Raw genomic sequence first — 229,257 nt, 5'->3', positions numbered from 1 at the left:
GCTGGTACTGACGCCGGACTCGGACGTTCTTCGTGGGGCGGACACGGCGTATCCGGTGTTCATCGATCCCCAGTTCGATACGCCGCTGGCCTCGGGGTGGACGATGGCGTCGAAGTACTGGGCGTCGTCCCCGCAGTGGAAGTTCAACGGCGAGTCCACTGCGGGGATGGGTTACTGCAACTGGGCCTATTGCCAGCCGAACGATACTAAGCGGCTTTTGTACCGGATTCCCACGTCCAAGTTCGCGGGCAAGACGATCCTTTCCGCAGAGTTCGTCGTGCGTAACACGTGGTCTGCTTCCTGTTCCGCCCGGAGCGTCGAGCTGTGGCGCACGAAAGACATATCGTCCGCGACCACATGGAACTCACAGAATGCGGCTGGTTTCTGGATTAAGCAACTGAAATCTTCGTCTTTTGCGTACGGGTACGACGGTTGCTCAGCGAAGGATGCAGAGTTCGATGTGAAGTCCGCGGTCCAGGAGATCGCCAACGCCGGGTCGTCGACGATGACGTTCGGGCTACGTGCGGCAAGCGAGTCGGACGGGTACGCGTGGAAGCGGTTTTCAAACAAGGCGTTTCTGCGGGTGAAGTACAACCGGCCGCCGGCCCAGGTCAAGATGTCGCAGTTGACGATGCAGTATGGCGGGGCGTGCAAGAGTCCGAGCGCGTCGCCGCCGATGGTGCGCACTCTCGGAGTGATCTACGCCAATGGTGTCACCGACCCTGACGGTGACAAGGTTGCCGTTCAGTTCCGGGCAGGCTGGGATACTAAGGACGGTAAGGGTCTCATCGCACGGTGGAAGCCCGCACTGACCACTTTCAAAGCATCGGGCTCGCAGTTCTATATCTCCCTGCCTGCGTCCGTATTGCCCAAGGACGGGACACAGATCAACTGGTATGTGCGGACCTACGACGGGGCGCAGTACTCACCCTGGTCCAACGCAGGCAGCGCCACCAGCTGCTACTTCACATACGACGCGGCAGCTCCTGCGACTCCGACCATCACGTCGTCCGACTATCCCGAGTCAATACGTGGCGAAGACGATCCCTGGTTCGACGGCGTAGGCAAGTACGGAACGTTCCAGCTCAAGGGCTCGGACTCTGATGTCACCAAGTACTGGTACGGCATCAATACCGACCCGTCCCCGAAGAACACAGTGGCCACATCAGCTGGGGCGGCAAAGTCGATCAAACTACTGCCGTCCAAGGTGGGAGTGAACTTCATCATGGCCCAGGCGATCGACGGATCGGGCCGTGCCAGCGCTCCTTATACGTACCAATTCAAGGTAAGTGCCGGCCAGCCCGAGAGGGCTATGTGGGAGATGGACGACGACGCCGCGGCAGGCCAGGCCGAAGGCAGCTCCGGTGCCCGCGTCGCCACTCTCCACGGTGGGGCGACCCCCGAGGTGGAGGGCAAGAAGGGAACCGCCCTCCACCTCGACGGCGCGACCGGATATGCGGCAACCGATATCCCGACCATCAACACGGCGAACGGCTTCAGCGTCTCGGCCTGGGTCAAACTTGACAAGATTCCCGACAACGCTGCGATCATCGCAGCGCAGCCCGGCAACTATGCACCAGGATTCGAGCTCTACTACTCCGCGGAAAAGACGCGGTGGGTCTTCAATCAGTTCTCCTCGGACACGCCGAACGCTTCCATCATCAGAGCAATGGCACCTGACCCAGGCGGCGTGGCCGTTGGTGAGTGGACGCACCTTGTCGGGATCTACAGCGGCGTGGACAAGGCGCTGTCTCTGTATGTCAATGGCACGCTGGCCGGCTCCACCCCGTACACGACGGCGTGGGATGCACGCCGCGGGCTGCAGATCGGTGCCGGCAAGTACGACGGCGTCCTGAAGTCGTTCTTTCCCGGCACCATCGATGAACTGCGCATCTTCGACAAGCCGATCAGCGCCGCGGAAGTGGCAAACCTGTACCGGCTCGAGCCCATAGGCAACGGCCGAACGGCCCGTACGGTCTTCCCGCTGGACGAGCCCGAATATCAGCCCAAGGCCGAAAACGAGACCGAGGCCAAAAAGACGACCGAGGTGGTCGGACACGCCGATACCCAGCCACTGGCGCTCAACGGCGGTGCCCAGCTCGGAGCCGCAGGCCTCGCCGGCCACGCCCTGCAGCTGGATGGCACGACGGGCTACGCCCGCACCGCCGCCCCGCACACCGACACCCAGCGCCCCTTCACCGTATCGGCGTGGGCAAAGCTCGACCGTCTTCCCGACGGGGCGGCCACAGTCGTGGCGCAGTTGGGCACCAACCGGCCCGGCTACGAGCTGTACTACTCCAACACCTACAACCGATGGGGCTTCAAGCAGTTCTCGGACGATGCGGTGGGCGCCTCCCAGATCGCTGCTCTTCAACCGGAGGGGGCCAAGGCCTACGCCGGTGACTGGGTACACCTGGTCGGGGTCCACGACCAGGTAGCGCAGACGCTGACTCTGTACGTCAACGGTGCCAAGGCCGGCAGCGTCGCTGCCCCGGCCGAGCCCTTCTACGCTGGTGGGAACGTCCAGGTCGGAGCACTGAGCGTCGACGGCGGCAGGCTCATCGAGTACTTCCCCGGGCAGATCGATGACGTGCGTCTGTACGACCGGCCGGTCTCTGCTGAAGAAGTCCAGCAGATGTTCCGTCAGAGCCCGGTGATCGAGGGGCGCTGGCAGTTCGAAGAGGCAACGAGCACCCTCCCGCCGACGGTGGCCGATGCGACGCCGGAGAACAGGCCCATGAGTCTGTACGGATCTGCGCGGCTGGGGTCGGGGCAGATCGACAACAGCGGCCTGGAACTCGATGGTGAGAGTGCTTACGCGGCAACCTCGACGATGCCCGTCGATACGGGGGTGAGCTTCACCATGACGGCTTGGGCTCAGGCGGCAGCAGTGCCTGACCACAGCATGGTCGTGATGAGTGCCGAGGGCACAAACCGCAGCTCGTTCGAGGTCCGTTTCCAACCTGATCCGAAGAATCCTGAGGGGCTCGGCAGTTGGGTGTTGTCCGTTCCGGACAAGGACAGCACCACGGGGGCCACGGTGACTGCCGTGAGCAACACCGCGTTCAACGATGTCACCAGCTGGAATCACCTGGCAGTGGTGTATGACGGGTTCGCCAAGGAGCTCCGCCTGTACGTCAACGGCCAGATCCAGACCGCGGTCTGCAGTGGTGCGGACAGCGACGAGGGGGCAGGCGAACCTGCTTGTGAGATCCCCGGGTCCTTGGCAGAGGACGCGCTCAGCTTCAAGGCTGCGAAGTCCGTGCAAATCGGCCGGGCGAAGGAAGACCTGCCCGGCAGCTACTTCGCTGGCTCGGTGGACGATGTGTGGGCGTTCCAGGGTGCCCTGGACGACAGCCAGGTCCAGCAGCTGAACGGAACCCTCTTCGACATCCCGACCGAGGTTCCCAGCGGTAACCGCTTCTGAAGTCTCTCGTATCGGGTGGGCGGGCCCACGCGGGCCCGCCCACCCAATACGACCAGCGCTCTTGCGGATTTTCACTTCATCTTCTGCGCTCGGCTCACATAGGTGGCCGGGCGCCCAACAGCGATGGACACGCCACTTATGAAAGCCACCCCCGGGGCCCGGCTGCTCCGCAGAACATCACTCGCGCTATCCAGCGTCCTCATCGCGTCCCTGCTGCAGGGTGTAGCGGCGCCCGTATCCGTCGCAGCCAGCAATCTGCCGGGGGCGCCGTCGTCGGAGAAGCCCGTCGCAGGCAGCAAGACCGGCAAGGTCAAGCCGCGTGCACAGTACACGGGCTCCCGGGTACCGGAGAAGGCTCCTCGGGCCAAACTGCCGCAGCCCACCCAGGTCACCACAGCGCTTCCGGCTCAGGGTGCCAAGGGCGCGAAGCGGTTCGCCTCGCCGCAGGGGCAGCCGATCGGGCTCGCGCGTGCCACGAGTGGCGTGGCGGGCAAGAGCAAGACGAAGAGCGGCGCGGCCAGCGAGGCCGCTGATCCGAGCAGTGTCACCTCACGAATCCTCGACTCCCAGCACGCCAAGCGGGCAGGGGTGAAGGGGTTGCTCTTCACCCTCGCCCCGAAGGTTCCTGCCTCAGCCGGCAAGGGCGAAACACCGGTCGATGTCTCCGTCGACTACTCCTCCTTCGCCCAGTCCTTCGGCGGCTCGTATGCCTCCCGCATGCACCTGGTTGAGCTGCCTTCCTGCGCACTGACAACACCTGAGCAGGAGAAGTGCCGTGTCGCCAAGCCGGTCGCCGCAGTCCGCGACAGCGCTCAGCAGACGCTGACCGCCAGCGCCGTCGCACTCCAGACAGTCGCACCCACGGTCCTGGCAGCCACGGCAACAACAGAGGGAGACAAGGGCGACTACAAGGCCACCTCTCTCTCGCCCTCCTCGACATGGAGCACCAGCCTCAACTCCGGTGACTTCAACTGGTCCTACGACTTCCAGGTTCCCGATGTACCGGGCGGCATGAAGCCGAGCGTCGGCCTTTCCTACTCCTCGGGCGCCATCGACGGGCGTACCGGCGGGACGAACAACCAGGGTTCCTGGGTCGGAGACGGTTTCGACCTGTCGTCCGGGTCCATCGAGCGCCGCTACAAGCCGTGCGCGGACGACGGTGTGAAGAACGCTGACGGCAGCAAGCCCGGCGACCTGTGCTGGTCCTACGACAACGCGTTCATCTCGTTCAACGGCTCAGGTGGCGAGCTTGTACCGGACGGTGCCAACGCCTTCAGGTTCAAGAACGATGACGGTACGAAGATCGTCCGTCTCTTCGACACCAAGAAGGAGAACGGCGACAACGACGGCGAGTACTGGCGACTGACCACGCCGGATGGAACCCGCTACTACTTCGGCTACAACCATCCCCCGGGATGGGCTGCGGGCAAGGCGGCCACAGACTCAACGTGGACCGTCCCAGTTTTCGGGAACAACACCGACGAGAAGTGCCACGGCGCAACCTTCGCCGAGTCCTGGTGCCAGCAGGCATGGCGGTGGAACCTCGACCTGGTCATCGACGCCCACGGCAACACCATGACCTACCAGTACGGCAAGGAGCAAAACTCCTACGGCCGCAATCTGAAGGCCGATGACGACACCACGTACGTCCGCGGTGGGTACCTCAAGAACATCAATTACGGCCTGCGGTCCAACGACACCTACGCCAAGCCGCTGGCCCAGGTTATCTTCGACAACGCAGAGCGCTGCCTTCCACAGACCGGCGTGACCTGCGAAGAAGACACGATCGACTCAAAGTCCAGCTACTGGTACGACACGCCTTGGGACCTGAACTGCAAGGCTGCCAGCAGCTGCGACAGCGGCCGGCTCTCCCCGTCCTTCTGGACCCGCAAGCGGCTGACCGGCATCAGGACTCAGGTGCTCAAGGCCGACGGGACCCCCGGCAAGGTCGACTCCTGGGCGTTCGAACACCACTGGGGTAAGGCGGATGTCGACTACCAGCTGCTGCTGGACAGCATTCAGCACACCGGTGAATCGGCAACGCCGACCATCAAGCTGCCGAAGACCACGTTCACCTATACACAGCTTGCGAACCGCCTCGACAAGACTGGGGACGGCTACGCCCCCTTCATCAAGGATCGCCTCTTCACGATCTCCGATGAGTCGGGCGGCAAGGTCAGTGCCAACTACTCCGAGCCGACGTGCAACTGGAGTGGTCTGCCGACCCCCGAGACGAACACCACTCGGTGCTTCCCGCAGTACATCGGCGGTGACAGCACCGATGGCGCGAACCTTCAGTGGTTCAACAAGTACGTCACCACATCGGTGACCAAAACGGACCGTACAGGGAAGTCGCCTGACCAAGTCACGCAGTACGACTACATCGGCGATGCCGCTTGGCATTACGACGATGACGACGGGCTGACCAAGGAGAAGGAGAAGACCTGGTCCCAGTGGCGTGGCTACGAGCACGTCAGGGTCAGGACCGGTGGGCAGGGCGGCACCGGTGAGATGAAGACCCAGCAGGACAGCTACTTCCTGCGCGGCATGAACGGCGACCGGAAGGACGCTGCTGGAGGTACCAAGTCCGTCTCCGTCACACCGGACGCGGACGAAGGCGAAGCCATCACCGACCACGAAGCCGTTGCAGGCTTCGGCTACAAGACGATGACCTTCGACAAGCCCGGTGGCAAGGTTCTCGGCAAGACGATCAGCCGTCCCTGGTACCAGCAGACCGCGAAGAAGGTCCGGGACTGGGGCACCGTCACCTCCAACTTCACCGGTATCTCCAGCAGCAAGACCTGGACGTCGCTGGACGCGGGTGCAGGCACCAAGTGGCGCACCACCGCAACGGCCACCAAGCACGACACCGTTGCCGGCCGCGTGATCGAAGCCGACGACTACGGCGACGACTCCACCTCGATTGACAACACATGCACACGTACCACCTACGCTGGCGATGCGGCCACCGCAATCCTCAGCATGCCGGTTCGCGTGGAGACGGTCGCAAAGGCCTGTGACGCGTCCGTCGACCGGAAGAAGGACGTCCTGAGCGACGTCCGCTCGGTCTACGACGGTGGCGCCTACGGTGCCGTCCCCACGAAGGGGGACGTGACTGCCATCGCCACCCTGAAGAGCCATGACGGTACGAAGGCGACCTATCTCGAAGCCGGGGGCACGTTCGACAGCTACGGCCGGCAGCTGACGGTGACCGACCTGACCGCGAATGTGACGGTCACGGATGACGGCACCCCGGTCCGGACCGCCCGTACGGACGGTCGCATCACCACGACCGCGTACACGCCCGCCACCGGATTCGCTACTCAGGCGAAGGTGACCACACCACCAGCCCAGGCTTCCGACGCGACAACAGCGCAGACCACCACCACGGACATCGACCCGGCGCGGGGGCTTGTCGCCAAGCAGACCGACACGAACAACAACGTCACCCAGTACGCGTACGACGCACTGGGACGGACGACCAAGGTCTGGGCAGCCAATCGCCGCAATACGTCGACGCCCACCGCAGAGTTCGTTTACACGGTCGCCGAGGGCAAGGCGGTCGCGGTCACAACCAAGTCGCTGAACAACACCGGCGGGCAGATCACGACCTACGAACTGTTCGACGGATTTCTCCGAAGCCGCCAGACCCAGGAACCCGGGCCCGATGGCGGCAGCATCCTCACGGACACCTTCTACGACGAACGTGGCCTCGCGACCCGGGCCTTTGCGCCGTACTACGTCACCGACGCGGCCAGTACCGAGCTCTTCGAGCCGAATAACGCGCTCTCGGTCGAAACCCAGATGCTTGTTGCGTACGACGGGCTGAACCGCGCCGTACAGGCCCAGGAGATGGCCGGCAACGGTGATGAAGGCCAGATCCTCAGCACCACCAAGACCATCTACGGCGGGGACCGTGTCACTGTCATCCCACCGGTCGGCGGCACAGCCACCACCACCCTCAGCGACGCACGCGGCAACACCACGGAACTGCGCCAGCTCCACACCCGTGCCGCTACCGCTGCCTACGACAGCACCTTCTACCACTACACGCCGCGCAATGAACTGGACGAGGTAACCGACCCCGCCGGCAACAACTGGACGTACACCTACGACCAGCTGGGCCGTAAGGATTCGGCGACTGACCCGGACCAGGGCACCACGACCACGAAGTACGACGACCGTGGCCAGGTGACGTTCGTCCAGGGCTCGCGTACCGACGTCCCCGGACTCGCCTACGTCTACGACAACCTCGGCCGCCAGACCGAGGTACGCGAGAAGTCCGCCACCGGAACCCTGCGGACGAAGCAGGTCTACGACACCGTCACAGGTGCCAAGGGACAACTCGCCGAATCAACCCGCTATGTGAACGGGCAGCCCTACACATCAAAGATCACCCAGTACGACGAGCTGTACCGGCCCACCCGGACCGCCGTTGTCATCCCTGCCGTCGAAGGCGCCCTCCAGGGCACCTACCAGACCGGAACAACCTTCCAAACCTCCGGCTTGATCGCTTCCTTCGCCTACTCCGCAGCCGGTTCACTGCCAGGCGGCTCCGTCAACTACACCTACGACAACGCCACGCTGCGCCCGGAAACCGTCTATGGGGAGGGCATGACCTCGCGCGTCAGCAGCTACAGCAACACCGGCAAGCCTCTGCAGTTCCAGATGGGGCTGAGTGGCGGAAGCAAAATCACAGAAGTCACCAACTCCTACGAACCGGGAACCCAGCGCCTGGCCACCTCCCGCGTGGATCGAACGGGCCAGTCCGGATCCGACCGCTACGCCGTTTACGCCTACGACGAAGCAGGAAACGTCCGCTCGGTATCGGACGCCACCACCACCGGCACGGACAACCAGTGCTTCACCTACGACTACCTCGGCCGTCTCACCGAAGCCTGGGCCCAGCCCGTCGACACCTGCGTGGCCACACCCGCCGCAGACAAGACCGGCGGCCCAGCCCCGTACTGGCAGTCCTTCACCTACGACAAGGCCGGCAATCGTGCCACCCAGACGCAGCACGACATAGCGGGTGACGCGGCAAAGGACGTCAAGGACACCTACTCCTACCCCACCCCCGGCTCACCCCACGCGCACCGCCTGACCTCACGGACCGTCACGGGCCCTGCCGGAAGCAGCACCGACAACTACACCTACGACGCGAGCGGGAACACCATCACCCGCCCGGGCCAGTCGCTCACCTGGGACGTCGAGGGCCACCTGGAAACTGTCACCAAGAGCGGCAAGACCACCAGCTACCTCTACGACGCCTCCGGCAACCGGCTCATAGGCCGAACCCCGACCGAGACCACCCTGTACCTGGGGAACACCGAAGTCACCCTTCCCACCGGCGCCACCAAGGCCAAGGCCACCCGGTACTTCGACCTCGGCGGCGGCCAGACAGCCATCCGCAACGACGACGGCACCTTCGCCTTCACCATCGCCGATCACCACGGCACCGGCGAACTCGCCATCCAAGCCACCGACCTTGCCATCACCCAGCGACGCTCCCTTCCCTTCGGCGGAGAGCGCGGCCCGGCACCCGCCACCTGGCCCGGCACCAAGGGCTTCGTGGGCGGCACCAACGACACCAAGACCACCGGTCTCACCCACCTCGGCGCACGCGAATACGACGCCGACCTCGGCCGCTTCATCTCCATCGACCCGGTCCTGGACGTAGCCGACCCCCAGCAGATGAACGGCTACACGTACAGCAACAACAACCCTGCCACCTTCTCCGACCCCACTGGCCTGTATCTCGATGACGGCACCGGCCACAGCATGAACCGCACAGGCAAGCAGCGAAAAGATCTCGGCAAGCCCATCGGGGGTACCGGCCCGAACGGCTGCTACTACACCTGCCATCAGAGCAGCAGCGGTACGACACCGAGCCCCAGTCCTGGAGCAGCACCGTCGCCCGAGCCACCCACAGGTCCGGGTATCACGGACCTTCCACTCCGGCTCGTTCAGCCGGTGGCCCGCGTCGTCTACCGCCTCTTTAAATCAGCGCTCCTTATGGACCCCCCCGAGCCGCAACTCATGTGTACGGTCGACGGGCGGTGCGATTACCTAACGCCCAGCGATCAGGTCATACCTTGGACCCCCGGTGGCCCAAGCCGTCTCCTAGCAGGAGCACGAGCCGGCGAGGAAGCTTTTTCTGTTACACAAACGCTGAAAGCCCTGAAGGACGCAATTAAGCGAAACGTGTATAAAGCGGGTGGGCCCACCAATGGACTTGGGATTACCAGCAAGGGAAGCATCTACAGCGTCCAGAGCGGCAATAAGGTACTCGACAAGAAATTGATAGATATTCTCAATGGAAGACTCCAGCAATTGGGCATCACGAAGGGCGCATCGACGTCAGCTCGCGCTAGTGATGCAGAACAGAAATTTGCTGCGGTCATGATCAGGGACGACATCAAAAAAGCCGAGATCTATATCAATAACCCAGCAGGGCCATGCAGGCAGCCACTCGGTTGCGATGCCGTGCTGAACAGAGTTCTGGGCAAGAGAGAACTGACGGTACACTGGCCGAATGCACGGGGAGGTTTTAATGAGTGGACCTACGGCAACGGTAAAGTGGGAATGGGTGGAAGGTAGGGCAATCATGCCGTAGATTGACCATACAGAAATCACGGAGTGGCCGAGCGCCCCAGTTGGTGCTCGGCCACTCCGAGTGTCACTATGTTGCCTTGTCTCAAGCATGTCGCTGAGCCGGGTGGCTACTCGAAGGGGCGGGTTACGTGAGTGGAAACGAAAGCCGGGAGCACTGGGAGCTCATTCCTGGAGCTGGAATCGGGCCCCTGCGGTACGGGATGACCTCAGCTGAGGTCGCCGCAGCGCTCGGAGTATCAGAGGCACAGAAAGTGACGGATGGTCCCTACGAACAAGAAGAGTTCGCCAACGGGGTACAGGCGTTCTACGACGCAGGCAGCCTTGCGTGCATTGCTTTGAATGCAGCCATGGGCCCGCAGGTCCTATTGGAAGGTTTCGCACTAGCCGGCCACGACCCTGAGCAGACGCACCAATTCCTCCTCGACTACGCCGCCGAATACGGAGGTTGCTTGTTGTACACCTCCGATGGCTCCCTGGCTTTGACTGACCTGGGGGTCCTTCTGCGCTCACAGGAGGTCGATGGCGTGCGAATGTCGAGGCCTCTGCTCGTCAAGGAGGACTGGCTCGAGTCAGAGTACTACCGCGATCACCTTCCTTTGGAAGGTGATCCGATTCCGTTTGCCGGGTCATAAAGTTCGAAATATACAATGGCCCGAGACACCTCCTGAATCCACTGGCTCAGTTAGCAAGTGATGGATTCGCATGAGCGGGTCGGTGTTTCTGTTGTCGGGCGTGGAATGACCTCTGACCTGCCCAGCCTTTCCGCTTGTCCACAGGCCTCGGGCCCTCACGGGCGGGTCGGGCAGGCCCTAGGTGTTCTGTCCAGGGAGGTTGTGGACGGTGATGCAGGTCTCGGCTTGGTGATCTTGAACGCATGAGGGCCTTCCGGGTTCGGTGTGGATTGCGACGTCTACACCAGCCCGAAAGGCCCTCATGCCCCACCGTAATGCACCTCTGACCGAGACCGGACGTCTGCGGCTGGCCCGCTGCGTGATGGATGACGGATGGGCTCTGCGCCAGGCAGCGGAGCGGTTCCAGGTCTCGCCGACCACAACCCAGCGGCGGGCCGGGCGATACCGCAAACTCGGTGAGGCGGGGATGAGCGACCGTTCCAGCCGCCCCGCCACAGTCCTCGGCGCACGCCGACCCGGACCGAACGCCGGATCATCAAGGTCCGCCTCACACGGCGGTGGGGACCGGCCCGCATCGCTCACCTGGTGGGCCTGGTGCCCTCCACTGTGCACCGCATGCTGGTCCGCTTCGGCCTGGCCCGGCTCAGTCATCTCGACCGGGCCAACGGCCACGTCATACGCCGCTACGAACGCGACCGACCCGGCAAACTCATGCACTACGTGCCGCAAAGACCTTCTTCACGGCGGCGGTCTGGCCACGTACGCAGGGGTGCCGCCTCGGGGCAGCCCGAAGCGGCACTCAGTCTCAGGTGGAAGCGGCCTGTATCTGCGCGGTGGCCTGGGACCGGGCAGTCTTGGCGCCGGTCTTGCCCACGTCGATGGTTCGGGGGTCAACGGCTTCGAGGGGCGAGCCGACCGCGTAGGGACCGTCAGGGTCGTCGGGCCGGTTAGGACGGTCGTGTGGCAGGAGGTAGAACGTGCGTCGGGGGAACAGGCCGCTGTCCGGGAGCCGCGGCGCGGTGGGAGCGAGGTTGGTGTAGCCGACGAGCCGGCCGTCGCGTTCGTAGCGGGGCTTGCCCCGGCGGGTGGTGACCTTGTCGAGGGCCTGGCGGACGTAGTCGAGGTCTTCGGTGCTCTCCAGCCAGACGACTTCGGCTTCCTGGGCGAGATCGCCTTCCCGTGGGATCGCGCTCACTTCGCCTCCTGGTTGTCTGCGGCCGGCTGCCCGCCGACAGGTCTTGCATTCATTCCGTCGCTCCTTCGGTGGAACGAGCGGAACTGCTGACGAAAGCACCACCCATCGTACGGTCGTTCTTCCCCAGGCCACCGTGTGCCAGTCGTCATCATGACGGTGCTCCTTCTCCGTCACAGTCCTCAGCAAGGAGTGCAAGGCCCGGGTAGAGCTTGGTCGCGTTGTTCTTGATCATGTCCGCCGGTGAGGTCAGGCCGAGCTCCTGGCGGATACGGCCGGCGAAAGCCCGGCTCGTCGACGGGCGGATCATCTCCTCCGAGCACCAGCGGCCGTACACCTCGTACAGCAGCTTCTGCTCGACACGCAGGTCCGGATTCGGACGGCCGTCAGCGCACCGGGTGCAGCGTTCGGTGAGGAAACGGCCGATGTGGTCCTCGGTCGTCTCGTACGCCGCGGTCGCCATCCGTACGGAGTCCGGCCCGGTCAGCGGGTCTCGGGTGGTCAGGTAGAGGCGGGCGCCCTCGATCAGCCACTGCAGGATCCCCGGGCCCTCGTCCTGGACAAGCTCGGCGGCAAGGTTGTCGATCTTCAGCTCGTTCGGGACGGTCCGCTCGAACGGGATGAGACGGATACGGCGCCAGAACGCGTGCCCGCCGGTGCCGACTTCGGGACGGTGATTGCCCAGCAGCCACAGCTTGTGCGTCGGCCGGAACGTCATGAAGTCCTGCCGCATACGGCGGGCAGTGATCCTGTCGCCGCCGGTCAGGAGCTTGACGCGGGACTCATTGAACTTGTCGTTCTGCTTCAGCTCACTGCACACCACGATCCGCCGGCCGTGCAGTTCCGTCAGCTCCGTGCTGTGCTCGGCGAACTTCCCCTTCTCCATCAGGAAGCCCGGCGGCGCGGCATTGGCGTAGTCACCCAGAATCTGGGTGATCACCTCCAGCAGGACCGACTTGCCGTTGGCGCCGGTGCCGTAGAGGAAGGGCAGGACCTGGGCGCCGACGTCGCCGGTGATGGAGTAGCCGAGCAGCAGGTGCAGGAAGCGGGTGGTCTCCAGTCCCTGCTCGTCCTCACCGAAGGTGTCGTTGAGGAACCTCTTCCACCGCGGGATCGGGATGTCCCGGGGGGCGACCTGGGTGGCGCGCGAGTGCATGTCGTTCAGCGGGTCCGGGTCGCTGAGCTTCCCGGTACGCAGGTCGACGACCCCGCCCGGCGTGCACAGCGCGTAGATATCACCGTCCAGGACCTGCGGGTCCAGGCGCATGCCGGGGGCTGCCTGGGCCTGGAACAGCATCGCTTTCACTCCGGCCGTGGACTCCGAGCGCTTGCGGTGCGCAGCGACTTCCCGGTTGCTGAAGCGGCCCTTCGGGTCGGTCTCGGCGAAGCTCTCCGCCATGTCGCCGGCCGCCCAGACCGCTGCCTCCTCGCCGCCGGTCAGCTTCCATCGGTAGCAGTTCCAGGAGTGCCATCCCATGCCGACCACGTAGCGGAACTGGTCGGAGTAGAGACGGGCGAACAGCTTCGCGTTGCCGCGGTCGGTCAGCGCATCTGGCAACACTCTTGTGGTGTCGGCGGCCGGGTAGCGGGCGTCCGACTGCTGAGCGGGCAGAAGCGGCTGTTCCGGAGACAGGCTGCGGCTGTGTTCATGGATCTGTTCGGCTGCCCTCTGCGCGTCGAAGCGCGCCGGCTCGGCGTTCATGACCGTCCTCGAAGATGGACTCGGTGCCCGGCATCCACGTTCGGCACACAGCGGACGGTCATGCCTCCTGAGGACGGGGCCACCCGCCTGTCCTGGGAGGTCTCCTGGCCGGCAACGCCGTGGTCCGGCGACGCGGCGGACCCGGTCGGCAGGGGTTCGGGCTGACGGGGCAACGGCTGTCCTTGTCGCGATACGTACTGGAACCATGTCGCCCAGTCCGCCCCACCTGCCACGGCCTCATGGAGAGGTGCGGGCTCAACGGGGCTGACGGGACTGAACTGTCGGCATTGCGAAACAGAGCGTAGTCCACTCACCCGGCCACAGAAGCGCTTCTTCGCCGTGTCCCGAAAGTTGAGTCCCGTCAGCCCCGCGCAAGCTGGCCTGGGGGGCGGTGCCGTCGGAAGTTCAGTCCCGTCAGCCGCTGAGGGTTTCAGTCCCGTTCCACATACCGGCAGGTCAGGGGCTTACGGACCCGATGCACGGGACTGACGGGACTGAAACTGTCAGTTATGAGCCGCATAGAGCACTACTTGTATGTGCGCGCCCGCGTGTACATGACAGTACATATATAGGTGATAACCCCAGAGTTCAGTCCCGTTAGTCCCGTGGAAGAAGAGTTCACCCATGCTGACCTGGCATTTCTCTATGCGGGACTGAACGGGACCGAACACGCCACGGGACAGAGACGGCGGCCGACGTCATCAGGCCGCGGAACCTGGCTTTCCCCCGTCAAGTCGGTGCGAGGGAGTGTGCGGCCCGTCATGCTCAGGCTTGTACGGAGCCTCGGCGGGCATGGCCGCCAAGCGCAGCTGCGCGTCAGCACCGGCACGGACGACTTCGCGGCAGGTGCAGCGGTACCCCGGACCCTGATCGGTCAGTCGGTGCGGCCGATGGGCGACGGGCAGCCGTGCGACCCGCATCTCCAGCTCCACGTCACGGGGTGACCTTCCACCGTGCGGCGGCCCCTTGGTCCGCCTGGTCCGCAAATCGGAGCGGCTGTCACACCTCGCCGATAAGGTCACGACGGGGCGGATGGGGTGCTGGTGACAGTGCTTCACCTGCGAGGGGGGACGGGCCGGATGGCGGGCCGCCCGTTTCGGCCATGCCATGACGCGGGTCCCCGTGCTGACCGACCGGGAGTCGTATCGTGCCAAGAACCACGTTTCGCGCACTGACCGTCGTACTTGCCGCAGGGATGGCCATGGGCACCTCGCTGCCGGCCTTCGCGCTGTCCGGGCAGCGGCCGGCACGGCCGTCCCTCGACCAACTGGCCACGGGGGACCGGCCCTGTGATGCGGTCACGCCGACCGAGGTGCGGTTCTCCCCCACCCTGAGGGCCGTACTGAACGACCCCGACGGCGATCCGGTCAGCGCGCAGTTCGAAGTCACCTGGAACACCGAGGGCTCCACAGAGCCGAGTCGTCTGCGGGCCGCCACCACGTTCAAGGCCGACGGGTCGGCGTTCTCCTGGACGGTTCCGGACACGGTCCCGGAGGGACCGGTCAGCTGGCGGGTACGGGCCAAAGATGCCGATGGCTACGGCCCCTGGAGCGACTCGCTGCACCAGGGCCGGTGCCAGTACGTCAAGGACGGCCACGCACCAGCCGCGCCTCAGGTCACCTCGTCGGACATACCGCTCGGCAGCGACGAGTGGGTGGACGCCGTGGGGCGCTACCCGGCCTTCACCTTCGCCTCGGCCTCTCCCGACGTCACCGCGTATCGCTACGCCTTCGGTGTGGGGGCGGTCGCGGCCACCGCGCGACCGGACGAGCGCGGTGGGCCGGTGACCGTGCGGCTGACGCCGCCCTCCCCGGGAGTGACGACCCTGGAGGTCCAGTCGGTCGACGGGGCGGGGAACGTCAGCGAGCCCACCCGGTACACCATCCTGGTCGGCTCGCCCGCGGGCGACGTCGCCCGGTGGAAGCTGGACGACCCCGTGGGCTCCATGAGCGCCGAGGCGGCTGCCGGCGGGACGCCGGCCTGGTTGAAGGCGGGCGTCACCTTCGGCGCTGAGGGCCCGAGCGGCACGACCGCCGTGGGTGCCGCCGCGTTCGACGGCTCCTACGGCGCCGGTCTCGTGGCCGAGACCGGCGCCGCGGACTCCACCAAGACCTTCACCGTCAGCGCGTGGGTCCGTCCCGAAGAAACCGACCTGGGCATGACGGCGGTCAGCCAGACCGGCTTTCTGGCACCCTCCAACTTTTCTCTGGGCACGGCGCTCGGCGAGGACGGACAGCCCTCCTTCACCTTCTCCCTCCCCGGGACGGCCGGGGCGACCCGCATCACGGGCGGCTCCCCGATGCCGGGCGACTGGTCCCACCTCACCGGCGTCTACAACCCGGTGACCGGGACCGCGCAGCTCTACGTCGACGGCGCCCTCGCCGGATCCGGCGACGCCGCCGTCCCCGACGGCACTCAGGGATACCTGCAGATCGGGCGCGAAATGGAGGACGACGGCATCCACTGGACCGGCGCCTGGCACGGAGACATTGCCGATGTCCGCGTCTGGGACCGGATCGTGCTGCCCGACGAGATCGCCGATATCGGCCACCGCACACCGCAGCGCACTGGGTACTGGGCGATGAACACCGTGCGCACCGACGAGTCGTACATCGACACGCCGGATGCCGGCGGAAGCCAGAGCCTCATCCTCTCCGGCGACGCACACCTGGACACGACCGACCCACTGACCGGCGAGGGCAGCATCTCGCTCGACGGCGACGGTGACTACCTCGACAGCGACGGGCACCAGGTCGACACCGACCGGAGCTACACCGTCACGGCCCAGGTACGGCTGCACGAGTGGCTGCCCGAACAGGACATGGCGATCCTCGCCCAGGGCGGCGACGAGGCCGACGCCTTCACCCTGCGCTACCGGGGAAGCGACACCACCTGGGAAGCCGTCTTTGCCCATGCCGACACCGCCGAGGCACCGGCGACCAGGTTGACCGCTTTCTACGGCGAGGGAACGCACCACCTCGCGGTGCAGTACGACAGCAAGGCCGGCCAGGTCCGCCTCTTCGTCGACGGGACCCTCGCCGACAGCGCCCCGTACTCCGCGACCGACGCCTGGAATGCCTACCGAGCGCTCCAGGTCGGCCGGGACGGCGCGGGGCAGGGCGGGTCCCACCACCTCGACGGCGACGTGGACGAAGTACGCACCTATGCCGGCGTGTTGTCGCCGACGGAGATCCGCCGGCTCTGCGAACCGGGCGAGCACCCGGACCTGTAGAAAACGTGGCCCGCTCGCAGCGCCCCTGCGAGCCGGCCCCCCAGGGCGGCGGAGCCGTCACTGCGGCGGTGGCCACGGACTGGACTGCGGTTCGGCCGCGCGTACACCGACGGCACGGGAAGCGGCGGACGTTCTCCGGCTTCTTGTGCTGGGACTTCCCCATCAACATCAGCAGGGAGGCGCCCTGCTCTCCGAGGTGGGTGAGGGCGGAATGGCGGGCGAAGCGCTGCCCCTGCGGCTGATCGCCGGTCAGAGGGCCGGCGGGCAGATCCCTCTCACCCAGGACGACATGGCGGCGATCCTGGACGTGCCGCGACAAACCCGGCGCACCAGGACGTCATGGACCACGGAATCGTGCTGAAGCGCCGACCCGGCGTCTACCAGTTCAACCCGCCGTACTCGTACGTCGCGGGTTGAACTGGTCGCGCGGAGCCGAAGGCCGCTCCGAGTATGTGCAGGTGGACCAGCAGGACGCGTTGGAAGAGCTGCGGGCAGGCCCTGTTCTCGTATAGCTACCGCCAGGTGGTGTGTAGCGCTGAGTAACTACTTGGGGCTGCGGTCGCGCTGCTGGAGGGCGGCGAAGTCGGCGTGTGCCGTTTCGACGGCCTCCGGGTACGCCTGGGTCTTCTCGTGCTCGGCCAGCGCCCGATAGATGCTGGAGAGGCTGGGGCTCTGTCCCTTGCGGCGGCCAGTGGGGATGAGGAGGTCGGGCTGGATGTCCTCGACGGTCTCGCTGTTCGCGCGGCGGCGGAGCACGGTGTGCAGCATGTCGTCGGTGATGACCGGCGGTCGGCCGCCGTGCTTGCCCTTGCGGGCCGCGGCGTCCAGCCCTTCGAGGGTGGACTCCCGGATGTTCTCCCGTTCCGTCTCCGCCATTGCTGCGAAGAACCCGAACAGTAGGCGCCCCGGTCCGCTGGGGTCGTACATCCCCTGGAGAGGGCCGGCGAGCATTTCCAGGACCAGGCCGTGGGCGGTGAGGTGGTCGGCGAGCGCGGTCAGCTCCGCGGCGTCGCGTCCCAGACGCTTCATCTCGTTCACCGTGAAGATGACGCGGCAGTGCGGGGCGTGGGCCTTGATCTCCCTCGCGGCGGCGAGCGCGGCCTCGAACTGCGGGCGGACCCGCATCCGGGTGCTGATCTTCTCGGCGAAGATCTTGTCCCGTGGGATGCCGTGTCCGGCGAGCGCGTCGAGCTGCGACTGGAGTTCCTGGGTGAGGCTTGAGCACCGCGCGTACCCGATGCGGATGTCCGCGGTCGGGGTGTCGTGATCGACAGGCGCGGGCGCCGGGGTACCGGGCCGCCACGGCTGGCCGGGGCCGCGGTCGGCGGGGGTGGGCACGCGCAGGAGTTTCGCGAGCCGGGGCACCTTGGTGAAGCGGCCGGTGTGGTAGGTCCCGGCAACCGCGCCGGAACGCGAGCGGCAGGGTGAGCCTGGCTGAGCGTTACAGCGTGGGCAGGGGTGGCGCTCGACGTCGTCCGCTTCGGACATGAGTGCGATCAGAGGGTCCGTCATGACCCCGGATACTGTCACAAACATTTCCCAGAACACGCCTGGTTCCACTTTTGAGTGAGAACGAGTTGTGACAGTGAATCCGCGACCCGGACCGCTTCCGTCGACTGTTCTTGATCTTGCTCCGAGAAAGGGTCATTTGTGGGAATCGGGTTAGCCGCGGTTGGCCGCGAGCCAGTCACGGACTGTCTGCGCGTCCTGGAGTCGGCCAAGGCCGATGAGCACCTCTACCTGCAGGCTCAACACCTCACGCAGAGGCGAGAGAAAGAGAAGCGGGTGGGACCTCATCGGGATGAGCCTGCGGTAGATCTCCACTGCCTCGCTCGTGGCTCGCAACGCACCGGAGAGATCCTGCTCCCCCCTAAAACGCACTGAGGCTAAGACGTACAGCGAAATGGCGAGGTTGGGTTCGTAGGCGCCCGGGTTGCCTGCCGCCAGACGGCGGTACATCCTCACCGCCCGCTCGATGGCGGTCATGGCCTCCGCCCACCGCCCCAGCTTCGACAGATCGTCCCCGAGGTTGGACAGCGAAAGGGCGAGGTCGGGTTCGTAGGCCGCCGGGTCGACCGCCGCCAGACGCCTCCGGATCGCCACCGCCTGCTCGGTGGCGGTCAGGGCCTCCGCCTGCCGACCCGTCTCCGACAGCTGGACGCCGAGGTTGGACAGCGAAAGGGCGAGATTGGGTTCGTAGGCGTCCGGGTTGCCTGCCGCCAGCCGGCGGTACATCGCCACCGCCTGCTCGGTGGTGGTCAGGGCCTCCGCCTGCCGACCCGTCTCCGACAGCTGGACGCCTAGACTGGACAGCGAAATGGCGAGGTTGGGTTCGTAGGCGTCCGGGTTGCCTGCCGCCAGCCGACGGTACATCGCCACCGCCCGCTCGGCGGCGGTCACGGCCTCCGCCCGCCGCCCCAGCTTCCACAGATCGCCCCCGAGGTTGGACAGCGAGGCGGCGAGGTCGGGTTCGTAGGCGTCCGGGTTGCCTGCCGCCAGCCGGCGGTGAATCTCCACCGCCTGCTCGGTGGCGGTCAGGGCCTCCGCCCGCCGCCCCACCCTCGACAGATTGGCCCCGAGGTTGGACAGCGAAAGGGCGAGGTCGGGTTCGTAGGCCGCCGGGTCGACCGCCGCCAGACGCCTCCGGATCTCCACCGCCTGCTCGGTGGCGGTCAGGGTCTCCGCCCGCCGCCCCATCTCCGACAGATTGGCCCCGAGGTTGGACAGCGAAAGGGCGAGGTCGGATTCGTAGGCCGCCGGGTCGACCGCCGCCAGACGCCTCCGGATCTCCACCGCCTGCTCGGTGGCGGTCAGGGCCTCCGCCCGCCGCCCCATCTCCGACAGATTGGCCCCGAGGTTGGACAGCGAGGCGGCGAGGTCGGATTCGTAGGCGTCCGGGTTGCCTGCCGCCAGCCGGCGGTAAATCTCCACCGCCTGCTCGGTGGCGGTCAGGGCCTCCGCCCGCCGCCCCATCTCCGACAGATTGGCCCCGAGGTTGATCAGCGAGGCGGCGAGGTCGGATTCGTAGGCGGGGGTGGTTCGAGCGAGGCGTTGCCAGGCTGCGTGAGCGTCCTGCGCGGTTGTGAGGGCGTTGTCGCGGAGTCCGGCATGGGAAAGGGCCATGGCGAGGGCGTCGTTGGTGCGGGCGTGGATGAGGGGATCTTGTGTGGTGGCGAGACGGTGGCGGGCCAGGCGGGAGGTGATGGCGGCGACGCCGACGTCGAGGTCGGCGTGCCGGCCGGTGGGGAGGTGGGGCTCGATGGCTTCCAGAACGTTGACGTCGATGTGGTCGAGTCCGGCCAGGGCCGCGAGGGCGGCGCCGCCAGCGTGCAGGGCGAGTTCAGGATGTTTCGTGAGCAGGGGATAGAGCTGGCCGGTGGCGACATGGGGCCAGCGGCGGGCGGTTTCGATCAGCACGGTCAGGGTGTCGCGGGTCCAGGGTGCGGGCGCGTCGGTGCCGGTGCGGCCAAGGATGAGGCGTTGGGCAATCTGGTGGGCCCAGTCGTCGGTGACCGCTCCGGACACTGGGTGGGATGCGCTGGGATCGTCAGGGCTGGGCGGGGTGGTCAGACCGATGAAGTCTTCGCTGAGGCGGTCGGGGTACAGCGGTTCCAGGACCGTGTGGCTGTGGGCCGGGGGGTAGCAGCGCTGGTGGTCGTCAAGGAGGGTGTTGGCCGCTGCGTCGGTGTCGGCGAGCCCGGTGCGGTGCAGGACGTCCCAGCCGTGAGGGTCACGGGCCAGGGGCCGGGTGAAAGTGGCAGTCAGCACGGTGCGGCCCATCGCGGTCGGCCCGGTGGACAGTACTCGTGCCGGGGGCCGATGCAGCTCGCTCCAGTAGGAGCGTTCGCGTTTCAGGAGGTAAGCAGAGGCGCGGGCGGGGTCGGTGGGGGCATGGTCATCGTGGCGGCGGGCGTCGACGGCGGCCAGGGCCGCGATGTGGATGGTCAGGACCTGGGCGTAGTCATCGTCGGTGTCCAAGGTCGAGGGTGGACCGATACAGAGGGCCTGGTCGGTTGGCAGGCCGAGGTGGTCGGCAAAGCGGTCCCGGGCCCGCTGAAACAGTTCGGCGCGTGCCTGCGGGTCGGCGGCCAGGGGCGGCAGCAGGCGGGTACTGGCGCCGGCGTCGAGATGGTCGCCGATCCAGGTGTCAAGGCTGTCCCACCAGTCTCCGGCCGGGCGGGCCAGCAGCAGGACACGAACTGGGACGCTATTGCGGGTCAGGAGCGCTCCGCGCAGCAGTTGGCGCAGGTCGGCGGTGGGCCAGCGTTCGGCGTAGTCGGCCACCAGCAGGATTCCGACCCCGGTTTCGGGGGGTGGGGTGGAGGCGAGGGGGTCGGCGTCGGCCTCGTTGACGGCCGCCTGCCACACCGTCCAGCCCGCTTGGCGGCTGAGTTCGGCGAAGTGAGCAGCCAGGCGGGTCTTGCCCTGCCCGCCGGGACCGTGGACCAGCCGGATGGCTAACGGGTCGGCCGCCTCGTCGCGCCAGCGGGCCAGAGCATCGAGGTCGGTGCGGCGGCCTGTGAAGGGCACCACCTGATGCCCGGCCCGCAACAACCGGGAGGGCTGTGCGGCAAGTGCGCGGGCCCGGACCGGACGGGCCGCAGCGGGGAAATCCTCGATCCGGTAGCCAGGCTTCCAGTGGTAGACAAACTGGACGTGCTGGGTGCCGTGGTCACCGACCTGCAGTGCGGTCGGTCCGATGAAAGTGCTGCCGCGAACGCCGCCACCGGGGCCGGCGTCGGTCATGCTTCGGGGCCGAAGCGGACATCCTGCCGGTTGTTGTTCCCGGCCTGGAACGCGGTCGGCCCACTGAACGTGTTGTCGGACACCAGCGCACCGTCGCTAGCCGGCCCCGCCCCGGCCTGCTCCAGCAACTCCCTCAACTGGTCGGCGGCATGGGCGCGCTGCTCGTCGCCCAGGTTCCCCAGCAGGGTCTCGATGCGGGTCCGCCACACGGTCTCGTGGCGCTCCCGGACCAGCTCCACCGTACTGTCGTCTGCGGCCGCGAGCTCGGCCGCGCTGCTGTCCAGCCGCTCCACCTCTCGGCGCTCCCGCTCGGTGTCCCCCCGGCCGAACCATCGCGCCACCTGACCTCGCAGGCCGTTCCACGCATCGGTCCCCACCGCCTGCACCACGGCGGTGCCCCCCGCCGCTGCCAACGCCGTCAACGCCTCACTCAACATCCCCAACCCCCTGCTGTCACTGGCTGCCCGCGATTCGCACTATGACGCTAGGGCCCTAACGCCGGGTACACAGCGTCTTTACCCGAGAGACGCTCACCCGAGACGGTCAGGTTCCCGTCCCCACCGCGCTCCTGGGGAAGGACCCATCCTCCCTGCGACCCGACGGAAGTACCTCAGAGCGCTGCTGCGGCAGCCGGCTGCGGTTCTTGCGTCCGCTGGCCGGGGACAGCTCCGCCAGGACCGAGATCGAGGCGGCCGTCCATATCGAGCTCGAACCTGCCGTACGGATTCACGTGCGTCCAGAACAGCGGCGACAACGCCCGGCGGTCCGCGTCGGTGAGCTGGTCCGCCCACTTCGGATCGGCCAGCACCTCCTGCATCAGCAGCGTGTTGACGTGCACCAGCGCCGACTGGAGCAGGTGCAGCGCGAGCATGGACACCTCCTGGGACTCCTTGTCCGCACCGGCCAGGTCGCCATCCTTGCCGTAGAACAGGTCCTTGTTCGCGCTGTTCCAGTTCTCCACCACCTGCAACCCCTCGTGGATCTCCTGCCGCGTCTCGACGTCGGCCAGGTAGTCGCAGACGAACGAGGTCCTCACTGCCCGGCCCAGCTCCTCGATCGCCCGGTACGTCGGGTGTTTCGGCCCTCCCCGGGTGAACCGACGCAGGACCTGCTCGGCCTCGGCGGTACCCAGGCGCAGGGCGGTGGTGTACTTCACGATCTGGTCGTACTGCTGGGCAATCAGGTCCCAGTCGATCGTCTTGGTGGAGAGCACCGGGCCCAGGTTCGGCCACTGGTCGTCCTCCCCGGCCGCGGGTCGGTACAGCTTCGCCGAGCCGATGTTCTTCAGCCTCGGCATCAGTTTGAAGTCGAGCATGTGTGCGAAGGCGAACCCAACGATGGAGGCGCCGTGCGTGTCGGTGTACTGCCGGTCAACGACCATGTCGGTGCAGTGCCGCAGCACGCCCTCGATCACCGAGGCGACCTCGGATGCCGAACAGGACTTCAGCTGTGAGTAGATGCAGACGGACTTCCGCTCGACATGCCAGTAGATCATCACGCCGGGGCCCGAAGCGCGCGGGTTCGTGGATTCCTGGACGCGAACGGGGCGGAACCCGCGTCTGGTTGGAGCATGGAGGCCTCGGGTGGGGTGGGTTCGCGTCAGGCCAACCATGCTAGCCCCGCGCGTGGCCTCCTGCTGCTCGGCACCAGTTACGGTGCCGAGCAGCAGGAGCCGAGGCCTGCCCTACTGGTCCGCGCTGCGCCGTGACCACTTTCGCTGCCGGTCCCGGTGCGCGATCTTCCATTGCTTGTAGCGGAGTCGGCTCTCGAACAGGGCGACGGTGCGGCCGGATGCGCCGTGCGCCCGAATGATGCTCGCCCGCGCCCTGGCCAAGGCGAGGACCAGAGTCGCTAGGCTGCTGATCAACAGGATTGCCGCGATCAGCCAGATCGGCAGCCCTGATACAGACAGCTCGGAGATGAGCTTCAGCATGGCTCAGACTCCAGTCTCGTCGGCCACGGCGCCATGCTGGCACGCGGCGGGGTTCGCCGTCGTACGGTGCTTCTGCATCGCACGCAGGAACTTGCGCCGCACCCGTTCGCCAAACTGCTTCGGGTTCTTCGCCTGTGCCAGTAGCGCGGCGTCGTGCCAATCCGCGTTGGTGTTGCTGAACACGTACATGGCGACAGTGCGCGCCTCTTCGGGATTGAAGTCGACCAGCAGGGCATCCAGACATGGGTGATGTCCGAAAGGCTGGCTGTACATCGCGTGGTCCTCAACCGGATTGCGCCGGGTCGCGGTCCGCCGCCTGCTCATACCGCGTGTGCTTCTGGTCTTGCTCTCCGCGCCCGGATCGTCCAGGCAGTCGATGTGCCGATACTCCAGCTTTCGCGCATACAGCGGTAGAAGGTTGTTCCGCTCGGTCCTCACCTGCCGGTTGAGTGCAGCGATCACACGGTCGTTGTTGAACAGCTCGACTCCGTCCCACCTAATCCCCAGCAGGCCGTTCAGGACCGCCGAGCGCCTGTGAATGGTCAACTGCCACTTCTTGGCGAAGTCCATGGCCTTCTCCTCGTCGCCGTTCATGACGTAGGCGACCATCGCGTCGTGCGCCTCCTTGTAGGCATCGCAAGTGCCCACAGGAACCGGCCACTGGTTCGCAAGCGGTGCCAACTTGCCGTAGATGTACTCGCTCGGCAGCAGGGTGAGCGGCCGCTTGAACGGCAGCGTCCTGACCAAATCCGCCCGCATCAGGTTCTGACACCGCCGGACGAGCTGCACGGCTTCGGCCGGCACGGACGCTCCGATGATGAAGGGGACGCGATCGGAGCCGTAGTGCTTGCGCAGCGATGCGCTGTCGGGGATCACCACGAGCCGGGTCGCGACGCTGTCCGTCTGCAGTCCCGCCCGCCTGGCCACCGACCGGTGCTGCTGCATCGGACGGCCCATCAGCCACCGGAGCGCAGCCCGCGCCGCGCCTGTGCCCTTGGCCGCGGGCATCCCTTCATGCCGGACGGTGACCAGGACCGCGAGCCTGGTCTGGGACTTCGTCAACTTGTTGTGTGCCATCAGAGAACCCTTCGTTAGAGGTGCCTTCACTCCTTGAGGCCCCCGACCGGGGTCCAACGGCAACGCGAAGGAAAATGTGGCGCAGATCACATTTGGCCGGTGGGTGGACAGACCGTCGACGCCGGTCCCTGCCTGCGGAGCACATCAAGACGCCGCGCAAAGGAGCGCCGACGGGCTCGCGGTGCAGCTCGCCCCGGTGACCGCTCCACGCATTCCGTCACCCGGCGACCCGCATTTCATCGGTTGCCCTGTCATCGCCAGAGGCTGGACCGGCGTTCGGGGTGGGCGGTGTAGATGTACTTCATCGCGGTCTCGGCGGCGATGCCGAAGACGCGCATGAGGTGGACGGGGTCGGCGGTCTGGCGGGCTTCGTCGAGGATGCGATCCTGGCGGAGCTTGGACAGAGTCAGGCCGAGCGGCCGGAAGATGTCGTTCATGACCATGGTGGAGACGGGCGGTAGCCGGTCGTCGGCCACGGTCTGCTGACTGACCAGCAGGTAGAGGTTGGCCGTCAGGGGCCAGCGCCGGTGGCGGCCGCGGACCCAGTCGGCGGCGAGGGCGTGCGTGAGCTCATCCAGGTAGACGGTGTGCGGCAGGCCCCGCCGGACCGTCAGACGACCGCGAGCGAGGTCGAGATCGGCCAGGAGGAGGCAGCGGGTCTCACGTCGGCCGAGCCCGTGGATGGCGACGAGCGCGACGACGAGCTTGGCCATCGGTGTGCCGGCTCGGTCGATCAGGCCGCGGAGCCGGTCGGTGGGGATGGGGACGGGCAGGCGTTCGCTGGTGGACAGCGAGGTCCCGCGGGTGGGGTCGCGGAAGATCAGCCGTTCCTGCTTGAGGGCTTGGAAGAGGCTGCGCAGTGCGCTGAGGAGATCTCGGCCGGTCGGTCCGGGCCGCTGGGCGAGGGCGTCCCGGATGTCGTCCTTGGTGATCTCGCGCAGGCTGGTGACGCGGGTGGCCCAGTCCGTCAGGACCGGGTGGAGGTAGCCGAGGTACTTGCGGATCGTCTCGAACGGCATCGCGGGGTGTTCGCGGCGGCCTTCGCCGCGCAAGACAAGGACCCAGCTGCGGAGTTCGTCCGCGATGTCCTCGGGGAATGTCTGGATGCGCTGGTCGATGGCCCGCTGGTGGATGTCGACTTGCCGGGCGGGGTCGGGAACGACCAGACCGTGGCGGGTGAGGAACTGCAGGATCCGTCGTGCGCTGGTGCCGGGCCGGTCGGCGGGCAAGGACCGGATGTCAGCCTCGTGGATGAGGGCGTCGGCGCCGAGGCGGGCCAGCAGGATGCGGAGGCTGCGGGCGGCGAGACGCCATACTTGTTCGTCCCAGCCCTGCTGTTTCGCGTGGTGCCGGAAGTCGTCGAGCAGGGCTTCGGCGGCAGGGGTGAGGGAAGGCAGGCGGTCCAGCTCGCCGACGGTGATGCAGGTCCAGTCGCGCCGGGCGTCGAACAGCGCGGTCTGGGCCGGGTTGACCAGGTGCGGCGAGATGGATGGTGCGGGCGGGCGCGCGGCGGCGGCTCGTTGCCGGGCCCTGTGATGCGGTGCGTCGTAGCCGAGAGCCCCAGGGCGGATTGCCAGCCTTGGTGCGAGGTCACCGCCGAACCACAGTTGGGTCCATGTCTCTTTTCGTGCGTCGGGGCCGTGCTGATCGATGTGGAGACAGCAGGCCCGGCAGATGCCGTTCAGCAGCGGGACGCTTCGGCGTCCGCAGCGACCGCAGTCGCCGACCGGGTGCCTGCCTGGCCACGTGCTCCAGCTGCTGCAGCCCGAGCAGACAGAGCGAAAGCCCCAGCAGTCGCAGTGCCGGCAGCTGCGGTGCAGCTTGGGCGGGATGATGGGCCGACGGCGAAGGCGGGGGCGGAGAAGACCGGCCTCGCGCAGGATGTCGGCGACCGCGTTCTGGCTGCGGGGCAGATCGTCGAGGACTTCCTCGGCGACCAGGTCCTCGCCGTCGGAGTCCCGGACGGCCAGGGCCAGCCGGATCATCCAGCAGGCCGCCCGCCACCACGCCTTGCTGAAGCCCTGCTCAGCGGCCTGGGCGATGGCGATGGCCTGCAGGCGGTCGTAGTCGGCGAAGTCCCGGTCGCGGATGCGCCGGACATGCTCCTGGGCGAGGTGTCGACGCGGGCGGAACAGGAGGAGCTGGCCGCTTACGGCCGGTGGGCACACGCGCGGGTCGTCGCTCGGCTCGGCCGACGCGATCCGCTGACGGTCCAGCCAGGACCGCGGCCGGCTCGCGTCGCGCGGCCGCCCTTTCAGCGGGCGGTCGATCGGCTGTGACCTGGGCAGACGGATGCCGGGCAGGATCAGCGCGAGCTGGCACGGCCGCCCGGCGACAGGGTCGGCAATCCATTCGGCGTCGAAAGTCCGGATGACCTGCAGACACAGACGGCACAGCCCATCGGTGTTGAGGTGGCCGGCGTGCCCGCAGCGGCGACAGGGTGCCTGCTCGGGATGCAGATGCCGCCAGGACGAGCAGGCGGTGCAGTCGGCGTACTGCGGCTTCTCGCCCCAGCCCAGGCAGATCCGGCACTGCCCGACGGGCCATGTCTTCCGTCGCGCCACGGCGTCAGTTCGGCGGCAGCGACCGGCGCGAGCGGCCCTGGCCCTTGCGTGGGATCGGTCGGACCGGTCGGACCGCTCCATCCTCGGCCCCCACCGCCCGTTTGCCGGTTTCCCGCTCGTCTCCGTCGGCGGCGGCCAGCGGCTCGGCCTCCAGCAGGTCGGCGACCGTGCAGTTCAGCGCGGCGCACATCTTGTCCAGGTCGTCCAGCCTCACCGAGATCGGCTTGCCGCCCCACAGGGCGGCGACCTTGCTCAACGACGGGTTGAAGCCGACCTGTTGGAACGCGGCCAGTAGGTCGCTGGGCCGCCAGATGTCACGCTTGGCCGCTGCCCAGCGCAGATTCCACTTCACCGCAGATTCCCCTTGTCCATCACCAGTCGCTGCACGGCCCGCCCGGAGGCGGCCAGGCTCGCCACCTCAGGATCCGCGTGAGCGGTCGCGAGGTACGAAACCGTGGTCGTTGGCCGGTCGTGTCCGAGCATTTTCTGCACCTCCCACAGCGACATCCCGCGCTCATAGTTGTGGGTCGCGCAAGCATGTCTTAGCAGGTGGGGGTGAAGATGGGTGACCGGGCCGGTGAGGAACCGCTGCCCGGCCGTCTTCAGCGCCTTGCGGAAGGTCGACGGCGTCACCGCGATGCCCGGCGTCGGCACGTTCAGCGCCGCGACCGCCGGCGGCAGGCGTTCGGAAGGGAACAACGGTGCCCTCGGGTCCTCCGGGTCGTCGCTGAACTCGCCCCGGACCTCCTCGATGTACCACCACAGGAGGTCGCGGCCCTCCTGGAACAGGTATGCCTCCCGCTGCCGGGGACCGGAACCGTGGGCGCCTTTGCCGTTGACGAGGAAGCGGCCCCACTGCCCGGACTCCCAGTGGACGTCTCCGATGCACACGCCGCACAGTTCGGCGGCCCGCACTCCAGAGATGTAGGTGAGCTTGCCCATCACGTAGTCGCGGCGGGCGATGACGGGCTTACGCGCGTCTTCCAACGAGTTGCGCCAACCGGCGAAGAACTCCCGGGTGGCCCGGTGTGACGGTGGCACCCGCAGCCCGAAGTCCCCGCGGTGCTTCGGCCGGTTGAACGGGTCGATGGGCGACTCGACAGCCGCCCCGAACCGGCGGGCGATCTCTCCGGCATAGCGCTGTTCGAGGAACGCGAAGTAGTGGTCGATCTGATTCATCTTCTGCCGGACCGTGGAGCGGCCGCGCTTGCCCGGCCCGGCGAAGTACCGGTCGACCTGCCGAGGGGTGAGCCGCCATGGCACCAGGCCGTAGTGCTGGCAGATCTCGATGACCGGCTTGACCAGCCGGTCCAGCGTCGTGACCGCCAGCCCGGCCGCGTCCCGGGCCCACTGGTACTCGGCGACGGTGTCCAGGAAGAACGACTCCTCGTCCCCATCGGTGAGGGCGGCCGACTGGCGCCGCTGCAGCGTGACGATGTCGGCCAGGTCCGGCTCCAGCACCGGCTCCTCGGTAGGGTCCTCGGCGTCGCCACCCCCGCGGGGCCGTACGACGGACAGCAGGCGTGTCCTGGAATCCACCACAGCACGGCAGATTACACGAATCTCTCCATGAATCCTGGTGAAACTGGCGGAATCCCGTACGGCTGGCGTTCGGACTGCGGTTGGTGGTTGAGCTGCTGAGATGCGGCTACGCGGCGAGGGAGAGCTCCGGGGAACCCGCTCCTACTCCAGTTCGGTAGCGCTGGTGCCACTCGGTCATCAGGTTGCTGGACCATGCGCCGAACTTGCGGCTGTCGGAGGCGCACGCAGTGCCCGTGCCCCACCACATCTCATCGCGGACGGCGAAGGTGGCGTTCACCAGCTTGCGCAAGGCCGCGCGCATGTTGGCGCGGTTGACGAAGAGGTGCCGCACCCGCCGCAGCGTCGCCTCCGACTCGCCGTGCTTGCCCGTCACCGCGACCCGCTTGATCCCCATGTTCGTGCCCAGACCGAACAGGACCAGCAGCAGCCGGCGCCGCAGCACATCCTTGGACAGCATCTCTCTGGTGGCGACCGAGGTGAACTCGGCGATGAAGTCCGTGTCGAACTCGGCGTATTTCAGGATGTCCAGCAGGTCGATGGTGCCCCAGCGCCGCTCGATCTCGCCCTTGATGGCCACCAGGCTCTCGGGCTCCTCCAGCTTGTCGCGTGGGGAGACCCTGATCCACGGCTCGCCGTGCTTCTTGACGATCGCCACCCCGCCGGTCGTGCCCTCCGCCAGCGCCTGCTCGAAGCGGTCCAGCGAGGTGCGGAGCTTGCCTTGCAGGGCGGCGATGAACTCCCCGGCGTCCTGCGGCTGGCCCAGCGCGGCGTAGTGCACGTCCCGGTTGTCCTCGAAGTCCGCCGGCAGGTCGTCCTCCGGGTTACGCCACCGGTTCGCCCCCACCACCCAAATCTCCCGGCGCCGCACCGCGTCCCGCAAAGCGACCAGCACGCACAGCTCGTACGGGATGCGCTCGACACGGCCCTTGTCGTCCACCACCGCCGCCCGCCAGTGCTCGGGCACCACCCCCGCGAGCGGCACGCTCTCCGCCGGATCGAAGAACGCGCCCTCCTTCAGCGGCTGGTCCAGGTAGCGCTGGAGCAGATCGATAGCGTCCATCACCGGCCGGTAGGCAGTGTTGTTGCACTTCAGCTCCAGCGCGCCCAGCAGCGGCGAGAGCATCCGGCGCCAGTGCGCCGAGTACGACGACCGCAGCACCGTGCGGACCCTCGCCTTGTAGCGGGCCTCGTTCGCCGCGGCCTCCGCTGCCAGCGCCTTCAGCGTCTTCTCCCCGCCGACCACCGGATAGATCACCCGCCGCACGGTGCCGGACGGCTCGGACAGCGCCGCCTCCGCGACCCGCAGCAGCATCCCCTCCTTGCCCCGGACCTTCTTCAGCTCGGCGTTCAGCTCCTTGTCGACCTTCCGCTCCGCCCGGGTGTTGATCTTCAGCACGAGCTGGATGAACAGGTCCACCAGCGAGTCGGTGATCTCCGTCTGCCGCACATGACACAGCGCGGCCAGTAGCGTCAGGCGCCGCGGCGGCTTCATCCGCTCCAGGTTCGCCGGGTACTCCTTCGACGCCCGCGCCCGCCACGCGTCCACCAGCTTCTCCGACACGTCCGCGAACAAGTCCGCGGGCAGCTCCAGCCGCCGCACCCGCTGAAGCTTGTTCACCTCCGCCAGCAGGCTCTCCAGGCCCGGCGCCCCCGGGTCGGCCTTCAGCTCGGCGAAGTGCGAACGCCCGCCGGCCGACACCGCATCATGGCCGTCCGCTCCCTCGCCCGTCTCGTCGTGGCTGCCGGCGACCAGGTCCTCCAGGCGCGACCGCGTCGCGTGTGAGATCCGCTCCATCCTGCTGCGGCAGAACTGGGCCTCGAAGTCCTTGACCGCCTTGCCCACCAGCCGCCCGACCCGGCCTGGGGCCGGCGGCTCGATGTGGTCGTTACGGCAGCGTGCCACCACCGCTGCCGCCAGCCGATCCCGCGACAGCTCCACCGGACACAGCTCAGCGGCCAGCCACTCGGCCAGCCGCTCCTGGTCCTCCTCGGTGTTCGCCCGGAACCCATACGCCTCCCGGATCTCCTTGCGGTGCCGCTTGATCCGGTCGCCCTGCCAGTCGTAGGCGTCCCACGCCTCGGCGGGGACCTTCACCTGCTGGGCCACGTACTCCACCGCCGCCGCGGGCATCTCCTTGGCGGACTCCGGGAACCGGGCCTCCACCTCGAAGAACTTGAGCAACAGCGCAAATCCCAACCGGGTCGCCCCGGACTTGTTCCGTACCTTCTTCATGTCGTCTTCGAGCAGCGTCCAGACCTCGATCAGGTCTTCCGGCTCCCAGTCCTGCCGCATGCGCCCCATCCTTCGCCGTCACTCGTTCAGCTCAACGAGGCGACCCAGGCGGGGAAACGAGGGGCTACGGAAGTTACTCAGTGCTACACGCCACTTGGCGGTAGCTATACGAGAACAGGGCCGGGCAGGAAGCCTGTCGGAACTGGTGCGCCACCCGTCGCTGCAGCACATGCGCGAGGCGATCGACGAGCTCCGCAAGGAACGCGCCGCGAAGCGACGGGAACGACGCAAGCGGTTCGACGCACAAGAGGAGAAGGAGCAGGGGGCATGTTATTCACACCGGTCAACGGCGAAGGCGTCGTCGCGGCCCTGGACCTCCCCCAGCCTGCCTACCGCGTGCTGCTCACCCTGCGCTCCCGCAGCGAGTCCGGCGGCCGCGTGGAGATGGGCCAGAACCAGATCGCGGCCCTGCCGGGACTGAGCCGCCCCAGCGTCACCTCCGGCCTCCGCGACCTGATACTCGCCCGCCTGGTCACCAAGCAGCGCAACGGCCTCTACCGGATCAACGCGACGCTCGCCGGATACGAGTCACCCGCCGCGGCGCAGCGCGCCATCGATGACATGCCCGTCGAGGACCGCCTGGACGACCCGGAGTTTGTCACCCGGTTCCACCAGGCCGTCGAGCACTACCGCGAGCAGCTCGCCCTCGAACGGCGTAAGAAACTTCGTGTCGCTTGAACCCACTCGACCAACGCACAGGTGCTGCCCCCGGGCAGGTCGCAAGCCGTGTTACCCGTGAGGGCAAGAGATGCTCACCACCAGGAACCTCGTCGCATGTTCAGCAAGCGCCTGCCAGTGAGATCCCGGTCAGCGGCGAGCAGGAAGGCCACCGGCGAGGTCGCGATCTCCTGGCGTCGAGTCATGAATTTGCTGGCGACGTAGGGCACGAGCGTTATGGCCGCTGCTGTTCCGGCGACCGTGAACTGACCGCCTGCAGCAGCCAGACCTCCGAGAATGGTGCCAGAGGCGGCATTAATATCGATCCTCAAGCCCATTGCGCCAGGTGAACCAGGTTGTTCTGGTCCTCCAGACCAATCCGCATCCGGATGCAGCGCACATCGGCAGCGTCTGCTGCACCCGGGAGGCCGGCTTGCTGCACGAGCCGTACCTGTGTGCCGATCGGGCCGTGCGAATGATGCGCTGCCTCCCGAGCCACCATGCAGCCGTGCAGCACGAGCAGCGGGAGGGCAGCAGGCGGCTGCTACGCCTCGATGAAGGCCACGACCACCACGGTCTTCAGGGCCGTCACCCAATACAGGATCCGGACGCGCTCGACTTCGTCGGCGTACTGGCGCAGCCGGGGGCCGGCGGCGGTCCCGGGGAGCGGCTCTCCGGCGTCGGGGTCGACGGAGATGACGACCAGGGCGCGGTCCAGGGCGTGGATGTCGGCCTCGCTGGTCAGGTTCTCCATCTGCTTCGCGGCGGAGTCGGAGAACGTGATCCGGGCGCGGCGTCGGCGGTGCTGCCTGGGCATCAGGCGACGGCCGGGCGCTGGGCGGCGAGACGGGTGAGGTGGGTCTCGCGTAGTTCCTCCCACGGCGTGCACTGCTCGGGGTCGGGCAGACCGTTGGTGGCGATGTCCTCCAGGACGGCGGCGAACCGGTCGGCGTCGGCACGGGCCTTGGCCGCGTACGCGCGCACCGCGTCGGCGGCTGCGGGCTCCAGCTGCCGGGCGGCGGTGTCGGCGGGGGCCGGCTGTTCGCTCATCGAGGGCTCCAGAGGGCAGAACTGGCGTGTCTCACCACGGTATCGCCGGGCAGGCGGGCCCGGGAGCACTCTGTGGGAACCCGGCCCGTAAGTACGCTCCGTGCTCCTCACATGTGCGCGGGAGGTCGGGCACTGGCAGGCGGTGACTGTGAGTCACGCTCGCTCGAGGCCTCGTTTGCACCAGGCGGGTTCGCGCCGTCCTGGCGCAGCTGTACGTGGTGAGGCGTACCGGGGTCCCGGTAGTGCGCCTCGCGCCCCTGGTTCAGCGGCGGGTCGGATGGGCGCAGCGTACGTTTCCGGAGGTGATTGCTTTCCGGGGCAGGGTGAGGCCGAAGGCCCGTTCCAGGCCTTCGAAGAAGAGCGCGATGTTGTCCGGCCAGTTGTTTGCCTTCTCCGCGATGCGGAGGTGCAGGTTGAGGAAGGACAGTGGTGCTTCCGGGGCGAACGGCGCCTCGCCCGGGGTGTACCAGATGAGCTCGTACATGTCCCGCCGGTCTTCGGCGCCGTCCTCGATCGGGAAGGGGTTCTGGTACACGCCGTCCTCGAAGTAGCTGAAGGCGTAGATGCCTTTGGCCATGGTCGCGCTGAGCGTGATCCGCTGCTCGGGAGGCGGGTCGAGGGAGCGCGAGAAGGCGTGGTCGACGTCGTGGTAGCCCAGCCACGTCCAGCCGTTCTCCTCCCCGAAGGCCAGCACGCGGGTGAGGTCGTCGGTGCCCTCCCGTGCGTCCCGCTCCTCGACCTGGTGGAGCAGCAGCCCGTCGGCGATATCTTGCGGGTCGGCCCCGTAGGCGAGGGCGACATCCTCGGCGGTCGGCCCTTTGATGAACACGAGTTTCGTGAAGGGTTCTTGGCACCGCCAGCTGCCGGCGATCCATGCCATGCCGTCGCCCACCGGGCCTTGGCGGGCGAGGAACTCCTCGAACGCGGCCGCCTGCTTCGGGGGCATGTAGCCCTGGCGGGCGGTGCGCGCCCTGTCCTCCAGCCAGTCGAGCTCTGCCACGGACCTCAGCTCGGCCACGACCACTCGGTCCCGCACGAAGGTCATCCGCCCCCCGTCGGCGTGTACGTACCGGATGTACGGGGCCTGCGGGTCCGGGCCGAACGGGTGGCCCTGCCCCGATCTGGATCTGGGCCGGTGTCGTGCTCCGTCGCGGGCCCGTTGGGCAAAGTGTTCCAGCTCGGCGAGTTCCGCCGCGGGGAGGAGCACACTCGTTGGCTCGCCGCCCTCGACGACACACACCCGCTTGCCGGTCTCCTCGACGCGACGGACGAGACCCGCGAAGTCCGCTAGGGCGTCGCTCAGTTCAACGTTGTCCATACGAGGGGACATTATCGGCGGAGATGCGCCGGCCGGGCCGGGGGCGGGTTCTGAACCGCCACTACACTACAGAGCGTCACCGTTGTGCGGTCTGACTCGCCACCAAGCGGCCAACGGAGCCGCCAGCAAGAAATCCACGAAACACGGCCACCTGGGGCTTCGAATCCCCAGCCTCGCCAACCAACGATCAAAGCCACACCCGGAGAGCCTGCGGGCAGTCGCCCGGTGGTGGGGCCGCGGCCCGCGACTCCCAGACGCGGGCGGAGTGGGCGGCGCGGACCCGGGGAGGTGAGCAGCGCGACGGAGCGCCGGATGTCCTCCATCGCCGCGCGCAGCCCAGCCGTGATCTTACGGGCCTGTCTGCGGTGAGCGGCGGCCACGCGGGTTCGACGACGGCGTCCTGATCCTGGTCGCGGGTTCCCACGACTCCATCGTCCTCCGGGCCGGCGGCCGGGGCAGGGCGTGCGGAGGAACCGGCGCGACCTCTGTCTCACACCCTCACAGCCTCATAGCTCACCCGATTCTGCCTGGGGAAACGCCCTGTAAGGCTCATGGACCTCACAGGGCAGGACTGTGCGTGACACCGGTGCCGGTCTTCGCGGATCAAGTCGTCTCGCCTACGGTCACCTTCATGAGTAGCGACGGCGTAGTGGTGGATGAGGCGGTCCGTGCGGCGTGGGACACCTACAGGGTCTTGGAGAAGCGGACGCCCGCCAAGGAGCGCCAGGAGGCGCAGCAGCGAGTGAAGGCCGCGATCGACTCCGTCGGGCGTGAGGAAGTCTCCCGGGGCACGGTGTTCCTGGTGGGGGTGCTGACCGGGTACCTGATCGCTGAGCCGCCCGGGGGCGGGGAGCAGCTCGATCCGCTCAATGACCTCATCCCTGCCGTGATCCGTCGGCTGCCCTCATTCGAGATGGCCGACCCGGAGCAGGTGCCGATGGTGACCGGAGTCCTCATGGCCGCCGCCATGGGCATGGACACCGTGGCCTGGCGCGACCGGTTCGGAACGATCGAGCCGAAGGAGGCCATGGTCCACGGCTTCGTGCTGTGGCTGCTCGCCGACCTGTTCGACTCCCTGGCCGACAAGCCGGGAACCATCGACGAGCTGATGCGCGAGACCTTCGAGTCCATGGGCACCTCGGAGGGCTGACGGAGCACGAACGGTGATCGCGGATCGTCGCGGCGCAGGGCAACGTACGACATGCGCGCGGCCGTCAGCCTGGTCGTCGCCCTCGGGACGGTGCTTGCCGTGCAGCCCGGCCGCCGGGGCTGTCGGGTGGTGCCACTGCCTGGGGTGTGACCGAGATACGTGGCAAAGGGGCAACGGGATGATCTTGAAGCCCTGATGCGCTCGGATTTACGTGCGGCGACGTGCAGCGGGGTCGCGTCCGGCGACGTGCCGGGCGACCGAGTCGACGCCGGGGCGGGCGTATCGCTCCAGGGAGCGGACGGATGCGTGGCGGGAGCGGGCCAGCAGCATCGGGGTGGAGGTGCCGTCTTCCGCGTCGTGCGTGAGGGCACTGTGACGTAGCCGGTGCAGGGTCCACCCGTCCAGGTCCTCGATGTCGTCGGGTGAGGCGAGGGGGTTGGCCAGCAGCCGGGTGTTCTCCTCGAAGATCTCCTCAGCGCGGCGGTAGGAGAGCCGGGCCCGGCCGGTCTCCGGGCACACGTCGAGTGTCGGGGTTCCGGCCGGGGCCTTGCGGTCGGTGAGGAACAGCGGGCCGCGGGTGCGGCGGGCGATGAGGCGGGGCAGGAGCTGGGCGGTGCCGGACTGCCAGTGAATCCACTCGGTCGCGCCGCCCTTGGCCGTGATCTTCCCGCGTTTGTCCTGCGGGTAGAGGTCTTCCACGTTCAGGCACAGCACCTCGTCGGCCCGTGCGACGGACTCGTAGAGCATCTTCCACTGCGTCTTCTCCCGTAGCGCGACGTCGAGGCGCCACAGGGCAGCGATCTGGTTCTCCGCGAGAGCCTTGGTGCGGTCCGGTGGCGCCGGCCGTCGCTCGATGCCGATCGTCGGATCGCATTCGATCCAGCCCTGGCGCTGCCACCAGCCGATCGCTTTTCGCGCGATGGACAGCTCCCGGTTGACGGTGTCGGCGTCCATCTCGTCCGCCCGCGCGGCGGCCAGCTCGGCCAGCACTTCCGGCAGCGCCGGGTCGTCGATCGCGGTGACGGGGAAGACGGGCGGCTTCGCGCCTCGGCGGGCGGCTCCAATCGGCGCCGGTTCGCCGGTGAGCATCCATCCCCAGGTCGTCAGCGAGATCCGGTAGATCCGCGCGGAGGACTTCGCGATGCCCGCGCCTGTGAGGTACCGCTCGACCGCCGCGGTGTACGACGCCGGAGCGGCGGACAGGGGCACGACCCGAGCGCGCGGCAGCCGGAGCGCGCCCCCGCTCCCGAGTTCGGTCACTGGTTCGATCCTCATGCCCGCCCCGCCCTTCCGCCACTGCCGCAGTAAATGCGTACACCTCGCCCCGCCGGCCGGAATGCCCCGCCGCAGGTCGCGATGATCACGGTAGGGGCTCCGCCGCAGTAAATCCGGCATTTACTGCGGCAACTGGGGGCTTCAACGAGGACATCCCGGAGGCACCGGTCAGTCCGGGACGAGAGCAACGAAGTTCAGACCTCTGGGCTGACTGGGGAGTAGAGTCCGCACGTGCGTTGATTTTCCGGGCGACGGCCAAGCGCCGCCGCAGATGGTGCAGGAACGACCCTGATGAGTTCGGGTCGCCTGATTGGTATGCCCATCATGATGATCCCGGAGATCACGAAATGACTGCTCAGAACCCCATCACCTACGATGCGTTCGTCGAACTCGCCGTCGCTGATCCATCTGTCGTTGGTCTTGTCCTCAAGGGCTCCCGGGCTCACGAGGGGATGACCACCGAGCACTCCGACCACGACCTGTACGTCGTTCTCGCTGATGTCGCGACAACCGACCTCACCCGGTTCACGGGCCACCGCACCCCGGAACTCGACCTCGTCGTCCTGTCTCTCGACGAGTTCCGCGCCGCCGGAATGCCAGGCTTCGAGCGGTATGCCCTTGCCCGCGCCCGGATCGTGCTCGACCGGCTCGACGGGGCCATCGCCCAGATCCTGGCCGAAAAGGCACGGCTCGACGCCGACGAAGCCTTCCGAGAGGCGGACGCATGGCTCGACGCCTACGCCAACTCCCTCTACCGCTCGGTCAAGAACGACCGCGACGGGCACACGCTCGCGGCCCAGCTCGACGCCGCCGACAGCATCCGGTTCCTGCTGGAGCTGCTCTTCGCACTGGACCGTCGCCCCCGCCCATACAACAAGTACCTGGAATGGGAGCTCGCCCGATTTCCGCTGCCCGGCTGGGACACCGGAACGCTGCTTGACGCTGCGGACCGCATCGCGGGAACGGGCGACGTATCCGCACAGCGCCGCCTCTTCGCCCAGGCCGAGGTAGTGGCCCGGCAGGCCGGGCACGGCGCGGTGCTGGACGCCTGGGGCGAGGACCTACACCTGATGCGAACGCAATAGAAGCGCGGTGTGAGAGCTCCCGGCCTCCGGGGACCAAGTGAAGCGGCAGGAGAAGCCCTCGGGTACGGATTGTCAGGCGGCCTGGCCGACGCCGGCGGGGGTCAGGTCCTGCTCGCGCAGCGGGGTGAAGTCGACGTCGAGCTTCGGGTCGTACGCGTCGGGCTGGATGCCGAGTTCGTGGGTGCTGTACTCGCCGAACCGGTTGATGTGTTCGGTCAGGTACGGCGAGATGCGCGCCAGGTCTTCCGGGTCGATCTCCCATCCCTCCTCAAGGAGCTGGCGCACGATCTCCGCGATGTCCAGGGCGTTGTGGAAGATCACCGCTTCTCTGAACTTCGAGATCGGCGTCGAGGAAGCGGTGTGAACTCGCAGCCTCGGTCAGGGCAGGTGTTGGCGAGTTTCTATCCAAGCGAGAAGTTGATCCCGTATTGGGCCAGGTTGCAGGTGGTTGACGAGCCTGTCCAGATGGGCCGTCAGGTTCTTGTGCCGCCGTAGCTCGCCCATCTGCTCAGCTGTGAGGTCGCGCCAGCGATCGGCGAGAGCACGGGCCTCAGCAGGGGGGAGCGCAAGTGCGGTGACAGTGTCGGCTGCCAACGTCTCGGGGTTCCAGTCGTCATCCTCGTCGTCAGGGCCGAGCTGGTCGATCATCCACATCCGGAGCATGAAGTTCTGCTGAGCTGCTCTTGCTCGAACCCACAGACCGTCGCCGTGCAGACGCTGGTTGGCCCGCAATGACAGCTTGGCCCACTGTTGGCGTTCGCGGGGTTCGTCGGCGCGATAGGCGTGGCCCTGCGCGACGACACGTACCGCCTCAAGCTGCTGGCTTGGGGCGTCCGAGGCGAACGCCTGAAGGCGTTCGATCGTCCAGGTGCTGAGGTCACCGCTTGGGTTTCCGTGATCGGCATCGGCGTTCAAAAGTCCTCGTTCCTGATGGTGGGCATGCCGAGGTCGACTTCGGCTCCCTTGTGGGGACGCCGGTCGACCTGGGCGAGCTTGTCCTTGACTCCCGCAAGGCTGACACGCAGTCCTTCGACTTCGCCGAGCCACCCCTCGCGCTCAGCCTCCGCGATTCGGGCGATGAGATTGTCGCGGATCTCGACCAGCCGGTCGCGCTGGGCAGGGTCGGGCCAGAGCATCGGGCAGCGGACGCAGGCATATCCGAACCAGCCCAACTGGGTCCGGCGGAGGCAGACGATGGGCGGGTTGCTGAATGTAGCGGTCAGAGATCTTGAGGTCGGTGGGGCGTCCGGGCGTGTCGTGCCGCCGGATCGGGTCAGGTCGTCTGTGACAAAGCCCCGGGACCAGGCGAGAATCCAGCGTATGGATGACGCGTTCACACTTCTTCGGCGGGCTGTCGAACTGCTGCCTGAGGACGCCATGGCGGAGAACGGCCAGACGGTCGGGAACGTTCGCGAGGAGATCGCCTTCCAGGAATGGGAGATGGCGCTGGACGTGCTGATCGAGATCGCCGACGTCCATCCCGTGTCCACCGGCTTCTGGGAGATGCTCGCCGAGGCCGCCAGGCAGATGATGCTCGACCGCAGCCGCCGTTGGTGCGAGTGGCGAGCTTGGGAAGTTAGGCACGGCACCGTTCGCGCGACGCTGACTCTGCTGGGCGCCGACGAGGGCGGACGCCAGAGCACCTTCTCAGGGGATGGGCGACTCAGGCCGCTGTGGGACATCGGCAACCGCACCGCAGACGGGCAACGAGATCTGAACATCGCAAGGATCTGGGTGGAGTTCGCGCCGCAACTCGGTCCCGGAGAGACAGCCGACGTTCGTCTGGCCCCCCTTCAACCCGAGCAGTGGCGGCATCTGAAGTCTGGTGACGTGATAGCGATGCACGAGGCCCAACCTCTCGCTGGCATCGCCGAGATCATCGAGGTTCTTCCGCCTGGCGTCTGAGGCCCAGCCGGGTAGCCAGGTACCTGATCCCACTCCACGGGGTCCAGGTGCGAAAGCACCGAGCATGCCGTGGCCGTCATTGTTTATCGGAGCTCAGGCAGTGGTCCGGAGCTCTTCGGGTAACGGCCCTCTTCAAGCCGGAAGAGGTACTTCCGGAGGTCAGCGCCGAGCCCTTCAGTGATGTAGGCGGCAAAGTCCCTCAGCCCCTCTGCGGCTTCCCGCTCGTCAGACCTGTCGCTGGACGACCATCCGGGCAGGAGGGACTCCAGGTACTCGGTGACCCGTCCACGGTCGCGCCACCAGTTCCGAACAGCCTCGGGTGTCCATCGGCTGTCGCCGTCGCAGGCATAGCCGCGGTACGGATCTTCCTGGGCTGCTGTCACCAGGTCCAGGACCTCGGCCGTGGTCGTCGGCTGGCGATACACATATTCACCGAAGTACTCGCCGCCGTAGAGCACATGACGCGGTGCGTGCAGCCGGCCCGTCCAACAGTTGTCGGCGATGCCGGTGTAGAAGGGGCCAGGAACGTTCAACCAGAGCCGGTCCTCCCAACGCCCGCCGAAGGACGTCTCGGGCTCGCCTTCTGGAAGCGCCGCTATCGGTTCCCAGCACAGCTCTTCGTAGGTCATCCGCGAAGCTTAGGACCCGTTGGGAAGGCTGTCTCAGCGTCGGCGCTGCTGCGTCCGGTGTCGCGGCGGATGTCGGGCATGCCGAGGTGAACGGTGGACGGCTGAGTTGCACGCTCGCGCATGGCCTCCAGTTTCTGCGCGGCGGCGGCCAGGGTGGTCTCGATGGCGGCGACCTCGCCGAGCCAGCCCTGGTCTTTGGCCTCTTGGAGACGGTCGACGAGGTTGGCGTGGATCTCCTGGAGGCGTGGCATCTGGGCTGGGTCCACGCGGAGTAGGGGGCACCTGACGCAGGCGTTTTCATGCTGGCACGGGGTCGCGTAGTCGCGGCCGCAGGTCCCCAGGGCGACCTTGCGGAGTTCGAAGTGGGCTAGGAACTCGTCCCACTCGGTGGCGGTGAGCTCGCGGTACTCCTCACTGGGCCGCTCGGTTCTGCGGCGGGCGATGAAGGCCCGGTGATGGGAGATCACGTCCTCCGGGTAGATCGCGGCATAGCCCATGGTGGTGTCCAGAGCGGCGTGGCCGCAGATTTTCGCGGCGATGTGCGGGGGCAGTCCGGAGCGGATGGCGTCGGTCACGAAGATCCTTCTGAAGTCGTGGGGGCGCCATTCGAGCGGGTCGCCGGCCATGGTGATCTGGGCGGACTGCGAGGTCGCGACCAGGCACTCGCGGATGTAGCTGCGGCTCAGCGGCCGGTCCTCGGTGCCGTACCGGCGTTGGAACAGGAACGGCATGGGCGGGCTCCAGGTCTGCTCGAACACGTCGTAGGCCGACACCAGCGGCAGGGCGGCGTTCCCGGCCCGGACCCGGAAGATCACTGCGGTCAGCACCTCCGCCAGCTCCGGGGAGACCAGCAGTAGGCGCTCCGCATCGGTCTTGGACGGGGCGACCTGCAGCATTGGCACCACCTCGCCGGTGGTGGGCAGGGTGTAGGCGATGAAGCTGTGGTGGGTGAGCTCCAGCATCTCCTCGATCCGGATGCCGGTGTGCCGTAGCACCTCCACCGTCGCCCAGGACCAGAACGCCGCCTCCTCCTCGTGGGTCAGGTTCCGCCGCCGACCGGCGGCCACCTCGGTGACGTAGACGCGGCGGGCCTGCCCGGACCTGCAGCGCTCGAACTCCTCCCCGGCGACTTGGAACCGTCCACCAGTTGGTGTCGCGCGAGCCGCAGTGATGCGAGCCTCGGCGTCCTTGCGCTGCCGGTCGACGGCTCGAAGCAGGGCGGGTAGCAGCGGCAGCTGGGTCCTGGTCCGCTGGTCCATCCGGGACTTCACCCCGGACCTGGACTTCTTCGTCGCGCACTCGTTGGCCTTGATCGGACACGGCGCCACCCAGGGCGCCCATCGCGCCGGATCGTCGGCGGCCCAGCGGGCGATGTCCTGGTAGAACGCCCGGATGAACACCAGCTCGCTGCGGAAGTTCACCCGCGGCCGCACCGGGTGGCCCTGGGCGTCACGGATGTAGGCCAGGCGTTCCTTCCACGCCTGCGCGACCTCGGGCGTCAGTCGCAGCGAGTCGATGCCGGGATGGTGGATCTCCAGGTCGCGCCAGAACAACCGGCACAGGTTGCGGGCGATCGAACGCAGCGAGACGTGGTCGAGCTCGGGAGCCCGCTCGGTGAAGTACTCGACCAGCAGGTCACGGACGGCCCGGCACTCGATGGCGTACGCGTCGACGATCTGCTCGACGCTGCGGCGGCCTTCGATGCGAAGCGCCCGCAGCCGCACCGGTGCGCTGGCCGGGAGCACGCCGGTCTCCTTGAGCAGGGCATAGAACAGCGGCCGGCCGGCGCTGCCCCGGAAGTGGTGTTCCTCCAGTGCGGTGGTCAGCTCGATGCAGTCGCCGACGGTGATGTCGCTGACCAGGCCACCCTTGCGGATCACGATCCAGGTGAGCTTGTTCAGGGCGTCGGACCTCGCTGTCGGGGTCGCATGCTGGGCCAGTTGTTCGAGCCGCTGGAAGGCAGCGGGGTCACTGGCGGCCCGGGACTCGGTGAGCATCACCGTCACGCGCTGCCGCAGCAGCCACGGGTAGCTGGGGCGGATCGCCTGCCCGGCGACCAGGAGCACCAGTCCCGTGGCCAGTTCATCGCGCCAGTGGCCCTTGGGTGTGCCGCGTCCCTGCAGGGGCAGATCGGTCCACTCGAAGCCGGCGTCGTCCGCCCCGCTGGCCATCCAGCGATCCTGCCAGGTCTCTCCGGGCTGGCCTTCGAGCTAGTCCAGCAGCTTGCCCAGGCCCCGCCGCCGAGTCTTGTCGCGGGTCAGGCCCGCACCGGGGTCGGTGAACCGGCCCAGCAGCCGGTCGACCAGGCGCTCCCGGCTCTGACGGGCCTGCCACCAGCTCGCTTCTCCGACTCGCGGTTTTCGAGGCCCCGAGCGGGGCCTGGTATGGAGGACCCCCGCCGAGCCGGAATGGTTGCCGGGGTGCTCAAGAGTCGCCTACTGCGGCACACGGTCACACCTTGACGAAGGACATAGAGGCACCCCCCACAGGTCACATAGATCGCCCTGGCGGTGACCGCTTCGTGGACCGCCGAAAGGAAGCGGGCGATGTCCAGGATCCGGTACGCCTGCGCGCGGCTGATGCCGAACTCCGCGTCGCAGTACGCCTTCCAATTCGGGTAGCCGAGAGAGAAGCCAGATGCGGGCAGCGAGCACCGCTTTCCGCAGGCTGACCGTGATCTCCCAGGCGGTGGGCTGCGGTCAGTGGCGGCAGCGAGGTTTGTGGCCGTGCACCTGGTCCTTGTTGTGCTCGCCTACGACTTCATCGTCCTGCGCGCCGGCAAGCTTCACCGGGTGGTGGCTACGACCGGAAACAGCCTGCCCCGGCAGTTGCGATGCCGGGCAGGGCATTGTCACGGTCTATCCGAGCCAGGTAATGGTGAGGACGGACAGGCGGTGCAGGGGGCGGTTCACCCAGTAGGTGAGGGACAGCTGGCCGACGGAGGCGTGGCGGACGTCCTGGCCCTCCAGGTCGTCGGCGTTCCACTGCCGAAAGCCCCACGGGTCGGCCGCGGCCGTGTCCAGGACGTCCCACACCATGTCTTCGACGTCCTCGGGCAGGGTGTCGAGTACCTTCGCGGCCGGAGCTGAAAAGCTGACCGCGTACGGCCGCCCGGTCACCGGCGTCTTTCCCGCAGGTCCGCCATGTCGATGAACTCGCTGTCGTCGTAGCCGGAGGCGACGAACGCGTCGACCGCCGGGGCGGAGGCGAGACGGCCCTGCCAGTCCTGGACGACCTCGTACAGCCCGGCGAGGGAGAATGTACGGCGGGACTCCTCCAGCGCCGCCGCCCACTCCCGTTCGAAGGCCGGCACCCACTGATCAGCGCGCTGGTCGGCGCGCAGCTGGGCGAGGAGTTCGGCCGGCGCCCCGGGTGCGGGGGCGTACGGCGTGAAGGGTGCGTGGTCGGGCTGTGCGCTCATCGGCTGGTCCTCCCGGCGGGTCGTCCCCTCACGGTACGCGCGCCGGGAGGCCATGGATGCTGACATGCGGCGATCCCTGTACTGCGGGCGACGCTTCTGCCATGCAGGAGATACGGTGACGGCGAAGGGCGTGGAGCCAGTTCCAGGACCACCACCCAACTTCACCCCCGCCCAACCGACGTCACGTACCTTGACCTCGTCGAGGTAGGCCACGATCGAGACCCAGCAACGCGCCCCGAAGACATCGGCGACCTCCTCGCCACCCGGCCGAGGCCACCAGTCCGGACGCCGGGCGACGTCGACGAGCAGGCCCTCCACCGCAGCCCGCGCCCTGTGGGAAGGCGCCAAGGCAGCTCCAGACAGTGGCTGCAAGATCTGCTTGATTGGGTAGGGCCAGCTGTGAGGGTCGGCCGTCGAGTGTGTTCTTTTGGCCGCCGACCCTCACTGGATAGAGGCGACTCGTCAGCCGTGGTAGGCGATGTAGCCGTTGCCGTCCTTGTCGTTGGCCTTCTTGGTGTAGGCGTGGACGTCGGCTCGGACTCCACCCGGCTTGTAGAAGTAGATGGTGTCCTTGTCGTTGTTCCAGATGAAGTTGCAGTTCTGGCGGTAGACGACGTTCTTGGCGTCTGAGTCGGCGCCGCGGCCGCCGCGCAGACTGACCTGGTCGCCCGGCTGCAGGACGTGGCTGTTCTTGAAGGTGAACGTGTTTCCGGCGGCGTCCTTGACCTTGTAGCCCTTCAGGTTCACGGTCGCCGTCTTCGAGTAGTTCTTGATCGTCAGGTACTCGTTCTTGGTGTTGCCGCCAGAGCACTTGTTGGAGTCCCGGCCCGGAGCGTCGTACTGGACGCCCTTGATCTTCAGGGCCGAGGAGTACTCGGCCGCCTGTGCCGGCACTACTACCGCGAGCCCGAGTGCGGCGGCAGCCGCAGTAGTCACGGCAGTGGTCAGGACGTAGCGGATACGCATGAAGAAATCCCCCTCAGTGGTGCGAACGGAGCGCCCGCAGCCTACTGGAGGTGATCGTGCAGTGATGACTAAGTGAAGAAAGCGTGACCATGCCATCGAGTGGGAAGCAGCCTGATGCTTGGGGAGTCCAGGTGGACCCTGGACAAGTCGTAGTGGCGGGGCCACTATCTCCTTGGTCAAGCCGCGGGGGTGCCTGAGGGGCCCTCGGTGGAAGCGTCAGTCGTGTCGGCTCCGGCGTATCTGTAGGTCCAGCCGGCGGCAGTATCGGGGGCCGGGACGGCTTCGTAGATGTGCCAGGCAGCAGGGTTTCCAGGTGTCTGTCCGCTGCCGCCGCGAGCACGAAGGCGTGCGGGTGGAAGCCCGTCCTGATCGAGCTGGACGATTTTGGTTTGTCCGTTGAATGGGCCACCGGTCACCTTGATGCCAACGGTGCTGTTGACCACCTCGCCGGCGAGCCAGCGGTGGATGAGTTTCATGTGCTCGGAATCCTCGGCCCCCATCTCCGAAGCTGATCACGCACCTGCCCGCAGGACAAGAAGGTCTCAAGTCGATGCGGCAGGACGGGCCTCGTAGAAAGTTCCATCGCGGAGCATCGCGAAGAGGACGTTCGCCCGCCGCCTGGCGAGGCAGAGCAGGGCCTGCGTGTGGTGCTTCCCCTGGACGATCTTCTTGTCGTAATAGGTCCGCGATGCCGGGTCGCCCAGGGCGGCGAACGCGGAGAGGAAGAAGGTCCGTTTGAGCTGCTTGTTTCCGCATCGGGATAGGTTGTTTGCCGCGGATCGAGGAGCCGGAAGTACGGGTCGCTGGGGCGAGTCCGGCTTGGACGTCATCTCATTTGGTGCGTGAACGTAGGGCTGGTGCTTGTGCTGTGGCACGTATCTGACCTGCTGGTTGCGCCATACTCCACGGGTGACTACACCGATAGGACCCGTAATCCTCTTCGATGACGACTATTACATGTACGTCCTCCAGGACCGAGCGTCCGCCGAGGCATGGTGGGAGATGCCCGACGAGTACACCTGTGGGTTCGACGCCCTGGCCAGACCGTTGTACATGACAGGTGAGCCGCACCAGGTCGCCCTTGAGCTCAGTGGTGATGAACCGGCCGAGGCAGACCTGCGTCGTCTCGTCGCCGACCACTACCAGCGGTTCCTTCATGGGCAGGCGCCGCCCCGAACCTCCGTTCTTTCAGAGTTCGTGGCGGGGCTGCCTGTCGAGGGCTCGTAGAGCGAGGGCCTTCGTTCGGTACCACGCCAGCGAATCAGGACGTGATCCTGCGGTAGCAGATCAGGGTGCAGGCGATGCTGGTGAAGGGGAAGTGCTCGGCTTTTTGCTTATAGCGGCGGTGGAGTCGGCGAGCCACGACATCGTGCGTTCGACGGCCCACGGGTGGCGTCCTAGTCGCTGTGATGACTCGATTCCCTTGCGCGCGATGCGCTGCTGAATGCCACGCTGGCGTAACCACCGTCGCAGGTGGGAGTAGTCATAGCCCTTGTCGGCGTGGAGCTTCTCGGGTTTGCGGCGCCGCGGTCCGCGGCGGGAGCGGATCGGCAGTATTCCTTGCACGAGCGGGATCATGGCCTGACTGTCTGTCGTGCATGTTCGCCCCCGAGATTCCGACGGAAAGGGGCAGGACGGTTCGTTCGGTGACCAAGTGGATCTTCGCCCCGTACTTGCCCCGATCGACAGGATTCGGACCTGTCAGATCCCCCATTTTCAGGGCCCGCATGTTCACCGAGTCGATCGCGCGGCGGGACCAGTCCAACTCGCCCCGGGAGCCGAGCTCGTCGAGCACCACGCGGTGGAGCTTGGCCCACACCCTGGCCTTCGACCACCGAAGAAGCGTCGATGGGCCGTCGCCCCTGACGGCCCGAACGAAGCCGTTGACAACTGCTGCCACGTACAGCCTGACGTGGCAACGAACACGATCGCGGCCAGCACCTCACGATCACCACGTCGACGCCGACCGTCCCCCTGAGGCCGCGAGGGCGCCTCCGGCACCACCCGCTGGAACAGCTCCCACAACTCATCCGGCACCAGCCGCTCAACGATCCCCACCATGAACGACAGCCCTACCTGACCAAATGAGATGTCTTCTTAGGCAGCGAGGTGGCCGACGGTCGGGAAGGTACTGCCGTTACCTCGATCAATATCCGTGCTCCGGTCCTGACGCCGACTCCCGGCATCGCGCTGATGGGTCTTGATCTCGTCGAAGACGAGATCGATCTCCCAGCGTCGTGCGTACAGTTCGGCGAGGTCGGCAGCCGGGTACTTCTTGTGGTCCATCAGGCTGGTGATCAGCCGGATCACCTCATGGCGCCGCCCTGCCAGGCGCGGTCGTTCACAAGCCGGGCGGTGGGGTGTGGGACGTCCCGCGTAGCCGGAATTCGGCGATGCGGTACGTCTCCTGCGACTGCACAGTGAGCCCCACCAGATCGCCGTTGTCGAAGCGGAGCGGGTAGAGGTGGAGCCACCAGATCCCGCCCTGGAACTCGTAGGCCACCCACAGAACTTGGCCGTTCCGCATTGCCGAGGTGAGGACCTTGAGGGCGTACCGGTGGGCGGGACTTCCGGCGCCGCGTGCCGCTGCCCGCGCCTCATCGGCTTCGGGTTTCTCTGCGGTTGCGCGCCGGTTCCTGGCAGCGGCCCGCCGCTCGGCCCGGCGTGGTCGCCACTCGTAGACGTAGCCACTGTAGAGAAGGCCGATCACGATGGCAGCGAGTAGTCCGCCCAGGGTGATGATTCCGGCCGTGCCCAGCGACGGGCCGGCCTTGCGTCCCGAGACGACCAGGGAAAGCGTCACCAGCCCACTGAGCACCACCAGTACCACCACACCGATGGCCAGCAACTGCTGCGTCGTCAAGCTCCGCGAGATCACTTCGTCGCCGGACAGCACCCGCGGCGGGGGCAGCGCGGAGCCGGGCAGCGGTCTGGTGAGGGCGGGGGTGGGGGCCGGGTCGGGGGTTGAGTCCGAGGCCGGCTTCGGGTTCGGGCTGGGGCTCGGGTACGAGGGGATCACCGCTCCGCCCCCGCCCAGCACGGCCGGGTCGTTCGGATTCGCGGGGACGCCGACGACCGCTGAGGCATCAGAGGTGATCGCGTCCGGGTCGATCACCGTCGCGTTCCGGGAAGGTGCCGCCACCGGCGGGGGCGGCGCGTCCACCGGCAGGGGCAGCGCCGCGATCCGTTCCCGCACCGCGGCTGCGCTCGGCGGCCGGTCCCCCGGCGCTTTGGCGAGGAGATCCAGCACCAGCGTGTCCCACGCGGCCGGAAGTCCGTCCCTGAGCGCTCCGGGCGGCAAGGGAGCCTCGTCGACGTGCTGACGCAGAAGGCGGTGCCAAGGTCCCTCGGAGAATGGCGGCCTGCCGACCAGGGCTGCGTACAGCAGGCAGCCCAGGGCGTAGAGATCGCTACGGCCGTCGAGTGCGGTCGCGCCGATGGCCTGCTCGGGAGACATATAGGCGAACGTGCCCACCAAATGGCCGGAACGGGTGAGGGTGGACAGGTCGAGTCCCTCGCCCTCCAGGCGGGCGATGCCGAAGTCCAGGACGGTGGCGTGCCCGTCGGGGCCGATCATCACGTTTGCGGGCTTCAGATCACGGTGCACGATCCCCGCCCGGTGCATGACCGACAACGCCGCGCAGATCCCGTCGCCCCAGCGGGTGATCTCCGCGAGTGACGGGGTGCGGGCATCGAGCAGCCGGTTCAACGGCTCACCCGGGATCTCCTCCATCACCAGGTACAGCAGTGGACGTCCGTCGACGAACGCCTCGCCCGAGTCGTGCGCCTCCACGATGTGCGGGTCACGCAGCAGCGAAGCCACCTGGATCTCCCGGCGGAACCTGCGGGCTAGCTCGGAGGTCTCCGACTCGACGAAACCCGTCAGCGTCTTCACAGCGACGCTACGCCGGCGCAGTTGGTCACTGGCCCGCCACACGGTCCCCATGCCGCCCGCGCCGAGCGGCTCCCGTAACTGGTAGCGGCCGCCGAGTATCGCCCCCCGCATGTCACCCTCTCCCGCGCGGCGCACCGTCGGCGCGTCCGCCGGATCATTGTTGACCGAACAGGCCGGGGTCGCCAGCCATTCCCACCGACCGAAGGCCCCACCGTCGCCTCGCCGACCGACAGCTGGCCCGCGAGTGCGGAGCAGGTGACCCCGTTCCTCGCGATCGTCGTCAACTGGGCACGGACGACGCGACACGGTGGTTCGGGGCGGCCCGCAAGGCCCACCAGCATGTGGTGACAGCGGAGCAGGACCGAGCCCATCGCTTCGGGTTCGCCCATCACCTGGACGTGGAGACCGACTCCCACCAGGAGATCTCCCTCCCCGTCGTGGTCGACTTCGGGGCGATGAAGGGGCTGTACGAGGTCACGCGCCGGGACTCCGGCGTTGACGTCGGAGTGTTCTTTGACTGCGCACTGCGGGCGTACTCGCGCTGCAGCATCCGGCCCGCCAGCTGTAGCAGCTGAGACCGCGTGGAGCTATCCCCGAGCATCGACCGCCGGCTGCACGGGGTGAGGCGGACCTTGCTACACGTGCAGCACTCGTGTGCCGTCTCTGCCGTACGAATGCTGCGCTGCGCTCCCCAGCAGACATGCAGCAGGCGTCTTCCGGCCCGCAACTACGCTCCGACCGCGGCACCTTCCGCACCCCCAGGTCCCATCAGCAGGTCTGCGAGCCCTTCAGTCGCATCGTCACCGCGCACGCTCTGCGTGTTGAAGCTGATCTGGCCGTCTCCCGCATCGGCAACCAGGACAGCCATGTGAGTGCTGTCCTCATTGTGCTGCGGACTCCAGACCAAGACGCCGCCGGCCATGCGACGATCCCTCGGAAGCGGCAGCCCGGCCGTAGGCGCCTGAACTGCTGACGCGCGGAAGCGCCTGGCTACAGCAGTCCGAGTTCCGTGTCCGGGCGGCAATGGACACAGGCCCGGAGGCCGTCCGCGAGGCGCGCATCAGGTCGAGTGCCCGCCACGCGGCCTCGTTCATCCGGGGGCGGGGGGTTACTCCACACCACGCTCACACCGGGAATCGCCGCTCAAGATCGCCGGACCCGGGCGTGGCTGTGGGCTATGGGTGGGTGGCGACGAGTTCGATTTCGAAGTGGTCGGTGTTCTCGAGGTATGCGGCGTGCTGGTGGGTGCCGCCTGCGTGGGGGTGGCGGTCGGGGAAGAGGAGGGTCCAGCCGGTGCTGAGGGCCTTTTCGGTGAGTGCGTCGACTTCGTCGGTGGTCGGGACGTGGAAGGCGAGGTGGTTGAGGCCGGGTGCGCAGCGGTCGTGGTGGTGGTGGGTGAGTGCGGGGGATTGTTCGAAGACGAGGTAGGTGTGGTTCAGGCGCCAGCTGCGTCCGTTGTCCCAGGTCTGGTGGAGGGTGTAGCCGAGGCTTTCGAGGAGCCAGCCCCATTCGGTGGTGGCGCGTGGGAGGTCGGGGACCCAGATTTCGACGTGGTGGAGGGTTCCTGCCGGGGGCGGGGAGGGGGCTTTGGTGGTGTGGGGCATGGTGGTGGGCTTCCTGGGTCGGTCGGTCGGCTGGGTGGCGTGGGCAGGGTATACCGGAATATAGCGCTCCATTCCAGGCTGCGTGATCAGTCATATAGCCGATGAATCAAGACAGTTCATCCTTTAGATGACTGATGCATGATTCATGGTGGTAGAGCCCGCCTGTGCTGGTTCAGCCTGGCCCACCTGCAGTGGCCGGGCCCGGTTGCTGGCGGGAGGGTGTGGTGTCAGTGCTGCTGTGTGCAGTGGATCCGCTCGGAAGCCGTCTCGCCCTCGTGCTCAAGCACGGTGCTTCCTCCTATCAGGAGGCGGGGGAGGTTGTCTGTGGCAACGGGCCGGTCTCGGTGGTGGAGGGCGGTGAGGGGCGCGTCTTCGTCTCCTTCAGCGTGTCGGACTCGGTCGGCGTCGTTGATCTGGCCCGACGTCGGCTGCTGGACAGCATCAAGGTCGGCTGGGCTCCCAGCAGCCTCGTCGTCGTCCGCGGCGCCGGGGTCCTGCTGGTGTGCAATGCGGGGGCCGACTCCGTTTCCGTCGTCGACATCGGCGCGGGTATGGAGAGGGGCCGGGTGGCGGTGGGGCGTGAGCCGCGGCAGGTCGTGATGGCGCGGGACGGCCGGGCGGCGTATGTGTGCGAGCAGGGAGCGGGATCCGTCTGCGCTCTCGACCTGACCGGCCTTCAGGCTGGCCGCTGGGATGCGGTGTCCGTGGCCTGGCGTACTGCGCTGGGCGCGCATGCTCAGCCCCGCGTTCTTCTGCCGACACGTCTCGGGCCGGGGCTGGTGTTGTGCCGCACGGCCGACCGGTTGCCGGTGGTGGATCTCGATTCGGGCCGTGTGATGACCGAGGTTGTCCTGCCCGGGCCCGGCGGTCCCAGTGGTGCGGTGGAGGTCGACGGGGATTTCGCGCTCGTGACGCTGGAACGGCTCGGTTTGATAGCGGTGGTGGACCTCCTGGAGTGGTCGGTGACCCGGACTATCCCGGTAGGGCCTTGCCCTTCGGGGATTGTGGTCGATCCGGATGATCAGACGGTGTACTGCCCTCTTCCTCTGTCGGGGGGTCTGGCTGTGATCCATCTCGATGGTGTGGATCTGTCCACCGAGGACGGGCTGCCGCAGTTCGAGAGTGTCCGGGCCGGCCGGGCGCCGAGCAGCGTCGCGGTGGTCCGCTGCCTAGAGCCCGGGCCCTGACTCGTCCCTGTCCCCCTCCCTGCGTTGGCGGAAAGGCGGAGCGTATGGCCGGCCCGATCTTTCCCGGACCGCAGCCCTCCTATGGCGGGCGGCCGGGGCGCAGTGCGCTGGCTGCTCTTCTGGGGCCCACGCGTGCGGCGGTGCTGCTGATAGTGGCTGACCGGCCGGACAGCACCACCACTGCGCTCGCCGAGGGCATCGGAGTCTCCGCGGCGACCATCTCCCACCACACCACGGTCCTGCGGAGTTCAGGACTGATCACCACCCGGCGCAGCGGGGGCGGCGTGCATCATGCGCTCGCCGCTCTGGGCGAGATTCTGCTCGGCGGAATCGCAGCTGCCGGCCCTGACGCCTGAACCCGTTGCCCGATGGCACCCGGCCGGAGCGGTGTGACGGATGAGCTGCGGGGGATTGCTGGTGCGGGGGTGCGTTCGTTTTCACTCCAAGGAGATCCCGCCGGGGCGTTTATTCCTTTCTTTCGATACCCCTTTGCGGGCGCGTCAATGCCTATTTGAAGAGCGCCGGGCGTGCGCCCTTTTTGAGCAGGTTCGAATAGCTTGCCAGGGCGATGGGTGAGAGAACAGACTATTGCCGTTGTTCAAAGCGTGTTCGCTTCGAGGTCGGCACGCCCGAACGAGGGGGTTATCCATGCCTGTTCAGGGTGCGACAGAACTGGATGCGGAGCGGCCTGCCGAGAGCATTTCGAAGGCGACGATTTCCCAGATGTTTTCCACTCCGGTGGCCCGGATGTTCTTTCCGTATGCGGATGAGGTGACTGCACCTTTGACGGAGCGGATCCTCGAGCGGACGGGGGCGCTGTCCAAGGATTTCGGGTACAAGACGGAGACGGCGGGTGAGCTGGTCCAGTGGGGCGGTGAGCCGGCGGTGCGGCTGACTCGATGGGTGTGCGCGGCTGCGGGTCGTTTTGTGGAGTCGCTGACGGGCCTGTCCTTGTCCGAGGCGTTCGAGCGGTCTGCCGGCCTGGAGGGCGAGGAGCGTGGCGGGGGCCGGCAGGTGCGGGTGGCGGCCAGTCGCAGCTGGGCGTCGGTCTACCGTCCCGGGGATCGGCACGAGGCGCACTTCCACCCCAACACGGCTCTGTCGGCGGTGTATTACGTGACGGCACCAGCCCTGTGTGAGATCAATTTCCTTGACCCCAGGCCCAATGTGGACTATTACGATCCCGGTATTTCGCTGGCCGGTGACAGTCACCGTACCCGGGTTACGTGCAGGCCAGGTGAACTGGTTATTTTCCCTGGCTGGCTGCGGCATTCCGTTCCCACGTTCCATGAAGAAGCGACGCGTATCTCGATCGCCTGGAACCTGAACTACACCCTCGACTGAAAGCCCCCCTCATGTGCCGGGCTCTTCTGCCCGTCAGAAAAACACCAGGAGAAAAGGGAACCACATGCGGAACATCCAGCTGTTTTCGACGGACACCGACGACGGTGTCGTCTCCGTCGTGGCCAAGACCGGTCCGGGCGAGCACCGGACCGTCGCGCAGATCCCGGTCGGCAACGCCCCGCGCGGCGGGGTGAAGTTCACCAAGGACGGCCGTGGCTTCGTGTGCAACACGAGCCAGAACACGCTCTCCGAGATCGACGCGGTCACGCTCAAGGAGGTACGGCGCATCGAGGTCGGGCACGGGCCGCGCGGCATGGGCATCGTGCCGGGCGAGCGCTACCTGCTGGTCTCCAACTCGGGTTCGAACACGGTGTCGGTCGTGGACCTCGAGCTGAACGTGGAGCTCCTCCAGATCGCGACCGGCCGCGACCCGCGCCACATGGGCATCACCGCCGACGGACAGGTCGCCTACGTCTGTGTGTGGGGCGACGGCTACGTCAGCAAGCTCGACATCAGCGCTCTCTCCGGCCCCGAGGGGAATCCGGAGCAGGTCACGGAGCTGGCCCGTATCCCCGTCGACCGCGAGGCACACCCCTACAGCCTGGCCATCGCCCCGTCCGGGCGCCACGTGTTCGTCGCCAACACACAGGCCAACTACCTGACCGTCATCGACGTCGAGACCGACGAGACCACGCACATTCCGGTCGGCTCCCACGGTGGCCGGGCGGTGGCCTTCACCGACGACGGTCGCTTCGCGCTGCTGACGGTGGAGAACACCAACAGCATCGTGGTCGTCGACGTGGAGACCCTGGAGGTGACGCGGAGGATTCCGGTCGGCTCAGGGCCCCGCGGCCTCGTCGTCGACCCCGGGGACGAGACGGTCTACATCACGAACTTCGCCCGCGCCAACATGATGGTGGCCGGCCACCCCAACCACGCCCCGAACTCCCTGACCATGGTCGACCTCAAGTCGGCGCCGCTGGACCGGGACGAGGGAGTCTTCGAGTACGAGGAAATCTTCGTCGGGTACGGGCCGTGCTCGGTGGTGATGTTCGACCTCGACAGCCTGCCCGCCGATGAGCGCCAGCGTCGCATCGAACGCGCAGACGTCCAGGCCTGACCCCCTCCGGGGCCGGAGACCGCCCTCGCGGTCTCCGGCCCCTCTTCCTTGCCCGCTCAGTCCCCCTGCCCAGGCGCCCGCGCCCGTGTCCGGGGCCTATCCCCTGCCGTCGTCAGAAAGCAGAGCGCCGTGGCCGATGTGATGTTCCGTTCGCTCCAGCCGTGGGCCCTGGTGCCGGACAAACCCCGGGTCGACCGGGCCGGGGCGCGCGCGGAACGCGACGCCTACACACAGTCCTTTCGCTACCTGCGCATCCCCCGCCTGCCCGCCGACTGCCCGCCATGGGTTCTGGGCCAGGAGCTGGGGTGGAGCATCCACTCCCCCATCGCGGTGACGATGAGCCCGCTTCAGGACCTGGGGGTCGCCGTTCCCTCCCAGGAGAACATCCAGAAAGTCGGCCACCGGCTCAGCCGGGCGGGGCTGTGGCAGCGCGGCGAGGATTGGCTGGCGACCAAGGACACCGACTGGCTGCACCTGGGCGACTACCGCGGCCAAGGAGGCGGCTGGGAAGGCATGTTCGTCCCCAACGGCCAAGGCACTGTGGAATGGAGACTGGGCTGGTCAGCCCACGTGCCGGAACACACCTTCCTCATGGTCATGCCGCTGCCGCTGGACGGCCTTGAAGTACCGCTGGGCGTGATCTCCGCAAAAACCGTCAACGCCATGACCGCACGAGGCGGCATGAGCATCGCCGTACGGCCCACACGCCCCATCACCCTGCACCGCGGCCAGGCCGTCGCCCGCCTGGTCCTGCTCCACGCCGACACCCTGCGCGCCACCGCCACCCACACCACCGAACCGGAAACCGGCCCCGGGCCAGAAGCCCAGACCGGTACGAACACAGCTACGGGGACGGAAGCCTGATGCCCAAGATCCTCGCTGTGCTCGGACGCCGGCCGGTCGGACCGCTCCTCGCCCTCGCCTTCGCCGCCCGTACCACGGCCGCGGTCCTGCCTATCGCTCTGCTGCTCGCGCTGGCCGACCGCTACGGCTACGGCCGCGCCGCCCTCGTCGGCGGCAGCACCACCCTCGTCCTGGCCCTCCTCGTTCCGCTGCGCGGCCGCCTCCTGGACCGTGCGGGGCACCGGCACGCACTCCCGGTCATGGGCGCCAGCGCCATGGCCCTGACCGCGACAGCAGCCATCAGCGTCGCCGCCCGCTGGCCCTGGTGGACCACCCTCCTGCTCGCCCTCACAGCGAACATGAGCAGCCCGCCGCTGAACGCGGCGCTGCGTTCCTCATGGCGCCGCCTGGTCACCAGCCCGCAGGACCTGAAAGCCGTGCACTCGGCCGACAGCATCCTCGAAGAAGCCGGCTTCGTCGCCGCCCCGCTCACCGCCGGCGCCCTGATCGCCTTCCTCGGCCCCGTCACCGCCTACGAGAGCGCGGCCGCCATGTTCCTGGTGGTGATCGCCCTCTACCTGACCGCCGCCCGCGCCTACGGACTTACCCCCACCAAGGCCCCCGCCGCACCGGTGCGAACCAGCGCGGCACGGAGCACGCACCGGTGGCTGGGGCCACTCGCCCAGCCCCGCATCGTCATGATCATGCTTCCGCTGCTCGTCATGGGCTGCCTCTTCGGCGGAATGGGCATCTACGTGCCCGCCTACAGCCAGCACGAGCACACCACCGCCCTCATCGGCCCCCTGCTCGCCGCGACATCCGCCGGCGGCGTCATCGGCGGCCTCCTCTACGCCGTCCTTCCCACCAGCCGCCTTCCGCTGTGGACCCTCTACCGGCTGCTGACCGTAGGTTTCGCCCTCCCTGCCTGCTTCCTCCTGCTCGCCCGGCCCCCCTGGGCCCTGGGCGCCCTCCTGCTCCTGTCCGGACTCTTCGTCACCCCACTGTTCATCAGCGCCTTCCTCCTGGTCGACGCCCACGCCACTGACGACGTCCGCACCGAGGCCAACACCTGGGTCGCCGCCAGCACCGACGTATCCAACGGCATTACCGCCGCCGTCATCGGCGCCCTCACCGCCCAACAGCACTTCACCACCGCCCTCACCGTCCTCACCGGCTGCGCTGCCTTCGGCCTGCTGACCGCCGCACTCCTGCCAACCCTCAAACCCGCAGCCACCACGACGCCTCCGGCCACCGACACCCCGGCACCTGCCGCTCAGGCGGGCACATGACCCCACACCCACCGGCCGCCATCGATCTGTCCCGCGCAGAGGCCCGGCGCCTGGCCATCGCCGCCAGCGGCATCCACCCCGCCCTTCCCCAGCCAACCGTCGAGGGAGTACTCGACCGGCTCCACATCGTCCAGCTCGACTCCATCAACGTCCTGGCCCGGGCGCACCAGCTCACCTTCACCAGCCGTCTCCCCCACACCACCACAGCTGCAGTCGACGCTGACCTGCGCATCGCTCCCCCACCAGTGGCCTTCGAGTACCCCGCCCATGCCCTCGCCCTGGTACCGCTCAACGACTGGCCCCTATGGGCCTTCCGCCGCCGCGCCGCCCGCCGCCGCCCCGATTACCCCGAGCCCGCCGAACGCGACCGCATCCTCAACCTGATCCGCGAACACGGCCCCCTCACCCAGCGCGAGCTACGACAGCCCGGCGACCGGGCGAGCAACGGCTGGGCCTGGGGACCGGCCAAACGAGCCGCCGAGTTCATGTTGTGGGCCGGCGACCTCATCTGCGTGCGCCGCACTCCACGCTGGGAACGTCTGCTCGACCTCCCCGAACGCCACCTCCCCCCACACCTGCACACAGAGGCGCAGACCGACGACGAATGCCTCACCGCCCTGCTCACCTACGCCGGCCGCGCCCTCGGCATCGCCACCACCAGCGACCTCGCCGACTACCTCCGCATCCCCACCCGCGCCGCCACGCGGCTCCTCCCACATAGCCCCTTGCTCCCTGTCACCGTCTCTGGCTGGACCAAGGCAACCTGGGCACATCCCGACGTCCTGACAGACCCCGGCAGAGCGGATGGCCCGGCCGTCTTCCTGGGACCGTTCGACAACCTGATCTGGTACAGACCCCGTACCCAGCGGCTCTTCGGTTTCACTCACACCCTGGAGGCATACAAACCCGCCCACCACCGCGCCCACGGCTACTACGTCTGCCCCCTCCTCGCCCATGACCAGCTGATCGCCCGGGCAGACCTCACCCGCACCGAACACAGCCTCACCATCCACCGCATGACCACAGAGCCCGATCATCCTCCCGAAGCACCCCAGCTACTCGATGAGGCATACGCCCGCATGACCACTGCAGTCGGGTGCTCCTGACCGGCGTACAGCCCAACGTGCCCCAGGTGGCAGGGCTGGGGCGGCACGGTTTGCAGCGGTGCATCCCCGCCCCGATACCTTGAGCACCTTCGATGGCCTTGGCGTTGGCCTGCAGACTAAAGCCTTCCTCCCGCAGCAGGCTGGCGACCGTGTCGGCAGAGACGCGATGGCCCTGCCGGGTCAGAGCCGCTGCCAACTTTCGGGTCGACTTCGTCGTCCACCACAGTGGCGCCATCGGGTCACCGCGCTCGTCGGGCTCGACCAAGGCAAGCAGAGCCGGTCGCAACCCGGATCAATGCCCTCCTCCTCGGACACCACGTCGAAAACGTCCAGCAGCAGCATCAACCTCCAAGCACCGCGACCTGACGTACTGCCGCGCCCGCTTCGTCAAAGGGCAGTTTCAGGAGAGAGCGGTCGGCTTGCGGGGCGGCGGGACGGCCCGCAGCAGCTCCCACAGAGGGCGTGAGCCGGACGCCCACGCTCCGAGGGTGTGGCGGTCGATCACGTGGAGGCGTTGCTGTTTCGCGAAGGCCACGGCCGGTGCGGTCACCCGGCCGTTCGTCACGATCACCGCGATGTCGGCTCCGTGGACCTGGCGGGCTGTGCCGTTGAGTACCTGGAGGTCGGGTGTCCCGACGGCGGACCCGGCCAGGCCGTTGCGCCTGTGTTTGCACTGGATCACCCAGCGCCGCCCATAAGGGTCGGTGGCCTTCACATCGGCGCCCAGGTCTCCGCCGCCCCCGACGCGGACCGCGTTCTGGCAGCCGTCGCGGTGCATCAGGTCCCGCACCGCGTCCTCGAACTGGGAATGGTGTAGGGCGTCCAGTTGGGGAAGCTCGTAGCGCAGTCCCTGCGCGCGGACCGCTTCCCACCGTGCCTGCTGTTGCTTCTGGTAGAGCCAGCCACCGCCGGCCAGTACCGCGAGCGCACCGAGGACGATCAAAACCCACCAGTGGACCAGCAGCCAGTGGACGACGGCCACGGCCAGGGCGACGGCCAGGACTATGGCTACGAGGAATCCGATCAGCCGGTCATCCGTCCGCCGCTTGCTGGGCCTGCGGGTCCGCTGCCGCACCAGTGGGCGGCGCCTGCCAACTGCCGGGCGGCCTTTGCGTGCGCGGGGACTCATCGGCCCGCCTGAGTGACGCCGCTCGCAAGTTGGCCGAGGAAGTCCATGATTCCGTGGCCCAGCGGTGTCGGGGCGATGAGAACCCCGAGCGCCAGGACGATGACGACGGTGAACTTCTCGTCGAGCCGGCTCCGGGCATGCGTACGCCGACGCAACCGGATGACGACGATGACAGCGAGCAGCACTGCCACGTTGATGGTCAGCAACCCTCAGACCTCCCCCACAACCGGCCTCACCACGCAGGGTAAGCAGGGCGCTACCCGCAGCCTTCTGTGTAGCCGGGCCACAGTGATGTTGGAGGCGGATCGCTGACGAATGGCACAAAGCCATCGGGCCTGGCTGAATACCGGGCGGCAGTTCAGTCCTGGACGCGCACGGCCACGTACATATCCCCGGGCGCACCGCCGTACTTGCCAGGACTGCCGAGCTCGCGGAGCCGGACCTTCTGGCCGTCCCGGATGCCTGCGGGGATGCCGACCTGTAGGTGCGCTGCTGGATGAGCCGGCCTTCCCCCTCGCCGGTCGTGCAGGACCGTGCCGCCTTCTCGTCTGTCCTGGCGGCGCAGGCGGGACAGGGCTTGTGCGTGGTGATCCGCAGGGGATTGACCGATCCGTCGGTGGCTTCCGCCGGGGTGACGTCGATGTCGTGCGTAAGGTCCCGGCCACGGCTGGGCGGTGCGGTCCGAAATGCCGGTCGTTGATCTCGTTGAGGACGTCCCGGACTTTCCCGGCAGAGGCCGGCCGCTGAGCCGGGTCCTTGGCCAGGAGCTGGGTGACGAGCCGCTCCAGCTCCTCGGGCGCGTCCGGGCGCAGGGTGTGCAGTGGGACCCGGGGCAGAAAGATCCGCCTCGCCCGGGAACTCGCCATCCGTCGTCACCTCACGGAATGCGCGCTGGGTGACTGTGCCTGCGGGCATGGGGCAGATCCGGTCGGCGCCGGCCCGGCAGGCCGCGGCCAGCGGGACAACGTGGTCGATGTCGAGCTGGCCGGCGACGGTGAAGGTCCTGCCGTCGTACTCGCTGTACCAGATGCCCTCCACAGCCCGGCACTTGTCGTCCCTGACGACGTCCTGCCCGTCGCGCTGGAGAACGACCTCGCGGGTGTCGCACTGCCCATGCTGCGTGGCCCAGTGCGGTTCGCCCGGCGGTAACCAGTCATCGCATGTGGCGCCTCGACAAGCAGTTCACCGAGCTCACCACGGGCAACACCGACAGGCGGAGGCTCGGGCATCGTCCGCAAGCCGCTCGGTCAGGCGTCGGCGGTCTTTCCGCTGGTCAGGCGGAGAACAGGAAGACGGGCAGGAGAAGAATAGGTGCGACGAATTTACGCACGAGATTTCCGTGGGGATTGCGGTGACCGGGCAGGGGGACGCGTGGCCGCGTGACGCTCGGGTTCCCCTGCCCCGGTGCAAGGGTGAATGGGGCGCGGGGCATCGCGAGCGGTGCCCGGACGAGGGGGGGCACGCGCGATACGGGTGCGGATTTCACACCCGTATCGCGTGGTGCCCGGTCAGCGCGGCAGGTGGTGCTTCTTCCTGCGGCGCCGCTCACCGAGAGAGGTGACCCAGAAAATGGCCCCGATCACCGCTGCGAAGGGGAGCGTTCCCAGGAGGTCTCCGGTCGCGATGACTTCCACCAGGTAGAAGATCGCCCCGACGACCAGTCCCATACCCAGAGGGTGGCGTGCAGCCCACTTGCGGGTGTGGACACGGGGGTCACGGAACATGCGAAGCCTTCCCTTCGGTTAGTAGTGGGGCCAGACATGCGTGTAGCGGCCTCGCCACCAATGCCTCGCGGATCGCCATACGGTTCTCGCGCGGCGGGTGTAGTGAGCTGTGCGGCCGGCGCCGTAGCCGTACAGCCCGTCGCGGGCTCCGCGCCAGCTGCTGGCCCAGTATCCACCGATATGACGGCTCCGGCGCTTGTGACCGTAGCGATAGGAGATCCATCCCGTCACGGCTCCCGCACCTGCCGCGCAGGCGGGAGCTCCCCAGTCTTCGGTTGCGAAGGAGCACGCTCCCGCGAGGGCGTAGGAGACCAGTGTCTGATGGTGGGCGACGAACCGGCCCGCCCTGCGGACCAGTCTACGGAAATGCCACCATCTTCCATCGAGGTCGAATCGGTCGACCGGGTCGCCGTTGCAGTATTCGTACGCGTTGGCGTTGCCGCCGAGGACCGGGTCGGTGGAGAGGAAGCGACCGGCGGTCGGGTCGTAGAGGCGCACTCCCATGAGGGTGGCCCCGGTGACCGTTTCGCTGGAGCGTTGTTTGCTGCCGAGCCAGCCGTAGCGGGTGGCGGACGCGGATTCGGGATTGCCGTACTCGTCGTACGAGGTGGCGGTCGGGGCCTTTGTCGTATCCAGCGGCAGCTGGACAACCGTGTCCCCGTGGATATCCGACAGCTGCAGGACGGTGTCGCCCGTGGCGCTGGTGACCGCGTCCAGGTCACCGCCACTGCCCTGCACATTGCGGCTGCGGATGCCGCCGGTGTTCTCGGCGGTCCAGTCGGGGCTGTCGGTGTCGTTGCCGTAGTGGTTGGTCTTGGCGCCGGTCTGGGTCCAGGTGCCGGCGCTGTTGGTTTCGGTGGTCCAGGTGGCGAGGCGGCCGGCCGCGTCCAGGTTCCAGGTCTGCCGGTTGGTGCCGAAGGTCTGTTGCTGGACGAGGTCGTTGGCGTAGTAGCCGATGGTGGCGCCGGACGTCTGGGTGATGGTGCGGCCGAAGGCGTCGTAGGTGGTGCCGGTGGCTATCAGGCGGTCGGCGCTGTCGTAAGTGTTGCTTGTGCTGGTCGCGCCGGTGGAGGTGCAGGCCGCGTCGGCGGCACTGGTGGCCGTGGCCAGGGCCGTGCGGTTGGTGTTGTTGTCGAAGGTGTAGCTCCTGCGGGTGCAGGTGCCGTCGGGAGCGGTGTCGTCGGTCTGGGTGAGGCGGCCGAGCTTGTCGTACCTGTAGCCGCGGACATAGGCCTCACCTGCGGCGTTGGTGTCAGCGACGGTCTGGTCGTGGATGGAGTGGTCGGCGGTGTCGGAGGCGACGACTTGGCCGTCGCTGTCTCGGGTGTAGACACGGGAGGTCTCCGTGCCGGTCTCGTCCTGGCTGGTGGCCAGGGTGTAGCCGCCGGGGAGCTGCTCGGTGGTCAGATCGCCGTCCGCGTCGTAGGCGGCGGCGAAGGTGCCGGCGACCGAGTCGGTACGGGAGGTTTCCAGGCCGCGCGGGTCCTTGGCGGTGTCGTAGGTGTAAGTGGTGGTCGACGGGGCCGAGTCGGAGACCTTGGCCGGTCGGTCCAGGTTGTCGTACTCGGTGGTGGCGGTGTTGCCCGCCCCGTCGTTGTAGGCGATCTCCCGGCCGAGCAGGTCGGTGGTGTGGGTGATCGTCTTGCCGTTCGAGGTAACCGTGGCGATGTCACCGCTGGCCGGGTCGTAGGCGGTGGTGGAGTCCGGCACCGCCGCGCCCACTCCGCCGGTGACGGCGACCTTGGTGGGCCGACCGGCACTGTCCGCGGTGGTGGTCGTGGTCCGTGTCACGGAGTTGGCGGTCTCGGTCACCTTCGCTGTGTTGCCCCACCGGTCGTACTCGATGGTCTTGGTGGGCAGCTGGGTGGGGTTGGCGCCTCCGCCGGTGATTGCGCCGGCTGGGCCGGTGGAGCAGACCAGGTCGGCCCATTCGGGTCGGCCGTTGCAGGCGCCAGTGCCGGTCGCCGCGTAGTACGTGGTGAGTGTCGCGCCGGCGTCGGTGCCGGACGATTTGGGCAGGGTGGTCTTGGTGACCCGGCCCTGGCTGTCGTACGTGGTGGTTTTGGTGAGGCTGAGCCCCATGGGGTCGTCGGTGGTGGAGGTGGGCAGTCCCTTGATCCAGTCGTAGCCGGTCTTGGAGCTGCGGGTATCGGCGTCCGTCGGGTAGCCGTCGACGTGTGCGCCGATCGTGACGGTGGTGGGCCGGTCGGCGACTGTGGCGCTGCCGTCGGTCGGCCTGCCCTCGTCGTAGGCGGTCACCGTGTGCTGGCGGGCGGGGATCTCACTGCCTGAGGGCAGGTCTGTGCCGCCAGCTCCGGCCTTCAGGACGCCGGTCAGGGTGGTCAGGTGCAGCGGGCCTTCGGACTCCAGTTCGCGCAGTCCGTCGGCCGAGAACAGATGGGTAGTGGACAGTTGCTCGGCGCGTTCTGGGGTGGATGAGCCGTTGATACCGAGCAGGGTCAGCTTTTGCAGGTCCGGCCCGCCAGTGGCGAGCGCCAGCTCACGGTTGCCAGCGGACAGTTCGCGCACCGTGTTGCCAAGGTGGTCGTACTCCGTGGTGGACAGGTGACCACCGGGGGTGGCGGTGTTGACTTCGCGCCCAGAGGCGTCCGCGTAGGAGATTGCGGCGCGTGCGTAGGAGGTGGCGCTCAGGGCGGCGCCGTCGTGCGCAGCTGGTACGGCGTCTGCGGGAAAGACCGCGGTGGCATCCGTCGGTGCATCGCTCTGACCCCAGGCCGCGACGCTCGACGCGCTCATGGAGGCGGGCGCCTTCGTCCCGCTCAGCGGCACGTCATAGACCACCGAGGTGGTGGCGCTGCCGCCGTCGGTCTGCGACTGCGAACCGTGCTGCAGAGTGGGCCGGGAGGCCGCCAGCAGCATGCCCGCGCCCGCAGTGGCCGCGTTACCGGCGGTGCCGTAGGAGAACGTCCACGGCACCTCGCCGGGCGGCGTCAGGGTGGCGATCCGGCCCGCGCTGTCGTAGGCGTAAGCGGTGATCAGCGACGGGGTGATCTGGGGGTTCCAGGCCTTGCGCAGGCGCCCGGCATCGTCGTACTGGTACGTCTGTACGGCCTTGTACGTTGCCGCGGACGCACCGGCGTCGGTGGACCAGAGGCGCAGTTCCTTGACCTGGCCGGTGAAGTCACCGGTGGTGGCGGTGGTGGCGGTGGTGGCGGTGGAGTAGATGAACTCCAGCATCCGGCAGCCCTTGGTGGAGGGTGTCGTCTGGCAGGTCGAGGCCGTGGCCGCCGAGGTGGGCGCGATGATGTACTTCGGACGGGCCAGTGTCTTGGCGCCCGAGACAACCTTTTCTGAGATCACGGTCGTGGTGGAGTTGCTGGTGGGTAGAAAGGTGGCCGACACCTGCCAGGTGGTCGCCGCCGGGTCCACCTTGGTGAACGTGGTTGTCGTGCCCTCGTTGTCCTTCAGCGTGAACGAGCCGCTCAGGCTTCCCGTGAGCGTGAGGTCCTCGGAGCCGGGTTCTGCCTTCCAGCCTCCGCTGGCGGTGGCGGTGAAGCCGATTCCGTCTCCGCCGACGTCTACCAGGGCCACAGAGGTGTCCGACGTCTTGCGGATGTAGCCCCATTCGGAATCGGTCAGCTCAGCGCTGGTGCCCGAGGTCCACTGCGGCCCGAAGATGGCCGCCTGGCCCTCCGCGTCCGCACCCGCGGCCGGCTTCCGGGAAGAGGCCGTGCGCGAGACGCTCATATCGAACGCGGACGTATCCGTGGCAGACAGGGTGTAGTCACCGGTCAGGTCGTTCACCGAGCCCGGGCCGACCTCATCGGATGGAGCAGTTCCCGCGTTGCGGTCCACAGTGATGGTGCTTACCGGGGAATAGCCGGTGGTAGTTCCGTCAGTGAAGGCGGCACGCACATCGACCGGCCCGTCCTCGGCCAGGCTGGTGGTGATGTTCCATGCCAGGGCCGGCGGGGCGCCGTTGGGGGCGGCCAGCGGCCACGCGGCGATGGCCGAGCCGTCGGCGTTCTTGGTGACATCCGACACGGGCACGTTCGTCCACGCGTCGGTCTCGCCGCGCCGGTACTGATAGGTGACACCGGTGTAGGTGGGCTTGCCGGTGGACGAGAGTGCCACGCGGCGGGCGGGACGGTCGCCGTCACCCGGGCTGAGCAGCGCGGCGCCGTCGGCGCCGACACCGAAGGAGTACTGGGTGGTGGCCGCGGACAGGTTGCCGCCGGAGTCGATGGTCTTGGCGTACAGCGTGTGCCAGCCGTCGCCCGGGGTGATGCTGATGGTCAGCGGGTCACCGTCGGTGCCATTGACGGTGTCGTCGATGCGCTTGGCCATTGCCGGGTCGTCCAGGCCCCACTTGTAGCCCTGTCCGTCGGTCGAGGTGGTGTCCAGGGTGCAGGAGACCGCGCCGGAAGCCTTCGCCGACCAGGTGCTCAGCGGGTAGTCCGGGCACGAGATGCTCGGCGCGGCGGGCAGCCCGGTGTTCATCACGAACGTCGAGTAGCCCGACCAGGTGCCGTAGTCCGTGCCGTCATAGCCGCGCACCCGGTAGCGCAGATGCGAGCCGACCGGGAAAGCATTTGCCGACGGCACTGCCAGAGTGGAAGTGGAGCCCGAGCTTACCGACTTCCCCAGCGCGGTATAGCTGTAGGCGGCGTCGGTGTAGGCCGGGTCGGTGGTGACCTCGAACTGAGCCTGCGCGTTGCCGCCGTCCGCGTCGGTGACCTTCGCCGACAGTGTCGGGGTCAGCGAGGTGACGTAGCGGTGGCCGTTGTAGGCGTTGAGCTGCGACGGCGAGACCGCCGGGGCCGAGTTGGTGGCGTAGGAGTTGTAGGTGACCGTCAGATGGGGCTCTGCCGAGTTGTCACCGGAGATGTAGTTGGCCGAGCGGAAGCGCCGCCAGGTGTACGGGTCCGTCTCGTCCGCGCCGGCGATCCGCAGGCCGTAGTTGGCCGAGCCGGAGGCCCAGGCGGCCACGATGGCGTCGATGTCGAAGTTCATCGTGCCGCCAGGGCAGGAGGAGTCGTAGCCCAGCGCCGCCTTGTTGACCACCGCGCCGGTGGCCGTGGTGACCGGCTGCGCGCCCCAGGTGATTGCCGCGGAGTCCCAGCTGCCGGTGATCCGCCGCACCTCGGTGCCCGCACCCGTCGTGGCGCAGGTCGAGGAGTAGAACGAATACAGCGCCAGGTTCGTATCGATGATGTGCTTGCCGGCGAACTTGGCCACGTCAAACTTCACATACGAGCGGGCCTTGTTCGTGCCCGTGTCATAAGTGCCCGACTTCAGCTCCGCCGAGCCCTGCTGAGAGTCCGGGTAATCCGGGGTCTGCACCCACGTGTCAGTCGTCGCCGCCAGCGTGGACGTCGGGTCCACCGTCACCGGGTACGTCAGATCCGTACGTGCCAGGAAGTCGGCATCCGGGGTCAGGACCAGCGTCTGACCGCCGTCCGTCCCCGTCTCGATCTTCGTGTCCACCGTCATGCGGTGGTCCGACTCGCCCGAGGCAGGGTTCTTCGACGCATCCCACATCATCGGCGCCGGCGCTTCGGCCACCAACTTCCCATCCGCGTCCTTGAGCAGCAGATGCCCGGACGCGGCCTGCGACAGCTTCAACCCGTCCAGTCTCAGCGGGATGCGGTAGGACACCGCGTCGGCGGGGGCAGCGGCGAGCGAGATGTTCTCTGAGAAGCCCTGCGCCAGTGCAGTCGCCTTCAGGGTCTGCCCGCCGCCCAGATCGTAAGCGGCCGTCGATCCCTTGATCGAAGGGGTCGGCAGCTTCTCGGCCCAGCCCAGACCGAAGGTGGTCTTGCCCTGACTCACCGAGGCCAGTGCAGTGTCGCCGCCGTCGGACATGGCCACCTCAGCAGCCGCGGCCTTCGGCTCCAGCTGCGCACCCGCATCAGTCAACGCCGTGTCGATGGGCAGCCAGTTCCCGTCCTGCTCTACACGGATCGGCCCGCTGAAAGCCTCAGTCTGCAGCGCACCGCTGGGAAGTGCCCACGTCGTGGAGTCCGCACCCCGCTCGGACAGCACCTCGATCCTGCGGTTCTGCAGACGGGCCATCAACACCGCCGAGGCCTCGTCCGCCGCCTCCGCCGCACCGTAGGCGGGCTGGGTCGCCGATGTGTCGGCCGCGGCGGGCTCTCCCACCGCCACCGCCGTGCCGGTCGACTCCACCAACAAGGCAGCTTCGGCCAACAACACCAGTGACACAACACCGGCGACCTGCCGCAAGCGTCCCGATACCCGTGGTATCCGGGAACGCGACGATCTCGGCCACGCTCTCAAGCGTGCACGACTCATCCAAGGCTCCTGCATGTGAAGAAGGGGATGCCCCCACCTGGGGGCCAGGAGATCTTCCACAACGCACAGCGGAGTCGCTTCCCAATCTTCGATGTAGGTCAAGCCTTGGTATGGAGATCTCATGGAGGGAGTAAGAAGCTCACGCGGACACGGCCGGGGCGCAGGCATCCAGAGGCTTGCGTGCTCATGAGGCAGGAGCGAAAAGCTGGTAAATGAAGGCTTTTTGGTGCTTTCTTCTGTCGTCGAGTGATATGTGGAGGACTTGACTAAGTCTTGGTGGAATATCCAATCGGAATGGCGCATTCCGGATACCGTGTTCTGTGCTTCTCGTGTGCTCTCCCGCCCGGGGAGTCGGGTCAGCCGCGCACGCCGCGGCCGGCCGCCAGGGAGGACACTGCGCAGCCGGAGCTCCGCGAGTCGGACCCCGCCACCTGAACCGTCCCGCGGGCTGCGGTCCGGATGGTCGGGCGTCATCGGCTGGTGCGCAGTGGAACGGGCGCCTTTGGGACCAAGGCAGCTTTCCGGACCCGTCGTCACCTCACGGAACGCGCGCCGGGTGACCTTGCCTGCGGGCATGGGGCAGATCCGGTCTGCGCCGTCGGGGCTGTGCTCAGGGGAGCACAGCCCCTGCTCTACTTGCAGGCCGGCTCAGAACGGATCATCGACAGATGGCAAGGGCCCCAGTCGGGGCCCGTCATGACGCGTATCGCCACGGCCCGTCCTCGCAGTCCACACGCACCCCGTTCTTGTAGAAGCAGAACTTGACCCGCAACACGTCCTCGGTGTGGGTCTCTGCCTTCCCCGAGTTGCCGGATCCGTTGTCGTCGATCTGGTCGGAGTAGGACAGGCTGTTCTTCCATTGAATGTAGGCGCCGATGGCACTTCCATCGGCATTGCCGTCGTACACCCACACCCATGACTGGTTGTTGGATTCGTTGGGACCGTTGTCGACCTGGATCTGATTGGCGTAGAAGTTCCATTCGCACTGCCACCCGCTGCAGCCATCAGCTGTGGCAGGGCTTGCCGGCAGCGCTACCAAACCGGTGACCGCCGCGGTCATTCCGAGGAAGCGCGCGATGTGCCTCGTTGTCTGGGCCATGCTGAGTGAGCGTAGTTCGAGCCCGGAGCCGAACCCAGTCCCATTCCGGCCGCGCGGACCGTGCAGATGGGGCAGGTGAAGGTGCAGGCGGGGACGGAGCGGGGAGGGAGGGTGTCTGAGCGAGCACATCAAGCGGTTCGGCAAGGACTTTGCCCATGGCCTCGGCATCACCCCCGACGACTACGACGCCGGCTTGGACGTCGACTTCAGCGTGCTCGGTGACGATGAGAAGGCGGCTGTTGGAGCTGATTGCCCCGCTGCCGACAACGCACGGCAAGTCTGGGACGGGGGCTGGCGGGGCGACCCCCTTGTGGGAGGCCCAGATGCTCCAGGCCCTCGTGCTGGAGCGCGTGGGCCGCGCCGACGAGGCGGCCCGGATCCTCGGCCAGGGCAGAGCCGCGCACCGCTACTTCGCTGAGCTTGTCGTTTATGGTCCTGCGTCGAACGGGCCTCGAACTTCGTCTGCCCGCCGTAAGGGGGCTCCTACTGAGGGACTACCGCTTCGGCGCCGAGCGCGATAGCGGCCAGGACGGCGGTGTGAAAGGTCTCCAGGCCATCGGCGGGGACGGCGGTGGGGCTGCCGGTGAGGGTGTACCGCTCTTCGGCACCGGTGTACTGGACGGTGACGCTGACGCGGTGGTCAGCGAGACGGGCGGTACGCACGGTGAGGTCGCCGGTGATGACGCCCGCCTCGTCGGTCATCGCCCCGCCGGGCCCGGCGGTGACCTGGCCCTGGCACACGGCCGGGCCGGGGCAAGGCATCAGATCTCGCAGGTGTCGAGCATCTCTTCCAGTGCGGTCTTCTCCGGTGCGGTGACGTTCAGGCTGTAGACGTGCTTCACGTCGATCCACGCTCGGGAGTAAGTGCACCAGTACGTTTTCAGCGGGGGCTTCCACAGGTCCGGCGTCTGGTCGCCCTTGGACCGGTTGGATGCAGCGGAAACCGCGATGAGCTGGGAGTGGACCAGGTCATTGGCAAGCGCCTTGCGCTTGTTGGTGTCCCATTCATCGGCGCCGGCCCGCCAGGCCGCGGCCAGCGGGACAACGTGGTCGATGTCGAGCTGGCCGGCGACGGTGAAGGTCCTGCCGTCGTACTCGCTGTACCAGATGCCCTCCACGGCCCGGCACTTGTCGTCCCTGACGACGTCCTGTCCGTCGCGCTGGAGAACGACCTCGCGGGTGTCGCACTGCCCATACTGTGTGGCCCAGTGCGGGAACTTCGCCCGGCTGTATCCAGTCATCGCATGTGGCGCCTCGACATGCAGCTCACCGAGCTCACCACGGGCAACACCGACAGGCGGAGGCTCGGGCATCGTCCGCGACGGAGCCTGCACGGACCGGGGCAAGGCGGCCGGTGCGGAAGCCGACGCCGGGGCCAGGGTGGCAGACACGCCGGCGAGTGTGACAGCAGCAGCTACCGCAGTGCGCAGCCATGAACGAGAAATGATCATGCGTCAGAGATAGCGGCACCCTATCCGCGTGGAGGGCATCGTCACTCATGCGTGGGCGTGCCGTACAGGATGCTGACCGGGGCGGCTCCTTCAGCGGCTCAGGGTGTAGCGGAGGAGACGTTGGCGGGCTTCGTGTTCGGGTAGTCCGAGGCCTGGGCCGATCGTGGATCTCTCCTGCCGGTCGGCCTCTGCGTGGAATGCTGCCGTGCGGGCGGCGTCGGCGACGACGCGTTCCAGGCGGCTGATCGCCCGCAGGGCCGCGAGGGGGGCGTCGTCGACCAGGGAGTCGAGGCGCTGTTCGACCTGGTCCAGGAGGGCGACCAGGTCCTCGGGGATCGGGATGGCGCGCGCTTCGACGTCCGCGACGTGCCGGTCCCAGTCCCCTTCGGGGCCGGAGGTGTCGAACAGATCCGGGTCGCGGCGGTCCACCAGGTTCCAGTCCAGCGGGTAACGGGGCTTGCCGCGCCATCCGCACGCACACGAGGCCCGCAGCTGGGTGGCCAGAGGTGCGCGCAGCGTCCCGTCGTAGATCCACCAGTCACTGCTTTCATGCACGTGACCGCCGCTGCCCGTATCGAAGTAGACCGGCTTCGGCTCCGACCCGTCATCCAGGACCACGCCCGGCCTGCCTTCATGCGCTGCGCCGAACTCCTCGGTCTGCCACATCGCACCCACCTCACTCCCCCGCCCGGATACAACGACGCTCCCGACGATGCCCCAGACGGACCCGTGGTGAGCAGTGAACACTCGAAGTAGTGAACGCCAGATCCTCTGACTGACCGCGGACGCCAGCAGGTGCCCTACCAGCGCCTGGGGCCGTGCTCCTTCGTGGGAGCAGAGTCGACTTCTGCAGAGCGAGTCCGGGTGTCCGGGGGCGTCCTTGTCGCTCGTACGGACGTAACCCTCCCAGCAGGCGCAACCCGGCAGCGGGCCGCTCGTCGTACTGGCATGGAACCCATCGATCCGCAGCATGTCCAAGACGGCCTGGTAGTCCTCGACATCACCGCCGCCGACGAAGCAACTGCCCGCCTGGTAATGGCCTCCCTCGAACAGCACTGGGCAACCTCAGGAATCACCGCCACCCGCCGCATGCCCGGCGAGCCCGGGGTACGGGCCCGGATCTACGCGGACACCCGGCGCCACGCCACCGAGCCCTAATGATCGCCGGCCCTGGCCGCTGGTCACCGTTGATGCCAACGGTGTTGCTGACCACCTCGCCGGCGGTGGATGCGATTCATGTGCTCGGAATCCTCGGCCCCATCAATGACCCGGTCGCGATGGTGCCGCCGACACCAGGCCCGGGCTCGCCGCTGTCACTACTCACGGCGCGGTCATCCGTTCGTGAGACAGGCCGGGCGAACCCGCCCCTCACCCGGCACCATCCAGCTAAAATCCCCACGGTCAAGCCGTTGACCAGGACATACACCGAAGTCCGGCTGGAGTACTAGTAGTCACCAGCGGAGGCTCTTCACCATGACGGCGTACAGCGGGGAATCGGCGAACGGCCGCTGTTCACCGGCCTTCACGTAGCCCCAGGCCTCGTACAGATCCTGGACCTTCGGGTGGGTTGCGTCGACCAGGAGGACGGCAAGACTCTCGTCGCGTTCCTTCAGGAGTGCTTCGTGCAGAAGGTCTGAGACACCCTGCTTGCGCCACTGCGGGCGCACCATGACCTCAGAGACGGCATAGGTCGAGGTGTAGCCGGTGTTCGGCTTGTACCCGGTGGAGCGCCACCATTCCCGACCCCGCTGAAGCGGGGCGCCGTAGGCGAAGCCGGTGGGCTCGTCGTTGTCGAAGGCGACGACGCAGGTGAAGCCCTCCATGCCCGACCAGTGGTCGACGAACCAGGGGAACTTCTGGTTGAACTCGTCGTCCATCGCCGCGGCGTAGGAGTCGGCGTGCACGTCGATCAGCATCTGCTTGAAGTCGTCGGGGAGGCTTCCGTGGACGTAGTGCCGCAGGTCGGTCACCCTGGTCACTTTTGACTCCATTCATCTCGCATGCGGTCTGCCCAGTCGCGGGCGTACCTGGTGGACGGTGCCAGCCGGAACAGGTCCCGGTGGAAGTCTCCGATGAGGGTGCGCATCCGTCCGGGCAACGGGGCTCCCTTCATGGTGGCGAACACTGTGGCTGCGGTGGTCGTGGCCTGTTCGGGCTCCCCTTGCCGTAGCTGGGCGAGCGCCAGCTCGCAGGTGACCATGGCGCGGTTGCGCTGGAACTCTGGGGGCAGCGTGGCCAGGGCGCGATGGGCCATTGCCTCTGCGGTGGCAGGGTCTCCTTGCCGGTTCAGGATTCCGGCCGAGAGGTGGTTGAGTTCCGCCGGCTGGTAGAAGTCGGTCCATCGTGGGCGTTCGTCCTCTGGCGCTTTGCGGAGACTGCTCTGCGCTGACTCCAGTGCCCTTCTGGCGGCCGCATGCTCTCCCAGTGAGGAGTACGCCAGGGCAACACGAACGCGTCCCATGGAGCCGAAGAGAGGATCTCTGCGGGCCGCGGGGGATGCGCTGGCGGCCTGGGCCGCTGCGAGTTCCTCCGGCCCGTTCTTCTTCTGGTAGGCGAGCATGGCCATGAGGACCCACACGCGCATACCCGTGGGCGGGTCCTGCGACAGACCGGCGAACGTTGACGACTCATGAAGGTGCTTCTGCGCCGACGTCAGGTCGCGCAGATCGATGTAGGACCAGACCGCGGCGTTGGTGTACTCGGCCGCGAGCGCGTAGACGGCGCGGCGGACCCGGTCGCTGGCGTTGCGCTGCTGGAGTTCCAGCAGCTTGGCTCGTTCGGTGAGGGCCCGGGCGGCCAGGGATGAGTGTCCGCCGGTGCGGTTGTCGGCATCCACCAGGGCGTCCATGGCGGCTGAGGCGCGGGCCACGTCCGACATCCCCACGGCCCGGCGTTGCTTCAGGACGGGGGCGGCCGCGGCCGCCCCGGTAGACAGGACGAATTGTCGACGCCGCACGGGGTCCTCCCGGGGGTGGTTCATGGAGCTGGGTGCGATGAGTCCTAGGTCCGCCACCGGGCAGCCGAACACACGCTCAAGTGCAGCGCAAGTGCGTCCGATTGGGCGGCGGCTGGACCCGTTGAGCAGGTTGCGGACAGTGCGCGACGACACTTCCCCCGGGCGCCCGGTGATGTCGTGCACGGCCTTGTTGAGCTGGTCCGCCAACTCGTCTTGGGTGAGGCCCAGTTGTTTCATCTGGCCTTTCAGGGCCAGGTTCGCATCCATCCACCGAAAGTAGCGCCGCCATCACGTTGGCGACAGGTGCCGTGTAAAGCAGACGCAAAGTCTTCCGGGTAGTGGGCGGGAACGAACGTGGAACTCTTCCTGTCGCCCTTCTCCCTTGGCTCGTTGACTGAGTAGCAGCCACCGAGTCGACTCCGGCGCGGCGGCCAAGAGGAGACCGGCCCTGTCACCCCCGTCGGGGCCGGTCGTTCTCTGACGGAGGGAGCGACCGTGGCCGCCGTGCAACCGATGGCGGCCGGTACTCCGGGTCATACCGCGGTGCTTTGAGGACCCACACATTGAAGGGCTCAGCATGATGATGACTGCGACTGCTGTACGGACCAGCGCCTGCCCTCGCGCTGTGCGTATCGGCCTCGACATGTCCATCGGGCGGGCGCCGACCGGCCACAGCGGTGGCCTCTCGGCAGCAGAAGCGCTCTGGCCGAGAAAGTTCCGGCGGATCATCGCAACGTCGCTGCGGGCGTGGCGCCACCCTCGCCTGGTGGAGACAGCCGAACTCCTGGTCAGTGAGCTCGTCACGAATGCCTTCCAGCATGGTCGGGGCGACATCCGCGTGCGCTTGTACTTCTCCGTCAGCCACTTCGTGATCGAAGTGCGCGACGGCAACCCGGCGGCCCCCGAACTGCGGAACACGGCCCTGGACGACGAGGACGGCCGCGGCTTACACCTCGTCGACGCCTTGTCCGACGCCTGGGGTACGAGCGACGACGGCACATCCACCTGGTGCTCGCTCCCTGCCCACCAGGGCTTCGCCAACGTCCCTCCACCGGCCGCCGTCACCGACAGCACGTCACAGCATCCTCGTGCTGCAGTGGCAGGGGTGAGGGCATGAGCACCTTCGTCCTTCCCCACATGCCTGCGGCCCGAGTGCCGGCCACCGACATGCAGGATCTCACCGCCCGCGTCCGCGCCATGTTCAGTCCGGCTATCAGGAGGCCAAGCGGTTCCTGGAAGCGATGACCGTGGCCTACCGCCGCGAGTTCAAAGTGAACACCGGGATCATCCGGCCCTTCAACGTCCACGGCCCCGGGATGCTGCCCTCCGAGCACAGCCACGCGACCGCACATCCAGCAGCCTCCCCGCGTTGCAGCGGGATGGCAGCCGCGCCCAGCCCGGAAGCACGCGCTACTCCAACAGCTCACTAGGAGGACGAGATGTTCCTTCCCTATCCCGTGATCGAACAGCTCGATGCCAGCCAGGTGACAACCTGGGAGAAGTACTTCGCCGGCGCCGGACACGAACGGCCCCGGGCGATCGAGGAGGGCATTTGGCGCCGGACGCAGGATCCGGCGAACACCGTCCAGTCCGGCTGGTCCGAGGACGAGCAGGGCCGCCGCCGCATCGTGCACTACCGATACCGGTACGACCTCGACTACACGTTCCCGGTGCCGCGACTCGTTCTCGCGGACCTGTACCTGTACACGTCGGTCCTCGCCCCAAGGGCCGAGATCAGCGAGTACCGCGCAAACGTCCGCTCCTGGCTCACCGAGGGCGGCTGGCGGCAGGTCGATGACACCATGTGGTCGAAGGGCGACCTGCGTGTCACTGTCACCCCGTACGACACGCACCCGCAGGACGAGCGAGCCTCGCGGGACACGCCGGCCGGGTTCTCCTCGCTCGACGTCGTGTTCGTCTCCGAGGACTTCGCGGTGACGCGCACCGTGCGCCAGATGCCGTGGAACGTGCTGGCGGGCGGCATCCGCATCAAGGACGAGCGTGGCAACCCGACCTACTCCGAGGACCTGAGCGCGCTGTCCAAGCACCTCCCGTTCCAGGTCGAGATCGGCTGCGGCACGAGCGTCGAGGCCGGCGTCCCGCCGCTGCACTTCCTGCACCAGGCGTACCGGGTCACCACCAGGACCGACAACGTCATGAAGGGCACGCATCCGTTCGTCCTGAGCCCGCAGAAGGACACGCTCGTGCGGGAGATGCTGCTCGACGCCACGGCGAAGGCCGACGAGCTGGTGACAATGTTCCGAGACAGCTTCCTCGCCGAACCGACGGCCGCCCACCACGCGCTCAAGGCGTTGCACGACGCCGGACACTTCGTCGGCCCCGTGCTCCAGCACAACTTCGACCTGCTCGCCGCACGGGCCGGCCTCGACGAGTGCTTCGTGCGCCGCTACGACCAGAAGATCCCGCCCGTGCCGTTCCACCCCGAGGCAAAGGCGCTCCTGGTCGTCGGCCTGCACGCCGACCGACGGTCGGTCGAGAAACGGGCCCGCGAGCGCGGCATGAAGGTCTTCTTCATCGACACCGAAGGTCTGGAGGAGTTCGGCAAGTACATGCCCTATCCGCTGGAGGGCCCGCAGCACGGCGACGTGATCGTGAAGGCCGAGGCCATCCCCACGCTCATCAAGCTGTGCTCCCAGCTCGGCGTGAACGTCCCTGCTGCCCGGCCTGTCGCCTGACCGGCGCGGCGCCCCCGGGGCCGCGCACCGCACTCGTGCGCGGCCCCATCCCCGCGAGCACACCCGAGAAGGGATTCCCCAGAGTGGACTCGTACACGCACAACCGTGAGCGGCTGCTGACGTCATCCCGGCCCATGCCGGACTTCGAAGTCGTGGGAGCACAGGGCCCCTGGCTGCACCTTGTCGGCGGCACCCGGATCTTCGACGGATCGAGCGGACTGCTCTGCACCAACGTGGGCCAGAGCAGCAGCAAGGTCCACGCCCGGATCGAGAAGCAGTTCTTCCGCTACTCCTTCGGCGGTGCCGCCGTCGTCCAGCCCCACATCCAGATGGAACTGATGGAGCGTCTGTGCCGCGCCGTGCGCCGCCCCGACGACTCCGTAGCGCTGACAACATGCGGAACGCTCGGGGTCGAGGTGGCCGTGGGCCTGGTGCGCAACATCACCCGGGTGCGTAACGGGAAGCGGCGCGGGGACATTCTGACCTCGACGTTGAGCTACCACGGGATGTCGGTGCTGACCCTCGCCCTGGCCGGCAACCACGCCCGCAGGCCACGCCCGGAGGACGCCCTCGACCTCGGCCCCGGCTTCCCAGCGCCCTACCCGCCGACGCACGCCCACGAAGACCGCGACTGCGACGTCTCGTGCGCCGACGAGATCGGACAGGAGATCGACCGCCGCGGTGCCGAAAACGTTGCCGCGGTGTTGATCGAGCCCATCAACGGGACCACCGGTGGCGCCTTCGTGCCGCCCGACGGATACCTCCGGCGGGTCTCGGAGATTTGCCAGGAGCGGGACGTCCTCGTGATCCACGATGAGGTCCTGACCGGGATGTGGCGCACCGGCACACCGCTCGCCAGCCACCACTGGGACGGCTGCGAGCCCGACATCGTGATCCTTTCCAAGGGGCTGGGCGCCGGATACACGAGCGTCGGCGCGGTGCTGGTGTCCCCCGAGGTGGCCAGGTGGATCCGGCATGAGGACGCCGATCCGCTGCCCGCGATGGGCACCATGGCCACCCATCCCCTCATGGCAGCCGCGTGCCTGGGCGTCCTCGACGAGCTGGAGGAGATGGACTTCACAGCCTTCGCAGCGCGCAGCCAACGCCTCGGGGAGGCCATGACGTCGCTGAACGGCGTCGGGCCTGTGAAGGACATCCGCGGGCGAGGCTTCCTCTACGGGGTGGAGGTCGCCCAGGGGCAGCTCTGGCCCGTGATGAAGGCCGCGGAGGAACGAGGCGTGTTCTTCTACCCGTTCACTGGCGCCGGGGACCCCAAGAGCGAAGGGCTCGTCGTCGCGCCCCCGCTGACGTCGACTGACGAGGAAATCGAGTTCCTGACGACCGTGCTGTCCGGCGCGCTGGACGCCGTGAACTGAACCGCCGGCCCGCCTCAAAGCTGGCGCCTCGACCGGATCCGCGGTCATCCGATCGAACACTCCAACGAACCTGCGAGCAACCCGTCTTGGGCCCTACTCGCCAACCGATAGCGTCGGGGGCACACCGAAGTCGGTGTGCCCCCGACCAGACAAGGACGACCTGCAATGCGCGTTTCCGTGATCGGCTGCGGTCACCTCGGCATCCCGCACGCTGCGGCGATGGCAGAGCTCGGCCACGAGGTCATCGGCGTGGACGTCGACCAGGCCAAGGTCGATCGACTCAACGCCGGCGAATGCCCCATCTACGAGACCGGCCTGCCCGAGCTACTCGCCCGCCACACGCAGAGCAGACGTCTGCGCTTCACCACCGACATTCGCGAGGCCGCCGAATTCGCCGAGCTGCACTTCATCGGCGTCGGCACCCCCATCGACGCAGACGGCCGCTCCTACGACACCGCACAGGTCTTCGGCGCGATCCGCCAGCTCGCCCCCCACCTCGACCGTGCGTCCACGATCGTCGGGAAGTCCACCGTCACCGTCGGCACCACCAGCCAGGTCACCGCCCTCGCGCAGCGCCTGGCCCCCGCCGGCAACCAGGTCGACGTCGTGTGGAACCCTGAGTTCCTGCGCGAGGGCCACGCAGTCGAGGACACCCTCCGCCCGGACCGGCTCATCGCCGGCGTCACCACCGCTGAGGGCGAGAAGGCGATCCGTGCGGTGTACGCCGGGATCATCGACACGGGCGTTCCGATCTTCGTCACCGACCCGCAGACCGCCGAGCTGGCCAAGGGCGCCGCGAACACCTTCCTCGGCCTGAAGATCAGCTACATCAACGCCGTCGCCGACATGTGCGAGGCTGCGGGCGGCGACGTCTCCCAGATTGTGGACATCCTCGGCATCGACCCCCGCATCGGCGCCGGCGGCATGCGGCCCGGCATTGGCTACGGAGGAGGCTGCCTCCCCAAGGACGTCCGCGCTTTCACTGCATCCGCCCTGCAGCTCGGCGCCGAACAGGCCGCGACCCTCCTGCGCGCCGCCGAGGAGATCAACGAGAACCGCACCGACGTCGCCCTCGGCCTCATCAGCCGTGCCCTGGGCGACCGCCCCATCAAGGACACCCGGATCACCGTGTGGGGCGCCGCGTTCAAGCCCGGCACCAACGACGTACGCGATTCCCCAGCCCTCGCGCTCTCCCAGGCCCTCCAGCAGGCCGGCGCCACCGTCACCGTCCACGACCCGCAGGCCGTGCCCACGGCGATGGTCCGCAACCCGGAGTTGGACTACACCGACGACCTGGAGGCCTCCGTCGACGGCGCGGAACTCGTCGTCCTGGCCACCGAATGGCCCGAGTACCGGCAGGCCGACCCCCACGCCCTGGTGGACCGCCCGGCCAACCCCCTCCTCGTCGACTGCCGCACCACCCTCGACCCCGAGCCCTGGCGCGCGACGGGCTGGACCGTCCACCAGCTCGGGCGTCCGGGGAAGTAGAACCGGCCCGCGCCATGAGCAGCGACGACGTTCTCCTCCGCCGGGCCCACGCCGCCGACGCACACGCTGCAGCCGATGTGTGGCTGCGCTCCTACGCCTCGGCTTTGCCAACCGTGCGCTGCGCACACGGCAAAGCCGAGGTGCGGGACTGGTTCGCCCGCGTGCTCGTGCCGCAGTACGACACCTGGGTGGCCGTCACCGGGAACAGCGTGGTGGGGCTCCTGGTGCTCAAAGGCGACGAGCTGAAGCAGCTCTACCTCGAATCGGAATGGCGCGGACGGGGCCTCGGCGACCGGTTCATGTCCCTGGCCAAGCGACAGCAGCCGGACGGCCTGTTGCTGTGGACGTTCCAGGTCAACGGCCCGGCCCGGCGCTTCTACCAACGGCACGGCTTCACCGAGGCCGAGCGCACCGATGGGCAGCGCAACGACGAGCGCGAGCCCGACGTCCGCTACGTCTGGCAGCCACAGGCGTAGTCGCCCGGGCTGCCAGGCATGCTGACGGCAGAGGCGGTCACACCCGAACACCGGGGTGACCGCCTTCGCCGTGGGGCCCACGGGGCTACGGTTACGCAGATGACAATTCTGATCGTCGGCGGCAGCGGTTTTCTGGGATCCGAGCTGGTCCGGCAGGCGACAACGGCAGGGATCACGACGGTCGCGACGTACGCGACCGAGCCGGGCGACGCCTCCCCGACCGCATGGTGCCCCCTCGATCTACGGGACGCGGGAAACTTGGACGCCGTCATGGCCGAGGTGAACCCGCACGTTGTCATCAACGCATCGAGCGGCCGGGCCGACTGGGCGATCACCGCGGAAGGACCACTCCAGCTCGCGATAGTCGCTGCGAAGCACGGAACGCGCATGGTGCACGTCTCCACCGACGCGGTGTTCTCCGGAGCCGGCCGAGTCCACTACGACGAGGCGTGTCTCCCGGACCCCGTCACCCCGTACGGCGCAGCGAAGGCCGCGGCGGAGACCGGGGTCCTCGTCGTGCACCCGAAGGCCGTTGTCGCCCGTACGTCGCTGATCATCGGCCACGGACAATCCGTGCACGAGCGCCTGGTGCACCAACTCGCCGCCGACACAGTTGATTGCGCCCTGTTCACCGACGACATCCGCTGCCCGGTCCATGTCTCGGACCTGGCTGCCGCGCTGCTGGAACTGACGTCGAGCGACGCAGCAGGTATCCACCATCTCGCCGGGACCGACGCCCTGAGCCGCCACGAACTCGGCGTCCTCATTGCCAGGCGCGATGGTCTCGACGCCTCCCGTCTGCGCGCCGGCCTGCGGGCAGAGAGCACGGTTCCCGGGGCTCTCGACGTACGCCTCGACAGCCAGACGACCCAGCGGCAATTGCGCACCACGCTGCGCGGTGCCCGCGAGTTCCTGCAGGGCTGAGCGACAGCAGACCAACGACGAGTGCCTGTTTGTAGAATCTGACGTGAGCGCGTGTTACTCGGCAACCGCGGCGGACGGCCTCCGGCCTTCAACCACCGGTCAGGTCAGGAGCGCGCGCAGGTGTGTGCACCTGGCCGATCAGCTCGCGATGTGGCTGATCGGCCGTGCGCGAATGTGAGCTTCCTGGCTGGCTCCGGAGCGTCGCCGCCCTGGGGTTACTGGCTCGTGTGCGCTCGGCTGCCCCCGAGTCGCCCGTGCGGCGACGGTTGACGGGGAGCATCTGAGGCTTCCCCAGGCTTCATGAACCGCATTCACCGGGTAGAACCCTGCACGGCAGCCGGGACGTTTCAACGGAGGGCGCGCTCGTAGGTTGCGTCCGTGTGGGTGACGGTCCGCCAGCGGTCGTTCTGATAGCCGCGATCCGTCTGCCAGCACCGTGAAGCCATTACGAGACGGCGCCAGGCTTCCTTCAGCTGGTGCTGCAGCTGAAGCTTGTCGTCTGTGATCGCTGGTTCGTCGACCTCCAGCGCGAGGCTCGCATCCAACACCGAGTCGCTCACCAGTGCACCAAGCGCCCTCGCAGTCCGACCCTCCGGGCTTTCCGCCGGATACTGCTCGACCTGCAGGTGGATGCGTTCTCCTACGAACCGCTCAATCGCCTCAACGTCGGACCAGGTGATGTCGACGGTGTAGGTGATCGCGCTCAAGCGCTCTCCCCTTGTCTCTCCGATTCGGAGTCGGCACGCTAACCGGGCCCGACGGGCGTCGCGCAGCTGGATTGGCGGAGAGCACCCTCCTGGCTGACACCGGTCTTCCCAGCTTGAACGGCACAGAGGCCGCCTCGCCAAGCGCCGTGCCCCGGTTGCTTCCTGAGGGGTCGCTCCCCGGAGTGGGGGGGCTGGTGTGCAGGACTTGAGCGTGATGGTCACCCAACCTTGCACTTCGCTTCCGCAACGATATAGTTCCCATGCGCAAAGATGATCGAAGGAAGAGAACCATGCCGCCGCAATTAGATGGGGAATCTGTATGTCTCGGGCGCCGTCAACCATTCACGCACGGGAACGTCTTGCGACGCGCGAGCCGAGCAGTCAATCGGCCGGCACTCCCCCGCGCCGGTCGATCTGCCCACCATGGCCGCCCGGCATACACAGCACCGTCCGGCACCACACGCTCGTTCGACTCACCGGGAAATTCGACGACGAAGCCCTGCAGGCCGTCCAAACGATCTATCCCTGGCGGCATGTAACCCGCTGCGGGTCCGAGATCGTTGTCTGGCCGCTCGGCACCACGGGCGTCTCCCATGAGCCCGAAGCGGTCGTCATCCGAGGCCGCTTCGACGCGCGGGACCACAGCGCCGTCCAAGCCGCGCACCCCGGACGAACCGTCAGCCACGACGGAGACCTGATCACCGTCTGGCCTGCACGGCTCACCCCGCCCAGGCGGTAGCCCTAGATCTTCGCAGGCCATCAGCATCGAGTCGTCCGGACAGCAGTTGGCCCCGCGTACGTGCGAAGTGACCGCGGGGCCAACTCAGAGAATGCCGTCCTGTCAGGGCACCCACACCGACCGTATGGCGAAACAAGCCTGACCGCTCGTCGTGGACAGCTCGCCCAACGTGTTGGACACGCGGGTGCCTCTGCGGATACGTGGAGGCAGAGCCCCGTCAGCCGGCGGCGGGGGTGATTGTCAGTGCCCTCCGGCAGAGTGCCGCTCATGATCAACGAACTGGACAGGATCGACTGGTCGTCGATGAGTCACGCCTATGGCCCGGCCGTCGAAGTCCCTACGTGGCTGCGGGCGATGGCCTCCCCTGACCCAGAAGTCCGGGACAAGGCATTCAACGACTTCTACAGCGCGGCCCACCACCAAGGTGACGTGTATCCCTGTACAGCGGCCAGCCTGCCGTTCCTCTTTGCCATGGCCGACGGCGCCGCGACCCCCGACCGTGCCTCCATCGTGCAGCTGCTGCTCAGCATCGGCCGCGAATCCGCCGACCGAAGCGACGGCCTGTACTACTCACCTGACGGCACCGAGTCGACAGCAGGCGCAGACAGCCTGGCCCTCATACGTGAGCGCGCCGACATCTTCATTTCCCACTCCAACGACCCCGACCCCTTCGTACGCCAGCCGGCGATCGAGGGCCTCGGCCACTTCCTGGAAGACGCCGACCAAGCCGTCGCACTCCTCCGCGACCGGCTGTCCGCAGAACGCGGGATTGTCGAGCGACTGCTGGTCATCCGGACGATGGCAGACCTGGCGCTGCGGCTGCCGGCAGCCCGTTCCTCCGCCACAGCGTGGCTCGACGCCCTGGCCCGGCAAGCCACAGCAGATCCCGACATCCGCCTGGCCGCCCTCGTCCACCAGTCACGGTGCTCCCCCGCGAGCATCGGCGCCGACACCGTCCCCACGGCGATCAGCCTGCTCCGACAGCTCACGCCCGCACCCAAGCCCGAACCACGAGGCAAGAAGTGCGAGGCCGGCCCCGACGCCTGCGCCTGTGCTGCCGAGCCGGCAACCACAACGGCGCAGGACGTGCCGCCGCAGCTAGCTGCCGCATTCAACGACCTCGAACGGCACAACCGTGTCCACGCACCCACCACAGATCTCCTGCGCCGCTTCCACGCGACGCTCGACGCCCGCCTGCCCGAGCGCACCGCGCTGCTCACCGAACAGCTCCGCAGCCCGGACCCCGCCACCCGGTACGACGCAATCCGTATGGCCAAGAACCTCATCACCTCCTGGAGGGGCGAGCACACCGACCTCGTCATGCTCCTCACGGAATGCCTGGCACCCGAGGACCCGTACACCGCCGCCGCGGCCGCCGAAACTCTTGGATCCCTGACTTTCGTCTCCGAACCGGCCCGCGAAGCCCTCGCCGCCTACATCGACGCCAACCGCGCTACACACGGACACGACGTGTGGGCGACTCCCCATCCGTTGCGGCGCCGTGCGCATCAGGAAGCCGTCATGGCGCTGGCACGCCTCGGCGACGTACGGGCCCTGCCCTGCCTGTTGACCGCGCTGGACACAGGGTGCGACGCGTGGCGTGCCATACAGGTCGCCGGGCACCTGAGCTCGGCCGCCGAGGAACTCGTGCCGAGACTGGCCCGGCTCCTTGCCGAGGCCGACCTCTCAAAGAAGTGGCCCGAAACGAACACCGGCGCCCTCATATCCGCCCTGGCCGCACTGCGTCACCCTGCGGGCCTACCCGCACTCACCCATGCCGTCAGCGCCGCGGCCCGGCATGAGCAGTGGTCCACCGCCACCTCCGCCGTGAACGCCCTCGCGTCCTTCGGGCCCGGAGCCGCACCGGCCCTGATGGTCATCCGCCCGCTGGCCGACGCCGAAGACGTGAATCTCCGCGCGGCCGCCGCGGCCGCAGTGTGGGAACTCGGGCGCAACGCCGCCGAGTCCGTGCCGAGATTGGAGGTACTGCTCGACAGCCACTGCAACCGCAATGCCGCCGATACCCTCGGCCGGATCGGCCCGCCGGCCCAGACCGCGCTGCCCCGACTGCGCGAACTGCTGGACGCCGGGTACGAGTGGACCCGGGTCCACGCCGCAGCCGCGCTCTGGGACATCGGAGGCGAGGCCGAAGCCGACGTCGTCGTGCAGACGCTGCTGGCCGCCTGGGAGAAGAACGACGCGACAGCCAACCACGTCCTGGCCTGCCTCGACCGGATGGGCCCGGCTGCGGCAACAGCCCTCCCCCGCATCCAGGCCGAGCTCGCACTGCCCCGACGCGGGGGGCGATTCAAGAGCGTCAGCAACGACGCGGAGGTACAGCGCCTCTGCCGCGACATCCTGGCTCGCCTCAGCTGCCCATAGTGTGGCCGCCACCGATCTGCCAAAGGCGGAGGCAACCACTCACCATGAGCACTCACCAAGCCGTGGTGAGCCCGCGCGGAACTCACCAGGCGAACTCACCACGAGAACTCACCACGGCTTGGTGCGTGCCGGCCGCGCTCCAGCCCTGATGGGCCTGTAGGCACGAGGTCAGAGTGGCCGGTCCTTGACCATGACCGAAACGCAGGACCGGTCATGACCGGTGACCGATGCAGGTCAGATCGGTCACCGGTCACGGACTTCGGATCGGTCACCGTGGTCGTCGGCCGCTGGTCACCGGTCACGGACTCCGGATCGGTCACCGTGCTCGTCGGTCACTGGTCACCGGTCACGGACTCCGGATCGGTCACCGTGCTCGTCGGTCACTGGTCACCGGTCACGGACTCCGGATCGGTCACCGTGCTCGTCGGCCACCGGCCGCCGGTCACGGACTCCGGACCGGTCACCGGCCACAGCATCGGTCGCGCCCCGACTGGTCTGCGGCGTCAACGAAGGCTCCGTCGAGCAGGGAATCACAGCCCTAGCTGCCCAGGTCAAGACTGGGCAGGAGCACGAAGGCCAATGGGCGGAGCGTGGTCGCTCTGGTCGACAACTCAGATCGTGCGCTGAGAGGGTGACCGTTCCGACCAGAGGGTGACCGACTAGCTGGCATCGGTCTGGCTGGAGACCGGTCACCGGCCATCGGCCAGAGAATCGGTCACGCGGTGATCAGCCGCCCTGGCAGTTCGGGGCCGGACATAGCTGTGGCCGATGACCAAGAACAGTCACCGGCCACGCGCGAGGGCTGGTTCGGTCAGCGGTTGACCGATCGCAGATGCGCGCGGCCCTGCTGCCGCCGTTGCTCTTCGAGGCGCTCGGCCGCGGCATTCACGCGCCGCTGACCCGTCTTCGGCGACAGGCCCAGCCGACGGGCGACCTCGGCACCCGTGAGCCGGCCACCGGACTCCTCCGCCTCGACCAACCACCTGACCACGGTCACGAGCTGCTGCTCAACCGGGTCCAATTCGGGCTCGACGCTCTGCTGCGCGGGCACCAGCGCAGCAGCAACTCCCGTGCTGGTGCCGGCGGCCTCCCAGACACCTGGCTTGCCAACGGGTGCTTCAGGCGCTCTCGGTGCCGGAAGATCGAGCTGGATCTGCTGCGGTGTCCCTCCACCGTGGTCGGCCTCGTTCATCAGCGAGACCGGCTCCAGAGTCGGCTGGCCTTCTTGCTGGGAGGCCGCCTTCGGGTCCGGAGAAGACGACATGGCCACGGACCGACCGGCCTCGGACGCACTAACCGCCGCAGCGTCAGGTTCTCCGTCGACGTGCTCAGCATCGTCGGCCGGTACGGACGCTCCCTCGTCGGCACCGCCTGGAGCTTCAGCCGCTTCGGGATCACCGGCCTGATACTGCGTCGCCTTGAAGTCCTGGAGGACGGGCCTCAGGAGTCCCTCCGGAAGTACGCCGCCCGTGACGGGGTCGACGACTCCGTACTGCGCGAGGAACAGCCCGAACTGCCGGGCGTTCGGGAGCTGCCCGAACTGGTTGCGATAGCCCAGTACTGCGTCGTTGTAGTCGACCTCAGGCAGCGCCGGCTGCTCTCCTTCGCCAACGTGACCGGTGTTCTGACTGGGCTCCGTGCGCACCGGTGCCACGAGCTGAGCAGCGGCTTCATTCGCCTCTCCTGCAGCCAGAACATGTTGCGGGGCCCCCACGAGCTCGGGCTGCGGGGCCGTCTCCACGGCGGCGGCAGCCTGGGCCATCGCCTGGGCGGGGGCCGGCGGCAGCAGGGCCGGTTCGATGCTGGCTGCGGCGAGTCCGGCGGGGCCGGTGTCGGCGAGTGGGACGCCGTACTTGGCGAGGCGCAGCGGCATCAGGGATTCGACGGGGGCCTTGCGGCGCCAGCTGCGGCCGAAGCGTGCTTGGAGGCGGGCCTGGTAGATCAGCCGGTCCTGTTCGAGCTTGATGACCTGCTCGTAGGAGCGCAACTCCCACAGCTTCATCCGCCGCCACAGCCGGAACGTCGGCACGGGGGAGAGCAGCCAGCGAGTGAGGCGGACACCCTCCATGTGTTTGTCGGCCGTGATGTCCGCGATCCGGCCCACCGCGTGGCGGGCGGCCTCGACGGAGACGACGAACAGGACGGGGATCACGGCGTGCATGCCGACACCGAGCGGGTCGGGCCAGGCGGCTGCGCCGTTGAACGCGATCGTGGCGGCGGTGAGCAGCCAGGCGGTCTGGCGCAGCAGCGGGAACGGGATGCGCAGCCAGGTCAGCAGCAGGTCCAGCGAGAGCAGGACGCAGATGCCGGCATCGATGCCGATCGGGAAGACGACGGAGAAACCGCCGAAGCCCTTCTGCTCGGCGAGCTCGCGCACGGCCGCGTATGAGCCCGCGAATCCGATTGCTGCGATGAGCACCGCACCGGCGACCACGAGCCCGATGAGTATCCGGTGCGTACGCGTCAGCTGCATCATCTGCTCACACTCTCACGATGGGTTATGAGCACTACGTGTTCGAGGACGCCCATCGTGGATCGTCAGCGAATAGTGATTACAGGGTGGTTCGCGCTGGTCTGGAGTCCGGCCGCCTGGCTTGGAGCGTTGCGGACAGCGGCCTTCCAGAGCTGGAGTTTTTACGCCGTAAAACTCCGGACCGTCTTGTGAGGGTCTCGGCCGGGCGGCAGCACTTGTCTGACCGCCCTCGCGCCAGCCCGAGGCGCCTCCTGGAGACCAGATCACCACCGGGGGAGTGGCACGAACGGCGCCGTTCAAGATCACGAGTTTTTACGCCGTAAAACTCCGGACCGTCTTGTGAGGGTCTCGGCCGGGCGGCAGCACTTGTCTGACCGCCCTCGCGCCAGCCCGAGGCGCCTCGTGGAAACCAGATCACCACCGGGGGAGTGGCACGAACGGCGCCGTTCAAGATCACGAGTTTTTACGCCGTAAAACTCCGGACCGTCTTGTGAGGGTCTCGGCCGGGCGGCAGCACTTGTCTGACCGCCCTCGCGCCAGCCCGAGGCGCCTCGTGGAAACCAGATCACCACCGGGGGAGTGGCACGAACGGCGCCGTTCAAGATCACGAGTTTTTACGCCGTAAAACTCCGGACCGTCTTGTGAGGGTCTCGGCCGGGCGGCAGCACTTGTCTGACCGCCCTCGCGCCAGCCCGAGGCGCCTCGTGGAAACCAGATCACCACCGGGGGAGTGGCACGAACGGCGCCGTTCAAGATCACGAGTTTTTACGCCGTAAAACTCGCGGCCCTCCACTACAGGGTGTTGGTAAGGCTTTGGGCGATCTTTTGTACGACCTCAGGGGTGCAGCGCTCGAGGATGGCCGTCGTGACTGACTCAGGGTTCGTCCAGTCGATCGGGCCTTGACGGTCTGTGGGTGACGCTGCTTCAAGGCGCGGTTCCGGCACGCTCTGCGCTGGAGTCAGCGTGGTCGTGGCAGCGGGCGATACGGACTCGTGGGCTGCTGCGGTCTCGGTGGGTTCGGGGGAGGGGTGCTGCAGCTGCCGCTTCTCCGCAGCCGCGGCGCGACCTCTCACTGCCTTTGGCTTCTGGTCCTGCTGGACCTTCCGCTCGGCCATCTTGGTCTCGACATACGCAGTCTGGTCTTCCGCGCTCTTCAGACTGCCGGCCTTGCGCGCGATCTCAATCGGCACCTGCTTTTCGGCAACGCGTTGCTGGATGTCTTCGGGCAGGTTGAGGAGAGCGCGGCGGGTGGAAATCCAGGAGGCGTTGACGGCGCCCCCCAGGATCGACACGACCGCGGATGCGCTGCCGTGGAACTGCACGAGTGCCTCGATGGCTTCGGCTTCCTCGATCGGCGTGAGGTCCTTGCGGAAATGGTTGGCGGAGAGCGCTGCGGCGAGGAGGTCCTCACGGGTGCCGGCCGAGGAATCGTCGACGGTGATCCGGAAGTCGATTCCCGCTTCGCGTGCCGCACGGAGTCGGCAGTGACCGTCGATGACGACGTACTCGTGGTCCGGAGGGATGGCGTCCTTGTGCTCGGGGTGCGAGACGAGGAACGCCAGTCGGCTCATGACCGTGGCGGTCTGGACCTGCCCGACCTCTCGCATGTTCTGCGCGAGCTGCGTGATGTAGTCCTTGTCGAACTCCTGCCGTGGGTTACCGGGGTTCTCGGCAACGCGGTCCACGGAGATCAGTGTTGGAGCAGCTCCCACGACGGACTCGATGATCTGACCACGGGTACTACGCGTTTGGGCTGCTCCGAAGGCGGCGCTGGCGCCTGTCCGGTCAGCGGCGCGCTGTCGAGGGTTGGGGCTCACGAGATCTCCTTGAGGATCTGACGCATGACGCGGGACTGCTCGCAGGACGGGTCGTAGGCGAGCAGCGGGCGCCGTACCCGAGCTGCTTCGCGCTGCTCTTTTCGCCGGGGGATGACTCCTATGACGCGGGGCTCTCCGAGTGCCCGCCACTCCGCGAGGGAGCTGGTGACGACGTGTCCGTCTCGGGCGTCGTAGAGATTGACCACGAGTCCGAGGTAGGAGGCGTTGATGCGCCAGTCCGTCATTCCGTCGTCGATCTGCTCGACGAGCATGGTGTAGGCGTCTGCCGACGAGTCTTCTGCCTGAACCACAATCAGGATGCCGGAGTCGCCCTCGCGCTCGCCGTCGCGATGGCGGCTGTAGTAGATCGCCGCGTCCATCGCCATTCCCAGGCTGGGTGGGCAGTCAATGATGATGACGTCGTAGTGCTGCTCAAGGGGTTCAAGGGCGTGCTCGAGCGTGGCCTGCCGGTTGCGGGCCGTTGAGATCATCACGTCCAGCAGGAAGGCGTCCTGGCAGGAGGGCAGCAGGTCGAGCCGGCCGCCGAATCGGTCGTCCTCTACGGGGACGATGAGATCCCGGATGTCTCCTGTGGCCTGGCGGGCCATGAACTTTGCGAGGCTGGGGCCGGTCGCGGGGAGCTGTTTGAAGCCGAGCTGCTTGGACAGGTGGCCCTGAGGGTCGTAGTCGACGAGCAGGACGCGGAGTTCAGGGGCGTCATAGGTGTCGTCTGCCTCGACAGGGGTCTCGCCGTCGGGGGTGGGGAGCGATTCCTCCCTGCTCGTCAGGAGAGCGTTCAGGCCCGTGACTTCTGCGCCTCCTGCGAGGCGGGCCAGCTCGCGGTCCTCTGCGAATGCACCCCCGAGGCCTCCGGTGACGGCGGTTTTCCCTACGCCGCCTTTCTGGTTGCAGACGATGATGCGTCGGGTGGTGCTTTCCGGCGGGCGATGGCGGGGGGAGGGGTGTGTGGTGAGCCAGAGGGAGACTGACTGGGCGAGGCCCTGAACGTAGGGGATTCCTCGGGCGCTGCACTCTGCCTTGAACTGAGTGGTCATCGCGTCGGTCAGCCAGGTCGCGAAGGGCGGCGATCCGGCTGTGTCGACGACTGAGGACTCGTCCTTGGGGGCGGATCCCCACTCGGTCATCGCTACGGCAACCGCGTCTTGAATGTCGACGCCGAGTTCCGCTGAACGGATCTTCAGATCGGCCTTCAGCGACGCAGGGAGCTTGAAGGTAACCTTCTGTCGGTCATCTTGCTTGTCTTGGGGCGGCATGAGGCGAGCTTACTTACCTGGCAACGCCAAATGGAAGTCGACGCGCCGCTGTACGCCTTCCTGACGGCCTGTGAGCCCTGCGAACTCCCTCTCGTACCGGCGGGTGTGAGATCGTTCGCGCACGGCCCCGTTCTGGGCTTCGCTTTTGAGTGGAATGTGCTGTTCGTTCTCACAGAAGCCGGCTCCCGTCTCATCCAATCCAGTCGGGGTACTCATGGGTGGCGATCGCGAGGGGGACGCGCTGAGCAGGTGTGCTCAGGAGAGTTGAGTACGCGACCGGATCACCACACACGGGGCGGTGCGCTGGGATGAGGACATGAACCCCGCTCCGCAGCCCGCCGCAGCGCGCGTCGTCACCAAATGGTCCGTCGCCGGACTCGTCCTGCTCGTGCCGACGGTCGTCGTCGCGTCGATCGCCGTACTCACCTCCCATCGCGGCAGCCTCTGCCTGACGTACGGAGAGCAGTGCTCGACGGTCCCGGGCGAGGCCCTTTAAGGCTGCTTCTGGGGCGCCCTCGCGGCCGGTCTCCTGGCACTGGTGTGGCCCCGGGTCAGGTGGACGGGCGCCAGGGTGGGGGTCGTCTTGCTGCAGTGGGGTGCTCAGATCACGCTGGGCGAGCTGATTCTCAGTGGCATGTGACGCGTCCCCCTCCGCAGGCCACGCCGATCGCCCGCGTGCTCTCACTGAAACCAGTCGGCGTGGCCCAACTCGTGTCGACTCGATCGGATGAGACCGCGACTAACTTCGTTGAGAACAGGCATGCGCGTTTCAACACAATCTCGACGACGCTGATGCCCGTGCCACCGAACTTGTCCTGCCCCGGCCGCAACGGCCGCGCAGGACAAAGGACCGTCAGTCGCTGGTCAAGCCGTCCCTCAGCCGTGTGATGGCGTCGTCCCTGTCGTTCCTGAGTGCTGCTGGCCCGTGCCCGGTTGCGCGCCCCGCGCCGGCCGCGTCATGGAGGTCACCGTTCAGAGCTGGGAGGGTGTGACCCTCGACGTCGATGGTCTGACCCGCGCCGTCGTCCCCGGCGACCTCGGCGGACAGCATTTCGAGAAGGTGCGCCGCGCCAGTGATGGCGGTGGTGCCCTCTGCGGACTCCAGGGTGAACTGGTTCGTCCAGCCGACTGAGTGCTTGGTACCGAGTTCGTGATGGGCGGGCTGGAATCGCAGGTAGGTGCCGGGGGAGAGGTAGTAGGTGGCGGTGCCGTCCTCGTACCCGCGCCACAGGTCACGGCTCTTCAGGTAGCCCTTGCTCTCCGTGTCGCCCACTGTCCAGCGGAACGATGCCGTGAACGCGGCGTCGTTGCACGCTGATCGTGCGACCTCGGCGCGCACATCCCCGCTGACTTCGGACGGGCGGCGCGGGGTGTCGATCTTGCGGCGCAGCGGTGTCACCAATCCATTGATCAGGCCGTCGGCCAGGAGGGCTGCGGTGAGTCCGACGACGGTTGCGGCGGAGAGCCGTGCGGTGGGGCTGTGGAGGTCGCTGGTGCGCTGGTGAGCCCACCGGCCGGCCGCCGTGCCGGCTGCGATGCCGCCGATGCTGGTGAGGGTGTCGATGAGGGTGTTCGCACCGACGGTACGCATGGTTTGGACGATGGGGGCCTGGAACTTGGTCATGAGGGTTCCCTTCCATGGGGGAGGTCTGGGCGGGTGCCCGTGCTGCCCGGTGTGAAGCCGGGACGGCTGGTGAGGTGTCGGGTGTTGCCGCCGGTGTTCGGCTGTGGACGCGGTGGTGGTCGTGGTCGCTTGTGGGGGTGGGGACGCGGTCAGTTCACGCTCTGGTCGGGCGGGAGGGCTCGGTCGCGCCGGGGAACTCAACGGGTCCTGCGCCGTCGGCGATCTTGCAGGCGGTCGAGCAGTATGGGCGGGCCGAGTAGTGCGGGGCGCCGCACAGGGCGCACTCGTTGGGCTGGTCGTCGATCTCTTTCGACCAGTCGATGAGCACGTTCGGGTTGATGCAGGCGGTGCATCGGCTGTCTGTTTGGTCGGTGACTCCGCTGCAGCCGTCGCCGCAGATGTTCCAGCTGATGGCCGAGCAGCCGCAGTTGGTGCACACAACGGTCGGGGCTGGGGCTGGAGGGTGAGGCGTCGGACGGGTCGTTGCGTGGGTGAGGACGTCCCACAGCCGGGTGCTCGGACCGAAATCAGGGTCGATGATGGTCAATTGGTGAGCGTCGGCCACGAGGCTGAGAGCGTTCGGGAAGCCGCGCCACATTACTTTGAGGTCCCCGGGCCGGAGTGCGCGGCCGACGGCGGTGTGAGGTTCACCGTTCTTGAGGGTGACGGGGATGCCGTTCTTGGTGTGGTGATCGGCATCGTTCAGGGCGACGTCCAGGCCGGCCTGGACGGCAGTGTCGATCAGACGCTGGAGAACGACGGGGTCGGATACGAATCCCTCGACTGCTGCGCGTTGGCGCCATTGGGTGCCGTCGGCGCCGGTGTGGAGACGGCCGGGCTGTGAGGCGGTGGTGACGTATCCGCCGCGGTTGGCGGTGGCAAGGACCGGTACATGCGGCACGGTTTCGTTGTCCGGTCCGAAGCGCGGCTGCCAGGCGGGATGGCTCTGCACCCTTCCTTCGAGCCATGCGGCGGTGAGTTCGCCGAGGTCATCAAGGGTGGATGCGGCCCGCCACAGTTGGCGTTCCGCGCGGCTCATCCATGGCAGTCGGATCTTCATGGTCTGTCTCTTCCTTCGCAGATGGGGTGTGCAGATGAACAGACGAGGGTCGGGGCGGCTGGGTCTGGAGGCCGGAGCTGCCCCGAGCCGTACGTGGGTCGGGGCAGCTGCGCGGCAGGCGTCCGGAACGGGGTGGCGGACCTGGATCGGGGGGAGGACGTTGCCTCTACGGAACCTGGGACCGGTCACCGATTCGCTCACCACGACGACCCGTTAGGAATCACAGTTCGGCGACGTCGGACCTGGTGAGTCCGTCGCGGTGTGGTGACTGCTCGGTTCTGCTGGCCCGGTCCCGGTTGCAGCCGGCGCCTCACTGCGGCCCGTCGGTGTGCTCCCAGACGCATCCCGGCGACGTACAGGCCCGATGGACGACGAAGCCGCTGTCGGCCGCGTCGTCGGCGCACGGCGTCCAGAGCTGCTCGACGGGGTGCGGGGTGCCGTCGTCACCCTCGCTGGTCTCGATCTCCTACGGGCCTTGGTGGTCATGCGCTCGCTCCGGTACTGGCGCCGGCCGCCTTGAGGATGCGCGGCAGATGGACGTGGAGGTGTTCGACGTCGACCTGGCGGCCGCGGGCGCGAAGTTCGCGAGCAAGCAGTTCGGTGAGACCAGATGCCCTTTTCCGGACTAGCGGATCTTGACCGTCGCCAGGTCCGCTCGCCTCTGGTGCGCAGCGTCTTGATCAGTGATGGGGTGGAGTGCGGTGACCGGCGGCAGCCACAGGTGGGTGCAGTGCCGGCAGTGGTGGTAGTGGCTCCATCCGGTGTGGTCGGGCCCCTTGGTGAAGCGGGTCGAGCGGCTGATGCGGGTGCAGGCCGGGCACCTGGATGGGATCGCTATGTCCTCCCGCTCCAGCCACTCGATGGCGATGAAGGTGGCGGGCTGGGCGGTGGGGGCGTCGGGGTCGGCATCGTCGACGTACCAGGGACAGTCGTCGTCCCTGCCCGCTCTGACGGCCTGGATGTGGGTGCGCCTGGTGCCGATGGTGAGCATGTCGGCGAGTTCGTTGGTGGGCATGATGAGCTCTCCGAGCACCCGCCGGTGGTAGGCGCTGGTGACGGCCAGGACCGTGCGGTCGGTGAGGTGGCTCAGGGCCAGGAGGCGATCGCCTTCCTCGCCCAGGGCGGCGGCCGGGATGCCGTGCAGGCGGTCGAAGCCCGGCTCGGTGCCGGATAGGACGAACAGTTCGTCGGGGGCGGCGTCGGTGAAGATGGTCACGAAGGTCTCCTCAAGTTGAGGGGGTGGCATTCGGGGCGGCCGGGCTCGTGGCCGGCGGCCGCCCCGGGCCGGACATGGGTGAAGCGGCCCACCACCGCACCTCTCGGTGGGGTGGTTAGTGGGTGGTGGTGTCGGTGACCAGGAGGAGCTGGTTGGTGGCGAGGTCCATCACGAGGTGGGCGTCGCGGCCCTGGTCGCGCTGGGCGGCGGCGTATTCGGCGGCGGGCCAGGAGCCGCGGGGGTGGCCGGCGGCGAGTCGCTCCAGGAGGGTGCGCTGCGCGGGGAGTGCGGCCGTCATCGCAGGCCGTCCTCTTTCTCGAAAGCGCCGATCAGGTCGAGGATCACGTCGGAACTGGCAGCCTCGCCGACCCACTTCCCGTCCACGGTGAACACCGGCACGGCCTCGTGGTCAGCATCGAACACGGCCGCATAACCGCCCCAGCGCTCCAGGACCAGGTCGTAGAGGATCGGGGTGAGGGCAGCCTTGAGGACTTCCATGGCGCCGACGGTGAGCAGGGCCGGGTCGGTTGGGCCGTCGGGCTGGACGGCGGTGCCGGTGACGCGCAGGAGGTCGCCGGGCTGGATCTCGTTCAGCAGGGCGTGGGCGATACGCGGGTCCCGGTGGTGCAGGCGTACACGGTGTCCGGGGTGTCGGGCGCGATCCGGCCCGCGTGGTTGGGGGAGTGGATCAGGTCGAACGTCGCAGTGCCCCAGTTTGAGCCGGGGGCCGGGATGGCGTCGACGTAGCCGTCTATGGCGAAGTTGTCTGAGAGGTCATGAGCGGGCCTCCGCCCGGGTCTTGGTGGTGCGCGGGGAGCGGGGTCGGGAGGTGTGCTGCGCGCGGAGCAGAAGCTCGCAGTTGCGACGCTGTTGCTCCGGGGTGAGTGGCCGGGGCTTCGGACCCTGCGGTGCCAGAGCGGGGAGGCGGGCGGCTCGGGGTAGGCGAGGGTGTGTTCGACGTCGTGCGGAGGGGTGCTGTTCACGGGGGCCTCCAGGTGGAGGAGCTCAGGCGTGGTTGTCGTCGCGCCGGCGTTTGGGCTGGACGTCGGAGGCGAACCTGCCGAGGCGGGCCTCGGTGGGGTGTTCGGAGATCCAGTTCTCAGCGCACTTCCCTGTCAAGTCCTTCTGTTCAGATCAGCAGCCGCCGTCGGAGCCTAACCTCGGCTTTTCAGTTGGTGCTGCTGGTCGGCTGTGCAAGGTTGTTTGAGGCCGCGTCGGCCGGGGGCATGGGGAGGGCCCGACGCGGGGTCGGGTTCTCCAAGGTCCTTGAGTCGAGGTGGGCGGGGACGACGAGTCAGCTGGCGGGGCGAGGCAGTGCGGCCAGGCGGCGGAATGCGGCCGCGAGCTCATGTCGTCAGGGCAAAGTCGCTGATATGCGCAGGTGGAGGCGGCGGCCGCCCCGGGTGATCCGGGCGGCGACGTGCAAGAGCCGGTAGCGGAGTTTCTTGGGTTCGGCAGCCGCGAGTTCGCCGTCCAGCAGGAGGACGCGGGTCAAGGCCCCTCGCCCCCTGACCCCACCTCAGGAAGTCCTTCGGCCGGTGTACTGAAAGAGCCCGGTGCCGGCGCCCTCCCGAGTCGTCCTCCAGGAGAACAGTCGCTTCCCGATCTCGGTGATCTGGCCATCACGGAGGTATCGAGTATCTATCGTCGAACCGCGTTGCTGATCGAGGTGCCAAAGGGCCGGAGGCGGAGGGTGGTGGCGTCGGGCGTGGAGCAAGCGGGGGGCGTGAGCGAACCGCGGCACGTGGTGCTGTCGCTGGGGATCGCGTTGACGCGTACTGAGGAAGGTGACTCGCCGCGGTTCGGTCTGGACGTCCTGGAGGACGCCCCCGTTCATGCTGCCAGGGTCGCAAAGATCCTGGAGGAGTTCCGGTACACGCAGCGCCCGACCGCAGCGCCGGAGGGACAGGCCGACCACGGGAAGCTGGTCGAGGCTGCGGTCGAGGCCGAGGACGCCGACGTGCTGATCGTGCACATCGTCGGGCACGGTGAGCTGGCCGACGGCAGCAGCGAGAAGCTGTACATCCTGGGCAGCGACGGGGATCGCCTGGGCAGGCCGGTGGGCGGGTGGATCGACCTGATCGAAGACCACCCCCGGCGGCATCGACCGATGACACTGTTCGTCCTGGACGTCTGCTACGCCGGGCAGGCCGCAGTGACCGCCTGGCACTCGCGGATGGACGTGGACAAGCGCCGGGCCTGGGTGCTGGCCGCGACCGGACCGGACAAGCAGGCGTTCGGCTACCGCCTGAGCCAGGCCCTGGTACGGGTGCTGGCGAGGTACCGCGACCTGGAGGTCCGCTTCGATCCCTCCTTGCGGTACATCCCGCCCGGCACGGTCTGGCGGGACATCGACAGCACCGTCAGCGAACTGGCCGATCGGGCCGACGGGCTGCCGCAGACGATCCTGACCAGTCTCGTTCCCGGCCACGCCGACCTGTCCCATCTACCATTCTTCCCCAACCCCTCCTACACCCCCCAAAGCACCACACCGGCACCGGGACTGCCCCCGGAAATCGCCCGCCTGGCCGACTGGGCCGCGGACCCCCAGCACTTCATGCGCCGCGCCGGGGGCGGCGAACCGGTGGACCGCGACTGGGACGAGGGCTACTTCAGCGGCCGCACCGCACAGCTCGACACCCTCACCGCGTGGCTCGACGACGACACGGCCGCCCCAGGGCTGCGCGTGGTCACCGGCAAAGCAGGCGCCGGCAAGTCCGCGCTCCTGGGCATTCTCCTGTGCGCCGCCCATCCGGCACTGCGCCGCCACACTCGCCCCCTGTGGTCCGGACTCGACGACCACGTACCGGGCGAGAACAACCGGATCGCGGCCGTCCACGCACGACGCCTCGGCCTCGACGACATCACCGCCTCCCTGACCCGCCAACTACGCCACATCACCACCCCCGACAGCCCAATGCCATCGGACGAGGAAACCCAGGACACGGCCGGAAACCCGGCACAGCACCTGCTGAACCTGCTGCCCCCCGGCAGTCCCCCGGTCACCATCGTCATCGACGCCCTCGATGAAGCCCTGAAACCCCAGGACATCACCACTGCCCTGCTGCTCCCCCTCGCCCGACACGCGCAGACGGCGGCCGGCCGGCTGCGGCTGCTGGTCGCCACCCGCGAGGACAGCCGGTTCGACCAACTCCTCGGCCTGGCGCGGGACGCCGGAGCGTGCACGGACCTGAGCACCATTGCACCGCACGAGGTCCGCCGGGATGTGGCCGTCTATGCCAAACGACTCCTGACCGCCGACGGCCCCTACACCCGCGGTGGCCTGCGGAGTATGCGGGACACCCTGGCAGAAACGATCGCCGAAACCCTCACCACCGACGCCCCGACCGGCCGCGAGGGCCACGACGCCGAATCCCTTGAGTGGGGCGAGTTCCTCACCGCGGGACTCTACATCCACCATCTTCTGGCCAGCCTGCCCGCCGACACGCCCGAGGAGGCCGTACGGCTGGGCCGGGCCGTGCCCCGCCGCCTGCCCGATCTCCTCGAACTCGACCTGCAGCGCCACGCCGACCGGATTCACCTGCGTCCGGTGCTCACGGTCCTCGCCTTCGCCCAGGGCCGGGGCATGCCCGAAAGTGTCCTGGTCCACGCCGCCGCAGCCTTCACCGTCGACGGCGACCCTCCCCTGTCCCTACGGGACCTGTTCGTCCTCCTGGACGGGGAGGCACGCTTCTATCTGCGCCGCGACATCGACACAGACGGCACCACCCTGTACCGGCTCTTCCACGAAGGCCTCGCCGACTGGCTCCGCCGGCCCACCAGCTCGCCGTCCGCCGAGGCCCCCCCGATGACCGCGAACCCCCTGCCAGGTCAGGCAGAGCGCCTGTTCGAGCGGCTCCTGGACTGCGTCCCCCGGGATGCGGCCGGCGGCATGCTGTGGCAGCACGCTGCCGGCTATCTACTGCGGCACACCGCCCAGCACGCGGTCGATGCCGGGCGCATCGATGAACTCCTCGACGACGCCGGCTACCTCCAGCACGCTGACCCCCACACCCTCGCCGGCGCCCTGTTTTACGCCCGCTCCGACCAGGCCAGGCTCAATGCCGCCGTCTACCGCGCCTCCTGGGGCCTCCACCACACGCTGCCACCTGCGGCACGCCGCCAGTTCCTCGCGCTGGACGCCGCACGCTTCCGCGACACGCCGCTCCAGGATGAGCTGCCCGGCGACGCCGACTGGACTGTGCGATGGGCAACGGGCGGCCAGGTCTCACCATTCCTGGTCCGCACCCTCACCGGCCACACCTACGGGGTGAGGGCGGTGGCGGTGGCGCTGCTGGGGGACCGCCCGCACGCCGTCACCGGCGGCTACGAGGGGTCGGTGCGGGTGTGGGACCTGACCACCGGCACCCCGGTCCGCACCCTGACCGGCCACACCGGCGGGGTGAGGGCGGTGGCGGTGGCGCTGCTGGACGGCCGCCCGCACGCCGTCACCGGCGGCTACGAGGGGTCGGTGCGGGTGTGGGACCTGACCACCGGCACCCCGGTCCGCACCCTCCCCGGCCACACCAGCGGAGTGAGCGCGGTGGAGGTGACGCTGCTGGACGGCCGCCCGCACGCCGTCACCGGCGGCTACGACGGGTCGGTGCGGGTGTGGGACCTGACCACCGGCACCCTGGTCCGCACCCTGACCGGCCACGCCGACGAGGTGAGGGCGGTGGCGGTGGCGCTGCTGGGGGGCCACCCGCACGCCGTCACTGGCAGCTACCGGTCAGTGCGGGTGTGGGACCTGACCACCGGCACCCCGGTCCGTGAACTGACCGGCCACACCGGCGAGGTGACGGCGGTGGAGGTGACGCTGCTGGACGGCCGCCCGCACGCCGTCACCGGCGGCTACGACGGGGCGGTGCGGGTGTGGGACCTGACCACCGGCACCCCGGTCCGTGAACTGACCGGCCACACCTACGGGGTGAGGGCGGTGGAGGTGGCGCTGCTGGACGGCCGCCCGCACGCCGTCACCGGCGACCGCGACGGGTCGGTGCGGGTGTGGGACCTGACCACCGGCACCCCGGTCCGTGAACTGACCGGCCACACCTACGGGGTGAGGGCGGTGGCGGTGGCGCTGCTGGGGGACCGCCCGCACGCCGTCACCGGCGGCTACGAGGGGTCGGTGCGGGTGTGGGACCTGACCACCGGCACCCCAGTCCACGACCTGACCGGCCACGCCGACGAGGTGAGGGCGGTGGCGGTGGCGCTGCTGGGGGACCGCCCGCACGCCGTCACCGGCGGCTACGAGGGGTCGGTGCGGGTGTGGGACCTGACCACCGGCACCCTGGTCCGCGAGCTGGCCGGCGGCGGGGTGACGGCGGTGGCGGTGGCGCTGCTGGAGGATCGCCCGCACGCCGTCACCGGCGGCGGCGACGGGTCGGTGCGGGTGTGGGACCTGACCACCGGCACCCCGGTCCGCGACCTGACCGGCCACGCCGACGAGGTGACGGCGGTGGCGGTGGCGCTGCTGGGGGACCGCCCGCACGCCGTCACCGGCGGCTACGAGGGGTCGGTGCGGGTGTGGGACCTGACCACCGGCACCCTGGTCCGCGAGCTGGCCGGCGGCGGGGTGACGGCGGTGGCGGTGGCGCTGCTGGAGGATCGCCCGCACGCCGTCACCGGCGGCGGCGACGGGTCGGTGCGGGTGTGGGACCTGACCACCGGCACCCCGGTCCGCGACCTGACCGGCCACACCGGCGCGGTGAGGGCGGTGGCGGTGGCGCTGCTGGAGGATCGCCCGCACGCCGTCACCGGCGGCTACGAGGGGTCGGTGCGGGTGTGGGACCTGACCACCGGCACCCCGGTCCGTGAACTGACCGGCCACACCGGCGCGGTGAGGGCGGTGGCGGTGGCGCTGCTGGAGGATCGCCCGCACGCCGTCACCGGTGACCGCGATGGGGCGGTGCGGGTGTGGGACCTGACCACCGGCACCTGCCTCACCACATTTCACTTCCCGGATGCGGTGAGAGCTGTGACCCTCACCGCGGACGGCACCGTTGTGGCCGGCTTCGGCCACGAAGTGGCCGCCCTCAGCCTTGAACCCCTCGTCAGGAGGCTCCGTTGAGCAGTATCGCGACTCCGCGGCTTCGAGTCGTCGCCGTACACGGCATCTACAACAGCTTCGGCACCGGAATCTCCGACGCACGCAAGGAGGAACTTCGCGCCCTCAAAGCCGCCGCCTGGGCACGGGACCTGCAAAGCGGCCTCGGTATCTCCCCGGACCGGCTCGACGTCGACTTCGCCTACTACGCGGACAGGCTCCGCCCCGGGCCGGCAGCCCAGGGGGAGCAGGAGAGCGACTTCCTCAACGACCCGCTGGCGCAGGAGATGCTTGATGCGTGGGCGCGAGAGCTGGGGCTGCCGGACGAGGTGGCGCAGGGGCACGCCGCGGTGCCGCTGCGCGCTCTGACGTCGTGGATGGCGCGCAGGTTCAACCTGGCCGAGGGGCCGCTGGGGGTCTTCATCCGGCTGCTGTGCAGTGAGGTTACCGCGTACCTGCGCTCTGCGGACGCCCCGGAACGCATAGCGGCGCGCGAGGAAGTTGCCGCGCGAATCGCCCAGTACCGGCCGCGCGTCGTCGTCGCACACTCGCTGGGCTCGGTCGTCGCCTACGAGGCCCTACACGCGCACCCGGAGCTGCAGCCTGAGCTGTTCCTCACGCTGGGCTCGCCGCTGGCGCTGCCCCGCGTGGTCTTCGAGCGCCTCATCCCCGCACCCCGGCCCGCCGACGGCCCGCAGCTGCGGGGTGCGGGCCTGCCCGGGAGGACGCGCTGGGTGAACATCGCCGACCCCGGTGACCCCGTCGCCGTCCCGCCCCAGATAAGCAGGTTCTTCGACGGGATCGCCCTGGACCACACCACCGCCGTCAGTGCTCTCTTCCGTTTCCATCACGCCGAGAATTACCTGCGGTGCGCGACCACCGCAGCCACCATCGCCCCCTACCTCGGCATCTGACTCGGCCTGGACCGCCGGCCGCTCTCACGCTGCCATTGGAAGAGCCTCTGGATACCTGACTCCCACCAGGGCGGTATCCCGTAGAGGCACAAAGGCCAGGCGCAGGGACAGTGCCCCGGTGCCCCGGCGAGGCGACCGCCAGGTCCCACCCGAACCTGTTCACTCCCCCTGGCAGGGCTCAAGTGGTGCTTGGGAACGAGGAGGGCTGCCCGGCATGACGAGAGCCGGGACGGCCCTGCGGGCGGGAGGTTCAGCTGCTTGGCGGGCGGAGGGGAGGTCCTGTACTCCCAGGACACCTTCAGCCGGCAGCGACCCCCACCGCTCCGATTCGGCACCCGCACCACATCCCACACGTTCAACACACACCTCTACTGACGACTGAGAACACACTCGATCATCAGGGAAGCGCACACTTTGTGAGCGGGCTCCCCGGAGTGGGAGCGCAGCGGTGTGGGCTGTTCGCACAGCGCGCAGGGGCGGTCCTGCCAGTGGTCGTAGTGCTGGCTGTCGCGCCAGTCGAGAAGGCCGCCGGGAGCCGGAACGCAGCCCGGCTCGAACGGTGGCTTCTTGTCTCGCTTGCGGGTCACGGCCGGAAGTCGGGCAGTTGCTGGAGCGCCTGCTCCACCAGGTCCGGCGTCGGCTTCCAGGGTCCGAGCTGCCCGTCGACGGGGACGGGCAGCGGCAGCTCCTGGACGTCCTGGAGGACCAGGTGCCAGGCGCCGGCCTGCGCCCACGGCGTGCAGGGCGGGGATCCGTCGGGGTCCTGGTGGCAGTCGACCAGGCGAGCGACGCCGATCACGGCCCCGGCGGTCAGCTCCCGATTGAGGATCGTGCGGGCGACCAGCGGTTCCCGTAGCACGGCGTGCTCCGGCTTGGCCTTCCCTGCATGGAGAAGGACCCAGCCTCGCCAGCTCCACGGGCGCGGCCTGTTCTCTGGGCTCTTGCCCGCGAGGATGCAGGTCGCCCAGGGCTGGCGGACCGTGATGCCGCGGATCCAGTCGCCTTGAGGCAGAGAGGCGATGCTCATGCGGCTCGCCCCCACACGGCCGTGCCCGGACGCCCGGCGCGGCGTCCGTTTATGGACGGCGTGGTGGCATGGGCGGCGGTGGCGAGGTGGGCGCGGCCGGTGTGTTTCCCGTCGTAGAGCGCTGCGTCGGCGGCCCTCTGTAACGCGGTCAAGTCGCGGGTGCCGAGCACGTCCGGGGACGCGGCGCCGACCGACGCGGCAACGTCGACGGTGCGGCCGTCGTCCAGGACGACTGGTGTGTGCAGCATCCGGACCAGCTGTTCCAGGCGGTGCGCGCGGCGGCCGGGGGCCAGCTTGAGAACGACTGCGAACTCGTCGCCTCCGAGGCGGCCTACGGCAGCGTGCGGGCCCGCCCAGGCCGTGAGCCGAGCGCCGATCGATGTGAGGACGGTGTCACCCGCCGCGTGCCCGAGGCCATCGTTGATGGCCTTGAAGTGGTCGGCATCGGAAGCGCGCGGGTTCCCGGAATCCTGAACGTTGGTAAGCCGGAACCTGCATGCCAGCTGATGGCTGCGGCGGTCCCACGCGCGGGTTCCGGGCTAGCTGACGGGACATGGTGAGCGAAGCCCGGTTCTGCCAGGAGGATCGGGAAGACCACAGCTGATCTGAAAGACGCATTTCGCCTGGGACTTCGGCTTCGACGACGGCGACGAACTCACCTGGCGACTGCCCTGACAGGCTGCTCTGTACGATCACCGAATACTGGGCGCTGGTCCGCCTGTCCTGTGCGGAGATCAGCAAGGGGTACCCTGTCCGGATAGTTGAGGGAGTTGGCGGGTGTCCGCTTTGGACTTCTACGCTCACCTCGCCGTTTGCGGTGAGGTCCTGGGAGTTGGCCTCGGTGCCGACCCGGAAGCCTGGGAAGCCGCCCTGGGGGCGACATGCCTCGATGTTCCCGGTGGTGGCCTACTGCGGCGGGACTACGGGCTCGTGGAAATCAACTTCTCGCCGGACCAGCCAGGGCGACAAGGGCAGATGTCGTGCTTCGGCTTCGGCGTGAAGATCCAACGACTGCTGTACGACCAGTCCCCGAGCACCGTGCCGTCCCCGCTCTCGCGGGCGTACGGGGAATTTGCACCCAGAGTCCCCTTCAAGGAACTGCAGACCGCCATCCTGGCCCTGGGCCACACGATCGAACTCGACAAGCACAACACGTCGAGTGACATGGACTGCTTTCGCGTATCCGCGTCCGCCGCCCGCATCCACGTCGTCGCTGACCCTGACCCGTACGGGTCAGGCGACCCAGATCCAGACGGACATCAGAGGGGCGACGTCTGGTCCGTCGACGTGTGGTGACCAGCTGGCGACCTCCCAGCAGTGTCCGTGATATCTCTTCGCTACGAGGAGCGCCGGGCAACGATCACCTGCGCGGCGGGCAACGATCTGAAGAGCCCACCACCCAGCTGATCAGCCACACTCAAGCCCCCCGTGCCGCATCCAACCGGCTAGCCCGCAGGCACATGTGGGTTCGGCGTGCCGTCATCGCTCATGTGCGCCCGTCGCCAGATTTCGTTCCAGTGGAACGGGGTCTCCGGCACGAACCGGTGCCGCTGCCCGCACGGACATGGCGCCAGCGCCCGCGCGCACCCACGGCACAGCTCGACCCAACCGTGCCCGGTCGAGCTCAGCACTCGTGGTCCCTCATCCCCACAAGCCGGGCAGCCGGCGGATCAGCACCGTCCAAAATCGCGTTCTGCCGCCGGACGTACTCGGACAGACGCAGCGACGGGTGGCGAAACGGGTCTTCGAACCAGGCCCGGTCGGGGCTTTCCCACCAACTCTGCAGCCACCACGGCCGAGGGTTCGGTACAGCCCGCCGCCCAGCCTGCTTCTCCGCCCGGCGCTGCGCTGTGTACTCGTCTGCCCGCACGAGCCACAGCACCCGCGCCTCGTGCAGTTCCTCCACCGCCCGCGCCAGCGCGTCCGGGTCCGCCTCCAACCGACGGGGGATCGCGGCGCTGAGCGTGAGGTGGTGGTATGTCGCCCGCAAGCCGTAAGGAGCAAAAACGGTGAGGCAAGTGCGCAACGCGCTGTGCCGCCGGTGGAGGGGGAACCGGGCGTCGTGCACGCGCGCTCGGTGGGTCAGGAAGCTGGTCATGGTGTGGGCGCCAGGTCCAGTGCCCGTGCCAGGGCGGCAGTGACGGCGGCGGCGTGTGCCGGCAGGTGTTGTTCAGCCCAGGTTTCGGCAAGGCTGAGGAAGTCCTGCAAATCCTGCTGGGCGCCGGTGACGAGCGTGCCTATCTGGTCTACCGACAGCTCGATCACCGGGCTGCTGTCCGTCTCGTGGGCGTCGAGCGTCAGCCGGACGATGTCGCCAAGACGTTCAGCCGTCGAGAACGGATCGTGGCCGAAGTAGGCGCACCCGGTGCCGTTGAGCACCTCCAGCCAGTCGCGCCAGGTCTCCAAGCCGTTGCAGCAGCCCGGCTCGACGAAGACGATGTCGGTGGCGTTGTCGGTCACCCGGAAGCCGCCGGCGGCGAACAAGTCAGGCATGGTGAGCAAGCCGTGCAGGAAGGCGCCGAGCGGGTCGGTCGGGCACGGCCCGTGCTCCTCCTCCGGCTCGAAGTCGTTGCAGTCGGCGATCTGCATAACCGCCGTGCCGACCTCCGCCGGAGTGAGCTCCCCGTTCAGCACGAGGTAGCCATATGACTCGTGCTCGCGAACAGGCCAGAGCGCGAAGTCGTCGGCTGCGGAGATCTCCAGAACGGGTTGCATCACAATCACATGGGGATGATGCCGGACCCACTGCTACACCGCCACGGGCTTTCAGCTGGCATCGGGCTCGGAGCAGGCCCACTACCTGGGCAGTTGGGTCTGCCGCACGATCGGGTGACATCTGAACTGGCTTGCCCTGTGGGGTAGGTGGGAAGGATGTCGTTGTGCCCAAGCCTTATCCGGAGGAGTTCCGTCAGGACGTCGTGCGGGTCGCGAGGAACCGCGACTCCGGCGTGACCATCGAGCAGGTGGGCTCCGATTTCGGGGTCCACCCGATGACGCTGTGGAAATGGATGCGTCGCGCGGATATCGACAAGGGCGCCAAGCCCGGGGTGAGCAGTTCCGAGAGTGCGGAACTGCGGGAAGCGCGTCGGCGGATCAAGTTGCTGGAACAGGAGAACGAGGTGCTGCGCCGGGCCGCGGCCTATCTGTCGCAGGCGAATCTGCCGGGAAAAGGATCTACCCGCTCGTGAAGGAGCTGGCCGTGGACGGGGTGCCCGTCACGTTGACGTGCCGGGTGCTCAAGCTCGCCAGACAGCCCTACTACCGCTGGCTCGACAAGCCGGTGGGTGACGCCGTGCTCGAGGAGGCGTATCGCGCGAACGCGTTGTTCGACGCCCACCGGGACGATCCGGAATTCGGCTACCGCTTCCTGGCCGACGAGGCCCGAGGCATGGGTGCCGGTATGGCCGACCGGACCGCGTGGCGGATCTGCCGGGACAACCGCTGGTGGAGCGTGTTCGGCAAGAAGCGCGGCCGGGGCAAGAAGGCCGGCCCGCCGGTCCACGACGACCTCGTGAACCGCACCTTCAGCGCGGACGGCCCGAACCGGCTGTGGCTCACCGACATCACCGAACACGCCACCGGAGAGGGGAAGTTGTACCTCTGCGCGATCAAGGACGTCTTCAGCAACAGGATCGTGGGCTACTCCATCGACGCAAGAATGAAGTCCCGCCTGGCCGTGACCGCTCTGAACAACGCCGTGGCCCGGCGCGGCCCGGTCGACGGCTGCATCCTGCACAGCGACCGCGGATCCCAAGGCGGATTCAAGCGGTCGTCGCAACACCTCGTGACCAGCGAGGTGTGGGATGGTTCGTCGTCAGCAGGCAGCCGATCGGTCGGTGCGCCCGAAGTTGAGGTCTCCGGGACATCCGAAGTACCAGCGTCACATCGAGGCGGCGTTCTGGGACGCGATCGCCGATGGTCTTCTCGCTGAGGAAGCGGCTGGGGCTATCGGCGTGGCGCCGGCGGAGGCAAACCGCTGGTATCGACAGTGTGGCGGCATGCGACCATTCGATCCGAAGCCGCATTCGGGCAGATATCTGTCGTTCGCTGAGCGGGAGGAGATCGCCCTCCTGAAAGCCCAGGGAAAGGGCGTACGCGAAATCGCCCGGCACGTCGGGCGAGATCCGGGGACGATTTCCGGGGCCAGGACGGTCGGTACCTCGGGATCAGCAGCGGCCTTCATCCGCACCGCCGGATCCGGGTGCGTCACCCGCTGCTCCGCCATCAGCACGGGCGGTGGCTCCTGCACCGCGACGGGCGGTTTCTCACTCTCGCCGACGATCCGCCGGATCTTCGGTTCCAGGTCCTGCGCCAGGATCTCCAGCACCCCGGCAGGGATACGGCGCTTGTACTCGAAGAGCATCACCGCGTACACGAACCGGACCCGTGGTTCCGGATCCCGCGCGAGCCGGGCCAGCACGTCGACGTCCGCCGTCGCGTTCTCCGTCACGTCCAGCCGGTGCTGGATCTGCGGCGAAGCCACCAGCAGCTCCGTCGCTGCGGCATCCAAGGTCCTGTACTTGAGCCAGAAGCAACTTCTCGTGGACCCGGCCCAGATGCCTCGCCTCGAGCAGATCCACGCCAATCTCATCGACCGCCTCCAGGAGGCCAAGGAACAGGGCTGGCTCGGCGAGGTCGCCGCCATCGAGACCACCAAGGCCGCCGCCGCGCAGAAGCTGGAGGCCATGCGCGACCGTGCAGGACAGCCCTCCACCGTTCACCTCGGCATGCCCGACTTCCGCCGCGATGCCGGACGAAGCAGCACGGACTCCGAGGACTGAGCGCTGACGGGATTCTGATCACCGGACAGCGAAGCGCAGGGCCGCCTTCTGCCGCCTGGCTGACCTCCTCGGGGAGTCGGGCCTGGCAGGAAAAGCTGAACAATCCAGCGGCTTCAACCTGCCGCAACCTACTTCTATCCACGTCGATGGATTGAGGCTCGCCCGACCTTCGGCTCGCGAAGCGCGGTCGGCGCGCCGCTGGATACTCACCGCTGCGGGGCGTTCGGGTGGCGGCTGTTCCTCGGCTCGGTTCTGCCCGCCGAGGTGTTGAGCAAGGCGGTCACCAGGGTGCGCAGCGAATCGGCGAGGCGCTGGCCGTCGCCCTGCTCCAGCAGGCGCAGGATCGGGTCGCTGTGCAGGGTGGCGAGCAGGATATGGGCTAGGAGTTCGGCGTCCAGGTCCGAACGCTCCTGGCTGATCAGCGAGGTGATGTGGTCGTGCCAGAACTGGTAGACGGGGTGCGCGCTGCGCGGATCCTCTTCGGGCTTGTGTGCTGTCGTCACGGCGTGGCCGAGCGCGGCCAGGAGTCCCTTGTTGCGGGCTACCACGTCAACGACGGCGTCGAGGAAGGCGAGGAGGCGCTCTCGTGACGGGGCGCCTGGGCCCAGAGGCGGTGGGCCTGTCGTGACGGCTTCGTGCAGGGCAAGGGCCCGTTCTGCCATCAGCGCCCGCATAAGGCCCATGCGGTTGCCGAAGCGGTGGAAGACCGTGCCCTTGCCGACGCCGGCTGCGGCGGCGACTTGTTCCATCGAGATCTGCTCGGGCCGGTGCCGTGCCAGGAGTTCCTCGGTCGCCAGCAGGATCGCGTGCCGATTTCGTGCCGCGTCGGCACGTTCGCGGCGGCCTTCTGTCATCGAGTCCTCACCCCGCATGGACAACTGGACTGACGGTCCAGTACGGTCGCCGAAGCTGACCGGAAGTCCACTTTAGCTGTCGGCGGTGGCACCCCTTGCCCGTTGGCCCCTCAGGAGAGTCCATCATGCGACGAGTCCGCTACTACGAATACGGCGATCCGGACGTCCTCACGATCGAGGAGGCCGAAATCCCCACGCCGGGGCCGGGCCAGGTGCTCATCCGGGCCGAGGCGATCGGGGCAAACTTCGTCGACACCAAGTTCCGGCGCGGGCCGTCCAGCGGGGCGATCTTCCAGCGCCCTCTGCCCGGCAAACTCACCGGCGACGTGGTGGGCACCGTCGAAGCCGCCGGACTCGGCGTCGACACACAGCAGGTCGGCCGACGAGTCGCAGGGCTGGCCGAGGACGCGTTCGCCGACTACATCGTCGCCGACGCGCAATGGCTCGCCCCGATACCCGACGGACTCGACCTCGGTGCAGCCAGCATGCTGCCCATGGGCGCCCCGGTTGCACTCCGGACCTTGCGCACCGGCCGGCTTGCGCCGGGTGAGACGGTACTGATCCACGCCGCGGCCGGCGGCATCGGCCACCTGTCCGTACAACTCGCTAAACTGCTCGGCGCCGGCACGGTCATCGCCACCGCCGGCTCACCGGCCAAACTCGACTTCGCCCGCAAGTGCGGCGCCGACATCGCCATCGACTACACAGACAGCGACTGGCCCGACCAGGTCCGCAAGGCCGCACCGCGAGGCGTGGACGTCGTTCTCGACTCCGTCGGCGGCGAGACCCTGCAGCGGAGCTTCGACGTACTGGCTCCGTTCGGCCGGATCGTCATCTACGGAGCTGCGAGCGGCGAGCTGACCGGCCTGCCTGTCACCAACCTCTTCGCCCTGAAGTCCGTGGCCGGGTTCTCGCTCATCGCATGGCGCGCGGCCGACCCCGAGCAGGCCCGCCGAGAAATGACCGAGGTCGCCGAATACTCGACTGCCGGGCAACTGCACACCGCCGTGCACGCCCGCCTCCCGCTCGCCGAGGCAGCCGCAGCACACCGGCTACTCGAAGACCGGTCTCAGCTTGGCCGCGTCCTCCTCCTGCCCTAAAAGCACGCGACACGCCGTACCTCACATCATCACGAGAATCTCTATGGTCACCTTCAGTCAACGGGCAGCGGCCGCGATGCGAGGAAGCCGCTTCAAGATCAGTTCGGTTAAGCCTGCATCAGATGTCCCATGCTTTCGGTCAACCCGACGATGTTGCCCCGGCTGGACGAGTTGGAGGACGACCTGGTCACCCGCCGCCAGCACGCGATCGCCCAGGGCTGGAAGGGCGAGGTCGAAGGCATCGAGCTGACCCTGACGTTCCTGCGCTCCAAGCGGGCCCAAGTCCACCGGTCGCAGCAGCTGCCCCCCGTGAACCTGGGCATCCCCTCGTTCCCTCACAGCCGGCCCACAACCGAATGATCAGCAGCGTGGACCAGAAGCGCGCTGTCTCCACAGAGAGGACTACGAACACGAGATCCAAGCAGTCCGACAGCCACCTCAAGATCATTCCCACTCGTCTCAGGTCGCGGCACGCTAGAGTGCCCGTCGCACCGCGGGAGGGGAACATGACGGAGCAGAGTTGGCAGCTCAGGCAAGGTGAGCGACTGGTCGGAACATTGACCCTTGAAAGCGGCGATATGTTCTGGTCTGACTGTCGATTTAGACCAGGTCCGGCGTGGGAAGAGCTTGCTCCCCTCTTCGCCTCGTCCCGTGATGCCTGGCGCCGCGGTGACGAGGATGCTGCCTTGGCCGCAGACGAGACGATCTACGCTCAAGACCTGGCCCTCGTTCCGGAGGGCAGCGGAGCCCCGATCACGGAGTTCCTGATTCGAATCGAGGGGGAAGTCGCCCGATTCCGGCACTGATCCGACGTGCCACGCTCGGTCGGATGTCTAGCGCCGACGTTGGTGCAGAGAAGGTCCAGCTCCATCAACGCCGTGCCGGGACCGGAGACGTTCTGAACCGGCTCGGGGTACGCGGTGCCCTCGCCGCCCTGCTTGCGTACGACCGTGGCGTGCTTGATGTAGCCGGTCTTGCCGGTCTTCTCGGCAAGTGTCGGTAGGTTCGGATATTCGGGCGTGCGGAATAGGGCAGCCGGGACCGATGTCTTCAGCTCGACCGGTCGTGGTGCTGCGGGAAGCGCAAAGGGCCGGGGGCCGGGGTCCCTGGCCCACTGGGTAGCGTCTCCATGGTGAATCTCAACCTCTTCAACGATGTGCCCGACGGCCTGACCCGACGAGCCCGATCGTTCGTTCAAGCACACGGCGTCAAGGTCGATGTCCGGCCCATCGCTGAGCACAGGCAGTGGTGGCTTGAGCGAGACATCCCGGCGGCGGTCCTCGACCGGATGGTGGCTTATGAAGAGCGCTGGGGAGGTCTGGTTCTACCACCCGCATCGCAGTACGACGGCGGCCCGCGGTACCTCGAAGCGGACTCCCCCGAAGGCTCTGCGTCAGAAGGATGGTGGTTCGAAGCAGGGATGCAGCGGACCGCAGTTCCCTATTCGTTCATGATCGGACCGTCTGGCGAGTTCGGCATTCACGCAGATCAGTGGGTGCCCCTCCATGCCACCGTCGAGGGCTGGGTGGAGTCGCTCGCGCTGACGGACCACGCGTCCACGTGCGCGAAGCAGATCGTCAGGGTCACCGGTGACGATGTCAATGGCATCGTGCTGGACGGGTACGAGCAGGTGCGCGAGGTGATGGGTGTTGCCGACACCTGGTGGCGAGGAGCCGACTCACTTGTGGCGGTATATACAGGGGAGGCCGAGGCTTTCTCCTTTCCGCGAGGCCGCACCGCGTTGATCTACTCCGGCCTGGATGAATGGGGCCTGCGAGGAGGTGTCAAGGACAGCGACAACTGAGAGCGTCATCCGTGGCAGGCACGGCAGTCGTCCTGGAGATCCAGCGGCCCCCGGCCACGTGCACCACATAAGAACGAGCGCAGCCGAACGTGCCGTTGGTGCAGAGAAGGTACAGCTCCATCAGCGCCGTGCCGTGACCGGAGACGTCCTGCACCGGCTCGGGGTACGCGGTGCCCTCGCCACCCTGCTTGCGTACGACCGTGGCGTGGTCGATGTAGCCGGACTTGCCCGCCTTCTCGGCAAGTGTCGGTAGGTTCCGATGTTCGATCGTGCGGCATAGGCGGCTGGGCAGCGGGTTCAGTTCAAGTGCGCCGCAGGAGAGGCAGAGCGGCCCAGCGCCCCGAGCAGGCCACGCCGAATCCTGTAGCAACGCCCGCGTTCGCCCCTTACAGTCACCGAATGGCCACCGAGGACGAGAGCCCTAGCCAGCCCGACATCGCCGCGATGCTCACCGACCAGACCCGTGCCTGCAAGGCAGCACGCGAGGCCATCGCCGCCGGCGGCCAGGTGATGGTCTGGGACAACGAGGTGCCCCATTGGATGGTCGCCGGCATCGCTGCGACGAGGCTGAGGCGGTCGTTGAAAATCGGCCTGACGACCCTCGGCCTCGACGAGACCGTCGAGATCCTGGCTCAGCACCGCGACAAGCAGTTGCGTACCGGCATCATCGACGCAGCAGACCGGTCGTGGCACTTCACGTTGTACTTCGACGCCACGGGGACCGAGCTCTTGGCGTGCAGCGGCGTCAAACGCGAGTCGCCTTCGAAGGCGGGTGGTCAGAAGCTCCAGCTGTAGAGGCCGCCACCGGTGTTCACCGCACTCACCGCGAGGCGGGCAACTCCCTGCAGGACCGCCAGTAGGTCATCGTCGGTCATGTCGTCCCCGTCCTCAGACCAGAGCCGCGTGGTCCAGCGGCCTGCGAGCTCTTCAAGTTCGGTAGAGCTTGCGTTGGCCAGCGCTCGGGTCAGCCGTTTCGGCAGAGCGAACACCTCTACTCCATCGTTCAAGGGAGCGGTGACCCACTCCGGCCACGCCCAACCGAGAAGCTGCTCAATCGGCGGGGCCTCGGCCGAAGGCTCCTCGAAGTACATGTCCCATTCGGCGATGGCACTGTCCGGCTCAATAAAACGGCAGGTCACAGACTCAAAGGCCTCCCCCGGTCCCCGCAGGCGCGTCGCAGCCGCGGTCTCGTCATCGGGGGCGAGAAAGAACACTATGTCGTGGGCCACCCGAGCATGATGGCAGGCCGCCGAGCAGATTCGGGTGCTGCGTAATCGGTCTCAGCCGCCTGATCGGCGGGCCACCTCGGCTGCGTAGGCGGCTCTGACGGCTCCTGCTGCCCATCGGTCGGCAGCGGCGGGGCTGATGCCGAGGAGGCGTTCGAGGACGCCCGCCGGCATCGTGGTGCAGATGTCGAGCAGGGCCGCGCAACGGCCGGACTCGGAGGGAAGCCCGATCTTCCGGAGTCGGGCGAGGAGCTGGCCGCTGGTCAGGTGCTTTCCCGGCTGCTGGGTCGGGAAGAGCCAGGGTGTGTTGGACTCGTTCGCCGTCACAGTGTGCTGGTGATCTTCGGCGATGTCGACGAGTCGGAGGACCAGGGTGTCCAGGGGCGGCGGCAGCCTCAATGGGATCTCGTGGAGTTGAAGGGCGACGCCCTTGTCGTCCTGGATGACGTGTGCGGTGGTCAGTCGGCAGGTTCGGGCGGGGGTCTGGCCATAGAGCAGGACCATCAGCCCGGCGACGCGGTCTTTCGTCTCGATCGAGTCGTCGTTGAGGAGCCGACGGGCAATGCTCCAGCGTGTGTCGGCGTCCAGCGGGAGGTGGGAGACGCGCCGGGGGCGGGAGGGGATGTTGATGTTGGAGGCGAACTTGCTGCGGACTGCCCAGGTGACGAACGGTGCGGCGGTGTAGGGGCCTTGGTGGTCTTCGGAGGTGAGCCAGAGGTCGATGTGTGCTTGCCGGCAGGTGGCCAGAGTTTCGCCCTGGTCCTTGATCCAGTCGAGCAAGGCGATGGCCTTAACGATCTGGGTCTGGATGATGTCGGCCGCTTGGGCGGATATCGGCTTGCCGCGGGATCGTCGCCTCAGGCGTGCGATGCGGTCCCAACGAGCGAAGGCGGTGATCAGCCTGCGGTCCTCGGTGTCATCGATCGTGTCGAGCTTCCGGTCGATCCACTGCTCCAGCCGGGCCATGTATTCGTCGCGGACGGGCAGGATGCCTGCGGAGACGAGGACGGCGCGGAAGTAGTCGAGGGCCATGTCCCTCTGCCCGGTCCTGCGGGCATCGAAGGCCTCGTGGGTGAGCTCGCAGTTTCCGGAGGCGAGGTCGGTGACCAGGCGGGTGGCGGTCGCCGACTCCCGCAGATAGAGCAGTGTCCGTCGCGAGTTGAAGTTCAGCAGCGCGTCCACGATCTTGTCGAGTTCGGGCCGGGTGGTGCCGTCCGGGGAGGTCAGCAGGTGCCGCAGGTGGCGTTCACCGGCGCATCGGCGGCAGAGGCCGTGGTGGAAGAGCTTCTCGACGGCGCCGCACTGCTGACACGGCTTGCGGGCCTCTGGAGCGATCTCCCAGCAGTTCTCGCAGAACGGCCCCCGAGGTGTCCGGGCGACCACGCGCAAGGTGCGCCCGCAGTCGGTGCAGGGCTCCAGTGTGATCAGGCAGGCCCGGCAGCGCGGGGTGCCGGCGGCGGAATGGAAGCAGGGGCGGACCTTACCGCAGCTGCCGCACTGCATCGTGGGCGGCTTGCGGCAGGTTTTGCAGAGCGGCCCGTTCTCGGTGCGGGCCGAAACGGCCCGATGACGGCCGCAGCCGACGCATTCCTCCTGGCAGGTGGCGTCCTTGTCGCGGCAGTCGCTGCAGATGGGCGAGCCGTCGGGTGTGCGTCCGGCGACGGGCCGGGAGCGACCGCAGTGCGTGCAGGACTGGGCGGTCGAGCGGTTGTAGCAGGTGCCGCAGACCCGGAGCCGCTTGATGGAGTGGCTGAGCCGGACGGTGCGGTCGCAGTGCGGGCACCTCGGCGCCGGGACACCGTCAGCGCCGGCCTGGTGCAGTCGCTCGGCCAGAAGCAGGGTCCGGGGCCCGTGGTGGTGGGCCTGCCCGGCCAGCAGGCCCGGCTGATCCTGAACGTCCCAGAGCAGGCGCCGGGTGATGGAGCTGCTGCCCTTGGTGACCTCGGCGATCACCTCCTGAAGCACGGACTCGCCGAGCCCCAGGGCAAGGCCGTTGAGATGGTTCAGGAGGTCGGCGCCCGGGTCCTCGGTGCACTCGATCTGGTAGCAGGACCGGCAGACTTCACGACCGGAGCGGTCCAGCCCGTAGCGCGGGGTCTTGCTGTTGCCGCAGCCGCCGCACGCCCATCGCGTGTCGGCGCGTCTCCCGCCGCATGAGGCACAGGTCCGCAGGCCAGAGCCGTTGGTGTTCGTCAGTGGCCCCAGCCTGCCGCAGCGCGAGCAGGGCGGCCGGACGACGTTGACGGCGCCGGCCTGGACGAGAAGACGGATCAAGCGCTCAACCGAAGCCGGGCCTTCGGCCCGGCCCGAGGTCAGCAGCCCCGGATCACGCTCCAGCGTCCGGGCCAGAAGGACAGCACGCGGCTTGGCATGTACGGCCTGGGAGATCGCGTGCTGGACCGTCTGCGGCGGCAAGTGGGGATCGACCGCGGCGACGAGGTCGACGATCACCGTGTTCGGATCCGTCTCGGCCCTCGGGATGGTGGTCACGACGGCCCGACGATCCGGGCCCGCTTGGGCCGGAAAGCGCCGACGCCGGTGGTCTCGGTGCCGTCCGCGGCCTTGTTCGCCCGGGGCCTGCCCGCGGCGACCGGCTCGATCAGGTCGTCCATCGAGCAGCCGAGGATGTCGAGCAGAGCCATCAGCACCTTGAGGTTGAGCCGTTCCGGCGTCTCGACCACCAGGCGGTAGACCTGGCTGGCCGACAGGTCGATGCCCCGCTCGGCCAGCAGCGGCCGCAGGTCGGTGGTGGAGAACATGCCCCTGGTCGCCATGACCTCGCGCAGATGCCACTTGTAGTCGAGCTTGACCGTCATAGTCATCCGTTCCGTTCCCGGCCCGTGAGGTCGGAGTCGTTGCCGAAGGCCAGGTCGATGGCCTTGAGCATCATCGTGTTCGCGAAGTCGTCGCTGACCGCGGTGTAGAGGGCGGTCGTGGACGCGTAGAGGTGGCCGACCTGTTCCTGGATGAACCTGGGGTCGACGCCGTCCTCGATGTTGTGCGTCACGTAGGAGTGCCGCAGGCAGTGCGGCACGAGCTCCTTGGGGAGCTCCAGCTCGTCGCGGTAGAGGGCGAACCGGTCCTCGATCTCGCGGACCCGCAGCCGGCCGCCGCGTTCGGTCAACCAGAGGGCCGGGTGGCTGGGGAAGCCGTAGCGGGGCCGGAGGTTGACGACGTAGTCCTCCAGGGCCTCGACCGCCCACGGCTTGATGCTGGCGACGTTCCGCCGCCGGGGTCCCGAGCCCTTGGTGCCCTTGGCCTTGCGGACGTGCACCATGCCGTACCGGCCGAACTGCGGAGCCTTCGCGTTGCGGTAGAGGTCAACGACGTCCAGGCCGGACGCCTCCGAGGCTCTCAGCCCCCATCCGTAGATCGTCTTGAACAGCGTGGAGTCGCGATAGGCAGTCAAAGCCCCCTTGCGGCCGCGCTTGATGGCCTTCTCGACCCGCTCGTCGATGTGGTCGAAGAACAGCTGGCACTCTTCCCGCGTCATCGGCCGGCGGTCTTCATCGCCCTCGTAGTCCACGAGGTGCTCGCGCCGGTTGCCGTCGTGGAGGATCGGCGTCGGGTGCGTACCGAACCTCTCCAGACAGACCTCCACCCACCCGTAGACCGGGTTCAGCAGGTAGTCCATGAACACGCCCACGGCCCCCTGGTAGGTGCGGAGCGTCGTCTTGGCCCGGTCGTGACGCATCACCAGGTCGGCCATCCACTCGTCGATGTCCGCGGCCGTCCACTTCCACGGGTACTCGTTGGTGAAGTCCCTGAACTGCTCGACGATCTTGCGACGGTCGTGGACCGTCTTCTTCAAAAGGCCACGGCCGCCGATCTGCTGGCGTGCCCATCCCGCCAGCATCGCCTCCAGCACCGCGTCCTCGGGGTGCAGCAGATGCACCCCCGAGACCAGCTCCAGCCGCGCCGAGCCAGCGACTTCACGCGTACCTTCGGACACTCCCCGCCCCCTCTCGGTAGAGGGCAGAATCATGCATCTAATGACTGATCGCTGACAAACCGCCAGGTCAGAGCTTCGATCACATCGACGTGCCTGACACGGCGAGGACGCTAGACTTCCCGCAGCCCAGCGGCATGGGCCTTGTAGGGATCACGCATCCGATGCAACTCCCCGGGGTTCCACAGCAGCGGGTCGCGCCTGTCCAGGATTCCGTGGGTGATCGCGTTGATCGCGGCGCCGGTGAGGAGCGCGGCCGCGGGGACGCGGTAGCCGACGGTGCGGGTGAGGGCGAGCGTCGAAGCGAGCTGCACGGCGGAGTAGCTGGCAACGTGTCGGCTTACCGAGCGGCGGCCGTACGCGCTGGCGGTGCAGGTGCGGCCCTCCTTGCCGTGGCGCCACGGGTTCTCCTCCACCGGGGAGCCGTCGTTCTTGTAGACCAGGTGGGAGCCGTGCATGCCCTTGGTCGAAGCGTCGTGCGAGTTCTGCACGAACTGGTCCCCGAAGCTGTGGACTCCGTCGAAGACGGCGGTCAGGGCGGCGGCCAGGGCGAGGCCCTCGATGGCGCGTAGGCGATCAGTCATGCTGGGTGTGCTCCTCATCTCGGTGTTCGGGGTGGGGTGTGTGGGGCGGCCGGCCTCTTGCCGATGCTGCGGTCGCCCCGTGATGCGCTTTCGCCCCCGGCCGGATCCCGGCCGGGGGCGGTGGTGTTCAGAAGGGCGGCTCGTCCAAGGCCGGAACGGGCAGGAGCCGGATGCGGATCTCGCGCCGTTCGGACCAGCAGCCGCACGCCTCCATCTCGGGGAAGGCGCCACCGGTCCACCAGCCGCCCTCGCCGTGGCAGCGCGGACAGCCCGGACGGGGCTGGGCGGTGATCTCGATGCGGTGCCGGTCGGCATACAGCTTGAGGCGGCCGGCCCTGAGCACGGCGACGGCCGTCGCGGCGACGAGCGGGACTGCGGCAGCGATCAGCAGGGCGCCGCGCAGGTGGCGGGCGGTCACTTCAGCGGGATGGTGCGGCAGGTGGCGGCGTGGCTGTTGGCCTCCGGCCTAATGCAGAACAGGAAGTCCTCCTCGGACCGGTCGGAGGAGTCTCCGCAGCCGTGGCAGATCCAGCGGTACTTGTCGGAGTGCTCGCCGGGGCCGGTGACGTCCACGTACGAGCCGCCGACCGTGATGAACCTGATCAGCAGGTTCTTGGGGCGGTCCGGCTCGGTGAAGGCGGCGAGGGTGGCGGTGCTCATGGTCTGGTGTCCTCTCAGGTCAGGAGGCAGGTAATGGAGGAGAGTGCGGCGGGCGCGCCGGCCTGGCGCGCGTTCAGCGCTGGGTGCAGGCCGGGTATCCAGCATTGGCGCGGTATCGGGGCTATGCGGCCAGCCGATGCGTGGCGAGGACTGCGCCCCGTCGGCGGAAGGTCCGTCGGCGTGGCGTGGGGTGTGGCGGGTGGCCGGGCGGCCTGTCCGGTCCTCGCCCGCGCGGAGCGGGCGAGGACCAGGCAGGGCGACGGGTCAGTACTTCTGGAGCGGGTGCAGGTTGTTCGGGGTAGGCGCGTGTTCCTGAGCGCCACCGTCTCTCCGAGCGTTTCCGCCCCCGCTGGTGCAACCGGGGATCCGCTGCGGGGTCAGGCTCCGCCGTCTCTCCGAGCAGCGTCCGCGATCTCCTGCGTCAGGCGTTCGCTGGCGCGCTGCTGCTCCTCGGCTGCCTTGCGCAGCTGCTCCTGGAGATCGTCGTTCTCGGCCATGAGGTGGTCCTTTCTCGGTGCACACCCATCCTGCTGTAAACGTGTTTCGCATGTCAACAAGTTTCGCCACGAAAGATGTTGACAGGTGGTGGCAGGGGCTTGATCCTCGGAGGCATGACGAACACACCACCTCCCACCACTCACGTCGGTGTCACAGAGATCGGAGAAATGCTGGTCGTCAGCCGCCAGCGGGCCAACAAGCTCGTGAACCGGGCCGACTTTCCCGCCCCGGTCGTGCAGACGAAGGCCGGCCGGGTATGGGAGCGGGCCGCGGTCGCCCAGTGGGAAAAGAGCTGGGACCGCACGAACGTCGGTGGCCGCCCCCGGAACAGCAAGGACACTGACCAGCAGTAGAAGCAGACCCCTCTCAACGCCAGGTGCGCCGCACGGTTCCGTGCGGCGCACCTGGTGTTTCCAGTCGGCTCCGCCACGACCAGGAGCCGGGCGCCGCAATCGGCCCTTGACCGGGGCCACCGCCTCCCGGTCTTCGTGACGCGCCCCCTGCAGGAGCGCGCTCCGGCCTCAGGCAGTACTGCCGGCGCAGTACAGGCCGCCGGTGTCGCCGCCGTGTGCGCTGCGCCCGCCAGCGGTGCGCAGTTCCTCCAGGACCTCCAGGAGGTCACTCTCGTCGTCGAGCCGCGTGGCGGTGTATCCCCGCCCGCAGACGCAGGGGACGACCAGCGTGAGGACGTCGCGGTAGTCGGCGTCGTGGGTGATGGTGTGGTGCAGCCACAGGCCGTTGTCCAGGTAGGCCATCGCGCTCGGCTCGATCGCGTGGTCCCGCAGGGCGGGGTAGCCAGTCCATGCGTCGTGCTCCAGGACTCGGCCGAAGGTGTCGGGGTACGCGCCGTAGACGTGGTCGGCGGCCGCGGTTTCGGCGCTGTCGCACTCCTCTTCCCGGTTGAGGCGGGCGGTGGTGGCGACGATGTCGAACAGGGCGGCGAGCGGAGAGCCGTTGGTCAGGCCGGTGAGGGGCGGCATGAGGGTCTCGGTCATGGTGTGTGCTCCTTCGGGGAGTTCATCGATCAGGCGGCCAGCCGGTGCGTGGCCGGGGGTGCGGTGTAGCTGCTCGGGTCGGCCGGGGTGCCGTCGTGGCATTCCAGGCAGCACCCGAGCTTTTTCGAGAGGCAGAAGTGGAAACGGCGCCCGCAGTCGCCGCAGGTCTGTCGAGCTGCCATTGCTTGGTCCAGGGCCAGTTCCTGAGCGAGCGTCGGAACGCGCTTGGGTACAGCCAGATCGACGTGGAGCAGGAAGCCTCTGGTGGGGTGGCGGCACGACCACTGCGGGCGGGTGGCGCACAGTCGGCACCGCAGGATCGCGACCGGGCCCTCGTTGTCCCCGGGGCTCAGTCCCATGTCCCGCAACGTGCGCCTGGTGACGAGGCCCTCGGGTACGGCGCCACGGTCGTACTCGGGCAGCATCGCGTCGCTGCGCGCTACGCGGTTCGCCTCGCGGCGGCGCTTCTTCCTGCGTCGGGTCATCACTTGCCCCACGCGCTGTGGACTCGGGCGGGACGGTCCGGGTAGCGGGGGCCGGGGCGGAGGGGGCGGGGCCGGCCGATCCGGCGGCGCGGGCGGGACCTGAGCACGATGGGTCCTCCGGGAGATCGCAGTGGCAGGCGCCGCACCAGCTGGACTGGTACGTGGCCCGTAGGGGTGAGGGGTGCACCGGGGCGGCTGGGCTCGTGGCCGGCAGCCGCCCCGGGCGTTCAGTAGCCCGCCTGGTGGGCCGCCGCGGTGGCACGCGCGGCATCGGCAAGCAGCACGGTGAGCTCGTGGCCGGCGTCAACGGCGGCGGCCAGGCGCTCGATCAGTTCGGGGTCCAGGTGTCGGCTGCGGGCGCCGATGAGGAGGCCCTCCAGGTAGTGAACGTCCGCGAGAATGCGGCACCGGGTGTCCATGAGGCCGGGCTGAACGTGCAGGGCGTCGATGTTCATCTCGCCGGCCAGGGCCGCGTGGTCGGCAGCCTGACGGTTGGCCGTCGCGGGCTGCGCAGCGAGCAGGATGTCGAGCTGGACGGGGTCGGTGCAGACACGGGACCAGGCCCTGCTGGCTGCGGTGGCTTTGCTCCATACACGGCGGATGACGGACACGGCTCTCCCCTGGGTTGATGGTGGGCAGTGCTGCGCCCCGCCGTCGGAAGGTCCGTCGGCGGGCGTTGGGTGTGGCGCGTGGCCGGGCGGCCTGTACGGTCCTCGCCCGCACGGGGTGGGCGAGGACCAGGCAGGGCGACGGGGCAGCGGGTCAGCGCTTCTGGAGCGGGTGCACGTTGTCCGGGGTGCTGTAGGTGGGCGGTGCGGCCGGGGCGGGTACGTGGATCTGGGGGCGGATGTCGATGCCGGGGACCGCGTTGTGGATGAACAGCGACGGGCGCAGGGTCAGGCCGCGCAGCGCGATGGCGGAGGCTGCGGTCCAGGCGAGGACGGCGAGACCGGTGGCGATGGTGCGGCCGTCGGCGGGTGCGGCGCTGTAGACCATGGCGATGCTGGCCGCGGCCCAGGCCGTCCAGGTGAGGCGGGCGCCGCTGCTGCGGAAGAAGCCGCCGATCAGGCCGAAGAGGCCGGTGATCTGCCAGAGGGTGTAGACGGTGGAGGCGCTGATCTGCAGTGAGTCGGCATGGGTCGCGATGTACGAGCGGATCGGCTGGTCGACGACGGCGAAGATGCCGGTGGAGGTGTCGGTGCCGACCTGGACGTGCGGGGCTGCGGTGAGCAGGCGGTGGATCGCGTCGGCCAGGACTTCGGTCGCGGTGTCCAGCAGGATGATGACCGTGCAGATCCCGGCGAGTGCGATCGCTGCTTTCATCCAGTTCGCCATGGAGTGCCAGCCGAGCTTCGGGGCTTGGCGCAGGTCCTCCCAGCGGTCGTGGAGGAAGCCGCCGTCGTCCCAGGCGTCGTCCCACCACGCATGCAGGGCCGCCAGCCGCGGCTCCTTCTCCTCAGGTGACGGCGCGGGCGGTGGCGGGACGTTGAGGTCCTGTCCGTTGGTGGCCGGGGGCTCCTGGCGCTGGCCGGGGATGTTCGGGGTGCGGTCGTTGTGGTCAGCCACGGGATGGTGCTCCCTGTTCGAGGTGGGGTGGTTGGTGCCGGCCGGGCGGCCTGGCCCGCACCCGACCGTGTGGTGGTTCGGGTGCGAGGCGGGTGGTCCGGATCAGATACCGCGGGCGCCGGCGAGGTCTGCGGCCTGGCCGAGCATTCGTAGGGGGACGTGTCCGTCGGTGCCGCGGAACGAGTCGTTGAACTTGGGGACGGATTCGAAGCGGTCGCCGAACTGGGCTCGGATCGCGTCCAGCAGCACCGCCATGGCGCTCATCTCCAGGCGCAGGTTGCGGTGGGACTCGGTGCGGACCGCGCCGAACAGGCAGAGAGCGCCGTCCTCGTCCTGGAAGGTTCCGGCGCACCAGCCGTTGGTCAGGAGGCGGTGGTGCGCGCGTTGGAGCAGTGCGGTGACGGGTGTGGGGGAGGGGGCTGTGGGCTGGAGGGTCGGGGTGAGGGGGAGGGTGACGAGGTCGTTCAGGTCGACGGGCGTGGTGGGGATGTGTGCGGTGTTGACCTCGTAGGCGACGGCGGCTTCCTCCAGCCGCACGGTCATCGCCGTGTTGATGAACGCCAGGCGTTCCTCAAGAGACAGGACTGCCGGCGGCGTGGCGGCTCGGGTGGTCTGGGTGGTGGAGAGCGTGTTGTGGGGCATCGGGGCTCCAGGCAGGGCATGGCACGGGCGCCACGGCGGAAGGGCATGCCGGTGGCGCCCGTTGAGCGGGCAGGGAGATGACGTGGGCGGTGTGCGGGCACTCGTGCAACTCGCCCGGGAGTAGGTGCTGTTGCCGTCACATGCCGGGGGCGGGTACTCAGGCAGGCTGGACACGGGAGGGCCGGGGGATGAACTTCGTTCGTGTGCGGGTGATGCGACGAGGAACAGCCCGTGGACGCCCGCCGACTGATTCACAGGCTGGAGAGCGGTCCGGCGATCAAGGTGAGGCCGGGAGAGGGTCAGGCGTTGTTGAGGCTCTTGATGGCCTCCAAGGCCTGGCGGGGCGAGGTGACCTGGGACTCGCGGCTGCTGGACTTGGTGCCCCGCTTGCCGCCCCCGCCCTTTCCGCCACCGCCGCGACGGCGGGAGCCGCCGTCCTCGTCGCCGTCGTCCTCGGGCTCGGGCTCGGGCCAGAATTCGCCGGGCCGCACGGGCTCGTTCCAGTCGAACCACAGGCCGCGCATTTCCAGCTCGCTGATCTCGTGGTCGGTGAGGTGGTTGACGTCGTCGGGGAACAGCTCGGCAAGGTCGGTGTCGAAGTCCGCGTACAGCGACCGCATCAGCACGGCGCGGCCGTTGTCCATGACCATGACGGCGACGCCGCCCGTGCTCACCCCGTTCTCCGGGTCGGCCTCCCCCTTCATGGCCCGCTCGATCGCGGAACCTTCCTGCTGGGCGTAGCGGGCCGGGATTGTCGGCACGTCGTAGGCGTTCTCCATCGTGCCCTCCGCTGCCTTTCGGGTGGCGCCGGGCGAGCCCATGTTGAAGATGGTCGGGCGGGAGTTCTGTCTCAGGTTGTCCTTCATCTCGGTGGAGAACCCGTTGTGTGCGAACGGGGACTGGCCGGCCGGGTTGAAACCGATGCCGTACTTCAGGCCGGTGACCGTGAGGTCGTCTCCGTCGGTCTGGATGAACTCGCCGAAGTCTCCGTCCTGTGCTGCGGTCATGAACTCGTCCGCGTAGACGTTCAGCTGCCGGTAGGGGCAGCGGGAGTCGCCCGGCTTGTAGTCGTGCGGCTGGCCGTCGTGCGGCCAGGGCATGTCCGCCCGGATCTCGCACAGTGCCTTTGCCGTGCGCAGGGAGCGGGCCATCCACAGGGCGTTCGAGCCCTGCCGGTCGATGTACCGGCCGAGCGTGGACGTCTTCTCGTCCTTGCGGACGGTGGAGAGCCACACGACCTGGCCGTCCAGGGACTGGGCGGCCATGTTGATCGCGAAGAACTGCGTCTTCCCTGACCGGGACACTCCGAGGATGAGGCCGTGGGCCGCGGCGTTCTTGTCGTGCTGGAACACCATGTTCTTCACCGGCTGACCGGTGATGGTGTACCCGCACACGTACATGCCCTTGGCGTCCGGGGTGAGCAGCTCCCGGGTGGCGGGGAAGATCGCGGACAGCGGGGGCTTGTCGAACGCGCTGATGAGGAACTCGGTGCCGTCGATGAGGACGAACACGCAGGAGTCGTCCTCGGGCAGGCCGAGACCGCGGCAGACCCTGGCCAGGTCGATGCGCGGGGTGACGGTGGCATCCGCCATCTTCGCCCGGTAGAACGTGACCCCGCGAACCTCGTCGCGGGTGCGGTGGACCAGCTCGGAGCCGGGAGCTCCGCCCTTGGAGCCGCCGACCCTGTCGGTCCAGCGCTCCTGAGGAGTCGGCTTAGTGCGGCGGCGTTGGTTGGCGTCGGGGGTGATGCGAGCCTCCAGCCAGCCCGGCCCTCCCTGCCGACCGGGCTGGATCGCAACGTCCGCAAGGAAGACGTCGGCAGCTGACACACCGAACGGGGCAGCAACCACCTCTTCGGACAGGCCGGTGATGGGCCGTCCGGTCTCCGAGGCGCGCAGCAGGATCGTCATGTCGTGCTGCATTCCGGGATGCCGGGTGGCCTTGACGATGTGGGTGCGGGCGGGCATCCCGGCCTGCTCCCACAGCATCCTCGCGTCGCGGGTGAGGCGGTCGGCTCCGTCGTCCGGCCGCGCGGGGGACGACTGTGCGGCTTCGGCGAGTGCCGGCTGCGGTGCCGGAGTGGCGAGGGCGGGGCGGTGACGGCTTCGGGCGAGCCGGGCAAACGGCAGTACCACGTAGCCGGCGCCCGCCCATGCGGCGGCAAGGATGCCGTCCAGCCCGTAGGGGCCCCAGCCGGCGGTGTGGCCGGCGACGGTGTCAATGGCGGCGGCCAGGACCACTGGGGCCCAGCGCAGGATCTTGCGTCCGGCACCGTTCTCCTCGCTCTTGGCCGCCAGGAACATCCCGCCGACCCCTGCGACGCCGGCCAGCTGCACGACCTGGTTCACGGGGCTGCCGGGGTAGAGATTCGGGGCCACGGCGAGCACAGGCGCGGCAAGGGTGTAGGCGAGGCGTTCGAGCGCGACACTGCGCGGCGTGGACACCGGATTTCTCCTTCACGAAACGGGCTCGGGCGGCCCCGCAGGTGTGCGGGGCCGCCCGAGCCGGGGAGGGGGGTGGGGAGGGATCAGCGGTTGAAGAAGCCCGGCCTGGGGGTCTTCTCGCGCCGGTTGGAGCGAATGTCGTCCAGCGAGCCATACAGCTTGGAGTGCGTGCGTTTGGCCCGGTAGGTCTGGTCGACGATCTCCTCCGCGGTGGCGCTGAGCTTCTTCACCTCAACGGCAGCGCCGCCCAGAGCGACAGACACCTCGTTCGTGACCGCCACGAACTTCGGGTCCAGTTCCGCGTGCTCAGTGTCTGCGGCCACGTCCTGGGTGTGGGCGGCGTTTGCCTTCATGTCGCGGACCAGCCCCTCCAGTTCGAGGGCGGCGTCGTCCATCGACTTGCCGAGCTTGCCCAGCTTGGCCTGGACAGCCTTGTACCGGTTGTCGTCGTCTGCCACGACGGGCGCCGTGCTGCTGCGGGGCGCGAGATCGCTGCTCATCAGCGGGATACCTCCGGGTCTAGTCGTGGTGGGCGGCGGCCGACGTGTGCTTGAGATCCGCGTCTTCCTTGGCGGCCATGTCCTCGCCGTAGATGCGGGCGACCATGACGGCGGCGAGCTTGGCGGCCTCCTTCGCGATGCCGCACTGGTCGGCACACCGCCGTGCCTGGAGCTTCATGCGGCCTGCGGCGCCGGCCAGGTCCGTGATCTGGTCGGTGACGCGAGTGTCGATGTTGTGGTCGTCGACCAGGTCGGCCGCCATGTCTCGCAGGGCATCAGCGACCCTTCCGAGCGCCTCCGCGATGGCTTCGGCGCGCTCCTGGTGGGAGGCGGCCAGAATGGCGATGTTCGCCATCTCCATCAGGAACTCATCGAACGTGATGTCCGTGCGGTGCTGGGCGGCCATGTTGCCCTTCCGGCCCCCGCTGTTCTTGGCCCTGCTGCTCACGCTGCTCCCTTCCGTGCTCGTTGGTCGGCTGGTGCCGGGCCGCTCGGCATGCGGCTCCGAAGCGGCCGGCAGGCCCTTGACGCCGACCGTCACGGCCGCAGGTGGGTCGGGGACGATGTCCGCGTCGACGATGTCGTCCTCGGTCTTGTTGGCGGGCTTCGGCGGACCGCTGGGGTGATCGGGCCACTCCACCGTCGGGGTGGGCTCCGGCCCGAAGCGGTTGTCCGACGACCGCCCGCGCCCGCGTGGGCCGGCCCGCCGTGCACGGCCAGTGCTCCCCGTTCTGCGAGTGCGGCCCCGTCGTCCGGCCCGGCCCGAGCCGCTGGTGCGACGGCGGGACCGGCGGCTCTTCTTCGAGCCGACAGGCGCCCCGTCAGCGGCCTTTTTGCCCTTGCCTGCCTCACCGGCTGCCGACGTGTCCTTCGCGGTGCTGGAGGCACCGTCCGGGGCCTCCTTGACGGTCTCCTCTTCCTTGCCGCCAGCACCCTCAGCCTTGCCGCCCTTGTCGTCCTTGGTCAGGTTCACCTTCTCTGCGCCGGCCTTGTCGGCCTTCGCGTCGACGCGGCGCTTGTCCCAGCGGCGCTGGACTTCCTCTGTGAGAGCCCCGCCCAGCGTGGTGCGACCGGAGTCGGCCGACCCCGCAGCTTCCCGCTTCGCCTTCCGTACCGTGTCCCGCTCCGCCCGCTTCGCCCGGCGGTCCTCCCATTCCTTCTGCCGGTTGGCGCGGGCCTGCTCCCGGTTCTTGCTCCGGTCGGCGACACCGGCGGTGTGCCCGGCACTGCGCCGCTCCTGACGTCCCGCCTGACGATTCCCCGCCCGCTCCGCACGGCCACGAGCCCGCTCCGCACGGGCGTTGGACGCCGGCCCGTGCTGGCCCCGACCGCCGTCTTCCTTGCGGCCGCCGCCCTTGCCGGAGCTGCCAGAGCCTGCCTGAGAGTTCTTCGGCCCCCCACTGGGCCCGGTGCGCCCGGAACCGGTTGCGCGTCCGCCAGAGGACCGGTCAGAGCCCTTCGAGGCACCCTTGCCACCGCCGCCGGTCGATCCGTTCCGGGAACGCCCGGCGGGGCCGCCGGAGTTGCCGTTGCGCTGCACCGCCCCGGGCCGGTTGGCTCCCGGCCCGGAGTTGTTGCGGGACGAACCGCTGCCGCTCCCGCCGCGCGGGGACCCGCCACCAGCCCCGGCCTTCGAGCGGCCCTTGTCCGCTCCCAGGCCGGAACTGGGCGACTTCATACGCTCCGCGTCGGCCTTTCCGCGCGCCGTCGCCTTGTCGCCCTTCGCTTTCATCATCGCGGTGTGGAGCTTTCCATTCTGCTCCATCATCGCGACTTCCTGCGCAGTACGACCCTCCAGCAGTGCAGCCTTCCGCGCAATTTCAGCTTCACGGAAAGGCGCTTCGCTTTCATGGTTGGCCCGCGCCATTTCCAGCCGGAATTCCAGCCAGTCACCGAGCCTGTCAGCGAGCGAACGAGGCTGTTCGTATTCGCCTTCCTCGTATTCGTCGCCATCTTCGCCGGCTTCCGGTGTCGTAATCCCTTCGGAGCGCAGCGCGGTCGCCGGGTTCGGAGCAGTCGGAATCGGCGGCAGTTCCATCGTGGTCTCCTCCGGGGTTTCCGGGGGAGGCTCCGGAATTTCTTCCGGCGGTGGAATGGTGTCGATGAAATCCGGGATCGGTGGCAGCGGGTATGTGGAATCACCGCTCCAGGGACCGTGGACCAGCGTTCCGCCGCCGGTGTCATCGGACTCGTCGGACACGGTTCACCCCCTTCAGGGGACTTGACAGACAGTGGGGTCTCGTGTGCACGCGCGTGCACGTGCACGTGTGCACGCTTTACGCGCGCGAGGCCCCGCCAGCGTCCGGCGGGGCCTTCGTGGGTGACGCTCAGTTACGCGGTCCGTGCTGCTTGAGGACGGTGTCCGCGTACTGCATCAGGTGGTCGAACAGTCGCGGATCGCCCGCTTGCCGCTTCTCCAGCACCATCCTGAAGAGGCGACAGACCAGCGTGAATGCCGTAATAACATCGGCGCGACCGGATTTGACTTCCTTCGTGATTTCGGACCGAGTGACGCGGAGCCAGAATTCCATCCGGCCGATATCGCCGCGGCTTTCGATCGCCTTGCGCTCTTCTTCCTGCAGCCAGCCGTTTCGTCCTTGAATGGAGCGTTCGGCACTGCTGAGGGGGCGCGTCACGCCGACTCCCTGTCACCCAGGTCGTAAATCGACGTGGGACCACCATAGTCGGAATCCTGGTTGTGTGCGCCCTGATCCGGCAGATGCTTCGGGGCGGCCTGCAGGGGCGGGGCATTCTTGCGCTTCTTTTCCAGCGCCTTTTCCTTCCTTTTCTTGGCGGTATTCAAGACCGCCTCATCGTGGGCGCGACGCCTGAATGCGCTCTTTTCCAGGCCTTTCGTAACACCCTCGACGTGCTTGAGCACGCCCTTGAGGGCCTTTTCCACGGGCTGAGCACGCATCCAGGCGTCGAAGAACCGGTCGCCTTCGACGTGGGTGTCGCGGCAGTGCACGCGGGTCTCCGCAGCCAGGGCCTCCAGGTTCCTGCCGATATCCAGCAGGACCCGCTGAACATCGGCCAGGTACCGGGCGGTTGCCTCCGGGTTCTGCGCCACATCGCGCAGAGGTGCGTGATTCGGGTCGTTGCTGTTCACGGCGGGTTTCCTCCTGCTGTACTTGAGGGGCTGTCGACTGTCTTCCGGCAGTCGCAGCGAGGGCCAGCCCACTTCCGATGGGCTGGCCCTCACTGGTGTGTGCCGGACGGCGGATCACGTCAGGTGTTTGTCCGCGTCCTCGGGGCGCAGCAGGCCGGCCTTGGAGAGCAGGCGTACTGCGCGGTTGTTGTTGACGGAGAGCTTGTTGCGGGCCTGGTAGAGGGTGACGAAGCCGTCCGGGTCACGCGGCAGTTCCTGTACGAGCGGCAGGAGTTCCTCGTCCGTCCGTACAGGCGTACCGGGACGGTCCGCGCCCGGCGCACGGCCCGTTCCGGTTGCACGAGAGGACGCGGCGGCCGTACCTGTACGGGCACCCGGAACACCGTCCCTGCCGGTCTGTGTACGGACGCTGACCGTCCCTGCGCGCGCCTGTACGGCCGAACTGGCCGTACCTGTACGCCCCACACCCGCTGCACCTGTACGCGCCGTACTTTCGGGGGTGGTGTGTACGCCGCCTGTACGGTCGCTGTACGCCCTGGTCACGGCCGCTTCGGCCCCGCCGTCGTGCGGCGGGTGCGAGGCGGGGCGTACAGAATCCGTACCGTCCCATCCAGCGCCCCTGCCGTCCGGCCGAACCGCGTTGTGCCCGGCGTACGGGTCAGAGTTCGCGGCCCCTGTACGGCTGGACGACGCAGTGTCCGAGCCGTCGGTACGCCGGTGCGTACCTGTACGGGCAGGCATTCCGTTTGTGCCGTCTGTTCCTGTACGGGCGTCCGCGGCAGCCGTACTGCCGTGCCCGTCCGTACTGTCGTCGTGCATGAGCGTGTGGACGCGCCAGATGACGGCCACGAAGATCAGGACGACGAACGTCGTCAGCAGCCACGGAGCCGACTGGCCGTCCTGGACGATGTGAGCCTGCTCGGACAGGTGGAAGGTCACGTTCGCCGACGCCATCAGCAGCAGCGCGTAGGGGATGTCCTGCTTGGCCCGGAACGCGGTGACGCAGTAGACGTCGATGCTGACCGGCAGCAGCGGCGCGACGTACTGGTTGATGCCGACCATGCGGGCCAGCTCGTACTCGCCGGAGGCGGCGAGACCGACGCCGGCGGCGAGCGCGATCCACGGTGCGGTCTTCCACGCCTTGCGGCTGAGGTTCTGCTGCCAGCCGCGCCAGCGCGAGTTGGCTCGCTTCGCCTGACGGGCCTCATCCAGCAGCCGGCGGGCGCGGGCCTCATCGGCCTGCGCCCGGTCGGTGACGCCCTTCGCCTTGCGCTCCGCCTCGGTGGTGATGCGGTCGGCCTCCCTCTGGGAGGCCTCCCGCAACTGCACTGCGACAGTCCTGGCGTCCTCCCGTAGCCGCTCGCGCTGCGTGTCGCACGCCTGCTTGAGGCCGGCGAGTTCGTCGGCGAGGGCCTTGCGCTTGGTAGCGGCCTCCGCGTCGAACCGGTCGGTGAGCTCGCGCAGCTTCGTCCGCAACTCGGTCCGGGCCGTCTCCGCCTCGATGTGCGCGGCAGCAACGCGCTCGCCGGCCTCGCGACGCCGGTCATCCGCGGCCCTGACCGCGTCCGCATACAGCGTCTCTGCCTCCGCACGGCGGCCGTCGTACTGGTCAGCCGCCGTCGCCGCGAGCTGAGCGAACCGCTCGCGGGCCTGATCGACCTCCCGCTGCGCCACAGTCACCAGCGCGTCGGCCTGCTCCCGGGCGCGGGCCAGAATCTGGCCGGCCTCGGCTCGGCGCTGGTCGACCATGGCACTGATCTCAATGAGGTCGGTCTCCGCCAGACGGCGCAGCTCCGCGATCGCCTTTCCGGTCGCGTCGCGGTCGGTAGCCGCCAACTCGGTGAGGTCGGTGACCTGCGCACGGGCCTGTGCCACCAGGTTCTCGGCACGGTCGCGGGCCTCGGCCAGAAGGCGGTCGGCCTCGCCGCGCGCTGCCTCCATGTCCCTTGCCGCGGCCGCGCGCTGGGCCGCGACCTCCTGCTCAGCGTCCGCGGTGATGCCCGCGGCGCGGTTCTGCGCCTCGGCCAACAACACGGCGACCCGCTCGTCGGCCGCAGACACGGTGCGCCCGGCCGCAGTCTCGGCTGCCGCCTGAAGGTCCGCAGCCTCCTGACGCGCGATGTCGATGACGTCGGCGGCCCTGTCCCGGGCGTCCGCAATGCGGGGCAGCGCCTCGCTGTCCGCCTCCACCTCCACCTCCGTCTCCGTAGTCCCGGCCGGAGCCAGGGAAGCGTCGGGGGTGATGGAGGCGGTGGGCTGCGTAACCGCGGATGCGGCCACCTTCTTGCTGACGGTGGACCTCTTACGAGTTCGTGCGGCGGCCACGCCGCCTCCTTCCAGGTCGATGCCGCCCGAGGGGCGGCGGTTCACGGATGGTTCGGTCAGTCGCCCCCGGGGGCGGGCAGCTCCGGCCGCTGGCTGGCGGTCGGAACTGCCCGGATCAGTCAGCGACGGCAGCCGCGGGGCCGGCAGCACCGCTGGTGCTCAAGGGGTGTCGACGGCAGGCGTGCGCGACGCCAGCAGGGGGCTGCAGTCAGTCCGTCGGCGGGTAGAAGCCCGTGCGGAATACGACGGTTCCGCGTGCCCGGTCGTCCGGCTTCGGTTCCGGCTTCGCCGTTGCCGGCGTATCCGCCGGGGCGGTCTGCTGCGCGGGGGCGATACGGGGCAACTTGATGGTCGAGCGCTTCTTCATCATCGGTCTCCGATCCGTACTGGTCCGGGCTGTCCGGCTCCCCTTCACCGCGAAGCACCCCCGACCGTGGTGCTGGTCAGGGGTGCTTCGCGGATCAGGCAGCCGTCAGAGTCAGACCTCGTCGAGCGGTATACGGATGGTGGTCTCCTCGTCGCCGGACTGCTGCGCGACCGTGGCGGTGATGAACATGAAGTGGTCCCTTCGATACTTCGGGTGGGTTAGTGGAGCAGGGCTGAGCCCAGCGCTCCCCGCAGTGCCGCCGGACGGACAGCGGCACGACAGGCAACGCAGGGACCTGGGTTCACCAGCCGTTGAGGACCGATTCGTAGTGCGGGTAGCCCCACCGTGCGGCGGCCGCGAGCTCGCGGGACTCCCGGGCCCTGCGCAGCCAGATGCCCGCCGCTGTCGCGTGCCCGTCGGCAGCCAGCCGGTCGGCGACCGACTGCTGCCGGTCGACGGAGCGCTGGTGATCGGCTGCGAGGGTCTGCATCTCCGCGTAGCTATAGGGGAGCGGAGCTGGCGGGGCGATGTCGCCGATGACGAGGTAGCTCTCGATGTCGGCGGGCATCCAGGTGGCCGGATCGCCGTGGTCGTCGCGGTACTGAAGAAGGGTGAGCATCATCGGTCTCCGATCGGGTCAGGTGCGGCGGCGGTTCAGGTAGGCGTCCTGTAAGCGTTCGAAGCGCTCGGCGAGCAATGCGCCGGCCTTGCAGAAGGCGCCGGGCTGGCAGGTGGTGCAGGCCGCTCGGTGGGTGCGCCAGGTCTCGGTGGCGTCCATGTAGCGGGCGTGCAGGTCATCAGCCATCGGGGGTAGTGCCTCTCAGTGGTGCGGGGGTGGGTGTCGGCGACGGGGTGGCCTGCGTCCCACGCCCTGGCGGCCGCCGTTGCGGCGGCCGCCAGGAGGGCGAGGGTGATCGGGTGAGCCAACCCGAGCGCGGCGATGGCCCGTACCGTTTGGCGCTGAGCGGTACGGGCGCGATGTATCCGACTCAGCGCCCGATGGCCTTACAGGCGTCGCAGGTCCACCCGATGCCGGGCGCGAAACCGAACCTTCCCCCGCACTGGTCGCACTGCAGGGTGTTCTGCGTGACCGGCAACAGGCCGGGCTCGTGGGCCGCAGTGCCGCAGCGGCACGTCCAGTAGCCGCACAGCACGCACGCGTCGCCCGCCGACCGGAAGGTGAGTGGGCGGGTGAGGACGAGCACCGGCTGCCGCTCGTAGCCGGGGTCCATCTCAGCGAGGGTGCGCCGCGCCTGACGGCCTGCGGCCCGGGCCCGGTCGTCGCCGTCGCCCACGAGGTGCCAGAGGACCTGGTGGAACTGGTCGGTCTCGTCACGCTCGTAGCCGCGGGCGTCGTCGTCGCGGCTCATGTCGTCAGCGATCCCGGCGCGAGGGATGAGGGTGGTGGCGCTCATGCCGCGACCCCCCCAGCCGATACGGGCCCGGCGGGCCGAACGGACGTCGCCGATCCGGGCGGTGAGCATCTGCACCAGCTGATTCTGCTCGGCCTGGACCTGAGAGGCCGGCAGCCGCCTCCCGTCCTTCTGGCGGTCCAGAGAGGAAGTGACCTCCTTCTGAACCAGCACCGTCAGGTTGCGCAGTTCGCGCTGCTCGGTGTCCTGGTCGGCGTCGCCCGCGGCCGCCAGGCTCTCAGCCTGGGCCGCACGCATGGCCGCGAGTTCCTGGCCCGTCCGACCCCCACGGACCAGATCGTCGGCATCCGCGTCACCGTCGCCGTTACGCAGGGCAAGTTCCTCGCAGGCGGCCTTTACCGGGCAGCCGGCGCAGAAGCGGACTGCCTCCGCGCGGCGGGCCTGCCATTCGATGTACGGCTCACGGTCGGCACGGAACCAGTTGTCCGGATCGGCGCCGAAGCAGCGGGCGCCAGTGTCCAGCGCGGACTGGAGTACGGCCCGGCGCGTATGCCGAGCCTGAGTGGATGTCATCCTGTGCATGCGTAGATCCCCTTCTACAGAGGGTGAGCTGCGAAGACGAACCCCCGGGGGTGCAACCCCGGGGGTTCGTCGCGTTCAGGGCCAGTGCCCCTGTGACTGCTGTACGAGCAGCCACGGCCGCCGCCATCCCGATCACCTCGGGTATGGCGGCGGCCGTGGTCGTTCGTCGCGGTATTCGGATCAGGTAGTGATACGAAGGTGCCTGAGCGGGACGTGGGGACCGCGGAACTCGGAGAGTGCGCCCACGGGCCGGATCCGGCACACGTTGTTGAACTCCTCGGCTGCCGTCCCCGCCTTCTTGGCCAGCTCGTTCGCCTTGACCTTCGTTTCGGCCTGCTTGGCCCACTCAGCCGCTCGGTTCTTCGCTGCATGCGCAACGTAGAGCCGGTCGAAGCGCGCCCGCTCCCGAGCGAAAGCTGCACGGATCTGCTGACGCCGCGGCTCCTGCCGCACCACACGGACATAGGTCTCGGCCAGCCGCCGCCCTTCGGCGCAGCGGGTCTGACCGGTGCAGGCGCCGCACCCCTTGGTGTGGGCGCGGTACGCCTTACGGGTCGTCTCGGCTGTGATCGGGGGTGGCGTCATCTGCGACATTGCCGGGGCCAGGGCCGTCTTCGGCTTACGCAGGACGTTGGTCGCGCGCCGGGACGACGTCTCCTTGATGGCGTCGGCCAGCAGCTGGTGCCACTGCGGGATCGTCAGGTCGAGTAACACCCGGCGGTTACTCCCGCTGCACCGGCGCGCCTCGGAAGTGCCGGCGGGGTTGGTGTGGTGGGGGACGAGCTTCGGGGTGGCGCTGTTCTGCCCGGTGATGGGGCACCAGGTCTCGCAGTCCGGGCAGACCAGGCTCTCGGTTCCGGGCAGCAGGTCGATCAGGTTCGGGAGCATCTGCGAGACGACGATCGCGGGGCGGCTGCTGACCCGCTTCGTCCGGGTCCTGGTCTTCCGCCGTTTGGCAGTCGGCGTCGTGGTGATGGTCATGGTCTCTCCTTGCTCGCTGCGGGGAGTGGTTGCGTCGCGGTGCTCTCTCCGCCCGCCAGGTCGCACGGGAGATCCGGCGTCCTGGAGGACGGACAGCGCATGCGCTGCGACGTGCTGCAAGTGAGTTGAGAAGTCCGGGGGATTTGGTGTTGCCATCACCCCGGCCGCCCCGAAGGGCGAACAACTCCTGCGGTGGTTCGACTACTCGGTGTCCCGAGAGGGTCACCGGCGCCTTACTTACATCAGGTTGCCTCAGGTACCCTCAGGTGTCAAGCGGTATAGTGAGGCACCTAGACAGGAGAAGAAGGGGCGAGGCGACATGCCAGGGAAACCGAGGGCCGACAACCGGCCGCCATACGCGCGCATCGCAGGCCACTACCGCGACCTCATTGGCTCCGGGGAGCTCGCGCCAGGCGACCTGCTGCCGAGCATCCGGACTCTGGCGGATCAGTGGAAGGTCAGCACGGCAACGGCTGACCGCGCTATGAAGCTGCTGCGAGACGAGAACCTGGTCAATGGCATCCCGGGCGTCGGCACTGAAGTCATGGCGCGGCCCGTGTCGCTCGCCTCGGGGTCGGAGCGTCATGACCGCAGCAGCAAGACAAAGTCGTCGTGGGGTGCGGGCGAGAAGTCCTCCGGCCACACCGCTGGGATGGTGTCGGCCCCCAAAGACGTCGCCCATGTGCTCGGCATCGACCCTGGTGACGACGTTGTACGCCGAAGCCGCGTCTACCGGGATGCTCACGGGATCGTCTCCCACTCAACGTCCTGGATCCCGTCAGAGTTCGCGCAGCCCCATGTGCTGCCTGAGCTCGCACGGAGCGAACGCCTTAAAGGCGGGTTGTCGCTGGACCTCATCGCTGAAGCCACCGGGCGGCAGGTCGAGCAGCGCGTTGATGAGGAATCCGCTCGCATCGCCACGGAGGAGGACCTGGAACTGCTGGAGCTGGACGCCGAAACCGTCGCGGCGATCCTGGTGCTGACCGCCAGGTTCCTCGACGCTGATGGCCAACTCCTTGAATACGGCGTGGACCTGGGCGCTCCTGGCCGCACGCGGCGCACCACGTCCGAGATACGTCGGTGACCGCCGACGACGCCGTCCTCCTGGACGACACCCTCGTTCACTGCCTTGAGGGGCGCCTCGGCGAACTCTTGCAAGCAGAACGCAACGAGACCTCGACTCTGGAAGGACGATTCGAGATTAGCCGCATCTCCAAGGCCCTGGCCGGACGTCCGGGACCGGCGCCCCGCGCAATCCTCATGACTGGCCTGCAGGGTGCTGGCAAAACGACCCTCGCCCGCGCCTTGGAGAACACCGGCTTTCGGCGTCTTTGCCCTGATGAGGAGATGTTCCGCCGCTACGGACACTACGGTCGTGACTTCCCCCGTGGTGAGTTCCTTGTCCGGGAGGCACCCGTCCTCAAGGACATCGCCCTTGAGGTACAGCAGCTCCTGGCGGCTGGACACGAAGTCGTAGTCGACCACGGGTTCTGGACCCGGGAAGAGCGCACCTTGTGGGCAGCGACCGTCCTGGAGGCCGGCGGTGAGCCTGTACTGATCTACCTGCCTGCACCTCACGAGGTGCGCTGGGAAAGGATCCGAGAGCGCAACGCGAGGTCTCTGGTCGACGCCAACAGCATCTCGTTCAGTGAGGACGACCTGATTCGCCATGCGAACCGCTTCGAGGCGCCGACCGCTGACGAGCCGCACATCGCGTACGTCGGAGAGCCGGAAGATGTCCTGGCGAAACTTCGCCGCACACGTCCTTCCGATGGCGGCCCTCATTGACTCCCACCTCCCACCCGCAACTCCCGGCACTCAATGGACATGACCGTGCTTGGGCACTGCGACTGCGGAAAGTGACATCGGCCGGTGACATTCGGAATGTCACCGCCACTTGTCACCTCCTTGAGATCAAGGGTGCGTGCCATGCTCGCCCGCAGAAGGGCCGGCTTTTGCTCCGTGGGCATCCCCCTGTTGGGGCGCAGGCTGCGCCGCTGGACCGTACGGGGAAAGGGAACCGCGATGGATGAGCGTCCCGGCTGGGCACGTCGAATGGTCGAAGAGCGCGCAGCACGCGACTGGTCGCAGGTCGAGGCGGTCCGCGCCTTGATGGCCCGGCTTCCCGACGATCAGGAGGTCAGCGAGCAGGACCTTCTCCGCCAGTGGAAGCGTTGGGAGCGAGGCGACTCGCAGCCAACGAAGTACCGGTCGGTCATCGCCAGCACGTTCGGAACGACGACCGGCGCTTTTTTTCCCGAGCGAGGTCGTCGCGATGGGCGAACGGAAATCCTGCAAGTCAGCGGCATGGATACCGTGGACATCATTGCCCGGCTACGTGCGTCCGACGTTGACGTGGCCACATTGGACGCGCTGCGGATCACGGCGGACCGGCTGTGCTGCGAGTACGCGTACATGCCTGCTGACCAGCTGCTACTGGAGGGTAAAGCCTGGCTCGCACGGGTCGTCGGCCTCCAGCACCAGCGGGTCAGCCTCGCGCAGCATCGGGACATCATCGCACTCGCCGGGAAACTGTCGCTGCTGGTGGGCTGCGTGGAATACGACTCCGGCCGGCCGCGCGATGCCGAGGCGACACGGCAAGCCGCGCTGATGCTAGGTCAGGAGGCCGGCGAACTGAGCGTGCAAGGGTGGGCGCACGAGATGCGTGCGTGGTTCAGCCTGACCCGGGGCGACTACCGCGGCGTTATTGCAGCCTCGGAGGCTGGCATCGCCGTGGCTCCCACCGAGAGTGTCGCTGTGCAGTTGTACGCCCAAAAGGCGAAGGCGTGGGCGCGGTTGGGGGATAGGGCACAGACTGAAGTTGCGCTGGACCAGGGCCGTCAGCTCCTGGAGCGCATGCCGTATCCGGAAAACATTGAGGATCACTTCGTCGTCGACCCGGCCAAGTACGACTTCTACCGGATGGACGCGCTGCGCAAGGTGGGCGAGAACCGGCTCGCGGAGCAGCTGGCGCGCGAAGTGATCCGTGCGGGCACAGACTTCGACGGCACGGAGAGGTCGCCCATGCGGATCGCGGAGGCCCGGGTCACCTTGGGCGTGGTCGCGGCCCGCGAGGGGGACCTGGACTCCGCGCTCAGTTTCGGGGAGTGGGCTCTCTCTGGGAGTCGGCGGTCGCTGCCGTCGCTTGCGATGGTGTCCGCCGACCTCGGTCAAGCCCTCCAGTCCCACTACGCGCACGCGTCGGAAGCTCAGGCGTTCGTCGCCCATCTCCGCGAACTGCGGGGTGGTCAGTGACCTGGACTGGCGCGTTCTCATGGCAGGAGCGGAACAGCCACTGGAGAGCAGTGGGGAGCCGGATGGGTTCGGTCGGTAGCTCGTGCGGCAACACGCTCGATCTCGTAGGCGAAAGCCGTTCGAGCCATGTATGTTTTGGGGACTGTTTCTCTACGGTGGAGGTTCCGATGTCTGATCCGCTGAGGCGAATTGACGCCCTGGTGGAGGAGGACACCCTGCCCACGCTCAAGGTCCGGCAGCAGCTCCGGCTCGCCGCCGGCCTCACTCAAGCCGAAGTTGCAGAGGCCATTGGCGTCAAGCGTCTCGCGGTCGCGCAGTGGGAGTCGGGGCGCGCTCAGCCTCACCGGGGGAATCGCCGCGCGTACGCGCATCTTCTACGGAAGCTGGCTGCGAAGCACCCGGACGCTGCCATTGAGGGGGCGTCCGATGAGGGATGACTTCGCTGTTCCGACTGTTGCCGGGTTCGCCGACTCCGCCTGCGATGTCGAGGGGGTCGGGATGACCTAGGTCATCGGCCGCGCGTGCCAAAAGACTGGACTGGAATCCACTCTGGCCTCGCGCGGCCCGTCTCGCCGCCCTGGCTCATGAGCCAGGTCGGCTGCCCAGATCCGGTTGGCGCCGGTCCTGGGTTCCCAGCTCACTGAGCTGGTGCTTCACCTCTAGCAATACCCCGCCTTGGTAAGCGGGTCGCACCACTGGTCCGAGAGGGCCGAGCAGTACAGCGGTCGCTCCCCTGGCAGGGAGCTTCCGCAGAGTTCCACCAGCCCCTGGCAGGGCCAACGGAACAGAGCGCGTCCAGCCCGAGGGCTGTCCGCACCACCCGTCCGAATCGCCTCAAGGAAGCAAGGGAGCCGCCTCTGGTTCTTCGTCCGGTGCCCGCTCCTCACGGAGGGGGCGCCCATGCATCCACACGAACGGATAGGCCCAGCTCTGCTAGGGGCTCGGTCGGTCCACGCATATGGAAGTTGGTTCCTTCATCATGCCCGATCCCGTGTCCCTCTGTCAGCTCGGCTTCGCCCGTTTCACCCCGGTTCGGGGGTCGCGGGTATTCCGTGCGGCAGGGTTCCCGGAGGCGTTTTATCCGATTTACGCAGTTCATCCGTCATGTGCCTACAGCTCGAAAGGTTTCGGCGGGAGCGTCACGCGCGACCCGATTCTTCGACTTGTAGAAGGTGTGACCCCCTCCTTTCGTTCTGCCCGGTCCGCCCTCGCTGTCCACGCTCCCGCGGCTGTTCGCCGGACTCAGTCCACGGGGGAAGGCCCGGAAGCTTCCGGGGTGATCGTTCGTTCCTGGCTGCCCACGTCCGCGCTTCGCCCTGTCCCGGCGGTGGGTCGATGAACGCCGTGGCTGCGCCGACCGCCGTGGTGATCCCGTCCCCGCGCCCGTCCGGATCGCCGGTCGGCGGAGCGCTCGACGTGCTGCCTGGACTGTTCGTACCGGAGGCGAGCCAGTGGCTTTCGACATCGGCGGGCCGTGTCGCGCTTGAGGGCTATTCGTGGATGCAGGCGGTCCACTGGGTCGCGGGATCCGGTCTCTACAAGCCACGGCGGCACCGTTCGCACGGTCCTCGCTCGTTCGGCGTGACGACGGTGAAGGTCGCTCAGGAGCTTGCGCAGCTGTTCCCGTGCCGTCCGGGGATCGGGTACCTGGTGCGCCGGACCGGGCTGTCGGAGCGGTCGGTGGAGTACCACCTGGGGATGCTGCGGGAGGCCGGGCTGCTCGCGTATGTCGTGCGGGGGACCAGGGTGCGCGGTGCGTCGGCGCAGGCGTCGGAGTTCGCGCGGATGATCCCGGCCGAGTTCGATGCCGCGCTGGGGATTCGCACGGTGCTGCGGGACGAGGCGGCACCTGCGTACACGCGCTCGATGACGGGGATCGCTGAGGCCGGCCGGGAGCTGATGGCGAAGCTGGCTAGGAAGGCGTCGCGGAAGGTTCGCAAGCCGCGCTCGAAGACACCGGTGAAGGGCGCCCGGAGGGGTGCTGAGAAGGCGGTTGTGACTGCTGTTTCGGGTGAGGTCCGTTGCACCCCAATGCAGGTGGGTTCCTCCGGGCCTTCCTCTGCGGCTGGTACTTCCTCCCCCCCTGAGAGCAAGCTCGCAAGCGGGGAAGCGAAGTCCCCTGCCCCGAAGAAGTCCAAGGCGAAGGCCGGCGGCCGGAAGCTCAACCGCGTCGGCCGCCGCTACCAGTTGGCTCGTGAGCTCACTCAGGAGCTGGACTGGCTGCGCGGCTGCTCGGTGCCGCGGATCGCCTGGGTGGCCCGGGGTGTGGCTGATGCCGGATGGACCGTGGCTGATGTCCGTGGGTGGCTGCACCTGCGCGGCAAGGAGACGGGCCGGGTCCGCCGTGGTTCTGGTCTGCTCGCCGTGCTGCTGGCCGGGGCTGAGACGGTTCTGGACACCCCCGCCAAGCGTGGCGGCGCGATCGAGCAGTGGCGCGGTGCGCAGGAAGCTGCCCGGCGTCACCGGATTCAGCAGGTCCGCGCCCGCAGCGAGCGGTTCGAGGGCGACTGGGATGCCCCGAGCAGCCAGGCCGTCCGGCGCCAGGTCAACGAGGTATTCACCGCCGTGTTCCATCCCCAGCCCCAGCCTGCAGCACCGCAGGAGGAAGCGATGCCGGACGTGTCCGGCATGGAGGACCTGGAGGCCGCAGAGCTGGCGCAGGTCCGCGCGGAGGCCCGGGAGCGGCTGATGCTGGGTGACACCTCGCTGATCACCGTGGCGGTCGATGGTATGGGTCGCGAGAGCGCGGAGCAGCTGTACGGCGCCGACCTGGTGCGCCGTGCTCTGCAGCTGGCGAGCGGCGCCCGCAGCTCGCTGATGACGTACGGACGCCGGTAGGAGGCCCCGATGACCGAGACGATCACCTTCAGCGAGCAGGCCGCCGTCGACAGCCCGGAGCTGTCCGGCGTCGGCCTGCCCGGGTCGCGCTGCACCAGGCGGTAAGGCCGCCAAGAAGCGCGGCAACAGCGAGACCCGCGCCCCGCGTCGCCGCCATCAGCGCGTCGTGCAGCGTGACGGTCGCGAGCCGAGCGGGTTCGCCGCCGTGCTCCAGGGCCTGATGGCCGACCGGGCCTCGGAACTCCCGGCCGCTGGTGGCAGCGTGCTGGACCGCTGGCCGGACATCGCGGCCGCCATCGCGCCGCAGCTGCCCGACCACGTCCAGGCCGTCGCCTTCCACCCGGCGACAGGACAGTTGGTGTTGCGCCCCGATTCCCCGGCTTATGCCACTCAGCTGCGGCTGATCAGCGCCCGCATTGTTGCCGCGGCCAACGAGTCGGCCGGCACCGGCGCCGTACGCGCCGTTCGGGTCCTGGCCGTTGGCGCCACGGCCGCAGCACGGACCGTGCCGCATGCTCCAGTGACTCCGACGGCTCCGGCCGCACCGGCGGCGCCGGTGAAGACGCGTCAGATGGCCTCGTCCGGCTTCCGCGAGGCGCTGGCCGCGCACCAGTCCGCTGTCCCTGCTCAGACACTGGATCCGGGGATCACAGAGGCTGTCGAGCGGCAGACCCGGGCGATGCGCGAGCTGTCTCGCCGCGCGTTCCCTGAAGCTGAGGTTGTTCCGGACGATGCGCCCACCCCGAACGGGCAGGCCAGTGTCTAGCACCGCTGCCAGGCCGCAGCGACCGAGGCCGCCGCACTACGCCGGGCCCGACAGGAACGCGCGCGGGAAGCTGGGACGCCCGCTGTCGGCCCGCCGCCAACCCTGCGGACCATGACCTGAGCCGAAGCGCGGTAGCTCAGCACACGACCTCGGACCCCGGCTCCAGGTCGAGCGTCGGATCACCCCCGCGTCGGCGGGGAGCACGCCAACCCGTAGTAATCCCGCTCGGCATACAACGGATCACCCCTGCGTCGGCGGGGAGCACGGGCGGAACGACTGGACGAAGACTCCAGCGCCCGGATCACCCCCGCGTCGGCGGGGAGCACCCCGAGCCACGCCCGCAAACGCAGGGTCAGGTCGGATCACCCCCGCGTCGGCGGGGAGCACTCCTGGACCCGCCCCACGAGAACGTGTGCAACCGGATCACCCCCGCGTCGGCGGGGAGCACGCGAGCGAGGCGACCGCGTCGCCGTTGTTGTTCGGATCACCCCCGCGTCGGCGGGGAGCACCCCGGCCTCCGTCACGGCGTCGAGCCGCGTCTCGGATCACCCCCGCGTCGGCGGGGAGCACGCCGGGGCCTTCCCCCGGCTCCCCCGCTTCGACGGATCACCCCCGCGTCGGCGGGGAGCACCACACCACCGAGTCCCCGGCCGGCGGCGGCTACGGATCACCCCCGCGTCGGCGGGGAGCACGTCGCCAGCGGCCTGCTGCGCCGCATCGCCCTCGGATCACCCCCGCGTCGGCGGGGAGCACGGCACAACCGCCACCGCCGTCCGACCAACCCCCGGATCACCCCCGCGTCGGCGGGGAGCACGAAGTGCCACGGATAACCGCAGCGAGTTAGTGCGGATCACCCCCGCGTCGGCGGGGAGCACGGCGAACCGGCCGCTGCTCCACCACCGGGAGACGGATCACCCCCGCGTCGGCGGGGAGCACGTGCTGTCCACCTACAAGGGCAAGTGGTACACCGGATCACCCCCGCGTCGGCGGGGAGCACGTGGTCAGGTGGGCGACGTCGCCTCCATGACCCGGATCACCCCCGCGTCGGCGGGGAGCACCGGACCCCGGGGATCCCTGTGACCTTGTACCGCGGATCACCCCCGCGTCGGCGGGGAGCACATCACCACGCCGATGGCGAGGGTCGTGTACGGCGGATCACCCCCGCGTCGGCGGGGAGCACTCCCGAAGGGTCCGGTGTTCCACCACCGGGCCCGGATCACCCCCGCGTCGGCGGGGAGCACGTGGTCAGGTGGGCGACGTCGCCTCCATGACCCGGATCACCCCCGCGTCGGCGGGGAGCACCGGAGCACCGTCAAGCGGGCCTCGGTGGGGTTCGGATCACCCCCGCGTCGGCGGGGAGCACGCCCCCGCCGGCCTTTTCGCCCGGGGCCGGAGCGGATCACCCCCGCGTCGGCGGGGAGCACGTGGTCACTCCCAGCGGTGGCGTCCACCTGTACGGATCACCCCCGCGTCGGCGGGGAGCACGCGAGTCCGCCGCTCCCCACCGAGCCGAGGATCGGATCACCCCCGCGTCGGCGGGGAGCACGCGTTCCTGGTCAGCCTCACCGCCCGCCACGACGGATCACCCCCGCGTCGGCGGGGAGCACTCCCGGCAAGGACGGAACCCGAAGCTGACGGGCGGATCACCCCCGCGTCGGCGGGGAGCACTCCCGGCAAGGACGGAACCCGAAGCTGACGGGCGGATCACCCCCGCGTCGGCGGGGAGCACACCCTCCCGCTCTCCGCGATCGGCGAGACGTTCGGATCACCCCCGCGTCGGCGGGGAGCACGTCGACCTGTCCAAGCTCCCCGGCAACGGCGCCGGATCACCCCCGCGTCGGCGGGGAGCACTGCTGCGCCCGGACCTTCTTGAGGTAGTCGTCCGGATCACCCCCGCGTCGGCGGGGAGCACGGCCCGTCTCGGGGATGCACTCGGGGCGGGCCCGGATCACCCCCGCGTCGGCGGGGAGCACCAGTCCCTTGTCTGCAGACTCCGGGGCGGTGGCGGATCACCCCCGCGTCGGCGGGGAGCACGCCCCGTCATGCTCGCCTACGGCCTCCACAAGCGGATCACCCCCGCGTCGGCGGGGAGCACCCGTAAGTGGTGGTGACGGCCATGATGGGCTCCGGATCACCCCCGCGTCGGCGGGGAGCACTCCAGGTGGTACTGGACCGTGCGCTTGGACAGCGGATCACCCCCGCGTCGGCGGGGAGCACTGCGGCACGCCTTGTGGCACGGCCGGTTACAGCGGATCACCCCCGCGTCGGCGGGGAGCACACCGGCTGCCGTCGGCCCGCTGACCCGCTCCGCGGATCACCCCCGCGTCGGCGGGGAGCACTCTTTCTGACCTGCGCCTTAATGACGCCTTTGCAGATTCTTTGCCCAGCAGTTGATCTTGGCGGGCGTGGTCATGTTGGCAGATTACACGCGGAGTTGGGGGAGTTCATGTCCGTGCGGTGTGGTTGTGTCGCGTGTATCAAGGCAGGGGAGTCGGAATGATGCGCGAGCCGGATGAGTCGGTGTGGGGGAAGTCGCGGGGCCTGGAGAGGCCGTATCCGTTGGTGCGGCATCTGCTGGATTCCGCCGCGATGGCAGGGTACTTGTGGGATGCGTATCTCTCTGAGAGTCAGCGGGCTCATATTGCTGCGGGGCTGGGGGCGGCTGATGATCCGACGCGCGCTCGGTTGCTGGTGGCGTTGTGTGCGGGTTTGCATGACGTCGGGAAGGTGTCGGGCTTTCAGTTCTGCGATGCGCGCGGCCGGGGCCAGCTGAGTGAGGTTTTGGTTGCGGATGCAGGGCAGGCCGAGGTGCAGCGGGTGGGGCACGCATTGGCTGGGATGCAGGTTGCGCCTGTGCTGTTGACGGCTTTGGGGTTCAAGGAGGACGGGACGGGCGGAGTGTCCGCGCTGGAGCGGGTGGCGGAGGTTATCGGCGGGCACCACGGTGTGTTCGGCGCCTTTGAGCGCGAGGTGACGGATACGGCGGCCTATCAGGCGCTGTTCGGCGGGTCGCGGTGGGCGGATGAGCGTGTTGCCCATGGAGCGTCGGTGTTCGGCCTGCTGGGGGGACCGCGGGGGCCTGAGGTGTTCGAAGCGTCTGCGGCGGTTCTGGTGACGGGGGTGGTGGTTTTGGCTGACTGGCTGGTCAGCCAGGAGTACTACCTTCTTCGGCGCCAGCGCGGCCGGCGGATGAGGCTGAGGGAGCATTTCGCGGAGTCGGTCCGCCTGGCGCCGGGACTGGCCCGTCAGGCGGGGCTGGCGCCGGTGGAGTTGGCACGGAAGGAGTTCGGGCAGGCGTACGGGATCGAAGGAGGCCCCAATGCGCTGCAGTCCTCGGTGGTGGCGGGCTTGGAGAGGGTACTGGCCGCGCCAGGTGCGGGGCGTGCCGGAATTCTTGTGGTGACGGCTGCGCCGGGGGATGGGAAAAGTGAGACGGCGCTGGAGGCGGAGCGGGTTTTTGCCCGGGTGTGCGGGACGCGTGGGTTCGCGTTTCTGCTGCCGACGATGGCGACGAGTGATCAGATGCATGGGCGTGTGGCGGGGAGTCTGGTGCGGCAGGGGGGTGGGGGCGGTGGGCTGACGCTGTCGCACAGCATGGCGTGGCTGAGTGCCGCCTACAGCGATCAGGGCGCGAGTGGGGATGGGGGTGTGCTGGTCGGTGCGGAGGAGCATGTTCCGGGGGTGGGGCCGGTTCAGTGGCTGCGCGGTTCGAAGCGGGCGCTGCTTGCGCAGTGGTCGGTGGGGACGATTGACCAGGCGCTGATGTCGGTTTTGCCGGTGCGGCACAACGCGCTGCGGTTGCTGGCGTTGTCGGGCAAGACGGTGATTGTGGACGAGGCGCATGCGTACGACCCGTACATGCAGGTGTTGCTGGGGCGTTTGCTGAACTGGCTGGGAGCGTTGGGGGTGCCGGTGGTGCTGTTGTCGGCGACGCTTCCCGTGTCGATCAGTGACCGGCTTGTGCGGGAGTACCTGCAGGGGGCCGGGCACAGTTCGAGGGCGTTGAAGCGCTGTTCGTTCAGGGTGCCGTATCCGGGCTGGCTGTATGTGGATGCGGTCTCGGGTGAGCAGGCGTCGATCGGTGAGGAGGATCTGGCGCTGCAGGTGGGGGAGCGTGCGACGGATCTCGCCGTGACGGTCGAGCCGGTGAATCACCTGGAGCCGGCGCAGGGTGGTGCCAGGGCGAGGCTGGCGGTCATCGAACGACTGGTGGATCCGCTGGTCACGGGTGCTGATGGGGGGTGCGCGCTGGTGGTGTGCAACACGGTGGACGAGGCGCAGGACACCTTTGTCTGGCTTCGGGACCGCTTGCGGAGTCGTGGTCTCGAGGGCGGGGGTATTGAGCTGCTGCACGCGCGGTTGCCCGCTGATGTGCGGGAGGCGCGCACCATAGCGATCACCGGGGGGCTGGGCCGCGATGGTGGCAGGCCGGCTGGGGGTGGTCCGGTGCGGCGGATTGTGGTGGGTACTCAGGTGGTGGAGCAGTCGCTGGATCTTGACGCGGATGTGGTGATCAGTGACTTGGCGCCATTGGCGCTGTTGTTGCAGCGGGCAGGGCGCTGCTGGCGTCACGAGACGTGGTGGTGCGTGAAGGGGCGTCCTAGGGGGCCGAGACCGTTGTGGGCGGCCGGCAAGGGCGGGCCTCACTTGATCGTGCTGGATCCGCTTGCCGGCGGCGGGGCGGTTCCGGTCCGGTGGGGCACTGTCTACCCGGAGTACCTGCTGCTGGAGACGTCCAGGGTACTGGCGGACCGGGACGGGGGCCGTATCGCGATTCCGGGTGAGGTGCAGCAGCTGGTGGAGCAGGTGCATGGTGACCGTGCGGACCGCTTCGACTGGGAAAGCCCGCGCTGGGAGGCGGCATGGACGGCGCAGCAGGGTGATGAGTTCGCTCAGCGTAGTGTCGGCGAGAATATCGCTATTCCGCGTAAGCGGTCTGTGCGGCGTCTGTACCAGCTTCACGAGCGCGGTGTCGCGGACGAAGGTCAGGCGGCGACCCGGCTCGGTGCCGACTCGGTGCGTCTGCTGTGTGTGTTTGAGCAGGAGAGCGGGGGTGTCACGCTGGATCTCGTGGGTGATGTCCCGCTGCCCGGTCCGGGAGGTGACGGGCGGATGTCGATCGAGGCGGTGCGCGCGGTCATGAAGCGGACCGTGCCGGTGCGCGCCGACTGGTTTTCTCCGTCCGCGGTGGAGTTTGCGGTGCCCGAGGTGTGGGCCGGGCACCCGTTCCTGGGTGAACTGGTCGTGCTGCGTCAGGCAGTCGTGGGTGGTGAGGTGCGTCCCGCCGTGGTGCTGGGGAAGGCCATTTCGCTGGATGCTGAGCTGGGCATTGTGCGACGCTGAGCCGGTCGGGCCGGCGCCCCCGCATCGGCGGGGAAGGGGTAGAGGTGAACGTGACCACCCCGAGTCGAACGGGATCACCCCTGCGGCGGCAAGGATTCGCTGCCCCGGTCGGGGGTTGCTGCGGGCCGGACACCCGGATGGCTGCTCGCGCTCCATCGGTGGCCCAGCAGGGTAATTGGTTCGTGAGCGACTTCTGAGGTTGTTGTGTCGCCGTGTCGTGTTTGACGGTCGCGGTACGTAAAAGGCTTCCTACCATGCATAAACCACTCCAAGGCGAACCTTCCAGATATTTCTTCACGGGGTCGCCTTATGTGCTTGAGTCGCCAACACGCCCTGACACCAACCGCGTTGTCAGTGGCGGGTGCTTGACTGCGCCTGCGTTGACCCGGCCTCCTCAACCGTGGCCCGGGAGGCATTGCCGTCGGCTGCGCTCGATGCGGATGGGGGAGGTTTTTGTGGGTTTCGATGTGCGTGATGAGCCGTGGATTCCGGTGCGGCTGCGTGAGCCGGTGCAGGCCGGCGCGGTGGGGGAGCGGTCGGTGCGGCTGGGGCTGAGAGAGCTGTTCCGGCGGGCGCACGAGATCGTGGATCTGGAGGTTCCGTTACCGCCGTCCGCTTCGGGGCTCCTGCGGATTCTTGCCGCTCTCACGGCGCGTATCGCCAGCCATGGCGGGGTCCGCCTTGATGACGTTGATGTAGCCGAGGACGTGGAGGACTGGGTCCGGCTGCGTGCCCAGGTGCTCGAGGCCGGCCGGTTCGACGCGGACGCGGTGGATGCGTACTTCGATGACGTGGCGCTGGCGGGACGGTTCGATGTGTTCGACCCGGTGCGGCCGTTCCTGCAGGATCCCCGGCTGGTCGAGCAGTGCGTGGACAAGAAGGGCAAGCCGAACCCGTCAGGGATCAATAAGCTTGTTTTCGGTCGTCCGACGGGTGTGAACGGTGCCGTTCTGTTCGGGCACTTCAATGACGGTGATCCTGTTCCCGTTCCGGCTGCGGAGGCGCTGTGGCATCTGATCGGCCAGCTCTATTACGGCCCCGCCGGGCAGTGCACGCCGCGACAGATCACCGCTGAGCGGGCGGGCAGCGGGGATGCGGGCCCGTTGCGCAAGACGGTGTCCTTCCATCCGTGGGCACCGGACCTGTTCACTTCCCTCGTCCTTTCCGTCCCGGTCCCGGGTGCGGGGGGAGTGGATGCGGATGAGGACGACGCCTGCCCGTGGGAGGCCGATGCGCTTCCCGATCCCCTGGGCCCGGCCGCGCCCGCCACGTGGCCTGGGCATCTGCTGACAGGCCGGGCCCGTCACGCCGTCCTCCTGGTCCCCGCAGGCCATCAGATGGTCGGCGACGCTTATGTGTCGTGGTCCACGCATGCACCCGCTTCCGATGTCCGTGACCCGTTCCTGGTCCTGGACCGGCCGCGCAACGGTGAGGGCCCGGACTTCCCGCGGCTCGCGAACGGCCGGCGGGCGCTGTGGCGGGACCTGGACGCGCTGCTCCTGAAGGATGTGCCGGGGCAGTCGAAACGGCCGCTGATCCTGCAGGACGTACCACGCTCGATCGCCCCCATGCTGCGGGTACGGGCCTACGGCTTCGACCAGGACGGCCAGCAGCGCGACAGCGGATGGTACGAGGCCACCACCCCGCCGGTGCTGGGCTGGCAGGAGGACGTCGACGCCGCCCAGGCTTTGCGGGTGCGGGCCTGCCGGCAGGCCGCCGAGGAGATCGGCGACCGGCTGTCATTCGCGGCCCGCCTCGCCTGGAAACTCACCACCGACGGTGGCGAGGACATGGCGGAGAAAGTCCGCCTGGACCGGAAGAAGCCCGGCCCGTGGGACAGCCGGGCCCTGGCCGTGTTCTGGCCCCGTGCCGAGCAGGTCTTCTGGACACTGCTCACCACGGACGGGGCGAACAGTGCCCCGCACCGCCCCTTCGCCGACGCGGCACTTGACGCCCTCGACGATGCCATCGGCACCATGCGCGCCGACGTGCGCGTCGCCCGGGCCCGCAACCGGGCCCGCAGGACCATTCGGACCGCGGTGCCCCGCCCCGCCCCCGCAGCCTGAACCTCCCCTCCCGTTCCGCCCTCTCGGTGACACCCGGCAAACAGCCCGGCTGCCCGGGACGCCCACCACGTCATTGACCTGCCCCGACGGAGACCCCATGCCTGATACCCGGCCAACTGGCCCCCCACAGACCGACGACGAGCCGCGCTACTCGGAAAAGTACGTGAACCACATCAAGGAACTGTGCGCCCGCGACCACCGGGCGCGTGCCGCGTTGCGCAGCGCGGTCGCCCGCCCCGTCGAGCGCAGCCCCCGCTCACACGCCTACCTGGTCCGGCGACTGCCCGACAACCTGTACCCCGACGACAAACGGGCCTACTACGCCATTGCCGCGCTGATCGCCGACCGCCCCCGCCTGGCCCGCGACACCGAAGCCGCCAACCGGCAGGAAGGAGAGCCGGGACCAGCCACGGGCGTTGCGGTGCGTGGATGGTGGAAGCGGCCGACCCTGGGCACCGCCCTGGCCGACGGGGTCAACAAGCGCCTGATGAAACCGAACACCGCAGAGTCCGACCTGCACCTGATGGCCCGCCAGAGCAGCGAGGCCCTGCATACCCGCCTGCCCTCCCTGCTGCGCCATCTGCAAAGCGGAGGTGTGCAGATCGACTGGCCGGTGCTGCTGGAGAACCTGGCCTGGTGGGACCGCGACCGGGACCGGATTGCCACCCGGTGGATGGAGTCCTACTTCAGCACCCTGCACGACGACGACTCCGCCACTGACAACGACGCCGCACAGACCGTCTGACGCCGCGCCCGGCCCCGGCCCCGGCCCCGGCCCCGGCGACCGTCTGTCGTACCCCGAACCCCATTCTCAGAACTTTTCGTCTAAGGAGACGATGCCCGATGTCCGTGTTCGCTGATTTCCACGCACTGCAGTCAGTGCCCGTTGCCAATCTGAACCGTGACGATCTCGGTTCACCGAAGAGTGTCAAGTACGGCAACGCGTCGCGTCTGCGGGTCTCCAGCCAGTCCTGGAAGCGGGTGATCCGTCACGGCGTCGAGGCCGACCTGGGGGAGAAGGCCGCCCGCACCCGGCTGGTGCCGGTCAAGGTCGCAGAAAAGCTCCGCGACCAGGACTGGCCCGAGGACCTTGCCGCATTCGCCGGAGCCCAGGTCGCCGCATCCGCCAGCGCGAAGAAGCCCCTCAAGGTCGAGCAGGCCGGCCACACCTCCGTGCTCCTCTTCCTCCCCGAGAGCGGCATCGAGGAGCTGACCACCCTGTGCACCCTCCACCGCGAGGCACTGGAAAAGGGGCTGGGGAAGAAGAACCCGGGTGCCCTGTTGCCGCCCGCACACGTCGAGGAGATCCTCAAGCGCCGCACCGCCTCCATCAGCCTCCTGGGCCGCATGCTCGCCGAACTGCCCGGAGCGAACGTAGACGGCGCAGCCCAAGTCGCTCACGCCTTCACCACCCACGCCGCGGAGCCCCAGCGCGACTACTTCACCGCAGTGGACGACTGGCTTCCCTCGGACGCGACCGGCAGCGGCCACCTGAACACCGCCGAATTTGGCGCCGGCGTCTTCTACCGGTTCGCCTCCGTCAACCTCACCGATCTGATCACCAACCTCGACGGCGACGCCAAGGCCGCACGCACCGTCCTGGCCTCATTCGCCGAACAGTTCCTCATGTCACTGCCCCAGGCCAAGAAGAACAGCACCGCCCCGCACACTGTCCCCGACCTCGCCTACCTGGCCGTTCGCCGCCACCGCCCCCTCTCCCTGGCCGCCGCATTCGAGACCCCGGTGCGCGCCGACAACGCCGGAGGATTCTCCGGACCCTCCCGCCAGGCACTGGCCGCCTACGCCCGCGGCATCCACCGCCTCACCGCAGACGCCCACCGCCCCTTCCACGGACACGCCGCCGTGAGCGGTAACACCCTCGAAGGGATCGGCGAAGAACATCCCTCGTTCGCCGGCCTCATCGAAGCAACCGTCGACGCCGCCCTCACCGCCCACGGCAGCCGGCCGTGAACGGACTCCTCCTGCGCCTGGCCGGCCCCCTGCAGTCCTGGGGCGAACGCTCCGCATTCACACCCACCCGGGAAACCGCCCCTTTCCCGACCCGCTCCGGGCTGCTCGGCATGTTCGCCGCCGCCGAGGGCCGCCCCCGCACCACCGCCCTGGCCGACAACCCCTACGACGACGTCGTGTTCACCGTGAGGGCCGACCGGCCCGGCACCCTCCTCACCGACTTCCACACCGCCGGCGGCGGACTGCCCGATCCGCTCACCGCCGCCACCAGCGGCGGTAAACACAAAGGCGCCGCAGTCATCACCCGCCGCGACTACCTCACCGACGCCGTCTTCGTCATCGCCGTCCAGGCCCCCGACACCACCCTCAACCGCATCACTCAAGCCCTCACCACCCCCCACTGGGCCCCCTACCTGGGACGACGCTCCTGCATCCCCGACGAACCGCTCCTGCTGCGCCCCCACTGCACGGACCCGGTTACACAGCTCCTCCACCACGTCCCCCTCAGCCCCGACCCCGCCACCCGCGTCCCCACCGATCACGAGGACGGCACCGTGCCGGTCCGGTTCTACTGGGAAACCCCACCACCACACGACCGCGGTCAGGAGACGATCCAGCTCAGCTCCTATGACCAGCCCGTCAGTTTCACCCCGCACGCCCGAGCCCACGCCCGACGCACGCTGTACCGCACCACCGAGCACCTCCCGGCCCGGCTCCTCACCAGTCAGACCGGCACCGGCAACCGGCCCTCGCACCAGGACACCCCGCCCCTGCAGGAGCGGCTCATCAGCTACGCCCTCAACACACAGGAGACCGTCGCATGAGCCCCAGTCCTGCGGTCCTCGCCCGCATCCGGCTCAACCCCCACCACCGCGCCGTCCAACGCGACATCCACGACGCCGACCAGATGCACAAGACCCTCATGCGCATGGTGCCCGACCATCTCGGCGACCACGCCCGCCAGCAGACCGGACTCCTGTACCGCCTCGACACCGACGACGACGGCCACACTCTCCTCGTCCAGGCCGCCCACCCCCTGAACACCGCCGGCCTGCCCCACGGCTACGGAAACGCCGACACTCGAGAACTCGCCCCCATGTTCCAGGCCCTCCACGACGGACTGGGCGTCCGCTACCGCATCGTCGTCAACCCCATCAAACGCGAACGTCTCTCGCTGGACCGCAAGAACGAACGGGGCCGCACCCTTCCCCTCAGCGGACCCGACGCCGACCAATGGTGGCAACGCCGCGCCACCGCCAGCGGCCTGCAACTCCACACGCTCACCCCCCACACCATCGCCCCCGCACGCAGCCGCACCGCGAAACCCGGCATGCGCCATAGCCTCATCCGCTACGACGGCACCGCCACCATCACCGACACCCACGCACTCACCAACGCCGTCCTCACCGGAATCGGCCGCGGCAAGTCCTACGGCGCCGGCCTCCTCAGCCTCGCGCCCGCACCCACCCCATGACCCGCCCATCCGGCAACGACGCCCGGACACGACTGGCCGCCCCCACGCTCGCCATGCTCCCCCGCATCGCAGACTCCCTCTCCTTCCTCTACCTCGACAAGGTCCGCATCGTCCAGGACGACACCGGCGTCTGCGCCCGCATCGACGTTAACCACGAACGCACCGACCTCGTCTACCTCCCCACCGCCGCCCTCTCCTGCCTCCTGCTGGGACCCGGCGTATCCATCACCACCCGCGCCCTGGCTACCCTCGCCCGCCACGGCACCAGCGTCATCTGCACCGGTAGCACAGGCGTCCGCGCCTACGCAGCGATCCTGCCCGACTCCCTCACCACCCACTGGCTGGAGCGTCAAGTCACCGCCTGGGCTGACCCCAACCAACGACTCAGCACCGCCACCCGCATGTACGACCTGCGCTTCAGCCCCGACCAGGCACCCTCCAACGCCACCCTCGACCAACTCCGCGGCCTCGAGGGACAACGCATGAAATCCCTCTACAAAATCCAGGCCGAGCAACACGGCATCGGCCGCTTCCGACGCAACTACCACCCCGACCAATGGGACACTCAAGACCCCGTCAACCTCGCCTTATCCGCCGCCAACACCTGCCTCTACGGCATCGTCCACGCAGCCATCCTCGCCCTCGGCTGCTCACCGGCCCTCGGCTTCGTCCACACAGGAAAGCAACACGCCTTCGTCTATGACGTTGCCGACCTCTACAAAGCCACCACCACCATTCCCATCGCCTTCTCCCTCCACCAATCGCCCCAGCCCGAACAAGACGCCCGACGCTCATTCCGCGAAGAACTGAGGCTCCTGCGACTCCTGCCACGCATCGTCCGCGACATCCAGAGCCTCCTCGCACCCCCGTCTGACATCGGTGACGGCGACGACAGCGCCGAGAGTCAGGACGTTCGCATAGTCCATCTCTGGGATCCCAAAGCCGGCACCCTGCAAGCAGGCGTCAACTACGCACCCGACGGAGACTGAGATGCCGTCCCTGCTCGTCATCGCCACCACAGCCGTCCCCGACCACCTCCGCGGCGCTCTCTCACGCTGGACTACCGAAGTCGTCGCAGGAATCTTCGTCGGCAGCGTCTCGGCGCGCGTCCGCGACAGCCTCTGGAACTCAGTAGCCGACGTCGTCGAAGACGGAGCCGCTGTCTTGATCCACCCCGCCCCCACAGAACAGGGCTACACGATCCGTACTGCGGGTACCCGCCGCCGCGTTCCCGAGGACTTCGACGGCCTCACTCTCATGCGTATGACTGGACTCCCACCCACTCAACCTCAAGTAAAGGAAGTGCAAACCCCTGGCTGAGGTGCAGGTCAGGAAGTGTCCTCCCCGCCGACGCGGGGGTGTTCCGGGCCCCCCTCCAACTGATCTTTGGAGGGGGGCGTCCTCCCCGCCGACGCGGGGGTGTTCCGCCGGAGATGCCGCGGCCGAGCTCGATGTACCCGTCCTCCCCGCCGACGCGGGGGTGTTCCGTACCCGGGCTCCGCGATGGAGTCGAACGTGGTGTCCTCCCCGCCGACGCGGGGGTGTTCCGCCCTCGGAAACCAGGTCCGGTTCGCCGAGGCTGTCCTCCCCGCCGACGCGGGGGTGTTCCGGCTCAGGAACACTTCCGGCACAGCGGCTACGAGTCCTCCCCGCCGACGCGGGGGTGTTCCGCCTCCCTGTTCGCGTACGAGCACCTCGTCACCGTCCTCCCCGCCGACGCGGGGGTGTTCCGCCCGTCCCCGGCACCCCGCAGGACCAGCAGGAGTCCTCCCCGCCGACGCGGGGGTGTTCCGCGACAAGGACCCGCGGCCGGTGAGTGGCCGCGGTCCTCCCCGCCGACGCGGGGGTGTTCCGCGCGGGCCCGTGCCGCGCATTCCGAGGCACTGGTCCTCCCCGCCGACGCGGGGGTGTTCCGTCGGTCTCGGTACGGGTGTCCATGCTGCCCTCGTCCTCCCCGCCGACGCGGGGGTGTTCCGGTGCAGCTCACACGCGACGTGTACGACGGTGCGTCCTCCCCGCCGACGCGGGGGTGTTCCGGCCGATGACCGTGAGCTGCCGCAGCAGCCCTCGTCCTCCCCGCCGACGCGGGGGTGTTCCGGGCACCAACGCCCACCTCCGCGACACGTACCCGTCCTCCCCGCCGACGCGGGGGTGTTCCGGGGACGTACACCGGGCTGTTCTACCGGCGGAAGTCCTCCCAGCCGACGCGGGGGTGTTCCGGAGCCGGTCCGCCTCGGCACCCGGCCCGAGCAGTCCTCTCCGCCGACGCGGGGGTGTTCCGCGCCGGCGGATTGGTCGGGGGAGCGGGGACCGGTCCTCTCCGCCGACGCGGGGGTGTTCCGGCGGACGTCATCCTGCTCGCCCCTGCCACCTTGTCCTCCCCGCCGACGCGGGGGCGTTCCAGCCCCTGCGCTCAAGAGCAGGCCGAGACTTGCGTCCTCCCCGCCGACGCGAGGGTGTTCCGCGCCCGTGGATGCAGGGCGAGCTCAAGCGCCTGTCCTCCCTGCCGACGCGGGGGTGTTCCGAGGCCGACGAGGACCTGAGCCCGGATGAATGCGTCCTCCCCGCCGACGCGGGGCTGTTCCGAACAAGGCCGTCCTCGACAACCTCCTGCGCGCCGTCGGGACTACTGTGTCGTCATCGGGTACACGCAGGCCTCATCCCACCGGGTGCCACTGGTCATTGCTCACAAGGTGTCAGGGAGGAAAGGCCACTCCCTCTGGGCTCGTTGGACGTACCAGAAGCCTGGGAAGGACATGAAGACCAGAGCAGGTGGAAGAAGTCCTCCTGGACGGGCGACAACGGCCGCGCACCCGGCGTCGCGGTCGAGACTCTCTGGGGACACTGGCCGTGCCGGCGGCCCGAAACTGCCCGCGAAGACGTTGGTCTGTACCCAGTTCAAGGGCAGTAAGAGGAAGGCCTGTTACCGGCTGCCCTGATCTGAAGCTCGGATGCTCGCCCGCGCCAGCGGACAACCGGGTCAGGCGGGTCCGGGCCACGACTTCAGCACCTGCCCGTCCTCAGCTTCGTCAATGAGGATGATGTGGGTGCCGTCCGCGCCGCCTCGCAGGCGGATCCATGACGTGAACTTCTGATCGGCCGTATTGGCGTCAGGCCACCAGCCGCGCGCGATGGTCCGCGCTTTGATGGTCAGGGTCAGGCAGTAGCGATCCATGGCGGTGGCATCCCGTCGTGACGATGGTTCGGATTCTCCCGCTGCGCTGGCCCGTCCTGATGGGCTCGTGGACAACCAGCGGGGTGGGTCACCGTGGTCGCCCTGTGGGCGGGGCGGTCCTGCTGGCGGCTGCGGTTGTGGCGATGCCGGGTCCGTAGCGGGCACAGGCGCGGTCGAGGGCGGCTTCGAGGTCGCGGGCCTTGTCCTCGGAGGAGTCGAGGGTGAGCTGGTGGACGGCTTGTTCGGCGGGGAGGAGCCGTTCTGCGCGCAGCGAGATGGTCCGGACGCGGGCGCGCTGGAGTCCGAGGAGGGCGAGGAGTGAAGCGCGCGGGTTCCGAGAATCCTGGACACGTACAGCGGCGAACCCGTATGTCGACGGCCGCATTCTGCCGTAGTCAACGGCAGGTTCGCGCTCGTAGTGGCTTTCCGGCGAGGTACGGGGAAGGTGAAGTAGGTGAAGGCCGCGTTGTGGAGGTCGTAGATGGTGAGGAAGTCGTCGCCGTCGCCGTCGAGCTGTGCTCTGCGGCGTCCGGGGTCGTGGTGCTCCGCTTCAGATGCTGTGCGGACGGTTCTGAGGACGCGTCAGCGCATGGACTCCCTCAAATGGATTGCCGCCCTGGGCTTGGACTCCAGGGGGTTTACCCGCTGCAGGTCCACTTCCGCGACACCCGCCTCGGTGGTGATCAGCGCGTACTCGGCCGACTCCCAGGCTATCCCGGACGGCCGCGCCGGCCATGACGAGGCGGAGGACGACGCCTGGGGGCGGGCGACACCCCCGTGCCGGGCAACGTCGGAGTTACTCCGGGCTGGTCAAGCTTGTCCTGCGGCGCGGCGGCGGTAGTCGGCGGCGGCTGCCGGTCGTCCGTCCGCATCGAAGGCGTCAGCGGCCAGCAGATATGCCGCCCGCAAGAGACTCGCGCATACCTCCGGGTACTTCTTCACGCGGGGGCGCGCCCACTTAACGACCCTGCGCGCATAGTTCCACGCTCCCTGTGGATCGCTGGGCAGCTGCGCCCGCCCGGCCTCCAGAAGGCACTCGGCCAGCCACCGGTCTGCTGCGTGAGTGTCGGGGTGGTGGGGCCCGAAAGCGCGTTCGCTGTCGGCGGCGACCTGTTCGAGGAGGGTAATGGCGTCAAGGTTGCGGTCGGCGTGCCGGTAGGAGGTGGCGAGGCCAGCACGCCTGTAGAGGATGGCCGGGTGCCCGGGGGGGAGGATACGTTCGCTGTCGGCGAGGACCTGCTCTTGGAGGTCGATGGCCTCAGGGAGGCGGTCGGCGTGCCGGTAGGAGGTGGCGAGGTTCGCACGTACGGAGAGGGTGTCCGGGTGCTCGGGGCCGAGGATGCGTCCGCTGTCCGCGGCGACCTGTTCAAGGAGGGTAATGGCGTCGTTGTTGCGGCCCGCGTGCTGGTAGGAGGTGGCAAGGCTGGCACGTACGGACAGGGTGTTCGGGTGCCTGAGGGGGAGGATACGTTCGCTGTCGGCGAGGACCTGCTCTTGGAGGTCGATGGCCTCAGGGAGGCGGTCGGCGTGCCGGTAGGAGGTGGCGAGGTTCGCACGTACGGAGAGGGTGTCCGGGTGCTCGGGGCCGAGGATGCGTCCGCTGTCCGCGGCGACCTGTTCAAGGAGGGTAATGCCGTCGTTGTTGCGGTCGGCGTACTGGTAGGAGGCGCCGAGGTTCATGCGTGCATAGAGGGTGTTGAGGTGGTCGGGGTCGAGGAGACATTCGCAGTCGGCGACCACCTGCTCTCCGATGCGGATGGCCTCATGGAAGAGGCCGGCGTGCGAGTAGGAGACGGCGAGACTGTTGCGTGCGGTGAAGGTGTCCGGGTGTTCGGGGCCCAGCACGCGCTCGCCGTCAAGGGCAACAGCCTGCCAGTGGGAGACCCCCGCGGCATAAAGGCCCGCGTGGAGCAGGCTGTTTCCGGCGCGGAAGAGCAGGGCGCGACCGCCCGGTGTGGTGATGAGGTCGTCGGTGCAGGTGGCAAGGGTGTCGGTGTTGGCACGAAGTGCGGCGGCTAGGCCGGGCGCGGTGTGATCCGCCTCGGGCCACAGGGCCAGCAGGGCGCCGGCGGCGGCCTCGGCGATGGCGGGTGCGGCGTCGGTGGGAAGGATCTCCTGGGTGGCGAGTGCAGTCAGGGCGTGGATGCGCACGGCGCGGGGGCTGTCGGTCGTGTCGTCGGTGAGCAGGCTGTAACGGTGAAGGAGCCGCATTGCTGAGCGGGCCTGCCGCGAATCCACCGCCTGCACCTCGTCACGGGCTGGCTTCCTGTCCTCAGTTCCTGTCCGTACGGCGCGGTGGTCGGCGAGGTAGGTGGTGACGGCCTCGGTCGCCCAGAGGGCACAGGGGTGCCCGGCAGGGTCCAGATGCGCGGCCAGTCGGAGCGCCGGCGCGGCCAGTCCGACCGGTTCGCGGGCCTGGGCAGCGTCCAGCGACACCAGCAGGGAAGCGGCCACCTGCCGTCCGTACCCTTCCGTGTCCGCGTCCGCAGGCAGCAACTCGTCCAGCCGCGCCCGGCGGTTGGTGAAGTCCTGCAGGTATTCGGTGCAGGACACGGCTTCGTTGATGATGTAAGCGCCGGCGTAGGACAGGGCCAGCGGCAACCGCCCTAACGTCTCGACAAGGCGCTCGGTGTGATGGTCGAGGAGGTGGGCCATGCCCTCGTCGGTCAGGCGGGTCGCCAAGTAGTTGTGCGCCTCGGCGGGGGTGTAGGTATCAACGGGCACCACGGCGCGCCCGCCGCCGGACAGGGCTGCCTCCCGCAGCCGTGTCGTGGCCAGCACCCGGCCGCTTCCTCTGACGGGGGGCCACCAGGGCGAGATCTCGTCGGGGTCGATGATGTTATCGAGGATGACCAACCAGGTGCGGGTTGTGGTGGCCAGCCATTCCAGGAATCCCCGAGCGTCGGCCTCAGCGTCCTGGCCGTCGGCCCCTGAGGCTTGGACGCGCAGGGCGGCGCGGGCGTAGGCGGCGACCACTTGGTCGGCGGCGGCCGCGTGCACCCACACCCGAAGTTCCACCTTCTCGTCGGCGGCTTGGTGGGCGTAGGAGGAGGCGAATTGGGATTTGCCGACCCCACCACCCCCGGACAGCACCACCGTGCCGCCCCCCGCCCAGGCAGCGTTGACTTGCTCACGCAGCGCGGACCGGGGCTGGAACGCCGACGCCTGCCCCGGAACAGACCCGACGATGACAGGCCATTCCACCGGCCCAGGCGCGGGCAGCGCTACCGTGACATGAGCGTTGGGGCCAAACGCGCTTCCGATGATGTCGCCGGCGGCCGTCACGGACCCTTCCCCGCCCCCGAGTACCACTGGCTTCTGCCCGGGCGCGCCGCCCTCGCTTCGCACGTTCGTCTCCTCCAGAGAGCCGTACCGCGGTTGGGGCACTGGACCTGCCTTCGCGGGAGTCGACTGCGCTTCGGTAGCAGCGCCGCTTGACGCCCCCTCACGAGATTGCGGGGTTCGGCCCTGGGCAGTGTGGGGCCTGCGTCCAGGCCAACGTGGGGGTGTCATCGGGTCTCGCTGTCATCGCCGATGGCGCTGCCGATGATGTCGCCGCCCGCGGTTACCGACCTTTCCCCGCCGCCGCGGACCGTCCGGACCGGGCCCCCCTTGTTGCGTCGACGCAGGAGGTCAGCTGGTGTCGCGGCCTTGCTTCCCTCGCCAATGGCGCTGCCGATGATGTCGCCGCCCGCGGTTACCGCCCCCGTACCGCTCCCACCCTCAACAGAACCCGCCTTCGGGCTTGGGCCTTCCTCCTCGGAGCCAGTCCCGGCCGTTGAGGGGCTGGGGCTGGGTGCAGAGGCTGCATGCCGGGGCGGTTCGGCTTGGGCTGCTTCACGCAGGAGTTGCTTGAGGGTGTTGAAGGTGCGCTCTTCGCGCAGGATCGTGAAGTGGTCCCCGGGCAGGGACAGCGCATTGGGGAAGACGCTGCGGGCCGAAGCGGCCAGCACCACCCTGTCGGTCTCCCCGGCATAGACCGAGAACGGGATGGGGCAGCTGTTCGCGGTCACACCGGGGGCATTGACGATGTCCCTGAGCACGATCGCATGGGTGTCACTGACCTGCTCATCGAACGGACGCAGTTGCTGCTCCTGCCGGTTGCGGAGGGAGACCTGTTTGCGCAAGGACAGGAGGAGGTCGGATCCGGTGTTGGGGCAGGCGAGCAGCACGATCCGCCGGATGCGGGCAAGGTCGTGGCTGCGGCCCCGGTGGAGCATGCGGGTGAGGTAGCGCTGGATGACAAGGCCGCCCATGCTGTGGCCGACCAGGACCAACCGCTGCAGATCGGTGGTTTCGGTGTCCAGGTAGGCTGCGAGACTGTCCGCGACGGTGTCAATCGACGGCAGGACTCTTAGCGCACGAAATGGGTTGAGCCAGCCTCTGCCGAACAGCCCGGTCGCATACTCGAACCGGGGCTGCGGTTCCACGTCGGTCAGATCCTCGGTCTGCGCCAGGGCGACGCGTACCGCGTCCCACGTCTTCGCCGACGAATCAATTCCGTGGACGAACACCACACCCAACGTCTGACGCCCGGACATCGCATCCCCCAACCAACGACCCGTCATTGTTACGGCAACACGCTAGCCGAAACGGGTGCGCGGCGGCGGCTGTCACGGGTGTAGTCGGCCGGTCTTCTCAGGGTGGGCGGCTTGGACGTAGCGCATGGCGGTGGAGTCAGCGATGGCGAAGAGGCGGATGAGACGGACGGGGTCGGCGCTGTGGCGGGCTTCGGCGAGGATCCGGTCCTGCCACAGGGCGCGGGCGGTCAGTCCGGTGCGGCCGATGGCGTTCCGCAGGAGTGTTTTGCCGATGGGTGGACCGGCGGGGTCGAGGGCGGTCTGGGCACTGACCAGGAGGTGGGAGTTGGCACAAACGGGCCAGGTGTTCTGGCGGTGGGTGAGCCAGGTGCACAGGAGTTCGGTGGTGAGTGAGTCGAGGTAGAGGGTGCGGCTTGGCAGCCGGAGGCGGCCGTTGGCCAGGTCGAGGTCACGCAAGGGGATGACGGCGGCCTGGGAGGGCGGGACGGCGTGGATGGCGGTGAGGGCGACGAGGAGGCGGGCGAGGGGGGTGTGAGCGCGGTCGAGGAGGCCGGCGAGCCGGTCGCTCGGCAGGGGGCGGGGCAGTGGCGGGTTGGCGGGCAGGTGGATGCCGCGGGTGGGGTCGCGGAAGACCACGCGCTGTTGTTTCAGGGCGCCGAAGAGGCTGCGCAGGACATGGTGCGCGCTGCGGGCGGGTTTGCCAGGTGCACGGGTGAGGATGTCGTGGATGTCCTGCTGGGTGATGGCGGTCAGGGTGGTGTGTTCGCTCCACATGCGCACGATGGGTGCGGCCTGCCACAGGTAGCCGCGGATGGTGGCGGTGGGCAGGGGCTGGTGGCGGCGGCGTCCTTCGCCTTTGAGGACAGTGACCCAGTGCTGGAGTTCGGTGCGCATGGGGTCGGGGAAGGAGGCGGTGAGCCGGTTGATGGCGGCCTGGTCGTGATCGACGGTGAGTGCGGGCACGAGGTGCCCGAGCTGGGTAAGGAATCCGATGACTCGTTGGGCGCTGATGTTCGGATCGAGACGGGCCAGGGCCCGCAGGTCGGCTTCGTGGACGGGCGCCGCGGCGCCGAGGTGGGCCAGCACGATCCGCAGTGCGCGCAACGCTGCGGTGTGACCGTGCGGGTTGGGGTCGGTGAAGCGGAGCTGGGCGCGGCAGAACCGGGTGAAGCCATCCAGCAGCCGTTCCGCGTTGGGAGTCAGGGCCGGCAGTTCGTCCGCGGTCAGCGAGGCGAGCCTGCTCCAGTCGCGCATTGCCGGGAACAAGGCGCCCTGCTGGGGGTCGACGAGATGCTCGGAGACTGGTCGGTGTGCCGGTCTGCGCCGGGCTCGTTCCCGGGCCCGGGTGCGGTGCGTGGTGGCGGTGGTGTCGTAGCCGAGGAAGCGGGCGGGGTGCTTGAGCTGGGTGACGGGCCGCTTGCCTAGGGCAAGCTGGAGCTGGGTGTGCCCCGGAGTGTCGGGGCCGTGTTCCCGGACGTGGATCAGGCAGCCCCGGCACAGGCCGGCCACCGTGGACAGCGGCAGGGTGCGCGTGCAGCGGGCGCAGCCGGCCACCGGGTAGCGGATCGGCTCGTGTTTCCAGCTCTCGCAGCCCCGGCACAGCCCCTTGGTGACACCCCAGCAGCCGCAGTGACCGCAACTGCGCATCGGCCACCGGCTCTTGGGCTGTGACCGGGGCACGAGCAGGCCGGCGCGGCGCAGGACTTCGACGCCGCCGCCGGTCCCGTCCTTAGGAAGCTGGTCGAAGTACTCCTCGGCAACAAGCCGCGCGCCGTCGGCATCCCGCATCGACAGGGCCGCCCGCACCAGCCTCAGCACCATCCGCCGCCAGGAGTCACTCACCCGGCGCTCGCCGGCAATCTCGGCTGCCAGGGCGGCGAGCCGGGGCCACTCCGGCCAGGTCCGGTGCCGGATCCGGGTCAGGTGAAGAGCATCGACCGTCCGTTGTGCGGGGAAGAGGACTCCCTGCCCGGGCACGGTGGCAGGGATCACGGCCTGATCGTCCAGGTGCGGCCTTGCCCGGCGTCCGGCCTTCACGTTCCGCCGCTGGCTGCGCGGCCGTACGCCGCCGCGGGACAACGGCAGGGCAAGGCCCCGTCGGCCGACGGACACATGAACCATCAGCTGGATGTCCTCCGGCCCGAGCACATCATCGAAGTCCGGGGCACGCCCCTGCGACCGCAGGGTGATCAGGCACAGGCGGCACAGCCCGTCGATACTCACCCGCTGCCGGTGCCGGCACAGCCTGCACACCGCCGACGGCCCGGCGGCGGGCTGCCACTCCTTGCAACCACCACACACGTCACGGGCGAACACACCCCAAGTCAGGCACTCGCGGCACTGCCGCGTCCACTCCACGTCAGCCTCAGTTCGGCGGAAGCAGGCGACGCGGCCCATCGCGCCGAGTCACCGGGCGCACCGGCCCCGGCCTGGCCCTGGGCACCTCACCCACCGCCAGCGCCTGCGGCTGCTCTTCAGAGGCTTCGGCGACGGCGACCGGCTCGGCCTGCATCAGGTCAGCGACCGTGCACTGCAGTGCCTGGCAGATCATGTCCAGATCCTCCAGGCGAACCGTCACCGGCGTCCCGCCCCACAGTGCCGAGGTCTTGCTCAGCGACGGATTGAACCCCACCGCCTTGAACGCGGCCAGCAGTTGCACCGGACGCCAGATATCCCGCTGGGCCGCCACCATGCGCAGATTCCACTTCACCGAAGGTTCCCCTGGTCCAGGAGCAGCCGTTGGGCGGCCCGCTCGGAAGCGTTACGGTCCGCCGCCTCAGGGTCCGCATGTACGGACGCGAGACACCGGGCCGTCGTGGTTGCCCAGATATGTCCCAGCAATTTCTGAACCTCCCACAAGGACATGCCGTTCTCATAGTTGTGCGCCGCGCACGCGTGGCGCAGCAGATGCGGGAACAACTCCCGCACCGGACCGGTCAGGAATTCCGCACCCGCCCCCTTCAACGAGCGGCGGAACGTCGACGGTGTCACCGCCGGGGCGACCGGTAGGTTCAGCAAGGCGACCCTGGCGGGCAGCCGCTCCGAGGGCCACAACGGGGCAGCAGGATGTTCGGGATCGTCCTGGAACAGTCCGCGTACCTGCTCCACGTACCACCACAGCAACTCGCGGCCCTCCTCGAACAGGTACGCCTCTCGCTGGCGCGGACCCGATCCGCGGGCGGTCGCGGCCTTCGCGAAGCGGACCGCTCCGGTGACCGTGTCCCGGTCGGTCAGCGCGAGCGCCTCGATACCGCGCTCGGCGGCCCTGGCGACCAGATCATGCGGATGGGAGGCGCCATAGCGGGCCGAGTAGCCGCTGGCGACATGCAGATGCACTCCACCACCCATCACGCCCTCCGGTCACATGACCCCAAAACAACCCAAACTATCCGCCTGGATCTCCACAGTACTCGAACATAAATCGAACATGCGACCTCGCAATGCGATCACGACCTGCCGGAACGAGGTGTTGTGACCGAGCACTGCGTCTGTCCAATGAGCACTGGGCTTGTCTTGCCGTGCAGTTGAGTTGGCCAGTTCGGGGCCGCGAAGGTGGTGCCCTCAGCGCGCGGGGTGACTGCCAGAGGCCCGGTCCTCTCGCTTCGGTGTGCGGAGAGCGTCGCGCGTGGTCCGTAGGGTGCCGACGGTGCTCAGCCGGTGCCGCCGATGTCAGTGGTCCCTTGCAGACTGTCGTCCATGATCCACGCACATGATGTCGACTGGATGGCCGGCCACCTGCCCGGTCAGGTATGTGGGGTCCCGGACCATCTCAGGAACATGCTCTCCCCGGCCCCCGCCGTACGGGCCGAGGCGTTCGATGGGTTCTACGCGGAGGCCCATGACCAGGGAGCCGTCGACCCGTGCACGGCGATGAGCTTGCCGTTCCTGTTCGACATGGCAGATGACCCTGCCACCCCTGACCGGGCCGAGATCGTCAGACTGCTCCTCAGCATCGGCCGAGCGAGTGCGCGCCGTGACCCTGAGTGCGTCTACTTCACGTCGAATGGCGTCGAGTCGACGGCTCACGTCGGCATCACCGCTGAGATGACCGAGCGGGCGGACACCTTCGTCCGTTACGCGGCGGACCCGGATCCGTTGGTGCGCCGCCCGGCGATCGAGGCCGTCGGTCTCTTCCTCGCCGACGGACGGTGCGCCGCCCGCGTGCTGGCCGAGCGCCTGCCGGCCGAGGACGGGATCTTGGAGCGGCTGATGGTCGTCCGCACGCTCGCGCGTCTGGCCGTCCGGCTGCCAGAGGTGGGGACGACCGTGGCAACCTGGCTGGACGAGCTGATCGACGGCCCTGAACGGCCCCACGCCGACGCCCCCGTCCGGCTTTCAGCCCTCACACACCGTGCCCTGATCGACCCGGGCCAGGACACCGCCGGCCTTGTGCCCCGCGCGATTGCCCTTCTGCGGGACATCACCGCGACCCCGACCGCTGAGAAGTCGTGTGACGGATGCCGGTGGTGCATATCGACGTTGCACGTCCGCGGCCGCGCAGTCGTGCCCACGGTGCGCCCCGCTCACCTGGCCGCCGAGCACTTCGATCCCGACCACCCCTGGGAGGAACACTCCCCGCTCAGCAGTGTCCTGCGCACTCTCCACACGACCTTGGGCGACCGGATCGCGGAGCGTACGGCGCTCCTGGTCGCACAGTTGACCAGCCCCGATGCCGCCACCCGGTACGACGCCATCGCCATGACGAAGGACCTCCCCGGCACCCTGCCCCGTCCAGTGCTGACCGCTCTTCTCGACCTGCTCCCGGACGACTTGGCCGCAGCCCGCACCATCCAAGGCGGATTCAGCCAGTGGTTCGGTGGCCGGCTCCGGGTCGCTCCCGAGGACACCGAGCTCCTTCTCGACACCCTCGACGACTACATGGCCACTCTGCGGGCCGCCCACGGCCCGGACGTCTGGGCTACCGACAACGCCGTCGTCCGCCGTGCCTACCAAGAAGCGGTCATGACCCTGGCCGACCACCATGACCCCCGCGCCCTCCCCGACCTGATCCGCTCCCTGGAGACCCGGGTGGACGACTGGCGGGTCCTGTACGGCGTCAGTGGCTACCCGCAAGCCGCCGACCAGCTCGTCCCCCTCCTCGCCGACGGCCTCAGCTTCATCGACCCCGCCCGCCCCAACGCCCCCATCCCCGCCGGCCTCTACCTGTCCTGCCTGGCCGAACTGAAGGACCCCCTTGCTATACCCGTGATCACCGACACCCTCACGTGGGCTGGCCAGCACCAAAGCTGGGGCGTGGTGACCGGTGCGCTCGATGCCCTTGCATCCTTCGGCCTTGACGCACAAGGCGCCCACGCCTTCGTCCGCCTGCTGACTAACGCCCCCGACGAAGCAGTGCGCGCCGCGGCCCGAGCCACGCTTAACGCGCTCAGCGACCCCCAAGCACCCCGCACCGCCCGGCCAAAGGCCGGAAACGGCTACGGGAAGGAACCGCCCTACTGACCCCGCTCGACCCGGGTGGTCTGCGACTGGCATCTGGTGACCCCCGGTTGCCCGTGCGGGTACGGGAGCGCCGCCTCCGGCCCGTAGCCGGGCCCGTAGCCGGTGTACGAAACGATCTCCCAGCCGTCGGCCCCGGGCCGGTTGCCGGCGTCAAGGACGGTGACCGCCTCCTGGGCGGCGGTGTCACACAGAAGGGTTTGGGAGCTGTCCCGGCACGGCTCATCCTCGTCCTCTGCCGACGTCGGGCAGACGCCAACGAGTCCGGTCGGGGTGTAGGGCGTCTCTCCGTCGAGGAGGGTGTCCGTCGTGGAGGTGACGGCGCCGGTGCAGTCCCGGCAGACGGTGCGGAGGAACGTCCCGCCGAGGGAGACGTCGAGGGCGCCGAACTCCCAGTTACCGAAGCGCTGACATGGGGTGTTGAGGACCCGGCTGCCGAGGTACCGGAGCGTGAACGTCGAGACCCCGGTTAGGCGGAACCGGGCGGACTGCGCGCGGGTGGGGTTGTTGAGGGTGCAGCCGGTGAGGGTGTTGTCCGCGCGCAGGATGCCGGTGGTCTGGTTGTAGGTGTAGCCGGACGGCAGGCTGAGCGGGATCGCCCCGGGCTCTCCTCGCCCTGGAGTGCTGGCGGTCATGCCGATGCAGTGCCCGGGCGGCGCAGGGGCACACACCTTGCGGCTGCCGGCACTCCTAGCCCGGAGTGCGGCCGGGCTCGCGGGCTCCCAGGGAACGCGCCACCTTGGGGGCCCGCACCTCAGGGAGCGCCAGTGAATGGCGTCGAGTTGAAGGGTTCGCCGAGTAGGGGGCCCGCCTGTCCGGTACTCATAGAGCCGAGACGCGACGCGATACGAACCGTGGGGGGGCCCGTGGCCTGGGCGATGAGCAACGACAACGTGGCAGTGCTGACGACACTGAACGGCGCGGTTCTACTGATCGGCACAGTGCAGTACACGAAGCTAATGCAGAGGTCATACCAAGCGGTGACCGAGCTGCAACGACAGCGTCTCGCGAAGAGGGCTGCGCTGATGGATGCGAAGCGGCGCGGCGAGGAGTACACCGTCGACGACCTCCTCAAGCTCGGGTCGCGCCAGGCGCGGCGCGAGCTAGGGCGATCGACCCCGGTCGTCTTGGCTAGCGTTGTCTGGTTCTCGCTCTGCGGTCTGCTGCTCGAGAGCCAGTTGCGGATGCTGAGGTGGATCGGAACCGCCAACGCCGGTCCAGACCCTGACCTCGCAGAAAGCTCCTTCTACGTCACTGCCATCTCAATTGCGGTGCTGGTCGTCGAAGGCTATTTCGTGTCGATCACAGAAGCCTTATGGAGGGCCCTGCGCACAAAGCGCGCCCACCGTGCGCTCTACAACGCCGAAGAGCGATCGGACATCCACAACGCGATCCGGGCCGCACAGCGTCCGGCCCCCGCACCCCTGGCGAGCCCGCCGACCGGTTCCCCCGGCCCGGCCGCCTGATGGCTACTGCCTCGCCTCGCCCCCTACCTGCCCCGCGCTGAGGACGTCCCGCCGCCGATGGTGCGCCCGTACCGGTTGGCGGCGGCCTGACTGCCCGTCCCCTTCGCCGGGTTCTGCACGGTCGTCGAGGCGAGCAGCTCGGCGTACAGGCCCATCACGACGGCGTCCCCACGGTCGGGGGAGCGGCCGGGCCGCCTACTGGTCTGCCGGATCCTCCACCGATACGGCCGGAGGCTCGGTTGCCTGCACGTCAGGCTGCTCGCCGGGTGCGGGCGTCCCTGCGGTGGCTTCGGCCGCCGGTTGGGCGTCGGCGCTGACGACGCTGCGGGCGCGCAGCGTCTTGTAGATGGCGTTCCCCGCGTAGGCGACACCAGCGGTGACGACAACGCCTTGTGCGCGGCCCGCCCACAGACCGATGGCGAGACCCTTCTCGAGGCCCTTCTCGAGGCCCTTCGTGCGGCCCGCCAGCTTGTAGGCGGTTCGAAGGGCTGCGGGGCCGCCCAGCTTCGAGGCTTCTGCGGAGAGCTTTGCGTAGTCCCACATCTTGGGGCACCTCGGTTCGTGTCACGGGTCGGGACGGACTGATGATCTCAGGGCGGCGTGACCCGGGTGGGCCAGTCGCAGCTTTTCGTCACCGGCCGCGCGCCGCCGACGTGCCGCCGATACAGTGCCCGGGCGGCGCAGGACTACGCACCCTGTAGCTGATGGCGCCTCCGGCCCGGAGTACGGCCGGGCTTCGCTGGCCCCCGGTGGATGCGTCCTCCCCGGGGGCCAGCTGCTACCTCCGGAGCACCGCTGGCGAGCGCGCCTCGCTGTACCGACAGCTCCGCGCGAGGACGCGGTGCGTCAACTCGGCTGCGAAGAGCAGGCTCCGGGTGCTACTCGTATCTGGACATTGAGCGAGAGCTAGGGCAACGGCATGATCATTCTGGATAGTTGCGTGATACGCGGGATGAGTCTCGACGGCAGCGAGGCAGCAGTCCTGCGCGCCATCAGGCGGACCAAGGCGGAGCAGATCGGCGCTCCTTGGATGGCAGTCGAGGAACTCGCGGCTCAGAAGGCTCTGGCCTACGGAGAGGCGCACGAGGCCGCCACCCTTGCCCTCAGCCGCCTTCAGGGAAAGAGCCACCGGACGGAACCGAAGCTAGACAGCCCGGACCCGGAGGGGGTACGGAAGCTCTGGCGGGATAAGTACCGCGGCATTCTGGAGGTGCTACCCACAAGCGAGGCCGCGCTGCGGGAAGGGATGTTCCGAGAGGCCAACGTTCTGCCACCGGCCAAGAGAAAAGGCGAGGGCGAGAGGGCTCCGAAGATCGGTGCTCGCGATGCGGCGATCTGGCTGACGGCCATCGAGTACGCACGAGATCACCCTGACGAGAACGTGTACTTCGTCAGCAGTAACCACAAGGATTTCACGAAGGGCGGAGGCGTCTACCCGTCGCCGATGGACGCCGATGTCGAGGACCTGGGCGACCGGTTCAAGCACCTGACGAATCTCGGTGACGTACTCGCCCTGGTGGCACCCACCGTCGATATCGAAGAGGGGGACGTCCGGGCGCTGCTGGAACGGAACGCCGTCACCATTCAGGAGATGGCCGCTGACATGTGGGGCAACGTCAATGCGGGGCTGGCATTCGACGTTATGACGTCTGCTGGCGAACGCGCGGAGGCGACTGGGTGGCTCAAGTACAAGGACGGGCCGCACGCCAGACTCGTCGATGTCGGCCCGTTCCAGGCCTATCGGCTCGGGGAGGAGGAGTACGTCGTCGCCTCCTCCCGCTGGGAGATTTCGGGTCTGGCTCTTGTAGGCGGACACTTCACGATGGCGGCTTGCCACTGGGAGGGCCCTTTCCTCGCCCCCATCAGTAATAAGACAGGCCGATGCCTCGAGATCGAGCGTCTTGGCCGGGGCGTGCGCACTGCAGCCACTGTGAACGTCCGGGACGTCGAGTGGACCATGCAGGTCAGCCCCAGCACCGCCGCCCTGGCAAGGGCGCGTGAAATTGGGCTTGACCGGGGAGGCAAGGCAACGAAGCTGGAGATGTTTATGGCCTTCCTCCACTCCATGAGCAATCCGGATCCCAGCCTGCAGAACGTCCCTGAGTACCTGAGGGTCAACGAGGGAGACCTGTTGAGCACCCTGCAAAGGGCCGCAAAGGAGCAACCCCTCTCGGACGACGATGCTTACCGGGAGGAGGAAGAGGACCTGTAGTTGGAGCCAGCCTGGCCCCTACCTCCCCCGCGCCGAGTGTGTCCCGCCGATGGTGCGCCCGTACCTGCTCGCTGCGGCCTGGCTGCCCGTGCCGGCCTTCGCCGGGTTCTGAACGGTCGTCGAGGCGAGCAGCTCGGCGTACAGGCCCATCACGACGGCGTCCCCGCGGTCCGGGGAGCGGCCGAGCCGTTTGATCAGGTCGTCCTTCGGCTCGATCTGGATCGTCGGAGGTCGCCCGGTCTTGACCGCCCATGTCGGGGCGGTCAGGTCGGCGAGCAGGAGGTCATCCGGCGGGAGCATCAGTGTCGGGTCGAACGCGGGGTCGAGGAGCTCCCGGGTGCGCCAGTAGGCGGCGCTCCTGGTGTTGTTGAACCCCCACTCTCCGTCTCTCGACCGCATGCGGCTCTTCGCTGCTCCGGTGTAGGCGAGGACGGGCTCGTCGAGCTCCCTGAGGCGGTCGACGACGCCACCGCCGACACCCATGGAGTCGACGACCGGCACGGTGCCCAGGCGGCGGCCCACGGCGGCCTGAACGCGGGCGGTCGTCTCCATGGTGTCCTCGCGGTCGTGCGTCTCGAGCTCGGTGTACGCGAGGCCGGTCCGGTACGCGAGGACGGTGGAGTCTCCCCCGGCGCGTGCGACGTCGACGCCGAGGAACTGCCGCCCCTCGAGTGCCGGCCGTCCGGCCTGGTCCCACAGGTGCCAGCGCTCGACGGCGGCCTCGACCCAGGACAGGGGGATGACGCTGTCCTCGTCGGAGGCGTGGAACTCGCCGAGGACACGGTTCGCGTAGATCGCGGAGTCTCGGCCCCACTGGCGGGCGCGCTGCTCCGCCCAGTCTGGGGAGATCCGGCCGGCAGCGACCGCCTCAGCGAGGGTGACGTGCCGTACGAACCAGTCCTCGAACCCCGGCTTCCTGCTGTGGATGTCGTAGAAACGCCCTGACGGGGGCCCAGGCGTCGAGATGGCGAAGACGAACGCTTCGGGTAGGCCGGAGGTCTTGCCGCCGGAGAAGGCGCCTTCAATGGCGTCCCAGGTGCCATCAGGGACGATCTTCGCCTCGTCGATCAGGTAGAGCAGGCTGTCGGCGTGCGCACCCTCGATCAGCTCGGGCTTCGTTGAGGCGACCGCGGACGCCGCTCCGTACCTGAGCTTGATGTTGTGGACGAGGAGCTCGGCGTTCTCCCGGAACGGCGGGCGGCCGAGCATCTCCCACTTGATGCGCCGCGCCCACTTGTGGATCTCCGGGAACAGATACACGGAGAGGTGCCGCCAGGCGGAGGCGGTCGTCAGGACCTTCCAGTCGATGCCGGCAGCATCGCGGGTCGTCGCGAACCAGAGGACGCCGAGCGCGGCCATGCCGGTCTTGCCCAGACCATGCGGTCCGCGGGCCGCGACACGACGCTCCCGGGCAAGCAGGTCGAGGACGTCCTCCTGGTAGGCGGCGAGCCCTTCGCCGGGCTGCCAGTCGATGACGTCCCGCACCCAGCCGACCGGGTCGTCCATGTACTTGACGGCCCGCTGGGCGGACGCGCTGCTGCGCCGCGAGGCGAAACGGTCCCGGACCAGGCGGAGCGTCGCGACGTCGCCCGCCCGGACGAGCTCGAGGACCTGGCGCTCAATCTCCTCGGCGGTTGGCATCCTGTCGCCCCTCCCCCGGCCGGGCCCGTCCGTGGTCGGTCACGGTGCTGCTCCGGCGTCGTCGTCGTTGCCGGCACCGTCATCGGCGAGCAGGGCGAGGATGTCGTCGCCGAGCTTCTGGGCATCGATGCTGATGCGCTTGGGCGAGACGAGGTCCTGGAGGCGCTCGGTGCCTTGCATGCACTTGAGGACGATGTCGCTCGCCTTGGTGTCGCCCTTGATCGCCTTGCCCCAGTGGGCGGCCTGGAGACGGTGGTACCGCATGATCTGCTCGCGCCGGATGTCGTCGATCTTCTCCTCGCCGCGGGCGATGCTGTCCGCGATGGTGCGGTCGATGGCCTTCTTAAAGAGCGTTTTGTCCTGGCCAGGGCGTTTGATAACTGGCGCGATGTTGGCCGCTTTGGTCGGCCCGTGCCGGCGTGTGAGGATCCGCCTGTGGAGTGTGATGTGTGCGGGCGGTCGATGTGGCGGTGGCCGGTACCACCGACGGCCTGGGAAGAGGAGATCTGGTCCTGTTCCTGGTGCCATGCGGCCACCCATGTGGGCGGCGAGTGGTTCGAGATTTCGCGCCCGCCGTATCTGCCCCTGGGGATGCGCTGGGAGAAGGCTGTCGCGGATGGCCTTGCCTCTGGTGTCTCCCACGCGTTCGGCATCTTCGACAAGACGCTGTGCGGCATTCAGGAAGCCGGCATGTCACCGTCCGACTACTCGTGGCTGCCGGAACGGGGAGATGCGTGCGGCGCCTGTCGGGAAGCGGCGAGTCTCATCGATAGCCGCTGGCCGCGGTCGATGAGGAGTGAGGATGCGCGGGTCACCGTGGCCCGGCGGCTATGAGTCCTTCCAGTTCGGAGTCGACTCTCGGGTGAGCCTGCGGCTCATCAGGTCGATCATCGCGAGGTGGATCATCGCTTCGGAGCGATGGGGGTGGGTTTCGTAGTCGCGGGCGAGGCGGCGGTGGTGCATGAGCCATCCGAAGGTCCGCTCGACGACCCAGCGTCGCGGAATCACCTTGAAGCCCTTGTGAGCGGGGTCGCGGCGGGTGATTTCGACGTCGATGCCGAGGCGGGCGCCGTGGTCGATGACCTTGGTGCGGTAGCCCGTGTCGGCCCACGCCTTCGTGACACGCGGATGGTCTGCGGCGATGCTCGAGAGAACCTGAATGCCGCCGACGTTGTCGGAAACGTTGGCGGCTGTGACCAGCACGGCCAGGAGGAGGCCGAGCGTGTCGACGCCGATGTGCCGTTTGCGGCCCGCGATCTTCTTGCCCGCGTCGATGCCCTGGTCGGCCGCGGGCACATTGGCCGAGGTCTTGATGCTTTGGGCGTCCAGGACGCAGGCGCTCGGATCGGCGTCACGGCCTTCGGCCTCCCGGACCAGTCGCCGCAGGAGACCGTTGAGCTGGTCGAAGACCTCGTCCTTCTGCCAGGCGGCGAAGTACCCGTAAACCGTCTCCCATGGGGCGAAGTCGTGCGGCAGGTACCGCCAGGGGATCCCGGTCCGGTCGACGTAGAGGATGGCGTCCATGATCCGGCGCAGATCGTGTTCGGGCGGTCGGCCGATGTCCAGTCCCTTTCCTCTTCGCTCGGCCCGCCAGGCTGTCAGAGTTGGTTCCAGCAGTTGCCAACGGGCATCGGACAGGTCACTCGGATAGGGCCGCTGCTTACGAGGCATGTTTCTGTAGTACCGATGGCCGCCGCCCTGCCACAGGGCGCAAACCGGTGCGAACGGGGGCGCGTTGGGATCAGACAGGAGCGAAGGGACCGAAACGGGCCCTCGAAAGCCGTCATCCGCCTCACCTGTCACAAACACGTCTACTGCCCCAGCCGACCCGAAGCGGTCCGTTAACTAAACGGCAATGAAGCACCCCTGTAGGGACAAAACGCTCTTTTAGACGTCGTTTCTTATGGCTGTCAGAGCGACATGAAAGTCTGCTGGTATGAGCTACGACCTTGCTGTCTGGGAAGGCGAGAGGCCGACGGATGACAAGACCGCGGGCCGAATCCTCAGCGGCCTGTACGACCGCTACATCGACAGCGAGGTTGGAGAGCCTCCTTCCGAACGCATAGCGACCTACGTGGCTGCGTTGCTTGAGCGGTGGTGCGACCTCACCGAGGACGAGGAGGACACCTCGCCATGGTCAACCGGGCCGTTGATCCGCGAAGCCAGTGGTCCGCTGATCTACCTCCCCATGCGCTGGAGCATGGCCGAGGAGGCGTCCGCGTACGTGGCGGCCGTGGCGGGGTCGATGGACCTGGTCTGCTTCGACGTACAGCAGAACCGGCTCAGGCCGTGAGTGGGACAGCCAATCGGCGATAGCAGATGAAGGTTGCGGCTATGCCGACGAAGGCGAGGAAGTGCTCGGGTTTTCGTTCGTAGCGGCGGTGGAGGCGGCGGCAGCCGGACAGCCAGGAAACGGTTCGTTCGACGACCCATCGGTGGCGGCCGAGCCGTTGCGAGGACTCGATGCCTCTCCGGGCGATGCGCTGGCGTATGCCGCGTCCGCGGAGCCATCGCCGCAGGTGGTCGTAGTCGTAGCCCTTGTCCGCATGCAGCTTCGCGGGGCGCCTGCGGCGCGGGCCGCGGCGGGAGCGGATGGGTGGGATGCCTCGGATGAGCGGTTCCAGGCCCTGGCTGTCGTGCATGTTGGCGCCGGAGATACCCAGCGACAGTGGCAGTCCGTTCCGGTCCGTGACCAGATGGATTTTCGATCCCAACTTGCCACGGTCGGTCGGATTCGGTCCCGTCAGAAGCCCCCTTTTGCAGCTCGGACACTGACCGAGTCGATCGCGCACCGCGACCAGTCCAACCCACCCCGGGCCCCGAGCTCGTCCAGGACCACGCGGTGGAGCCGGGCCCAGACCCGGTCCGCGCTCCACTGGGCGAACCGCCGGTAGACCGTCTGCCAGGCCGGCCCGAACACCGGTGGGAGCTGTCTCCACGTACACCCCGAAGTGGCCACGAAGACAACCGCAGCCAGAACTTCACGGTCACCAGCCCGGCGTCGGCCCCCGTCCTGCGGACGCCGCACCTCCGTGGGCGGCACCACCCGTTGGAACAACGCCCACAACTCATCCGGCACCAGCCGCTCAACCAGATCCGTCATGCACAGGCCAACGAGCGTGCACGCCATAAGAAACGACGTCTAAGGCGTGGCCCTAGGCAAGGGCATCCTTGTTGCGCTTCACGAGGCCCCAGACCTCTCCTAGTTCTGGATCATTTGGCAAACGCACCGCGCCAGAGCGGACGAGCAACCTACGCAGCTCTGTGTCGTCGAATCCGCCGATCTCCTTCCTGATTCTATCGAGGGACCTATAGGGCCATTCGGCATGCTTGAGGAGTCTGTTGATGGCGGCCTCCGCCATGTGCTCAGTTCGCAGCCGTTCCCGGAAGAGCCAGACTGTTACGGTGCCGCTTCCGCTACCAACGACGAGTGAAACACCGGCAGCCAGCAGCGCTGCTACGCCTTGATCCATTCTGGGACGCTATAGCCGGTCGGGGTCTCGTGCGTGTGGGCGGGCCAGGGTGTGATGGTAGATGTGCCGCAATGGGTCATGGATCGCCTGTCCGGCCATGTTGATTGGTTCGCCGTACACGGAGCGGCCCTGAGTCGTACGGTGCAGGTAGAAGGTGCCGTACATGCGAGCGGCCCACTGTCCCTGGGGGGATGGCGGGCCGCTTTCGTGTGTTCAGGCCGACGGTGCGGCAAAGTCCTGGCGGCAGAGACCGCAAACGATGGGACCCTTCTCTGCGACAGTCGGCGAGATCCGGACCTTGAGCCGGATATCGAGGCGTGCGAGATCTGCCGTCTGGCGGCGGTGACCTGCACACACTGCTACGCCCCGCTTGGCCTGACGGCTGAGCGGGGCGTAATTGCGTTCATCCATCGGGCTCGGGCTGGCGTCAGGCGCTCGTCTTCTTCTTCCCTGCCTTCTTGGCGGGGGCCTTCTTCGCGGCCGCCTTCTTGCGCGGCTTCATCTCGTGGGCCGTGGCGTCGTCACTGTCGGTCTTGCCGCGGCTCTTCTTGGCCTTCTCCACGGACGCGTTCAGCGCCGACATGAGGTCAAGGACTTCGGCTGGCTTCTGCCCGCCCCCGTCGGTGTGCGCTGCTGGCTCCTTGCCCTCGACTTTCGCCTCGATGAGCTCCTCCAGAGCATCCCGGTACTCATCCCGGTAGCCGCTGAAGTCGTCCGTCGTCATCGAGTCCATGAGCTCCAGGGCGCGCTGGATCTCGTCTTCGTCCACGTCCACAGCGTCCGGGGCGAGCTCGGCCGGGGAGCGCACCTCATCGGGCCACTTCATGGAGTGCAGGACGAGGGCTTCTCCGCGAACGCTGAGCAGACCGAGCCTCTCTCGGTTGTGCCATGCGAATTTCGCGATGGCGGCCTTGGAAGTCCGCTCCAGAGCGCGCCGCAGAAGCACATATGGCTTGGCCGCCACAGCTCCGTCGGCCGAGAGGTAGTAGCTGTCGGCCAGTCGCACCGGATCGATCGACTCAAGGTCCACGAATGCCACGATCTCGATCGCCTTCGCCGTAGGCAGTGGCATCTGGTCGAGCTCTTCATCGGTGACCGGGACCGTCTCGTCCTTGGTGAGCTCGTAGCCCTTGCCGATGTCCTCCTGGCCGAGGACCTCGCCGTCGATTTCGCACACCTTCCGGGTGCGTACTCGACCACCGTCCTCCAGGTGCATCTGGTGGAAGTGGATCGAGTGATCCTCTGAGGCGGACGAGACGCGGATAGGTATGTTGACCAGGCCAAACGAGATGGCACCGCTCCAGATGGACGGCATTCAGACCTCCCAGGGCCCCCCTGGGGATGGCGGGTGGTGGTCTGGCCGCCGGTTAGGGAGACAGCTGGTCGGGGCCAGGGGCAACCCGGGCCACCGCCCGTACTCCGATCCTCACGCCGCAGGTCGGTGCCCGCATCTGGGCTGGGTGGCGGGCGCCGCCACTACTGTGCGGCTTCGTACTTCACGACGGTGTCGGGGCAGCCTTCTGCCAGCTTGTCCAGAGCGGCCCGCTCCTTGGCGTCCGCGGTCAGCTTCCACCTCAGCTTTGTTCCGACCCAGTCCGCGCCGTAGGTGCACTGGGCGGAGGCGGCCGGCGGCAACCACTCTGCCGGGTCCCGGTCAGCCTTTTGCCGGTTCTTGCTTGCGGTGACAGCAACCAGCGACCTGTCCGCGTCCAGGTCATTTGCGTACCGCTCTCGCCGGTCCGCGTCCCACTGCGAGGCCCCGGAATCCCAGGCTTCGGCCAGCGGTACGACGTGGTCGATGTCGAGCTTGGTGGCGGCGTCCACGGTGACCTCGTCGTAGTACGAGAGCCACTCACCACTGGTCAGGGCACACCGGGCGCCTTGCTCGGGTGCCTTGACGGCCTCGGCAATCAAGACCTCCTTGCGGGTGTCGCAGCCGTCCTTGTCGGCATCGACCCACAGGCGGAAACTGTCGCGCTCGTACCCGGTGCGGTCCTCGGTGCCGGCGGGAATCTTCGCGATGGCCTGGGCGAGGGACAGGTCGTTGCCGCCGGCCGGGGCGCCGGGTGCTGCGGATGCGGTCCCGGATGCCGAGGAGGAGTGGGAGGTGGCGGGTGCGGGTTTGGAGTCGCCCTCGGAGTCGGCCACTCCTGGGTTGCATCCGACGAGGGAGGCGATGAGGAGGGCGGTGGCGAGAGGGGCGATGGCGAGCGGGCGTGCTGGCACAGCGGTGCTCCGGCTGGTCGGGGGCTGACGGGCCCTCATGATTGCAGGGAGAGCTGCTGTGGTGACAGGGGGTCATGTGTGCTGGTGGTACGCCTTGCCGCCCGGTGATGGCATCGGCTTCGAGGTGAGGGCACCACCGGGCACGTACAGCGTGGCACGAGGCACTGACAATGCTGGTGTGGTCAGTCCTGCCAGGTGCCGCAAAGGGCACTCAGCGTTGGGCAGGTGCTGGTGCAGGGGACTCCGAGAGGACCAGGGCAATGAGTTGTTCCGTGATGGGTTCGAGTGAGATGTCGTAGGTGCGGACGATCTGCTGCACGCGGGCGATGGCCTTTCGTACGCCTGCGGTGTTGCCAATCGGGGAGGGGCGTGTTGTCCGACGAGGGTACGGAAACGCACCCCGTCAGGAGAGCAGCGGTCACTGCTGCGAGCAGGATCAAGGGGCGGTGCATGGCCTCACCGTGCCCCAGGCGCAGCGCCCCAGGCAGGGTCGCGCGCTCCGCCCCACCGGTACGAGTGATGCGGCATCACATGGCGATGGCCTCCTGCCGGCCCGCCAGGAATACCGCGCGGCGTGGCTCGGGCTCACACCAGAAACACATCCGTGCCGCAGTGGATGCAGCCCCGCGCGCCGGGCTGCGCCATCGCCTCCCGCGCCTTGGCCTCTGACCGGATGTCCACGGCCCCGGGCTGGGTGTCCTCCGCCTGCCAGCAGTCGGCGCGGTGGACCACCGTGCGCGCCGGCACGTCCACGTCTGTCCGGCGACGCTCCACCGTGACGCGCCACGCCACCGCGGGCTCCACCCGGACGACCGGGGGAGCGGGGGTCTCCGTCCATGACGGCAGCCGCTCCACCGGTACGACGTGACGTCGTACGAGGCGCCCTCGATCCGGTGGACGTGCTCAGCAGGCGTCCACGACCGGTACTCACCCGGAACGGGACGTCGTACTGGTGAAGAGGCGCTATTCGGACCGTGCGCTATTCCCCTGCCCGCGCTCGTCGGAGTGGTCGAGTCCAGGGTGTTCGAGACGCGAGGATCCGTCGATGTAGTCCAGCAGGAAGATGCCGCGCTCGGTCAGGGCGTGCACGAGGTTCAGGGTCTCGCGCATGTTGCGGCCCAGCCGGTCCAGGTGAGTACGTTGATCCGGTCTCCGGGCCGGGCGAAGCCAGCAGCGCCTTCAGCCCTTCGCGCTCCATGTTGGCGCCGGTGTGCTTGTCGACGTAGATGTGCTCTTCGGTAACGTCGGCGTCATGCATGGCGTCGATCTGCCGGGTGAGGTCCTGCGCGGTGGTGCTGACTCTGCAGTACGCGAGATCCATGAGCGCCGCTGTCGCATAACCTGACGATGACAGGCTGGTTTTGACACTCACTTGTGAGACCAGGTTCTGACACAAGACGACCTGGGGAATTCGATCCCCCGAAGTCACCTGCACGCAGTGTCACAACGATGTTTGTGACACCGGCGCTTCACATCCATTTGGGCACGTCGACGGCACGTTTTATGCGTGCAGATGCAAGATTGCCGCGGACTGCCGCCGTCAAGGGGTGGTCCTCACCCAGCACCCGCTCCATGTCGGTGAGGGTTTGCTCGTACAGCGGGATGGCCCGCCTCAGGTCGCCCACCGTCTGGTAAGCGCCGGCGAGGTTGTTGCGGGAGGCCAGGGTGTCGGGGTGGTCTTCACCCAGCACGCGCTCGGTGTCGGTGAGGGTTTGCTCGTACAGCGGGATGGCCCGCCTTAGGTCGCCCACCGTCTGGTAGGCGCCGGCGAGGTTGTTGCGGGAGGTCAGGGTGTCGGGGTGGTCTTCACCCAGCACCCGCGTTCGGTCGGTGAGGGTTTGCTCGTACAGCGGGATGGCCCGCCTTAGGTCGCCCACCGTCTGGTAGGCGCCGGCGAGGTTGTTGCGGGAGGCCAGGGTGTCGGGGTGGTCTTCACCCAGCACGCGCTCGGTGTCGGTGAGGGTTTGCTCGTACAGCGGGATGGCCCGCCTTAGGTCGCCCACCGTCTCGTAGGCGCCGGCGAGGTTGTTGCGGGAGGCCAGGGTGTCGGGGTGGTCTTCACCCAGCACCCGCTCCATGTCGGTGAGGGTTTGCTCGTACAGCGGGATGGCCCGCCTTAGGTCGCCCACCGTCTGGTAGGCGCCGGCGAGGTTGTTGCGGGAGGTCAGGGTGTTGGGGTGGTCTTCACCCAGCACCCGCGTCCGGTCGGTGAGGGTTTGCTCGTACAGCGGGATGGCCCGCCTTAGGTCGCCCACCGTCTCGTAGGCGCCGGCGAGGTTGTTGCGGGAGGTCAGGGTGTTGGGGTGGTCTTCACCCAGCACGCGCTCGGTGTCGGTGAGGGTCTGCTCGTACAGCGGGATGGCCCGCCTCAGGTCGCCCACCGACCGGTAGGCGCCGGCGAGGTTGTTGCGGGAGGTCAGGGTGTTGGGGTGGTCTTCACCCAGCACGCGCTCGGTGTCGGTGAGGGTCTGCTCGTACAGCGGGATGGCCCGCCTCAGGTCGCCCACCGACCGGTAGGCGCCGGCGAGGTTGTTGCGGGAGGCCAGGGTGTCGGGGTGGTCTTCACCCAGCACGCGCTCCATGTCGGTGAGGGTCTGCTCGTACAGCGGGATGGCCCGCCTCAGGTCGCCCACCGACCGGTAGGCGCCGGCGAGGTTGTTGCGGGAGGCCAAGGTGTCGGAGTGGTCCTCACCCAGCACCCGCGTCCGGTCGGTGAGGGTCTGCTCGTACAGCGGGATGGCCCGCCTCAGATCGCCCACCGATCGGTAGGCGTATGCGAGGTTGTTGCGGGACGTCAGGGTGTCGGGGTCGTCCTCACCCAGCACCCGCGTCCGGTCGGTGAGCGCGCGTTGAAGGTAGGTGATCGCAAGGGTGGACTGGCCTTGGTTGTTGAGGAAGAGCCCGGTGCGGTGGAGGAGACGCGCAGTGGTATCGGTGTCAGTCTCGGCGAGTGCGTGGTCGGCCAGGGCGTTGATGTGGGAATGCAGTGTGCGCCAGGTCGGCCAGAGTGCCGGGTCGTTCCAAGGGAGGGGCAGGGCGGCGTCCAGTTGGGTGGTGGCGCGGTCGCGGGCCTGGGTGATCACGTCGTGGGTGCGGTGAGGGTCGGTCGGGTCGGGGGTGCGGGTGACGGCCTGGACGAGCCGGTGCATGGACAGGGTGCCGGTGGCCGGGTCGGCGGTGGCCATGCCGTAGGCGGTGAGGAGGCCGAGTGCAGCGTTGACTGCGGGCTCGGTGATGTCGCCGAGGAGGTGGGTGGGGATGTGGTCGGGGGCGTACCAGGAAAGGGTCCGCAGCAGGTCCGCGGCCAGGGGCTGGCCGTCGGTAATTGTGTTCATGGTGACCCGCCAGATCCGGGCGATGGTGCGCGTGGGTGCGGTGCCGACCGCTCCTTGCCCGTACATCATCGCCGGGTCGCGGGCGATGAGGTTCAGGTAGGCCCGGGGGGTGGTGAGCTGGTTCTGCGCCAGGTACGCGCCGGCCTGCTCCACAGCCAGGGGCAGGTACCCCAGTTCGTCGCACAGTTCGGCGGCGCCATCCATAGTTCTTTCCGGGGCGGTGGCGGTGGCCCGGCGGATGAGCAGGTCCAGGGCCTCCGCCTGGTCCAGGACGTCCAGGCGGACCACGGTGGTGTGATCCTGCCAGGTGGTGGCGAGTCTGCTGGTGATCAGAAAGCGTCCGCCGGGGGCGCGGTCGAGTACCGGCGTGATGTCGGCGGGGTGCTCGACGTTGTCCAGGATCAGCAGCCAGTCCGTGTGGCTGGCCAGCCAGCGCAGGGCGTACTCGGCCAGCGCCTGCGGGGTCAGGACCTTGGCCAGGACCGGTTGCAGGGCGGCCGCCAGCGCCTCCAGGCCCTCCTGGACGCCGGCAGGGCTGTCGGCGTTGATCCACCGGATCGGGTAGCAGCCGTGGGAGCGGGTGGCAGCCCAATGCGCCGCGAGCGTGCTCTTGCCGATCCCGCCCAGCCCGTGCACCGCCTGCACGAGCACGCCGCCAGGCTGCGCCAGCGCGGCGTCGAGTTGCCGCAGTTCGCGGCTACGGCCGACGAATGGCCCCCGGTGCAGCGGCAGGTCGTCCAGTCCCGGGGGCGCCGGCACCTCGGAGGGCGGGCGCAGCGCCTCGGCGGGAATGGTGACGGCCGTGGCGTTGTCGCCGGTCATCACCAGCCCGTAGTTGTGCCCGCCGATGACGACGGAATCCTGCCCTGACGCCATATTCTGCGGGGCGGTCCCGGCGAGAGCGGGTGGCTGCTTTGGGTTTCGCGTGGGCCATCTCACCGCCTGGTGCCGTCGCCCTGGTCTCCCGTCGACAGGGTGCCGGAGCTGTTTCCGCCGATGGCAATCGACCGGGGCCCGGACGCGCCCACCGTGTCGGCTGCCGGTGGCACGGCAGGAGGAGCCACGCGCCCAGGTGCAGCGGGCGGGGCCGGGGCGGGCGGGCGGCCGTCGCCGGTGGAGATGAGGGCCTGGCTGTCGCCGCCGACGGCGACGGCGCGCTCGCCGGAGGCCTGCACCGTACGGCCCGCGGTCCCGCCTGCCGGGGCCCGGGTGGCGAAGGCATGACCCCACAAGACGGCCAGCGAGCCCAGTACCGCGCCGAGTGCGGAGGCCAGCGACCAGCGGATCGCGGGATCCTTCAGTAGCGGCGGCAGCACGATCGCCCCGCACAGCCACACCGGCACAGCGAAGGCAGCGGCAGTCGTCAGCCCCGCCACCGCCCACCTGAGATTCCGTCCCATGCCGCCTCCCACGATTGACAGTCCGTGTCCACCACCATGGCAGCAACTCCCCGGTTCTGGACCGCCTTTGCGTACCGGGGCCGAACGAGAGGGGTCGTGGGCGCTACGCCCGCGTGGGAGCCTTGGCAGGGCGGGCGTCGGCCGCGTCGAACAGCGCCTGGACCTCGTCGTAATCCAGCGGGCGTCGTCGAGGGTCCGCCTCGTACAGCGCGGCTCGCAGCGTGGGATTGCCCCCGTAGACCTCGTCGCCCGTGACCCAGGCGGCCTGGTGGCCGGCGTCCAGGAACCGGGCGACCATGCGCGCGGCCAGCTCCGGTTGGTGGCGAAGGACGTCTCCTTGCCGAGTCCGGCGGCAAGGCAGCGGGCGGGGTCGGAGGTCCAGGAACGCGGAACGTACAGTTCCCGGTCCACCGCGGCGTGCCCGCGCCGGCCGGCGTAGACCAGATAGACAGCGACCTGGGCATTTTCGATCCTGCCCGCGGTGCCGGTGTACTGGCGCTGGACATCGACCGTGCCGGTGCCCTTCTTCACATCCCCCGTCTCGTCGACGACCAGCAGCGCCTGGTCGTCGTACAAGTTGTCCACCACGTAGCCGCGCACGTCGTCGCGCACGGCGTCGGCGTCCCACTTGGCCCGCCCCAGCAGATGCTGCATGCCGTCCGGGGTCGCCTCCCCGGCCCACTCCGCGATCGTCCAGCAGTTCTTCCGTGGCAGGTCCGACAGCAGGCCCAGCACCAACTTCCGTACCCGCCGACGTGGTTCGACCCGCGCGAACCGACCCGCGATCCGGCCCATCAAGCCCTCGAACGCCTCCTGCCAGCGGGCAGGGTCTACGCTGTGACCCGCGGCCACCGCATGATCGTTTGTCTTCACACACCGATGATCAACGGTGGCCGCACCCACGTCGCCTCAGACACCATCGGCCCTGCAAACGCAAGGAGACTACCTGTGCCAGCCGTCGCATACGAAGCACTCCTCATCGGGGGCCGCGCCGGGGTCGGCAAGACCACGGTCGGCTGGGAGATCTCCGCGCAACTGCAAACCCTGCACATCGCCCACTGCCTGATCGAGGGCGACAACCTGGACCAGGCATTCCCCGCCCCGGCCGACGACCCCGCCCGCACGAAGATGACCGAGGCAAACCTCGCCGCGCTCTGGCGCAACTACGCCGCTCTGGGATACCGCAGGCTGATCTACACCAACACCGTCTCCGTTCTGGAGCCCGACCTGATCGCCCGCGCCATGGGCGGCACACCCCGCATCACCGCGGTCCTCCTGACCGCCGACGACGCAACCACTCGGCAGCGCCTCGGCACCCGAGAAATCGGCAGCCAACTCGACGCCCACATCACCCGAAGCACTGCCATGGCCCAACATCTGGAAGTCACCGCACCTCCATGGGTCGCACGAGTACCCACCGACGGCCGCGCCGTCACCGACATCGCACGCGACGCCATCGCGGCAACCAACTGGTCAACCCAATCGGCACAGACCCCGGGTCACGATCTACGGCTGGAGTATTAACGTCGCAGGCCAGTTACGGTGCGGTCCCGGGGTCTGTCGCTGGCCAGCCTCCCAGGGCGGAAGCGAGCCGGTCCTGGAGTGCCGGATCTTGCACTTCGCTGGCAAGGCGATACGCAATGGGCCCGATTTGCCAGCCGGCGTGATGGTCGAAGTGCGGATAGGGCCCAGCAACGTTGTGCGCGAGCTTGCCGACCAGCTCAGCGAGTCGGAAGACCAGATGTTCCGCGAGTCGGGCTTCGCTGCTCAGACTGCTCCGGCGAACGCGATCGAACAATTCGCGGCCTCGACCCCACTGCGTTTGGTCAGCGGCCATCTCCAGGGCTGCTTCGATCTCAGGAGTCCTGCCCAGAATCAGGGAAGCTGCCTCAAGGACGTGGCCAGCCCATGTCACTGGTTGCTGCTGCCGCTCGAACAGAGATCGCCCCCATTGGTGGATCTCGTTCGTTCTGTCGCTGCTCATTTCACGATCATGACAACGTTGAAGGTCAGGAACAACGGTGCTTGGGGCTGTTCGAGGCCCCGTTCAGGTCGACTCGAACGGGGCCTCGACCTTGATCGACGTTTCGCAGTCCAGCGGACGCGCAGGCGGCCTTCGTCTGATCCTGTGCTCCGTCACAGAGGCAGAAGAACAGCGCGAAGGCCGTGGTCGTGAGCTTGGTGCATCAGAGTGTCTTGCGGGACGCGTTCGCGGACGTGTCTCACTTCCCGTCGGAGCTGTACGCGTGCATGACCGCGCGGGGCGACGCGTTGTTCGAGTTATGCGACGCACTGTTGTGCACGGACGGGCCGGTGCGGACGCTGGTCGACCTCGCGCTCGCGCCTGAACACCGCCGCGGACACGGAGCCCTCTACGGCGGCCTCAACCAGGGGCGGATCGATGTGGGCCGGCTGCGTCGGGCGCTGGCCGGGCTGCCGTTGCCGAGGGCGGCGGATGGCCGACTGGTGCTGGCCGTGGATGTCTCGCCGTGGCTGCGGCCGGACGCCAGCACCTGTGCTGACAGGGCCTTTTGCCACACATTCGGCCGGGGCGAGGGCAAACACCAGATGGTGCCTGGCTGGCCTTACTCCATCGTGGCGGCGTTGGAGACCGGCCGGACCTCGTGGACGGCGGTGCTGGACGCGGTCCGTCTGGAGCCCGGCGCCGACGTCGCCGCGGTGACCACGGTGCAGATCCGCGAGGTCGTCGAGCGGCTCGTCGCTGCGGGCCAGTGGGAACCAGGTGATCCAGAGGTCCTGGTCGTACTGGACGCCGGATACGACGCCCCGCGCATCGCCCACCTGCTGGCGGGACTGCCTGTCGAGATCCTTGGTCGGCTCCGGTCCGACCGCGTAATGCGACGGCCAACACCGCCACTGGTCTACGACCCCAAGGCCGGCCGGCCGCCCAAGCACGGCGGCGAGTTCGTCTTCGGCGACCCCACAACCTGGGGAACCGAGCAGGCGGTGACGACCACGGACACCCGGCTGTATGGGAAGGCGACTGCGCAGGCGTGGGATCGGCTGCACCCGCGGCTGACCCGCCGGGCGGCCTGGATCGACTACGACGGACCGCTGCCCATCATCGAGGGCACCGTCATCCGCCTGGTCGTGGAGAAGCTGCCCAGCGGTGGGGTGAACAAGCCGGTCTGGTTATGGTGGTCGGGCACCGGCGCCACCGGGGCAGATGTCACCCCCTGCTGGCAGTCGTTCCTGCGTCGCTTCGACATCGAGCACACGTTTCGCCTGTTCAAGCAGACGCTCGGGTGGACCAAGCCCCGGCTTCGCAGCTCGGAAGCGGCCGACCGGTGGACACGGCTGGTGATCGCCGCCTATGCCCAGCTCCGACTGGCCCGGCCGCTGGGCACCGACTTGCGGCGGCCCTGGGAGAAGGCGGCCGAGCCGAACAAACTGACACCAGCCCGTGTCCGCAGGGGGTTCAGAAACCTGCGCACGAAAACCGGTTCCCCAGCCGGTGCACCTAAACCCTCCCGCCCCGGGCCAGGTCGGCCATCGGGTTCGAAGAACCGCATCCCAGCCCCCCGTCATGACGTGGGAAGAGTGCTCGCCACCGGTGAGGCGTTCAGCCGTCCCGCCCACCACAAGGTCGGCACAAAACCGCGCCGAACTGGATAAACGTCAAGCTAAGAAGGCTCAGTCGTACTCGTCATCGACAGGTACTGCTGGAGCAGAACGTCCGGGTGCTGAACGAGGTCCCTGATCTGCTCGAAGTCGTGGCCGTGAAACCACTCAAAGATCCTGCCGCCGACGATGTAGCCGTTTAACACCATGTGCAGGTTCGTGAGGATGAATGTCTCCTGCTTGAACGCCTCCTTCCTCGTTCCAACGGGGGCGGAGACCCACCCGTCGACCAGCGCGTAACCGAGGTTCCGTGCCTGGGTCTCGTACTTCTCGAACTGTCGCTCCGGGTTCCCGGTGGATCCCATTTTGACTACGGGCCGCAGGCCTTGAAACCCGAGTACGTACAGGCGCCCGCCTGCCTTGCCCGGCTCAGGCAACTCCCTGCGCAGCCGTTCGCGCACCAGGCACGAAGTAAGGCGGATCTCCTTGTCCTCGCCCCTGTTCCACGGCGGTAAAGCCCCGGCCGCGAGGTCGGCTACTGCCTTAGTGCGGGCTGCCTCAGGGCCGGTCTCATCGACCCACTTCGCCATGAGGATGTCGTCATAGAGCTGGGCTTTCGGGGTTCGTTGCATCCTGTCACCGTTTCATCCGACACTGACAGTCCGTCACGCGCAGCAAGCTGCCGCGCGGCGCCTGGGGCAACCGGACGGCCGGGACTACTGCGGGTCTGCCTCACCCAGGGTCCGTCTCAAGGCCCGCAGCCCTCGTAGCGCGCCTCGCCCTACGCCTCCCCCTCTGTCGGTCATCAGGTCAGGGGGAACGTACTGGTCGGGCGTCCTCGCCCACCAGGGCGCCACCACCCGCAGGGGTGGTTAGTCGTCACCGAGGTGGTCGAAGCCGCGCAGCACGGGGTCCAGCTCCCTGCGCTGCGCCGCACAGGGAGCACAAGCGGGTGCCGGGCCGCTCCGCGACGTCCAGCGCCCGCTCCAGGGGCAGCAGTGCCGCATTTTGCGGGGCCTCGGTGTAGTCGACGGCGTGGAGCACGGCGCCGCTGGGCCCGCGGCCGCCGGACTTCTGCAGTACCCAGCCCGAGGGCCGGCGGGGCCCCAGCACCTCGCGCACCGACGACGGCGGCGCCAGCCGCTCGGTGGGCACGGCGTCGCAGGAGACGCCGTCGATGGGAGTTTCAGCGCCGGGTCTCCCGCCTGGAGCAGGCCAACACCGAACTGTCGGCGCGCCTGGAGGAAAGCGAAGCGGAGTTGGAGGCTGCCCGCGCGGCCAACCGCGAGCTGACCCGGGCGCTGAACCAGAAAGGAGCCGCGGGCCGATAGGCAAGGCTGCCAGGACGGCAGTCCGGGGATGAGTTCGACTGTGGCGCAATCCGGCGTCACCCGTGGCCACGATTCCGCTGCACGGAGTGCGGCTCGACCGGTACGCCAGTAACAATCCGTTCGGCATCCGGAAGCGGTCGGACAGCCGGTGGCGCTCGCTGCGGTGCCGTATGCGGACATGGCGATCGAACCTTCACGCGGTACGGCGGTGCCGACGGTGACCGTCAGTTCCTTGCGGTGTTTGAGGGAAAGACCTGCCGAGCTCGCGCTCAGACTCCTTGCTCTCGCAGGTCTTCCCGGAACTGTACGGTGTCGGGATGGTCAGGGCCCAGTGCCCTCTCGCTGTCGATGAGCAGTTGCTTCATCAGTTCGATGGATTTCTCCTGTTGCCCCGCCGCCCGGTAGCAGGAGCTGAGGAATCGGCGGAGGTAGAGCATGTCGGGGTGGTCGGCACCCTGGATGTGCTCGAAGTCCGCCAATGCCTGTACACCGTGGGCAATGGCCTCGTCCACTTTCCCCAGCTCCGCGTACGAGGCGGTGAGCACAAAGTGGAAATATGAGGTGAGCAGGTGGGCGCCGCCATCGAGGGCGGCCATCACCGATTTTCCGATTTCTACAACGTCGTCGAACCGCTCCGCATCGAAGTAGGCAAAGGCGAGACCGGTCCTTGCTATCAGGGTGAAAATATCGTTAACGCCCAGTAAGCGTGTGCGGTGCGCGATGACCTCTTCGTAGAGGCTGATCGCCTCTTCCAAGCGGCCGGCCCCCACATAGATTTCCCCAAGGCTCCTGCGGGCCTCCAGACTTTGGGTGTGGTCGGCGCCGAAGACGCGCTCGTAGTCAGCGATCAGACCTTCCCCCAACATGACCGCCTCTGTCACCCGGTCGGTCTTCACGAGAAAGTTGGCGAGCTTGGTTCGGGCCTTGAGGGTGTGGGGGTGGTCGTCGCCCAGGTGTCGCACGCAGTCGGCGACCGCCACCTCAAGGAGGGCGACTGCGGCCTCCTTCTGCCCACCGTTTCGGTATTCGTCGGCCAAGGCTATGCGGGCGGCCACGGTGCCGGGGTGGACGGTGCCGAAGACCCGTTCGTGGTCACGGACGGCTTCCTCCCGGAGGGCGATCGCATCCTGCGTCCGCCTCGCCATGCCGTAGTACGTGCTCAAGGTCGTGCGGGCGCTCAGCGTGTGCGGGTCGTCGCCGCCCAGTGCACGCTCGCAATGCGCTGCGAGGGCCTCCTGGAGGCGCACTGCCTCGTCGAGGCGTGAGGTCATCATGAGACATTCGGCGAGTGCTTCGCGGCACTCTAACGTGTCAAGGTGATCGGGACCCAGCACGTGTGCCGATTCTGCGGCCACCTGCTCCAGGAGGGACACCGCCTCGTCTGGCCGTCGCTGCACTGCGTAGCAGGCGGCGAGGTAGCTACGGCTCTTGAGCGTCTGGGGATGGCTTCGCCCCAGGACACGCTCGCGGCCTTGGGCCGCGCGAGCGAGCAGCGCCTCGCCTGACTGCACGTCACCCTCGTAAATGTGACAGCAGCCCAAATCGTTGAGGCTCTCCAAGGTGTCGGGGTGGTCGGCTCCCAGCAGTCGCGTGCGGTCGGCGACGACTCCGCCCAGGAGCCTCAGGGCTCGATGAGACTCCCCGCTTTCCATGAGGGCCCCCGCCATGCGGTGACGTGCGTGGAGCGCTTGGGGCGTGTCGGGCGGGAACGTGGCCTCGTACACGCGCATGATCCCCTCCCACAGCGGCAGCGCCTTGTCATCCTGGCGCTGCTCGTGGAAGCGTTCTGCGGCGTCGAGGTACGCCGGCAGGGCGGGAGCGTCGTCGTAGCCGTCCGGCACCGTGGAAACCAGTACCAGGAGGTGGGGCAGACAGAGATCCCACGTCGCCTGCGGTGCCGGGCTCGCCACACCCTCGGGGTGTAGAGCGTGGCGCAGGACGCGGGTTGCCTCGGTGCGCCCGCGCGCGGCGGGCAGGGGCGTCAGCGACAGCCCAGCGGGATGCGGGGTGCGGCGCAGGGTGAGTTGCAGGAGGCGGTGGATGCGTACCGCAGGGCCAGTTAGGTGGACGAGGTTGTAGGTCGCGAGGACGCCCAGGGCCGTGTTCAGCGTGCGTCCGTCGGGGCACAGCGGGGCGAGCAGTCCGCGTGGGCAGCCGTCGGGAGAGAGCCAGGCCAGGGCGTACAACAGAGTGATCGCCGCGTCGCTCTGCTCCTCGACGGCGGCCAAGGTCACGTTCCACACCCGTGCAATGGTGCGCTCGGGGTCGATGCCGGAAGCCGCCTCGTCCAGCATCAGCCCCAGGTCGTTGTAAAACGAGACCAGGGTCGTCCCGGTCTGACGCAGATAGGCGCCAGCCTGGTGAAGGGCGAGCGGCAGGTTGCCTAGCGCGGTGGCCAGCGCACAGGCGTCGGCGTACTGCGGGCTGCAGCGGTCGGGGGACTCGCCGCAGGCAAGCTCGTAGAGAAGGTCGGCCGCCGAGGTGTCGGCGAGCACATCCAGGCCGACGGCCCGTGCACTGGACCAGCCATGGGCGCGGCGGCTGGTAATCAGATGGTGGCCGCCGGTCAGCCCGCCCAGATACGGTTCGGCGTCGCGTGGTTCGTTCACGTTGTCGAAGATCAGCAACCATCCGGGGTGCCACTGTAGCCAGGCACTTGCCCAGGCCGCCCGCGCCTCGACCCCGACGCCGGCCGCCCACTGGGGGTGCAGATACGCAGTGAGGGCGGCCAGAGAGGAGGCGATCTGCGTCGGGGAGTCCGCGTTGATCCACCAGATCAGACTGTAGTGCTCCCGGTTGCGGTGCGCGTAATGGACGGCGAGGGTGCTCTTGCCGATACCGCCCATGCCGTGCACCACGTGGGAGCGAGTCTGCTCCACACCCTCGTGTGGCCTGAACAGCTCGTGCAACTGCGTCAGCTGGGCGTCACGGCCAACGAACGCCCGGTCCGGCGGGTACGGAAGATTCCAGGAGTGCGGAGGCGCGCCGACCTCCTTCGCGCTGTGGAGATCCTGCTGTGTCAGCACGGTGACGCTGACATGGTCACCGGTGTTGGCGAACCCCGACAGCGCGTCGGCCGCAATGGACCGGGCTCCGGAGGCATGGTGCGCGCCCGAGGCGGTCATGACGAGGTCGGCTCCGTTGTGTGGCGGCCGTGGACCGTAATGTGGGCTCCGTCGCCCGTGTTGACCACGCCGGTGCTTTCACCGCCGACGGCCACCGACCGCTCCCCGGACGCGGTGACCGTTCGTGGGGCGCTTGCGAGCAGATTCCTCAACTCCTGGACAAGTTGCGGATTTTCGCTCATCGCCTGCCTGAGCTGCATGCGCAGGACCGCAGCTCCGTCGTCGGCGGCAGGCCCGGTCGTCACCGCATCCTCGACGGCCAGCTGCAGCATGGCGCGCCGCGTCGGCGAGATGCGGTTCCAGACCCTGAGAAGGATTTGCCGTCCAGCGTTCACCGTCGCATCGGCAGCCGCATCCTCGGCGCGGGACAGGACATTGGCGCCGTATGCGGCGAGCGCGGCCGCCACGTATGGGCCCATCTGATCGACTGCCTGGACGATCTCAGTTTCCATATCCGCTCCCTGCGACTCGACACCCCGTACATACCCCGAAGGGACATCACATGCACCCGGTTCGGTTCCGGGTCGTCGGGGGCGGCATACTCTGCAGGCCCCCGACGACCCCGCCTGCTGACCGACCGGGCGCATCCGCTTCCTTGTAGCTGCACGATCGTTCACCCGAGTCCGATGCCAGGTCCAGCCGCAACGCGGTAGCAGCGCCACCGGTTCGGTCGTCACACCATCGACGCTGAACCCTCCACCCGAGTCGAAGGTCAAGTTGTTGTCGACGCACCGGAGAGGCTCACCCCCACCACCGCGAGTGCTCCCACCCGCGCACATCAACCGAATCGGCAATCACGCAACGCCTGTTGCAGCTGCTAGCGTTGTGGGGCCTGGGGCTGAGCTGCGGAAATCCCCCTAGACCTGCCTCGCGCCACAGCATCTACCCCAGAGAACTCCTGCCCCTCCGGCGTCGTCACGACGACCGGGGGAGCGTCGGCAGGATCCGGGATTGGGGCAGCATCGGCCATGCCCTCCACCGTATGACGCGGCTATCGGAGTGCAGGGCCGGCGCCCGCTTCAGACCCCGTTGTCGCCCGTCGCCTGGTCCTCTCCGCGTCGTGGCTCGGAGTGATCGGTGAGACCGCCCTCGGAAGCTATGCGCTGAAGTTCGTCGCCCCAAGGAGACCCCTTCATGAGCTGGTTGAAAGCGTCCATCGCCGCCCACATAAAGGTGAAGGCGGCGTACGGGGACTGCTCCACCGGATTGTCTGCCCCTCGGTACGTCGGTTCGTCGTAGATCAGGACCTGGTCGTCGGCGGTGTCGTCAAAGAAGCATTGCGCTCCGGTGAGGGTGGGATGCGCGAGCTGCGTTGCACCGATCCAGGTCGCGAGCAGCGGAGCGCTGAGCCGCTTCAGCAGTGGGGTGAAGTTGTTGTACTGGTTGGCCGAGTTGGAGGGGATGACAGCGGATTGGACGGCGTCAGGGATCGTCGGTTCATACGACATTCCTGCCGCGTCGGCAGCGTTGCGGAGCTTTCCTTGCGACGCTTGTAGAGCCTTGTTCATTGAGTCGACGGCATCGGCTCCGTCTTCAGCGATCCACCGAATCTGAGCCAGATGCTCGATGAGTGCGCGTCGGTTGGGGGCGGCTTCGTGACCGAACCCCTTGCGATGCAGGAGCGCGACGGCGAGCGCCTGGCGCTGCATCGCGGCCAGGAGCCCCCAGGCCACCAGAAACGGTCGCCTGTCCTCGTCTTGGGGTGCGTGGGCCGCCACCCCGTTCGTGAGCCCGGCCAGGGCCTCAAGCCCTATGTACGCCCGTCGGTTGTCTTCGGTGATGTCGTCGGTCATGCGCCAATGGTGCCCGCAGCCTCGACCTCTGGGCCCGAAGTCTCAGTAGTTGCTCCTGAGGGCGCGATGTCAGGGGATGTCCCCTTCCCACACCCACGGTCCGTCGAGATGGCTGAGGGTGGGTGCGTACGCTGCCCGGCCGCTCGGCCCGTACACGCTGTGAGGAGTGATCAGGTAGGCGCCGGTCATGATCTGTTCCTGCGTCCACCCGGTGACATCGACGAGCAGTCCGTCCAGCGGTCCGCCCGTGAGTTCCCGGTAGTCGTGCCCCGTTTCGGCGTAGGGGTGGGGGTCGTCGTGGTCGGATCCGTAGACCCGGCGCCGCGGCTCGTGCATGCCGATCAGCGTGCCATCCGCTCACCGGCGGTGTCCTCGGAAGTCGCCGACACCACCCGGTCCGTCACTGCCCGGGGTGGATCTCCGGGTCTGTGTCCTGGGGGGACGGGACGGCGGGGGCGGGGTCGTCCGCCGGCGGGGGGCGCCACAGCATCGTCACGCCGTGTTCGTCGCAGTAGGTGCCGGTCTCGTCCTCTTCGGGGAACGGGTGACGCCCGTACGGGCAGCGGCTGCGGCTCATGGGCGCGCTCTCCGCCAGGCACGGCCGAGTGCGGCGGAGACGGAGCAGGGGCCGCCCGCCCGGCATGTGCCGCACCGCACCGTGTGCCCATACCACCGCCGGTAGGCCCTCTCCTCGGCCGTGTCCGGCAGGGGAATGGGCGTGGACATCGTCGTCATCAGCGCGTCCTCCAGCATCGCTCGCAGCACCGCGGATACATCAACGCGCCGTCTGGTGTGGGGAGTTCGCCGAGGCTGTGGGCGGTTCCGGGCGGCAGGCCGGAGGCGCACCACACGCATAAGGCGCCGCGCCGCTGTGCGGCGGACAGCTCTGTCACCGGTGGCACGACGTGGGTGTGTGCGGTGGTGTCGGACATGAGTGACCCCCGACGGTCAGGGTTGGGAGCGGGCCGGGCCCCCGACGGGGGACGGGAACCCGGCCTGCATGGGTGTGACCGTACCTCCACGCAGGGTCACCAACCAGGGACAGTGTCCACCACTCCAAGGGGGCTTCGTCACGGGGTAGGACGCCACGTCCTACAGCGACGGGTCGACACCGAGACGCGCTGCGAGCCGGCGGAGCGTCGCATTACGGCGGCGCTCCGTCTCCAGCATCTCCCGGACCGTGGACGCGGCGAGCGTCTGGTAGCGGATCCATTCCGGCTGGTCCGCCTCGACCTCCAGGATCTGGGCCAGAGCGCCGGCGCTGTCGCCGGTCTGATGCCGGGCCTGTGCGACGTCGAGCCGGTGAGAGGCGGAGTGCACGGGCCGGGTGATCGCGGAGACGTCGACATCGGCCGCCGCGTCGAGTGCCTCGGCCGGGTGGCCCGTGCCGCCCGCGAGCGCGATGTTGACCCGCTGCGTCCGGACGTCCGTCACGGAGAACGCGCTCCCGTAGGCGCGGACGGGGCCGGACCGGGTCGCCGCGGCCTCCGCCACGGTGAGTAGCTGCATCGCCTCGTCGAACCGGTCGCGCCGGGCGGCCGGCGTCGCGGCCGCGATCAGCAGATTCCCGTACACCGCCAGATGGTCCGGCTCACCCCTGCGCAGTGAGGGCTCCAGCTCGTCCGCCCGACGCTCCGCGACCGCCTGGGCCTGCTCCCACCGGCCCTGGCGCAGCAGTACCCACGACAGGGTGGATACCGCCATGCCCGCCATCAGGGCGTCGGAGGCGCGGCCGGCTGCGGTGAGCTGACGCTCGACTGCCGTGTATGCCCAGTCCGGATGACCGGCCTGGGTGGAGAGCGACGCCGCGAGCTGATAGGCGAGGGCGAGGCCCTGCCATACCGGGGCGGTGTCGTGATCCCGGGTGACGGCCCGTCCGTCGCGCAGCAGCAGAGGTAGTACTTCCGCGAGTTCGGAGTAGGCGCCCTTCCAGTACAGGGCGGTAGCGGCCTTGACCTGGACGGTCCATTCCGCCGGCGGGGGAGGGTCCTCCAGGTCGGGTTCCTCCATCCCCGGCAGGCCGCCGGGGTCCTGGATCGCGTCCCGCAGTGCGAGGAGTCCGCCGCCGGGCTCGGAGAGGCGCTGCGTGACCGTCGGCGTCCCCACCAGCCGCTCCAGCTGGACATCCAGCGAGGCAGCGAGGCGGCGCAGGGTCGTGATCCGCGCACTCGTCCGCGCGCCCTGCTCCAGTTTTCGGACGGTGTCGACGGAGACACCGGCCCGAGCCGCAAGGCCCTCCTGCGTCAGGTCCCGGAATTCCCGCAGCGTCCGTACTCGGGTACCGATGTCCGTGCCGTCGTCGTCGTGCATGTCGTGCCCCCGCGCGCGAGAAGTGGCCTTCCACGGTACTGCCGTTCCGCCGTCTCTGGGTTTGTGTGGTCTGTCCATTCCTTGGGTGGCCAGGCCCGGATCTTCTGGTCGTCGATGCCGGTGAACTGGTCGCCCCCGCAGGCGGATCGGCGGACCTCTTCCGTGTGGTGGTGAGGGGCAGTTCTGTCCCGTCCAAATGCTGGAGAGGGCACGAAGGATGACAGTCAACTTTAAGTGAAACTTGAAGTTGAGTAGTGGGTGTGTCATCCTCGTCTCATGAGCGAACCGGATTTCACAGAGCTTCGGAAACGAGTCGACAAGGCAGAGAAAGCTGCCAACGACTGCAAGGCTCAGCTGTACGAGGCGGCCATCACCGCAGCGATGACCTCGACCAAATACGGTCACGTCTCCGCCGTTGCTCGGGAGGCGGGCATGAACGTCCAACACCTTCGAGACCTCATCAACAAGGCCCACCCCGGATGGCTGGCTCAAGCATCCGAGGAGCGCGAAGCCAGCAAATCGCGGAGGAAGACAGCGTGAGGCCACGGCCGCCGGCATCGCATGCCCGGGAAATCGGGTGCACTGATGGTCGATGGTCGGCCTACAGCACCCGCAGGACCTGTTCGGTCTCCTCGTCCATGGACGAACCCAGCTCCAGGAGCAGTTCGTCGAGCTGCCGGATTGACGATTCGAGCGCGGCGTCTTCACCGAGCAGGGACAGGGCCCGGAACTTGTGACGCCACAGGCACTCCATTTCCCGTGCGACGGTCAGGCCTCGGGTAGCTGCCCACAGGGCGTTGCGTGCCTCGCCGCGCTCCAGGTATCCCTCGGCGAGTTCGTCGGCGGCGTCGACGATCGCGGAGACCATTTCCTGGGCCAGGGATTCCGCCCACGCGTAGCGGCGTGAAGGGATTCCTGAGAAGGGCCGGCCGTGAACAAGCTCCAGTGCCTGGCGCAGCAGCAGCTTGCTATCCGGGTCGTCGACGGTCCGGCTGGCGTGGACGAGTTCCTGGAACCGGCTCCAGTCGCAGTCCACGCCAGCGAGGCGGTAGAGCTTGTCGGGCTGGGCGCTCACGTGGGGTAGGTGCTTGTTTCCCTGGTCGTCCATGCCGAGCCACCGGCGGACGTCGCCGAGGCGGGTGTTGCGTGTATCGCGGGTGACGTGTCCGCCGGGTGCGAGGACCTCGTCGAGCTGGTGGTGGTTGGCTCCGGGGTGGACCACCAGCCAGGCCGTCATCTCCAGCGCGAGTGTCCGGCGGTTGGACTTGATGGTGCCGCGGGCGCCGAGGAGATCGACAGCCCCCAGGAGCTGCACCAGCGGGCGGTCCGGGCTGTCGGCAGGGGCAGGCTTGCCTGTCTGCTCGGGAAGCGGGAGGGCCGCGGTGGCCGCGGTCGTGCCGTCTTGAGGGTCGGCGGGTACCGGGATCCGCGAATTGACCCAGGGAACAGCGCTGGACAGCGCCGGCAGTACAGGCGCTCCGGGCGATGACGATGCGGTAGGCAGCGGTTCCGGTCTGGGCGCACCTTCCTCGTCGACGGGTGGAGGAGTCGGGTGCTCTGCATCGTCGGTGTCGGAGCCGTCGTCCAGATCGGCGAGTGCAGCCATCAGCCCCGGCTTGCGCACAACCCCTGCATCGCCGTGGACGGGAGAGGCCTTCGGCTCCGGGAGGGGCACGGAGACGGAGCCGCGGCTCTCCACCGGCTCCGCAGCCGGGGCCGGCTCGTGCACGGGGGCGGGTACGTCGCCGGGTGCATCCGCGGTGAGCGCGACATCCAGGATGTCGGCGTACTCGGCATCGGAGCACACCGACAGCGCGACACGAACCGATGTGCCCGGAACGGTGACGTACGGCAGATCGGTGTCCACCGACCACGCCATGCCGGCGCCCTCCGGCACGACGGTGCTGCTCGTGACCACGGCCACCGCTGACCGCAGCTGCTGCCCCAGCACCTCCCACAGGGCCCTCCGCGTTCCCTCGGGAGCCGGGCAGGAATCCAGATCTGCCACGACGACCAGCGGCCACAGTTCTCCAGCCTCCGCCCCATGACCCAACGACAGGCCGCCCCCGTCACCGAGCGCGTCCAGGGCCCGCTGCTGTTCCGCGTGATGAGCTTGCAGCGCCCGTACAGCGCTGTTCAGGTCCGGGTGCGGGGTGACCCGGTCGCTGTCCAGCATCGCCAGTCCGGGGGCGGTTTCCTCTCCGGCGACCGCGATGTCGAGCTGTTCGGCAAGCGGTGAGAGCGTCAGCGTCAGCGCGAGGGTCCGCAGGACTTCATTGCGCAGCCCGCCGGTGAGGTGGAGCGCGCGGATGTGTTCGAGGTCGACGAGCACGATCGCGCCCTGGTCGTCCTCGCCCAGCGCGAGCAGTCCCGGATAGGGCGGGTCGACTTCCCGGCTCTCATCGGAGGGCAGCAGCTCGCCGGAATCCGCCGGGCACCACCACACCGTGCTCTGCGACGGGTCAGTGGTGAACGGGGCGACCGCCGGGACGGGGGAGCCCAGGTGCAGCCGGACCCCTTCGGTGCCGAGCTGCACCGCGGCCAGCGTCGGCAGAGGCCGGCCTTCCTCGGCGAGGGCGGCGGCCGCGGTCCGCAGCGCACGGTCCAGCACCGCCAGTTCCACGCCGGCGTCCGCGCTGCGCAGCGCGATTTCTGTGCGGGCGCTCTGGCCGGAGGGCATCGGGATCCGGTGGCCGCGACGTCGGCGGCGCTGCTGCAGGATCCGCCGGGTGGCCAGGGAGCCCACGAGCCCGGCGGCCAGGACCCCGGTGGCTCCCAGCCCGATCATGCCGGCCCGCATCCCGGTCGTCGTCTGCTGGTCCTCTGCGGCGGAGCCGGTCGAGGGCGTCGGTGTGCCGGGCGCCGCCGTCTGCGTGTCGGGTGCGGGCGTCACGGTCGGGGAGGGCGCCACCGTGCGGCTGGGGGAGGGCACGGCAGTTGACGGTGATACGGATACCGGGGCCGATCGCGACGGCGATGGAGCGTCCCCCTTGGGCGGCGCTGAGACCTTGTGATCGTCGCGGGTGGGCGCCTTCTCGGCAGAGCCGGAACCGGAGCCGGGGTGCTTCACCTCTGGGGCGGTTCCGGTGTGCTGGGCGCTGCCGGGCAGCGCGAGTTCCTGGCCCGGATAGATCCGGTCGGGATCGTCGAAGACCTGCCCGTATGGCTGCTGTGTGCCCCGGTTCGCGTCGTACAGCTCGGGCCACCGGTCCCCGTCACCGAGCTCGTCCTCGGCGATCTTTGACAGGTAGTCGCCCGGCCGGACGGTGTAAGACGTCTGAGATGCGTCTGCGTTGTCCGGTGCCCCGGCCGTGGGGCCTGCTGCCTTGGCGGCGGCGGCGGAGGAGGCTTGAGCGGTGTCGGCTGCGGTGGGACGCCGTGCGTCGGCAGGCAGCGTGATGACCGCACCCTTGGGCAGGTACTGGTCGCCGGCGGCGAGTTCGGGGATACCGGGGTTGAGAGCGGCAATGTCCTTCCACCGAGGCCCGCTGCCGAGATACGCCTGCGCGAGCTCCCACGGTGACTCCGTGACCGAGGTGACGGTGTGCCGCAGCCCTGCCACGTCCGGGTGTGTGCTCTCGTGCTTCGCCGATACGCCTGCGGCGTCCTGCCCAGTGTTGTGAGTCGCGGTTGCGGCGACTGCGGGCGTGACCGTGGCGGCGGAGGCGACGGTCGGGGCGAGCAGCACGATCCCACCGATCAGGGCGCCGGCCAGGGACTGCATCCCGCCCAGACCTCTGATGCGCGGTGCGGAGCGGCGGCGCAGCACAGCCACGATCTCGACCAGGACGGACAACGCGAACGCCGCCCATGCCACCCAGCCGATACAGGTCAGGACCACGAGGAACAACGACCCGTCATCCTGCTGGGTCAGCAGGTCCAGGCCGCCGGAAAGCTCAGCCGGCTGGTGGCCGACCTTGAGCAGCAGATACGGCGCGCCGCCGACCAGGGCCGCCAGGAGGGCCAGGCCGAGCAGTGCCCGCAACAGGGCGCCGACGGCGCGCAGCGGGGCGGGGGTTCGGTGGGCCATGGGGATCAGCCTCCAGCTTGGGTCTGCAGATGGGCCGTGGCAGTGCCGGTGACGTTGATCGTTGCCATGCCGATGAACTGGGCGAAGTGGGCGGTGTAGCTGTCGTGGACGGTGACGTGGAGCGTCTGGCCGTTGTCGCTGATGCTGACCTCGCCCTGGACGTTGGCTGCGGCGAGGTAGTCCTGGACTGCGCCGATGGCGGCGTCCGGGTCGATGGTGATGGCGGTGCCTTCGATGGCCTGGGCGGGATCGAGTTGCTGGCCGGCGGTGCGGGCGGCTTCCTGGGCGAGGGAGGTGGCTCGGTTGCCGGCGTTCAGGGCGCCGCCGCCGTCGACCAGCAGGCCCATCACCATCAGGATGGCGATTGTCGTCAGGGCGAAGAACACCGACATGGAGCCGCGGTCACGCCGTCCCCGTGCCCTGTGCCGCGCGATCGTTTGCTGGTGGAGTCGGCGGATCATTGACGCCCCCGGTAGGTGTCGATCGGGCTGGTCCACGATGCGCGGAGCGTCTTGCTGCCGGGCAGGCCGGGCAGACCGATGTCGGACAGGTCCGCGGTACAGGCGATCGTCGCCGTGACGTTGGCGTCGGCCCCGATATCGAGCGAGTAGCCCGCAGTGTCCACCGTCACACTGGACGTCCGGCACGTAATGCCCTCCCCCTCCAGACTGCGCGAGGCCGCGGCCTGCGCCTTGGTCTGGGCGCTGCCGGCGTCGCGTTCCAGGGAGGCGGCGCGGGCAGCGGCACGGGCGGCGGAGTCCACGGCACCATCGGCGTCGGTCACCCGGCCGAACGCCACCATCAGCAGCAGCAACGCGATCATCACCGGGGCGAGAACCGCAGTTTCCACGGCGTAACTGCCCCGGTCACGACGCAGAGCGGCTCGGAGCCGGCGGTGTTGCGTGCGGGCGGTCACGGATTGGTCCAGCGTTCGACGGGCGCGTTGGCGTGCTGGGTGACGTGGAGCTCCAGTCCGGGGACGAGCGTGGCGACGCTGCCGCGCACGGTGATGCGGACCTCTTCGGCAGTACTGCCCGCCGAGGACACGCTCGCGCCGCGGACGCTTCCCCCGAACCGGGCGAGGAAGGACTGCGCCTCGGCAACACCGTCACCCTCGCCGGAGCCGAAGGCCCGCCCCGCCTCGACACCGTGACGTGCCGCGGACTGGGCCACCTTGCGGGCATGGAAGTACAGGCCGACCTGGATGGTGGTGAAGACCAGTCCCAGCACCACCAGCGCCAGCACCGCGAACTCGACGCTCGCGAACCCGCGGTCGCCACGCTGCCGTCGGGGAAAGCGTGCAGATCGGCGCCTTCTGGTGCGGTTCACCATCGCTTCTCCTCGGCCCCTGTGTCCGTGGTTCATTGGGCTGAGGCCGTCGATGGCTTACCGGCCTGTGCCTGCTGAATGCGCTGGACGACCATGGCGGTGAGAGACCGAAGCCGGTCGGAAGGGATCGCCGTGCCGGCCTTCCACGTGTACTGGATTTTCGCGATGACGGCGCCCTGCCGCACGTTGATTCCCTTGCCGCCCCAGGTCGGCGCACCGTCCGGCTGCTCGATCTCGAAGCCGTCGATCTCGTCACCAGGCGGGTTCTCGCCCACCTCGTCCACCGTCCCCTCGCCTTGGAACAAGCGGGCAGCAGTCGTGCTGTTGGAGAAGGAAATGAGCCGGATCACCAATTCTTGATCCTCAAGGTTCGTGAACCCCGCCATCCCTACGGCGAGCGCCTCACCACACCACTGATCCGGCCAGTCCTCGGACTGGCAGTACGTGGCATCCAAGGTGTCCCACGCCCTGCGGTCACGGGGCTCGTCCAGGTCCGCCGGAATACTGAACTGGTCGGGCAGGGCCGCTTCCAGCTGACGGGTGCCCAGCACGCGGGGTGCGGGCGGCGCGCTCGCTTTGCCTTCAGCGGTGGATCGCTTCCCTGCCGGTGCCGGAGGGGCGCTCTGCGTGCCGCATCCGCATGCCAGGACAGCCGTCAGCAAGACGACCGTCGAATACGCGGCCAGCCTGGCGGTCCGGGAACTCGGGACTCGGATCACTGACGGTTCCTCTTCATCGGGTGATGGCGGGTGGATACGGTGCTCGGTCATCCGCCGCTGATGATGCCGACCTTCTCGGCCACCTTCGTCTTGATGGCCAGGGCGACTCCGGCGGCCACGACGATGACGACGGCGGTGATCACGGCAACTTCGGTGGTGCCCTGGCCTTCGTCTCGGGCGGTCTTCAGCCGGTACCAGTGGGCCTTGAGCAGCAGGGTGAGCGCTTCGATGTTCACGGTCTATGTCCTCCGGATCAGCTGACGAGAATGGTGAAGGTGAGGGGGATCATGACGAAGACGAGCATGAGGACGACGCCGAACGTGACGGGCAGGACCATGGCCGCCGACGCCTCGTTGGCTTGCGCCTTGGCGTCGGACAGCATCGCGATCCGCAGCTGTCGCGCCTGGGCCTGCAGGGTTGCGTAGACGGCTGCGCCGTCTCCTGCGAGGGCCAGGGTGTCGGCGGGCCGGGTGAGTTCGGGAATGTCGAGCTCGTCGCCGAGCTGCTTGAGGGCGTCCCACACGGTGACGCCGGCGAGGTCGGCCTGGTGGAAGACCTGCCGCATCCTGACGAAGATCCAGCCGTCGCCGACTTCCGCGGTTTCGGTCAGGGACTGGGCTGCGCCTGAGTTCGCGATCCGAGCCAGCGCGACGCGCTCCAGGTAGGACGCGGCAGCGTGCCGGACCACGAGGCGAGCAGCTGCTGCGTTCCGGGCGACCTCCCGGCCCGGCAGGAACCAGAACAGGGCAGCCAGGGCGAGCGAGACGACGAGCGGGATGGTGAAGGAGAACGCTGCCCCGGCCAGCGCGAGCAGGGCCTGCATCAGCTGGGGGAGCAGCAGTCCGTACAGGGAGAACAGCACGCGTTTGCCCAGGTGTTCGGCCGGGCTGATCCGCAGCAGGTTCAGGTCCCTGAGTGGCAGGGCGATCCGGCCGCCGAGTTCACCGAGCAGCCGGTTGCCGACGCGTTCGCTCAGCGAGTTGGTGAGGGTGGGAGCTGCGGACGGCAGCGCGGCTTGGGTCTTGCTGACGTCGAGCCGGTCCAGTACGGAGGAAAGGTCGGGCTTGGCCGGCCAGGCAGCCCGTACGGCGAGGCCGATCAGGGCGCCGGCTGCGGCTGCGGGAAGGACGGCTTGCAGGGGGATCACCGAGCACCTCCACCGGTCGGGATGTCGATGGGCAGCCCGTCCGGCCGCCGCGGTGCTGCGATACCGGGTGTGGCCGGCAGGGCCGTGGTGGGCAGCGGGGCCAGGAGACGGGGGTCGGGCTTGGTGCGGGCGATGCGGCGCAGCCACGACAAGGTCCAGGCGAACATGGCGCCGAGGACGGCCAGCACGATCTGCCCGGCCGGTGACTGGTACCAGCCCGACCAGCCCTCATTGAGCATGCACCCGACGACGACGATCGAGATGACGACCGAGACCATGCGCGAGGACTTGCGGACCTTCGCCCGGTCGGCCTCGATATCGCGGGCATCGGCCGCCTGTTGATGGATCGTGACCGCGAGCTTCTCCAGCGCGTCGGAGAGACCTGGTCCCTTGTACACGGCGTGGCTCTGGAAGAGCAGGACGACGTGGTCGGAGACTCCGTCGGCGAGCTCGTCGGCGAACAGGGCGAACGCGGTGTGTGCCTCCATGCCCGAGCGAAGCCGCTCGGACAGGGCCCGTACGTTCGCGGCGATCGGTGCGGGGGCGTTTCTTGCTGAGGCCCGGATGGTCTGGGGCAGGCTGATTCCGGCGGTGTGGACACCGGCGAGGTGGTTGAGCCACTGGCCCAGCGCTTCGAGGCGGTCGATGCGGTGCACGGCTGCGGTGCCCGGGTTCAGGATGAACGGGAACCCGAGCACAGCGGCTCCGGCGAGGAGCCCGTGCACCGGCCACCCCGTCCACGCCCACACCACCAGGGCGACGATCGCGGCCGCCATGACGAGGTGGCGCCAGCGGTGCTGCCATCTCTCCGGCAGCTCGGACCGGGCACGCTCGATCCGGTCCGATAGGCGCGAGGCGGGCTTGACCGGGTCGGGTACCCGGCCGCGGAACTCACGGACCGCGGCCACGGCGGCCAGGAGGCAAAGGACGGTGCAGCAGGCCGCTACCAGGGCCAGTTGGGATGTGGTCATCAGGTGCTCACTGTCTGCAGAGGCGGGCCCCACCAGCTGTGCGGACTCTCTGTCAGCCACTGCCGAGCGAACCTGCCGGTGCGTTCCAGCTCGCCGATGAAGGACGGCATGTTCTTGTACACGGCCCGGACTTCACTGCCGTGCGGGGCGAACAGTTCGGACGTGGTGGGGCGCCCGCCCTCACCGACCACGTCGTGGATCTCGTAGATGTGCGACACGTACCGGTGCTTCTTGCCGCCGAGCGCGGTCTCATCCAGGTAGGTGAGGTAGACGACGACGTCGATGGACGAGGCGATGAGGTGGTGGGCGGCTTCGGTCGCCATTCCGGCCTCGGTGCACAGCTGGACCAGGCGGCTGATGATGGCGTGCGGCCGCCGGACGTGGAGGGTGCACATCGACCCCGAGCCGCCGGCGGACATCGCCTGGAGCATCGGCACGATCTCCGTGGACCGGACCTCACCGACGATGACCCGGGTAGCGTTGTACCGCAGCGCCGTAGCGAACATGTCGCCGATGGTGACCTCACCGGCCAGTTTGTCTCCGTGGCGTTCGCCGTTGGACTGCCGCGCCTCGAACGCGTAGGTGACCGGGCCGGGCTTGGGGCCCGGCTCGTCCAGGTAGAGCTCACGGTCGGATTCGAGGGTGACCAGGCGCTCGGCCGGTGGGATCTCACGGCCCAGCGCACGCAGCAAAGACGTCTTTCCTGCGCCCATGTCACCGACGACCAGGACGTTCATCTTGGCGTGGACACAGGAGGTGAGGAATGCCTCCAGCAGCGGGTTGATCGAGCCCCACTGGACGAGTTCGGCGATGCCGTGCTGGCGGATGCGGTGCTTTCGGATGACGACGGAGGGCCGTGTGGTGAGCAGCGAGGCGGTCACACGGGAGCCGTCGGGCATGCGGAAGCCGACCATGGGGGTGGACTGGGTCAGGGCCCGTTCACCGTGGCCGGACAGGCGCGCCATCCGGTTGACCCATGTGATCAGCTCTTCGTGGCTGTCGGCGACCTTGTCAACGGTGCGGCGCGGCCGGTCGTGGTACTCGACATGGGCGCGCAGCCCGTCAACCATCACGTCCTCGACGCCGTCTTCGTCCAGGAGGGACTGCAGCCGGCCGCCGCGGTACATGGAATCGAAGACCGCGGCACCGATCGCACCTTCCTGATCGGCGGTCAGCGGCGTGTTGCCGTGGGCGTGCTTGGTGGACCAGTCCGCGACTGCGGTGGTGACCAGCGCCCGCGCGAGGGCCCGGCGGTCGGGTTCGGGCAGGTGCTTGTCGGGGTCTTCCTCACTCAAAGCCCTCGATACATTGCTCTGCAGGGCTTCGATCACGTCCCAGCTCACCGGGAGCTCGCCGGGCAGTCCGGCCAGACGCGGCACAGCGGCCGGACTCACCGACGGGGCGGCGGCCGGCGGTTGCGGTGTCTGTGCGGGTGCAGGGGCGCGGCGCTGACCGAGATGCCCGGACAGCAGCGAAGCGAGCTCCTGGCGGCCCAGCGGGTCCGGATGCCCGTTGGCGCCGGGCCTCTGGTGGGTGTCAGCCACGGCTTCCTCCACGCTGTACGGCGAGCTGCTGCAGCACACCCGCCAGCTGCGGGTTCGCAGGACGGGGCGGGTACTCCTGCTGGATCCGGCGGCGCGAGGTGGCCGCCTCGATCTGCTCGGTCGCGGTCCGTGCGTGGCGGAGCAGGGGACTGCGGGCGTAGCCGCGCGGCGGCCGGCCCCCCAGGGTGAGGTACTGGGCGGTGTCCGTGTCCCAGGGCAGGACGCCCAGCACGGGCACCCCGTGGAGGGCGTCGCTGACCTGGTGGGCCCGGTAGGTACCGCCCTCGATGAGGAGCAGACCCAGCGCGTCGCCGCCCGAGCCACGTTCCTGCAGTTCGGTGCGCAGCGGGTCGATGACGTGGCGGGCCAGGGTGAGGGACTGCTCGGTGCTGCGGACCACGAGCAGGACCAGGTCGGCCTGATGCAGCAGCGGTGCGGGAGTCAGCGTGGGATGCAGGTGCCCGGACTCCAGCGCGAGGCGCCCGGCGTCGATGAACACGTCGTATCCGGCTTCGGCGGCCAGGACGTGCAGGACATCCGACAGAGTCGGCCACGTACGGCCGAGCGCGGCTGCCTGGGCGGGATCGGTCAGACCGGGCAGCAGCCTGCGGTGTCCGGCCTCGTCCAGCGGCCACAGGTGATTGGCGAACGCGTTCGCGAGCGCATCGCGCCCGGTGCGCTCAGCGGCGGCCAGGTGGTAGAGGCCGTATCCCGCGGTGGCGCGGCCGTCCAGGAGCCCGGCCCGGATGGTGCCGCCGGCCGGGTCGCATTCGGCGAGCAGCGAGGGACGCTTCGAGGCCATGGTCAGGGCGAGCGCGGACGCGGTGACGCCGCAGGACTTGGCGGAGACAAGAGCGGTTACGGGCATCGTCAGTGGCCCCGCGGTTCGCGGACCAGAGCGATGCGCCCCGTTGACGCCCTGGTCGCCAGCAGTGGCCCGTCGGTGGGGGAGACGGCGAGGTTGACCACGATCGTGCCGGACGCGTCCGGGCGGGACACGGAGACCACGACAGCGTTGATCGACGACGGAGGCGCCTCGGCGCCCTTGACGTCGGACTGCTCGCCCTGGGCCGGGGTGGTGACGGCGAGCACCTTGTCACCGGGGGCCAGGGCGCCGGCCGGGGCCTGGCCCCGCTTGACCTGCACACCCACCTGCTGCTTGTCATCGCCCAGTCCAGTGCCTGCGGACAGCTGGGAGGCAGTCAGCAGCCCGCCCCTGCGCAGGTCCACGGCGGGACGCTTTCCGACCATGCTGCCCCGCTCGGAGGCCGGGACCGGCGTGAGATGAGCATCGGCCGACACCTCCGCCACGGTGAGATCGTCATCCGTGAGCGCCTGCCCGGCCGGAACATCCCGGGCGACGGCAAGAACCCGGGTGCGATCGCTGGCCGACGTGACCGCCGCCGCCGCGCCGAGCCCGGCGACAGCCGCCAGGACGATGCAGAGCGCGACCACTGACCAACGGCGCTCCCGCTTGACCGGGGCCGTTGTGGTGATGGGGATGTCAGGGCGGGCCGGGGCGGCAGGCCGGGGCACCGGCGGTGCGGCGGGGGACTCCATGCTGTGTTGCCTCTCGGAATTCTGCAAAAGAGAACGTGTTAGTTGAGGACCTGGACCTCAGCGACGGTGATGTCCACGGCGCTGTCACGGATCTCGGTGAGCTGCCCGGTCTGGCCGCCGCCGGTCCAGTCGACCGTCCAGGTCGACGTCGCGGTGACGTGGTACTTCCCGGACTCGGTGGAGGAGGAGGGCTGGGTGTAGCGGTGGCCGCAGTCCGGAGACGGCTTCTTGCCGTACTCCGCGCTGTACGGCGTCCCCGCGGTCGTGCACGTGACGGCCGTACCGTCCCCCATCGTCCACACGATCTTGCTGACCTTCGCAGTGGCCGTGACGGTGACAGCTCCAGCCGTGGCGGAGGCCTGGTTCGGCCCGTACGTCGCCGCCCCCTTGCCGGTCCACATGTAGACCGGCATACCGACTACACCCTTGCCGCCCGGCTTCGGAGTGATACCGATCCGCGGGCCCTTCAGCAGCATCTTGTCCACGGCCTGCTGAGCCAAGACGGCAGGATCAACCTGAGCCACGGGAGGGTCAGCCGCCCACACCATGCTCAGGATCCGGAAGTTGTCGTCGCCGTTGTACATGCAGGCTTTTTCGTACACCGCGCCGTCGCCCGGCTCATGCCCTTCCCAGTCCAGACTTCCCGACGGAGGCTGCGGGTCAGCGAGCTCGTACGTACACGTCTTCTTCTCGGTCGCGTTTGAGCCTCCCGCCGCTCTGCCCGCTCCCTTACGAGTGCCCGCAGGCCGGCTCTCGCCCGGAGCACCGGGATCCTCAGCTGTCACGCACACGTAGAGTCCGCAGTCGTCTGCGCCTCCGCCCGGACCATCCTGCGCGTAGGCCGTACCGGGAACCGTGAGAGCGGCCAGGGCAAGGGCAGAGGCCACACAGCGGCTCAGCATTTCTGCCCCTGCGGCTCGTCCTTGATGACCCGCCACCCCTTCGGCCAGCGTTCGACAGTCGAGATCACCACGTACCGGGTCAGTCGGTCCGAGGGCAGGGTCGCCGCCTTCTTGGTGGCGCTGTCCACAACCGTCCAGTCGGTGATGTCCAGACAGCTGGAGATCATGGCGTTGGGAATCTTGCGGTCGATGTCGACCTTGGTGACGGTGGGAGTGCCGACGGCAACGTTGCCCGTAATGATGTTGCCCTTGGCGTGCATGCTTTTGGCGTCCGATGTGGCACCCGCCAGAGCAGCTCCGGCTGCGTACTGCTTCAGAGCGGCCGGATTCCCATGGCTGTCTGCGTAAAGCCGCTCCAGCGCCTTCCAGTACTTCTTGTACGTGGAGACAGCCTCGTTCTTGGCTGCTTCGGAGGGGTCTGCCGACTTGCTCGGCTGCTCCACCGAGGGAGTGGGGGTAGGGGATTCATTCTGGTCATCGGCTTTGTCAGATCCGCAGCCCGTGGCGGATAGGAGTACGCAGGCAGCCAGGAGCAAGGTTGCCGAACTCGCACGGTTTCGTTTGCGAACTGCGGCCTTTGCCGGTCGTGCCTGCTGAGCCACCGAGCCTCCCAGTGCATATGCCATAACGCCCCCGAACTGCATGATTGTTCGCATAGGGGCCCTCTCGGCCGCCTGTGCTCTCGTAAACCAACCTCTCGGTCGGATGTCAGGTTACGCAAAGTTGCTCCACCAACCCAGCCCGTTCCTATAGTTGAGATCTACGAGGCGTCGTATACCGGTACAACTGCCCATCGAACTCCACGCAGACCCGAAGGGGTTGATGAGGAATGGGCGGCGATCCCGGTCGGCGGGAAAATGTCGATACGTCAGCAATACCGCTTCTGCTGCATGCGATCAGGCTCCCGGAAACGGGGCGAGGAGTACGTTAGTTGGCTCCGGAGGGCCCATGACCGGAGTGACAATCGGTGCGAATGGGCCGTGCCTTTCGAGGAGCTCGGCGGTGGTGATTCCGGCGCGCAGCTGGCTTCCCTCGATGTGGGGGTTGGCGGATGCCAGCGCCTGCAGGTCCTCGGCCCGGCGCTGCAGGACCCGGTCAGACGCTCCGGACAGGACGATCAGGAGGCGGGGGAGCGCGGGATATCGCTCGCGCCATGCCTCTCGGGTACTTGCCTGCTGACGGCGTCCTGGCGGCTGCGGTGCGTAGGAGGCGTAGCGGGCGTATGTACCGAGCTTCCGGCCGAGCCGGGCGACCTGCATGGTGGCCCGGTCGATTTCGAGGAAGAACGTCAGGAGCTGGCGCCGGCCCTCTGCTGTGGTGCGGGTGTAGCGCAGTACCGCGTCCGGGACGAGGAACGCGTCGTCGCCGAGCCGGCTGTCGCCGTCGCGGACACGGTGCGCGAGTTCCGGCTCCCAGTCCAGCGGACCGCACTCATCCCCGAGACGGCCGGCCCACTCGGAGAACGCGATACCGGTGTCGACGACTGCGAGCGTGTGCTCCTGGAGCTGGGAGGCGGCTGCTCTGGGGCTGATGCGATACGCCCGTGCGGTCACCTCGTCACTGGCCTCCACGACCTCGTAGCCCAACGGGGTGAGGTACCAGAGCAGTTCGCAGCGCCCCATCCGGCCGATGCGCCGGTCGGTGGACTCTGCGAGTCCCATCGTGCGCAGGTAGCCGAGCTGGCGCCGCAGGTACACAGGGCGGCGGGTGTGCGGAGTCAGGAGCCGGTGGAGCTGGCCGGTGGCGATGAGACGGTGCTGATACAGGATCGGCAGCAGCTGCTGTCCGATGCGGGACAGACCGGCCGGGCGGGCTTGGGCGGCGGCAAGGGACATCAGGCGACCTCGCTCCGTCCGGCGGTCCGGGCCGGGCCGGCCGGGGCGCGGCCGGTGAGGTGGGTGAGCAGCAGGTCGTCCAGACCGGGGAGCCGGCCGTCGTCCCCATCGAGGACGCGCAGGATCTCACCGACGGGCCTGCGCCTCAGGCTGCGGTCGATCGCGTCGTCCAGGGCGGGCAGGAGGTCGGGGCGGTGGTAGTCGGCCAGGACCTGATGGACCGCGACCCCCCGCACCCGGAAGGGAGAAGACCTCTCCCCGTTCAGCATCGTTGACACCACGTACTGGTACTTCGCGAGCTGTTCCAGAACTGCCGGCGCGACACCGGCCAGCCGCTTGGCGACAAAGGCGGCCTCACCGCTGTCCGCCCCGCTGGCGGACAGCAGGGACTGGTTCTGCATCAAGGCCTGCCGGGTCTCCTCCGACAGCCGCATCACCATCTGCGTGAGCCCCATCAGCCGGACCTCGTACTTCCGCAGCTGTTCCAGGATCGCGGCCACATACCCGCGTGAAGCACCGTCGATCGCGGTCAGCTCGTCCGCGAACGCGAACATTGTCTCCAGGTCCTGGGGAGGCACCCCCTCGCGGGACAGCCCGGCCAGGAACAGATCGAACAGCAGCAGGCTCGTGATGATCTGGTCACCGCCCCCGGTTCCCGAGCAGCGCAGGAGCACGATCTTGTTCTGATCCATCGCCTCCCGCACGTCATAGCTGGAGCGGGGCTGCCCGAGGAAGGCCCGCAGGGAATCCGAGGTCTCCAGCTGCTCCAGCATCTGCGTCACGACCGGCACCGCCCCGCCCTCGTACTTCGGGAACGTCTGCTGCCAGAACCGCGACAGCCGCCGCGGCAGCCGCTCCAGGACCTGAGCCCGCCACTGCTCATCCGTCAGCAGCCGCGTGATCGAGAACAGGGTGGGCTGCAGGTCGGGCCGGCCCCGCTCGCACATCAGCAGCGCGAGATGGGCCAGGACCTGCACAGCGTGGGACAGGATCGCCCGCGCCCGCGGTGCCCGGTCGCCCCAGCCCTGAGCCGAGGCCAGGCCACCGACCAAGGCGCCCACCACGTCCTGCACCTGTGTGGCGTCCCGCCCCTCCATCGACAGAGGGTTCCACGCCCCGATCCGTGCCGCCGGATCCTTCACGCTCACATCAATGAGCTGCACCCGGTGGGCGATGGCCGGATGCGTCAGATACGGCAACGCCCGCTGAACCGCGGCACCGTGCGGATCCAGGAACCACACCCCGAACCCCGCATATCCCAGCGTCAGCGCCTGGAGCAGAGCCTGTTCCGACTTCCCGAAACCCGACCGTCCCAGGCTCGCGCCGAACAGCACATCCTCCTGCGGGACAGCCCCCAGCCGCACCCGCCCGTCCGCGCCGGTCACCAGCCCCAGCGGCACCACACCCCGCTGCCCGGTCCACTCCGGCAGCCGCGACGGCGCCGAGGGCACCACACCTCCGGTACGCACCACGTTTGTCGGCGTGCAGTGCACCGACGGCGGCTTGAGCAGCGCGGCAATCTCCCGCGAGGTCACCCACTGACGACGCGAAGGCGCGAACTCACCCGACGTAAAACGCCGCTCGAATCTCCTGCGGCGCCACCACACACTGCTGTACGGACGCCACGTACCCATCCGCGGCCCCACCGGACGCCACCAGTTCTCCCCCGACCACGCATCCATCACCGCCATCACCTGATGCAGCAACCCCTGCGCCTGCGCCGGATGAGCAGCCACCGTCCGCACCATCACCTGCACCGCGAACACCTGGGCATCCACCCCCGGCAAGAACTTCCCCACCCCCTCGGCCAGATCCGACGACCGCGAAACCCGACCCGAACTCCGGCCCTGCCGGCCACGCGAACCACCCCCACCCAGGCCCGCGAGGACCTGGGACCAAGGCCCCCCGCCTGCCCCCGCCCGCTCCCCGCCGGCCAGCTGCTCGCCGAACGCTGATCGGCCACGCTGCTGCGCACGCCGCACCAGCCGCCGCCGCCACCGCGCCACCCGCCGCCCGGCCACCGGCACCAGATCCACGACGAGCTCAACGTGCTCTCCGCGCTCACTGTCCGCATGAGCGCACGCGGCCGCCATCAACTGCAGCGGGTCCGGATCCAGACCGGCGGCCGTCAGCTGACGATGGTCGGGCCGGGCCAGAACCAGCTCCGCCCGCGCCACGTACAACCGGCCCCCGCCCTCGTCCACCTCAACGCCCGTACGCTCATCCACGCCGACGACCTCGTCGCGCGAAGCCTTCTCCATCCGGATCGTCACTCGTCCTCATCTCCATCGTGATCGTCACTGCCGAGCGGCGGCACTCCGTCGAACCGGATCCGGGACACCTCATGACGCACCCCGGGATCCACGACATCGACATCGGGATACGACCGGAGCCTGAGCAGCGCCGCCGCCCGGCCGGGACCCTCCACCCGGTACGACAGCCGGCCCTCCTCACTGGACAGCCGGATCCGCACCCCCACCGCCCGCTCCGGCGCCCACCCCACGACCGCCGGAACCCTCGCGAGCCGCGCCGCGTGCCGCTCGATCTCCTCCAGCGACGGGTCAAAGCCCGCAGCCGGGACCAGGGCAACAACCGACCGATCCAGCAACATGGCCCGAGCCCGCCGAATCCACCACCACCGCGCACAACCCCACACGCACGCCGCAGCCGCCGCATTGGCCAGCACCCACCACCGGTCACCCCACAGGGATTCCGGCACCCAGCCCGGATCAAAGCCGCCGACAGGCGAAAGCTGCCCCATCACAGCCGCCACCCGCGATGCCGGACCCGTGGATCTATCCCACACACCAGGTCAGCCAGAGCGAGCCACGCCCAGCGTGCGCATACCGCTCCCAGCGCCGCGGCCAGGACCGGCACCGCCGGCCAGCCCCACCGCTCGTTGACCGCCTGGGCAGCCGGGTCTCCCAGTCCCCAGGGAAGGCTGTGCAGATCCCCGCCCCACCACCATCCGCGGATGAACCCGACCACGAACACCACTGCTACGAGCCACCCGCACAGGCCGATCACCGTCTCGACACCCGTATCCAGTCGGCTGTGCCGTGCTTCATTCCGGACCTCTGTGGTGTGCCGTGCCATACGCACCTCCCGCACCGGGCAGGCCTGTTGCCGCCTCTCACCCACACAAGGAGTCCACCGGCCCGAAACGTGACAGCGAAGCCGACAGTAATTTCGAGGGGGCAGCAGCGGCGGACGATATGCCCCACGCGAGTAGCCACCACGCCGCTCTCATATGCTGTCGCCCCATACCTAGACCTGGGGGGACCATGGAATCCGGGGACTCTGGCAGACCGGCAACTCGACGCCGGCTTCTCACCCGCATAGGCATCGTTACCGCTTGCGCGCTCTTCGCTGCACAAGGCGCAGCGATCATCGTGCAACAGCAGCAGATCAACGATCTCGAAGCGGCAGGCAGGACGCCTGGCCCCCGCGGTGAGACGGGCCCCCAAGGAGTGCCTGGTCCCCGAGGGATTGCGGGCCCGGCGGGAAGGAACGGCAAGAATGGGCAGGACGCTCTGCCCGCTACCGTGCCCGTTGTCGAGCCGAGCGATTCCGGGGCCACGCCGATGACGGTCCTCCAAGCCCGCGCGTACTGCACAGAACTGGCAGGCGAAGCATGGCCTGAATCCAACGATGCCGACCCGACGATAGACGCGCTCACGGACGGGTATTCCTCGTCCCAGCGGCAGAAGGCATTCACGGACTGCATGTCCGACGAGGGCTACCCACAGCCGTAGTCGTTGGAGACGACTCGGATTGATCTAGCAGTCATTTCGGCTGCGTAACACCTCACAGGACGCGGCGTACGTCCCAGTCGTATTTGGCCCAGTAGCCGGTTGTGGGGGTGGTTTCCACGGTCTTGCCGGGTCTTGGTGCGTGGATCATGGTGTTGTTGCCGGTGTAGAGGCCGACGTGTCCCCAGTTCCCGTTGTTGTTGATGACGATGAGGTCGCCGGGCTGGATGTCGGCGCGGGCGATGCGGGTTCCGGAGTTCCGCATCTGCTGGGAGGTGCGGGGGAGCGTGATGCCCGCGCCCTGGTGGAAGGCGTAGAGCATGAGGCCCGAGCAGTCGTAGCCGCCCTTGGTGGGGCCGGTGGTGCTGCCGCCGCCCCAGACATAGGGGGTTCCTCGTTCGGCGAGGGCGGCGTTGATGACGGCGCCGGCCCGGCCGGTCGCGGTCATCGGCGCGCCCGCTTTGGTGGCGGGGATTTGGTCGTACTCGGTGATGTGACCGGTGACGTCGTCCACGTACGTGTCGGAGTGGTTGTAGCGGTAGACGGCCTTGCGGAGCTGGTCGGGCCGGGACAGATCGGTAGTCCCGATGCCGCACAGGTATACGGCGGTGCCGAGCGCGGCGTCGAACGCGTTGTGCGGGTTCTTGATGCCGTCGTTGTTGCCGTCCTGTCCGCTGGGTCCGTTCCAGGTGGAGGGCAGGAACTGCATCGGGCCGACTGCCCGGTCGTAGGCGGTGTCGCCGTCGAGCTGGCCGCGGTCGGTGTCGGTGAAGGAACTGGTGTTCCCGCCGATTCCGGAGCCGTTGAGCCGCACGCCGAGGATCCGTGGGGTGATGTCGCCGTTGACGGCGATGGTGCGGCCCGCTGCGTGGTTGGACTCGACCTTGCCGATGCCGGCGATGACGGACCAGCGCATGCCGGTGCACTTCGGCCGCACCGTGCGGGTACTGGCGGCGGCGCGGGTGTAGGCGGACAACATGACGGGGTTGATTCCGGGGACGGTGCTCGGGGCGCCGCCAGGGCTTGCGGCGACGGCTGGGTGGTCATCTTCGTGGCCGGTGGCCCCGTTGGCGACGGCGGAGATGAACAGGATCAGGAGGCCGAGCACGGTCACTGCTGGTACGAGGCAGCCGGCGGAGCCGAGCAGCATCTTGTACGTGTTGTTCATGGCCGGCCCGGGCGGCGAGGTGCACGCCGGGGCCGGGGCCGGGGCGTGGGCGGAAGCGTGGGGGTGGGCGGGGCAGTGGTGGTGTTGGCCTGGCGGATGCGGTGCAGGCGCTGCTGCAGCAGTGCCTGCGCGGTGCTGGCGGGCGGCTGTGCGACGCGGGGCGGGGCGGGGCGGCGCCGGCGGGCCGGTGCGATCACGGGGGCGGGTGGTGTGGTGGGCCGAGGAACCGGTGTGCGGCGGGGTGTGGTCGGCCGGTTGGGGGGCCGCGGTGGGGTGTACCGGCCGAGGCCCGGCTGGCCGCGGACGATCCGGCCGAGGGAACGCATGTTGTGCCAGCCCTCCCCGCCGAGCTGCAGAGCGGGCTGGACATAGCCGCGGTTCAGAGCCTGGGTGCTTTGCTGGACGGTCTGTACGGCGCTGGTGACCCGGCCGGCTGCCTGGCCGGGTAGAGCGGTCGCGGCGGCGCCGACCCTGCGGGCGGCACGCGGCCCGTACACGGGCAGTCCGATGGTGGCTTTGAGTCCGAGAACCCCGGCCTTCACGGTGCCCTTGGCGCCTGCCTGGACGGTACGGCCGGTGAGCTTCGTCAGCCCGGCGACGGCGCGGCCGCCGCCGCGGGCGAGCCGGCCGCCGAGGCGCGCTGTGAGCCGGGTGGATCCGATCCGGCCGGCGCCGCCGAGGACGGCACTGGTTCCGCCGGTGGCGGCCGCGGCACCCAGCATCAGCCCGCCGAGCAGCAGTCCCTTGCCGAGGCCTGTGCGGCGCGGCGGGGTGACGGAGGCGGGGGAGACCTCGCCACCGAGCGGGCTGTTGCCCAGGCGGTGGCGGGTGCGGGCGACGATCCCGCAGGTGGAGCGGGCGAGTTTCTTGCGGTAGATGAACGCGGCGACGCATACACCGTCCAGCACGATGAACCGCACCGTGAGCCCGCCGGGCAGGTCGCTCTCCGGCGTGTTCAGCACCGTGTTGACGACGACGATGAACACGGCGAGCGAGACGACGCAGGCGAGCATCAGCGCCAGGGCGCGGGCGATGGCAGCGGCCCTGTCCCACAGCCAGGCCCGGCCCGGGCCGGGCAGGATCCCGGCAGCAAGCGCCACTTTCGCGATCATCGCCTCGATGGCGATCTGTACCTGGGCGAAGAGGAATCCGCAGTCCAGCACGATGATGAACGCGCAGGTGAGGAACGCGGCCAACAGCATGAACAGGGCGCCGCCGACCTTGTCCATCGACGCCTTTTTCAGCGCACCGGCCTGCGGGACGCATTCCTTCTCGAATGCCTTGACCGGGCCGGCCCCTTGGACCTGCTCCAGGATCTGTGAGGTCGCGACGTCAACGGTGGTGTCGACCATCCAGTTCTTGACGCTGTCGGGCATCGCGATCCCGAACCCGGGCAGGTCCTTGAGGAAGGACTTGCCCTTGTCCATCTTCTCGTTCACGAGCTGGTCGAAGACGGCCTGCTGGATCCGTGAATCGCGGAACTTCTTCCCACAGGCCCCCTCGAAGGTCTGCCCGTAGGACAGGAGCATCGCCGGCCGGGCCACGAACGCGTCGACCAGCGCGTCGGTGATGGGCCGGGCAAGCGCGCTCGGAGCGGAGCGGACCTGTGCCCCCACACTCCCGCCGGTCGCCCTCTTCTCCCATCCGCTGTCAGTGGTCGGCCGGCTCGTGTCGATGGCTTCCTTGTCCAGAACCAGCGCAGCCGTTTCCACAGCAAGGGCCCGTACGGTGCCCACGACTCCGGTGTCCTTGCTCAGCAGGAGCTGCGGGGGCGAGGCCAAAGCGCCGAGCGCGAGCGCGGAAATGACCAGGGCCGCCGCCATCTCGCCCCAGCCACGGACCCGGTTCCCGAACAGCAGATGCCACGATGCGACGACCATCGTGAACGTCAGGAACAAGGTCGGCAGCCCCAGCTGCACGACGGCCCCTCCATACAGTGAGGAGGACACCTGCAGTGCCGGCTTCAGCATGAGCCCGGCAAGGGAGAACGACAGACTCCAGGAGATGAGGAAGCACGCGAAACTGACGAGCCACTTGTTGCCGAGGAACGTCATTTCGACGAGGAACCCCTCCACGCTCAGGTCCCAGTCGTTCCAGTCCCCGGTGTCGGCGTAGATGCGGTAGGAACTGACCGGATTCCCGTCCCGGTCGGTCACCTCGAACGCGGACAACACCCCGCCCTGCGCAGCCCGCTCCTTCTTGTACTTCGCGACCCTCTTGTCGAACGCGGACCGGGCGGCCTTCTCCTTCCTCTTGGCCTCCTTCTTCGCGTCCTTGACCAGAGGGGAGTCCTCCGGATCGGCCGAGGCGCCCGGATTCGGTACGAGGGGGCTCGGATTGAGCGGGTTTCCGGGGTGAGGCAGCGTCGGGCCCACCGAAGGTGTCGGACCGGGCGGGGGTGTCGGGGCGGCGGTGGCCGACACGGTGGCCAGTACCAGCGACGTCAGGCACGACAGAGCCAGCAGCACCAGCCCGGCAACCATGCTGCGCCCGGGGCGCAGCCACCGCCGCACCCCCTGCCACACACGCACCCACCGGCCGCGGCACGGTGCTATCGGTCTTCCCACCCGTACGGCGGCCCGGCTGCTCATGCCGCGGTGCTTGTCATGGGCTGGGAATGGATGTGAGCAACGGCCTGCTCGTCGGCGGGCAGCGACACCTGCATCGCGCCGATCCGGCCGGTCAGATCGCGGTGCAGGCACTCACCGGCCCGCGCAGCCCGTTCCTCTTCGTCCAGGTCCGGGCTGTTTGGCGAGAGCCCGCTCGTGACCAGCGCCAGAAGGTCCTCGTCGTCCGGGTTACACCCCAGGAACGCCAGCGCCCGGCGGGCGAGGTTGGTATCGGTGTGCCGGAAAACGAACTTGCGGGGGATCAGGCCGCGCAGAATCTGCCCGTCCTCCGTATCGGCCGAGCCGATGTCCTCGTCGTCATGCGCACCGAACAGGGCGCCGGCGCCGTGCTTACGGCCATCCCGCACCAGCTCCAGCGCCAGGGCGAGGCCTTCGGGGCTCGACGTCAGCCACCAGCACTCGTCCCACACCACCAGCGCGAACTCGTCCAGGTCCGCGTACACGATCTTCCGGCACAGGGCAGCGATCAGATACATCACCGCACGCCCGAAGACCTTCTCGAACTCCAGCCTGTCCAGCCGGCCACCGCTCAGTTCGCTCTTGGTAGGCAGCGTGAGCGAGGACACCGAGAACACCAGCGCATCAGCAGACGAGCCGCGGACCACGGGCAGGGACTCGTCGAACACGGACCGGGCCAGGTCCTTGCGCCGCACCGCGGACAAGCGGCGGGCCGCCATCGCCGAATGCGGGTCCCCGGACGCACCACGGTTGGTGAGCTCCTCGACCAGGACCCGCATCGAGGGACGAGGCTCGGCCAGCACCGACTCGACCGCCTCGGACAGGGCGATGCCCTCATCACTCATCGGCGCCAGCCCCAGCAACAGCGTCAGAAACGACTCGGTGAACCGCTGCGCCTCCCGCCCTTTGAATGTGCGCAGCGGGTCGAGGGAGACGGTGGCGTGGTCGTCGATGGTGATGCACTCGGTCTCACCCGGGCACGCCTGGGCGTAGCGCAGCCACTCCTGACGCGGCGTGCGGTCCACGATCACCACGCGGCCGCGCCTGGACCCGCCACGCGTACGGCGCCCGGCGGCGAGCACGGAGTACACGGCCGCCTTCATTGCGGTCGTCTTGCCGGCGCCGAGCTCCCCGATGAATGCCGCGGTCGCCGAGGTGTTCTCCCTCGGGCCGCGCTCCCAGTCCGTCAGTACCGGCCTCACGCCGCCGCCGGCCAGCTGCAGCCCGAACAACGGCCCCGTACTGTCGCCGAGCCCCTGGCCCGAGAACGGGCCGGTCATCGCGAAGTCCTTCGCGACCAGATACTGCGCATACTGGGCCATCACCTGCGGGGTCCGCGTGCCCGGGAGCATCCCGTACCAGAGGTTCTCCTGCTCGCCGCGCGGCGCGACGAAGGAGTACTCGTTGCCGCCGAAGTACCCAGTGATCTCACCGGCCCGCCGCTCGGCCTCCTCAGGCGTACCGCCCCATACACACAAGGTGGTCATGGCCCGGACCTCGACCTCGGTCCGCGACGCGGTCAGCCGCTCGCGGAACTCCTCCAGCCCGCCCACCGCCTTGTCCACGGTGGCCGGGACACCGGTCCCGGTGTTCTCGTTATGCAGCTCGTTGTACTGATTGGCCAGCTCGTTGGCCTGCCGCCGCGTCTTGGCCTCCGCCTCGGCACCGGAGGAAACGTGCAGACGCACCACCCAGTCCACCGGGAAAGAGAACGCGTCCAGCGACGTCAGGTACTCCGACCCGGGGAACGCGAACGCTTCAGGCATCTCGGACAACGCCAGCATCACCTGATACGACGGCCCCCACTCCGTCGTCGCCTCCAGCCACCGCCGCGCGAACGGATTCCCCCGCACCCCCTTCCCACGGCCCGCACGCCCCCGGCCGGGACCAACCTCCCCACCCGCGCCCGCATCCAGTTCCTCCAGCAGATTCCCGCCCTCGGCGAGCACCACCTGCCCGAGCGCCGCCGCACCCCGCCCCCGCCCCCGCATCCGAGGACCCGCACCCTCCGGCAGCACTGGCTCCAGCACACCGCGACGCGCACTGTGCCCGTAGATCCACAGCACCTCGGCCGTCGTCGCCTCACGCAGGGCAATACCCGCCGGCCACACCGACGCCATCCGCTGCGCCTGCGCCAGGCGCTCGTCCTCCTCCCGCGCGGACACCGGACGCGGCAGCAACCCCAGCTGCAACGCCACATCCGCCCGCGCCGCCGCGAAGACCTCACGCACCGACTCACCCCGCCCCATCGGCAGCGGAACCGCCAGCCAGTCGGTGCGCCCCGTCAACTCCAGCTGATCCAGCTGCTCCCGCAGTACAGCCGTCGCCTGCCGGTAGCGGGGAGAGGCCACCATGTCGATCCCCGCCGTCATCTTCGCGACCACCCCCGCCGGATCAACAGCAGGGCACAGGCTCAGCAGCATCGAATCGCCCTTGAGCGCCTTGACCAGCGCCTCCAACTGCCCCAGCCGCTGCTCCTTCGCCCGCCGTGAAGCGTGCGCAGCATCCGCCCCCGCCACCCGGTACACCGCCCACACCTGACCGTGCACGGTCCACATCACATTCCCGGCCACATGCCGGATCGGCATCCGCATCGCAGATCACACCCCTCGCTGTGCTTGTTGCGCTTCGCTCATACCGGGTTGGCTGTCACTGCGACGAGCGGCGACCAGCGCCGCGGCGACCGACACCGGCCGCCTCCCCGCCCCGGCCACAGGGCCGCTGCTCGGCTGCCTGAAGCCCGCCGAACCGACCGGCCTAGAAGGCTTCGCCACCCGGGCCGGGCCCTCCGCGCGGCGGGGGGCCCCCGGCCGTGACGACCCTGGTGCCCACGACAGGGAGCAGACGCCGATCAGCTGATGGCGGCCCCGAAGGGCCCGCAGAGGGCGCCCTCCCAGCCGGCCCGCGGCCGGTCTCGTCAGCAACCCGATCCCGCTTGCGGCGGCCGAGAGCGGGCTACGACCGTCGACCTGCACATGGCGCACCAGCAGAGACAGCCCGTAGGGCAGCCCCAACGCGATGACGAAGTTGAGCAGCCCGAATCGCGCCCACACACCACGGGTCAGCACCAGCCCGGCCAGCGACACGGCCAGGACCACCACCTGCGCCACCGTGTACGGACCGCCCCAGATCCGCCCCCGGCCACCCGGCCACTTCCCGATCATCAGCGGATGACGCCGCGCCCGCGTATACGAGCGACCGATCAGCAACTCCGCTGCCGGTGGCACCGCACCAGTGCCGCTCACCGCAGCCCACCGACCATCTGCCACAGCGAAACTGCGCCGACGAGCACCGCACCCGAGCACAACAGGGACCGGATCCTGGCCCAGGCGTACGACACTGCGAACCGAGCGAACAGCAATGCGGCGCAGCCCGCGACGATTTCAGTCACCGCAGGTCACCCGGTGCGGGATCGACGACCTGGACCACGACCCGGTCCGCACCGGCGGTCTTGGCGGACCCGGTCGGAGCGATGTCCACTCCGACGCTGTCGCGGAACACCGTCGCGTTCATCACCGCGAACCACAGAGCAACAGCACCAATGAAGGCCATCCCGGCAGCGATCACGGAATCCGTCTTGAAATAGGTACGCACCACCGCCAACACGCACAGGAAGCCCATCACCGTCCCGGCCAGGATCCCTGTTCCCTTCGCGGTGAGGGCATCGAGGTCATCGAGCACGGCCAACGTCACATACGTCATTGCGAGGTCTCCTTCTTCTCGGCCGGAGCCTGTGACTTACTCAGCACCGGGTTTCCGTCCACGGACGCGATTTCCCAGCGCCCGTCCCGCGCAGCGATCGTGATGGCGTACGTAAGCGGCCGCTTCTGCCCGCTGGCATCGGACGCGTTGACATCGACGAGGAGCTCCCTGCGCGCACCGCCCACCGCAGGAGCGGCCTGCTGATCGGCGCTGCCCGGGTCGTTCGTGCCGACCTCGGCGAGCTGCGCCACCTCAACCTGGGCGTACGGCGCGGGCGACACCGCAGCCACCGCCGTGCCGGGGGACAGGTAGCGATCGAGCTGGCCGCTGCTCGCGAGATACGCGGCGAAGAACCCGGTGAGCGTCTGCGAGGCCGGATCGGAACCCCGAACCGGAACAACCTGCCCGTACGCCAGCGACGGAGCCCCACCGGACAGCGGCGCGCCCACCTCGGCCGGGAGCGCGGCCGCCGCCAGGGCGCCACCCTCCCCGGTCCGGACCGGGACCTGGAAGTACCGCAGCACAGGCCCCACCTGAGCTTCGCCCGGCTCCACCTTCTTCTTCCCGTCCGCGGCCCCGACAGGGACCACCCGGGCTCCCACGGTCACCGACCAGTACCCTGGGGAGACGAGCCGCACCCGCACCGCCGCGAGCTCCTGCGCCCGCTGCACCCCCGGATCAGCAGTCAGGCTCACCTCACGCGCATTCGGCAGGAACGGCGCCAGAGAATCCTCGGTCCCCTGCCCAGCCGCGAGGTACGCGCTCACGAACAGCTCGGCGAACCCGCCCGGCCCCGCCGGCTGCCCCGCCGCAGGCTGCTCCTGACGCACCGGAGCCGCGGACACCGTCACGGAGGGCCGGGACACGATCGCCCAAACGGCCAGAACCGGCCCAGCCACCATCAGCACCCAGGCAGTGCGACGGAGCACCGTCACCGTGTTCGCCGCAGCACCCAGAGAACCCAGGGCCCACCCACCCGCCTCGGCCGGCAGCACATCCTCCGCGTCGTACTCCTTGCGGCGCCTCACAGCTGCTCCTGCCGAACCCGCGCTGCCGCCCTGTCCCGTACCTCTTGCGGCAGCGCGACCCAGCGGGCAAACGCCGATTGCGCCGTCTCCGCCTCCTCATCGAGATAGGCCCGCATGGAAGCCGCTGTCTGCTCAGCGAACGGGGCCAACTCCAGCTGCACCGCCAGATCTCGCAGCCGACGGTGCGCTCGCATCAGCAGCGCGATATCCGCACCGTCCTCCGCTACGAGCATCGGATCCGTCATGTCCCGCCCACCCCTTCCAAGCCCGGGTGCAGCAGCAGTTCCGCCACACACCTGACTCAAGGAGCGGCCGGATGCCAGATGTGACAGCCAAAGCGGAGATTTTTCAGGAACCTTCATCACGCCGCCTGCACCCACTCATCCGCGACCGCCCGCAGCTGCCGCACGGTCCGGCTGCGCCGCTGCCGCCACGCAACCGCAGACACACCGCCCTGCTCCGCGCTCGCCTGGGCACCGGCCCGGGACTCCTTTACGATCGCCCGGGCCCGCTCCCCATCCAGCCGTCCGACGGCCACGGCCCACACCAGCAGCTCGACCAGCGCATCGTCCGCGGTCTCGTCGTCCTGCACCAGCCCGGCCGCCACGGCATGCTGTCCAAGGACCGTCTGCCAGGCCGCGGCCGCCGGATCGTCCGCCGCCACCAAATCACCGGCCACGACCGCCGAATCAGGGGCCGACTGCCACGGCACCGCGTTCAATTCGGCCGCCTCCGCCTTCAGCTCACGGCTCGCCAGATGCAGCGTCTCCAACAGGAGATTTGCCGCCACCCCGCCCGTCCGCCGCAGCGGATACCGCCGCACCACCTGATACAAGCAAGCAGCGACAACCTGCCCGACCTCGTCGAAATCCCGGCCGGCCCGCAACCGCTGCGTCAACCGCACCGCACCCGGCACCATCGCCTGCACCACCACCCGCGCCGCAAGCAACGCCCCAGCACCCTCACCAGCAGCCCGCTCCAGGAGCACCCGCAGCCACCGGTCACTGTGCACACGCCCCTGCGCCCGGTCCCGGCGCTCCAACTCGCCCAGCACATCCCCGAGACCGCCGGCCGCGCACTCGCCGAGCAGTACTCCGCTCTCCTGCAGCCAGCCCAGCACCCTCTCGCCAGGCTCGGACTCGGCGCAGACCAGCGCCCACTCGGCATTCAGCGACTCAAAGACCCGTGTTCCATTCACGACAACTCCCGTTCAGGTGATGTCGTGAATGCTGCTCAGCGCCCCTGACCCGATCGCTGACCCAAACCCCCGAATGCGCCGGTCAGAAGGTTGCCCAAATGCCGACCCACTCAAGACCCGCAGCAAAAGACGCTGACCCGACGCTGAGGGACGTGGACGGCCTGAGATGTCCCGCATACGGGTCACCGTGAGGGTGCTGTGCCGACCGCCGACCTGATCGCACGGGCCGGCTTCGCCGTCGACCGCCCCCTGCGGGCCGCCGACTCCACGAAGTGCACCTGTGCCGCCTCGGTGAGGACGGACACTGACGGCCCGCACGAAGCGGCGCGCGGCCGCCACTGGGTCCGGTGGGGGCCGCTGCCACACCGCGGGGTGGACCCATTGGGTGAGTCGGACCGAGACCCGACGCCGATGGGGAGGAGCTCCTCGGTGAAGCCGGGTTCGAGACCTGCCAGACGGAGACCCTGCCCGATCCGGGTGACGACACCTCACCCCCCATGACCACGCTGGTCACTGCGTGAGGACGCCCACTGAACGGCCCGCGTGAGAACAGGGGCTGTTGGGTCTCAACTACCCGGGCAGGCGACCGCCGGTGTCTACGAGGACCCCGGCGGGGACGCCGTGGCGCATCCACTCCCGTGCCAGAGCGGAGATGCGCCCGCTGCTGTCGTGTAGCAGAGGGCCGGCGGTCTCCTTCATCATTCGGACCGCGTACTCGGCATCGACAGGGAGCCCGAGGTAGGCCAGCCCCGGGCGACGCCACGTCAGATCAATGGCCGAACCCGTGCCGGCCACGGCCGCACACCAGGCGTGTGGCTCCGGAATAGGTCTGGTCAGAGCGCATCCCTCTACGTATGCCAGGGTGCCCCGTGGCGCCGCCCAGGCCCAGGAGACGGACTCGATGAAGCACCCTCCGGGCTCGCCCGGCGGGCCACCGCCGCCCGGCCACGCGGCCGGTGTGAAGAGCCGACCGCGCGCCAGCAGCAGGGAGGGCAGGGAGGCATGGGCCCAGCCCGCCCGCTCGTCAACGGGTGCGAAGTCCATCCGGAGGAAGTCGAGGAGCCAGGATTCCGCCTCAGTGACCGCCGTCGTCATGCCGAGCTCACCCCCGATGTGGCCCGGCGGCCGGCCAGCACGTGGGGATGCTCGGCTCTCCGCGACCACGTCGTCCATGTAGCGCGCGAGTTCTGTGGAACCGGGAGCGTACCCGCATCGAGCGCCCGGTTTGGGCCCGCTCCCCGGGGCGCCCGCTCGCCGATCAGGTTCCGGATCGTGCGGTCCCTCGATGCTGCCTGCCGGCAGTCGCAGACACGCGCCCAGGCCTGATACGCGGTGACGTTCCACCATGGTTGCTCAGCAGGTGGCTTAACGGGTTGCCCAGCCGGTTGCCCAACAGGTTGCGCAGCAGGTTGCTCAACGGGTTGCCAAGGACGAAAACGCTGATCCCTTTCGCTGCAGGTCAGCGGGTGTGGGTCAGCGGAAGCCGCCGCCGACACCTCTTCCCCTCTTGGGGAAGAGCATCTCTTCCTTTCTCCTTCTCCCCGGGCCGGGGCGCTGGCCGGCTCCGAGGCCTCGGCCTCCGGCCCGGCCTCGGCCTCCTCGGCACGGCTCAGAGCTCGCCGTACCGCCCCCACTTCCCTTGCCCCGTCCTCGGCAAGCCTTGGGGGAAGCGCTACCGGGTGGGGGTCCTCGACACCCAGTGCTGCGTTGCCGTCGCCCTCCCACCCCTCGACGCTGCTGGGAGCGGACACCCCCGCAGGCGCCGGCGCGCTCGCCCCTGCAGGGGCATCGGCCGTCGCGATCGCCCCTGCCTCCGCGCTCTGACCGATCGTGGTCAGCACCCGCGACAGTTCGGCCGCGCCGTCCAGCCGCGTACCAGCCACGAACGCACCCGACTGGTGCGCGTCGTACATCCCTGCCGTCCACACTGCGACGATCTCGCCGGCCACCGATCCGGCCGTCCGTGCGAGCACACCGGCCGCCCGCACGACGACGACCCCGGAACCATGCCGCTCCATCGCAATCGTCCACCCGTTCGCCGAGGCAGTCTCAACCAGACAGACAGCCGCGCGCGGCAGCCACACCCCGGGAGCCGCCTCTACCTCAGCGCACACCCCATCGGCGTCCAGAATGGCGAGCGCTGCGCCGTCCAGCGGCTTACCCTCCGCCGGAATGCGGGGAGCCTTCCACGGCTGCACCAGCGGACGCGACGCGCGGGCAACGGCTTGCTTGAACTCCGTTCCGGGGCCGCGCCCGTGCTTGGCCTTGCTGGGGACGTCCGTCGACTTCAACGGCCGTCCGGCATCCTTCGCAGCAACCGCACTGGACAGAAGCTCAGCGAACCGGGTGTCAGACTCCGTCACCATGTCCGCCTCGGTGGGCAGTGCAAGCGCGACGACCGTACGGCCGTCCGTCGACACCCACCGGGACCGGACGTCACCTTCTCCGGAGAATAGCCGCGCCGTCCGCGCGCGCATCGCTTTCATGTCCGATGCGCTGCGCTCGGCGTGCCGTGTCCAGCGCTCCGCCTCCCAGCGTGCCCGGGCGGCATCCTTTGCCGCGGACACTGCGACGGATGCCGCGTTGTCCGACCAATCCCGCGCGTCTGCGACGTCGATACCCAACACGTTGCATCCGGCGTGCACGTCCACGAACAGCGCGCGCATGTCGGCCGCCCACGCATTCCGCTCCCGCGCGATCACGTCCAGCCGCGCCGCCTCCGACTCCGCCCGCGCGATGCACTCGGCCACTGGCACGACGCGCGCCGTTTCAGCGGTAGCGGCGAGCGCTCCCAGGTTCTGGGGCGCACCGGTCGCGAGAGCCTTGGCAACGGGCATCGGGTGTGCGCGCACGGTCATTTGAGGGCCCTTCCGGTCAATCTCGCCAGGTTGGTTCCGTGCGAGTGATCTGAGAACCACAGTAGTGAAGTTACAGTGTAACTTCAAGTTGAATTGCAAGTAGTAATGAAAGTGGCCATGAAAGTTGAAGTCGAGGGAGTGCGGCGCCCCGTCTCTCTCGGCGTCGATACAGAGCGGTTTGGAGATGCCGTAGGGGAAAGTCATGACCACGCCCGTTCCGCAGCCGCCCACTGCACCCGCGCCTGGTGTGCCGGCTCCGCCCGCTACCGCTCCGTGGGTCGTGGCCGTGCTGGCCGTCCTCGGCACGGTGGTGCTCATGGGGGTGTGCGGTGCCATTGCTGTCATCGCCTGGCTGCGCCCTGGTTCCGCGACCCCGATCACGGTGATGCTGGGCGCGATGGGCGCCCTGGGCACACTGGCGGCCCCGGTCGTCGCGCTGGCCCTGATGAGCCGTCGGCGGTGAGCACTGCCGGTCGACGGCCCGTACTTTCCGCGTCAGCCATTCGTTGACCCGGGCATGCGAAAGATCATCTCTATGGCTGCCGGTATCGCCCTGCTCGTGTCGGTGCCGGCTCTCGCGGACGCAGCCCCCGCGAGAGCCGGCACTGTCCAAACACACCGGTGCACTGCGAGCAGGACCTACTGCATTGCCATCACGTACACGCAGACCTCTCCGCGCCGCGTACCGCTCGTCATCGCGCACAAAGTCTCGGGCAGGAAGGGACACACCTATTGGGCGCGGTGGTCCTACCAGAAGCCGCGGAAGGCCGTGAGGGTCAGCGGGTGGAAGAAGTCGACTTGGACCGGAGACAACGGGAGTGCTCCGGGCGTGGCGGTGGAGACGCTGTGGGGCCGGAGCAACCGTCCGGGCGGGCCGAAGTTCCCGGCGGGGACGCTGCTGTGCACGCAGTTCAAGGGGTCGAAGCAGAAGGCATGCATCCGGCTCTGAGAACCTGGGGATCGTCGTCGAGGGGGGCGGTGGAGCGGCCGGCGGGCGTCCTCGCGCAGATGACCAGGGTGGTCATGGGTGGTGAGGTGTCGTCGCCGGGGTCGTGCAGGGTCTCCGTCTGGCAGGTCTTGAATCCGGCTTCGCCGAGGAGCTTTTCCCATACGGGCATGTCCAGGACCCATCGCTGCATGGTGCCGGTGCGGGTGGGGATGTCTGCGGGGCGGCAGTCGGTCTCTGGCGGGGTTCCGTTGCGGTAGTGGGCCAGGGTGGAGAACACGAGCCTTCCGCCGGGCCGGAGCGCCGAGGCGGCGGCGGGCAGCGTCGTGCGGGGGTCGGTGAAGTCGACGGCCCCGAAAACCGAGTAGAGAACGTCTGTGCTGTGGGGGTGGTGGTGCAGGTAGTCCGCTGCGTCGGCCTCGATGAACTCGATACCCGGGACGTGTCCGTACAGGGTGCGGGCCTTGGTGTGCTGGGTGGGTGAGCTGTCGATGGCCAGCACCCGGGCCGCGGCCGTGTGCCCGGCGACGTGGGCGGCCTGGCGGCCGGCGCCTGCTCCGAGCTCGGTGACGGTGCGTCCGGCGACGTCGCCGAGGATCTCGGCGCCGGGTCCGGTGCGCTGGTACCAGTCCCAGTACATCCGGGCATCGACGCTGCGGGGGGCGTCGGCGGGTGAGGGGGCGCCGTAGTGCTGCCAGAGGTCGGCGGGGGCTGCTGGGGTGGGTGAGGACGGATTCACCGGCCCATCCTGGCGCGCGGGTCATGATCGGCGTCGGGTCTCGGACCGATTCACCCCAACGGGGCCACCCCCGGCGCATAGTTCGCTTGTACACGCCAAGTCGAGCGGCGGGCGTGGCAACGGCCCCCACCGGGCCGGTGGGGGCCGCGCCGCTGCTACGAGGCGTCAGTGTCCGTCCTCACCGGGGCGGCACGGGGTGCATTTCGTGGAGTCGGCGGCCCACAGGGGGCGGTCGACGTGGAAGCCGGCGCGGGCGATGAGGTCGGCGGTCCGCGTCACGGATCCGTCGCCCTTCATCTCGACGAGCGGCACGTGGTGCAGGTAGGCGCCGCCGTTGTAGCGCTCGCAGAACTCCGCGTACGCCATGGTGTCCAGGATCATGGCGTGTACGCCGATGTCGATGATGTGGCCGGGCCCGAGGCCGAGTCCCTGGCCGCGGTGCTCGATGGCGGTGATCAGGTAGGCGATGGCCTGGCCGAGCACCCTCTCTGCCATGACGGAGTCGTACGGGTAGTCGCGCATCAGCAGACCGGTCAGCTTGGTCCACTGCTCGGCGGGGACGAAGGTGCGCGGGTCCCTCGGCGTCGAGTCGGGGCCGGTAGTGCGGGCGGGGCGTTCCAGAACGATGGTCATCGTGCTCCCCTTTCGGCTGGCCCCCTGGTGCGGGGGCTCCGGTATCAGGACAGCATCGGAGCCAGTCGGAACGTCTCCAACTTCCGTTGCGTGCACGCGGTTTGCAGGTCCTGCACGCGGTGTATACGGGGTCCTCCTGCCGCTCTACCGTGGAGGATGGCCCCGGACCGTGGTCAGGAGGCGGGCATGCACTCGGACTCCGTATGGCACTCCGCGCAGGTGCGGGGCCTGCTGGCCCGTCATGACGCCGGCGGCCTGATCCGGCTGGGCAGGGAATCGCGCGGCTGGCGGCAGACCGACTTAGGGACCGTGGTCGGGTGCTCGGCGTCCACCGTCTCCCGGCTGGAATCACGCGGCAGCCGTGCCGAGCTCCGGCTGATCAGACAGGCAGCTGCGGCGGTTGGTATGCCGTCAAATGTCCTATCGGCAGCTCTGGGCCTATCAGCCCCTCCCGCCACTAGAGTTGCGTCGGTCGGTCCGCGACCCGAGGAGGACCCATTGCGCCGCCGCACACTGCTCGCCACCGCCGGGGCGGCAGTACCCGCAACACTGCTCCTGGCCGTGGATGAGGCCCTGGCCGGTCCGCTCGTTCCGTCCGGCACGAAGGCGCCGATCGATGGCCGCCTTGTCACCGCGCGGGCCCTGTTCGACGCGGGGCGGCATGCGGCCCTCCTCGGCCTGCTGCCGGAGCTGCTGGGCGATGCTCACGACGCGGCCCGTTCGCGGCAGGACCTCGACCACGCCCGGTTGTCGTCCTGCTATGCGCTGGCCTCGCAGGTCCTGACCAAGATCGGGCGGCACGACCGGGCCAGACTCACAGCCGACCGGGCCACGACATACGCAGAGCTGTCCGGATCACCGCTCGCGGCCGCGGCCGCAGCCCGGGAACTGTCCATCGTGCTGCGGCACCAGGACCAGCCCGCCGCCGCTCAGCGCCTGATCCTCCAGGCCGCCGCCGGGGTCGAATCCACCGGCCTCGGCACCGCCCCGCAGCGAGCGGCGTACGCACAGATGCTGTGCACCACGTCCTACACCGCCGCCCGCTCAGGCGACCGGACCCAGGCCCTGGCCATGATCGAAGAGGCCCGCCGAGCTGCCCGTAGCCTCCCCGAACAGCCCCCGCGCGGTCGCCTCTTCCCGCTGACGCCGGCCGCCGTCGACCTGTACGCGGTCGGGGTTCACTGGGCGCTCGGAGACGCCGGCTCCGCGCTGCACGCGGGCAAGAACCTGCGTGCCGACCAGTTCGCGACCGCCGAACGCCGGGGCCGGATGCATACCGACCTGGCCCGAGCCTGGTGGCAGTGGGGCAAGCCGACGGAAGCCGCGCGGGAGCTGCTCGCTGCCCTGCGGGCTTGCCCCGGCGAGGTACGCGACCGGCCGGCAATCCGGCAGATCGTCACCGAGCTCTCGTCACGGCACCCACGCACCGCAGGCGTGCGCGAGCTCTCGGGAAGCTTCGCGCCGCTGCCGTAGACAACACGGTGGAAGCCGAGCGGCCAGGTGCCCCCCACCCCGGAGGGCCGGGCGCCGCGTCTGCGGTCGAAAGGCGCAAGAGGCCGGGAAGCACGGCCAGGACGTGAAAGAGGCCGGCGCCCTCAGTCCGCTCACGCGGGTAGCACGGGCACCGGCCAACCCAAGCGCACAACCCGTAAGGATCACGCCCTCGTACGGGCAGCGTACCCGTACGCTGAGGCAGGACAGAGACGCCGGTACCGTTTTATAGACGGTGGGCTGAGGAGCATCCGTGATCAGAGCAGGCCGCCGCCACCTCGTACGCACCCTGGCGGACCTTGCCGCGCAGCAGGGGCTGCGCACGGAGCGGTATCTCAAGCTCAAGCCGTATGAGGCTGCCGGGTTCCCGGTGCCGGTCAGCTCGGACAAGGCCCGTACCCGCCTGTTCGACGGCGAGCAGGTCGACGCATACCTCATGGGCAAGCCTGTACCGGAACTCCCGGCCAAGGACGACGCCGGAGACCTTCTGGACCGTCGGGAGTGCGCGGCCGAGCTCGGTGTCGCCCCTCGTTCATGGGACAGCTACAAGAGGGCCCCGTTCCTGGCTGCGCACGTGACCGACGTGTGCGGGGTGGACCACTGGCCCCGGGCCATCGTGCGGCAGTACCAGGCGGACCGACCGGGCAAGGCCGCCGCCGAAAGAGCCGGCCGACCGAAGCGATCGGGGGACCAGGTCCCCCGCGACCAGCTCCCCGCGTTCACGGCCCAGCTCCTGGACGACGACCCCGCCATCAGCGCGGCCGCCGTCGTCCAGGAGCTGGGTGTGCACCGCGACACCGCGCAGGACGCCCTGACCCACCTACGCGCCGACCGCATGGCCGACCTCATGCACACCGACCCGTCCCTGACACCCGAACAAGCCGCGGTGGCCCTCGGTTACCCCGCCGGACAGGTACGTCGCGCCACCGTCCGCGCCCAAGCCGTTCTGCGCGCCCGCCGCGCGGCGCCGTACCTGGCCGAAGTCGGCCAGGCACTCCACCGTCAGGGCTGGACCACCACGGATGTCGCGCCCACCGTCCACCACCCCGCCGACGACGTCGTCACCGCCGTGCTCACCCTGGACGGACCCTGCCCGCCGGCCCTCGCACTCGTGTGGGACGAGCGGCACGGATGGCGCACCGCCACCTCCCGCCGCCACCCCCTCACCAAGGGCGCAGCCGCCCCGCCCGCAGGCAACGGCATCCGCTACCTCGCCACAGGCACCACACCCCCGCCGGACGCCCTGACCGCCGCTCTCACCGCCTAAGAAGTGATCTCATTAGGTTGCCGCTGTGAAAGGGCGATGGCCTCTCACATGCCGCGGTCTGGGCCGTCCCAAGGTTCGGGGCGTTCGTCAGCAGACATTGGAAGATGTCGCAACTGCACGGGGCCTGGGTAGAAGGCTGCGCTGTTGGGCCCGCTCATGTCTTCGCCGATGAGGTAGCGGTAGAGCCATTCCGCGAAGCACATGCGGTGCTCTGCCCAGGTTTCGTCATAGTTGATCAGGAGCCTTGGAGCGTCGGGGGCATCGAGCAGGAAGATGGTCTCTCCTCGGTCGGTGCTCGCGATCGGCCATAGCCCATTGCGGGTGCCAAAACTCAGCTCGTCGAGTCCGAAGAGCCGGCGGGGGTCCTCCTCTGCCTCAAGATCGAGGTCGTCCCACGGCACCTCGGACCACGACGTGATCTTGCTACGAATGGTGCGGCCCAGGTTCCACCGCTCGGTCGCAGGGTGGGCAAGGTAAAGGTGCGCGTTGATCTGAATGGGGGCGAACGCGTCCACGAGGGTCCTGTAGTCGGGAGGCAGTTGTATGCCGAGCTCTGTGTGGAGTCGGTCCCAGGCGCCCGGGTCCGCATAGCGGTTCTGCGCCGGGCCGAGCATCGCCATCGCGGCAGCCAGGTAGTCAGTCATGAGTTCCTCGACGTGTGTACGCGGCGCGGTCTGTCGCGTTTGGCCGCGTCATATAGAGCCGTACTTTACGGATCAAGTCGAGTTGATGACCTTCGCGAGTCTGCGGTAGCAGATCAGAGCGGCGGCGATTCCGGCGAAGGCGAGGAAGTGCCCTGCTTTGCGTTCGTACCGACGGTGCAGGCGGCGGCATCCGGCAAGCCAGGCGACCGTTCGCTCCACGGTCCAGCGATGACGTCCCAGGCGCTGGGAGGACTCGACGCCCTTGCGCGCGATGCGCGGGGTGATGTTCAGCGAGCGCAGCCACCGGCGCAGGTGGTCGTAGTCGTACCCCTTGTCGCCATGGAGCTTGGCGGGCTTTCGTCTCCTCGGTCCGCGGCGTGAGCGAATGGGCGGTATGCCGCGCACAAGAGGTTCGAGCCCTTGGCTGTCGTGGGTGTTCGCGGCGGAGATGCCGATGGAGAGGGGCAGACCTGTCCGCTCCGTGATCAAGTGGATCTTTGATCCCTTCTTGCCGCGATCTACGGGATTCGGACCTGTCAGGTCCCCCCTTTTAGGGCCCGCATGTTCACCGAGTCGATCGCGCATCGGGACCAGTCCAACTCTCCGCATGCGCCGAGTTCGTCCAGGACAAGGCGGTGGAGCTTCCCCCATACCCGGGCTCGACTCCACTCGGTGAACCGCCGGTGTGCGGTTGGCCCGGATGGGCCGAAGCCAGGCGGCAGTTGCCGACCACGTACACCCCGTGGTGGCCACGAAGAGAATTGCCGCCAGCACCTCGCGATCACCGTAGCGCCGTCGGCCACCGCCCTGCGGACGCACCGGCGCAGCCGGGACCACCCGCTGGAACAACTCCCACAATCCGTCCGGCACGAGACGCCTCACCATCGCTATCACGGCCGTCAGCTTAAAGATCAAGCCAGTTGAGACGATCTCTAAAGCCTGTCCCGTATCTGGCCTTCGTGACGTCAGACGAACCTGTCGACAAGTTCTGAGGGAGGCGCAAGGATCTGGTCATGCCTCAGATCAGCGCAGGCCGTGCTGAGGTCCCGGCCTCCGAGCTTGTTGCCTTCCTCCGAGCCAGGGTTCAGGACGACTGGGATCATGCGCGTGACGCCATGGCGGGGGACGGAGAGTGGAGGGCCGAACGGACCGTTGTCGTGCTGGAATCCGGCGCCGAGATCCCTGATGTCTACCTCGGCACTGCCGACCACATCGCCCGGTTCGATCCCGCACGGGTCTTCCGGGAGGTCAAAGCCAAGCGGGCCCTCCTGGACCTCTACGAAACCACGCAGATGACCGACCCGGCAGCCGGATACCTCGATGGTCTTGGGCAAGCCTTGACCTTGCTTGCGTTGGCATACGTCGATGATGCCGATTACCGCGAGGAGTGGAAGCCCTAACCACAAGCAGGTGTCAATGCTCCGTGAATCTTGACCCCCACGTGCTTCCGGAGAGTTGACCCCCGGTTGCTGGTCATTGAGGTTTTTGAAGATCAAATTTGCTGCGGGAACTCTGCGTCGATCCGCTGTAGTGCCTCCTGCTGCCGCTGGTGGAACTGGAGGAGGTAGGGGCGAATGTGGTTCAGGTGCTCGGCTGGTGAGATCTCGCGATGGTCAGGGTGCTGCCGCAGGTAGTCCAGGCTCAGCGACTTCTGCAGCGATGCGCAGAACAGGTAGGCCGATGACAGCGACTCCGACTCGAACAGCAGGTGCAGGTCCTCGTCGGCGATAGTGGATCTCCCGCAGACTCCCTCGACCATGCCTGCCAGTACTTTGACGGCTGCCGCAGGGTCGCCGGCGGGGTCCCAGAGAGCCTCCGCGAGTGCCGCGCGCATCCTCCGCGCCATCAGGGCTGTGGGTTCGCTTCGTTCGTCCGTCACGCCCTCATCATCGCGTGGACGAGCGGGATCCGATCAGTCCTGACCCTTTTCCCGCCCTGCGGATCAGACGGCGCGAGAGGTCCACCACCGCGACCGCCATGGTGGCCGTCGTTCGGATCCGCTGAGGTCCGGGGACGGGGCGCAGCGAGGGACGGGGCGCAGCGAGGGGAGAAGGGGGTTCGGGCCTGACGGCCCGTTCACTCTGGAGTCACCGGGGCGGGGCGTTGACGTCCCGCCGCTGGCGGGGGTGATCCGCTGCGCTCCTCACCCCCGCCGGGCGTGCCGGGGCCGCTCCGCGCCCCCGGCCGAGCGCTCCGCGCTCTCACGCCGAGGGTGGTGGGACCGCCGGTCCGCTCCGCTCCCCGGCCGCGCGCTCCGCGCTCTCGCCCCCACCCCCCTCCCCGCCGGGGCCGCTCCGCGTCCCACGGCGGGCCGTCCGGCCAGGCGGGGCAGCGCTCCGCCCTGCCCCGAGCGCTCCGCGCTGCCGAACGGAGTCCCAGCCGCTGCGCGGCAGGGACAGCGGCGGCACGACAACGCCCCGCCCCGGTGTCTCCATATGGGTTGACCTGCGGAAATGACCGCAGAATCAACCCAGAGTGGCAGGGGAGTGCGATACATTTTTCTTGTTGGTCGGCAGTAGCAGCCGGTCAGCAACCCAAGCCCAAACCACCTGAAGGAAACCCAAAGTGACCACCCCTCAGCGCCCGTATGCCCTGATCCTCCGAACCAACGGAAGCTTCCAGATCATCGACTGGCCCACGGACGGCCACCTGAACATCTACTACACCGAGATCGGCTGCACCCACGTAGACGCCGTCGACGTCTCGCCCACGATCACCATGTGGCTCGACGACGAAGGCATGATCAACGGCTCCCCGGTCAACCGCACGGCCACGATCCTCTACGCCATGCACCGAGAGCCCCACCAGCACTACCACGGCAACGCCGTCATCACTGGCGGCACCGACCGCCACGGCGACACTCTCGGCCTCACTAGGGACCAGGTGACGTCACTCGTCGAACTCCACCTCATGATCGGCACCGTCGCCGTGCCCGCCCAGTCCACGAAGTAGCCCACCTCACCACCCGAGAGCGGCGGGGGGAGTAGCACCCCCCCCCCCCCCCGCCGCACCCAAGCCACAATTGCGAAAGGTGATAAACGCAGTGGTGATTCGACTCAAGGCACCGAGTAACGAGACGCTGGACCGCGCGATGCAGATTTTCGAGGTTCTTCTCGAAAAGGCTGGAAGCGGCATTCACCATCTCACTCTCACTGTCGAAGGAGACGGCGGCACGGCTTTCGCAGACTTCAGCTTTGCGCAGGGCGAGTTCGGATTCCTGGCCAGTGAAGAGAGCGGCCTGAGCTTCTGTGAACTCTTCGCGGTCGCTGTCTCTGGGGAGTACCCAGGCGGGCTCGTCATGCGAACCCAGGATCAAGAGGGCGAAAGCGTCCGTGGATGGAAAATCGATAGGTCCGAACCGCAGCCGGTAACCGGGGCGGAAATCTTCGACGCATATTGCCACCACCCCGCTACCGGGGAAATTTCTCCACCTGAGCCGGGCCTAGATTATAAGGATGCTCCGGCAATCTGCCCCTCTACCGAAGGGCATTGAGCCTGCGCAGTACCTGGGACGGTTCGCTCTCTGGACCGTCCCAGGGGTGTCTGGCGGCAACGCCTTATTCTCACAGTTCCTACCCTGTCGCATCATGTGATGCATCGGAGGGTTATGGGCGTGGTGGTGTCGAGGGTGAGTGGGGCCGAGTCGTGGAAGATTCGGCAGGGGGGATGGGTCCCCCTCGGCCGGCAGGATCCCGGAGACCGGCCCCGGGCCAGGCGACGACAGACGGGCCGACCGGCCACCCCACCCTTTTAGCTGCTGATTTGAAGATCGACCACACTCTGACGAGAGGGCATGACGAACCCTCACCGACTCCGGGCGGGAATGGATTCCGTAGGAATCCATTTTGCAATTCCGGAGGAATTGCATAAACCCGTAGGGTTTATCGTCTTTACGCCCCGTAGGGGCGTGCGTCGTTCCTCCGGGCT

The 229,257-nt window shown here is 68.4% G+C and carries 206 protein-coding genes, 13 pseudogenes and 2 CRISPR repeat arrays (1 of these 221 only partly in view); of the genes and pseudogenes, 71 read left to right on the top strand and 148 right to left on the bottom strand.

The annotated features are described in order from the left end of the window. The 4 genes and pseudogenes from OG912_RS38930 to OG912_RS38915 form a co-directional block, all read left to right on the top strand. Nucleotides 1-3,427, top strand: partial view of a LamG-like jellyroll fold domain-containing protein gene (locus OG912_RS38930; protein WP_327713292.1) — the 3' portion only. The gene continues 674 nt to the left of window position 1, outside the view; only the last 3,427 of its 4,101 coding nucleotides appear in the window; the start codon falls outside the window, past its left edge; the stop codon is at nt 3,425-3,427. Nucleotides 3,428-3,565: 138 nt separating this feature from the next. Continuing rightward, nucleotides 3,566-10,027, top strand: coding sequence for an RHS repeat domain-containing protein (locus tag OG912_RS38925; protein WP_327713291.1), 6,462 nt, complete (start codon nt 3,566-3,568; stop codon nt 10,025-10,027). Nucleotides 10,028-10,170: 143 nt separating this feature from the next. Next, nucleotides 10,171-10,674: a hypothetical protein gene (locus tag OG912_RS38920; RefSeq protein ID WP_327713290.1), complete on the top strand. Its 504-nt coding sequence runs from the start codon at nt 10,171-10,173 to the stop codon at nt 10,672-10,674. A 301-nt stretch (nt 10,675-10,975) separates the two neighbouring features. Beyond that, nucleotides 10,976-11,391, top strand: a pseudogene (locus OG912_RS38915) (leucine zipper domain-containing protein); the annotation flags it as partial. An 88-nt stretch (nt 11,392-11,479) separates the two neighbouring features. On the opposite strand, the gene OG912_RS38910 reads toward OG912_RS38915, so the two are convergent. Beyond that, entirely contained in the window at nt 11,480-11,869 is a 390-nt protein-coding gene (locus OG912_RS38910) for a DUF6009 family protein (RefSeq protein ID WP_327713289.1), read from the bottom strand. 148 nt (nt 11,870-12,017) lie between these two features. Next, nucleotides 12,018-13,568 carry a DNA primase family protein gene (locus OG912_RS38905; RefSeq protein WP_327713288.1) on the bottom strand — a complete coding sequence of 517 codons (1,551 nt, stop codon included), beginning with the start codon at nt 13,566-13,568 and terminating at the stop codon, nt 12,018-12,020. Nucleotides 13,569-14,329: 761 nt separating this feature from the next. On the opposite strand from OG912_RS38905, the gene OG912_RS38900 reads away from it, so the two are divergent. Beyond that, nucleotides 14,330-14,512 carry a hypothetical protein gene (locus OG912_RS38900; protein ID WP_327713287.1) on the top strand — a complete coding sequence of 61 codons (183 nt, stop codon included), beginning with the start codon at nt 14,330-14,332 and terminating at the stop codon, nt 14,510-14,512. 203 nt (nt 14,513-14,715) lie between these two features. Continuing rightward, nucleotides 14,716-16,800 carry a LamG domain-containing protein gene (locus OG912_RS38895; RefSeq protein WP_327713286.1) on the top strand — a complete coding sequence of 695 codons (2,085 nt, stop codon included), beginning with the start codon at nt 14,716-14,718 and terminating at the stop codon, nt 16,798-16,800. Nucleotides 16,801-16,918: 118 nt separating this feature from the next. On the opposite strand, the pseudogene OG912_RS38890 reads toward OG912_RS38895, so the two are convergent. The 11 genes and pseudogenes from OG912_RS38890 to OG912_RS38840 form a co-directional block, all read right to left on the bottom strand. Next, nucleotides 16,919-17,020 (bottom strand): annotated as a pseudogene (locus OG912_RS38890) (site-specific integrase); the annotation flags it as partial. 323 nt (nt 17,021-17,343) lie between these two features. Beyond that, nucleotides 17,344-18,312 carry a recombinase family protein gene (locus OG912_RS38885; RefSeq protein WP_327713285.1) on the bottom strand — a complete coding sequence of 323 codons (969 nt, stop codon included), beginning with the start codon at nt 18,310-18,312 and terminating at the stop codon, nt 17,344-17,346. Nucleotides 18,313-18,462: 150 nt separating this feature from the next. Then, nucleotides 18,463-21,546, bottom strand: a complete 3,084-nt coding sequence (locus OG912_RS38880) for a tetratricopeptide repeat protein (protein WP_327713284.1) — start codon at nt 21,544-21,546, stop codon at nt 18,463-18,465. Then, on the bottom strand, nt 21,543-21,968 hold the full coding sequence (locus OG912_RS38875) for a hypothetical protein (protein ID WP_327713283.1): 426 nt from the start codon (nt 21,966-21,968) through the stop codon (nt 21,543-21,545). Before OG912_RS38875 ends, OG912_RS38880 begins: the two co-directional genes overlap by 4 nt. 188 nt (nt 21,969-22,156) lie before the next feature. Beyond that, entirely contained in the window at nt 22,157-23,158 is a 1,002-nt protein-coding gene (locus OG912_RS38870; protein ID WP_327713773.1) for a Tn3 family transposase, read from the bottom strand. Between the two features lie 72 nt (nt 23,159-23,230). Continuing rightward, a complete protein-coding gene (locus OG912_RS38865; protein WP_327713282.1) occupies nt 23,231-23,479 on the bottom strand; it encodes a hypothetical protein in 249 nt (82 codons plus the stop codon). A 3-nt stretch (nt 23,480-23,482) separates the two neighbouring features. Beyond that, nucleotides 23,483-24,556 carry a hypothetical protein gene (locus OG912_RS38860; protein WP_327713281.1) on the bottom strand — a complete coding sequence of 358 codons (1,074 nt, stop codon included), beginning with the start codon at nt 24,554-24,556 and terminating at the stop codon, nt 23,483-23,485. A gap of 251 nt (nt 24,557-24,807) precedes the next feature. Continuing rightward, on the bottom strand, nt 24,808-27,120 hold the full coding sequence (locus tag OG912_RS38855; RefSeq protein ID WP_327713280.1) for a hypothetical protein: 2,313 nt from the start codon (nt 27,118-27,120) through the stop codon (nt 24,808-24,810). A 4-nt stretch (nt 27,121-27,124) separates the two neighbouring features. Next, nucleotides 27,125-27,472 (bottom strand): helix-turn-helix domain-containing protein, encoded by a 348-nt coding sequence (locus tag OG912_RS38850; RefSeq protein ID WP_327713279.1) that lies wholly within the window; start codon nt 27,470-27,472, stop codon nt 27,125-27,127. Continuing rightward, entirely contained in the window at nt 27,469-28,638 is a 1,170-nt protein-coding gene (locus OG912_RS38845; protein ID WP_443061122.1) for a tyrosine-type recombinase/integrase, read from the bottom strand. The genes OG912_RS38850 and OG912_RS38845 overlap by 4 nt, the downstream gene beginning before the upstream one ends. 130 nt (nt 28,639-28,768) lie before the next feature. Next, nucleotides 28,769-30,955: a DUF4158 domain-containing protein gene (locus OG912_RS38840; protein ID WP_327713278.1), complete on the bottom strand. Its 2,187-nt coding sequence runs from the start codon at nt 30,953-30,955 to the stop codon at nt 28,769-28,771. A gap of 267 nt (nt 30,956-31,222) precedes the next feature. On the opposite strand from OG912_RS38840, the gene OG912_RS38835 reads away from it, so the two are divergent. Continuing rightward, on the top strand, nt 31,223-31,633 hold the full coding sequence (locus tag OG912_RS38835; protein ID WP_327713277.1) for a MarR family transcriptional regulator: 411 nt from the start codon (nt 31,223-31,225) through the stop codon (nt 31,631-31,633). Between the two features lie 74 nt (nt 31,634-31,707). Here the strand turns inward: OG912_RS38835 and OG912_RS38830 are convergent, their stop codons facing one another. From OG912_RS38830 to OG912_RS38815, 4 genes are all read right to left on the bottom strand, one after another. Beyond that, nucleotides 31,708-31,950 carry a hypothetical protein gene (locus OG912_RS38830; protein WP_327713276.1) on the bottom strand — a complete coding sequence of 81 codons (243 nt, stop codon included), beginning with the start codon at nt 31,948-31,950 and terminating at the stop codon, nt 31,708-31,710. A 206-nt stretch (nt 31,951-32,156) separates the two neighbouring features. Next, nucleotides 32,157-32,429: a hypothetical protein gene (locus tag OG912_RS38825; protein ID WP_327713275.1), complete on the bottom strand. Its 273-nt coding sequence runs from the start codon at nt 32,427-32,429 to the stop codon at nt 32,157-32,159. Then, nucleotides 32,429-32,662: a hypothetical protein gene (locus tag OG912_RS38820; protein WP_327713274.1), complete on the bottom strand. Its 234-nt coding sequence runs from the start codon at nt 32,660-32,662 to the stop codon at nt 32,429-32,431. Before OG912_RS38820 ends, OG912_RS38825 begins: the two co-directional genes overlap by 1 nt. Before the next feature lie 262 nt (nt 32,663-32,924). After that, nucleotides 32,925-33,980 (bottom strand): type II toxin-antitoxin system prevent-host-death family antitoxin, encoded by a 1,056-nt coding sequence (locus OG912_RS38815; protein ID WP_327713273.1) that lies wholly within the window; start codon nt 33,978-33,980, stop codon nt 32,925-32,927. A gap of 631 nt (nt 33,981-34,611) precedes the next feature. On the opposite strand from OG912_RS38815, the gene OG912_RS38810 reads away from it, so the two are divergent. Then, on the top strand, nt 34,612-35,130 hold the full coding sequence (locus OG912_RS38810) for a hypothetical protein (protein ID WP_327713272.1): 519 nt from the start codon (nt 34,612-34,614) through the stop codon (nt 35,128-35,130). 207 nt (nt 35,131-35,337) lie between these two features. Here OG912_RS38810 and OG912_RS38805 read toward each other — a convergent pair whose 3' ends face one another. Continuing rightward, nucleotides 35,338-36,405 (bottom strand): tyrosine-type recombinase/integrase, encoded by a 1,068-nt coding sequence (locus OG912_RS38805; RefSeq protein ID WP_327713271.1) that lies wholly within the window; start codon nt 36,403-36,405, stop codon nt 35,338-35,340. A 347-nt stretch (nt 36,406-36,752) separates the two neighbouring features. Here OG912_RS38805 and OG912_RS38800 point away from each other — a divergent pair, with 347 nt between their 5' ends. Continuing rightward, complete coding sequence (locus OG912_RS38800) at nt 36,753-37,490, top strand: hypothetical protein (protein ID WP_327713270.1); 738 nt, start codon at nt 36,753-36,755, stop codon at nt 37,488-37,490. 72 nt (nt 37,491-37,562) lie between these two features. Here OG912_RS38800 and OG912_RS38795 read toward each other — a convergent pair whose 3' ends face one another. Genes OG912_RS38795 through OG912_RS38785 form a run of 3 tightly spaced genes read right to left on the bottom strand, consistent with a single transcriptional unit; the run spans nt 37,563 to nt 38,626 of the window. Beyond that, complete coding sequence (locus OG912_RS38795; protein WP_327713269.1) at nt 37,563-37,811, bottom strand: Tn3 family transposase; 249 nt, start codon at nt 37,809-37,811, stop codon at nt 37,563-37,565. A gap of 57 nt (nt 37,812-37,868) precedes the next feature. Next, on the bottom strand, nt 37,869-38,405 hold the full coding sequence (locus tag OG912_RS38790; protein WP_327713268.1) for a hypothetical protein: 537 nt from the start codon (nt 38,403-38,405) through the stop codon (nt 37,869-37,871). Beyond that, nucleotides 38,402-38,626, bottom strand: a complete 225-nt coding sequence (locus OG912_RS38785; protein WP_327713267.1) for a hypothetical protein — start codon at nt 38,624-38,626, stop codon at nt 38,402-38,404. Before OG912_RS38785 ends, OG912_RS38790 begins: the two co-directional genes overlap by 4 nt. Nucleotides 38,627-38,810: 184 nt before the next feature. On the opposite strand from OG912_RS38785, the gene OG912_RS38780 reads away from it, so the two are divergent. Beyond that, nucleotides 38,811-39,395: a hypothetical protein gene (locus tag OG912_RS38780; RefSeq protein ID WP_327713266.1), complete on the top strand. Its 585-nt coding sequence runs from the start codon at nt 38,811-38,813 to the stop codon at nt 39,393-39,395. 83 nt (nt 39,396-39,478) lie between these two features. Here the strand turns inward: OG912_RS38780 and OG912_RS38775 are convergent, their stop codons facing one another. The 7 genes and pseudogenes from OG912_RS38775 to OG912_RS38745 all read right to left on the bottom strand — a co-directional run. Next, entirely contained in the window at nt 39,479-40,024 is a 546-nt protein-coding gene (locus tag OG912_RS38775; protein WP_327713265.1) for a hypothetical protein, read from the bottom strand. After that, entirely contained in the window at nt 40,021-42,195 is a 2,175-nt protein-coding gene (locus tag OG912_RS38770; RefSeq protein ID WP_327713264.1) for a site-specific integrase, read from the bottom strand. The genes OG912_RS38775 and OG912_RS38770 overlap by 4 nt, the downstream gene beginning before the upstream one ends. Before the next feature lie 687 nt (nt 42,196-42,882). Next, entirely contained in the window at nt 42,883-43,143 is a 261-nt protein-coding gene (locus tag OG912_RS38765; protein WP_327713263.1) for a hypothetical protein, read from the bottom strand. Beyond that, the gene (locus OG912_RS38760) at nt 43,140-43,445 is read right to left on the bottom strand and encodes a DUF6247 family protein (RefSeq protein WP_327713646.1); all 306 of its coding nucleotides are present in this window, start codon (nt 43,443-43,445) and stop codon (nt 43,140-43,142) included. Before OG912_RS38760 ends, OG912_RS38765 begins: the two co-directional genes overlap by 4 nt. Nucleotides 43,446-43,907: 462 nt before the next feature. Continuing rightward, a complete protein-coding gene (locus tag OG912_RS38755) occupies nt 43,908-44,411 on the bottom strand; it encodes a lamin tail domain-containing protein (protein ID WP_327713262.1) in 504 nt (167 codons plus the stop codon). A 176-nt stretch (nt 44,412-44,587) separates the two neighbouring features. Then, nucleotides 44,588-44,887, bottom strand: a complete 300-nt coding sequence (locus OG912_RS38750) for a hypothetical protein (protein WP_327713261.1) — start codon at nt 44,885-44,887, stop codon at nt 44,588-44,590. Between the two features lie 66 nt (nt 44,888-44,953). Next, nucleotides 44,954-45,230 (bottom strand): annotated as a pseudogene (locus tag OG912_RS38745) (transposase); the annotation flags it as partial. A gap of 90 nt (nt 45,231-45,320) precedes the next feature. Here OG912_RS38745 and OG912_RS38740 point away from each other — a divergent pair. Then, the gene (locus OG912_RS38740; RefSeq protein WP_327713260.1) at nt 45,321-45,638 is read left to right on the top strand and encodes a hypothetical protein; all 318 of its coding nucleotides are present in this window, start codon (nt 45,321-45,323) and stop codon (nt 45,636-45,638) included. 34 nt (nt 45,639-45,672) lie between these two features. Here the strand turns inward: OG912_RS38740 and OG912_RS38735 are convergent. The 3 genes and pseudogenes from OG912_RS38735 to OG912_RS38725 form a co-directional block, all read right to left on the bottom strand. After that, nucleotides 45,673-46,472 (bottom strand): annotated as a pseudogene (locus OG912_RS38735) (IS5 family transposase). Between the two features lie 36 nt (nt 46,473-46,508). Continuing rightward, nucleotides 46,509-46,721: a hypothetical protein gene (locus tag OG912_RS38730; RefSeq protein WP_327713259.1), complete on the bottom strand. Its 213-nt coding sequence runs from the start codon at nt 46,719-46,721 to the stop codon at nt 46,509-46,511. 31 nt (nt 46,722-46,752) lie between these two features. Beyond that, nucleotides 46,753-48,417: a serine/threonine-protein kinase gene (locus tag OG912_RS38725; protein WP_327713258.1), complete on the bottom strand. Its 1,665-nt coding sequence runs from the start codon at nt 48,415-48,417 to the stop codon at nt 46,753-46,755. Between the two features lie 233 nt (nt 48,418-48,650). On the opposite strand from OG912_RS38725, the gene OG912_RS38720 reads away from it, so the two are divergent. Then, entirely contained in the window at nt 48,651-48,881 is a 231-nt protein-coding gene (locus OG912_RS38720) for a hypothetical protein (RefSeq protein ID WP_327713257.1), read from the top strand. 600 nt (nt 48,882-49,481) lie between these two features. On the opposite strand, the gene OG912_RS38715 is transcribed toward OG912_RS38720, so the two are convergent. Next, nucleotides 49,482-49,910 carry a VOC family protein gene (locus OG912_RS38715; protein ID WP_327713256.1) on the bottom strand — a complete coding sequence of 143 codons (429 nt, stop codon included), beginning with the start codon at nt 49,908-49,910 and terminating at the stop codon, nt 49,482-49,484. A gap of 224 nt (nt 49,911-50,134) precedes the next feature. On the opposite strand from OG912_RS38715, the gene OG912_RS38710 reads away from it, so the two are divergent. From OG912_RS38710 to OG912_RS38680, 7 genes are all read left to right on the top strand, one after another. Then, complete coding sequence (locus tag OG912_RS38710) at nt 50,135-51,097, top strand: YncE family protein (RefSeq protein WP_327713255.1); 963 nt, start codon at nt 50,135-50,137, stop codon at nt 51,095-51,097. Between the two features lie 44 nt (nt 51,098-51,141). Further along, nucleotides 51,142-51,453, top strand: coding sequence for an ArsR/SmtB family transcription factor (locus OG912_RS38705; protein WP_327713254.1), 312 nt, complete (start codon nt 51,142-51,144; stop codon nt 51,451-51,453). A gap of 292 nt (nt 51,454-51,745) precedes the next feature. Then, on the top strand, nt 51,746-52,441 hold the full coding sequence (locus OG912_RS38700; RefSeq protein ID WP_327713253.1) for a TIGR02466 family protein: 696 nt from the start codon (nt 51,746-51,748) through the stop codon (nt 52,439-52,441). A gap of 64 nt (nt 52,442-52,505) precedes the next feature. Further along, nucleotides 52,506-53,561 carry a YncE family protein gene (locus tag OG912_RS38695; RefSeq protein WP_327713252.1) on the top strand — a complete coding sequence of 352 codons (1,056 nt, stop codon included), beginning with the start codon at nt 52,506-52,508 and terminating at the stop codon, nt 53,559-53,561. 129 nt (nt 53,562-53,690) lie between these two features. Continuing rightward, complete coding sequence (locus OG912_RS38690) at nt 53,691-54,425, top strand: hypothetical protein (RefSeq protein WP_327713251.1); 735 nt, start codon at nt 53,691-53,693, stop codon at nt 54,423-54,425. Continuing rightward, nucleotides 54,425-55,693, top strand: coding sequence for an MFS transporter (locus tag OG912_RS38685; RefSeq protein ID WP_327713250.1), 1,269 nt, complete (start codon nt 54,425-54,427; stop codon nt 55,691-55,693). Before OG912_RS38690 ends, OG912_RS38685 begins: the two co-directional genes overlap by 1 nt. Next, complete coding sequence (locus tag OG912_RS38680; protein WP_327713249.1) at nt 55,690-56,799, top strand: winged helix-turn-helix domain-containing protein; 1,110 nt, start codon at nt 55,690-55,692, stop codon at nt 56,797-56,799. Before OG912_RS38685 ends, OG912_RS38680 begins: the two co-directional genes overlap by 4 nt. A 79-nt stretch (nt 56,800-56,878) precedes the next feature. Here OG912_RS38680 and OG912_RS38675 read toward each other — a convergent pair. The 4 genes and pseudogenes from OG912_RS38675 to OG912_RS38660 all read right to left on the bottom strand — a co-directional run. After that, nucleotides 56,879-57,088, bottom strand: a pseudogene (locus tag OG912_RS38675) (ISAzo13-like element transposase-related protein); the annotation flags it as partial. A 111-nt stretch (nt 57,089-57,199) separates the two neighbouring features. Further along, complete coding sequence (locus OG912_RS38670) at nt 57,200-57,928, bottom strand: restriction endonuclease (RefSeq protein ID WP_327713248.1); 729 nt, start codon at nt 57,926-57,928, stop codon at nt 57,200-57,202. After that, on the bottom strand, nt 57,925-58,134 hold the full coding sequence (locus OG912_RS38665) for a hypothetical protein (protein WP_327713247.1): 210 nt from the start codon (nt 58,132-58,134) through the stop codon (nt 57,925-57,927). The genes OG912_RS38670 and OG912_RS38665 overlap by 4 nt, the downstream gene beginning before the upstream one ends. Before the next feature lie 152 nt (nt 58,135-58,286). Continuing rightward, entirely contained in the window at nt 58,287-58,388 is a 102-nt protein-coding gene (locus OG912_RS38660) for a DnaJ C-terminal domain-containing protein (RefSeq protein WP_327713645.1), read from the bottom strand. 311 nt (nt 58,389-58,699) lie between these two features. Between OG912_RS38660 and OG912_RS38655 the strand changes: the two genes are divergently transcribed. Beyond that, nucleotides 58,700-59,077 (top strand): hypothetical protein, encoded by a 378-nt coding sequence (locus OG912_RS38655; RefSeq protein WP_327713246.1) that lies wholly within the window; start codon nt 58,700-58,702, stop codon nt 59,075-59,077. Between the two features lie 359 nt (nt 59,078-59,436). Here the strand turns inward: OG912_RS38655 and OG912_RS38650 are convergent, their stop codons facing one another. The 6 genes from OG912_RS38650 to OG912_RS38625 form a co-directional block, all read right to left on the bottom strand. Continuing rightward, nucleotides 59,437-59,595, bottom strand: coding sequence for a hypothetical protein (locus tag OG912_RS38650; RefSeq protein WP_327713245.1), 159 nt, complete (start codon nt 59,593-59,595; stop codon nt 59,437-59,439). A gap of 75 nt (nt 59,596-59,670) precedes the next feature. Beyond that, complete coding sequence (locus OG912_RS38645) at nt 59,671-65,829, bottom strand: DNRLRE domain-containing protein (RefSeq protein ID WP_327713244.1); 6,159 nt, start codon at nt 65,827-65,829, stop codon at nt 59,671-59,673. Between the two features lie 793 nt (nt 65,830-66,622). After that, nucleotides 66,623-67,027, bottom strand: coding sequence for a hypothetical protein (locus OG912_RS38640; RefSeq protein WP_327713243.1), 405 nt, complete (start codon nt 67,025-67,027; stop codon nt 66,623-66,625). A gap of 483 nt (nt 67,028-67,510) precedes the next feature. Continuing rightward, on the bottom strand, nt 67,511-67,789 hold the full coding sequence (locus tag OG912_RS38635; protein WP_327713242.1) for a hypothetical protein: 279 nt from the start codon (nt 67,787-67,789) through the stop codon (nt 67,511-67,513). Beyond that, nucleotides 67,789-68,478 carry a GmrSD restriction endonuclease domain-containing protein gene (locus OG912_RS38630; RefSeq protein WP_443061127.1) on the bottom strand — a complete coding sequence of 230 codons (690 nt, stop codon included), beginning with the start codon at nt 68,476-68,478 and terminating at the stop codon, nt 67,789-67,791. Before OG912_RS38630 ends, OG912_RS38635 begins: the two co-directional genes overlap by 1 nt. Nucleotides 68,479-68,568: 90 nt before the next feature. After that, a complete protein-coding gene (locus OG912_RS38625; protein WP_327713241.1) occupies nt 68,569-69,144 on the bottom strand; it encodes a hypothetical protein in 576 nt (191 codons plus the stop codon). Nucleotides 69,145-69,426: 282 nt separating this feature from the next. Here OG912_RS38625 and OG912_RS38620 point away from each other — a divergent pair, with 282 nt between their 5' ends. Then, nucleotides 69,427-69,636: a DUF6207 family protein gene (locus OG912_RS38620; protein ID WP_327713240.1), complete on the top strand. Its 210-nt coding sequence runs from the start codon at nt 69,427-69,429 to the stop codon at nt 69,634-69,636. 293 nt (nt 69,637-69,929) lie between these two features. Here the strand turns inward: OG912_RS38620 and OG912_RS38615 are convergent, their stop codons facing one another. Next, complete coding sequence (locus OG912_RS38615; protein ID WP_327713239.1) at nt 69,930-70,457, bottom strand: GNAT family N-acetyltransferase; 528 nt, start codon at nt 70,455-70,457, stop codon at nt 69,930-69,932. Continuing rightward, a complete protein-coding gene (locus OG912_RS38610; protein ID WP_327713238.1) occupies nt 70,454-71,434 on the bottom strand; it encodes an XRE family transcriptional regulator in 981 nt (326 codons plus the stop codon). The genes OG912_RS38615 and OG912_RS38610 overlap by 4 nt, the downstream gene beginning before the upstream one ends. A 625-nt stretch (nt 71,435-72,059) precedes the next feature. On the opposite strand from OG912_RS38610, the gene OG912_RS38605 reads away from it, so the two are divergent. The 7 genes and pseudogenes from OG912_RS38605 (at nt 72,060) to OG912_RS38575 (ending at nt 78,394) form a co-directional block, all read left to right on the top strand. Next, entirely contained in the window at nt 72,060-72,551 is a 492-nt protein-coding gene (locus OG912_RS38605; protein WP_327713237.1) for an ATP-binding protein, read from the top strand. 85 nt (nt 72,552-72,636) lie between these two features. Then, nucleotides 72,637-72,864: pseudogene (locus OG912_RS38600) on the top strand (NAD-dependent epimerase/dehydratase family protein); the annotation flags it as partial. Between the two features lie 9 nt (nt 72,865-72,873). Then, complete coding sequence (locus OG912_RS38595) at nt 72,874-74,130, top strand: hypothetical protein (RefSeq protein ID WP_327713236.1); 1,257 nt, start codon at nt 72,874-72,876, stop codon at nt 74,128-74,130. A gap of 83 nt (nt 74,131-74,213) precedes the next feature. Beyond that, nucleotides 74,214-75,506, top strand: a complete 1,293-nt coding sequence (locus OG912_RS38590; protein WP_327713235.1) for an aminotransferase class III-fold pyridoxal phosphate-dependent enzyme — start codon at nt 74,214-74,216, stop codon at nt 75,504-75,506. Nucleotides 75,507-75,671: 165 nt separating this feature from the next. Continuing rightward, nucleotides 75,672-76,994, top strand: coding sequence for a UDP-glucose dehydrogenase family protein (locus tag OG912_RS38585; RefSeq protein ID WP_327713234.1), 1,323 nt, complete (start codon nt 75,672-75,674; stop codon nt 76,992-76,994). A gap of 14 nt (nt 76,995-77,008) precedes the next feature. Beyond that, on the top strand, nt 77,009-77,470 hold the full coding sequence (locus OG912_RS38580) for a GNAT family N-acetyltransferase (protein ID WP_327713233.1): 462 nt from the start codon (nt 77,009-77,011) through the stop codon (nt 77,468-77,470). 99 nt (nt 77,471-77,569) lie between these two features. Further along, entirely contained in the window at nt 77,570-78,394 is an 825-nt protein-coding gene (locus OG912_RS38575; RefSeq protein WP_327713232.1) for an SDR family oxidoreductase, read from the top strand. A gap of 347 nt (nt 78,395-78,741) precedes the next feature. Here the strand turns inward: OG912_RS38575 and OG912_RS38570 are convergent, their stop codons facing one another. Beyond that, on the bottom strand, nt 78,742-79,101 hold the full coding sequence (locus OG912_RS38570) for a hypothetical protein (RefSeq protein WP_327713231.1): 360 nt from the start codon (nt 79,099-79,101) through the stop codon (nt 78,742-78,744). 1,006 nt (nt 79,102-80,107) lie between these two features. Here OG912_RS38570 and OG912_RS38565 point away from each other — a divergent pair. Then, a complete protein-coding gene (locus OG912_RS38565; protein ID WP_327713230.1) occupies nt 80,108-82,222 on the top strand; it encodes a HEAT repeat domain-containing protein in 2,115 nt (704 codons plus the stop codon). A gap of 811 nt (nt 82,223-83,033) precedes the next feature. On the opposite strand, the gene OG912_RS38560 is transcribed toward OG912_RS38565, so the two are convergent. The 3 genes from OG912_RS38560 to OG912_RS38550 all read right to left on the bottom strand — a co-directional run bounded on the left by OG912_RS38560 (nt 83,034) and on the right by OG912_RS38550 (nt 87,787). Then, nucleotides 83,034-84,695 carry a DUF2637 domain-containing protein gene (locus OG912_RS38560; RefSeq protein WP_327713643.1) on the bottom strand — a complete coding sequence of 554 codons (1,662 nt, stop codon included), beginning with the start codon at nt 84,693-84,695 and terminating at the stop codon, nt 83,034-83,036. 792 nt (nt 84,696-85,487) lie between these two features. Beyond that, the gene (locus OG912_RS38555) at nt 85,488-86,513 is read right to left on the bottom strand and encodes a ParB/RepB/Spo0J family partition protein (protein ID WP_327713229.1); all 1,026 of its coding nucleotides are present in this window, start codon (nt 86,511-86,513) and stop codon (nt 85,488-85,490) included. Then, entirely contained in the window at nt 86,510-87,787 is a 1,278-nt protein-coding gene (locus tag OG912_RS38550) for a ParA family protein (protein ID WP_327713228.1), read from the bottom strand. Before OG912_RS38550 ends, OG912_RS38555 begins: the two co-directional genes overlap by 4 nt. 316 nt (nt 87,788-88,103) lie before the next feature. Here OG912_RS38550 and OG912_RS38545 point away from each other — a divergent pair, with 316 nt between their 5' ends. Then, a complete protein-coding gene (locus OG912_RS38545) occupies nt 88,104-88,283 on the top strand; it encodes a hypothetical protein (protein WP_327713227.1) in 180 nt (59 codons plus the stop codon). Between the two features lie 357 nt (nt 88,284-88,640). Here the strand turns inward: OG912_RS38545 and OG912_RS38540 are convergent, their stop codons facing one another. The 7 genes and pseudogenes from OG912_RS38540 to OG912_RS38510 all read right to left on the bottom strand — a co-directional run. Next, nucleotides 88,641-89,411 (bottom strand): hypothetical protein, encoded by a 771-nt coding sequence (locus OG912_RS38540; protein WP_327713226.1) that lies wholly within the window; start codon nt 89,409-89,411, stop codon nt 88,641-88,643. Nucleotides 89,412-89,565: 154 nt separating this feature from the next. After that, complete coding sequence (locus OG912_RS38535) at nt 89,566-90,471, bottom strand: DUF6919 domain-containing protein (RefSeq protein WP_327713225.1); 906 nt, start codon at nt 90,469-90,471, stop codon at nt 89,566-89,568. Nucleotides 90,472-91,096: 625 nt separating this feature from the next. After that, nucleotides 91,097-91,687 (bottom strand): hypothetical protein, encoded by a 591-nt coding sequence (locus OG912_RS38530; RefSeq protein WP_327713224.1) that lies wholly within the window; start codon nt 91,685-91,687, stop codon nt 91,097-91,099. 115 nt (nt 91,688-91,802) lie between these two features. After that, complete coding sequence (locus OG912_RS38525; RefSeq protein WP_327713223.1) at nt 91,803-91,985, bottom strand: hypothetical protein; 183 nt, start codon at nt 91,983-91,985, stop codon at nt 91,803-91,805. Next, nucleotides 91,982-92,185 carry a hypothetical protein gene (locus OG912_RS38520; RefSeq protein WP_327713222.1) on the bottom strand — a complete coding sequence of 68 codons (204 nt, stop codon included), beginning with the start codon at nt 92,183-92,185 and terminating at the stop codon, nt 91,982-91,984. Before OG912_RS38520 ends, OG912_RS38525 begins: the two co-directional genes overlap by 4 nt. A gap of 92 nt (nt 92,186-92,277) precedes the next feature. Then, nucleotides 92,278-92,670, bottom strand: a complete 393-nt coding sequence (locus OG912_RS38515; protein ID WP_327713221.1) for a hypothetical protein — start codon at nt 92,668-92,670, stop codon at nt 92,278-92,280. Between the two features lie 371 nt (nt 92,671-93,041). Next, nucleotides 93,042-93,185, bottom strand: a pseudogene (locus OG912_RS38510) (IS1380 family transposase); the annotation flags it as partial. Between the two features lie 228 nt (nt 93,186-93,413). On the opposite strand from OG912_RS38510, the gene OG912_RS38505 reads away from it, so the two are divergent. Both OG912_RS38505 and OG912_RS38500 read left to right on the top strand, forming a co-directional pair. Further along, nucleotides 93,414-97,757, top strand: coding sequence for an AAA family ATPase (locus OG912_RS38505; RefSeq protein ID WP_327713220.1), 4,344 nt, complete (start codon nt 93,414-93,416; stop codon nt 97,755-97,757). Then, complete coding sequence (locus OG912_RS38500) at nt 97,754-98,647, top strand: hypothetical protein (protein ID WP_327713219.1); 894 nt, start codon at nt 97,754-97,756, stop codon at nt 98,645-98,647. Before OG912_RS38505 ends, OG912_RS38500 begins: the two co-directional genes overlap by 4 nt. 368 nt (nt 98,648-99,015) lie before the next feature. On the opposite strand, the gene OG912_RS38495 is transcribed toward OG912_RS38500, so the two are convergent. From OG912_RS38495 to OG912_RS38485, 3 genes and pseudogenes are all read right to left on the bottom strand, one after another. After that, on the bottom strand, nt 99,016-99,234 hold the full coding sequence (locus tag OG912_RS38495; protein ID WP_327713218.1) for a hypothetical protein: 219 nt from the start codon (nt 99,232-99,234) through the stop codon (nt 99,016-99,018). Continuing rightward, nucleotides 99,231-99,674, bottom strand: coding sequence for a hypothetical protein (locus OG912_RS38490; RefSeq protein WP_327713217.1), 444 nt, complete (start codon nt 99,672-99,674; stop codon nt 99,231-99,233). Before OG912_RS38490 ends, OG912_RS38495 begins: the two co-directional genes overlap by 4 nt. Further along, nucleotides 99,671-100,120, bottom strand: a pseudogene (locus tag OG912_RS38485) (GGDEF domain-containing protein); the annotation flags it as partial. The gene OG912_RS38490 and the pseudogene OG912_RS38485, both read right to left, overlap by 4 nt. A gap of 331 nt (nt 100,121-100,451) precedes the next feature. On the opposite strand from OG912_RS38485, the gene OG912_RS38480 reads away from it, so the two are divergent. Then, a complete protein-coding gene (locus tag OG912_RS38480; RefSeq protein WP_123471870.1) occupies nt 100,452-100,970 on the top strand; it encodes a hypothetical protein in 519 nt (172 codons plus the stop codon). A gap of 328 nt (nt 100,971-101,298) precedes the next feature. Here OG912_RS38480 and OG912_RS38475 read toward each other — a convergent pair whose 3' ends face one another. Both OG912_RS38475 and OG912_RS38470 read right to left on the bottom strand, forming a co-directional pair. Further along, nucleotides 101,299-101,772 (bottom strand): hypothetical protein, encoded by a 474-nt coding sequence (locus OG912_RS38475; protein ID WP_327713216.1) that lies wholly within the window; start codon nt 101,770-101,772, stop codon nt 101,299-101,301. After that, nucleotides 101,769-102,389 carry a hypothetical protein gene (locus tag OG912_RS38470; RefSeq protein ID WP_327713642.1) on the bottom strand — a complete coding sequence of 207 codons (621 nt, stop codon included), beginning with the start codon at nt 102,387-102,389 and terminating at the stop codon, nt 101,769-101,771. The genes OG912_RS38475 and OG912_RS38470 overlap by 4 nt, the downstream gene beginning before the upstream one ends. A 164-nt stretch (nt 102,390-102,553) precedes the next feature. Here OG912_RS38470 and OG912_RS38465 point away from each other — a divergent pair, with 164 nt between their 5' ends. The 4 genes and pseudogenes from OG912_RS38465 to OG912_RS38450 all read left to right on the top strand — a co-directional run bounded on the left by OG912_RS38465 (nt 102,554) and on the right by OG912_RS38450 (nt 104,455). After that, the gene (locus OG912_RS38465; RefSeq protein ID WP_327713215.1) at nt 102,554-102,862 is read left to right on the top strand and encodes a transposase; all 309 of its coding nucleotides are present in this window, start codon (nt 102,554-102,556) and stop codon (nt 102,860-102,862) included. 233 nt (nt 102,863-103,095) lie between these two features. Beyond that, nucleotides 103,096-103,458, top strand: a pseudogene (locus OG912_RS40200) (transposase); the annotation flags it as partial. 19 nt (nt 103,459-103,477) lie between these two features. Next, nucleotides 103,478-103,813: pseudogene (locus tag OG912_RS38455) on the top strand (helix-turn-helix domain-containing protein); the annotation flags it as partial. Nucleotides 103,814-104,194: 381 nt separating this feature from the next. Then, a complete protein-coding gene (locus OG912_RS38450) occupies nt 104,195-104,455 on the top strand; it encodes a hypothetical protein (RefSeq protein ID WP_327713641.1) in 261 nt (86 codons plus the stop codon). A gap of 206 nt (nt 104,456-104,661) precedes the next feature. Here the strand turns inward: OG912_RS38450 and OG912_RS38445 are convergent, their stop codons facing one another. Continuing rightward, complete coding sequence (locus tag OG912_RS38445) at nt 104,662-105,309, bottom strand: TetR/AcrR family transcriptional regulator (protein ID WP_327713772.1); 648 nt, start codon at nt 105,307-105,309, stop codon at nt 104,662-104,664. Nucleotides 105,310-105,434: 125 nt separating this feature from the next. On the opposite strand from OG912_RS38445, the gene OG912_RS38440 reads away from it, so the two are divergent. The 5 genes from OG912_RS38440 (at nt 105,435) to OG912_RS38420 (ending at nt 109,008) form a co-directional block, all read left to right on the top strand. Further along, nucleotides 105,435-106,409, top strand: coding sequence for a quinone oxidoreductase family protein (locus OG912_RS38440; RefSeq protein WP_327713212.1), 975 nt, complete (start codon nt 105,435-105,437; stop codon nt 106,407-106,409). 129 nt (nt 106,410-106,538) lie between these two features. Beyond that, complete coding sequence (locus OG912_RS38435) at nt 106,539-106,769, top strand: recombinase (protein ID WP_327713771.1); 231 nt, start codon at nt 106,539-106,541, stop codon at nt 106,767-106,769. A 146-nt stretch (nt 106,770-106,915) separates the two neighbouring features. After that, the gene (locus tag OG912_RS38430; protein ID WP_327713770.1) at nt 106,916-107,215 is read left to right on the top strand and encodes a hypothetical protein; all 300 of its coding nucleotides are present in this window, start codon (nt 106,916-106,918) and stop codon (nt 107,213-107,215) included. A 326-nt stretch (nt 107,216-107,541) separates the two neighbouring features. Continuing rightward, a complete protein-coding gene (locus OG912_RS38425; RefSeq protein WP_327713779.1) occupies nt 107,542-108,213 on the top strand; it encodes a hypothetical protein in 672 nt (223 codons plus the stop codon). 399 nt (nt 108,214-108,612) lie between these two features. Then, nucleotides 108,613-109,008: a hypothetical protein gene (locus tag OG912_RS38420; protein ID WP_327713769.1), complete on the top strand. Its 396-nt coding sequence runs from the start codon at nt 108,613-108,615 to the stop codon at nt 109,006-109,008. Here the strand turns inward: OG912_RS38420 and OG912_RS38415 are convergent. From OG912_RS38415 to OG912_RS38385, 7 genes are all read right to left on the bottom strand, one after another. Next, nucleotides 108,990-109,442 carry a hypothetical protein gene (locus tag OG912_RS38415; protein WP_327713768.1) on the bottom strand — a complete coding sequence of 151 codons (453 nt, stop codon included), beginning with the start codon at nt 109,440-109,442 and terminating at the stop codon, nt 108,990-108,992. The two genes, OG912_RS38420 and OG912_RS38415, sit on opposite strands and share 19 nt — an antisense overlap. A gap of 51 nt (nt 109,443-109,493) precedes the next feature. Further along, complete coding sequence (locus OG912_RS38410) at nt 109,494-111,929, bottom strand: hypothetical protein (RefSeq protein WP_327713767.1); 2,436 nt, start codon at nt 111,927-111,929, stop codon at nt 109,494-109,496. Then, nucleotides 111,926-112,255 (bottom strand): helix-turn-helix domain-containing protein, encoded by a 330-nt coding sequence (locus OG912_RS38405; protein ID WP_007445976.1) that lies wholly within the window; start codon nt 112,253-112,255, stop codon nt 111,926-111,928. Before OG912_RS38405 ends, OG912_RS38410 begins: the two co-directional genes overlap by 4 nt. A gap of 2 nt (nt 112,256-112,257) precedes the next feature. After that, the gene (locus OG912_RS38400; RefSeq protein WP_327713766.1) at nt 112,258-113,391 is read right to left on the bottom strand and encodes a tyrosine-type recombinase/integrase; all 1,134 of its coding nucleotides are present in this window, start codon (nt 113,389-113,391) and stop codon (nt 112,258-112,260) included. A 110-nt stretch (nt 113,392-113,501) separates the two neighbouring features. Beyond that, on the bottom strand, nt 113,502-113,972 hold the full coding sequence (locus OG912_RS38395; protein WP_327713765.1) for a hypothetical protein: 471 nt from the start codon (nt 113,970-113,972) through the stop codon (nt 113,502-113,504). 127 nt (nt 113,973-114,099) lie between these two features. After that, nucleotides 114,100-114,390, bottom strand: coding sequence for a hypothetical protein (locus OG912_RS38390; RefSeq protein ID WP_327713764.1), 291 nt, complete (start codon nt 114,388-114,390; stop codon nt 114,100-114,102). Further along, a complete protein-coding gene (locus OG912_RS38385) occupies nt 114,387-114,632 on the bottom strand; it encodes a hypothetical protein (RefSeq protein ID WP_327713763.1) in 246 nt (81 codons plus the stop codon). Before OG912_RS38385 ends, OG912_RS38390 begins: the two co-directional genes overlap by 4 nt. Nucleotides 114,633-115,243: 611 nt before the next feature. Here OG912_RS38385 and OG912_RS38380 point away from each other — a divergent pair. Then, nucleotides 115,244-115,483 (top strand): hypothetical protein, encoded by a 240-nt coding sequence (locus OG912_RS38380; protein WP_327713762.1) that lies wholly within the window; start codon nt 115,244-115,246, stop codon nt 115,481-115,483. A gap of 168 nt (nt 115,484-115,651) precedes the next feature. Here OG912_RS38380 and OG912_RS38375 read toward each other — a convergent pair whose 3' ends face one another. The 16 genes from OG912_RS38375 to OG912_RS38300 all read right to left on the bottom strand — a co-directional run bounded on the left by OG912_RS38375 (nt 115,652) and on the right by OG912_RS38300 (nt 130,499). Beyond that, nucleotides 115,652-116,125 (bottom strand): hypothetical protein, encoded by a 474-nt coding sequence (locus OG912_RS38375; protein ID WP_327713761.1) that lies wholly within the window; start codon nt 116,123-116,125, stop codon nt 115,652-115,654. A 29-nt stretch (nt 116,126-116,154) separates the two neighbouring features. Then, nucleotides 116,155-116,610 (bottom strand): RRQRL motif-containing zinc-binding protein, encoded by a 456-nt coding sequence (locus OG912_RS38370; protein WP_327713760.1) that lies wholly within the window; start codon nt 116,608-116,610, stop codon nt 116,155-116,157. 227 nt (nt 116,611-116,837) lie between these two features. Then, on the bottom strand, nt 116,838-117,221 hold the full coding sequence (locus tag OG912_RS38365) for a hypothetical protein (RefSeq protein ID WP_327713759.1): 384 nt from the start codon (nt 117,219-117,221) through the stop codon (nt 116,838-116,840). 151 nt (nt 117,222-117,372) lie between these two features. Then, on the bottom strand, nt 117,373-118,176 hold the full coding sequence (locus OG912_RS38360; RefSeq protein ID WP_327713758.1) for a hypothetical protein: 804 nt from the start codon (nt 118,174-118,176) through the stop codon (nt 117,373-117,375). Nucleotides 118,177-118,278: 102 nt separating this feature from the next. After that, nucleotides 118,279-118,818: a DUF6197 family protein gene (locus OG912_RS38355; protein WP_327713757.1), complete on the bottom strand. Its 540-nt coding sequence runs from the start codon at nt 118,816-118,818 to the stop codon at nt 118,279-118,281. Nucleotides 118,819-119,117: 299 nt separating this feature from the next. Beyond that, on the bottom strand, nt 119,118-121,262 hold the full coding sequence (locus OG912_RS38350; protein ID WP_327713756.1) for a chromosome segregation protein ParM: 2,145 nt from the start codon (nt 121,260-121,262) through the stop codon (nt 119,118-119,120). 83 nt (nt 121,263-121,345) lie between these two features. Continuing rightward, complete coding sequence (locus OG912_RS38345) at nt 121,346-121,762, bottom strand: conjugal transfer protein TraB (RefSeq protein ID WP_327713755.1); 417 nt, start codon at nt 121,760-121,762, stop codon at nt 121,346-121,348. 19 nt (nt 121,763-121,781) lie between these two features. Beyond that, a complete protein-coding gene (locus OG912_RS38340; protein WP_327713754.1) occupies nt 121,782-123,530 on the bottom strand; it encodes an ATP/GTP-binding protein in 1,749 nt (582 codons plus the stop codon). A gap of 559 nt (nt 123,531-124,089) precedes the next feature. Beyond that, nucleotides 124,090-124,398: a hypothetical protein gene (locus tag OG912_RS38335; RefSeq protein ID WP_327713753.1), complete on the bottom strand. Its 309-nt coding sequence runs from the start codon at nt 124,396-124,398 to the stop codon at nt 124,090-124,092. Next, nucleotides 124,395-124,871, bottom strand: a complete 477-nt coding sequence (locus OG912_RS38330) for a hypothetical protein (protein ID WP_327713752.1) — start codon at nt 124,869-124,871, stop codon at nt 124,395-124,397. Before OG912_RS38330 ends, OG912_RS38335 begins: the two co-directional genes overlap by 4 nt. Before the next feature lie 114 nt (nt 124,872-124,985). Then, on the bottom strand, nt 124,986-127,196 hold the full coding sequence (locus OG912_RS38325) for a hypothetical protein (protein ID WP_327713751.1): 2,211 nt from the start codon (nt 127,194-127,196) through the stop codon (nt 124,986-124,988). Nucleotides 127,197-127,404: 208 nt separating this feature from the next. After that, entirely contained in the window at nt 127,405-127,566 is a 162-nt protein-coding gene (locus OG912_RS38320) for a hypothetical protein (protein ID WP_327713750.1), read from the bottom strand. Between the two features lie 298 nt (nt 127,567-127,864). Beyond that, the gene (locus OG912_RS38315) at nt 127,865-128,185 is read right to left on the bottom strand and encodes a hypothetical protein (RefSeq protein ID WP_327713749.1); all 321 of its coding nucleotides are present in this window, start codon (nt 128,183-128,185) and stop codon (nt 127,865-127,867) included. Between the two features lie 15 nt (nt 128,186-128,200). Then, nucleotides 128,201-128,368 carry a hypothetical protein gene (locus tag OG912_RS38310; protein ID WP_327713748.1) on the bottom strand — a complete coding sequence of 56 codons (168 nt, stop codon included), beginning with the start codon at nt 128,366-128,368 and terminating at the stop codon, nt 128,201-128,203. Between the two features lie 184 nt (nt 128,369-128,552). Beyond that, nucleotides 128,553-129,509: a WhiB family transcriptional regulator gene (locus tag OG912_RS38305; protein WP_327713747.1), complete on the bottom strand. Its 957-nt coding sequence runs from the start codon at nt 129,507-129,509 to the stop codon at nt 128,553-128,555. 189 nt (nt 129,510-129,698) lie between these two features. Next, nucleotides 129,699-130,499 carry a hypothetical protein gene (locus OG912_RS38300; protein WP_327713746.1) on the bottom strand — a complete coding sequence of 267 codons (801 nt, stop codon included), beginning with the start codon at nt 130,497-130,499 and terminating at the stop codon, nt 129,699-129,701. A gap of 319 nt (nt 130,500-130,818) precedes the next feature. Between OG912_RS38300 and OG912_RS38295 the strand changes: the two genes are divergently transcribed. From OG912_RS38295 to cas2e, 14 genes are all read left to right on the top strand, one after another. Further along, nucleotides 130,819-131,583 (top strand): GntR family transcriptional regulator, encoded by a 765-nt coding sequence (locus OG912_RS38295; RefSeq protein ID WP_327713745.1) that lies wholly within the window; start codon nt 130,819-130,821, stop codon nt 131,581-131,583. Further along, on the top strand, nt 131,580-132,287 hold the full coding sequence (locus OG912_RS38290; protein ID WP_327713744.1) for an AAA family ATPase: 708 nt from the start codon (nt 131,580-131,582) through the stop codon (nt 132,285-132,287). Before OG912_RS38295 ends, OG912_RS38290 begins: the two co-directional genes overlap by 4 nt. A gap of 237 nt (nt 132,288-132,524) precedes the next feature. Next, a complete protein-coding gene (locus tag OG912_RS38285; RefSeq protein ID WP_327713743.1) occupies nt 132,525-133,754 on the top strand; it encodes an XRE family transcriptional regulator in 1,230 nt (409 codons plus the stop codon). Between the two features lie 167 nt (nt 133,755-133,921). After that, on the top strand, nt 133,922-134,191 hold the full coding sequence (locus OG912_RS38280) for a helix-turn-helix transcriptional regulator (RefSeq protein ID WP_327713742.1): 270 nt from the start codon (nt 133,922-133,924) through the stop codon (nt 134,189-134,191). An 898-nt stretch (nt 134,192-135,089) separates the two neighbouring features. Then, on the top strand, nt 135,090-136,592 hold the full coding sequence (locus OG912_RS38275; protein WP_327713741.1) for a helix-turn-helix domain-containing protein: 1,503 nt from the start codon (nt 135,090-135,092) through the stop codon (nt 136,590-136,592). 166 nt (nt 136,593-136,758) lie between these two features. Further along, nucleotides 136,759-137,358 (top strand): DUF721 domain-containing protein, encoded by a 600-nt coding sequence (locus tag OG912_RS38270; RefSeq protein ID WP_327713740.1) that lies wholly within the window; start codon nt 136,759-136,761, stop codon nt 137,356-137,358. Nucleotides 137,359-137,533: 175 nt separating this feature from the next. Then, nucleotides 137,534-139,697: a CRISPR direct-repeat array (repeat unit 29 nt; unit sequence CGGATCACCCCCGCGTCGGCGGGGAGCAC). 157 nt (nt 139,698-139,854) lie between these two features. Next, entirely contained in the window at nt 139,855-142,701 is a 2,847-nt protein-coding gene (gene cas3, locus OG912_RS38265) for a CRISPR-associated helicase Cas3' (RefSeq protein WP_327713739.1), read from the top strand. Nucleotides 142,702-143,156: 455 nt separating this feature from the next. Further along, complete coding sequence (gene casA, locus OG912_RS38260) at nt 143,157-144,767, top strand: type I-E CRISPR-associated protein Cse1/CasA (protein WP_327713738.1); 1,611 nt, start codon at nt 143,157-143,159, stop codon at nt 144,765-144,767. A gap of 97 nt (nt 144,768-144,864) precedes the next feature. After that, on the top strand, nt 144,865-145,512 hold the full coding sequence (casB, locus tag OG912_RS38255; protein WP_327713737.1) for a type I-E CRISPR-associated protein Cse2/CasB: 648 nt from the start codon (nt 144,865-144,867) through the stop codon (nt 145,510-145,512). Nucleotides 145,513-145,610: 98 nt separating this feature from the next. Further along, nucleotides 145,611-146,738: a type I-E CRISPR-associated protein Cas7/Cse4/CasC gene (cas7e, locus tag OG912_RS38250; protein ID WP_327713736.1), complete on the top strand. Its 1,128-nt coding sequence runs from the start codon at nt 145,611-145,613 to the stop codon at nt 146,736-146,738. After that, nucleotides 146,735-147,562 carry a type I-E CRISPR-associated protein Cas5/CasD gene (gene cas5e, locus OG912_RS38245; protein ID WP_327713735.1) on the top strand — a complete coding sequence of 276 codons (828 nt, stop codon included), beginning with the start codon at nt 146,735-146,737 and terminating at the stop codon, nt 147,560-147,562. The genes cas7e and cas5e overlap by 4 nt, the downstream gene beginning before the upstream one ends. Then, nucleotides 147,559-148,212, top strand: coding sequence for a type I-E CRISPR-associated protein Cas6/Cse3/CasE (gene cas6e / locus OG912_RS38240; RefSeq protein ID WP_327713734.1), 654 nt, complete (start codon nt 147,559-147,561; stop codon nt 148,210-148,212). The genes cas5e and cas6e overlap by 4 nt, the downstream gene beginning before the upstream one ends. 53 nt (nt 148,213-148,265) lie before the next feature. Beyond that, nucleotides 148,266-149,201: a type I-E CRISPR-associated endonuclease Cas1e gene (gene cas1e, locus OG912_RS38235; protein WP_327713778.1), complete on the top strand. Its 936-nt coding sequence runs from the start codon at nt 148,266-148,268 to the stop codon at nt 149,199-149,201. Nucleotide 149,202: 1 nt separating this feature from the next. After that, complete coding sequence (cas2e, locus tag OG912_RS38230; protein ID WP_327713733.1) at nt 149,203-149,532, top strand: type I-E CRISPR-associated endoribonuclease Cas2e; 330 nt, start codon at nt 149,203-149,205, stop codon at nt 149,530-149,532. Between the two features lie 17 nt (nt 149,533-149,549). Further along, nucleotides 149,550-150,798: direct repeats of the CRISPR family, unit length 29 nt; unit sequence GTCCTCCCCGCCGACGCGGGGGTGTTCCG. Between the two features lie 394 nt (nt 150,799-151,192). Here cas2e and OG912_RS38225 read toward each other — a convergent pair. The 8 genes and pseudogenes from OG912_RS38225 to OG912_RS38190 all read right to left on the bottom strand — a co-directional run. Continuing rightward, nucleotides 151,193-151,387 carry a hypothetical protein gene (locus OG912_RS38225; protein WP_327713732.1) on the bottom strand — a complete coding sequence of 65 codons (195 nt, stop codon included), beginning with the start codon at nt 151,385-151,387 and terminating at the stop codon, nt 151,193-151,195. Nucleotides 151,388-151,475: 88 nt separating this feature from the next. After that, on the bottom strand, nt 151,476-151,772 hold the full coding sequence (locus OG912_RS38220) for a hypothetical protein (RefSeq protein WP_443061126.1): 297 nt from the start codon (nt 151,770-151,772) through the stop codon (nt 151,476-151,478). Nucleotides 151,773-152,197: 425 nt separating this feature from the next. Then, nucleotides 152,198-154,591, bottom strand: a complete 2,394-nt coding sequence (locus tag OG912_RS38215; RefSeq protein ID WP_327713731.1) for a tetratricopeptide repeat protein — start codon at nt 154,589-154,591, stop codon at nt 152,198-152,200. Nucleotides 154,592-154,896: 305 nt separating this feature from the next. Next, nucleotides 154,897-155,928, bottom strand: coding sequence for an alpha/beta hydrolase (locus OG912_RS38210; protein ID WP_327713730.1), 1,032 nt, complete (start codon nt 155,926-155,928; stop codon nt 154,897-154,899). 72 nt (nt 155,929-156,000) lie between these two features. Continuing rightward, nucleotides 156,001-158,151, bottom strand: a complete 2,151-nt coding sequence (locus tag OG912_RS38205) for a hypothetical protein (RefSeq protein ID WP_327713729.1) — start codon at nt 158,149-158,151, stop codon at nt 156,001-156,003. A gap of 142 nt (nt 158,152-158,293) precedes the next feature. Continuing rightward, on the bottom strand, nt 158,294-158,638 hold the full coding sequence (locus OG912_RS38200) for a helix-turn-helix domain-containing protein (RefSeq protein WP_327713728.1): 345 nt from the start codon (nt 158,636-158,638) through the stop codon (nt 158,294-158,296). Further along, a pseudogene (locus tag OG912_RS38195) lies at nt 158,635-159,108 on the bottom strand (site-specific integrase); the annotation flags it as partial. The gene OG912_RS38200 and the pseudogene OG912_RS38195, both read right to left, overlap by 4 nt. Next, nucleotides 159,091-159,276 (bottom strand): annotated as a pseudogene (locus tag OG912_RS38190) (PHP domain-containing protein); the annotation flags it as partial. The pseudogenes OG912_RS38195 and OG912_RS38190, both read right to left, overlap by 18 nt. 348 nt (nt 159,277-159,624) lie before the next feature. Between OG912_RS38190 and OG912_RS38185 the strand changes: the two are divergent. Beyond that, on the top strand, nt 159,625-161,388 hold the full coding sequence (locus OG912_RS38185; protein WP_327713727.1) for a HEAT repeat domain-containing protein: 1,764 nt from the start codon (nt 159,625-159,627) through the stop codon (nt 161,386-161,388). On the opposite strand, the gene OG912_RS38180 is transcribed toward OG912_RS38185, so the two are convergent. Beyond that, nucleotides 161,382-162,020: a hypothetical protein gene (locus OG912_RS38180; RefSeq protein WP_327713726.1), complete on the bottom strand. Its 639-nt coding sequence runs from the start codon at nt 162,018-162,020 to the stop codon at nt 161,382-161,384. The genes OG912_RS38185 and OG912_RS38180 overlap by 7 nt on opposite strands. Nucleotides 162,021-162,263: 243 nt before the next feature. Between OG912_RS38180 and OG912_RS38175 the strand changes: the two genes are divergently transcribed. Next, nucleotides 162,264-162,851, top strand: a complete 588-nt coding sequence (locus tag OG912_RS38175; RefSeq protein ID WP_327713725.1) for a hypothetical protein — start codon at nt 162,264-162,266, stop codon at nt 162,849-162,851. A 23-nt stretch (nt 162,852-162,874) separates the two neighbouring features. On the opposite strand, the gene OG912_RS38170 is transcribed toward OG912_RS38175, so the two are convergent. Together OG912_RS38170 and OG912_RS38165 are read right to left on the bottom strand one after the other, a co-directional pair. Next, on the bottom strand, nt 162,875-163,006 hold the full coding sequence (locus tag OG912_RS38170; protein WP_327713724.1) for a hypothetical protein: 132 nt from the start codon (nt 163,004-163,006) through the stop codon (nt 162,875-162,877). A 40-nt stretch (nt 163,007-163,046) separates the two neighbouring features. Further along, nucleotides 163,047-163,394: a hypothetical protein gene (locus OG912_RS38165; RefSeq protein ID WP_327713723.1), complete on the bottom strand. Its 348-nt coding sequence runs from the start codon at nt 163,392-163,394 to the stop codon at nt 163,047-163,049. A 376-nt stretch (nt 163,395-163,770) separates the two neighbouring features. On the opposite strand from OG912_RS38165, the gene OG912_RS38160 reads away from it, so the two are divergent. Further along, nucleotides 163,771-165,063 carry a PIN domain-containing protein gene (locus tag OG912_RS38160; RefSeq protein ID WP_327713722.1) on the top strand — a complete coding sequence of 431 codons (1,293 nt, stop codon included), beginning with the start codon at nt 163,771-163,773 and terminating at the stop codon, nt 165,061-165,063. Nucleotides 165,064-165,081: 18 nt separating this feature from the next. Here OG912_RS38160 and OG912_RS38155 read toward each other — a convergent pair whose 3' ends face one another. Beyond that, the gene (locus OG912_RS38155; RefSeq protein ID WP_327713721.1) at nt 165,082-166,704 is read right to left on the bottom strand and encodes a hypothetical protein; all 1,623 of its coding nucleotides are present in this window, start codon (nt 166,702-166,704) and stop codon (nt 165,082-165,084) included. 39 nt (nt 166,705-166,743) lie between these two features. Then, nucleotides 166,744-166,968, bottom strand: coding sequence for a hypothetical protein (locus tag OG912_RS38150; protein WP_327713720.1), 225 nt, complete (start codon nt 166,966-166,968; stop codon nt 166,744-166,746). Between OG912_RS38150 and OG912_RS38145 the strand changes: the two genes are divergently transcribed. Then, nucleotides 166,939-167,538, top strand: coding sequence for a hypothetical protein (locus OG912_RS38145; RefSeq protein WP_327713719.1), 600 nt, complete (start codon nt 166,939-166,941; stop codon nt 167,536-167,538). The two genes, OG912_RS38150 and OG912_RS38145, sit on opposite strands and share 30 nt — an antisense overlap. Here OG912_RS38145 and OG912_RS38140 read toward each other — a convergent pair. Continuing rightward, nucleotides 167,533-168,375: an IS5 family transposase gene (locus OG912_RS38140; RefSeq protein WP_327713196.1), complete on the bottom strand. Its 843-nt coding sequence runs from the start codon at nt 168,373-168,375 to the stop codon at nt 167,533-167,535. The genes OG912_RS38145 and OG912_RS38140 overlap by 6 nt on opposite strands. A 265-nt stretch (nt 168,376-168,640) precedes the next feature. Here OG912_RS38140 and OG912_RS38135 point away from each other — a divergent pair, with 265 nt between their 5' ends. Further along, a complete protein-coding gene (locus OG912_RS38135) occupies nt 168,641-168,997 on the top strand; it encodes a hypothetical protein (protein ID WP_327713718.1) in 357 nt (118 codons plus the stop codon). On the opposite strand, the gene OG912_RS38130 is transcribed toward OG912_RS38135, so the two are convergent. The 9 genes and pseudogenes from OG912_RS38130 to OG912_RS38090 all read right to left on the bottom strand — a co-directional run. After that, nucleotides 168,987-169,807 (bottom strand): IS5 family transposase gene (locus OG912_RS38130; protein WP_327713717.1). Its coding sequence is split into 2 segments (ribosomal slippage): nt 168,987-169,453 and nt 169,453-169,807, totalling 822 coding nucleotides; the frame shifts between segments, so codons are not numbered across the junction. The genes OG912_RS38135 and OG912_RS38130 overlap by 11 nt on opposite strands. Before the next feature lie 52 nt (nt 169,808-169,859). Continuing rightward, the gene (locus OG912_RS38125) at nt 169,860-170,177 is read right to left on the bottom strand and encodes a hypothetical protein (protein WP_327713716.1); all 318 of its coding nucleotides are present in this window, start codon (nt 170,175-170,177) and stop codon (nt 169,860-169,862) included. Between the two features lie 427 nt (nt 170,178-170,604). Then, entirely contained in the window at nt 170,605-171,492 is an 888-nt protein-coding gene (ku, locus tag OG912_RS38120) for a non-homologous end joining protein Ku (RefSeq protein WP_327713715.1), read from the bottom strand. A gap of 161 nt (nt 171,493-171,653) precedes the next feature. After that, nucleotides 171,654-172,403: an HNH endonuclease family protein gene (locus OG912_RS38115; RefSeq protein ID WP_327713714.1), complete on the bottom strand. Its 750-nt coding sequence runs from the start codon at nt 172,401-172,403 to the stop codon at nt 171,654-171,656. A 585-nt stretch (nt 172,404-172,988) separates the two neighbouring features. Further along, complete coding sequence (locus OG912_RS38110; RefSeq protein ID WP_327713713.1) at nt 172,989-173,258, bottom strand: DUF6233 domain-containing protein; 270 nt, start codon at nt 173,256-173,258, stop codon at nt 172,989-172,991. 108 nt (nt 173,259-173,366) lie between these two features. Next, nucleotides 173,367-173,513 carry a hypothetical protein gene (locus OG912_RS38105; RefSeq protein WP_327713780.1) on the bottom strand — a complete coding sequence of 49 codons (147 nt, stop codon included), beginning with the start codon at nt 173,511-173,513 and terminating at the stop codon, nt 173,367-173,369. A gap of 359 nt (nt 173,514-173,872) precedes the next feature. Further along, nucleotides 173,873-176,614 (bottom strand): FxSxx-COOH system tetratricopeptide repeat protein, encoded by a 2,742-nt coding sequence (fxsT, locus tag OG912_RS38100; protein ID WP_327713712.1) that lies wholly within the window; start codon nt 176,612-176,614, stop codon nt 173,873-173,875. Nucleotides 176,615-176,673: 59 nt separating this feature from the next. Beyond that, nucleotides 176,674-177,138, bottom strand: coding sequence for a hypothetical protein (locus OG912_RS38095; protein WP_327713711.1), 465 nt, complete (start codon nt 177,136-177,138; stop codon nt 176,674-176,676). A gap of 199 nt (nt 177,139-177,337) precedes the next feature. Then, a pseudogene (locus tag OG912_RS38090) lies at nt 177,338-177,933 on the bottom strand (IS701 family transposase); the annotation flags it as partial. A gap of 153 nt (nt 177,934-178,086) precedes the next feature. Here OG912_RS38090 and OG912_RS38085 point away from each other — a divergent pair. After that, entirely contained in the window at nt 178,087-178,662 is a 576-nt protein-coding gene (locus tag OG912_RS38085; RefSeq protein WP_327713710.1) for a hypothetical protein, read from the top strand. A 13-nt stretch (nt 178,663-178,675) separates the two neighbouring features. On the opposite strand, the gene OG912_RS38080 is transcribed toward OG912_RS38085, so the two are convergent. Next, complete coding sequence (locus OG912_RS38080) at nt 178,676-179,122, bottom strand: hypothetical protein (RefSeq protein WP_327713709.1); 447 nt, start codon at nt 179,120-179,122, stop codon at nt 178,676-178,678. A gap of 188 nt (nt 179,123-179,310) precedes the next feature. Between OG912_RS38080 and OG912_RS38075 the strand changes: the two genes are divergently transcribed. Continuing rightward, nucleotides 179,311-180,774 (top strand): NF041680 family putative transposase, encoded by a 1,464-nt coding sequence (locus OG912_RS38075; protein ID WP_443061125.1) that lies wholly within the window; start codon nt 179,311-179,313, stop codon nt 180,772-180,774. An 8-nt stretch (nt 180,775-180,782) separates the two neighbouring features. Here OG912_RS38075 and OG912_RS38070 read toward each other — a convergent pair whose 3' ends face one another. The 8 genes from OG912_RS38070 to OG912_RS38035 all read right to left on the bottom strand — a co-directional run bounded on the left by OG912_RS38070 (nt 180,783) and on the right by OG912_RS38035 (nt 189,279). After that, nucleotides 180,783-181,352, bottom strand: a complete 570-nt coding sequence (locus tag OG912_RS38070; RefSeq protein WP_327713708.1) for a hypothetical protein — start codon at nt 181,350-181,352, stop codon at nt 180,783-180,785. A gap of 247 nt (nt 181,353-181,599) precedes the next feature. Next, entirely contained in the window at nt 181,600-182,178 is a 579-nt protein-coding gene (locus tag OG912_RS40195) for a DUF6233 domain-containing protein (RefSeq protein WP_443061124.1), read from the bottom strand. A 142-nt stretch (nt 182,179-182,320) separates the two neighbouring features. Continuing rightward, nucleotides 182,321-185,176 (bottom strand): FxSxx-COOH system tetratricopeptide repeat protein, encoded by a 2,856-nt coding sequence (fxsT, locus tag OG912_RS38060; RefSeq protein ID WP_327713707.1) that lies wholly within the window; start codon nt 185,174-185,176, stop codon nt 182,321-182,323. Then, nucleotides 185,173-185,628 (bottom strand): hypothetical protein, encoded by a 456-nt coding sequence (locus tag OG912_RS38055; RefSeq protein WP_327713706.1) that lies wholly within the window; start codon nt 185,626-185,628, stop codon nt 185,173-185,175. The genes fxsT (OG912_RS38060) and OG912_RS38055 overlap by 4 nt, the downstream gene beginning before the upstream one ends. A gap of 567 nt (nt 185,629-186,195) precedes the next feature. Next, nucleotides 186,196-186,969, bottom strand: a complete 774-nt coding sequence (locus OG912_RS38050; protein ID WP_327713705.1) for a hypothetical protein — start codon at nt 186,967-186,969, stop codon at nt 186,196-186,198. Nucleotides 186,970-187,038: 69 nt separating this feature from the next. Next, nucleotides 187,039-187,305, bottom strand: coding sequence for a hypothetical protein (locus OG912_RS38045; RefSeq protein ID WP_327713704.1), 267 nt, complete (start codon nt 187,303-187,305; stop codon nt 187,039-187,041). Between the two features lie 64 nt (nt 187,306-187,369). Then, nucleotides 187,370-187,546 carry a hypothetical protein gene (locus tag OG912_RS38040; RefSeq protein ID WP_327713703.1) on the bottom strand — a complete coding sequence of 59 codons (177 nt, stop codon included), beginning with the start codon at nt 187,544-187,546 and terminating at the stop codon, nt 187,370-187,372. Nucleotides 187,547-188,061: 515 nt separating this feature from the next. Next, the gene (locus OG912_RS38035; protein ID WP_327713702.1) at nt 188,062-189,279 is read right to left on the bottom strand and encodes a helix-turn-helix domain-containing protein; all 1,218 of its coding nucleotides are present in this window, start codon (nt 189,277-189,279) and stop codon (nt 188,062-188,064) included. Between the two features lie 276 nt (nt 189,280-189,555). Here OG912_RS38035 and OG912_RS38030 point away from each other — a divergent pair, with 276 nt between their 5' ends. Continuing rightward, the gene (locus tag OG912_RS38030) at nt 189,556-189,819 is read left to right on the top strand and encodes a hypothetical protein (RefSeq protein ID WP_327713701.1); all 264 of its coding nucleotides are present in this window, start codon (nt 189,556-189,558) and stop codon (nt 189,817-189,819) included. A gap of 61 nt (nt 189,820-189,880) precedes the next feature. Here the strand turns inward: OG912_RS38030 and OG912_RS38025 are convergent, their stop codons facing one another. The 27 genes from OG912_RS38025 to OG912_RS37895 form a co-directional block, all read right to left on the bottom strand. Further along, nucleotides 189,881-193,309: a BTAD domain-containing putative transcriptional regulator gene (locus tag OG912_RS38025; protein ID WP_327713700.1), complete on the bottom strand. Its 3,429-nt coding sequence runs from the start codon at nt 193,307-193,309 to the stop codon at nt 189,881-189,883. A gap of 5 nt (nt 193,310-193,314) precedes the next feature. Then, nucleotides 193,315-193,701 carry a pilus assembly protein TadG-related protein gene (locus tag OG912_RS38020; RefSeq protein ID WP_327713699.1) on the bottom strand — a complete coding sequence of 129 codons (387 nt, stop codon included), beginning with the start codon at nt 193,699-193,701 and terminating at the stop codon, nt 193,315-193,317. Between the two features lie 65 nt (nt 193,702-193,766). After that, entirely contained in the window at nt 193,767-194,225 is a 459-nt protein-coding gene (locus OG912_RS38015) for a TadE family protein (RefSeq protein ID WP_327713698.1), read from the bottom strand. Then, a complete protein-coding gene (locus tag OG912_RS38010; RefSeq protein ID WP_327713697.1) occupies nt 194,222-194,641 on the bottom strand; it encodes a TadE/TadG family type IV pilus assembly protein in 420 nt (139 codons plus the stop codon). The genes OG912_RS38015 and OG912_RS38010 overlap by 4 nt, the downstream gene beginning before the upstream one ends. A gap of 29 nt (nt 194,642-194,670) precedes the next feature. Further along, a complete protein-coding gene (locus tag OG912_RS38005) occupies nt 194,671-195,408 on the bottom strand; it encodes a hypothetical protein (protein ID WP_327713696.1) in 738 nt (245 codons plus the stop codon). Beyond that, a complete protein-coding gene (locus tag OG912_RS38000) occupies nt 195,405-195,593 on the bottom strand; it encodes a hypothetical protein (protein WP_327713695.1) in 189 nt (62 codons plus the stop codon). The genes OG912_RS38005 and OG912_RS38000 overlap by 4 nt, the downstream gene beginning before the upstream one ends. Nucleotides 195,594-195,610: 17 nt before the next feature. Then, the gene (locus OG912_RS37995; protein WP_327713694.1) at nt 195,611-196,504 is read right to left on the bottom strand and encodes a type II secretion system F family protein; all 894 of its coding nucleotides are present in this window, start codon (nt 196,502-196,504) and stop codon (nt 195,611-195,613) included. Then, the gene (locus tag OG912_RS37990) at nt 196,501-197,475 is read right to left on the bottom strand and encodes a type II secretion system F family protein (RefSeq protein ID WP_327713693.1); all 975 of its coding nucleotides are present in this window, start codon (nt 197,473-197,475) and stop codon (nt 196,501-196,503) included. Before OG912_RS37990 ends, OG912_RS37995 begins: the two co-directional genes overlap by 4 nt. After that, nucleotides 197,475-199,019 (bottom strand): CpaF family protein, encoded by a 1,545-nt coding sequence (locus OG912_RS37985; protein WP_327713692.1) that lies wholly within the window; start codon nt 199,017-199,019, stop codon nt 197,475-197,477. Before OG912_RS37985 ends, OG912_RS37990 begins: the two co-directional genes overlap by 1 nt. Further along, nucleotides 199,012-199,887, bottom strand: coding sequence for a MinD/ParA family ATP-binding protein (locus OG912_RS37980; protein WP_327713691.1), 876 nt, complete (start codon nt 199,885-199,887; stop codon nt 199,012-199,014). The genes OG912_RS37985 and OG912_RS37980 overlap by 8 nt, the downstream gene beginning before the upstream one ends. Nucleotides 199,888-199,889: 2 nt before the next feature. Next, a complete protein-coding gene (locus tag OG912_RS37975) occupies nt 199,890-200,579 on the bottom strand; it encodes an SAF domain-containing protein (RefSeq protein ID WP_327713690.1) in 690 nt (229 codons plus the stop codon). A gap of 38 nt (nt 200,580-200,617) precedes the next feature. Then, nucleotides 200,618-201,079 (bottom strand): ATP/GTP-binding protein, encoded by a 462-nt coding sequence (locus OG912_RS37970; RefSeq protein WP_327713689.1) that lies wholly within the window; start codon nt 201,077-201,079, stop codon nt 200,618-200,620. Between the two features lie 395 nt (nt 201,080-201,474). Then, on the bottom strand, nt 201,475-201,924 hold the full coding sequence (locus OG912_RS37965; RefSeq protein ID WP_327713688.1) for a secreted protein/lipoprotein: 450 nt from the start codon (nt 201,922-201,924) through the stop codon (nt 201,475-201,477). A gap of 453 nt (nt 201,925-202,377) precedes the next feature. Beyond that, entirely contained in the window at nt 202,378-203,316 is a 939-nt protein-coding gene (locus OG912_RS37960; RefSeq protein ID WP_327713687.1) for a replication-relaxation family protein, read from the bottom strand. Next, the gene (locus OG912_RS37955; RefSeq protein ID WP_327713686.1) at nt 203,316-205,589 is read right to left on the bottom strand and encodes a hypothetical protein; all 2,274 of its coding nucleotides are present in this window, start codon (nt 205,587-205,589) and stop codon (nt 203,316-203,318) included. Before OG912_RS37955 ends, OG912_RS37960 begins: the two co-directional genes overlap by 1 nt. Beyond that, nucleotides 205,586-206,077 (bottom strand): hypothetical protein, encoded by a 492-nt coding sequence (locus tag OG912_RS37950; protein WP_327713685.1) that lies wholly within the window; start codon nt 206,075-206,077, stop codon nt 205,586-205,588. The genes OG912_RS37955 and OG912_RS37950 overlap by 4 nt, the downstream gene beginning before the upstream one ends. A gap of 1,046 nt (nt 206,078-207,123) precedes the next feature. Further along, a complete protein-coding gene (locus tag OG912_RS37945) occupies nt 207,124-208,236 on the bottom strand; it encodes a C40 family peptidase (RefSeq protein WP_327713684.1) in 1,113 nt (370 codons plus the stop codon). Beyond that, nucleotides 208,233-210,719, bottom strand: a complete 2,487-nt coding sequence (locus OG912_RS37940) for a hypothetical protein (protein ID WP_327713683.1) — start codon at nt 210,717-210,719, stop codon at nt 208,233-208,235. Before OG912_RS37940 ends, OG912_RS37945 begins: the two co-directional genes overlap by 4 nt. Before the next feature lie 104 nt (nt 210,720-210,823). After that, the gene (locus tag OG912_RS37935; RefSeq protein ID WP_327713682.1) at nt 210,824-213,418 is read right to left on the bottom strand and encodes an ATP-binding protein; all 2,595 of its coding nucleotides are present in this window, start codon (nt 213,416-213,418) and stop codon (nt 210,824-210,826) included. 6 nt (nt 213,419-213,424) lie between these two features. Next, nucleotides 213,425-213,988: a hypothetical protein gene (locus OG912_RS37930; protein WP_327713681.1), complete on the bottom strand. Its 564-nt coding sequence runs from the start codon at nt 213,986-213,988 to the stop codon at nt 213,425-213,427. Nucleotides 213,989-214,065: 77 nt separating this feature from the next. Further along, a complete protein-coding gene (locus OG912_RS37925) occupies nt 214,066-214,215 on the bottom strand; it encodes a hypothetical protein (protein WP_327713680.1) in 150 nt (49 codons plus the stop codon). Continuing rightward, complete coding sequence (locus OG912_RS37920) at nt 214,212-214,526, bottom strand: hypothetical protein (protein ID WP_327713679.1); 315 nt, start codon at nt 214,524-214,526, stop codon at nt 214,212-214,214. The genes OG912_RS37925 and OG912_RS37920 overlap by 4 nt, the downstream gene beginning before the upstream one ends. Beyond that, the gene (locus OG912_RS37915) at nt 214,523-215,554 is read right to left on the bottom strand and encodes a conjugal transfer protein (protein WP_327713678.1); all 1,032 of its coding nucleotides are present in this window, start codon (nt 215,552-215,554) and stop codon (nt 214,523-214,525) included. The genes OG912_RS37920 and OG912_RS37915 overlap by 4 nt, the downstream gene beginning before the upstream one ends. After that, nucleotides 215,551-215,799, bottom strand: a complete 249-nt coding sequence (locus tag OG912_RS37910) for a hypothetical protein (RefSeq protein ID WP_327713677.1) — start codon at nt 215,797-215,799, stop codon at nt 215,551-215,553. The genes OG912_RS37915 and OG912_RS37910 overlap by 4 nt, the downstream gene beginning before the upstream one ends. Before the next feature lie 116 nt (nt 215,800-215,915). Beyond that, nucleotides 215,916-216,752 carry a hypothetical protein gene (locus OG912_RS37905; RefSeq protein ID WP_327713676.1) on the bottom strand — a complete coding sequence of 279 codons (837 nt, stop codon included), beginning with the start codon at nt 216,750-216,752 and terminating at the stop codon, nt 215,916-215,918. Between the two features lie 570 nt (nt 216,753-217,322). Next, nucleotides 217,323-217,847 carry a hypothetical protein gene (locus OG912_RS37900; RefSeq protein ID WP_327713675.1) on the bottom strand — a complete coding sequence of 175 codons (525 nt, stop codon included), beginning with the start codon at nt 217,845-217,847 and terminating at the stop codon, nt 217,323-217,325. Beyond that, entirely contained in the window at nt 217,844-219,814 is a 1,971-nt protein-coding gene (locus tag OG912_RS37895; protein WP_327713674.1) for a PT domain-containing protein, read from the bottom strand. Before OG912_RS37895 ends, OG912_RS37900 begins: the two co-directional genes overlap by 4 nt. On the opposite strand from OG912_RS37895, the gene OG912_RS37890 reads away from it, so the two are divergent. Continuing rightward, entirely contained in the window at nt 219,813-220,073 is a 261-nt protein-coding gene (locus OG912_RS37890) for a hypothetical protein (RefSeq protein ID WP_327713673.1), read from the top strand. The two genes, OG912_RS37895 and OG912_RS37890, sit on opposite strands and share 2 nt — an antisense overlap. Nucleotides 220,074-220,521: 448 nt before the next feature. Here the strand turns inward: OG912_RS37890 and OG912_RS37885 are convergent, their stop codons facing one another. Together OG912_RS37885 and OG912_RS37880 are read right to left on the bottom strand one after the other, a co-directional pair. Then, a complete protein-coding gene (locus tag OG912_RS37885; RefSeq protein ID WP_327713672.1) occupies nt 220,522-221,295 on the bottom strand; it encodes a class I SAM-dependent methyltransferase in 774 nt (257 codons plus the stop codon). Nucleotides 221,296-221,460: 165 nt separating this feature from the next. Beyond that, nucleotides 221,461-221,928, bottom strand: a complete 468-nt coding sequence (locus OG912_RS37880) for a glycine-rich domain-containing protein (protein ID WP_327713671.1) — start codon at nt 221,926-221,928, stop codon at nt 221,461-221,463. Nucleotides 221,929-222,114: 186 nt separating this feature from the next. Between OG912_RS37880 and OG912_RS37875 the strand changes: the two genes are divergently transcribed. Together OG912_RS37875 and OG912_RS37870 are read left to right on the top strand one after the other, a co-directional pair. Beyond that, complete coding sequence (locus tag OG912_RS37875; RefSeq protein WP_327713670.1) at nt 222,115-223,401, top strand: helix-turn-helix transcriptional regulator; 1,287 nt, start codon at nt 222,115-222,117, stop codon at nt 223,399-223,401. Nucleotides 223,402-223,672: 271 nt separating this feature from the next. Continuing rightward, nucleotides 223,673-224,686, top strand: coding sequence for a DUF6292 family protein (locus OG912_RS37870; RefSeq protein ID WP_327713669.1), 1,014 nt, complete (start codon nt 223,673-223,675; stop codon nt 224,684-224,686). A gap of 44 nt (nt 224,687-224,730) precedes the next feature. Here OG912_RS37870 and OG912_RS37865 read toward each other — a convergent pair whose 3' ends face one another. Together OG912_RS37865 and OG912_RS37860 are read right to left on the bottom strand one after the other, a co-directional pair. Next, nucleotides 224,731-225,330, bottom strand: coding sequence for an SMI1/KNR4 family protein (locus OG912_RS37865; RefSeq protein WP_326740430.1), 600 nt, complete (start codon nt 225,328-225,330; stop codon nt 224,731-224,733). A 72-nt stretch (nt 225,331-225,402) separates the two neighbouring features. Continuing rightward, nucleotides 225,403-226,215 (bottom strand): IS5 family transposase, encoded by an 813-nt coding sequence (locus tag OG912_RS37860; protein WP_327713776.1) that lies wholly within the window; start codon nt 226,213-226,215, stop codon nt 225,403-225,405. Between the two features lie 128 nt (nt 226,216-226,343). On the opposite strand from OG912_RS37860, the gene OG912_RS37855 reads away from it, so the two are divergent. After that, the gene (locus OG912_RS37855) at nt 226,344-226,730 is read left to right on the top strand and encodes a DUF6221 family protein (protein ID WP_327713668.1); all 387 of its coding nucleotides are present in this window, start codon (nt 226,344-226,346) and stop codon (nt 226,728-226,730) included. 92 nt (nt 226,731-226,822) lie between these two features. Here OG912_RS37855 and OG912_RS37850 read toward each other — a convergent pair whose 3' ends face one another. Beyond that, nucleotides 226,823-227,209, bottom strand: a complete 387-nt coding sequence (locus OG912_RS37850) for a hypothetical protein (protein ID WP_327713667.1) — start codon at nt 227,207-227,209, stop codon at nt 226,823-226,825. Nucleotides 227,210-227,895: 686 nt separating this feature from the next. On the opposite strand from OG912_RS37850, the gene OG912_RS37845 reads away from it, so the two are divergent. Together OG912_RS37845 and OG912_RS37840 are read left to right on the top strand one after the other, a co-directional pair. Then, the gene (locus OG912_RS37845) at nt 227,896-228,282 is read left to right on the top strand and encodes a DUF3846 domain-containing protein (RefSeq protein ID WP_327713666.1); all 387 of its coding nucleotides are present in this window, start codon (nt 227,896-227,898) and stop codon (nt 228,280-228,282) included. Between the two features lie 91 nt (nt 228,283-228,373). Further along, nucleotides 228,374-228,823 (top strand): hypothetical protein, encoded by a 450-nt coding sequence (locus OG912_RS37840; RefSeq protein ID WP_327713665.1) that lies wholly within the window; start codon nt 228,374-228,376, stop codon nt 228,821-228,823. The last annotated feature ends 434 nt before the right edge of the window (nt 228,824-229,257 follow it).

Source organism: Streptomyces sp. NBC_00464, from assembly GCF_036013915.1.
Classification (GTDB): domain Bacteria; phylum Actinomycetota; class Actinomycetes; order Streptomycetales; family Streptomycetaceae; genus Streptomyces.
The sequence above is the reverse complement of the archived record's forward strand: the minus strand, read 5'-3'. Positions and strand labels throughout refer to the sequence as shown.

What these genes read in the sequence shown, in the direction of transcription:
- OG912_RS38860 (WP_327713281.1), bottom strand. Translation starts at nt 24,556, where the DNA reads ATGGCACACAACAAGTTGACGAAGTCCCAGACCAGGCTCGCGGTCCTG.
- OG912_RS38705 (WP_327713254.1), top strand. Translation starts at nt 51,142, where the DNA reads ATGGCCGGCCCGATCTTTCCCGGACCGCAGCCCTCCTATGGCGGGCGG.
- OG912_RS38095 (WP_327713711.1), bottom strand. Translation starts at nt 177,138, where the DNA reads ATGGGACGGAATCTCAGGTGGGCGGTGGCGGGGCTGACGACTGCCGCT.
- OG912_RS38825 (WP_327713275.1), bottom strand. Translation starts at nt 32,429, where the DNA reads ATGCCCAGGCAGCACCGCCGACGCCGCGCCCGGATCACGTTCTCCGAC.
- OG912_RS37865 (WP_326740430.1), bottom strand. Translation starts at nt 225,330, where the DNA reads ATGACTGACTACCTGGCTGCCGCGATGGCGATGCTCGGCCCGGCGCAG.
- OG912_RS38680 (WP_327713249.1), top strand. Translation starts at nt 55,690, where the DNA reads ATGACCCCACACCCACCGGCCGCCATCGATCTGTCCCGCGCAGAGGCC.
- OG912_RS37980 (WP_327713691.1), bottom strand. Translation starts at nt 199,887, where the DNA reads ATGCCCGTAACCGCTCTTGTCTCCGCCAAGTCCTGCGGCGTCACCGCG.
- OG912_RS38320 (WP_327713750.1), bottom strand. Translation starts at nt 127,566, where the DNA reads ATGATGAAGAAGCGCTCGACCATCAAGTTGCCCCGTATCGCCCCCGCG.
- OG912_RS37920 (WP_327713679.1), bottom strand. Translation starts at nt 214,526, where the DNA reads ATGACGTATGTGACGTTGGCCGTGCTCGATGACCTCGATGCCCTCACC.
- OG912_RS38155 (WP_327713721.1), bottom strand. Translation starts at nt 166,704, where the DNA reads ATGCCAACCGCCGAGGAGATTGAGCGCCAGGTCCTCGAGCTCGTCCGG.
- OG912_RS38305 (WP_327713747.1), bottom strand. Translation starts at nt 129,509, where the DNA reads ATGACATCCACTCAGGCTCGGCATACGCGCCGGGCCGTACTCCAGTCC.
- cas3 (WP_327713739.1), top strand. Translation starts at nt 139,855, where the DNA reads ATGATGCGCGAGCCGGATGAGTCGGTGTGGGGGAAGTCGCGGGGCCTG.
- OG912_RS38770 (WP_327713264.1), bottom strand. Translation starts at nt 42,195, where the DNA reads ATGGCCAGCGGGGCGGACGACGCCGGCTTCGAGTGGACCGATCTGCCC.
- OG912_RS37945 (WP_327713684.1), bottom strand. Translation starts at nt 208,236, where the DNA reads ATGAACAACACGTACAAGATGCTGCTCGGCTCCGCCGGCTGCCTCGTA.
- OG912_RS38750 (WP_327713261.1), bottom strand. Translation starts at nt 44,887, where the DNA reads ATGAAACTCATCCACCGCTGGCTCGCCGGCGAGGTGGTCAACAGCACC.
- OG912_RS38815 (WP_327713273.1), bottom strand. Translation starts at nt 33,980, where the DNA reads ATGGACAACGTTGAACTGAGCGACGCCCTAGCGGACTTCGCGGGTCTC.
- OG912_RS37990 (WP_327713693.1), bottom strand. Translation starts at nt 197,475, where the DNA reads ATGACCACATCCCAACTGGCCCTGGTAGCGGCCTGCTGCACCGTCCTT.
- OG912_RS38835 (WP_327713277.1), top strand. Translation starts at nt 31,223, where the DNA reads ATGTTATTCACACCGGTCAACGGCGAAGGCGTCGTCGCGGCCCTGGAC.
- OG912_RS40195 (WP_443061124.1), bottom strand. Translation starts at nt 182,178, where the DNA reads ATGCCGAACGGATTGTTACTGGCGTACCGGTCGAGCCGCACTCCGTGC.
- OG912_RS38385 (WP_327713763.1), bottom strand. Translation starts at nt 114,632, where the DNA reads ATGAGCACCGCCACCCTCGCCGCCTTCACCGAGCCGGACCGCCCCAAG.
- OG912_RS38220 (WP_443061126.1), bottom strand. Translation starts at nt 151,772, where the DNA reads ATGCGGCCGTCGACATACGGGTTCGCCGCTGTACGTGTCCAGGATTCT.
- OG912_RS38595 (WP_327713236.1), top strand. Translation starts at nt 72,874, where the DNA reads ATGTTCCTTCCCTATCCCGTGATCGAACAGCTCGATGCCAGCCAGGTG.
- casB (WP_327713737.1), top strand. Translation starts at nt 144,865, where the DNA reads ATGCCTGATACCCGGCCAACTGGCCCCCCACAGACCGACGACGAGCCG.
- OG912_RS38025 (WP_327713700.1), bottom strand. Translation starts at nt 193,309, where the DNA reads ATGGCCCACCGAACCCCCGCCCCGCTGCGCGCCGTCGGCGCCCTGTTG.
- OG912_RS38880 (WP_327713284.1), bottom strand. Translation starts at nt 21,546, where the DNA reads ATGACCGACGCCGGCCCCGGTGGCGGCGTTCGCGGCAGCACTTTCATC.
- OG912_RS38640 (WP_327713243.1), bottom strand. Translation starts at nt 67,027, where the DNA reads ATGGCCCAGACAACGAGGCACATCGCGCGCTTCCTCGGAATGACCGCG.
- OG912_RS38295 (WP_327713745.1), top strand. Translation starts at nt 130,819, where the DNA reads ATGCCAGGGAAACCGAGGGCCGACAACCGGCCGCCATACGCGCGCATC.
- OG912_RS38630 (WP_443061127.1), bottom strand. Translation starts at nt 68,478, where the DNA reads ATGATCATTTCTCGTTCATGGCTGCGCACTGCGGTAGCTGCTGCTGTC.
- OG912_RS38080 (WP_327713709.1), bottom strand. Translation starts at nt 179,122, where the DNA reads ATGAGCAGCGACAGAACGAACGAGATCCACCAATGGGGGCGATCTCTG.
- OG912_RS37910 (WP_327713677.1), bottom strand. Translation starts at nt 215,799, where the DNA reads ATGACGGATCCGATGCTCGTAGCGGAGGACGGTGCGGATATCGCGCTG.
- OG912_RS38580 (WP_327713233.1), top strand. Translation starts at nt 77,009, where the DNA reads ATGAGCAGCGACGACGTTCTCCTCCGCCGGGCCCACGCCGCCGACGCA.
- OG912_RS38170 (WP_327713724.1), bottom strand. Translation starts at nt 163,006, where the DNA reads ATGGGCCTGTACGCCGAGCTGCTCGCCTCGACGACCGTGCAGAACCCG.
- OG912_RS38620 (WP_327713240.1), top strand. Translation starts at nt 69,427, where the DNA reads ATGGAACCCATCGATCCGCAGCATGTCCAAGACGGCCTGGTAGTCCTC.
- cas7e (WP_327713736.1), top strand. Translation starts at nt 145,611, where the DNA reads ATGTCCGTGTTCGCTGATTTCCACGCACTGCAGTCAGTGCCCGTTGCC.
- OG912_RS38900 (WP_327713287.1), top strand. Translation starts at nt 14,330, where the DNA reads ATGCTCAGGCTTGTACGGAGCCTCGGCGGGCATGGCCGCCAAGCGCAG.
- OG912_RS37890 (WP_327713673.1), top strand. Translation starts at nt 219,813, where the DNA reads ATGACCACGCCCGTTCCGCAGCCGCCCACTGCACCCGCGCCTGGTGTG.
- OG912_RS38040 (WP_327713703.1), bottom strand. Translation starts at nt 187,546, where the DNA reads ATGAGCCGCAGCCGCTGCCCGTACGGGCGTCACCCGTTCCCCGAAGAG.
- OG912_RS38175 (WP_327713725.1), top strand. Translation starts at nt 162,264, where the DNA reads ATGAGCAACGACAACGTGGCAGTGCTGACGACACTGAACGGCGCGGTT.
- OG912_RS38725 (WP_327713258.1), bottom strand. Translation starts at nt 48,417, where the DNA reads ATGCGGGGGGCGATACTCGGCGGCCGCTACCAGTTACGGGAGCCGCTC.
- OG912_RS37895 (WP_327713674.1), bottom strand. Translation starts at nt 219,814, where the DNA reads ATGACTTTCCCCTACGGCATCTCCAAACCGCTCTGTATCGACGCCGAG.
- OG912_RS38395 (WP_327713765.1), bottom strand. Translation starts at nt 113,972, where the DNA reads ATGACTGATCGCCTACGCGCCATCGAGGGCCTCGCCCTGGCCGCCGCC.
- OG912_RS38140 (WP_327713196.1), bottom strand. Translation starts at nt 168,375, where the DNA reads ATGCCTCGTAAGCAGCGGCCCTATCCGAGTGACCTGTCCGATGCCCGT.
- OG912_RS38695 (WP_327713252.1), top strand. Translation starts at nt 52,506, where the DNA reads ATGCGGAACATCCAGCTGTTTTCGACGGACACCGACGACGGTGTCGTC.
- OG912_RS38035 (WP_327713702.1), bottom strand. Translation starts at nt 189,279, where the DNA reads ATGCACGACGACGACGGCACGGACATCGGTACCCGAGTACGGACGCTG.
- OG912_RS38780 (WP_327713266.1), top strand. Translation starts at nt 38,811, where the DNA reads ATGGATGACGCGTTCACACTTCTTCGGCGGGCTGTCGAACTGCTGCCT.
- cas2e (WP_327713733.1), top strand. Translation starts at nt 149,203, where the DNA reads ATGCCGTCCCTGCTCGTCATCGCCACCACAGCCGTCCCCGACCACCTC.
- OG912_RS37950 (WP_327713685.1), bottom strand. Translation starts at nt 206,077, where the DNA reads ATGGGGCAGCTTTCGCCTGTCGGCGGCTTTGATCCGGGCTGGGTGCCG.
- OG912_RS38810 (WP_327713272.1), top strand. Translation starts at nt 34,612, where the DNA reads ATGAGTAGCGACGGCGTAGTGGTGGATGAGGCGGTCCGTGCGGCGTGG.
- OG912_RS38840 (WP_327713278.1), bottom strand. Translation starts at nt 30,955, where the DNA reads ATGCGGCAGGACTGGGAGCCGGAAGACCTGATCGAGGTCTGGACGCTG.
- OG912_RS38375 (WP_327713761.1), bottom strand. Translation starts at nt 116,125, where the DNA reads ATGACCGAGACCCTCATGCCGCCCCTCACCGGCCTGACCAACGGCTCT.
- OG912_RS38125 (WP_327713716.1), bottom strand. Translation starts at nt 170,177, where the DNA reads ATGGATCAAGGCGTAGCAGCGCTGCTGGCTGCCGGTGTTTCACTCGTC.
- OG912_RS38210 (WP_327713730.1), bottom strand. Translation starts at nt 155,928, where the DNA reads ATGTCCGGGCGTCAGACGTTGGGTGTGGTGTTCGTCCACGGAATTGAT.
- OG912_RS38180 (WP_327713726.1), bottom strand. Translation starts at nt 162,020, where the DNA reads ATGACCGCCAGCACTCCAGGGCGAGGAGAGCCCGGGGCGATCCCGCTC.
- OG912_RS38355 (WP_327713757.1), bottom strand. Translation starts at nt 118,818, where the DNA reads ATGCCCCACAACACGCTCTCCACCACCCAGACCACCCGAGCCGCCACG.
- OG912_RS38540 (WP_327713226.1), bottom strand. Translation starts at nt 89,411, where the DNA reads ATGACCAAGTTCCAGGCCCCCATCGTCCAAACCATGCGTACCGTCGGT.
- OG912_RS37940 (WP_327713683.1), bottom strand. Translation starts at nt 210,719, where the DNA reads ATGGTTGCCGGGCTGGTGCTGCTGGCTCTGTCGTGCCTGACGTCGCTG.
- ku (WP_327713715.1), bottom strand. Translation starts at nt 171,492, where the DNA reads ATGCCGTCCATCTGGAGCGGTGCCATCTCGTTTGGCCTGGTCAACATA.
- OG912_RS38905 (WP_327713288.1), bottom strand. Translation starts at nt 13,568, where the DNA reads ATGAACGCCGAGCCGGCGCGCTTCGACGCGCAGAGGGCAGCCGAACAG.
- OG912_RS38870 (WP_327713773.1), bottom strand. Translation starts at nt 23,158, where the DNA reads ATGGTTGGCCTGACGCGAACCCACCCCACCCGAGGCCTCCATGCTCCA.
- OG912_RS38185 (WP_327713727.1), top strand. Translation starts at nt 159,625, where the DNA reads ATGATCCACGCACATGATGTCGACTGGATGGCCGGCCACCTGCCCGGT.
- OG912_RS38670 (WP_327713248.1), bottom strand. Translation starts at nt 57,928, where the DNA reads ATGAGTCCCCGCGCACGCAAAGGCCGCCCGGCAGTTGGCAGGCGCCGC.
- OG912_RS38275 (WP_327713741.1), top strand. Translation starts at nt 135,090, where the DNA reads ATGAACGCCGTGGCTGCGCCGACCGCCGTGGTGATCCCGTCCCCGCGC.
- OG912_RS38020 (WP_327713699.1), bottom strand. Translation starts at nt 193,701, where the DNA reads ATGTCGGTGTTCTTCGCCCTGACGACAATCGCCATCCTGATGGTGATG.
- OG912_RS38440 (WP_327713212.1), top strand. Translation starts at nt 105,435, where the DNA reads ATGCGACGAGTCCGCTACTACGAATACGGCGATCCGGACGTCCTCACG.
- OG912_RS38520 (WP_327713222.1), bottom strand. Translation starts at nt 92,185, where the DNA reads ATGGAAGTCCTCAAGGCTGCCCTCACCCCGATCCTCTACGACCTGGTC.
- OG912_RS37875 (WP_327713670.1), top strand. Translation starts at nt 222,115, where the DNA reads ATGCACTCGGACTCCGTATGGCACTCCGCGCAGGTGCGGGGCCTGCTG.
- OG912_RS37880 (WP_327713671.1), bottom strand. Translation starts at nt 221,928, where the DNA reads ATGACCATCGTTCTGGAACGCCCCGCCCGCACTACCGGCCCCGACTCG.
- OG912_RS38285 (WP_327713743.1), top strand. Translation starts at nt 132,525, where the DNA reads ATGGATGAGCGTCCCGGCTGGGCACGTCGAATGGTCGAAGAGCGCGCA.
- cas6e (WP_327713734.1), top strand. Translation starts at nt 147,559, where the DNA reads ATGAGCCCCAGTCCTGCGGTCCTCGCCCGCATCCGGCTCAACCCCCAC.
- OG912_RS38885 (WP_327713285.1), bottom strand. Translation starts at nt 18,312, where the DNA reads ATGACGGACCCTCTGATCGCACTCATGTCCGAAGCGGACGACGTCGAG.
- OG912_RS38150 (WP_327713720.1), bottom strand. Translation starts at nt 166,968, where the DNA reads ATGCGGTACCACCGTCTCCAGGCCGCCCACTGGGGCAAGGCGATCAAG.
- OG912_RS37900 (WP_327713675.1), bottom strand. Translation starts at nt 217,847, where the DNA reads ATGACGACGGCGGTCACTGAGGCGGAATCCTGGCTCCTCGACTTCCTC.
- OG912_RS38475 (WP_327713216.1), bottom strand. Translation starts at nt 101,772, where the DNA reads ATGACCAGCTTCCTGACCCACCGAGCGCGCGTGCACGACGCCCGGTTC.
- OG912_RS38715 (WP_327713256.1), bottom strand. Translation starts at nt 49,910, where the DNA reads ATGCCCCACACCACCAAAGCCCCCTCCCCGCCCCCGGCAGGAACCCTC.
- OG912_RS38340 (WP_327713754.1), bottom strand. Translation starts at nt 123,530, where the DNA reads ATGATGGAGCAGAATGGAAAGCTCCACACCGCGATGATGAAAGCGAAG.
- OG912_RS38005 (WP_327713696.1), bottom strand. Translation starts at nt 195,408, where the DNA reads ATGACCGAGCACCGTATCCACCCGCCATCACCCGATGAAGAGGAACCG.
- OG912_RS38160 (WP_327713722.1), top strand. Translation starts at nt 163,771, where the DNA reads ATGATCATTCTGGATAGTTGCGTGATACGCGGGATGAGTCTCGACGGC.
- OG912_RS38575 (WP_327713232.1), top strand. Translation starts at nt 77,570, where the DNA reads ATGACAATTCTGATCGTCGGCGGCAGCGGTTTTCTGGGATCCGAGCTG.
- OG912_RS38775 (WP_327713265.1), bottom strand. Translation starts at nt 40,024, where the DNA reads ATGACCTACGAAGAGCTGTGCTGGGAACCGATAGCGGCGCTTCCAGAA.
- OG912_RS38105 (WP_327713780.1), bottom strand. Translation starts at nt 173,513, where the DNA reads ATGCGCGAGACCCTGAACCTCGTGCACGCCCTGACCGAGCGCGGCATC.
- OG912_RS38545 (WP_327713227.1), top strand. Translation starts at nt 88,104, where the DNA reads ATGAACCCCGCTCCGCAGCCCGCCGCAGCGCGCGTCGTCACCAAATGG.
- OG912_RS38370 (WP_327713760.1), bottom strand. Translation starts at nt 116,610, where the DNA reads ATGACCCGACGCAGGAAGAAGCGCCGCCGCGAGGCGAACCGCGTAGCG.
- OG912_RS38490 (WP_327713217.1), bottom strand. Translation starts at nt 99,674, where the DNA reads ATGAGCATCGCCTCTCTGCCTCAAGGCGACTGGATCCGCGGCATCACG.
- OG912_RS38050 (WP_327713705.1), bottom strand. Translation starts at nt 186,969, where the DNA reads ATGACCGACGACATCACCGAAGACAACCGACGGGCGTACATAGGGCTT.
- OG912_RS37930 (WP_327713681.1), bottom strand. Translation starts at nt 213,988, where the DNA reads ATGATCGGGAAGTGGCCGGGTGGCCGGGGGCGGATCTGGGGCGGTCCG.
- OG912_RS38430 (WP_327713770.1), top strand. Translation starts at nt 106,916, where the DNA reads ATGACGGAGCAGAGTTGGCAGCTCAGGCAAGGTGAGCGACTGGTCGGA.
- OG912_RS38070 (WP_327713708.1), bottom strand. Translation starts at nt 181,352, where the DNA reads ATGCAACGAACCCCGAAAGCCCAGCTCTATGACGACATCCTCATGGCG.
- OG912_RS38165 (WP_327713723.1), bottom strand. Translation starts at nt 163,394, where the DNA reads ATGTGGGACTACGCAAAGCTCTCCGCAGAAGCCTCGAAGCTGGGCGGC.
- OG912_RS38865 (WP_327713282.1), bottom strand. Translation starts at nt 23,479, where the DNA reads ATGCTGAAGCTCATCTCCGAGCTGTCTGTATCAGGGCTGCCGATCTGG.
- OG912_RS38700 (WP_327713253.1), top strand. Translation starts at nt 51,746, where the DNA reads ATGCCTGTTCAGGGTGCGACAGAACTGGATGCGGAGCGGCCTGCCGAG.
- OG912_RS38280 (WP_327713742.1), top strand. Translation starts at nt 133,922, where the DNA reads ATGTCTGATCCGCTGAGGCGAATTGACGCCCTGGTGGAGGAGGACACC.
- OG912_RS38820 (WP_327713274.1), bottom strand. Translation starts at nt 32,662, where the DNA reads ATGAGCGAACAGCCGGCCCCCGCCGACACCGCCGCCCGGCAGCTGGAG.
- OG912_RS38550 (WP_327713228.1), bottom strand. Translation starts at nt 87,787, where the DNA reads ATGCCGCCCCAAGACAAGCAAGATGACCGACAGAAGGTTACCTTCAAG.
- OG912_RS37935 (WP_327713682.1), bottom strand. Translation starts at nt 213,418, where the DNA reads ATGCGGATGCCGATCCGGCATGTGGCCGGGAATGTGATGTGGACCGTG.
- OG912_RS38445 (WP_327713772.1), bottom strand. Translation starts at nt 105,309, where the DNA reads ATGACAGAAGGCCGCCGCGAACGTGCCGACGCGGCACGAAATCGGCAC.
- OG912_RS38470 (WP_327713642.1), bottom strand. Translation starts at nt 102,389, where the DNA reads ATGCAACCCGTTCTGGAGATCTCCGCAGCCGACGACTTCGCGCTCTGG.
- OG912_RS38760 (WP_327713646.1), bottom strand. Translation starts at nt 43,445, where the DNA reads ATGAGCGCACAGCCCGACCACGCACCCTTCACGCCGTACGCCCCCGCA.
- OG912_RS38755 (WP_327713262.1), bottom strand. Translation starts at nt 44,411, where the DNA reads ATGCGTATCCGCTACGTCCTGACCACTGCCGTGACTACTGCGGCTGCC.
- OG912_RS38380 (WP_327713762.1), top strand. Translation starts at nt 115,244, where the DNA reads ATGACGAACACACCACCTCCCACCACTCACGTCGGTGTCACAGAGATC.
- OG912_RS37860 (WP_327713776.1), bottom strand. Translation starts at nt 226,215, where the DNA reads ATGGTGAGGCGTCTCGTGCCGGACGGATTGTGGGAGTTGTTCCAGCGG.
- OG912_RS37975 (WP_327713690.1), bottom strand. Translation starts at nt 200,579, where the DNA reads ATGGAGTCCCCCGCCGCACCGCCGGTGCCCCGGCCTGCCGCCCCGGCC.
- OG912_RS38805 (WP_327713271.1), bottom strand. Translation starts at nt 36,405, where the DNA reads ATGAGGATCGAACCAGTGACCGAACTCGGGAGCGGGGGCGCGCTCCGG.
- OG912_RS38405 (WP_007445976.1), bottom strand. Translation starts at nt 112,255, where the DNA reads ATGACGGTCAAGCTCGACTACAAGTGGCATCTGCGCGAGGTCATGGCG.
- OG912_RS38345 (WP_327713755.1), bottom strand. Translation starts at nt 121,762, where the DNA reads ATGAGCAGCGATCTCGCGCCCCGCAGCAGCACGGCGCCCGTCGTGGCA.
- OG912_RS37960 (WP_327713687.1), bottom strand. Translation starts at nt 203,316, where the DNA reads ATGTCCCTTGCCGCCGCCCAAGCCCGCCCGGCCGGTCTGTCCCGCATC.
- OG912_RS38300 (WP_327713746.1), bottom strand. Translation starts at nt 130,499, where the DNA reads ATGACCATCACCACGACGCCGACTGCCAAACGGCGGAAGACCAGGACC.
- OG912_RS38045 (WP_327713704.1), bottom strand. Translation starts at nt 187,305, where the DNA reads ATGCACGAGCCGCGGCGCCGGGTCTACGGATCCGACCACGACGACCCC.
- OG912_RS38030 (WP_327713701.1), top strand. Translation starts at nt 189,556, where the DNA reads ATGAGCGAACCGGATTTCACAGAGCTTCGGAAACGAGTCGACAAGGCA.
- OG912_RS38535 (WP_327713225.1), bottom strand. Translation starts at nt 90,471, where the DNA reads ATGAAGATCCGACTGCCATGGATGAGCCGCGCGGAACGCCAACTGTGG.
- fxsT (WP_327713707.1), bottom strand. Translation starts at nt 185,176, where the DNA reads ATGACCGCCTCGGGCGCGCACCATGCCTCCGGAGCCCGGTCCATTGCG.
- OG912_RS38435 (WP_327713771.1), top strand. Translation starts at nt 106,539, where the DNA reads ATGCTTTCGGTCAACCCGACGATGTTGCCCCGGCTGGACGAGTTGGAG.
- OG912_RS38625 (WP_327713241.1), bottom strand. Translation starts at nt 69,144, where the DNA reads ATGTGGCAGACCGAGGAGTTCGGCGCAGCGCATGAAGGCAGGCCGGGC.
- OG912_RS38525 (WP_327713223.1), bottom strand. Translation starts at nt 91,985, where the DNA reads ATGACGGCCGCACTCCCCGCGCAGCGCACCCTCCTGGAGCGACTCGCC.
- OG912_RS38830 (WP_327713276.1), bottom strand. Translation starts at nt 31,950, where the DNA reads ATGGGCTTGAGGATCGATATTAATGCCGCCTCTGGCACCATTCTCGGA.
- OG912_RS38315 (WP_327713749.1), bottom strand. Translation starts at nt 128,185, where the DNA reads ATGATGCTCACCCTTCTTCAGTACCGCGACGACCACGGCGATCCGGCC.
- cas1e (WP_327713778.1), top strand. Translation starts at nt 148,266, where the DNA reads ATGCTCCCCCGCATCGCAGACTCCCTCTCCTTCCTCTACCTCGACAAG.
- OG912_RS38310 (WP_327713748.1), bottom strand. Translation starts at nt 128,368, where the DNA reads ATGGCTGATGACCTGCACGCCCGCTACATGGACGCCACCGAGACCTGG.
- OG912_RS38565 (WP_327713230.1), top strand. Translation starts at nt 80,108, where the DNA reads ATGATCAACGAACTGGACAGGATCGACTGGTCGTCGATGAGTCACGCC.
- OG912_RS38225 (WP_327713732.1), bottom strand. Translation starts at nt 151,387, where the DNA reads ATGGATCGCTACTGCCTGACCCTGACCATCAAAGCGCGGACCATCGCG.
- OG912_RS38800 (WP_327713270.1), top strand. Translation starts at nt 36,753, where the DNA reads ATGACTGCTCAGAACCCCATCACCTACGATGCGTTCGTCGAACTCGCC.
- OG912_RS38055 (WP_327713706.1), bottom strand. Translation starts at nt 185,628, where the DNA reads ATGGAAACTGAGATCGTCCAGGCAGTCGATCAGATGGGCCCATACGTG.
- fxsT (WP_327713712.1), bottom strand. Translation starts at nt 176,614, where the DNA reads ATGGCGTCAGGGCAGGATTCCGTCGTCATCGGCGGGCACAACTACGGG.
- OG912_RS38135 (WP_327713718.1), top strand. Translation starts at nt 168,641, where the DNA reads ATGAGCTACGACCTTGCTGTCTGGGAAGGCGAGAGGCCGACGGATGAC.
- OG912_RS38560 (WP_327713643.1), bottom strand. Translation starts at nt 84,695, where the DNA reads ATGCAGCTGACGCGTACGCACCGGATACTCATCGGGCTCGTGGTCGCC.
- OG912_RS38420 (WP_327713769.1), top strand. Translation starts at nt 108,613, where the DNA reads ATGGCCACCGAGGACGAGAGCCCTAGCCAGCCCGACATCGCCGCGATG.
- OG912_RS38685 (WP_327713250.1), top strand. Translation starts at nt 54,425, where the DNA reads ATGCCCAAGATCCTCGCTGTGCTCGGACGCCGGCCGGTCGGACCGCTC.
- OG912_RS38650 (WP_327713245.1), bottom strand. Translation starts at nt 59,595, where the DNA reads ATGGGACTGGTCGTCGGGGCGATCTTCTACCTGGTGGAAGTCATCGCG.
- OG912_RS38635 (WP_327713242.1), bottom strand. Translation starts at nt 67,789, where the DNA reads ATGCCTTGCCCCGGCCCGGCCGTGTGCCAGGGCCAGGTCACCGCCGGG.
- OG912_RS38010 (WP_327713697.1), bottom strand. Translation starts at nt 194,641, where the DNA reads ATGGTGAACCGCACCAGAAGGCGCCGATCTGCACGCTTTCCCCGACGG.
- OG912_RS38785 (WP_327713267.1), bottom strand. Translation starts at nt 38,626, where the DNA reads ATGCTCTGGCCCGACCCTGCCCAGCGCGACCGGCTGGTCGAGATCCGC.
- OG912_RS37855 (WP_327713668.1), top strand. Translation starts at nt 226,344, where the DNA reads ATGCCTCAGATCAGCGCAGGCCGTGCTGAGGTCCCGGCCTCCGAGCTT.
- OG912_RS38585 (WP_327713234.1), top strand. Translation starts at nt 75,672, where the DNA reads ATGCGCGTTTCCGTGATCGGCTGCGGTCACCTCGGCATCCCGCACGCT.
- OG912_RS38925 (WP_327713291.1), top strand. Translation starts at nt 3,566, where the DNA reads ATGAAAGCCACCCCCGGGGCCCGGCTGCTCCGCAGAACATCACTCGCG.